Consider the following 224,915-nt stretch of genomic DNA (forward strand, 5'->3'; position numbering starts at 1 on the left):
TGCTGACCCAATTGTTCTGCACATGGAACACTCAAGCCGGTTTTCACCGTCTAGTCGAATATTCGATATGCCTTTAGGCTTAATCCAATGCATTTACCCATTGGAGACCCCATGAAAAACATCATCGGCATTTACACCAGCCCGCGCGGCCATTGGGTCGGCGATGGTTTCCCGGTGCGCACACTTTTCTCTTACGACAACCTGGGCAAGCACATCAGCCCGTTTCTGCTGCTCGATCACGCTGGTCCCGCCGAATTCACCCCGACCACTGAACAGCGTGGCGTCGGCCAGCACCCGCACCGTGGTTTCGAAACCGTGACCATCGTTTACGACGGCGAAGTGCAGCACCGTGACTCCACCGGCAGCGGCGGCACCATCGGCCCGGGCGACGTGCAGTGGATGACCGCAGCGTCCGGCATCCTCCATGAAGAGTTTCATTCGGAGAATTTCGCCAGAACCGGCGGCAAGCTGGAAATGGTCCAGCTGTGGGTCAACCTGCCGGCCAAGGACAAAATGGCCGCGCCGGGTTACCAGACCATTCTCGACCGCGACATTCCCAGCATCGCGCTCAAGGACAACGCCGGCAGCCTGCGTCTGATCGCCGGTGAATTCGACGGGCACACCGGACCTTCGCGCACCTTCACGCCGATCGACGTCTGGGATCTGCGCCTCAATGCCGGCAAGTTGCTGACGCTTGATCTGCACGAAGGATGCAATACCGCACTGGTGGTGCTGAAAGGTTCGGTGCAGGTCAACGGTGCGGAATCGGTAGGGGTCGGGCAGTTGGCGCTGTTCGAACGCGACGGTGATCGACTCACTCTCCAGGCCAGCGAAGACGCGGTGGTATTGCTGCTCAGCGGCGAGCCGATCGACGAACCGATCGTCGGCCATGGCCCGTTTGTGATGAACACCGAGCAGGAAATTCATCAGGCCTTCGCCGACTTCCAGTCCGGGCGCTTTGGCCAGATGCACGCCTGACCCCGAGCTTTACTGGCAACTGAAACACCCCTGTGGGAGCGAGCCTGCCCGCGAATGCTCTGATTCAGTCGAAGAGGTAGTGACTGACAGGACGCCTTCGCGAGCAGGCTCGCTCCCACAGGTTTTTCAGCGTCTGATCGTTCCCACGCTCTGCGTGGGAATGCAGCCGGGGACGCTCCGCGTCCCACATCTTCAAGATCGCAGCCTTCGTCAGCTCCTACAGGGTTTCGCAGTGTTTTCAAGTGGCGGTTCATCCACCGAAATCAATTGCTCCTACACTGTGCCAATCTGTGCGATCTTCTCGCGATTGGCCTTTGTCGGAGTTGTTTGATGCTGTCTCTGCTGACCGAACACCCGTTGTTTAGCGCGTTGATCCTGATCCTGCTCGATCTTGGCCTGTGGCGGCTGATCAGCTCTCGCGGCAGCGAATGGAAGCTGCTGGTGCGGGTGCTGATTTTCGCCCTGTTCAGCATTGTGCTGTTCAACGAAGGTCTCAACCCGATGGAACCGGCGCCGTGGGCCGACAACGTGCCGCTGCATCTGGCGGCAACCGGGCTGCAGATCGGCTGGTGGCTGTTTGGTGCGCGCACCCTGACGGTGTTGATCGGCGCGGTGATGATGCAGCGGGTCGGCCATACCGGCCGGCTGTTGCAGGACTTGCTCGGCGCGGTGATTTTCCTCATCGCGATCATTGCGGCGCTGGCGTACGTGCTCGATCTGCCGGTCAAGGGCGTGCTGGCGACGTCCGGCGCGTTGGCGATCATTGTCGGTCTGGCCTTGCAGAGCACCTTGAGCGACGTGTTCTCCGGCATCGTCCTCAACACCACCAAGCCCTATCAACTCGATGACTGGATCTCCATCGACGGCACCGAGGGCCGCGTCACCGACATCGACTGGCGCGCCACGCGTCTGCAAACCAGTCAGGGCAGCATGGCCGTGATACCCAACTCGCTGGCGGCGAAAGCCAAAATCATCAACTTCAGCCGACCGAGCAATATGTTCGGCGTTTCCGTCAGCGTGCCCGTCAGCCCCCACGCCCGGCCCAGTTCGGTAATCGAGGCGCTGGAGCGGGCAATGCAGGGTTGTCGGCAATTGCTCGACACGCCGGCGCCGAGCGTATCGTTGAAGAGTTCTGCCAGCGGCGGCGCGGAATACGAAATCAGTGGATTTGTCGCCTCGATGGGCGAGAAGCGCGTGGTGCGCAATCAGTTGTTCGACCTCGCTTACCGGCATTTGCAGGCGTCCGGGGTCAATCTGCTGTCGAGCAACGAGACCAGCGCCGCGCCGCAGTTGTCGCGGCCACGGGCGCTGCTGGAAAGCTCACCGATCTTCTCGACCCTACGCGAGGAAGAAAAAGACACCTTCAGCCAGAACATGACCCTGCAAACCTTCCGCGCCGGCGAGACGATTCTGGCGGGCGGGGAGGTCAGCGATCATCTGTTCATCATTGAATCCGGCGTGGTATCGGTGACGCTCAAGCGCCATGGTGCGCCACTGGAATCCGGGCGCATGGGGCCGGGCGAGGTGATCGGCGAGGCCGGGATTCTCTCCGACACCGCGCTGCCGGCGGATTTTTCCGCTAAGACTTTCTGCGCCCTGTATCGCATCGAGAAGTCCTACCTGAAACCGTGCCTGGATGCGCGCCATGACATCCACGATGCGATGCAGGCGTTGCTCGATTTCCGCCTGCACAAGGCGCAGTCGCTGACCGAGGAAGCGCCCGTGGTCGCGCCGAAAAGAGGCTTCCTGCAATGGCTGCGTAATCGCGTCTGAGCTGTCGCATTGTCATTCGATGCAACCTGCGCGGCGTTCTCAGGGTCACAATTTGCAATCCCACCAGGCAGGAGTTGCAGACGATGAAAAACCTGCGGATCGCCACCTTCAACGTCAACGGCATGCGCGCGCGGCTGCCGAATCTGCTGGAGTGGCTCAAGCGCGAGCAGCCGGACATCGCCTGCCTGCAAGAGCTCAAGTCAGTCGACAGCGCATTTCCCGCCGCCGAACTGGAGGCCGCCGGTTACGGCGCGATCTGGCAGGGCCAGGCGTCATGGAATGGCGTGGCGATTCTGGCGCGTGATGCGCAGCCGCTGGAGAGTCGACGCGGTTTGCCCGGCGATCCCGATGACACGCACAGCCGCTATATCGAAGCGGCGGTGCACGGTGTGCTGGTCGGTTGCCTGTATCTGCCCAACGGCAACCCACAGCCGGGGCCGAAATTCGATTACAAACTGGCCTGGTTCGAGCGTCTGATCAATTACGCCAAAGACCTGCAAAGCAGCGATCACCCGGTGGTGCTCGCCGGTGACTTCAATGTCGTGCCCACCGACATGGACATCTACAACACGCGATCCTGGCTCAAGGATGCTTTGTTGCAACCCGAAAGCCGCGAGTGCTATCAGCGCCTGCTGGGCCAGGGCTGGACCGATTCCCTGCGCCACGTGTATCCCGAAGAACGCATCTACACCTTCTGGGATTATTTTCGTAACCATTGGCAAACCAACTCCGGCCTGCGCATCGACCACCTGCTGCTCAACCCAGCATTGAGCCCGTATCTGCACGATGCCGGCGTCGACGCCTGGGTGCGCAACGAACCGCACGCCAGCGACCATGCACCGACATGGATTCGCATCGCTTCGCGGAAAAAGCGCTGAGCGGGCGATTGGCGAAATCAATTGTCGAAAGCCGTGCCTGATCCCGTATACAGGGCAATATCCACGCAGTGTTCTGCGGCCCATGCATAAGGATCGAGCAATGAGTGCGCTACGGCTGAGCAATACCAATCTGTATCTGCAACGTTTGGGTTTCGATGCGCCGCCGCCACCGACACTGGATACGTTGCGTCAGTTGCAACTGCGCCATACCGCCGAATTTGTTTTCGAAAATCTGGCTACGATCATGGGTGAACCGGTGTTGATCGACCTGGACTCCATCGAAAGCAAGGTGCTGCAGCAAGGGCGGGGCGGCTACTGCTACGAACTCAACCATTTGTTTTATGCGCTGCTGCTTGAATTGGGCTTCGACGCGCGGGCGATCAGCGGGCGCGTGGTGATGAATCAACCGGAAGGCAGCTGGACGGCGCGCACCCATCGTCTGAGTCTGGTGACCATCGACGCAGTGCGCTACATCACCGACGTCGGCTTTGGCGGCATGGTGCCCACCGCGCCGCTGCTGCTCGACAGTGAACATGAGCAACTAACCCCGCACGAACCCTACCGCATCGACAAGCAGAACGAAGGCTACCTGCTGCGCGCCCAGGTCGCAGGCGAGTGGCGGCCGATGTACCTGTTTGATCTGCAGCGCCAGGAAGACATCGATTACACCGTCGGCAACTGGTACGTCTCGACGCATCCCGAATCACCTTTTGCCCAGCGCCTGATGGTGGCGCGCACCGGCGCTGGCTGGCGCAAAACCCTGAACAACGGCAGTTTTGCCATTCATCACATGGGCGCGGACAGTGAGCGGCGCGAGGTGGCGGATGTCGACGAGCTGATGAAATTGCTGCGGCGTGAGTTTGATCTTCAAGTGCCTGATTCACCGCGTGTGCGGCAAGCGCTGGCTCGGGTAATCGCGCCAGCCTCCATCTAAGGCTTTACATCAGGCTCCAATACGCGACGGATTTCGCCGATGGCCGCTGAAAGAGCGCGACTGCACCGTCGGTCGCCGTGAACACTTCAGCCTGGTGGGCACTGGCGCGGACGCAGCGGGGATGTGTTGCCGAATTTGTTGGGGCAAGAAGCGCAGACTAGAAGGTTGGATGGCTACCTAACCATTATGTGACTGACAAGTTGTATACAACTCTATGGACATTTGTCCTGAGTATTGAATACAGTGTGCGCATAACAAAAACCAGGGAACCCCCCACCATGAAAACGCCCCATGTTTCACACCAACGGCCCGAGGACGAAAACCTCGGGGTCGGCGCGAATATGGCTTACGGCCTGCAACATGTTCTGACCATGTACGGCGGTATCGTTGCGGTGCCACTGATCATTGGCCAGGCGGCCGGTCTGTCGCCGGCGGACATTGGTCTGTTGATTGCTGCTTCATTGTTTGCGGGGGGGCTGGCGACGTTGCTGCAAACCCTGGGTCTGCCGTTTTTTGGCTGTCAGCTGCCGCTGGTCCAGGGCGTATCGTTCTCTGGTGTGGCGACCATGGTCGCGATCGTCAGCAGTGGCGGGGAGGGCGGTTTCCAATCGGTGCTGGGCGCGGTGATTGCCGCCTCGTTGATCGGCTTGCTGATCACGCCAGTGTTTTCGCGCATCACCAAGTTCTTTCCGCCGCTGGTAACCGGCATTGTGATCACCACCATCGGCCTGACGCTGATGCCGGTGGCCGCACGCTGGGCAATGGGCGGCAACAGCCACGCGCCGGACTTCGGCAGCATGCAGAACATCGGTCTGGCAGCGGTGACGCTGGTGCTGGTGTTGCTGTTGAGCAAGGTTGGCAGCGCGACCATTTCTCGGCTGTCGATTCTGCTGGCCATGGTCATCGGCACGGTGCTGGCGGTGTTCCTCGGCATGGCGGATTTCTCCAGTGTCACCACCGGCCCCATGTTCGGCTTCCCGACACCGTTCCACTTCGGCATGCCGACCTTCCATTTCGCCGCGATCCTGTCGATGTGCATTGTGGTCATGGTGACGCTGGTGGAAACCTCGGCAGACATCCTTGCCGTGGGCGAAATCATTGACACCAAGGTGGATTCCAAACGCTTGGGCAACGGCCTGCGCGCCGACATGCTGTCGAGCATGTTTGCGCCGATCTTCGGTTCGTTTACGCAAAGTGCTTTCGCGCAAAACGTCGGCCTGGTGGCGGTGACCGGGATCAAGAGCCGATTCGTGGTCGCCACCGGCGGCCTGTTCCTGGTGGTGCTCGGCCTGCTGCCGTTCATGGGCCGGGTGATTGCCGCCGTGCCGACTTCTGTCCTCGGCGGCGCAGGGATCGTGCTGTTCGGCACCGTGGCGGCGAGTGGCATTCGCACGTTGTCGAAGGTGGACTACCGCAACAACGTCAACCTGATCATCGTCGCCACTTCGATCGGTTTCGGCATGATCCCGATCGCAGCGCCGAACTTCTACGATCACTTCCCGAGCTGGTTCGCGACGATTTTCCATTCGGGCATCAGTTCATCGGCAATCATGGCGATCCTGCTCAATCTGGCCTTCAACCACTTCACGACCGGCAACTCGGATCAACAGTCGGTGTTCGCCGCAGCCGAAGAGCGCACGCTGCGTTATCGCGATCTCGCCGCGCTGCGTGAAGGCGATTACTTCAGCGACGGCAAGCTGCATGATTGCGATGGCAAGGAAGTGCCGGTGATCGAGCCGGATGACCATGATCATGGCCACGGCGCGCCGAAGGTGCAGGTGAAAAGCAGCGAACATGTCTGACCGCTGCGTCTGAAACAGGAAAGGCCGATATGCCCAAACAGATCGGCCTTTTGGTATTTTTAATGCGCCCACAAAAAAGCCCCTGAACCTTGCGATTCAGGGGCTTTGCTATTTGGCTCCACAACCTGGACTCGAACCAGGGACCCAGTGATTAACAGTCACTTGCTCTACCAACTGAGCTATTGCGGAATTGGTGCGTATGTTACTGATTCAAAAAGAGAAGTCAAGCATCGCCTGGTAATTTTTGCGATTCATGGGGACGGACGGCATTTTGTCAGCGATTGGCGGTTACCAGAAAGACTTCAGAGGTCTACCATGGCAGCCCGGAAGTGGTCACACGCGCTACCGGCCATTCGCCGCAAAGGTACGCGCCATGACTCAAATCACCCGTAACATCGAGGTGCTCGCATGAGCACTGCACAGATCAGCCTGCCCAAAGGGATCGGCCCGCACGCCGAAAAACTCTTCGATGCAATCACCGGCGCCAGTACCGCCGAAGAATTGAACCGCGCCGGCGGCAAGGCCGAAGGTTTCGTCCTCGGTCTCGAAAGCAGCAAGGCCATCAAAAGCCAGGTCGCCGAATCGCTGTATGTGATTTACGACGATGCCGCCACCCAGCGCTCGGCTGAACTGGCTTAACTGCCGAAAGTAATCGTGCCGAGCATCAGCTTGGCATAGACCGCTGTCGCCGCCAGTTGCACCAGCCACAGGGCCAGGCCACCGAGGAATACCCCGGTGGCGACTTGCAGCACCAGGCTCTTTTCACGCTTGGCCGGAGCGCGCGGGATGAAGTCATCCAGGTCGTCACGGTCGGCGCGCAGGTTGTCGTTTTTCATGTGGGTTCTCTTCAAAAATCTCGGGTGTACACAAAACCGGAGCTGCGGAACGCTGCGATCTTTTGATCTTGATCTTGGAAACAAGATCAAAAGATCGCAGCCTCGTTGCACTCGTCAGCTCCTGCACTTTGAATTGTGTGCAGTCTAGAGGTTGCACGGCGGTTCCAGGGACAAATAAAAACGGGAAGCCCAAAGGCTTCCCGTTTTTCATCGCGCGGCGAAATCAGATGACCTGAACGATCGCGTCCGTCACAGCCTTGATGTTGCTCTGGTTCAGCGCAGCCACGCAGATGCGGCCGGTGTCCAGGGCGTAGATGCCGAACTCGTTGCGCAGGCGATGCACTTGTTCAGTGGTCAGGCCGGAGTAGGAGAACATGCCGCGCTGACGACCAACGAAGCTGAAATCGCGGCCCGGGGCTTTTTCCGCCAGCAGGGCAACCATCTGCTCGCGCATGCCGCGAATGCGCAGGCGCATCTCGGCCAGCTCGGCTTCCCACTTTGCGCGCAGTTCCGGGCTGTTCAGCACCGCAGCAACAATGCTGGCGCCATGGGTCGGCGGGTTGGAGTAGTTGGTGCGGATCACGCGCTTGACCTGCGACAGCACGCGCGCGCTTTCTTCTTTCGATTCGCTGATGATCGACAGTGCGCCAACGCGCTCGCCGTACAGCGAGAACGATTTGGAGAACGAGCTCGAGACGAAGAAGGTCAGGCCGGATTCAGCGAACAGGCGCACAGCGGCGGCGTCTTCATCGATGCCGTCGCCGAAACCCTGGTAAGCCATGTCGAGGAACGGCACGTGACCTTTGGCCTTGACCACTTCCAGCACCTTGTTCCAGTCCGCCGGGGTCAGGTCGACGCCGGTCGGGTTGTGGCAGCAAGCATGCAGGACAACGATCGAGCCGTTCGGCAGGGCGTTGAGGTCGTCGAGCATGCCGGCGCGGTTCACGTCGTGGGTGGCAGCGTCGTAGTAACGATAGTTCTGCACCGGGAAACCAGCGGTCTCGAACAGCGCGCGGTGGTTTTCCCAGCTCGGGTCGCTGATCGCCACGACGGCGTTCGGCAGCAGTTGCTTGAGGAAGTCGGCACCGATCTTCAGCGCGCCGGTCCCGCCGACGGCCTGAGTGGTGATGACGCGACCGGCGCTGATCAGCGGCGAGTCGTTGCCGAACAGCAGTTTCTGCACGGCCTGGTCGTAGGCAGCGATGCCATCGATCGGCAGGTAACCGCGCGAAGCGTGTTGCGCGACGCGAATCGTCTCGGCTTCGATCACCGCGCGCAGCAGTGGAATTCGCCCCTCTTCGTTGCAGTACACGCCTACGCCCAGGTTGACCTTGGTGGTCCGGGTATCGGCGTTGAATGCTTCGTTGAGGCCCAGGATTGGATCGCGGGGTGCCATTTCGACAGCGGAGAACAGGCTCATTATTACGGCGGCTCTGAATGGAGAGTGGAGGGACGTGTAGCGCTCCAGCCGAATGCACTAGAGCGGTGCACAAACGGGGAGCTAGTATAGAGGCCATCACCGCGCAATGGCGACAGGCGAATCGGCTTTTGGGGTAAGTTTTTCCGATTATTTCTGGACCGTTAGTCGATTGACTTTGTCAGACTCTTTACCGGATGTAGGACGTTTGCCTTGAAAGGTCAGGCAATCGCCACCACATTCAGCACAATCCAGGTTTTTTCTTGCGCGACATCGGTCGTTTGCGGTCGTCCTCGTGGTGCTCCGTCTGACGCGGAGCGCCGCGAATCCAGAGGTGTGTATGTCGGAATTCCAGCTAGTCACCCGCTTCGAGCCTGCCGGCGATCAGCCGGAAGCCATTCGCCAGTTGGTTGAGGGCATTGACGCCGGACTGGCGCACCAGACATTGCTCGGTGTGACCGGCTCGGGCAAGACCTTCAGCATCGCCAACGTCATCTCCCAGGTACAGCGTCCGACGCTGGTTCTGGCGCCGAACAAGACCCTGGCCGCGCAGTTGTACGGTGAGTTCAAGGCGTTCTTCCCGAACAACGCCGTTGAATACTTCGTTTCCTATTACGACTACTACCAGCCCGAAGCCTATGTGCCGTCGTCCGACACCTTCATCGAGAAGGACGCGTCGATCAACGACCACATCGAGCAGATGCGACTGTCCGCGACGAAAGCGTTGCTGGAGCGCAAGGACGCGATCATCGTCACCACGGTGTCGTGCATCTATGGTCTGGGCAGCCCGGAAACCTATCTGAAAATGGTCTTGCACGTTGATCGCGGCGACAAGCTCGATCAGCGCGCGCTTCTGCGGCGCCTGGCTGACCTGCAATACACCCGCAACGACATGGATTTTGCCCGGGCGACGTTCCGCGTGCGCGGTGATGTGATCGATATCTTCCCGGCGGAATCCGATCTGGAAGCGATCCGCATTGAGCTTTTCGACGACGAGGTCGAGAGCATTTCCGCGTTTGATCCGCTGACCGGCGAAGTCATCCGCAAGATGCCGCGCTTCACTTTCTATCCGAAGAGCCACTACGTGACGCCTCGGGAAACCCTGCTCGACGCCATCGAAGGCATCAAGGTCGAATTGCAGGAGCGCCTCGAATACCTGCGCAGTAACAACAAACTGGTGGAGGCCCAGCGCCTGGAGCAGCGCACCCGTTTCGACCTCGAGATGATCCTCGAACTGGGTTACTGCAACGGCATCGAAAACTACTCGCGCTACCTTTCCGGGCGTCCATCCGGCGCGGCGCCACCCACGCTTTACGACTATCTGCCTGCCGACGCCTTGCTGGTGATCGACGAATCCCACGTCAGCGTGCCGCAGGTCGGCGCGATGTATAAGGGCGACCGTTCGCGCAAGGAAACGCTGGTGGAGTACGGCTTCCGCCTGCCTTCGGCGCTGGACAACCGGCCAATGCGTTTCGACGAGTGGGAAGGGGTCAGCCCGCAGACCATTTTCGTTTCGGCGACCCCCGGCAACTATGAAGCCGAGCACGCCGGGCGCGTGGTCGAACAAGTGGTGCGGCCGACCGGCCTGGTCGACCCGCAGGTTGAAGTGCGGCCGGCGCTGACCCAGGTCGATGATTTGCTCTCGGAAATCACCAAACGCGTGGCGATCGAAGAGCGGGTGCTGGTCACCACACTGACCAAGCGCATGGCCGAAGATCTTACCGATTACCTCGCCGACCACGGCGTGCGCGTGCGTTATCTGCACTCGGACATCGATACCGTCGAGCGCGTCGAGATCATCCGCGATTTGCGCCTCGGCGTGTTCGATGTGCTGGTCGGGATCAACCTGCTGCGTGAAGGCCTCGACATGCCGGAAGTGTCGCTGGTGGCGATTCTCGATGCTGACAAGGAAGGCTTCCTGCGTTCCGAGCGCTCGCTGATCCAGACCATCGGTCGCGCGGCGCGTAACCTCAATGGCCGGGCGATTCTCTACGCCGATCGCATGACCGGTTCGATGGAGCGGGCGATTGGTGAGACCGAGCGCCGTCGCGAGAAGCAGATCGCTTTCAACCTTGAGAACGGCATCACCCCGAAAGGTGTGATCAAGGACGTCGCCGACATCATGGAAGGCGCCACCGTACCGGGCTCGCGCAGCAAGAAGCGCAAAGGCATGGCCAAGGCCGCCGAAGAGAACGCCAAGTACGAAGCCGAACTGCGCTCGCCAAGCGAAATCACCAAACGCATCCGCGCGCTGGAAGAGAAGATGTACCAATTGGCGCGGGATCTGGAGTTTGAAGCGGCGGCGCAGATGCGTGACGAGATTGCCAAACTGCGCGAACGATTGCTTACGGTTTGAGGGATCGTTCCCACGCTCTGCGTGGGAATGCCGCCCGGGACGCTCTGCGTCCCATCGCTCGCGTGACGCAGAGCGTCACAGGATGCTTTCCTACGCAGAGCGTGGGAACGATCATTGTGTATCTCTGTGGGAGCGAGCCTGCTCGCGAATGGCCTTCCCACAAATCGGACGGCCTAGCGCATCCGGCTTAAATACCCTGCCCGCTGGAGCGGGGCGGGTGTCGCCTGTTACCATTCGCCGCTTGATTGTTCTGCTCTTCATTTTTTCGAGACAAGCCATGACCACCGTCCGCACTCGCATCGCGCCATCGCCTACCGGGGACCCCCACGTAGGTACCGCTTACATCGCATTGTTCAACTACTGCTTTGCCAAGCAGCATGGCGGTGAGTTCATCCTGCGCATCGAAGACACCGATCAGTTGCGTTCGACCCGCGAGTCCGAACAGCAGATCTTCGACGCCCTGCGCTGGCTCGGCATCGACTGGAGCGAAGGCCCGGACGTCGGCGGCCCGCACGGCCCGTATCGGCAGAGCGAGCGCGGCGACATCTACCAGAAGTACTGCCAGCAACTGGTCGACATGGGGCATGCGTTCCCGTGCTTCTGCACCGCTGAAGAACTCGATCAGATGCGCGCCGAGCAAATGGCTCGTGGCGAAACTCCGCGCTACGACGGCCGCGCGCTGCTGCTGTCGAAGGAAGAAGTCGCGGCGCGCCTGGCCGCTGGCGAACCGCACGTGATTCGCATGAAGGTGCCGAGCGAAGGCGTCTGCGTGGTGCCAGACATGCTGCGTGGCGACGTCGAGATCCCGTGGGATCGCATGGACATGCAAGTGCTGATGAAGACCGACGGCCTGCCGACGTACTTCCTCGCCAACGTCGTCGACGATCACCTGATGGGCATCACCCACGTGCTGCGTGGCGAAGAATGGCTGCCATCGGCACCGAAACTGATTTTGCTGTACGAATACTTCGGCTGGGAACAACCGGAGCTGTGCTACATGCCGCTGCTGCGTAACCCGGACAAGAGCAAGCTGTCCAAGCGCAAGAACCCGACCTCGGTGACGTTCTACGAGCGCATGGGCTTCATGCCGGAAGCGATGCTCAACTACCTCGGCCGCATGGGCTGGTCGATGCCGGACGAGCGCGAGAAGTTCTCGCTGCAGGAAATGGTCGACAACTTCGACCTCAAGCGCGTATCCCTCGGCGGGCCGATCTTCGATATTGAGAAGCTGTCGTGGCTCAACGGCCAGTGGCTGCGCGATCTGCCGGTGGAAGAATTTGCCGCCCGCGTGCAGAAGTGGGCGTTCAATTCCGAATACATGATGAAGATCGCGCCGCACGTACAGGGTCGTGTTGAAACGTTCAGCCAGGTCGCACCGCTGGCGGGGTTCTTCTTTGCCGGCGGCGTGAATCCGGATGCCAAGCTCTTCGAGTCGAAAAAGCTCTCCGGCGATCAGGTTCGCCAGTTGATGCAGTTGATCCTGTGGAAACTGGAAAGTCTGCGGCAGTGGGAGAAGGACAGCATCACCGCGACGATCCAGGCGGTGGTCGAATCCCTCGAGCTGAAACTGCGCGATGCGATGCCGTTGATGTTTGCTGCGATCACCGGGCAGGCGAGTTCGGTGTCGGTGCTCGATGCGATGGAAATCCTCGGCCCGGATCTCACCCGTTTCCGCTTGCGCCAGGCGATTGACCTGCTGGGCGGCGTATCGAAGAAAGAAAACAAGGAATGGGAAAAGCTCTTGGGCGCCATCGCCTGATTGCTTTTGCTTCTTTGCAGGACTGCCGAAGGCTGTGATCTTTTGATCCTGCCTTCGGCGTTTCTCCCGAATTTACGGGGGAGGGCGGTAAGTGATTGTTATCCCGGCAAAAAATTTTGAAATTTTTCAAAAATAAGTTTGACAGGCTTTCGATACGCCCTTAAGATTCGCCCCGTCCTCAGCGATGAGGGGCTATAGCTCAGCTGGGAGAGCGCTTGCATGGCATGCAAGAGGTCGACGGTTCGATCCCGTCTAGCTCCACCAATTTACACTTCGAGGTCTGGCCACACCGGCCTTGAAGCGATCAACACTCAGCGTTGATCAGTTGTATAGAAGGGTTTGCGTCCCCTTCGTCTAGTGGCCTAGGACACCGCCCTTTCACGGCGGTAACAGGGGTTCGAGTCCCCTAGGGGACGCCAGTTTTACAGAAGTGATGTTGCAAGAGATCACTCCGCCGCGAGGCGAAAAATCCGGGGCTATAGCTCAGCTGGGAGAGCGCCTGCATGGCATGCAGGAGGTCAGCGGTTCGATCCCGCTTAGCTCCACCAATTTTACAGTTCAAGGTCTGGCCACACCGGCCTTGAATCGATCAGCTCTCAGCACTGATCAGTTGTATAGAAGGGTTTGTGTCCCCTTCGTCTAGTGGCCTAGGACACCGCCCTTTCACGGCGGTAACAGGGGTTCGAGTCCCCTAGGGGACGCCACGATTACCCGCTCTGCGGGATTTTATAAGGGTCATTCAATTATTGAATGGCCCTTTTGTTTGTCTGGCGTTTGGCCAACTCTCCTTTTTCCTTACACTGTGCTTCAGACCAGCGGTCATATTCATGACTTGCGGAATATTATTATGCGAATAATATTCTAGTCGTAATATTCGGAGGCAACGATGAACGATAAAAAAGCTCAAACCCGCGAACGCATCCTCAAGGCTGCCAGCGCCGCATTGATTCAACGCGGCCCGGCAGACCCGAGCGTGGGTGAAGTGATGGGCGCCGCCGGGCTGACTGTCGGCGGCTTCTATGCGCACTTCGAAAGCAAGGACGCGATGATGCTCGAGGCGTTCAAACAGCTGCTGGGCCGCCGTCGCGACCTGATTGCCGACATGGACGCCGATCTGACCGGCGAAGAGCGTCGCGCTTTGGTGGCTGCGTTCTACCTGTCACGCAAACACCGGGATTCCAGCGAGGCTGCATGCCCGATCCCGGCCTCGATTGGGGAGCTGGGGCGTTTGCCGGAGTCGTTTCGCATTGCGCTGAACGAGCATTTGGAATTGATGGTCGCGCAACTGGCGGCCAGCCCTGAAGACACCGACAAGGCTTTGGCCGATGTCGCGTTGATGGTCGGTGGTCTGGCCTTGGCCAGAGCGCTGGGTCCGGGAGATTTATCCGATCGATTGCTGCGCGCTGCCAAGTCGGCGGTGCGTTGACCTGAAGGCAACAAGCCTGAGGAGAGTGCGATGAACGCGTTGAAGTGGGTTCGTGGCGTTAACGGTACCTTGGGCTGGTTTGCACCGAGACTGGTGGCAAGCAAAATGCGTCTGGCGTTCATGACGCCCCGCGCTCTACCGCTGCGCGATTGGGAGCTGCCGCTGTTGGCCAGCTCCGAACGCATCACATTGCGCTTCGGTCTGTCGGCGCTGCGTTGGGGCCAAGGTCCTGCAGTGTTGCTGATGCATGGTTGGGAAGGGCGGCCAACGCAATTCGCTTCGCTGATAAACGCTTTGGTTGATGCCGGCTATACCGTCGTCGCGCTCGATGGCCCGGCCCACGGTCGCTCCCCTGGGCGAGAAGCCAATGTAGTGCTGTTCGCCCGCGCCATGCTCGAAGCCGCTGCCGAATTGCCGCCGCTGCAAGCGGTTATCGGCCATTCCATGGGCGGCGCCAGCGCCATGCTCGCCGTGCAATTGGGGCTGCGCACCGAAACCCTGGTCAGCATCGCCGCACCGTCGCGCATCCTCGGCGTGCTGCGCGGTTTCGCGCGAATGGTCGGCATGCCGCCGCGCGCGCGTTCGGCGTTCATTCGTCAGGTCGAGCAGGACGTCGGCATGCGCGCCGCGACGCTGGACGTGGCCCACTATCAACTGGATATGCCCGGCCTGATCGTGCATGCCGAGGACGACAATTTTGTCTCCGTCAAAGAATCGCAATTGATTCACGAAGCCTGGTTCGACAGCCGCCTGCTGCGCCTGGAAAGCGGCGGCCATCAACGCGTGCTGGCCGACCCTCGAGTGATTGATGGCGTGTTATCACTGCTCGCCGGTCGCAGTCTTCAGGCGCGCCAATCGGCCTGAGCTCCGTTACACTGCCCCGGTTGAATACTTTGACCGGGAGTGGGGCATGGGCTGGGATCGGGCAACGCCGTTTACCATTGATCTGCAAGTAGGCGCCGAAGACATCGACGGGCTCGGGCACGCCAACAACGCCGTTTACGTGACCTGGCTCGAGCGCTGCGCCTGGCGCCATTCGCAGCGCCTCGGCCTGGACCTGGTCGAATACCGGCGTCTGGACCGAGCAATGGCCGTTGTCCGCCACGAAATCGATTATCTGGCCGCCGCCTATGAAGGCGATGAACTGCAACTGGCGACCTGGATCGTCGATTGGGATCAGCGCCTGAAAATGACCCGGCATTTCCAGCTCAAACGCCCCAGCGACAACGCCACCCTGTTGCGCGCGCAGACCACATTTGTGTGCATCGAACTGTCGACCGGCAAGCCCAAGCGTATGCCGGCGGAATTTATCGAAGGCTATGGCCCGGCGATCCAGATTGCAGAAGCCATGTGAATCTCACCCTGTGGGAGCGAGCCTGCTCGCGAAAGCATCGCGTGAGTTACGCATGCGTCAACTGACAGACCGCCTTCGCGAGCAGGCTCACTCCCACAGAGATATGTGTAGTTCTGCGGATTTGTGCGATATCCAGTAAACTGCCGCACGTTTTTTCTTCAAGTAGTGTTTCCCCATGCAAATTGCTCTGGCGCCCATGGAAGGGTTGGTCGACGACATCCTGCGCGACGTGTTGACCCGCGTTGGCGGCATCGATTGGTGCGTGACCGAGTTCATTCGGGTCAACGACCAGTTGCTCACGCCGGCCTATTTCCACAAGTTCGGCCCCGAGCTGCTCAACGGCGCTCGCACCGCGTCCGGCGTGCCGCTGCGCGTGCAATTGCTCGGTTCCGATCCGGTGTGCCTGGCGGAAAACGCGGCGTTGGCCTGCGAGCTTGGCTCGGAAGTGATCGACCTCAACTTCGGCTGCCCGGCCAAGACCGTCAACAAATCCCGTGGCGGCGCCGTGCTGCTGAAGGAGCCGGAGCTGCTCAACCAGATCGTCGAGCATGTCCGTCGCGCCGTACCGGCGCACATCCCGGTCACCGCGAAAATGCGCCTGGGTTTCGACAGTCCTGACGGCTCGCTGGTCTGCGCCACGGCACTGGCCGAAGGCGGGGCTGAGCACATCGTCGTACATGCGCGTACTAAAATGGACGGCTACAAGCCGCCGGCTCATTGGGAGTGGATCCCGCGTGTGCAGGATGTGGTCAAGGTCCCGGTCTTCGCCAACGGGGACATCTGGAGCGTCGAAGACTGGCGCCGTTGCCGCGAAATCAGTGGTGTCGAAGACATCATGCTCGGTCGGGGGCTGGTCTCCCGCCCGGATCTCGCTCGGCAGATCGCTGCGGCGCGTGCTGGCGAAGAGGTCGTCGAGATGACCTGGGCCGAGCTGATGCCGCTGATTCAGGACTTCTGGCTGCAGGCCAAGGCACAGATGACCGCGCGTCAATCGCCTGGTCGCCTCAAGCAATGGCTGGCCATGCTGACGCGCAACTACCCGGAAGCCGCCGAGCTTTTCACTGTTCTGCGTCGCGAAACCGAGCCGGATCAAGTCTCGCGTCTGCTCGGATTGCCGCTCGTCGAAGCCGCATAAAAAATCTCAAAATATTCTCTTGAAATCAAAACAGCGGTCCCTATCTAAGGGTTACGTGATGCCGAATTCGGGTCGCGGAGACACAAAACCTTGCTGATTGTTTTCAGGAGATTTGAATCATGAGTACTGCATTTTCTCTCGCACCACTGTTCCGTTCCTCGGTAGGTTTCGACCGTTTCAACGACCTGTTCGAAACCGCCCTGCGCAACGAGCCAGGCAGCAGCTACCCACCCTACAACGTCGAAAAACACGGTGATGACCAATACCGTATCGTCGTTGCGGCCGCCGGTTTCCAGGAAGAAGACCTGGACCTGCAAGTCGAGAAGGGTGTGCTGACCATCAGTGGCGGCAAGCGTGACACTGACGAAAGCGTCACGTTCTTGCATCAAGGCATCGCCCAGCGAGCCTTCAAGCTGTCGTTCCGTCTGGCCGATCACATCGAGATCAAGGACGCTGCGCTGCGCAACGGCCTGCTGAGCATCGACCTGCTCCGTGTGATCCCGGAAGAAGCGAAAGCCAAGCGCATCCCGATCAATGGAGCGCAGCAGCCGGCGTTGCAGCATTGATTCATGTGCTGACACACAATCGCCCGAATCGGCGATAAGCCGCTGAACGAAAGGCCCCGATACGTCGGGGCCTTTTTTGTGCGCGCAATCAAAGCGATGCAGGGTTTGCCGCTGTTGTCGGGGCTCTTTACAATCTGCGCAGTTTTGCCGACCCCCATTTCCCAGCGGTCGGCCTGGAGCCTTTTTTCATGGACGAGATTCAACAGCGCTGGCTGTGCGCGTTGTCCGCACCAATGGCCGCGCTCAACACCGGCGCCGGGTATGACGACCCGGCGTTCTGCAACGATCGTTACATCAACCTCAAGGAAAGTTGGGGTATCGATGATCGCCGACAGTTGTTCGACATGCTCGGATGGATGACCGACGACGGCCATGCCAAGCACCTCAGCGGGGCCTATCTGGCCTGGCAGCGATGCCTGCCGAGTGAATGGCAGTCGTTGCTCAATGAACTGAACCCGCGCGAGCGCGTCCTGCATGAATTTGCCAGCCGTACCTTCGGCAGCTGTGGTCCCGGCGGCATTCTGTCCTGGGATTACGGCCGGATGGGCTTTCTGTTGCGCTGCGCCGTGCGTAATCAATGGATCGATCTGGCCGAGAGCAACTGGTTGCACAGTCGTCTGGCGTTGAGGGCGCAGTTTCATTACGGCAGCTGGATGGCTTATTTCAACGGCTTTCTGGTGGGACGAACTTTTTGGTGCTGCATGAGCAAAAGCGATGATGAACTGGCGGTCAAGATGAGTCGTGAGGGCACCAGCGCTTTCAACACCAGGATTGCCCGAGGCCTTGCGCAAAACATTCCACACTTTCTCGCCGATCTGCCTTGGCACATGGATATTGATCCGCCGTCTCGTCCGGCATCGCTTGGGGAGTTCGACTGGTCATGAGTTGCTGGATTCGACTGGGCATTGAACCGACTACTGACGAAACCCTGATTCGCAGCGCCTATCGCGCCCGTTTGCCGGCGCACCATCCGGAAACCGACCCGGAAGGTTTTCAGGCGCTGCGCATGGCCTACGAGAGTGCCCTGCGTCTGGCCCGTGAAGAGCAGCAGGAAGAGGCTGAAGACGAGATTGACGCTGCACAAGCCAATGTCGTTCGGGCGCCTCAAGCTTTCCTGGATTTCTGTGCGCTGCTGGATGATCCCGCGCGACGCTTCAATCACGCGGCGTGGCAGGCATTCGTCCGGACGCTGGATGACTTGTCACTGGAGGTTTTCGATGACCTCAACTGGGGCTTGTACCACCGACTGTCCGGCGCCGGTCCGTTGTCCTACCGTTGTGCGAATCTGTTGGCGCAACGCATGGCCTGGGACCAGCAATTGTTGGACCTGGCATTCGACGATGCGCAAGCGGTAGAAGGCTTTTTGCAGCGCATCAAGACGCCCGACCCGTTCGACACGGATCTGATGAGCGCCTGGTCAGAGCCGGCACAGACCGAGTCGCTGTGGTATGCCCGTAGCCTCGATTTCATCTTTACTCAGCGTCCGCTTCACGAGTTCGCCGAGTTCGCCAGTCGGCACACGTGCTTGCCGTTGCCCAACGATGCCGCGTACCTCAAGCGGTTGCTGGTGCAGTTCACCCAAGCGGGGATGGGCGCGCCGACGTTCCTGCAGTGCTGTGCCGAACAGCACGATGCCGCGCCGGATAACGTCGACTGGCTGTACCTGCTGGCGTGTCAGTACAGTCTGTTGGGGCACGACGATCAAGCGTTTCCATGCTGGATTCGGCTCTGGAGCGAACATCGCCATCCCGCGGCAGAGAGTCGCTTGCTGGAGCTGTGTGCCAAGCGTCAGCCGACCTTTCTGCCGTTGCTGATTCAGGCGTTCGATCGTCTGGAGGACTGCGCCGTTTGGCCGGACGAGCTGGGCGCTGAGTGCCAGGTGTATGGCAGTCCGTCACAGCGGCCCGAGACCTTGACGCGTTGGTTGGGTGTCGGACGGCTCAAGCTTGATGCACTGGCGCAAAGCTTTGTTGATTGGCGCATGGCGGGCGACGAGCTGCCATTGCTCGCGCAGTTGATCGGCGAAAACCACGACAGCCGTTTGCTGCGTCTGTACCGGCACGCCTGGGCGCTGCATCGTGGTGATTCGGCCTTGTTGCAGCAGATTGTCGACGAACCGCTGCCGGTGGATGCGCTGGAATGCCTGGTTTTGACCGGCCTCAAGTATCAGGCCAGGCAGCATCTGCTCTGGCTGGCCAAGGCGCCTGTTGCGCAGGCCATGAGCGCTTTCACTGACTCGCAAACACTTTCACCGCAATTGCCGCTCGCGTTGTCCGAAGGTGCGCTGCACAAGGTTTGTCGTCTGTGGTTGCAGCGCTTACGGCCCTATAGCGACACGGCGCTTGCACGCATTGCCGACGCGTTCGAGCTGAGTGCGGTCAAAGACGGCAATGACCTCTCGGAGCTTGATCTCATGCTCCAGTTGAGTCGGCGCGCGACAGGTTTGCCGCCGATCGGGTTGGGAACGGCGATCTGGGATTGGCACGCTCAAACCGTGTTTTTGCTGGCATTGCTGGAACAACCCGAGCGCTGGTTGCAATTGATTGATGCGCAGTGTCTGGAGCGTTTGCCGTTCAATCCTGCGCATCCTTTGAGCCGACTGCAGCCGCTATTGCGGCGCTTGCTGCGTGAGCAGGGCGATGGCGCCGGTTTGCTCGGCTGGCTGCAGGGTGACGATCCTGTGCACGGTTTGCTGGTGCAACAATTATTCAGCGTGGAGCAGGCCCTCGATAGCGCCAGGCTGCCCGCCAATGCCCTGCTTTACACCTGCGTCGAAAGTGACCGTGCGGCGTGCGGTGACGACCTCTTGGGCTTGTTGATGTTCTGGGGCGTGCTCTACCACGATCCAGGCCTGAGCGTCGAGCAACACCAGGCGTTGTTGCAGTCGATTGAAGCGGTCAGTTGCGAGGATGACTGGTTCGAAGGCTTTCGCGACGGTCTGATCAAGGGCGAACCGGTGTGGCCACCGCGCAAGGTGTTGACGGATTTCGGTGTCGACAAACTATTGGCCTATGAGGCGCTGGATGCGCTCAAGAGCTTGATTCGCTACGGCGCTGCCGGTGTGCCGAAAACGCGAGTATTGCGGCAACTGCAGCAGGGTAAGGATGACGTGCAGAACAGCGTCGGTTTGCGCTTGGCACTTTGCGCGTTGCTGTCGTGGTCGGAGCGGTTGCTGTTAGCCAACAGTGATGTCCAGCCAGTACCAGCGAAAGCTTTTTGGCGCCTCGGATCACGGCTGGGGCGCAAGGCTTTTATCGCTCAGGTCCTGGGATGCGTGGTGGTCACACCGATAGCCGGGCTGATAACGGGCACGACGATTGGCGGGATGGTCATCTTTTTGCTTGGCGTACTGCTGTTGTTCGCGGCAGTGCTACGGCGGTTGCACGATATGGGCCGGGGCATACCGACACTGCTGATATTTCTTGGATTGTCGCCGTTTCTGCCATTCCTGCCGCTGGTGCTCTTCGGTTTTCCAGGAGACAAACTGCCCAATCGCTACGGCGTGCCGCCGGACGGTGGGGCAGATATGTTGTCCGGCGGATTGCAGGCGGCTCTGCGGCGACTGAACGGCTAAAGACGCATCTGATCCAGCGCATCATTCAGCGCTGAGCGGTGGCTGGCGATTGCGCCGGGTTGCTGGCCGGCAAGCACGGTGTTGAAGGTATCCATCCACTCGGCAATGCGCGCGCGCTCGTCGCCCAGACTTTGCATCCATGCTCGCTCCAGACGTGCGAGCAGGGTGCGGTTGGGCAGGGCGTCGCGAGGGTGGACTTTGAGCGTCGCGAGCCGGGCATGGCTGTCTCTGCGCGCCTGTTCATCCAGTCCGGTCGGGCTGCGGTCGATGCTGTGGCCGTAACGTTCGCCGGTTTCCAGAAGCGTGACGTCTACTTCCAGCAGGCCGTTGATGTCATAACTGAAACGCACATCGAGGCTCTGCAGCTGCTCACTAGGGGTGAACTGGATGTCGAAAGAATCGATGAAAATATTGTCGCGTACCCACGGGCGTTCCCCTTGGTAAACGGCGATACGGATTTCAGTCTGTTGCGCAAACGTCGTCGAGTAACGCTGCACCCGTGACGTTGGAATCACCGTGTTGCGCTCGATGATCGGCGAGAACGCGCCACTGACGCCTTCGCCACGATTGGTCGAAATCCCCAGCGTATACGGACAGACATCCGTCAGAATCAATTCCTCGACCGCACCGTCCCGCGCCTTGCATGCCGCCTGCGTCGCCGCCCCCAGCGCCACGATAGTGTCTGGATCAAGATGCCGATAAGGCAGGCGTCCAAACAACGTGGCGACCATTTGCTGTACCGCCGGCATGCGCGTGGCGCCACCGACCAGCACCAGGCTGTCGAGGTCGCGCGGTTTCAGTCGGGCATCGCGCAGAGCCTGTTCGATTGGCGCGCGCAAGCGGGCCAGCAACGGCTCCCATATTTTCACTGCAGCGGCTTCATCCAGTTCCCATTCGAATGTCTGCTCGGCATGCCGCCAGCTCAACTGCTGCGCGCCTTCGCCGAGTTTGCATTTCAGCTGTTCGAGGGCATCACCGAGGCTGGCCATGGCTTGTGCATCGATCGTTGAGGGGGTGAGTTGCCAATTTTTCAGGCAGGCCTGCAATAGGGCTGCGGTGAAGTCTTCGCCGCCAAGAAAGTTGTCGCCAGTGGAGGCGTGCACTTCGATCAGCGGCAATGCGTATTCGAGCACGGTGACGTCGAACGTGCCGCCGCCGAGATCGAAAATCAGCGTGCGTTCGAACTTCTGTTCGTGCAGGCCGTACGCCATGGCGGCAGCGGTCGGTTCGTTGATCAGGCGCGTCACGGACAGCCCGGCCAGTTCGGCGGCGAACAAGGTACGCTTGCGCTGCTCGTCACTGAAATATGCCGGTACGGAAATGACCGCTTCTGTGACCGCCTGGCCGAGAAAGGCCTCCGCGTCCTGCTTGAGTGAGCCAAGTACCAGCGCCGACAACTCTTCCGGGCTGAACTGGCGAGAGCCGAGCTGGATTTGCCTGTCGCTGCCCATGAAACGCTTGAACGCGGCGGCAGTGCGTTCCGGGTGCGTGGTCAGGCGGGCGCGGGCGGCTTTGCCGACCAGAATCGTGTCGTCTTCATCAAGGCTGACCACCGACGGTGTCAGCACATCGCCGAGGGCGTTGCGGATCAGTTCGGCGCGGCCTTCACGCCAGACGGCGATCAGGCTGTTGGTGGTGCCAAGGTCGATGCCCAGCAGGGCCGGGCGGGGAAGGGATGCATCCTGCATGGTTGATCTCGAAGCGGCGCAAAAAACGCGACCCTACAGGCTGACGCAAACCGTGGCAATTGTTGCTCTGTTGCCAGTCTGTGCGACCGCCGATTCAGGGCAGCAGTTTTTTCAGATCCTCCAACCCCACCGGTCGGCTGTGCAGATAGCCCTGATACAAATGGCATTCCAGCCCCTGCAAAAACGCCAGCTGTGCTGGCGTCTCCACTCCTTCGGCAATCACTTCCAATTCCAAGCTGCGCGCCATCGCGACAATCGCGCGAATGATCTCGGCAACATTGGAGTCAGTGGTCGCATCGCGGATGAACGACTGGTCGATCTTCAGGGTGTCTACCGGCAGACGCTTCAAATAAGTCAGCGACGAATAACCGGTGCCGAAATCGTCCATGGCGAAGCTCACGCCGAGCTTTTTCAGACGACGCATTTTGCTGATGGTGTCTTCCAGATTCTGAATGACGATGCCTTCGGTGATTTCCAGTTTCAGCAGAGAGCAGGGCAGGCCGTGGCTGGTCATGCTGTGTTCGATGCGTTCGACGAAATCGTTCTGGCGGAACTGCCGGGGACTGATGTTCACGCACAGGCTGAAGTTGAGCGGGTCGACCAGTTTCAGTGCGATCAGTTGTTTGAAGGCGTTGCAGGCTTCATCGAGGATCCACGTGCCGACTTCGAGAATCAGGCCGCTGTCTTCCAGTACCTTGATGAACTCGGTGGGCGATTGCGCGCCGAGTTCGGGATGATTCCAGCGCACCAGGGCTTCGGCGCCAATGATGCGGTTGTCGCGGGCATCGACCTGTGGCTGAAAGTGCACGTTGAACTCGCCGCGCGACAGCGCCAGGCGCAGGTCGGTCTCCATGCGCAGGCGTTCGCTGGCCGCTTTCTGCATGGTGTTGTGATACATCTGCGTGGTGTTGCGCCCGGAATCCTTGGCCCGGTACAGGGCGATGTCGGCGCGTTTGAGCAGGTCGGTCGGGGTCGAGCCGTGATCGGGGATCAGCGCGACGCCAATGCTCGGCGTCACTTGCAGGCGCTGGCCATCGAGGAACATCGGCTCCGAGAGCAGTTCGCGAATGGTGTCAGCCAGCGCGCGCACTTGCTCGCTGACTTCACTGCGCGATCCTTCGAGGCCGCTGAGCAACACCACAAACTCATCGCCACCGAGGCGCGCCACGGTGTCTTCCATGCGCACACTGGCTTCGAGCCGCGCGGTGATGATTTTCAGCACGCTGTCGCCGACCGGGTGGCCGAGGGAATCGTTGATGTGCTTGAAGTGGTCGAGGTCGAGAAACAGCAAGGCGCCGCGCAGATTGTGGCGCTTGAGCAGGGCGATCTGCTGACTCAGGCGATCCATCAGCAGGGCGCGGTTGGGCAGGTTGGTCAGCGGGTCGTGATAGGCCAGGTGACGAATCTGCGCTTCGGCGTTCTTCAACAGGCTGACATCGCGCGCGGTCAGCAGCAGGCACGCGGTTTCATTGAGGGTGATCGGCTCGACCGAGACTTCCACCGTGAGCAATTCGCCGCGCTTGTTGCGCCCGAGCATTTCCTGATGATGCACGCGGCCCTTGATCTGTAACTCGGCGAGTAAGGTCGAGCGCTGTTTCTCTTCGGCCCAGATCCCCACCTGATAAACGGTTTTGCCCACTACTTCGTCGGCGCGGTAACCGGTGAGGCGACAGAAACCGTCGTTGACCTCCAGATAACGCCCGGTGTCGCGTTCGGTGATGGTGATCGCGTCTGGACTTGAGTGAAACGCCTTGGCGAACTTTTCTTCGCTAGCCTTCAGCGCTGCTTCCGAGCGTTGTTGCTGAGTAATGTCGCGCAGGGTGGTGACGATGCACGGCTGATCGCCGACGCTGATCTGCCGGCTGGAAATCACGCAGGTCAGCGACTGGCCGTCCTTGTGCTGGACGAGAATGGCCACGTTGCTCAGGCCTTGTTCGCGAATCACCCGTTCGATGCGTTGCAGGCTTTTCGCCGAGGCGTCCCACAGGCCGATTTCCTCGGCGGTGTGGCCAATCACATCGGCGGCACTCCAGCCAAAAGTCTGGCTGAAGCTCGAATTGATCTCGATGAACTCCCCGGTTTCCTGGCGCGTCACGCAGATCGGATCGGGGCTGACCTGAAACAGCGTGGCGAATTTCTCTTCCGAGGCTACCAGCCGCTGCTCGCGCTCGACCTGATCGGTGATGTCCAGCAACGTGCCGGCCATGCGCAGCGGCGCGCCGTTGTCGTCGCGATAGAGTCGCGCGCGGCTTTCCAGATAGCGCGAGCTGCCGTCGGGCAATTGCACGCGATAGGTCAGTTGATAATTGCCGGCGGGGCCTTCGCGCAGGCTGCGGTAGGCGTTGCGCATGCTGTCGCGTTCCTCGCCCGGCACGCCTTCGAAAAACTCCTCGAATGATTCATGGAATGGAATCGGCTCCAGCCCGTGCAATTGCGCAGCGCGCGCCGAGCCGTAAAGCATGCCGCTGGGGATGTGCCAGTCCCAGGTGCCGAGTTGCGCCGAGTCCAGCGCCAGGTCGAGGCGTTCCTGGCTGTCCTTCAAGGCCAGTTCGGCGGCTTTGCGTTCGGTGGTGTCGAGGAACGTGCTGAGCAGATAGGGCTGGCCTTCGAGCTCGACCTTCTGCGCGCTGAGGATGCCGTCGTGCACCTGGCCATTGCTGGCGCGAAACTGCACTTCCATGCTGATCAGCTCGCCCTTGGCTTTGGTTTTCTTCACCAGTTCGGCGCGTTGCTCGGGGTGCACCCACAAGCCCAGTTCCAGGGTGGTGCGGCCGATCGCGCTTTGCACCGGCCAGCCGAACAGGCTTTCGAAATACTGGTTGGCCTCGCTGATCAGACCGTCATCCTGACGGGTCAGCAGAACCATGTTCGGGCACAGGTGGAAAAGTGTCGCGAAACGTTTCTCCGAGCTGCTCAGGGCCTGCTCGCGCTGGCGTTGGTGGGTGATTTCGCGAATCACCCCGATCATTCGGGGCCGGCCGTTCTTGTCTGGCAGCAGGCTGCCGCTGATCTCCAGCCAGTGCAGGCTGCCGTCGGGCCAGCGAATGCGGTGATGCATCGCCTGCTCCAGAGGGGCGCCGGCGATCACCGCGTGGAAAGCACGCACGGTTTTCGCACGGTCTTCCGGCGGCAACAGGTCGAGGTATTCCAAATCGGCGGGTAATGGCTGCCGTGGATCGAAACCGAACAATGCTTGAGTGCCCCGCGACCAGCTGATTTGCCCGCGCTCGATGTCCCAATACCAGGCACCGAGCCGCGCGCCGTTGAGCGCGGCGAGCAATTGCGGCGCGCTTTCCCAGCTCTGCTCGGAATGGCGCGGATCGACAGCCTGGATTCGCGGCATTGGCGGAGTTCGGTCAACAGATTTCGGCATTGTCAGCGGGCCTTGAGCTGAGTGGCGTTAGGCACAGGAGCGGCTCTATAGGAGTAGCACAAGTCAGGCCGGGATCCCTGGCCGATCGATTTGTGCATCCAGCAGGGCCATGAAGGCGCGTGCTGCATTCGATAGCGTCCGTTCGGTGTGCAAGATATAGCCTAGCTGGCGAGTGAGCTGTATGCCCGGCAATGCGATGCTTGCCACTTGTTCGTCGAGCATCGTGCGCGGCAGCACGCTCCAGGCCAGGCCAATGGAGACCATCATCTTTATGGTTTCCAGATAGTTGGTGCTCATGGCGATGTTCGGCGTCAGGCCCTGAGCTTCGAACAAACGCTGGACGATGTGGTGGGTAAACGTGTTGCCGCCGGGGAAAACCGCCGGATGGCCGGCGATGTCCGCCAGACTGACGGCACCGTTGTTGATCAGCGAATGCTCCGGGGCGACGACGAAATCCAGCGGGTCGTCCCACACCGGCGTGGCTTTGACCAGGGTGTGCGGCTCTGGCGCGAGGGTGATGACCGCCAGTTCTGCGCGGCCGTGGAGAATTTCCTCGTAGGCCACTTCCGAATCAAGGAACTGAATATCCAGCGCAACCTGTGGGTAGCGGCGGGTGAACTCCCTTAATAGAGGCGGCAAGCGATGCAGACCGATGTGGTGACTGGTGGCCAGGGTCAGGCGGCCACTGACCTCGCCGGTCAGGTTGGTCAGGGCGCGGCGGGTGTCGTCGAGCACATTGAGAATCTGATAAGCCCTTGGCAGCAGGGCGCGACCCGCCTCGGTCAGACCGACTTCGCGACCCAGTCGATCAAACAGGCGTACCTTCAATTGCTGCTCAAGCCCGGCGATGCGCTTGCTGATCGCCGGTTGGGTCAGATGAAGGCGTTCGCCGGCGCCGGAGAAGCTGCCGGTCTCGGCGATGGCAATAAAAGCATTCAGGTTAGCCAGATCCATGTCGCATTCCAGTTGGTTATCCAAAGCATAAAAAATATGAATTTGAGTTATTTAATCTAACCCCATAGGATCGGCCTCACAAGCCAAAGGGTTATTGATAAGCCCAGGGCATAGAAACAAGCTGATGAGGAACCGTCTGATGGCCGGCAAAACGCTCTACGACAAGCTCTGGGATTCGCATTTGGTCAAGCAGCGCGACGATGGCTCGGCGCTGATCTACATCGATCGTCACATCATCCACGAAGTGACTTCGCCGCAAGCTTTCGAAGGCTTGCGTCTGGCCGGGCGCAAGCCTTGGCGCATCGATGCCAACATTGCGACCCCGGACCACAACGTACCGACCACTCCGGAGCGCAAGGGCGGCATCGAAGCCATTGCCGACCAGGTTTCGCGTTTGCAGGTGCAGACCCTCGACGACAACTGCGATGAATACGGCATCGTCGAATTCAAGATGAACGACGTCCGTCAGGGCATCGTTCACGTGATCAGCCCGGAGCAGGGCGCGACCTTGCCGGGCATGACCGTGGTCTGCGGTGACTCGCACACTTCGACCCACGGCGCATTCGGGGCATTGGCCCACGGTATCGGTACATCTGAGGTCGAGCACGTGCTCGCCACCCAGTGCCTGGTCGCAAAAAAAATGAAAAACATGCTGGTGCGCGTCGAAGGCCAATTGCCGTTCGGCGTGACCGCCAAGGACATTGTCCTTGCGGTGATCGGCAAGATCGGCACCGCCGGCGGTAACGGCCATGCCATCGAGTTTGCCGGCAGCGCGATCCGCGATCTGTCCGTCGAAGGCCGCATGACCATCTGCAACATGTCCATCGAAGCCGGCGCCCGCGTGGGCCTGGTGGCGGCAGATCAGAAGACCATCGACTACGTCAAAGGTCGTCCATTCGCGCCGAAGGGCGAGCAGTGGGACATGGCCGTCGAAGCCTGGAAAGATCTGGTCTCCGACGCCGATGCCAAATTCGACACCGTGGTCGAGCTCGACGCCGCGCAAATCAAGCCGCAAGTCAGCTGGGGCACTTCGCCTGAAATGGTCTTGGCCGTGGATCAGAATGTGCCGGATCCGGCCAAGGAAATGGATCTGGTCAAGCGTGACTCGATCGTTCGCGCCTTGAAATACATGGGTCTGACCGCCAATCAGGCGATCACCGACATTCAGCTTGATCGCGTATTCATCGGTTCCTGCACCAACTCGCGCATCGAAGACTTGCGCGCCGCTGCGGTCATCGCCAAGGGCCGCAAGGTCGCCTCGACCATCAAGCAGGCAATCGTCGTGCCGGGCTCGGGTCTGGTCAAAGCGCAGGCTGAAGCCGAAGGGCTGGACAAGATTTTCCTCGAGGCCGGTTTCGAATGGCGCGAGCCGGGTTGCTCGATGTGCCTGGCGATGAACCCGGACCGTTTGGAGTCCGGCGAGCATTGCGCCTCGACTTCCAACCGTAATTTCGAAGGCCGTCAGGGCGCCGGTGGCCGTACCCACTTGGTCAGCCCGGCCATGGCGGCGGCAGCAGCGGTGAACGGCCGTTTCATCGATGTTCGTGAATTGATCCAAGGAGCACAGTAAAGATGAAGGCATTTACTCAGCACACTGGTCTTGTCGCGCCTCTGGATCGTGCCAACGTCGACACCGATCAGATCATTCCCAAGCAGTTCTTGAAGTCGATCAAGCGCACCGGTTTCGGTCCGAACCTGTTCGACGAGTGGCGTTATCTGGATGTCGGCCAGCCGTACCAGGACAACTCCAAGCGCCCGTTGAACAAGGATTTCGTCCTCAACGCCGAGCGTTATCAGGGTGCTAGCGTATTGCTCGCCCGCGAGAACTTCGGCTGCGGCTCGAGCCGTGAACACGCGCCGTGGGCGCTGGAAGAGTACGGTTTCCGCAGCATCATCGCGCCGAGTTACGCCGACATCTTCTTCAACAACAGTTTCAAGAACGGCCTGCTGCCGATCATTCTCAGCGATGCAGAAGTTGATGAACTGTTTAAGCAGGTTGAAGCCGAGCCGGGTTATCAATTGCAGATCGACTTGCAAGCGCAGACCGTGACCCGCCCGGATGGCAAGGTGTACAGCTTCGAGATCGATGCGTTCCGCAAGCACTGCCTGCTCAACGGTCTGGACGATATCGGCCTGACCTTGCAGGACGGCGATGCGATCGCGACGTTCGAGGCCAAGCATCGAGTTAGCCAGCCGTGGTTGTTTCGCGACGCGTGATTCGAGATTGATGTAGTCAGGGCTGGCCCCTTCGCGAGCAGGCTCGCTCCCACCTTGGAATGCATTCCCCTGTGGGAGCGAGCCTGCTCGCGAAGACGGCAGCGCAAACAACATAGATACCAGGATGTGCCCATGACCAGCACCGCCCAACACACTCAGGTCGTACAAAAGCAATTCGGTGAACAGGCCGCCGCTTACCTGAGCAGCGCGGTTCACGCTCAAGGCACCGAATTCGCATTGCTACAGGCTGAGCTGGCCGGGCAGGGCGAGGCTCGTTTGCTGGACTTGGGTTGCGGCGCAGGCCATGTCAGTTTCCATGTCGCTCCATTGGTCAAGGAGGTGGTGGCTTACGACTTGTCGCAGCAAATGCTTGATGTGGTTGCCGGCGCTGCCGTCGATCGCGGCTTGAGCAATATCATTACCGTCAACGGTGCTGCCGAGCGCTTGCCGTTCGCCGATGGCGAGTTCGATTTTGTGTTCAGCCGCTATTCGGCGCATCACTGGAGCGACCTCGGTCTGGCCTTGCGCGAGGTGCGCCGGGTGCTGAAGCCGGGCGGGGTGGCAGCGTTTGTTGATGTGTTGTCACCGGGCAGTGCGTTGTTCGACACTTACCTGCAAAGCGTTGAAGTGCTGCGCGACACCAGCCATGTCCGCGACTACTCCGCCGCCGAGTGGCTGCGCCAGGTCAGCGAGGCCGGTCTGCATGTGCGCAGTACTACCCGCCAGCGCCTGCGTCTGGAGTACAGCAGTTGGGTCGAGCGCATGCGCACACCTGACGTGATGCGCGCGGCGATCCGCCAGTTGCAGCAGTCGATGGGCAACGAAGTGCGTGAGTATTTTGAGATAGATGCCGACGGCTCGTTCAGTACCGATGTGATCGTGCTGATGGCCGAGCGATAGGAATTTTTCCCGGCGCGCCGTTCACTGGCGCACCGCTTGAAGACACGAGGAAAGCATGAGCAAGCAAATTCTGATTCTCCCGGGTGACGGTATTGGTCCGGAAATCATGGCCGAAGCGGTCAAGGTGCTGGAATTGGCCAATGACAAGTACAGCCTGGGCTTCGAGCTGAGCCACGACGTGATTGGCGGCGCGGCCATCGACAAGCATGGCGTGCCGCTGGCCGACGAAACCCTCGATCGCGCCCGCGCCGCCGACGCCGTGCTGCTGGGCGCGGTCGGTGGCCCGAAATGGGACACCATCGAGCGTGACATTCGCCCTGAGCGCGGTCTGCTGAAAATCCGCGCGCAACTGGGCCTGTTCGGCAACCTGCGCCCGGCGATCCTCTATCCGCAACTGGCCGACGCGTCGAGCCTGAAACCGGAAATCGTTGCCGGCCTGGACATCCTCATTGTCCGTGAGCTGACCGGCGGCATTTACTTCGGCGCGCCGCGTGGCACCCGTACGCTGGACAACGGCGAGCGTCAGTCCTACGACACGCTGCCGTACAGCGAAAGCGAAATCCGCCGCATCGCCCGTGTCGGTTTCGACATGGCCATGGTTCGTGGCAAGAAGCTCTGCTCGGTGGACAAGGCCAACGTCCTGGCATCCAGCCAGTTGTGGCGCGAAGTGGTCGAGCAAGTGGCCAAGGATTACCCGGAAGTCGAACTGAGCCACATGTACGTCGATAACGCCGCCATGCAGTTGGTGCGCGCACCCAAGCAGTTCGACGTGATCGTCACCGACAACATGTTCGGCGACATCCTCTCCGACGAAGCGTCGATGCTCACCGGCTCGATCGGCATGCTCCCTTCGGCCTCCCTGGACTCCAATAACAAGGGCATGTACGAGCCGTGCCATGGTTCGGCGCCGGACATTGCTGGCAAAGGCATTGCCAACCCGCTGGCGACGATCCTGTCGGTATCGATGATGCTGCGTTACAGCTTCAATCTGCACGACGCTGCCGATGCCATCGAAAAAGCCGTCAGTGTCGTGCTCGATCAGGGCTTGCGCACTGGCGACATCCACTCGGCCGGTTGTACCAAAGTCGGTACGCAGGAAATGGGCGACGCAGTAGTCGCCGCGCTGCGGAATCTGTAATCTCTCGGGCCCGCTGCGAAATTCAATACAAAGCAGCGGCCCACTTTTCAAGAAGGTGTAGTTGCGATGAAACGTGTAGGTCTGATCGGTTGGCGCGGGATGGTCGGTTCCGTGCTCATGCAGCGGATGCTGGAAGAGCAGGATTTCGATCTTATCGAGCCGGTGTTTTTCACCACGTCCAATGTCGGTGGCCAAGGCCCGTCCGTGGGCAAGGACATTGCTCCGCTCAAGGACGCTTACAGCATTGACGAGCTGAAGACCCTCGACGTGATCCTGACCTGCCAGGGCGGCGACTACACCAGCGAAGTATTTCCCAAGCTGCGCGAAGCCGGCTGGCAGGGTTACTGGATCGACGCGGCGTCGAGCCTGCGCATGAACGATGACGCGGTGATCATTCTCGATCCGGTCAACCGCAAGGTCATCGACCAGCAACTGGACGCGGGCACCAAGAACTACATTGGCGGCAACTGCACCGTCAGCCTGATGCTGATGGGTCTGGGCGGTCTGTTCGAGGCCGGTCTGGTCGAGTGGATGAGCGCCATGACCTATCAGGCGGCCTCCGGTGCCGGCGCGCAGAACATGCGTGAACTGATCAAGCAGATGGGCGCGACCCACGCCGCTGTCGCCGATCAACTGGCCGATCCGGCCAGCGCGATCCTCGACATCGACCGTCGCGTGGCCGAAGCCATGCGCAGCGACGCGTACCCGACCGAAAACTTCGGCGTACCGCTGGCCGGCAGCCTGATCCCGTGGATCGACAAGGAACTGCCGAACGGCCAGAGCCGCGAAGAGTGGAAGGCCCAGGCCGAGACCAACAAGATCCTCGGTCGCTTCAAGAGCCCGATCCCGGTCGACGGCATCTGCGTGCGCATCGGCGCCATGCGCTGCCACAGCCAGGCGCTGACCATCAAGCTGAACAAGGACGTACCGATCGCTGATATCGAAGGGCTGATCAGCCAGCACAACCCTTGGGTCAAGCTGGTACCGAACAACCGCGAGATCAGCATGCAGGAGCTGAGCCCGACCAAGGTCACCGGCACCCTGAATGTACCGGTCGGTCGTCTGCGCAAGCTGAACATGGGTTCGCAATTCGTCGGCGCCTTCACCGTCGGCGACCAGCTGCTGTGGGGTGCGGCCGAACCGCTGCGCCGCATGCTGCGAATCCTGCTCGAGCGTTGATCGCTTGAAGCCATGAAGAAGCCCGTGCCTTGAAAGAGGTGCGGGTTTTTTTATGCCAAGGATTTCTCCGGTGTCTGTACTGCCGTTTTCGCGAGCAGGCTCGCTCCCACATTGAAATGCGGTCCCTGTGGGAGCGAGCCTGCTCGCGAAAGGGCCGGCACAGCCGCCGCAAATCCCGCAGAAATTGCCTGCGCGCCACCCACCCGGTAAAGTGCCGCTCCCCCCGTTTTGCCAGAGGTAGCTCCATGACCCAGACTTTCGATATCGCCGTTATCGGCGCCACCGGTACTGTCGGCGAAACCCTCGTACAGATTCTCGAAGAACGCGACTTCCCGGTCGGCAACCTGCACCTGCTGGCCAGCAGTGAATCGGCCGGCAGCTCGGTGCTGTTCCGCAACAAAAACGTCCGCGTGCGCGAGGTCGACGAGTTCGATTTCAGCAAGGTCAGACTGGTGTTCTTCGCCGCCGGCGCTGCGGTGTCGCTGAGCTACGCCGCTCGCGCCCATGCTGCCGGTTGCTCGTTGATCGACTTGTCCGGCGCCTTGTCCACCGATCAGGCGCCACAGGTGGTGCCGGAGGCCAATGCCGATATTCTCGCCAGTCTGAAAAGCCCATTCCAGGTCAGCAGCCCAAGCCCGTCTGCTACGACGCTTGCAGTGGTGCTGGCGCCGCTGCTCGATCTGCTCGATCTGCAATACGTCAACGTCACCGCCAATCTGGCCGTTTCGGCGCAAGGCCGCGAGGCGGTCACCGAGCTCGCGCGGCAGACCGCCGAGCTGCTGAACATGCGTCCGCTGGAACCGACGTTCTTCGACCGGCAGATGGCCTTCAACCTGCTGGCACAAGTCGGTACGCCTGATGCGCAGGGCCACACGCTGCTGGAAAAACGATTGGTTCGAGAGCTGCGCCAGGTTCTGGCAAAACCTTTATTGAAGATTTCTGCCACTTGCGTTCAAGCCCCGGTGTTTTTTGGCGATAGCTTTAGCGTGACCTTGCAGTCAGGCAGCGCTGTTGACCTGGAAAAGGTCAACGCAGCGCTTGAGGCTGCACCGGGCATCGAGCTGGTCGAGGCCGGTGATTATCCGACCGCGGTCGGCGATGCGGTGGGGCAGGACGTGGTCTACGTAGGCCGCGTGCGGACGGGCGTCGACGACCCGGCGGAACTAAATCTTTGGCTGACGTCAGATAACGTACGCAAAGGCGCGGCGCTCAACGCCGTGCAACTGGCTGAGTTGTTGATAAAAGACCTGCTGTAAAAGATACTTGGCAACAATTTGTCGACTGATTCTAGGTGAGCGCTATGCTTGCCCGAAGCGCGTCGATGACGAGTCACCCTCCGGGACTTTCCGGGGCAGCACCGAAATGATCGCGCGCGGCGACCCCCGTCGTCGCGCGCAATGCCTTACGGCAGCGGTATTCAAAAGCTTCTCGCTGGCCGAGGAACGTTCAAACAAAGGATGAGGCTATGGTTCAAGTTCGCAAACTGGTGTTAGCAATAGCGGCCGCCTCGGCGCTGTCCTCCGGTATGGCGCATGCCCTCGGGCTCGGGGAGCTGACCCTGAAGTCGACCCTGAACCAGCCGTTGGTGGCTGAAATCGAGCTGCTCGACGTCAAGGATCTCACCGCTGCCGAAGTGGTGCCGAGCCTGGCTTCCCCTGAAGATTTCGCCAAGGCCGGCGTCGACCGTCAGGCTTTTCTCAATGACCTGACGTTCACCCCGGTACTCAACGCCAACGGCAAAAGCGTGTTGCGCGTGACCTCGAGCCAACCGCTGTCGGAACCGATGGTGAAGTTCCTTGTGCAGGTGATGTGGCCCAATGGCCGCTTGTTGCGTGATTACAGCGTGCTGCTCGATCCGTCGAAATTCTCGCCGCAGACCGCAGACGCCGCCGCGCAACCGGCGCCGTCGCAGACCATCACCGCGCCAACCACTGGCGCCACCCATCGCAATCAATACACCACCACGCCGCGCGACACCCTGTGGGAAATCGCCGCGAAGGCGCGCAACGGTGGCTCGGTGCAGCAGACCATGCTGGCGATTCAGGCGCTCAATCCGAATGCCTTTATCGACGGCAACATCAACCGTCTGAAAACCGGCCAGGTGCTGCGTCTGCCGGATCCGGTACAAAGCACGGCGCTGCCGCAGTCGGCAGCCATCGCTGAAGTGGCGGCGCAGAACGAAGCCTGGCGTCAGGGCCGTCGTTATGTGGGCAAGCCTGGCACCGGTCAGCAGCAGCTGGATGCGACCAATCGTGGCCGTGGCAATACCGGTGCAGCGGCCAACACCCAGGACAATCTGAGCTTGGTCTCGGCGGAAAGCGCCAAGCCCGGTGCGAAAGGCCCGGCCGGCGACGCCAAGGCGCTGAGCAACAAACTGGCAATTACTCAGGAAAACCTCGACACGACCCGTCGTGACAACGAGGAACTGAAAAGCCGCATGGCTGATCTGCAGAGCCAGCTGGACAAGCTGCAAAAGCTGATCGAGCTGAAGAACAATCAACTGGCGAAGATGCAGGCCGACGGCGCCGGCGCCGGCGCTGCGCCTGGCGCCACTGCTGCTGTGCCGCCGGTGCCGGCGATCACTGCCGAACTGGCCGCAACACCGCCAGCCACCCCGGCCGACGCCGCAGCGGCTTCACCGACTCCAGAGTCGGCCATCGCGCCGCCAGCGGAAACCCCGGTTGAGCCGGTCGTCGAGCCGGTGGTCGAAACCACGCCTGCTGCCGCCGATGACGACAAAGCCTTCGATGAACTGCTGACCAATCCGATCCTGCTCGGCCTGATCGGCGGCGGTGCGGTGGTTCTGCTGCTTCTGCTGTTGCTGCTGGCGCGCCGTCGCAAAGCCCAGCAGGAAGCCGAAAAGCACCTGCGCATGGCCCGCGCTCTGGCTGAAGAGCAAGAGTTCTCCGCTGAGCAGGATCTGCCGGAAAGCAGCTTCTCCGGCCTGGAAACCCCGGCAGCCAGCGTCAAGCTCAACACGCCAGCTCCGGCACCTGCGCCAGCCCCTGCACCGGTCGTCACTCCGGTGGTGATGGCTGCGCCGATTGCCGCACCACTGGTGGCCCCGGCCGGCGAACGCTCTGATGATGTGCTCGACAAAGCGCAATCGCACATCAATGCCGGCCGCCTTAATCAGGCCGCTGCGCTGCTGGAAGAGGGCGTCAGCCTTGAGCCGGAACGCAGCGATCTGCGCCTGAAGCTGATGGAAGTCTACGGTCAGCAGGGCGACCGCGATGCGTTCGTTGCGCAAGAGCGTCAACTGGTGGCCAATGGCGATAACTTCGCCAAGGTCGAAGCGCTGAAAAGCCGCTTCCCAGCCATGGCTGTCGTCGCTGCCGGTGGGCTGGCAGCTGCCGCCGTCGCTGCCGAACTGGACGCGCAGTACGTCAAGGAATTGCTGCAAGACGAGCCGCAAGCGCCCGAGGCTGCCGCTGACGATCTCGACACCGCGTTCGATTTGAGCCTGGACGACCTCGACAACATCACCCCGGTCGATCCTGCGCCAGCGGTCGAGCCAGAAGCGCCTGTCGAGCTCGACGCATTTCCGGCCGAAGACGATCTGAGCTTCGCTTCGGTGCTGCAAGAGCAGACCGAGATGAAAGACAATCTCGACGATCTGTCGGACTTCGATCTGGACATGGATCTGGGCGCCGAACCATCGCCGGCCACGTTGGCTGAAGATGACTTCCTGCTGGATCTGGACGACGGCGTGAAGGACTTGCCACCGGTCGAGACGCCGGTAGTTGCTGACGTGCCGCAGGACGACCTGGAGCTGCCAGCCGATTTCGACCTGTCGCTGGCCGACGAAATGGACACCAACCCAGCCGCCGAGCCGGATGCTTTCGCGGCCGAGCTCGACGACGTCAATGCCGAGCTGGATCGCCTGTCGCAAAGCATGGCCGAGCCGAGCTTCACCGAAGCGGACGCTGCGTTGGGCGATGATCTGGGCGAAGACGATTTCGACTTTCTCGCCGGCACCGACGAAGCAGCGACCAAACTCGATCTGGCCCAGGCTTACATCGACATGGGCGACGCTGACGGTGCGCGTGACATCCTCAACGAAGTGTTGACCGAGGGTGACGAGAAGCAGCGGGGCGAGGCCAAGGAAATGCTTTCCAACCTGGCGTAAGTTCAGCGGTAAACAACAAGCGGCAGCCCGGTGGGGCTGCCGTTTTTGTTTGTGCCGGATTCGGCGGTGTTTGATCGATTGCTTTCGCGAGCAGGCTCGCTCCCACAGGGGGGCGCATTGCAAATGTGGGAGCGAGCCTGCTCGCGAAGGGGGCGGTACTGCCGATAGAGAACTCTGGCATCCCCAGCCCACCGCCTTATAATGCCCGCCTTTGCAAATCAGCAGGCTGTCCCACCTTGGCAAACATAGATAACCCGGTCGCCGAAATGGCGCCCGACGGCTTTTACCGCGTCGCGCTGGGCGTTGAGTACAAAGGCTCGCGCTACAGCGGCTGGCAACGGCAGCTGACCGGAGTGGCGACTGTGCAGGAAGAGCTTGAAAAAGCCCTGTCGAAAGTCGCCAATTCGCCGGTTTCCCTGCAATGCGCCGGGCGTACCGATGCCGGCGTGCATGCCTGCGGCCAAGTGGTGCACTTTGACACCCAGGTTGATCGCTCGCTGAAAGCCTGGGTCATGGGCGCCAACATCAATCTGCCCCACGACATCAGCGTCAGTTGGGCCAGGGTCATGCCGGCACATTTTCATGCTCGGTTCAAAGCCATTGCCCGGCGTTATCGCTATGTGATCTACAACGATCAGATCCGCCCGGCGCACCTCAATGAAGAAATCACCTGGAATCACCGTCCGCTCGACGCCGAGCGTATGGCCGAGGCCGCGCAGTACCTGATTGGTACCCACGATTTCAGCGCGTTCCGGGCCGGTCAGTGCCAGGCAAAGTCGCCGATCAAGAAGATGCATCACCTGCGCGTGACCCGTCACGGCAAGATGATCGTGCTCGACATTCGGGCCAATGCCTTCCTGCATCACATGGTGCGCAATATCGCTGGTGTGCTGATGACCATCGGTGCCGGTGAGCGTCCGGTGGAGTGGATGAAGGAAGTGCTGGAAAGTCGCGAGCGTCGCTCCGGCGGGGTCACGGCGCATCCCTACGGGTTGTATCTGGTGCAGGTCGAGTACCACGACGAATTTCCGTTGCCCGAGCGCTTTATCGGGCCACATTTCCTTACGGGTTTCTCCGAACTTGACGGCTGACGCCCTCGGACGCTTTTGTTACCATCCGGGACGTTTTCGGATTTTGCCTTGAGGTTTTCCTGACATGTCAGCTGTTCGCAGCAAGATCTGCGGCATTACCCGCATCGAAGATGCGCTGGCCGCCGTCGAAGCCGGTGCCGATGCGATCGGTCTGGTGTTTTACGCCAAGAGTCCGCGAGCGGTGAACGTGCAGCAGGCGCGGGCGATCATCAAGGCGCTGCCGCCGTTCGTTACCACCGTGGGGCTGTTCGTCAATGCCAGCCGTTGCGAGCTCGGAGAAATCCTCGATGCGGTGCCGCTGGATCTGCTGCAGTTCCATGGCGACGAAAGTGCGGAGGAGTGTGAAGGCTGGCATCGTCCGTACATCAAAGCGCTGCGGGTCAAGGCCGGCGATGATATTGCCGCTGCTTGCGATGCCTTTCCCGGCGCCAGTGGCGTACTGCTCGACACCTATGTCGAAGGGGTGCCTGGCGGAACCGGCGAGGCGTTTGACTGGTCACTGATTCCGCAACACTTGAGCAAGCCGCTGATTCTGGCCGGCGGCCTGACGCCGGAGAACGTTGCCGACGCGGTAGCGCGGGTCAAGCCCTACGCGGTGGATGTCAGCGGCGGGGTAGAAGCGAGCAAAGGCATCAAGGATCACCACAAGATTCGCGCATTCATCAACGCGGTGCGCGGCAATACATCGTCGATGTGACGGCTGGCAGTCTGCCGCCGTCCATCAATGCACTTGCACAAAGCAGGCGCGGCTGAGGGTTGCTGAATCGTCGCAGGTCATGTTCCGCGCTGACCGCCACTGTTCGGCAACCATCGCCACACACATGAATTTAGCTCAAGGGCATACGCGGGGCTGCGAACCAGAGCGTTCGGGCCGCCGGTACTGGAGAAAGAAAGCATGAGCAACTGGTTAGTAGACAAACTGATCCCTTCGATCATGCGCTCGGAGGTCAAGAAGAGCTCGGTGCCTGAAGGTCTGTGGCACAAATGCCCGTCCTGCGAGGCGGTGTTGTACCGTCCGGAGCTGGAAAAGACCCTGGACGTTTGCCCCAAGTGCAACCATCACATGCGCATCGGCGCACGTGCCCGCATCGACATTTTCCTCGACCCGGAAGGCCGCAACGAACTGGGTGCTGACCTGGAACCGGTTGATCGTCTGAAATTCCGTGACGGCAAGAAGTACAAGGATCGCCTGGTTGCCGCGCAGAAGCAGACCGGCGAAAAAGACGCGCTGATCTCGGTCAGCGGTACTTTGCTGGGCATGCCGGTAGTGGTTTCGGCATTCGAATTCAACTTCATGGGCGGTTCAATGGGCGCCATCGTCGGTGAGCGCTTCGTTCGCGCTGCCAACTACGCACTGGAAAACCGCTGCCCGATGATCTGCTTCGCCGCCTCCGGTGGTGCACGCATGCAGGAAGCGCTGATCTCGCTGATGCAGATGGCCAAGACTTCGGCCGTGCTGGCGCGTCTGCGTGAAGAAGGCATTCCGTTCATCTCCGTACTGACCGACCCGGTCTACGGCGGCGTTTCCGCCAGTCTGGCGATGCTTGGCGACGTCATCGTCGGCGAGCCGAAAGCCCTGATCGGCTTCGCCGGTCCGCGGGTGATCGAGCAGACCGTGCGCGAGAAACTGCCGGAAGGCTTCCAGCGCAGCGAGTTCCTGCTGGAGCACGGCGCGATCGACATGATCATTCACCGTCAGGAATTGCGTCCGCGTCTGGGTAACCTGCTGGCACAGATGACCGGCAAGCCGACGCCGAAGTTCGTCGCCGCGCCGATCGAACCGATCGTGGTGCCGCCGGTGCCTGCCAACGTATGACCCAGCGCACCCTTGGTGAATGGCTCGCCTACCTTGAGCAGTTGCATCCGTCGGCCATCGACATGGGCCTGGAGCGTTCGCAACAGGTAGCGTCCCGCATGGGGCTGGGCCAGCCGGCGCCTCGGGTGATCACGGTCACCGGCACCAACGGCAAGGGCTCGACCTGCGCGTTCGTGGCTTCATTGCTGCGTGCGCAGGGCCTGAGCGTTGGTGTCTACAATTCTCCGCACCTGCTGCGTTACAACGAGCGGGTGCAGCTCGACGGCGTCGAAGCCACTGACGCGCAGCTCTGCGAAGCCTTTGCTGCGGTCGAGGCGGGCCGCGGCGAGACTTCCCTGACTTACTTCGAAATGGGCACTCTGGCAGCGTTCTGGCTGTTCCAGCAGGCGGCGCTTGACGCTGTGGTGCTTGAAGTCGGGTTGGGCGGGCGTCTGGATACCGTCAATGTAGTCGATGCCGATATTGCGCTGGTCACCAGCATTGGCGTCGATCACGCCGATTATCTGGGCGATACCCGCGAATCCGTGGCCTTCGAGAAGGCCGGAATTTTCCGCCAGGGCAAGCCTGCTCTGTGTGGCGACCTGAATCCTCCGCAACCACTGCTCGACAAAGCGCACGAACTGGCCTGCCCGTTCTTCCTGCGTGGACGCGATTTCGATCTCGGCATCACTGACCAGCACTGGCAATGGCGCGGCACCGATGCCCTGGGCCAAGTGGTCGAGTTGCGCGACTTGCCGCTCCTCGATCTGCCGATGGAAAACGCCGCGCTGGCGCTGCAAGCCTATCTGCTGACAGGTTTGCCGTGGAATGCCGAACAGATTGTCGCGGCGTTGCAGGCGACGCGCGTGGTCGGACGCCTCGATCGTCGTTCGTTCGAATGGAACGGCAAGCGCCTGAACATGTTGCTGGATGTTGGTCACAATCCTCATGCCGCTGAATATCTCGCTCGGCGTCTGGCTGCGCGGCCCCCGGCGGGCAAGCGCCTGGCGGTATTCGGCCTGCTGGCGGACAAGGATCTGGATGGTGTTGTTGGCGAATTGAATGCTAGTGTCGCGCATTGGGCTGTCGCGCCGCTGGATTCGCCGCGCGCGCGTCCGGTGGCTGAACTTGAGGCAGCGCTGCAGAACCTTGGTGCTTCGGTTACGTCCTATGCCAGCGTTGCGGCCGCTCTGGAAGGGCAGTGCGCTATAGCAACCAGCGACGACGAGATTCTCTTGTTCGGATCATTTTATTGTGTCGCCGAGGCCCTTGAATGGCTGGCCCGGCGCTCCACGGAGGAAGCGGCAAATGGCTTTGCTGGATAAAGCGTACAAGCAGCGCATGGTTGGCGCGCTGGTGCTGGTGGCGCTGGCGGTGATCTTCCTGCCAATGCTGTTTTCCCGCCAGGACGAGCAGCGTCAGGTGACCGTCGAGGCTCCGGCTGCGCCTCAGCCTTCGGCCATGCCGCAGGTGCAAATTGACCCGGTCGCCGTGCCCGAGCCGCAAGCCTTGCCGCAAGAGCCTGTGCCGACTGACGAAGAAGTCGCTGAAGAAGCGGTGCCTGCGGCCCCGGCTGCACCGGCTGCGCCAGCACCGACCATCCCTGCGCAGATAGCCCGTCCGGCAACGCCGCCACCGGTGGCCAAGCCGATTCCGGCGCCGGCTCAGCCGATCACATCCGCAACCAGCAAGCCTGACACCACGCAGAGCCGCGTCGATGCCAACGGTCTGTCGGTGAGCTGGTCGGTGCAACTGGCCAGTCTGTCGAGCCGCGCCAGCGCCGAAAGCCTGCAGAAGAACCTGCGCAGCCAGGGTTATAACGCCTACATTCGTTCTGCCGATGGCAAGAATCGGGTGTTCGTCGGTCCGCTGATCGAGCGTGCCGAAGCCGATCGTCTGCGCGATCTGCTGAGTCGTCAGCAGAACCTCAAGGGCTTCGTTGTCCGTTTTCAGCCTGAACGTGGCTGAAATCTATCACCTCGATTGAAAAGCACTGACAATCGCAGCTTACCGACAGCCATGCGCTCTGCTAAAATGCGCCGCCTTATCCGTCTGTAGGCTGCACTGTGCCATTTACCTGGGTTGACTGGGCGATCGTTGCAATCATCGCCATCTCCGCTTTGATCAGTCTGAGCCGCGGCTTCGTAAAGGAAGCGTTATCGCTGCTGACCTGGATCATCGCAGGAGCGGTTGCCTGGATGTTTGGTGGCTCACTGTCCGAGTACCTCGCCGGATACATCGAAACCCCATCGGCTCGCGTGATTGCGGGCTGTGCCATCATGTTTGTCGCCACACTGATCGTGGGCGCAATGATCAATTATCTTATCGGCGAGTTGGTTCGCGTCACCGGGTTGTCCGGGACCGATCGATTCCTCGGCATGGCCTTCGGCGCAGCGCGTGGCGTGTTGCTGGTGGTCGTGGCGGTCGGGCTGTTGAGCCTGGGGCCGGTACAGCAGGACGGGTGGTGGAAAGAATCACAGCTCGTGCCCAAGTTTCTATTGGTCGCCGACTGGTCCAAAAACCTGATACTCGGGTGGAGCAGTCAGTGGCTTGCCAGCGGAATCAGCGTACCCGCTGAGATTCCGTTCAAGGAGCAGCTCTTGCCGACGGCGAAAACGCCTCAGTGAGTGTTGTTCAGTTCAGATCCATTAAGTAGGGGTTGCGTCGCATGTGTGGCATCGTCGGTATCGTCGGTAAGTCGAACGTCAATCAGGCGCTGTATGACGCGCTAACCGTGCTCCAGCACCGCGGCCAGGACGCTGCCGGTATCGTGACCAGCCATGATGGCCGGTTGTTCCTGCGCAAGGATAATGGCCTGGTGCGTGACGTGTTCCAGCAGCGTCACATGCAGCGTCTGGTCGGCCACATGGGTATCGGCCACGTCCGTTACCCGACTGCCGGCAGCTCGACGTCGGCCGAAGCCCAGCCGTTCTACGTCAACTCGCCGTACGGCATCACCCTGGCGCACAACGGTAACCTGACCAACGTTGAACAGTTGGCCAAAGAGATCTACGAATCCGATCTGCGTCACGTCAACACCAGTTCCGACTCGGAAGTGCTGCTCAACGTGTTCGCCCACGAGCTGGCCCAGCGCGGCAAGCTGCAGCCGACCGAAGAAGACGTGTTCGCCGCCGTGACCGACGTGCACAACCGTTGCGTTGGTGGTTACGCCGTTGTGGCGATGGTCACCGGTTACGGCATCGTCGGTTTCCGCGACCCGCACGGCATCCGCCCGATCGTGTTCGGCCAGCGTCACACCGACGAAGGCGTCGAGTACATGATTGCCTCGGAAAGCGTTTCCCTGGACGTGCTCGGTTTCACCCTGATCCGCGACCTCGCGCCGGGCGAAGCGGTGTACATCACCGAAGATGGCAAGCTGCACACCCGTCAGTGCGCAACCAACCCGTCGCTGACCCCGTGCATTTTTGAACACGTCTACCTGGCGCGTCCGGACTCGATCATCGACGGTGTGTCGGTGTACAAAGCACGTCTGCGCATGGGCGAGAAGCTTGCCGAGAAGATCCTGCGCGAGCGCCCTGAGCACGACATCGACGTGGTCATCCCGATTCCGGACACCAGCCGTACCGCAGCGCTGGAGCTGGCCAATCACCTGGGCGTGAAATTCCGCGAAGGTTTCGTCAAGAACCGTTACATCGGTCGCACCTTCATCATGCCGGGCCAGGCTGCGCGCAAGAAGTCGGTACGCCAGAAGCTCAATGCCATCGAGCTGGAATTCCGTGGCAAGAACGTCATGCTGGTCGATGACTCGATCGTGCGCGGCACCACCTGCAAGCAGATCATCCAGATGGCCCGCGAAGCTGGCGCGAAAAACGTCTACTTCTGCTCGGCGGCACCTGCGGTGCGCTTCCCGAACGTGTACGGTATCGACATGCCGAGCGCCCACGAACTGATCGCGCACAACCGTTCGACTCAGGACGTGGCCGACCTGATCGGTGCAGACTGGCTGATCTATCAGGACCTGCCTGACTTGATCGAAGCGGTCGGCGGCGGCAAGATCAAGATCGAGCACTTCGATTGCGCAGTGTTCGACGGCAAGTACGTGACCGGTGACGTCGACGAGGCTTACCTGAACAAGATCGAGCAGGCGCGCAACGATGCCTCGAAGGTCAAGACCCAGGCAGTCAGTGCGATCATCGATCTGTACAACAACTGAGTTTCCACCGGCCCTGAGGGGCCGGTTTTGTATCTGATATTTATTGTTCGAGAACAGCAAGGAGAGACAGCATGAGTCAGGAATGGGATGCCGGTCGGCTGGACAGCGACCTCGAAGGCGTAGCGTTCGATACCCTGGCCGTCCGTGCCGGTCAGCACCGCACGCCGGAAGGCGAACACGGTGACCCGATGTTCTTCACCTCCAGTTACGTGTTCCGCACCGCTGCCGATGCAGCGGCGCGCTTTGCCGGCGAAGTGCCTGGCAACGTCTATTCGCGCTACACCAACCCGACCGTGCGCGCGTTCGAAGAACGCATTGCCGCGCTGGAGGGCGCCGAGCAAGCCGTCGCCACGGCAACCGGCATGGCCGCGATCATGGCGGTGGTGATGAGCCTGTGCAGTGCTGGCGATCATGTGCTGGTGTCGCGCAGCGTGTTCGGATCGACCATCAGCCTGTTCGAGAAGTATTTCAAGCGCTTCGGCGTCGCAGTCGATTACGTCCCGCTGGCCGATCTGTCAGCCTGGGACACGGCGATCAAGTCCAACACCAAACTGCTTTTTGTCGAGTCGCCGTCCAACCCGTTGGCCGAGCTGGTGGATATCGCCGCCCTGGCTGAAATCGCTCATGCCAAGGGCGCGCAGCTGGTGGTCGACAACTGCTTCTGCACCCCGGCGTTGCAGCAGCCGCTGAAGCTCGGCGCGGACATTGTCGTGCACTCGGCGACCAAGTTCATCGACGGTCAGGGCCGCTGCATGGGCGGCGTTGTCGCCGGTCGCGGTGAACAGATGAAAGAAGTGGTGGGTTTCCTGCGGACCGCCGGGCCGACCCTCAGCCCGTTCAACGCGTGGATCTTTCTCAAAGGCCTCGAGACCCTCAACCTGCGCATGAAAGCGCATTGCGCCAACGCTCAGGCGCTGGCCGAATGGCTGGAGCAGCAGGACGGCATCGAGAAAGTCCATTACGCCGGTCTGAAGAGCCATCCGCAGCACGAGTTGGCCCAGCGCCAGCAGAAGGGTTTTGGTGCGGTGGTCAGCTTCGAGGTCAAGGGCGGCAAAGAAGGCGCCTGGCGCTTTATCGATGCTACTCGGTTGATTTCGATCACCGCCAACCTCGGCGACAGCAAAACCACGATCACCCATCCAAGCACCACCTCCCACGGCCGTCTGGCGCCGCAGGAGCGTGAAGCGGCGGGGATTCGCGACAGCCTTATTCGCGTCGCGGTTGGTCTGGAAGATGTGGCTGACCTGCAGGCTGACCTGGCGCGCGGTCTGGCGGCATTGTGATCGAGTTGTCCACACCGGCGGCCAATACCCATGGCCGCGTGGCGCTGGTCACCGGGGCTGCGCGCGGGATTGGCCTCGGAATCGCCGCTTGGCTGATCAGCGAAGGCTGGCAGGTGGTGCTGACCGATCTTGATCGGGTGCGTGGTTCGAAAGTGGCGAAGGTGCTTGGCGAGAACGCCTGGTTCATCGCCATGGACGTCGCCGACGAAAATCAGGTCGCGCTGGGCGTGGCCGAGGTATTGGGGCAGTTTGGTCGCCTTGATGCATTGGTCTGCAACGCGGCGGTCGCCGATCCGCACAACATTACCCTGGAAAGCCTCGATCTGGCGTACTGGAATCGGGTGCTGGCGGTGAATCTGAGCGGGCCGATGTTGCTGGCCAAGCACTGTGCGCCTTATCTGCGTGCGCACAACGGTTCGATCGTCAATCTGGCCTCGACCCGTGCGCGACAGTCGGAGGCGGACTCCGAGGCGTATGCGGCGAGCAAGGGGGGGCTGTTGGCGCTGACCCATGCGCTGGCAATCAGCCTTGGGCCGGAAATCCGCGTGAATGCGGTCAGTCCGGGCTGGATCGATACTCGTGATCCCTCTGTGCGCCGCGCCGAACCGTTGGCCGATGCCGATCACGCCCAGCATCCGGCGGGCAGGGTGGGGACGGTCGAAGACGTGGCGGCGATGGTGGCGTGGTTGCTGTCGCGCAATGCGGGATTTGTCACCGGGCAGGAATTCGTCGTCGATGGCGGCATGACCAAGAAGATGATCTACACGGAATAACAAGCGAAGCCGCGTCCTGTGGGAGCGAGCCTGCTGGCGAATGCGGTCCATCGGTCGATGGCTTCTTCAGGAATGAAGCAATTTCGTCTTTTTCAGAAAAACTCCAATCCTGCTATTGACTTAGCTTCGCCACCTGCGTAAATTTCGCGGCCTCGGAGATGCAAACGGGTGATTAGCTCAGCTGGGAGAGCGTCTGCCTTACAAGCAGAATGTCGGCGGTTCGATCCCGTCATCACCCACCACTCCCGAGAAGCTTGCGCAAGCAAGAGAGTAGGCTGAAAGTGCCTGCACCGACGCGCAGCGGTAGTTCAGTCGGTTAGAATACCGGCCTGTCACGCCGGGGGTCGCGGGTTCGAGTCCCGTCCGCTGCGCCATATTTTACGAGTCAGATTCATCTGATTCGCGATTGCAAGGCACCGAAGCCGGCAATCAAAACGAGTTACTTGAGCGCAAGCTCAAAGCGATACGCAGCGGTAGTTCAGTCGGTTAGAATACCGGCCTGTCACGCCGGGGGTCGCGGGTTCGAGTCCCGTCCGCTGCGCCATATCTGTTTCAAGGACCACTGAACGCCTTGAAGCGCCGAAATCAGCCATTGGCTGAATCGGATCGATAGCAAAGACCCTGGTCGAAAGACCGGGGTTTTTTGTGTCTGAAATTTGGTTATTCCTCTTCCTCTCTCCTTAAGTCCATGCGAATCCCTGTGGGAGCGAGCCTGCTCGCGAAAGCGCCGGCACGTTCAAAATCTGTATTGCCTGGAAAAACTTTTTCGCGAGCAGGCTCGCTCCCACATAGGCACGCTCTGTTATCTCGGCAGATCGGATGCGGTGCTACGTCGCATTGATTTTTTGATTATTTAGTCAGGTTTTTGTAACTAGTTGTTTGCTGTGGGCGCAGAAACCTTTAAAGTTAACCTTTCGGTCAGCTTTGCACTGTCAACACAGCTCTTTGCTTCGCCAGAAAGAGCTTCTGCACGACTCGAGATCCCCAGTAGATAACCACAAGGGCGGACCTATAACCGCCCAGAGGATGATCCATGTCCAACCGTGAAATATCCCGGCGCTCGTTCCTCCAGGGCGGGCTGGTGGCGGGTGTGAGCGTTACGCTTACGCCGCTCAGCAGTCAGGCGCTGGCTGCCTTGATGGAAAACAGCGTCACCGTGCCGTCCGAGAAATGGCTCGGCAATAACGGCAAGGCCCGTCAACGCAACGATGCCATGTCCAAGGTCTGCGGCGGCAAGGTGTTTGCCCGCGACATCCGCGCCAAGGACATGCCTGGCTGGCCTGAGCAACAAGGCCACGCCATGCTGCTGAAAACCATCAAGGCCGATCGTATCTACGCAGGCTACGACCTGTCGTGGCTCGGCGCGGATCTGCAGCCGGACCGCATCGTCACCGCTGCCGATCTGGACAAGGACGGTATCCACTTCCCCGAAGAGCACGCGCCTGATCCATTGCTGCCCGAAGGCAAGGTGCCGATGTTCATCGGTCACCCGGTGGCGATCCTGATCTGGAACGATTTCGAGCGTTTCCGTCGGGCCAAGAACCAACTCAAATTCAATGACAAAGCGATTCGTTACGGCGCCAAAGTGCCGTTCTACGAAGGTGATCCCTACGGCAGCTTCCGCTATGTGCGCGTCGGTGGCGCGACCTCGGCGGATGAAGACGAGTTCGCCAGCCTCAAGGATTCGATTCTGTTCCCGATGCTGAAGAACCGCCGTCCAGTGTGGAACGCATCGCCGAACCTGCATGGCAACCTCACCGAGCGCGGTCTGTTCTACGCCGACCGCATGAAGCAGGAGATCGACACGCCGCCAGACAACTGGCTGGTGTTCGATGAGCGCTACAAGACGCCGTCGATCGAACCGGCCGCCCTCGAGCCGGACAACGGCAACGGCTGGTACGACCCGAAAACCAAAACCCTGCATTTCGTCGTGGCGACGCAGTGCCCGCTGGAAGTCGCGACCGAGACTGCGAAGATGATCGGGCCGTCGCGTTTCGGCCTGGCCAACCTGAACATGCATCCGGGCTATACCGTCGGCTATGGCTCCAAAGACCACAACATTTTTGTCTACTATGCAGCCCTGGCCGCGCTGTACGGCGCCGGTGTGCCGGTGCGTCTGGCCAACGACCGCTATGAGCAATTCCAGAGCGGCATCAAGCGTCACCCGTTCGACATCCGCTACCAGTTGGCCGTGGACAAGAATGACTACACCTTCAAGATTTTCCGCGCGGAAATGAGCGTCGACGGCGGCGGTCGGGTCAACTACAGCCCATCGGTGGCAGCGGTTGGCGCCACGGCTGCGCAGTCGATCTACTACATGCCGCAGAACGATCTGCAGGTCACCGCCTATCACTCGCGCGCAGTCGAAGCGGGTTCGATGCGCGGTTACGGCACCCTGCAAAGCATGGCGGCGACCGAAATGATGGTCGACGAAATCGCTAATCGTCTGGGTGTCGACGCCATCGATTTGCGCCGCAGGAATGCACTGCGGTCCGGCATGAAAAACACCCAGGGCGCAATCCCGGCCGGTGCACTGCGCCTGCACGAAATTCTCGACAAGGCCTCGGTGCACGAAGTCTGGAAAAACCGTGACACGATCAAGCAACAACGTGAAGCGGCAGACCCGGATAACTGGTACGGCGTCGGTTTCGCCATTTGCCAGAAAGACTTCGGTACCGGCTCCGAAGCACCGATGGCCAGCATCGAATTCACCGCTGACGGGCGCATCACCCTGCGCCATATCGGTATCGAAATCGGCACCGGCATGTCCACTTCGCAAGCCTTGGTCGTCGCCGATTTCCTCGGCAGCCCGGCGCATGATGTGAAGACCGGAGAAACCGAGTGGCAGGAAATGCAGCTGATCACCAGCGGCAACCCGTACATCATGAGTCAGGCCGAGCAGGATAACCTGCTGCGCAACCCGCGCTGGGTCGGCAAGCTGGCGTCGGCGTCTTCGGCGACCAACTCCGCCTATTACTTCAGCCATGCAACCCGTGAGGCCGCGCGCGTGCTGTTCAACCATGGTTTGTGGCCCGCGGCGCTGGAGATATGGCGTCAGGGGCCGTACGGCGGCCAGGCCAACCCTTACGTGGTGCGTCGCGAAGATGCGCATTGGGTCGACGGCAAGCTGACCGCCAACGGCATGCAGCCGCTGAGTTTCGGAGAGCTGGCCAAGCGCGCCCACGAACGCGGGCTGGTGACGGGCGCCACGGTGCACGGTTTCAACCGTTGGAGCTGGGCCGAAGCCGAATACAGCATCGACGGCGTGCGCGAGCGCTTGCCGCTCGACGGTCTGGCGGTGAAATACGGCGATGGCGCGCCACAAGCGAAGAAAGCGCAGATGAACAGCGCCGGCTTCCACTTGCTTGATCGGCAGAACGTCAACTACCCGGTAGTGCAGTTGAACAACGCTGCCGTGACCTATTACAGCCCGGTCGCCACGTTGGTCGAGCTGAAGGTCAACAAAGGCTCGGCGGAGGTTCAGGTGCTCAACCACCATTCTTGGATCGAGTGCGGGCGCGTGTTGGTTGAAGAGTTGGTCAAGGGCCAGCTCGAAGGCGGTATCGCCATGGGTATTGGTCATGCGCTGATGGAAGAAATGCCGTTGTACGAAGGCGGGCCGGGGGAGGGTGACTGGAACTTCAACCGTTATCGTCTGCCGATGGCCCGTCACGTTGCCGTGTGGAAACAGACTGCGGAGATCCTGCCGCCGCTGTCGCCGAGCGATCCGTCCAAGGGCATCGCCGAAGTGGTGATGATCCCGATTGTCGGTGCCATCGGTAACGCCGTGGCGCACGCCATCGGTAAACGTGTTCGTGACTTGCCTATCACCGCTGCGCGCATCAAGGAGGCCCTCAATGGCTAACCGTCCGCTTCAACTGACCCTCAATGGTCAATCCGTCGGCCCGGTGGACATCCCTGATGACCTGCCGATGATCGACTATTTGCACGAATACAAAAACCTCACCGGCTCGCGGCTGGGCTGCGGTCAGGGGATCTGCCACGCCTGCGTGGTGATCGTCGATAACCCCGACGGTACCAGCGAAGAAGTGCGCACCTGCATCACCGGCGCGCACTACTTCGAGGGCAAGAAAGTCCGCACCATCGAAGGCCACGCCACTCGCGACGAGCAGGGCCAGGTCACTGAGCTCAATCCGATCCAGCAGCGCTTTGTCGACGAGTTTGCCTTCCAGTGCAGCTACTGCGCGCCAGGCTTCGTCAACGCCGCGACGGTGTTGGTCGAGAAGCTGCAGCGCCAGCCGATCGTCAAAAGTCAGCTGGAACAGGTGATCGAGGACAGCCTCGGCCATCACGTCTGCCGCTGCACCGGGTACGTGCGTTATTACAACGCCACGCGCAACGTGCTGACCGATCTTGGTCTGGTCAAGGAGGGTTGAGCATGAAGCGTTTACTGACCCGCCTGACTTTTGCGGTCGGACTGGCTGCGCCGTTTTTGGCGGTCCACGCCGATGATCAGGTCAAGCGCGGCGAATACCTCGCCCGCGCTGCCGACTGCATGGCCTGCCACACCGCACCGGGTGGCGCGCCGTATGCCGGCGGCCTGCCGATCGTGTCGCCGTTCGGCACGATCTACGGCACCAACATCACCCCGAGCAAAGAGCACGGCATCGGTCTGTACAACGATGACGAGTTCTTCGCTGCGCTGACCGAAGGCAAACGGCGCGACGGTGCGAATCTGTATCCGGCGATGCCGTACACTTCGTATCACCTGATGCCGCGCGCCGATTCCGATGCGATTCACGCGTATCTGAAAACCATCGAGCCGATCGAACGCGCCGCGCCGGTGACCAGCCTGAGCTTTCCGTTCAACGTGCGTCTGGGCCTGACCGGCTGGAACATGCTCTACGGTAAAGACGTCAAGCTGGAGCCGGCCGAAGGCAAAAGTGCGGCGTGGAAGCGCGGCCAGTATATGGTCGATGTGCTCGGCCACTGCGGTGAATGCCACACGCCACGTGGCCTGCCGGGCGCGATGCAAATGGACAAGCGCATGACCGGCGGCATTCTCAATGGTTATCTCGCGCCGAGCCTGCTGGCCACCGACCTGGCCGCGCGCGGCTGGAATCAGCAGGATCTGAGCACGTTTCTGAAGCATGGCATGAGCGCGCAAGGAACGATGTTCAACGAAATGTTCCCGGTGTTTCACAACAGCACTCAAGGTCTGAGCGATGCTGATCTGGCGGCAATGGCGACGTTCCTGCTTGGCGAGCAACCGCCACCAGCCAAAGAGCTCGTCGAAGTACCGCTGGACAAGCTCAGCGCGAGTGCTCAGCGCGGCCGTCAGGAATATCTGAACGTCTGCGCCGGTTGTCACGCGGCTGGCGGTGAAGGCAAACCGCACATCGCAGTGGCCATGCGCGGCAACACCACGTTGCGTCTGGAAGATCCGCGCAACCTGTTGCGAGTGATCGAGGACGGCATCGGCGAACAGAAGTTCTCCGGGTTCGAGCGCATGCAGCCGATGCCGGGGTTTGCTGAAAAGCTCAGTCCTGAGCAATTGACTGATCTGCTCAACTACCTGCGTCAGGGTTGGGGCGGCCAGAGGGCTGAACTGGCGGTGAGCGAAGTGCAGAAGCTGCAAGCCGACGCGCCGAGCGTCGAGCACAAGGCCCACTGATATGCAGCATCTCGATCTGCAAGTGGTGCGTCGGGCGCTGGAATGGTCGGTGGCCGGGCAGCGAATCTGGCTGTGCACGGTGCTGACCACTTACGGCTCGGCTCCGCGCGCGCCGGGTTCGCTGCTCGCGGTGAACGAAAGCGGGCAGTGGATCGGTTCGCTGTCGGGCGGTTGCGTTGAGGAGGATTTTCTTGAGCGCGTTGCCGAAGGTGCGTTTCTCGAAGCAGTCAGCGTCGTGCGTTACGGCGAAGGCGATGATCCGCGCTCGCGGGTCAGTCTGCCTTGCGGTGGCATTCTCGATGTGTTGGTGGAAAAACTTGACGCCGACTGCGCGGTGCAGGCGCATCTGCGTGAACTGGAATCAGCGCTGCTGGGTCAACGTCGTCTGCTTCGCGAAGTCGATCTGGCCAGCGGTGCGCGCGTTCTGTTGGCTGATCGCGAGCAGGGTGCACGGATCGAGCGTGAGATTGATCGGGTGCGCATCCGTATTGGTGCAGCACAGCGTTTGTTGCTCGCTGGCTACTCCAGTGTGGCGCAGGCCTGTGCCGAGTTTGCTGTAGGGCTTGGCTTCGAAGTGATTCTGTGCGATCCGCGTGATGAAGTGCTTGAAGGTGTGGTGCTCAATGGCGTGGAGGTCCGTCGGCAGTTGCCTTCGGTGTTCATTGCCGACGGTGGCTGCCATCGCGACACAGCAGTCGTGGCGCTGACCCATGATCCGCGCATCGACGATCTGGCGATGATGGAAGCGGTGCGCACCGAGGCGTTTTACATCGGTGTGATGGGGTCGCTGCAGACATCGCAAAAACGCTTTGAGCGCTTGCGTCGCATTGGTGGTTTGAGCGAGGCGGAGCTGGCGCGGATTCATGCGCCGATCGGCCTCAACCTCGGCAGCAAGACACCGGCGGAAATTGCGCTGGCGGTGCTGGCGGATATCCTGCGGATTCGCAGCGGGATCGCTCGGGATCAGCTCTGATCCTAAGCCTTGCTGAATCTACTGTGGCGAGGGGATTTATCCCCGTTGGACTGCGCAGTAGTCCCCTCCTGCTCAAGAGGGGGCGCTTCGCACCCCCAACGGGGATAAATCCCCTCGCCACAATGGTGTTTATAGACCGTACTTATCGCGCAGCCCGTAATACCAGGCGCCCAGCGCGGCAAACGGTGTGCGCAGCAATTGCCCGCCGGGGAAGGGATAGTGCGGCAGGTCGGCAAAGGCATCGAAGCGCTCGGCCTGACCGCGCAACGCTTCGGCGAGGACTTTGCCAGCCAGGTGCGTGTAGGTGACGCCGTGGCCGCTGCAGCCCTGCGAGTAATAGATGTTGTCGCCCAGGCGCCCGACCTGCGGTAAGCGCGAAAGGGTCAGCAGGAAGTTGCCGGTCCAGGCGTAGTCGATCTTCACGTCCTTGAGTTGCGGGAAAGCTTTGAGCATCTTCGGGCGAATGATCGCTTCGATGTTCGCCGGATCGCGAGCGCCATAGACTACACCGCCGCCGAAGATCAGGCGTTTGTCGGCGGTCAGGCGATAGTAGTCGAGTAGATAGTTGCAATCCTCCACGCAGTAATCCTGCGGCAGCAATGCTTTCGCCAGCTCATCACCCAAGGGCTCGGTGGTGATCACCTGAGTGCCGCACGGCATCGATTTGGCCGCCAGTTCGGGCACCAGATTACCAAGATAGGCGTTGCCGGCGACGATGATGAACCTGGCCCTGACCTTGCCTTGCGGTGTACGCACAACCGGATTGGCCCCGCGCTCGATGCGCACGGCAGGTGATTGCTCATAGATGGTGCCGCCGAGAGACTCGACTGCCGCCGCTTCACCGAGTGCCAGATTCAGCGGATGGATGTGGCCGCCGCTCATATCGAGCATGCCACCGACGTATTGATCGCAACCCACCACTTCACGGATGCGGCGTTGGTCCATCAGTTCCAGCTGAGTGTGACCAAAGCGTTCCCACAACCGTTTCTGCGATTCAAGGTGGCCCATTTGTTTGGCGGAAAGGGCGGCGAATACACCACCGTCTTTCAGGTCGCACTGGATGTTGTATCTGGCCACGCGCTCGCGAATGATCCGGCCGCCTTCAAAGGCCATTTCGCCGAGCAATTGCGCCTGCTTGGGGCCGACGGTGCGTTCGATGACGTCAATGTCGCGGCTATAACTATTAACGATCTGCCCGCCGTTACGCCCCGAAGCGCCGAAACCGACCTTGGCCGCTTCCAGCACGGTTACACGAAATCCGTGCTCCAGCAGAAACAGAGCGGACGACAGCCCGGTATACCCGGCGCCGATCACACAGACGTCCGTCTCCACATCATCCTGCAGCACAGGGCGTGGTGGTACGGCATTGGCCGACGCAGCGTAATAAGACTCTGGGTATTGGGTGTTCGCCATCCTGCCGCCTCTGTTTAATATATTTTACGAGTGCGTCGATCCTACCCGAGTTGAAAAACCTCCGCCAGCCACCGGAAAATCTTCGTCGCTGAGGCGAAATTAAATATTTTGCATATTCATAGGGTTAGGTGAAAAAAAGGTGTTGACACCCCTCCGGAATTCCGTAGAATGCCGCCTCACAGCAGGCACGTAGCTCAGTTGGTTAGAGCACCACCTTGACATGGTGGGGGTCGTTGGTTCGAGTCCAATCGCGCCTACCAAACAAAATCCGCTCTGCTGGGCGGTCTAGAAGGGCTCACCGAAAGGTGGGCCCTTTTTTGTTGTCTGCGATTTCCGCAACGCTTGTTCCCGGTCATTTCCGCTTCGCTCTGTTCAGCTCTCCATTCATTACTGTTAGCGCAAAGCGATCAAGCGCCATTTTGGTGCGTTCTTCTTACATTTCGTAGTTGAAAACACCTGAATATCCAAAGGCTTACAGCTCTTTTTCTCCAACCGGTTATCGAAAAAGCCTTGTTGCATGATGGGAATTTAAGTAACATCCGTTCCGCGTTCACCACCACGGTTTATGCATTTTTAAATCCCAAGCTTCCATCAGCTGCTTGGGATTTTTTTTGCCTGCGATTTGGCGTTTGGCATCTGTCTCGCCGTCACCTCCAAGCGAGGCCCCGCTTTTTCGTCTACTACTGACTGGCCGATTTTCAACTCTTTGTAAGGGAGTGCGTCGATGCTGAGTCAGTGGATCCTTGCGGCTGTTCATCTATTCGCGTTTGCCTTGGCTTTCTGGGCGGTACTGACGCGCGGCACAGCGTTCAGCCAGCTCTCGGCGGGCACGGGAGAGCTCAAGCGCGTGCTGCTCGCGGATAACCTCTGGGGGCTTTCAGCTTTGACGCTGCTTATAACCGGAGCGATGCGTGCGTTTGGTGGTTACGAGAAAGGCTCTGACTATTACCTGCATCAGCCGCTGTTTCATCTGAAGATGACGTTGTTAGTGCTGATCCTGCTGGTAGAGCTTGCACCCATGATCACGCTGATCAAATGGCGCATCGCATCGTCGCGCGGGGTAGCGCCTGATGCCGGGCGTGCGAAGTTGTACGCGCGAATCAGTCATGTTGAAGCGCTGCTGCTGATCCTGATGATGGTCGCGGCGACGGGCATGGCGCGTGGCGTGATATTCGCTTAGAAGGCGAAATTCTCCGCGCTCTATCGGAAACGTCCGACAGCCAGCTCCGGGAGTGAAAGGTAATATCGGCGTAAGAAAGGAGGGAGTGACAAGTGAAAGGAGTCAGTGTGCTTCAGGCGCCGTGCCCAGCGGGGTGAAATGCGGATGGCTAAACGGCGCGTGAATCTTTAGCCAGTCTTGCGCGACGGCAATAGGACTGGCTACGTAATGCAAAGTGGCTCAGGGTGTTTGCGGCTTGTCCGGAGCGGTCAGGCCGGCCTGAATGCGTTGGTAAATTTCTTCACGGTGCACCGCCACGTTTTTCGGAGCGTTGATGCCGATGCGAACCTGTTGGCCGCTGACTCCGAGGATGGTGATCGTGATGTCATCACCAATGTTTATGCTTTCACCGACTTTGCGGGTGAGTATCAGCATGGTCTTCTCCTTGATTGCTTTGTAGGGCACCTGATTCAGACAGTGCAGAGGTCGGTGGTATCTATAGATTAGTGCGAAGTCTCACGGTTTGGGTGCCTCTTTCTGACGCGCAGATGCGGCATTAATTCCCAGGGCGTAACTATACAGAGGCTGCAATCATCATTCTCGTTGTTTTGTGCCCATTTTGCGGGGCTCGCGAAGTATTTATGAATGATAAGATCGCCGCTTTGTGAATTCCGAGGAAAGCGTTGTGCGCAAATTGGTTTGGCTGGTAGCGGCACTGGCATTGGCAGGCTGCGGTGAAGGCAAGAATGTAGATGCGCCAAAGCCTGAGGCAAAGGTCGCGGCAGCGCCGGCGGCCGCCGCGCCACAGTGGGATCTGGAAGTGCGTGGCGAGACCCCTCAGGCCGTCAGTGACCTGAGCGGCTGGTTGATCGAGCACGCTTTCGTTCCGACGGTCGTCAAGGACGGCAGCGGTAAAACACGAATTCTGATCGGTCCGTTCAATTCCCAGGCTGACGCCGAGGCGCGCAAGGTGCAGGTGGATGCGGCGTTGGTAAAAGCCAAAAAACAAAATATCGAATCGGTGGTGATCGAGCATCCGCTAACGCCATAAGGGAAGCGCCTTCAAAACACGCTGAACAGACATTAAAAAGGCCTCGAGCATAACGCTCGAGGCCTTTTTATTTCCGCTGCAATCAGCCGCAGGCTTTAAGATTTACCGAGCCGACAAACTCGTTGCCGCGCCCCATCACGCACGCCACGCTCTGGTTGCGCTGACGTTCCCAGTCCTGCACTGGATAGGTCTTGTCCCACGCTTCGTACAACTGCCGATCTTGCTTCGACAGCCGCAGTCCGTATTGTTTGCTCATATAAAAATACGTGCGGGCGATCATGCCGCGAATCGAAGGGCGGGGCATGACTTTCTTCGCTTTGAAGTCGACCTGCGTCAGGCAGGATCCATACTGACCGGACTGCACCGGCAACCAGCCGTAGCTGAAGTTGCTGCGATCACCGTTGACCTCACCGATGCTCGGTACCAGGTTGTGCAGGTCAGCTTCGGCCTTTTGATAAACCGGATCGTAACGCGTGCAATTCTTGCGTCCGCCTTGCTGCCAGCACTGCCGCTGATGCCCGATCTGCCACGCTGGCACGATGTGCTCCCACTCGATCCTCGATGCACGCTTGGCGTTCTTGCGCGGCACATAGCCGCAAGCCTTGAGATCGACGCGGTTGCCGGTGTACTTGCAGCCGCAGTAAAACTCCGTGGACTGCGGCGCATAAAGTTTCCATGCAGCTTTCTTGGCTTCGGAAAATGTACGTGGGGCGCCAGCCTGGGCGCCCACGGCGAAAAACAACAACAGCAAAGCAACACAGCGGACACTCATTGAATCAATCTTCCTTCGGCACAACCCAAAAAATCTGCACGCCACCGTCATCGCGATAGGCGAGGGTGACGTTGTCGTTCTCGTCGATTTCCTCGAGCAAGCGCTCCCAGTCGTCCATCGGCTCATCCGGCAGACGGAAAATCAGTGCGGCTTTGGCTTTTTGTGCGGTGGGGGAATTGATGATTTTCTGAACGCGCATACCCATGCGTTCATAAGCGTCAGGAGCAGCAGGAGAGGTGGCCACGAGGTTATCCTTATTAAGCTGTACGTGCATACAGTATTTAACTGTAAGCGATTTCGCAACTGCTTAAAATTCAAGAAAATCCTCTGACAGCGGGTTTCCGATTTTGGTGTAGGACTTGTCGAGATTTTTGTGGGAAAAGTATTGGAAGGGTGTAAGCGGGGCACCACCTGCCAAGCTGACAGGTGATGCGCAATTGCCCGATCGAGAAGTGATCAGGCGATGTTCAATCAGTATTCCCAGAACATCCGTTGCAGCTCTTTGCTGTCGTTGGTCTTGGTCAGTGCAACCATCGCCAGGATGCGGGCTTTCTGCGGGTTCAGGTCGTGAGCGACAACCCAGTCGTATTTGTCGTCGGGCTGTTCGGCGTTACGCAGGACAAAGCCGCCGGCGTTGACGTGGGACGAGCGAATGATCTGCACGCCATCCTTGCGCAGCGCTTGCAGGGATGGAACCACGCGGGAAGATACCGAACCGTTGCCAGTGCCGGCGTGGATGATGGCTTTGGCGCCGGCTTGAGCCAGTGCCTTGTAGGCGGTATCGCTGACGTTGCCGTAGGAATAGGCAATTTCTACGTCAGGCAGGCTCTTGATGTCCTTGATGTCGAATTCCGAATCCATGGTGTGACGCTTGGCCGGCAGGCGGAACCAGTAGGATTTGCCTTCGACCACCATGCCCAGCGGACCCCAGGCGCTTTTGAATGCTTCGGTCTTGATGTTGATCATTTTGCTGACGTCGCGACCGGACTGGATCTCGTCGTTCATGGTCACCAGCACACCTTTGCCGCGTGCTTCTTTGCTGCTCGCCACGGCGACGGCGTTGTACAGGTTGAGCATGCCGTCTGCCGACATGGCAGTGCCCGGACGCATCGAACCTACGACGATGATCGGCTTGTCGGTCTTCTCGACCAGGTTCAGGAAGTAAGCGGTTTCTTCGAGGGTGTCGGTGCCGTGGGTGATAACGATGCCGTCCACGTCCTTGCTGTCAGCCAGTTCGGAAACGCGACGACCCAATTGCAGCAGGTTGTCGTTGGTGATGCTTTCCGAAGCGATCTGCATGACTTGTTCGCCACGCACGTTAGCCAGTTTGCTCAGCTCGGGAATGCCGGCAATCAGTTGTTCGATACCGACTTTTGCTGCCTGATACGTGGCGCTGTTGGCCGCACTGGCGCCGGCGCCAGCGATGGTGCCGCCTGTGGCGAGGACGACGACGTTGGCCAGTTTCGTCTGGGTTTCGGCTTCTTTTGCCTGAAGGGCAGCAGGCAGGAGCAGGAGGAGGGCCAATGCGCCCGGAATCAAAGTATTGAAAGCAGATTTCATTATTTTTCTCTCTAGTCGTGAGACGGTGCTGATGCAGGTTCATCTAGATGCGCCCCAAGCCGATCTGAATGCTCGAGGTGCAAGGATGGGAGCAGGATTCATACCATGCGTAATGTGCTGGCGGAAAATGTTTAACCCAATGATTTAAATCAATATTTGTCGAGGGCTGGAGCATCGTTGAGGATTCATCCATCCGGGATTCCGAACGACAGGCGGATTCGTGTTCGGCTCGCCGATAGGCAATCTCTGAAAAGCCAGGCGGGTGACAAATCCCCGCTAAAGAAATGTGCTCTCAGGCCGATGCGTCCTCAAGGAAACCAAATCTTAGGAGTTCACATGTCACTGACGGTCGGTTTTGCCAATCCCGCTGCAGTCACCATTGGCGGTAAAACTGCAGCGACGATCAACAGCCTGAACGATGCGACCAATGAGACTTCGGCGCAGGCGCTGGGTACCGAAAAGACTGAGAAGAATCAGGTCAGAACCGGTGGCGGGCCCGTGCAGGAAAACAGTGAAACCGAGGCTGACAGCAATCTCAGCATCACCGTCAAGACGTTGCTCAAGCGGATGAAGGAATTGCAGAAGCAACTTCAGGAGCAGCAACAGCAACTGGCTGCGGCTCAGGCTGCAAGCTATCCGACTCCCGAAGCGAAGTCCCAGGCAGTGATGTCGATTCAGGGCCAGATCGCGCAAACCAGCGCCGCACTGGCAGAAGTGGCGGGTGCGTTGGTCAAGGAGATGTCGAAAAGCGCTACCAGCGGTGGCCTGGTCAACACGACCGCCTGAAGCGTCAGATGGCCGACTCGGCGATTCGGCCTACAACAAAAGACGATTTCTGATTGTTGACAAATGTCAGCGGGATTCTCATAGTTCGGTCTACGCAAACGTTTGCGCGGCTTGGAAGGGCATCTGCTCCCGGAGCCGTGACGTAGGTTACGTCAGCGCAAACGTTGCTCACAATAATCATAAGATCGGAGTGAACCCATGAAGCTGCCATTCGCCGCACGTCTTCTTGCTGTCGCTATGCTGGCTGCCACAGCCGCCGCACTACCTGTCTCCTCGGCGTTCGCCGAATCTGCAGAAAAGCCCAAAGTCGCGCTGGTCATGAAATCTTTGGCCAACGAATTCTTCCTGACCATGGAAGACGGCGCCAAGGCCTACCAGAAAGAACACTCCGCCGATTTCGATCTGATCTCCAACGGTATCAAAGACGAAACCGACACCGCCGGCCAGACTCGCATCGTCGAACAGATGATCCTGGCCAAGGTGAATGCACTGGTGATCGCGCCTTCTGACTCCAAGGCCATGGTACCGGTGATCAAGAAGGCCGTAGACGCCGGTATCACCGTCATCAACATCGATAACCAGCTCGATCCCGCCGTAGTCAAAAGCAAAAACATCAACGTGCCTTTCGTAGGCCCGGACAACCGCAAGGGTGCACGTCTGGTTGGCGAATATCTGGCCAAGCAACTGAAGGCGGGCGACGAGGTCGGCATCATCGAAGGCGTGTCCACCACCACCAACGCGCAGGCGCGCACGGCCGGTTTCAAGGACGCGATGGAAGCCGCGCAGATCAAAGTGGTCTCGCTGCAGTCCGGTGACTGGGAAATCGACAAGGGCAACAAGGTTGCGGCTTCGATCCTCAGTGAATACCCGGATGTCAAAGCACTGCTGGCCGGTAACGACAGCATGGCGGTCGGTGCCGTTTCCGCAGTCCGTGCCGCTGGTAAGGCTGGGCAGGTGAAAGTCGTCGGTTACGACAATATCAATGCCATCAAGCCAATGCTCAAGGACGGCCGCGTGCTGGCGACGGCTGATCAGTTTGCAGCCAAGCAGGCCGTGTTCGGCATCGAAACCGCGCTGAAGATCATCAAAGGCGAGAAAGTCGACAGCGGTGCCAACGGCGTGATCGAAACACCGGTCGAGCTGGTCACCCAGTAAGTCATCTGGCGACACAACGGCGCTCGTCCGTCCGGGCGAGCGCATGGAGATTTCTATGTCAGTTTCCGCCCCGAACGCTGTCCTCTCGGTCAGCGGTATCGGCAAGACCTATGCGCAACCGGTGCTCACCGGCATCGATCTGACGCTGATGCGCGGTGAAGTACTGGCGCTGACCGGCGAAAATGGTGCCGGCAAAAGTACCCTGTCGAAGATCATTGGTGGTTTGGTCACACCCACTACCGGCCAGATGCAATTCCACGGCAAGGACTATCGTCCGGGCAGCCGTACCCAGGCTGAAGAGCTTGGCGTGCGCATGGTCATGCAAGAACTCAATCTGTTGCCGACGCTGTCGGTGGCGGAAAACCTCTTTCTGGATAATCTGCCGAGCAGCGCGGGCTGGATCAGCCGCAAGCAGTTGCGCAAGGCCGCGATAGAAGCCATGGCGCAAGTCGGCCTCGATGCGATCGATCCGGACACGCTGGTCGGCGAACTCGGTATCGGCCATCAGCAGATGGTCGAAATCGCGCGCAACCTGATCGGCGACTGCCATGTGCTGATCCTTGACGAGCCGACCGCGATGCTCACGGCGCGCGAAGTCGAAATGCTCTTCGAGCAGATCAGCCGATTGCAGGCCCGCGGCGTTTCCATCATCTATATCTCTCACCGTCTCGAAGAACTGGCGCGGGTGGCGCAGCGTATTGCCGTGCTGCGTGACGGCAATCTGGTCTGCGTCGAGCCGATGGCCAACTACAACAGCGAGCAACTGGTCACCTTGATGGTCGGTCGCGAACTGGGCGAACACATCGACATGGGGCCGCGCAAGATCGGCGCTCCGGCGTTGACGGTCAAAGGGCTGACCCGCTCTGACAAAGTCCGCGACGTCTCTTTCGAGGTGCGTGCCGGGGAGATCTTCGGTATTTCCGGATTGATCGGGGCAGGGCGCACGGAATTGCTGCGGCTGATATTCGGTGCCGATGCTGCCGACAGCGGCACCATCGCGCTCGGCTCCCCGGCCAAGGTCGTGAGTGTTCGCTCGCCAGTCGATGCCGTACGCAATGGTATCGCGTTGATCACCGAAGATCGCAAGGGCGAAGGGCTGCTGCTCAGTCAGTCGATCAGCGCCAACATCGCTCTGGGCAACATGCCGGAAATCTCCAGTGGCGGTTTCGTCAACAACGGCGACGAAATTTCCCTGGCGCAGCGTCAGATCGAGGCCATGCGTATCCGTAGTTCGAGCCCGACGCAGTTGGTTTCGGAGCTGTCCGGCGGCAATCAGCAGAAGGTCGTGATCGGTCGCTGGCTGGAGCGCGACTGTTCGGTGCTGCTGTTCGACGAGCCTACTCGTGGAATCGATGTCGGTGCCAAGTTCGACATTTACGGTTTGCTCGGCGAGTTGACCCGCCAGGGCAAGGCGTTGGTGGTGGTGTCCAGTGACTTGCGCGAGTTGATGCTGATCTGCGACCGGATCGGCGTGCTTTCGGCGGGGCGTCTGATCGACACCTTCGAGCGCGACAGCTGGACCCAGGATGATTTGCTTGCCGCCGCATTCGCCGGCTACCAAAAACGTGATGCGTTGCTCAATGAGGCAGCGCCTAGGGATCTCCCATGAAAACTGCATCTTCTGCCAGTAAACGTAGTGGCAATTTCTTCGGCCTGGGCACATATCTGGGCCTGGCCGGTGCCTTGCTGGCGATGATTGCGCTGTTCTCGGTTCTGAGCAGCCATTTCCTCTCGTACAACACTTTCAGCACCCTGGCCAACCAGATTCCCGACTTGATGGTGCTGGCGGTGGGCATGACCTTTGTGCTGATCATCGGCGGCATCGATTTGTCCGTCGGCTCGGTGCTGGCGTTGGCCGCATCGACGGTAAGCGTTGCGATTCTCGGCTGGGGCTGGAGCGTTTTGCCAGCGGCGCTGCTCGGCATGGCGGTGGCGGCGCTAGCCGGGACCATCACTGGCTCGATCACCGTGGCCTGGCGGATTCCGTCGTTCATCGTCTCTCTCGGCGTGCTGGAAATGGCCCGCGGTGTGGCGTATCAGATGACCGGGTCGCGGACTGCGTACATCGGCGATGCGTTCGCCTGGCTGTCGAATCCGATCGCGTTCGGTATTTCACCCTCGTTCATCATCGCGTTGCTGGTGATCTTCATCGCGCAGGCAGTTTTGACCCGCACTGTTTTCGGCCGCTACCTGATCGGCATCGGCACCAACGAAGAAGCCGTGCGGCTGGCCGGGATCAATCCCAAGCCCTACAAGATTCTGGTGTTCAGCCTTATGGGCCTGCTGGCGGGCATTGCCGCTCTGTTTCAGATTTCGCGTCTGGAGGCGGCTGACCCGAACGCAGGTTCGGGCCTGGAACTGCAAGTGATCGCGGCGGTGGTTATCGGTGGTACCAGCCTGATGGGTGGACGCGGTTCGGTTATCAGCACTTTCTTTGGTGTGTTGATCATTTCCGTGCTCGCGGCCGGTCTCGCGCAGATTGGTGCGACGGAACCGACCAAGCGCATCATCACCGGTGCGGTAATTGTTATCGCCGTGGTGCTCGACACCTATCGCAGTCAACGCGCCAGTCGCCGGGGCTGAACCATGGCAACGATCAAGGATGTAGCGGCGCTCGCGGGCATTTCCTACACGACCGTGTCGCACGTGGTGAACAACACCCGCCCGGTGAGTCAAGAAGTGCGGCGCAAAGTCGAGGCGGCGATCAAAAGCCTCGACTACGTGCCCAGTGCCGTGGCGCGCTCGCTGAAAGCCAAAACCACGGCGACCATCGGCCTGCTGGTGCCTAACAGCCTCAACCCGTACTTCGCTGAATTGGCGCGCGGAATCGAGGATTACTGCGAGCGCAACGGTTACTGCGTGATCCTCTGTAACTCCGACGACAATCCGGACAAGCAGCGCAGTTATCTGCGCGTGTTGCTGGAAAAACGCATCGACGGTTTGATCGTCGCCTCCGCCGGCGGTGACACTGGTCTGGCGCAAGGGCTGGCAGGCGTGAAGACGCCGATGGTTATCGTTGACCGGGGCCTGGAAGGTGTAAATGCCGATCTGGTGCGTATCGATCATGAATACGGCGCTTATCTGGCAACCCGTCACCTGCTCGAGTTGGGGCATCGCGACATCGCCACCATTGGCGGTCCGGCCAGTACCAGCGTGGCGCAAATGCGTCAGGCCGGTTATTGCCGAGCGCTGCGAGAAGCGGGAATCGAGGTGCGCGAGGAGCGTATGCTCGAAAGCGACTTCACCAGCACCGGCGGTTACAACGCCGCAGCCCGGCTGCTCGAGAGCAATCCGCCGAGCGCAATTTTTGCCGGTAACGACATGATTGGCATCGGTGTGCTGCGTGCGGCGGCTGAACGTAATGTCCGGGTGCCGGCCGAGCTGTCGGTAATCGGCTTCGATGACATTCAGATGAGCCGTTATGTCTATCCGGCGCTGACCACGGTCGGCCAGTCGATCCTGCAACTGGGCGAGATGGCCGCCGAAGTGCTGTTGCGCAGAATTGCTGCGCCGGATTCGGGCACCGATCAACGCATCGTGACCCCGAGCATTGTCCTGCGCGAATCGACCGCGCCGCTGTCCGGCGTGTTCACCGAATATCGCTGAAACCGAATTGATGAGTAGTGATGTATGCCAGCAAATGTAGTGGTAATAGGCAGCCTGAACATGGACCTGGTCACCCGGGCGCCACGGCTGCCACGCGGCGGTGAAACGCTGATTGGTCATTCCTTTGCCACGGTGTCTGGCGGCAAGGGCGCCAATCAGGCGGTTGCTGCTGCGCGCTTGGGCGCTAAGGTGGCAATGATCGGTTGCGTCGGAAATGACGACTACGGTGTGCGATTGCGTGATGCCTTGCTCGCCGAGCACATCGACTGCGAGGCTGTCAGTGTCGTAGAGGATTCCAGTGGCGTAGCGCTGATTGTGGTGGATGACAACAGCCAGAACGCCATCGTGATTGTCGCCGGTGCCAACGGCGCGATGACGCCGGCAGTGATCGACCGTTTTGATGCGGTTTTACAGGCCGCCGATGTAGTGATCTGTCAGCTCGAGATTCCCGATGCGACGGTCGGACATGCGCTCAAGCGTGCGCGTGAGCTGGGCAAAACCGTCATTCTCAACCCGGCGCCGGCCAGCCGTCCTTTGCCGGCTGACTGGTTTGCCGCCATCGACTATCTGATTCCCAACGAAAGCGAAGCCGCCGCATTGAGCGGGCTCGCTGTCGACTCGCTGCAGTCGGCAGAAACGGCTGCCACTCAGTTGATTGCCATGGGCGCGGGCAAAGTCATCGTCACGTTAGGCGCGCAAGGCTCATTGTTCGCCAACGGCAACGGCTTCGAACATTTCCCCGCGCCGGCCGTGAAGGCGGTCGATACCACGGCGGCGGGCGACACTTTCGTCGGCGGTTTTGCCGCAGCGCTGGCCGATGGCAAGTCTGAGGCCGAGGCGATTCGCTACGGTCAGATCGCCGCTGCACTATCGGTTACCCGCGCCGGTGCGCAACCGTCGATTCCAACCATGTCCGAAGTACAGGCGTTCAAACCCGCATGAAAAAGACTCCTCTGCTTAACGTCGCGCTGTCGCGACTGATCGCTTCTCTTGGCCACGGTGACATGGTCGTGATTGGCGATGCCGGTTTGCCCGTGCCACCGGGTGTCGAGTTGATTGATCTGGCACTGACCCATGGCATCCCTGATTTCGTCAGCACGCTGAAAGTTGTACTCAGCGAGATGCAGGTAGAAAGCCATGTGCTGGCCAAAGAGATCTTCGAAAAACAACCCACGGCGCTGGCCGATCTGGACGCGTTGAACGAAGAGGGCGCGCTGGGCCGTAGGGATCTGCTCACCCACGAGCAGTTCAAGGTGCTTAGCCGACAAGCCAGGGCGATCATTCGTACAGGAGAATGTCAGCCGTACTGCAACATCGTTCTGGTCGCCGGGGTTACATTCTGATTTCCGATATCACCTGCACAAGGAATGCGCTATGCAACGCTATGCTGCAAAACTTCATCAACTGGTCCGGAGCCTGCTGCTTTTGTCTGTGATAACTGCGACCGGCGTTCAGGCCGCTGAAAAAATCGATTTGATCATCGACACCGATCCAGGCGCTGACGACGTTGTCGCTTTGCTCTTCGCGCTGGCGTCGCCGGATGAATTGAATATCCGCGCGTTAACGACTGTCGCCGGCAACGTGCGCCTGGACAAGACTTCGCGTAACGCACGCCTGGCTCGCGAATGGGCAGGGCGCGAAGACGTGCCGGTTTACGCTGGCGCACCGAAGCCGCTGATGCGCACGCCGATCTACGCCGAGAACATTCATGGCAAGGAAGGTTTGTCAGGCGTCACGGTTCACGAACCGAAGAAAGGCTTGGCGAAAGGCAATGCGGTCAATTATCTGATCGACACTCTTAAATCGGCCAAACCGCACAGCATCACCATTGCCATGCTCGGTCCGCAGACCAACCTGGCTCTGGCATTGATCCAGGAGCCGGAAATCGTTCAGGGCATCAAGGAAGTGGTGATCATGGGCGGGGCGCATTTCAACGGTGGCAACATCACCCCTGTGGCTGAATTCAACTTGTTCGCCGATCCGCAGGCTGCCGAGGTGGTGCTCAAGAGCGGGGTGAAGCTCACCTATCTGCCGCTGGACGTGACCCACAAGATTCTGACCAGCGATGCACGCCTGAAGCAGATCGCCGCGCTGAACAACAATGCGAGCAAGATCGTCGGCGACATTCTCAACGAGTACATCAAGGGCGACATGGAGCACTACGGCATTCCAGGTGGCCCGGTGCATGACGCGACGGTTGTGGCGTATCTGCTCAAGCCTGAGTTGTTTACCGGTCGGGCGGTCAACGTCGTGGTGGATAGCCGTGAAGGACCGACATTCGGCCAGACCATTGTTGACTGGTATGACGGCCTGAAAGCACCGAAGAATGCATTCTGGGTCGAAAATGGCGACGCCCAGGGATTCTTTGATCTGCTGACCGAGCGCCTGAAACGCCTGAAATAATTCGTCAACCCGCAGGCGGTTTGCCTGCGGGTTTTCACTGCGGCTGTTCGGCCTGGCTGATCGGATAGCGTTCGAATACCTGATTGATAAAATGCTGCGCCGCTTCTATCCCCAACTCCTTGACCAGTAAATCAATGCCGATCAGCGCCAATTCTTCCGTCGTGCCGGGGCTGTAAGAGCTGTGTCCTTCGGCCCATTTGGCGTTGATGGCGGCGTCGATGCTTACACTGGTCATGGGAGGCTCGAAAGGTCAGGATGTCTGTTTTCGAGTTAACCATTTTGTGCGGCATTTGGCACTGCGACTTAGGCATGAGCGGAGCGCTATGCGACACTTGGTCTTTTCCGGCTTGCAAAGGACCCCGCTGTGCAGATTGATCTGAATACCCCTGACGGCCTCACACTCGAAGCAGTGCGCCAATTGCTTGCCTCGGGCAGTGACGACGTGCACAACCAATTGCGCGTGACCAAAGATGGCATTGCCTATCTGTCTACGGTGACCGGTGGGCAGGATATCGAGGGTCTGCTGTTTCGCCTGGAAACCTGGGCGAAGGGGTCGGGCTATGTGGGTAACGTCGCAGCCAGCGATGAAGTCTGGGTGATGCAGATTTTCAACGCACTCAAAGACAACTGGCCGAATCCGCCCTACGACTACATCGACGTTTATTAAGGTCGTTAATATTCAGTCACGAATGTTTGATGAGCCGGACAGGGCGGCTCAGGCACACTCGGCATTTTTCCGCTCGTGGGGCAGGGCATGGCTTGAGCCTTGAAACCAAACGCCGCATTGGCGGTCGCACGATCTCTGCTTAAACATTTGAAAACAAGGAGGCTTCATGCCTTTGAAGTTCGCGACACTGGGTGCACTTATGGCCGCTGCTCTGTTGGCTGGTTGCAGCACAACTTCCAGCGAGTCGGCAAAGGAGCCCGTGGCGGCTGAATCAGGAAATAGCCGCTGCGAAGCATCGGCGGCGCAATTTGCCATCGGCAAGAAGGCATCCCCTGAGTTGCTGGATCAGGCGCGTGCCAAGGCTGGGGCGCAAAATGCGCGTTTTCTCAAGCCGAACGACATGATCACCCTGGAATACCGCTCCGATCGCCTGAACCTGAACACCGACAACAACCTGATAGTCACCCGCGTCAACTGCGGCTGAGTCCTTTTGTCTCAGGCATAAAAAACCCCGTCACCAGGACGGGGTTTTTTTAGTGCGCCGAGAAATTACTCTGGGCGAACCTGTGCAGCTTGCATACCCTTTTGGCCTTTCTCAGCCACGAAAGAGACGGTCTGGCCTTCTTTCAGGCTTTTGAAACCGTCGGATTCGATAGCTTTGAAGTGTACGAACAGGTCGTCACCGCCACCTTGAGGAGTGATGAAGCCGAAGCCTTTTTCATCGTTGAACCATTTAACGGTGCCGGTTTGGCGATTAGACATGGTGTATCTCCAAGAAACATATATTTTCAGTAGTGCTGTGCTGCTCAGGCCAACTGGGCACACCCGGGTATCATAGTCGAAATGTTCGCTTTGGTAGCCCCCCGGACGTGCTGTTTGCCAATCAGTCGTGTTTTCTTTACCACCTGGTTGCGCTGAAAGCCCCGGTTTGAAAGGCTTTCAGCGAAACGTAAAGACGATAAAAAAACCTGTAAAACCTGCATAAATCGTCTGAAAAGCCTCATTTCCAGCACTTTTTTCCGCCTTTCAGCCGATGTTAATGCCCGGTTTTCTTATTTTTTCGGGGCGGTATTTGCCTTGCATTTGGCGATCTGGCCAAGGGCTTTCTGTTGCAATTCAGGAGTCGCCTTGTTGTCCATCAGTGCCTGAATGTCGCTGGCCGGATAAGACTTGATGGCATCGGCACCGCAAGCGCAGTGGGATTTGGCGGCAGCAGCACCAATTTGTTGGGTGGCAGCCTGAGTGCACTGGGCCATGTACTTCTCGCGCTCGCCTTTTGGCCAGTCGGCATGGGCGCTCAGTGGCAGCAGCAGAACGACGGGAGCGACGAGGGCGAATAAGCTTTTCAGACGCATGCGAGGATGCTCCTTGTGGGTCAATGTCTTGTTATCTGAGGGCGCAAAGGCCGATCAAGTTCAGCACTCTGGCATAAAAACGGACATTTGGCCTTCTGCCAAATCAGGGCGTAAGCGACCGCTCATCTGTGCTAGCATGCCGGGCTCAAGCGTTCTCAGGCTTCGGATGACCTTCAGTCCCGAAGCGGTCGGCGTGCGAATTTTTCCGATTTGAATCCCAGTCACTCTGGTTCGGTTTTCCGGTTGGCCGCAAGGCTCCTGCCGCTGTAAGGCAGGCGTTCGTCATTGAATGGCCTGGATCGGATCTTGTACTGGCTCATCCCAACCCACGTGACCTTTGGTAGGGGTCACCACTAGGAGAGGAGGCGCCATGCCAACTATTACTCTTCCCGACGGCAGTCAACGTTCATTCGATCACCCGGTTTCCGTAGCCGAGGTCGCCGCATCCATTGGTGCAGGCCTGGCCAAGGCCACGCTCGCGGGCAAGGTCAATGGCCAACTGGTCGACGCCAGCGACATCATCAGCAGCGACGCGACACTGCAAATCATTACGCCAAAGGATGAAGAGGGGCTGGAGATCATTCGCCACTCTTGCGCGCACCTGGTTGGCCACGCGGTCAAGCAGCTGTACCCGACCGCGAAGATGGTCATCGGCCCGGTCATCGACGAAGGCTTCTATTACGACATCGCCTACGAGCGTCCTTTCACGCCGGAAGACATGGCGGCCATCGAGCAGCGCATGCAGCAGCTGATCGAGAAGGATTATGACGTCATCAAGAAAGTCACTCCGCGCGCGGAAGTGATCGAAGTGTTCAAGGCCCGCGGCGAAGATTACAAGCTGCGTCTGGTCGAAGACATGCCGAACGAGCAGGCCATGGGTCTGTACTATCACGAAGAATACGTCGACATGTGCCGCGGTCCGCACGTGCCGAACACGCGTTTCCTGAAATCCTTCAAGCTGACCAAGCTGTCGGGCGCCTACTGGCGTGGCGACGCCAAGAACGAGCAATTGCAGCGCGTCTACGGCACCGCTTGGGCGGACAAGAAACAGCTGGCGGCTTACATTCAGCGCATCGAAGAAGCCGAGAAGCGCGATCACCGCAAGATCGGCAAGCGCCTGGGCCTGTTTCACACCCAGGAAGAATCCCCGGGCATGGTGTTCTGGCACCCGAACGGCTGGACTCTGTACCAGGTGCTCGAGCAGTACATGCGCAAGATCCAGCGCGACAACGGCTACCTTGAGATCAAGACTCCTCAAGTCGTCGACCGCAGCCTGTGGGAAAAATCCGGGCACTGGGCCAACTACGCCGACAACATGTTCACCACCCAGTCGGAAAACCGCGACTACGCCATCAAGCCGATGAACTGCCCATGCCACGTGCAGGTGTTCAATCAGGGCCTGAAAAGCTACCGCGAGTTGCCGATGCGTCTGGCCGAGTTCGGTGCTTGCCACCGTAACGAGCCGTCGGGTGCGTTGCACGGCATCATGCGCGTGCGAGCGTTCACTCAGGACGACGCGCACATCTTCTGCACCGAAGAGCAGATGCAGGCCGAGTCCGCTGCGTTCATCAAGCTGACCATGGATGTCTATCGCGATTTCGGCTTTACCGAAGTTGAGATGAAACTGTCCACTCGTCCGGAAAAACGCGTCGGCTCCGATGAACTGTGGGATCGCGCTGAAGCTGCATTGGCTGCAGCCCTTGATTCTGCTGGCCTGCCGTACGATCTGCAGCCGGGCGAGGGTGCTTTCTACGGGCCGAAGATCGAGTTCTCGCTGAAAGATTGTCTCGGTCGCGTCTGGCAGTGTGGTACCTTGCAGCTCGATTTTAACCTGCCTGTCCGTTTGGGCGCTGAATACGTCTCTGAAGACAACAGCCGCAAACACCCGGTGATGTTGCACCGCGCGATCCTCGGTTCGTTCGAGCGTTTCGTCGGGATTCTGATCGAGCACTACGAAGGTGCTTTCCCTGCGTGGCTCGCGCCGACCCAGGCGGTGATCATGAATATCACTGATAAACAGGCAGATTTTGTTGCAGAGGTTGAAAAAACTCTCAACGAAAGCGGATTTCGTGCCAAGTCCGACTTGAGAAATGAAAAGATCGGCTTTAAAATCCGCGAGCATACTTTGCTCAAGGTTCCCTATCTTTTGGTTATCGGAGATAAGGAAGTCGAGATGCAGACTGTCGCTGTGCGTACTCGTGAAGGTGCTGACCTGGGCTCGATGCCCGTCGCCCAGTTCGCTGAGTTTCTCGCGCAAGCGGTTTCCCGGCGTGGTCGCCCAGATTCGGAGTAATTATTATTAAGCGTGAAATGAGACAAGATAAACGAGCTGCACCGAAAGCCCCGATCAACGAGAATATCTCGGCACGCGAGGTTCGGTTAATTGGCGCTGATGGCGAGCAGATTGGCATCGTCTCGATTGATGAAGCGCTTCGTATCGCTGAAGAAGCAAAGCTTGATCTGGTGGAAATTTCCGCAGATGCAGTCCCGCCTGTTTGCCGGGTGATGGACTACGGCAAATCGATCTTCGAGAAGAAGAAGCAGATTGCCGCGGCGAAGAAAAACCAGAAGCAGATTCAGGTTAAAGAAATCAAGTTTCGTCCAGGGACGGAGGAAGGGGATTACCAGGTAAAACTGCGCAACCTGGTACGTTTCCTGAGTGACGGGGACAGGGCCAAGGTATCCTTGCGATTCCGCGGCCGTGAGATGGCCCACCAGGAGCTGGGGATGGAACTCCTCAAGCGGGTTGAACAAGACCTGCTCGAGTACGGTTCGGTCGAACAGCATCCTAAGATGGAAGGACGCCAGCTGATCATGGTCATCGCCCCGAAAAAGAAGAAGTAATCAACAGGGCACGGCAGGCCTTCTGATTATGTTTATCAACTGAATGCGGAGTATCCGAACATGCCAAAAATGAAAACCAAAAGTGGTGCTGCCAAGCGGTTTCTGAAAACTGCTAACGGCATCAAGCACAAGCACGCTTTCAAGAGCCACATCCTGACTAAAATGTCGACCAAGCGTAAGCGTCAACTGCGCGGTAGCAGCTTGCTGCATCCGTCTGACGTGGCAAAAGTCGAGCGCATGCTGCGCCTTCGTTAATTTAGTCAAGAATAGAGGAAGTAACTCATGGCTCGTGTAAAGCGTGGCGTCATTGCCCGTAAGCGTCACAAAAAAATTCTGAAACTTGCTAAAGGCTACTACGGCGCACGCTCCCGCGTATTCCGTGTTGCCAAGCAAGCGGTAATCAAGGCAGGCCAATACGCCTACCGTGACCGTCGTCAGAAAAAACGTCAGTTCCGCGCTCTGTGGATCGCTCGTATCAACGCTGGTGCTCGTGTTAACGGTCTGTCCTACAGCCGTTTCATCGCTGGCCTGAAAAAAGCGTCCATCGAGATCGACCGTAAGGTTCTGGCTGATCTGGCAGTGAACGAAAAAGCGGCGTTTGCTGCGATTGTCGAGAAAGCTAAAGCCACCTTGGCTTAAGTACCCCCGACAGTCACCCGGCCTCACCTCTGTGGGGCCAGGTGTTAAACGTCATAAATAGGGGAAGAGCCTTCAAGCTCTTCCCCTATTTTGTATCTGGAGTCTGTACATGGAAAACCTGGATGCGCTGGTCTCTCAAGCACTAGAGGCTGTGCAAAGCGCTGAAGATATCAATGCCCTGGAGCAAATCCGGGTTCAATACCTTGGCAAGAAGGGCGAATTGACTCAGGTGATGAAGACCCTGGGGAATCTGCCGGCCGAAGAGCGTCCGCAAGTCGGTGCGCTGATCAACGTTGCCAAGGAACGTGTTACAGGCGTTCTCAATGCGCGCATGGCATTGTTTGAAGAAGCCGAGCTGGCTGCCAAACTGTCTGCCGAATCCATCGACGTGACATTGCCGGGCCGTGGCCAGACCTCTGGCGGTCTGCATCCGGTCACCCGGACTCTGGAGCGTGTCGAGCAGTTCTTCACCCGCATTGGCTACGGCATCGCCGAAGGCCCTGAGGTCGAAGACGACTACCACAACTTTGAAGCGCTCAACATCCCAGGCCATCACCCGGCCCGGTCGATGCATGACACCTTCTATTTCAATGCCAACATGTTGCTGCGCACCCATACCTCGCCGGTACAGGTCCGCACCATGGAATCGAAGCAGCCGCCGATCCGCATCGTCTGCCCGGGCCGCGTCTATCGCAGCGACTCCGATATCACCCATTCGCCGATGTTCCACCAGGTCGAAGGCCTGCTGGTCGATCGCGATATCAATTTTGCCGATCTCAAAGGCACGATCGAAGAATTCCTGCGGGTGTTCTTCGAGAAAGAACTGGCCGTGCGTTTCCGTCCTTCGTACTTCCCCTTCACCGAGCCATCCGCTGAAGTCGATATGGAATGCGTGATGTGCAGCGGCAAAGGCTGCCGCGTCTGCAAGCAGACTGGCTGGCTGGAAGTGATGGGCTGCGGCATGGTTCACCCGAACGTGCTGCGCATGTCCGGCATCGATCCGGAAGAGTTCTCCGGATTTGCCTTCGGCATGGGTGTCGAGCGTCTGGCCATGCTCCGTTACGGCGTGAACGACTTGCGTCTGTTCTTCGACAACGACTTGCGGTTCCTCGCGCAATTTCGCTAGTCGTAACGAATTCTTAGGAGAGCAGGATGAAATTCAGTGAACAATGGCTGCGTGGCTGGGTAAGCCCGCAGGTAGATCGCGACGAGCTGGTTGCCCGTCTGTCGATGGCCGGTCTTGAGGTCGATAGCGTTACTCCGGCCGCCGGCGTATTCAGTGGTGTGGTGGTGGGTGAGGTGCTGAGCACCGAGCAGCATCCGGACGCCGACAAGTTGCGCGTATGCCAGGTCAGCAATGGCGCGGAAACCTTCCAGGTCGTGTGCGGAGCGCCAAACGTGCGCCCGGGCCTGAAGATTCCGTTCGCGATGATTGGCGCAGAGCTGCCGGGCGACTTCAAGATCAAGAAGGCCAAGCTGCGTGGCGTCGAGTCCAACGGCATGCTGTGCTCGCAGGCAGAGCTGCAGGTCGGTGAGGGCAACGACGGTCTGATGGAGCTGCCGGCCGATGCGCCGGTGGGCGAAGATTTCCGAGTGTATCTGGATCTGGAAGACGCCAGCATCGAGGTCGACCTGACCCCGAACCGTGGCGACTGCCTGTCCCTGGCCGGTCTGGCTCGTGAAGTCGGCGCGCTGTACGCCGTGCCGGTAACCCGTCCTGTGGTGGCTGCGGTTGCAGCGGTACACGACGAAGTCCGCTCGGTCGAGGTGCTGGCCCCAGCTGCCTGCCCACGTTACCTGGGTCGGGTCATCCGTAACGTCGACCTGTCCAAGCCAACCCCGCTGTGGATGGTTGAGCGTCTGCGTCGCGCCGACGTGCGCAGCATCGACGCTGCCGTCGACATCACCAACTACGTCATGCTCGAGCTCGGCCAACCGCTGCACGCTTTCGATCTCGCCGAAATCAATGGCGGCATTCGTGTGCGCATGGCTGAAGAGGGCGAAAAGCTGGTTCTGCTTGATGGTCAGGAAGTCAGCCTGCGTAGCGATACGCTGGTCATCGCTGACCACACTCGTGCACTGGCGATCGCCGGCGTCATGGGTGGCGAGCACAGCGGTGTTTCCGCGACCACCCGTGATGTGTTCCTCGAATCTGCGTTCTTTGATCAGATTGCGGTTGCCGGCAAGGCACGTTCTTACGGCTTGCATACCGACGCTTCGCATCGCTACGAGCGTGGCGTTGACTGGCAACTGGCCCGTGAAGCCATGGAGCGCGCCACTGGCCTGCTGCTGGAAATCACTGGCGGCGAAGCTGGTCCGATCATCGAGACCGTCAGCGAACAACATCTGCCATCGATTGCACCGATCACTCTGCGCGCTCAGCGCATCACTCAGATGCTCGGCATGGAGATGGATTCGGCACAGGTCGAGCGTCTGCTCAGTGCCTTGGGCTTGAGCATTACCGCTGACGGCGAAGGCCAATGGCGCGTTGAAGTGCCAAGCCACCGCTTCGATATCAGCCTGGAAGTCGACCTGATCGAAGAGCTGGCTCGTCTGTACGGTTACAACCGTCTGCCGGTTCGCTACCCGCAAGCGCGTCTGGCGCCGCAAGCCAAGGCCGAAGCGCGTAGTGATCTGCCTGAGCTGCGTCGTCTGCTGGTTGCTCGTGGTTATCAGGAAGCGATCACTTACAGCTTCATTGATCCGCGTCAGTTCGAACTGTTCAATCCAGGTGTCGAGCCGCTGTTGCTGGCCAATCCGATCTCCAACGATATGGCCGCCATGCGCTCGTCGTTGTGGCCAGGTCTGGTCAAGGCGTTGCAGCACAACCTCAACCGTCAGCAGGATCGCGTGCGTCTGTTCGAGAGCGGTCTGCGCTTCGTTGGTCAGCTTGAGGGCTTGAAGCAAGAGCCTATGCTGTCCGGGGTTGTTTGCGGGAGTCGCTTGCCGGAAGGCTGGGCGCAGGGTCGGGATACCGTCGACTTCTTCGACGTAAAGGCTGACGTGGAGGCTGTACTGGGTTTTGCCGGTGCCCTGGATTCGTTCACCTTTGCTCCGGGCAAACACCCGGCGCTGCATCCGGGTCAAACCGCGCGCATCGAGCGTGAAGGTCGCGAGGTAGGCTATATCGGTGCAATTCACCCTGAGCTGTCGAAGGCGCTGGGGCTGGATCGTCCGGTGTTCGTCTTTGAGCTGGTTCTGGCGGAAGTGGCGCTCGGTAAAATGCCGAAATTCCACGAGTTGTCGCGCTTTCCTGAAGTGCGTCGTGACCTTGCACTGATCGCGCACAAAGACGTCGCGGCCTCGGCTGTACTGGACGTAATCCGTGAAAATGCAGGCGAATGGCTCACAGAGCTCAGGCTGTTTGACGTGTATCAGGGTAAAGGTATTGATCCTGATAGAAAAAGCCTTGCAGTCGGCTTGACCTGGCAGCATCCATCGCGCACTCTTAATGACGATGAGGTGAATTCGACGACGCAAAATATCCTCACCTCGCTCGAACAAAGGTTGAACGCCACGTTAAGGAAGTGACGTATGGGGGCTTTGACGAAAGCTGAGATGGCGGAACGTCTGTATGAAGAGCTGGGCCTGAACAAGCGGGAAGCCAAGGAATTGGTCGAACTGTTTTTCGAGGAAATCAGGCACGCTCTTGAAGACAACGAGCAGGTCAAATTGTCCGGTTTCGGCAATTTCGACCTTCGGGACAAACGCCAGCGGCCCGGCCGCAACCCGAAAACGGGGGAAGAAATCCCGATCACGGCTCGCCGTGTGGTCACCTTTCGTCCAGGGCAGAAGTTGAAGGCCCGAGTTGAGGCTTATGCTGGAACCAAGTCATAACGACGAACTACCCGTCATCCCGGGCAAACGCTACTTCACCATTGGTGAAGTCAGCGAGCTGTGTGCCGTAAAGCCACACGTGCTGCGCTACTGGGAGCAGGAGTTTCCTCAGCTCAACCCCGTCAAACGCCGCGGGAACCGCCGGTATTATCAGCGCCAGGACGTGCTGATGATCCGGCAGATCCGCGCGCTCCTTTACGATCAGGGTTTCACCATCGGCGGCGCACGTCTGCGTCTGTCCGGCGACGAAGCCAAAGATGACACCACACAGTACAAACAGATGATTCGGCAGATGATTGCTGAATTGGAAGATGTGCTGGTGGTACTCAAGAAATAAAAAGCTGCGTTTGAATACTTCCAGTTTTCAAAAGCTTGCGATATATTCTTGAGCGTTCTTCGAGGTGAAGAACGGGGTGCAACATCAGTCGGGGCGTAGCGCAGTCCGGTAGCGCACTAGCATGGGGTGCTAGGGGTCGAGTGTTCGAATCACTCCGTCCCGACCATATTTTTCAACGACTTAGCCGCTTTCGAGCGGCTTTGTTGTTTCTGCCATAGTGACTTTCTGAGTGACCTTGGCATTTTCGATCATGCTTCCCTCCTTTTCAGAATCGTCAGCGCTGGTGCGCGCGAGTCGGTTGCTGATACCTTATTTGCCGCCGCAATGAGCTGATCCAACTCCGCTGCCGAGTAGTGGCTGGTGATGCTCCCGTTCTTGTGGCCGAGCAGCGCTTTGCGATCCTCCTCAGTCACGCCAGCCGCACGCAGCCTTCTCCCAAAGGTGTGCTTCAAGTCGTGAATTCGGATTCTGGCAAAGCCGTCATGTGCCGGCCGCAAGAATTTCTCCTGCCACTTCTTCGCCGCTCGAATCCGCGCCTTCTTCCAGGCGGAGTCATTCATGCGGTGAACCGTCGTTTCATTCCCTTCACCATCTGGCTTGCCAAACGGGAAGACGTAGAGCGGATGCTTGCCGCGCTGCTTCTCGATCACTGACTTGGCAACGTCATTCGTCACGACCAGACGCTCGTCTCGGTTCTTCACGCCAGACCTGGCGCTCCTTCCCCCAAACCCCGCCGGTATCAAGAACACGCTCGTTCCCAGCTCCGGTACCGCAATCTCCCAATTCCACTGTAGCTTGCAAACTTCCTGCTCCCGGCAACCTGTGTTGACCTTGAACATGGCCATGGTCTGAAGGTGCGCCGGGAGTTCGGCGAACAGGATCGACTGCTCTTCCCATGAAAGCGGGTAGGGCTTTCGGCTGTTCGTCTTCTCGTCCAGCAGGGAAATCATCGGCACCACGTCCAGCAGCGGCCGTCGCTCTTCGTCACGCCACTTTCGCGCGCAAAGGTTCAACACGCGGATAACCCGCTGAAGCGCGATATTCACTGTCCGGTTCGTGACCGGTTTCCCTACCGCTGGATTCAGCTTAGACTGGATGTATGGCGCGAGTGCATCGTCGTCGATGTGGGTCAGCGGCATATCGCCAATGAACGGGTCGAGCTGCTCCATATAAGTGGCCGAGATGTGAATTGAAGCCTGATCCTTCACTTCCAGCAGGAAGCGAGTCGCCGCCTCCCGCCACGTCCTGACTCGCCGGACGCCGTACACCTTCTGCTGGCGCAACTGCTCCAGCTTGTGGATCAGGTACTGCTCTGCTTCGGCGCGGTTACAAGTGCCAGTACTCTCTTGAATTCGTTCTCCTCTGTACTTTTTGTCGATCTTCCAGATGCCGTTCGGCATTTGCTGGGGCCGGTGATTGCTTTTTGGGCCACGGCGTTGCTCCTTTCTTCTTGCCCTGGCGCTCGCTGCGAGGGCGATTGTTGTCCTGATTGGCGGCCTTTTCAATTGCCATCGACTCGATGTAACGATCGGCCCACTCGTCCAGCTCGAGACGGTCGAAGCCGATGCCCTGTTTCCCGATTGGGAATTCGCGGACGTTTGGGCGCACCGTTTTGTTGAATTCGTCCCGGCACATGCCGAGGTAGCCGTATGCCTCGCCGGCGCGAATGAAGCGCGGGAGGATGGGCGCGACCTGGGCCGCGCTTCGATTTGACATGTGATGCTCCATGCCGCGCGTGGCGGAATTGCTATTGATATATAAGGCCGAGATAATTAATTGACTATATGGTTTTGTGGGCTAACTTTAATGATTCGCCCCACCAAAATCTGGTGGAATTTATGCACTACGTTTGGAGAGCAAAAAATGTCTACTACCGTAGAGCAATGGAAGGCTCAAATCGAAAGTGAAGTCCGTAACAATATTGAGAAATTTATCTCTTTGCCTGAAATTAGTAGTGCGGTTGCTTCTGCTGAATTATCTAGTAAGCCTATGGATTTCAAGACGTTGGGTCGTGACGCGAAATTGACCTTTGCATCTGATGAGGCGATTCAAAAATACCTAGATAATCCCAAAACATTCATGATTGATGGTCTGTGCTGTCTACTATGCATCGATACACCTCTGGTGAAAGCCTGCGCTTCACCTCACATGGGTGGTCCATGCAATATGTGCTAGGGTTGAGTGCGAATCGCGATATGTCTGAGCGTTATTTGTAATGGCGCTCGGACAAAAGCTATTCTTCAATTTCGATATATTAAAGTTGACCATTATTGCAATTAGCATGCCTTGCCTGCGAAGCGTTAAAGTAGTTCTCTACTTATTAATCTTTCTTGGCTCTCTAACTATCATTAAGTGAGAGTGAGGCGTTAAATCTGCGAGCGAGTGCTGCGGGCTTTGACCTAACACTGGACGTACAGCTCGCAGGCGCTCGTTAGGCACTGACCACTGACCACTGACCACTGACCACTGACCATTGGCCATGCCGTGAAGAGGAGGGAAAGGGTGCAGCCGGCAATAATGGTGACGATCATGGCGTCACCCGCTTGAATTCAATGACCCAGACCCATGGATTGGCATCCCAGTTACCGCCGGTAGATCGCCACAGATCAATGAACTGATCGCGTGCGGATTCGCCGTCATCGGAGTAACCGCCATCGCCTGTCATACGCCACGCTCTAAGTCCTTCGGCTTTGGCCTGTTCCTCGCTGATGTCCTGCAGCCGCTCGACGCGCACGTCGGTAATCTCCAGCAGGATGCGGCAGGCCCAGCGAGGCATATGGACGCTTGGCTTCCACGTCGGCTGCTCTTGCTCGTAGGGAGCCAGTCCATCGGCGGCGTACACCAGAGTGCCGTCGTCGCGTGCCTCGCTCACATCCAAGTCGTCCGGTTTGAGATAGGGGCCGCGCATGACCTCGTTGTGATCGCAGTACCACGTTTCGCGCACCCAAAGCCGTTCGCCGATCTGGCCGAACGGGCAAAGCTCATTGGCTGAAAGCGCGACGAACTCCGGCACGAACTCTTCCAGCCATTTCAACGCTGAACCTTTCACCGGTCGCCGCGTTACTGTCTTCCGGCCATCCAGAATGGCGCGCACCATCGGCGCCGAGAATGATATAGGGCGTTGTTTCGTCATGCTACGCTCCATGAAAATACACAAAATGGGTGTGTGGGTATGACCGGCCAAGAAATGACCATTTCGGATTGGGTGATTGTTGCTGCCACGCTGCTGGGTCCCATACTCGCGGTACAAGCTCAGAAATGGATTGAGCGATCCAGAGAGAGTCGGGCAAGGAAACTTCAAGTTTTCCATGCGCTGATGGCAACGCGCGGAGCTCGTCTGTCTGCCGACCATGTCCGCGGGCTGAACATGATCGACCTGTCTTTTTATGGGTATGTGGCCTTCGGACGAAAGTGGACTACTGGGCGAGACCAAAACGTTCTTGATGCGTGGAAGGAGTACCACGATCATCTAAGTGACGTGGTCAATATGAATTCAATGAGCTCTGAAGCGCTCTTCGCTCAACGTGATGAGTTATTTTTGAACCTCCTTTTTGCGATGGGTCGTTCGCTGGGATATCAGTTCGATCGGGTCCAATTGAACAAAAGCTGGTATTCGCCAAATGCGCATGCTCAATACGAAACTCGAATGGAGAATCTTGTTACCGCCGCGACTGGAGTTCTCGAAGGTAGAAGTCCGATTCAAGTTATTCCGGGAGATTTTGACCGCCCCAGAGCCGGAAGTGCAAATGTGCCCCCACCTTGACCTCTATAGCGGCTGACTTTGAAGGGGAGGGTTCCCGCCAAGTAGCGATGTAGCGAAGGCGGTCGGAGTACAGGGCGCTATGCTAAAATATTGAATTTCGCATCTATGACGTCTTGGGGGGGTGGGTTTTATATGTCCAATTGGTTTTCAAATCATCCAATTACGAGCATTCTTGGGCATATATTTATTGTTGCTGCAGGTGTTTGGGCGTTTTCAGTTTTTGTACTTAATGACAATAAGATAAATTTATATAAGGCTCAGGTTGAAAACTCTAAAACAATAGCTGAACAATATATGCAAAAGGTCACAGGTTTAGAATCTGAAATCGCAAAATTGAAAGCGGAGAACGAACGATATTTAACGTGGCTGACATCGGAGCCAAAATCATTCCCTGCTCTTGCTTTGAAAATTAGCAGTCTGGAGCGCGATTTGACCGCGTTGAAACTGTCAAGTCAAATGCAGGAGCCAGGTGAAAAGGTGCCGGCCGTATCTCTTTACGAGTTTTCTAAGGGGTTTTCTAAGGGCGAATCTTTTAAGGATCCGCAGACCAAGGCGGTTATCGGTGTTTCCGATATTAATTCTAATTACACAGCAGTAGGCGTTGTTGCGTTGCCGGATGGTAAAAAAATCGAGATCAAAAATGCCAAGCCCGGGGACAGTTGGGAGTTTAACAAGTCAGGCAAGGAGTATCGGTTAACCCTGGACTCAGTAAACTGGATAAATAATTCTTTAAAAGCATCAGTCTCAGAGACTTCTGAGTAAGTCGCCTTGCGAGTGACGCAATTTACTGTAAAAGCGTTAGGTACAGCGCCACTCGCATCTGTCAAGCGGCCACCGCTTGCCGACCGATAGCGCGCCATGAATCGTTGGCCCGAGCCAGTGCAGCCATCGGTGGAGGGCTGACGCTGTTGCCGCACATATGGACCTGCTGGGTCTTGGTGAATGGCTTTCCGTCGGCGCCGTGGCTGATGATGTAGTCGGCAGGGAAGCCCTGAGCCTTATACAGCTCGGCCGGTTGCAGCATCCGCAGGCAGATGTCGACGATCACGTAGGGCGTGCCCTTGATGGTCACGGTGACCAGGCCCAGCCTATCCTTGGTGGTGATGGTTGGCGCTGGCGCGTCGGCGGCGCTCATGTTCTCGGTGCCGTAGTAGCTGATCAGGAATGCCGCGACTCGCAATGCACCGGCCTCAACCTCTGGCGAGAGCTGCAGCTCGACCAGCGAGCTCTTGCCGCCACCACCCGCCGTAATGGTCGGTGCCGGTTCGTCCACGCCTTGGCCGACGCTGGCGCCGAACTGACGCTCCATGAAGGCAGTGACCAACGCGTGATGCTGCCCGGTTGTGACTGTCGGTACCGGATTCGTCAGATCAGTTGCAGCGTGACCGGTGGTGTTGGTGATCAGCGTCGCCGTCACCAGCTGCTGCTGGCTGCCGGTGTTGGTCACCGTGGTCATCGGATCGTCGACGCTCTTGGCGTCGGTGGTGTTGAACCCGCCGTTCATCTGGGCCATGAATACGGTTGAGATACCCATGGCGTGAGCGGCTCCGGCTGGGCGCTGATAGTTGCCGCCACTGGTGATGGTCGGCAGTGGTTCGTCGAGCGCCTTGCCTTCATCCGAGAACCGGAATTTTACCAGGTGAGCCGCGGCGAGCGCGCGGTGGCCGCGCGTCATCAAGGTGCCGAGAGGCTTGTCCGCCGCTACTGGGTTTCCGGCATATACCGGGCCACCGGCGCCGACGAGCACCGGACTGATCAGCGTCAGCTCGCCGCGATTCGCACAGGTCACCGTCGGCAACGGGGCGTGTGGATCGTTGACACGATCGCTGCCCTGATGGGTTGCTGGCGCAATGATTGGGCTTGCCATGGCGAACGATCCGCCGCGCGGCCAGGACGTCACTGTGCGCAATGGCTCATTTGCAGACTGAACGCTTTCTCCCGACCAGTTCGCGATCGGCACGATGAATGGATCAGCCGCATCGATGACGAACTTCTTCATGCCCTTGGCGATTCGGCGCAGGGTTGCCGGTGCCAGCGGCTTTGCCCGGTCGAAGATGCTTTTGCTTGGGATGGTCCAGTCGATGCACTCGGCGGCGGTGCGCCACTTCTTTTGGCCCTTGGCCGGGTTCTTCGCGTGGGTTGGCTCTGGCCAAACGATCGGCTGGCCATCGCAGCGGGCAATCATAAACAGTCGCTCGCGGCTGGTCGGAGCGCCGAAGTCGCAGGCCTTGATCACCCGCCATTCAACGGCGTAGCCCAGGCGCTTCAGCTCGGCGACGAACACGGCCCATGTTTGCCCGCGACGTTTAGGATCAGGCACCAGGAACTGCTGGTGAACCGGTACGACTTCGCCAGGCTCGGCAATGGCGCCGCCCAACTTCATGACGCGGCCGGTCGATTTGCAGCGCTTGGCGATCAGCGGCCCCCACTGGAGGATCTGTTTCACGTTCTCCAAGCTGATGACGCGAGGTTTCTTCTTGCCGGCCCACTTCAGGCCGATCCACGACAGATTCCGGATCTCGCGCTTGCGCGGCTGTCCGCCGGCGGCTTGGCTGTGGTGCGTGCAGTCCGGTGACATGTGGAACCAGCCCACGGCCTTTCCGCCGCATTCGGTGTCGGGGTCACCATCGAACACATCGGTGGTGTAGTGCACGGCGCCCGGGTGATTCACGGTGTGCATGCTGATCGCTTGGGGGCTATGGTTCTTCGCGACATTCACCGCACGGCCCAGACCCATCTCCAGCCCCGTGCCGGCGCCGCCGCCCCCGCAGAAGAAATCGACAACGATCTCATCGTCCTGAGTGCTGAAGCCGAGTCCGTATTGAGTTTTGAAATCGAAGGGGTGTTTCTTCTGTTGTGCGGACATAGGGGATCCTCGCCGGGTCGGGCGTGTTGTCGAGTTGAGTAGAGTGTTCAGTTATCCCATTGCACCATTCAATCGAAGGGTGAACTTTCCAAGGGGACTCTGTAGAGTCAGGGATCAACGGTTACTATGGCGGAATGGCAATGTACGAAGATGTGTATCGAGCGAGAATCGCTGAGCTAAGATCGATGTTCTCTATTACAAAATCTATTCACCATAATGGGGAGAAGGGCTCTTTAAGAGAAGCTTTTTTAGTAAACCTTATCCAGCTTTTTTTACCGTTCAACTACGGGATAGGCTCTGGTATTGTTATTGACAGATCCGGCAAACAAAGCGTGCAGGCAGACATAATTATTTACGATAAAAGGGCCATGCCTCCGCTCCTGGAGTCATCGGGTCGCGGCGTTTATCTTATAGACTCGGTAGTGCGGGTTATCGAGGTGAAAAGCAATATCAGGAAATCCTCTCTGGACCAGTTTGCTGAAATGATCGAGTGTTTTAATCCCGCGAATCCACAGGGTTTAAAACTGGCTAGCCACGGCAAGCTGCATGGAGGTGTTGGCTATTATCCGGTTTGTGCAATGTTTGGTTTTCAATCCGACTACCGCGGCTTTGCCGATGAGTGCGCGCGAAACCCTGTGATTGAAAAATCCCAGAGCCTTATATGCATAGATGGCGTGGGGCTCTGGACGCACAATCAAAATTATTCAGCGGAATTTAGTTTGCCTTATGATGGTAGGTATATAACTTTTGAGGATGATACATATGGGTTGCGAATGTTTATCGGGTTGCTCTTTGATCAAATTGATGCAACCGCGGGTTCAAGGACATATCGACCTATAGACTGGCTGTTGTAAAGAGCATTACCTAGACCTTCGTCGCAGGTACTCCTTTACCGGGGTGGCGTGATTTGTGGGTTGGGCTAATTATTTGCACTCAGCAAAAACCAGGCGGTAACTACGATGAGCACGAAAATCGATGTGGAAGCGATACGCCTGATAGGCGATGAGGTTGTCAGGCCGCTTAGCCTTCCCGAAGAAAGCCTTGAAGCCGAGGTGCGCCTGGGGCTCAAACTGATCGTCGACCTGGCACGGTGGCGTGACCTGGCCGGCCTATCGACTGCCGGGCCTGCTGGCACAGTTCGTTGATATGGGTTGTTACGGGCGACCGGCGTGGAGCCGGATCAAGGAGAGAATTATGATCATTGGTGAAAAGTTTATTTTTGAAATTGGCGATCCGGTCGTTGATCAATCCGCGACAGATCGCCGTGTCGGTATTGTCGTTGATATCGAAAGCAACGAGGGTGGAGAGAAAATTCTCGTTGTCGAAACTGACGGACAACCAGGTGAGATTTGGCGGGTTCTGGATGAAAATGCCGTACTCCCTTAGATAGCGATCTCAAGCTGCTTTTCCGCAGCCAAATAGCTGAACTGTTGTGCGCCTCGATCCGGTCGGCGATCACATTTGCTCGCTGGCCAGCAGTGGGCGGGGCGTACATGCCGAATCGGCTGATGCTTCCGCCATTCACCGCAGCGTTCGTCGAGTCGGCTGATGCGAAAGGTAGGTGTTGGAAAATGGCCGGGTCGAGCATCCGCAACCCGTGCAGCCTGCACATCGGCCGGCCTTGGTCGTCGCAGACAGCGTCCATCGCGGCGCCCATCCGCTTCCACCATGGCCCAGTGCCCGGTGTACCCCATTGCCCAGAACTGCCAATGGCAACCGTTCGCCAACACCTCGCCAGCCGTTGCAGGCGCTCAGTCGATTCGTTTAAGTGCCAGACCGGCACACCGCGAAGCTCCTCTGGCCACTGCCGAATTAGGTCGTCGTTGGCCTCTTCGTCGCCGTCGATGACGTCCGGAATGAGTGCCCAAGTGAATCCTGGGTGCCGATGCCATTCTTCGACCCAACGGGTATAGCCGTCGACGTCTACCTGGCCACCTTTTTTCCAAACCGTGAACGCGCCGTTATCGAAAACAAACGATTTGCACACATCGGCGACAACCCCAAGATCGTCTTTGCGCGGAAACGGCACAAGCGCATGCCGGCCGGCCAGGAACTTTGCCGCATCCTCTCGCTTACCGCCGACAGGCGTGCCGTGGTAATGGATCATCCGCTGAGCCTCACTGTTTCGATCTCGACGCCCTGGTGCGTAGTGATGATGGTTTGATCGCCGCCCAAAAACTCCGACAGGCGATCGGCGATCTGTTCATGCCAGCCTTTTTTAATCAGCGCGGTGGCTGCCCGGATATGCTCGACATGGATCATCGACAAGGATTTCAACTCAAGGCGATAAACAATGGTCTCGCCGTCGGACGGGCAGACCGCAGCGAATGTGTGTCGATACGTGTTCATAGGGGCTCCTCGCCTGCCGGCGTGATTGGATTTAGGTGTCGAGGAAGTGGGGCGCAACAGCCGAGCGCGGTTGGGAGGGCCTGTAATAGCTTCTAGAGCGCCTTCTTGTTGGATAAATCTATTGGACAGATTCGCGATAGTCCGGTGTTCTATGTCGGCCGAAAGGCTTAACCGCTAGCTACTTTCTAAGTCGTTAGCCCGAAAAACAAACAAGTGGTGATGCAATGAATTGGATTACATCGAAAGGTCGGGTAGAAGGGATAGCCCGACAGGTACTGGAAGCAGAAAAGCGGTATGGCGCGGCGAACCCTGAAGTTACGGTGCGCAACTGGAACGATCGGTTCAGCTTCGTGAAAACCGAGGAAGAATTATCGCGCTTGGTTACCGCGGTTGAGTTGCAGATCCCAGTCATCCGTAACGAGAAGAACATTCCGCACGTGAGCAAGACCGCCTACGGAGTGTTCAACGCTGTGGCTCTGGTTGGGAAATTGGACGAAGACATTGAGGGGGTACTGCTCACCTGACTTCAGCATAATCAGGCGTTGGCTTACCTTGTAGGTCTCAACACTTCATCCCCTGGGTCTCGCTTCAGCTCGGCCAAACTCTCATTCCGAAACATCCGCGCCACGTTTTCGCTAATCACGATTTCGTGGCGCGGATAGTTCAAGAAGGCCGCAAGCTCGTCATCGGCCATCAAGTCCATCTTCATGATGGCGATCTGAAGAACCTCGCTTATTATTGGCACCTTGCCGCGCCGCCGGATTCGCTCCATTGCCTGCTCGATGCCGGGCCTTACCTTGTGTCGCAATTCTTCTCGGCGACCGCCAGCCGCTTCTGCGCAGCCTTGGCCGACCGTTCCTGTACTGATTTGGCCATGGCCTACTTCTTCAATTCCGCTGGCCGGCAAGTCCAGCCAGGTCTGTCGTTTGCGTTGTTGGGGGCGAAAACGTCTCACGCTGCGACCTTCACCTGATGCCAGGCGCCGGTGGCGTAGAACAGTTTCGCGGCTTGGGCTTCGTCCATTGATATCTCGTCGGGAATGGCGATCCAGCCTGAGGCAACCAGATGGTTCGGGTTCGCGCTGTTGCGCAGCTCCAGGTAGTAATGCTCGATCGCATCGGTCAGGCGCTCGACCTTGTAGATACCCTCGGGCGATATCTCCACCGACTTGATGTACTCGGCACCGCGCTCGTCGCGACACATGGCGGCGATGTAGATCGTCCAGCGGTAGGAGAAGTCGAATATTGCGTTGGCGTTCGCCAGACTGCGGATCTGCTTGCAGCTCTTCCAGTTCGCCATGATCTGGCTGCCGCTGGGGTCGATGTTTACCACCGCGACGTGGTTGGTGCGCAGCAGCGCCCGGCAACTGCGTTCAGGCCGGGTGAAACCGTTGTTGGGTTTGCGTTTCGACTTCATAGCGAGTCCGCCATTTTGCGCAGCGCTTTGCGTTCGGCCGCCGATATCGGCTTCGGCCGCCGCTTGAGGACCGTTTCAGAGTCTATTTCTTCGAGCGAGGCGGTGGGAGCGGGTTGCGCGGCGGGCTTTTCAATTGGTCGATCCGCCCGCCGGCGGCCAGGTACTGCGCGATTCGTTCAGCGATCGACTCGGCGTCCGGTCGGTGCTGCTCGGCTGCAACGGAATAAGTGATTTGCCAAATGGATCTCGCAGTTGTATGAGATTTTCATGCCCGCTCGTCGAGCAGATCGCACTCCGAGGCTGCGGATTTTCTCTCATTAATATGCGCAGCCCCTGCGCCACTGACAGGAGAGAATGATGATCGACGACAACAACGGCCCTGAAGCGCCATATCCGGGACCAGACGAACAAACCCCTGATTCTGGCGAGGGTCATGATTCCGGCCTGGAGCAGGCTGATTCTGAGCCGAAGCAGGGTACCGACGAACGACCAGAGGACTGGAATCCGCCACCCGGCAATCCTGGCTCTGATCAGGACGCCCAGACGGGCCGAGATAATGGCGGCGCCAAGTAAGCCCGATCAATTGTAATAGTTCACGAGACCCGGCCATCGCGCCGGGTTTTTATTGCCGCCCAACCCTCTATCGACATCCCTGGGCGCAGACGGCTATTTGGGCTTGGGAGGGCGAAGCCGAGCGGCGCCGGCGGCTGGACGCTTCGATCCAGGCGCCGGCAACAAGCATGTTCACTCTACGATGCAGATCCAGCGATGGTTGTATCGATAGGGTGCGCGGGTGAAATGGACGTCTGAGACCATTTTCATGCCTCGCTCTTGGAGCGCTTCGGTCAGTTGTACGAGTGTCTCTGCCTGGATAGTCATTGCTGTCACCTCGTCAGATTTACTGCGTTCATAATTCTTGACCGAGGGATCAGGCGGCTAATTCATTTTTTCTACAGTCATCATTGAAGTAGTGCGATCAAGAGCGCTGTGCTTCACTTCGTGTCCACTAACTCGCCCCATTCAAGTCCGAACCGCGCCAGGTACTTCCTCAAGCGATCGGCATCATTAGGCTGCGCCTTGGCCTGCCGGGAAACACCGAACAGCTGTCGGCCGGCATCGGACAAGCTGTCGGCCTGCCGGCACACCTCAATGACAGCCTTCAACTGCAATCGATCGAACAAGTCCATGCTCTCGCTATCTCCCGGCAACTCAGTTGATACCGCAGTGGGTTGCGCCAAGCCCCATGCATATCGCAATCGATCGATCTCATCGTCTACCTGCGCTTCATCGATGCGTCCGCTTTCGGCCAAAGTTGCCATCCGTGTAATCGACGCGGACAGTTCGCGAAAGTTGCCCAGCCACGCTGCTTCACGTGAGCTGGCGAAGGCCAGGTAGCGTCGGCGTGCTTCGAGATTGAAACGCGCGCGTTGCCCATGTTCGCGCGCGTGGCGTTCCAGTTCGAAATCGATGTTTGGCTCGATGTCCTCGCGGCGGCCGGCGAGGCCGGGCAGGTCGAATGTCCAGAGGTTGATCCTTGCGTACAGATCCTCGCGAAAAAGGCCTTCGGCGACGCGGCTGCGCAGGTCGCGATGGGTGCCGGCGATTATCAGAAAATCACTCTCGACTTCCTTGTCCGAGCCCAGCGGGAAGAAGCGTTTCTCTTCGATTGCCTTTAACAGCATCGCTTGTTCGTCCGCGCCGAGCTCACCGATTTCATCGAGAAACAGCATGCCGCCGTTTGCGGCGCGCAGCAGGCCATCGCGAGCGTTTTGCGCGCCGGTGAAGGCGCCTTTGACGTGTCCGAACAAGGCCGACATCGCGCCGTCGCCACGCAAGGTTGCACAGTTGACTTCGACAAAGCGTCCCTGCATTTGATGACGGTTACGTTTGAGTTCGTAGATGCGCCGCGCCAGGAAGGATTTGCCGGCGCCGGTCGGGCCGATCAGCAGCATGGGGGCTTTCGAGCGCAGCGCAACGCGCTCGATTTGTTCGATGGAGCGGTTGAAGGCCGGGTTGCGTGTGGCGATGCCGGACTTGAGAAATTCCAGGCCTTCGAGACGTTTGCTGGCGAAGCGTGAAGCAATCCGATCATAGCGCGACAGGTCGAGATCGATCAGCGCATGAGTGCCACAGGCGTGATCGTTTTCGTTCTTGCGCTTGGCGGGGGAGGTCTGAATCAGCCGGGCTGGCAGATAGCGCGCCTCGGTCAGCAGGAACCAGCAGATCTGTGCGACGTGGGTGCCGGTGGTGATGTGGACGAGGTAATCCTCGTGCTCGGTGTCAAAATTGTACGCAGTGGTGAAGTCGTGCAGGGCGCCGTACACCTCCTCGAAATCCCAAGGGTTGCGCAGCGACATTGGATGCAGGCGCACTTCGGTGCTTGGAGAAATCTGCTGGATGTCCACTCGGACGCGCTCGGCGAGGCTGACGTCGCGCGCGTCCAGGCCGTGAATCAATTCAAGCCGATGGATAGGGAGGTCTGTTTGTTGGCACAGACCTACGCTTGGTCGCCAATAATTCCAACGGCTGGCGCCTTTGCCGACACGATCCAGGGTGGCTCCGATAAATCCGATGGCGACCGTGCGTTTGTTGGGCATGCTTATCTCATAAGATAAATGACGATATGCAATGATAATTTTGCTGGTCTGATTTGTCTTCCATAGATTATCGAGACTCGTCGCATCAGAGATAAAAGCTATTAAAATCAGAAACATAGCAGAAAAAACCATAGCCGCATCCAAAGCTGGCACAGCGGCTGCAATGCTGGTGGAAACGAACATGGACACCAAGATATGAAAGACCAAACCTACCAGCTTCTCGAAGTCGCCAACGGCAAGCCCATCAAACTCTGGACCGAAGGCGTCCCGGTTGAAAACGAAGCCCGCGCACAGTTGATGAACACTGCGAAAATGCCCTTCATCTTCAAGCATCTGGCGGTGATGCCGGATGTGCACCTGGGCAAGGGGTCAACCATCGGCAGCGTTATTCCAACGGTCGGCGCGATCATTCCGGCGGCGGTGGGCGTCGACATCGGTTGTGGAATGATCGCTGCGCGTACATCGCTGATGGCTTCGGATCTGCCGGACAACCTCCACGGACTGCGTAGCGCCATCGAGCAAGCGGTGCCACATGGCCGCAGTTCGAATCGTTCGCGGCGAGACAAAGGCGCCTGGGACGAGATTCCTCAGCAAGCCGATCAGGCCTGGGCGGGGTTGCAGCCACGCTTCAAATTGATCACTGACAAATATCCGAAACTGGCCAACACCAACAACCGGGGGCATCTGGGGACGCTCGGCAGTGGCAACCATTTCATCGAAGTGTGCCTGGATGAAGCCAACCGGGTGTGGTTCATGTTGCACAGCGGTTCGCGTGGCGTCGGCAACGCTATCGGCAATCTGTTCATCCAGATGGCCCAAGCCGATATGCGTCAGCACATTGCCAACCTGCCGGACCGTGACCTGGCCTATTTCGAAGAAGGCAGCCAGCACTTTGATGATTACGTGGAAGCAGTGGGGTGGGCGCAGGACTTCGCCAGACAGAACCGCGAACTGATGATGCGCGCGGTGGTTCAGGCCACGCGGCAGATCATCCGCAAGCCGTTCGAAGTGGCGCTGGAGGCGGTCAACTGCCACCACAATTACGTGCAGAAGGAACGGCATTTCGGTGAAGACGTGCTGATTACCCGCAAAGGCGCGGTGTCAGCGAAGAAGGGCGAACTGGGGATTATTCCGGGCTCGATGGGCGCCAAGAGTTTCATTGTGCGCGGTCTGGGCAACGAAGAGTCGTTCAGTTCCTGCAGCCACGGCGCCGGGCGCACCATGAGCCGCACCAAGGCCAAGAATACCTTCACCGTTGCCGATCAGATCCGCGCCACTGCCCACGTGGAATGCCGCAAGGACGAAGCGGTGATTGACGAAATTCCGATGGCCTACAAGGACATCGACAAAATCATGCACGCCCAGCGTGAGCTGGTGGAAGTGCTGCACACCCTGCGTCAGGTGGTGTGCGTCAAAGGCTAAGGAACTACCGCGCTGGCGAGAATTCTGCGTCGGCAGTGCGCTGGTTCATCGCGGCTGAGCTGAAGCGCGAATTATCAATATTGATCGTAACTCAGGAAGACCCACGACGGTTTAACGGTACCTCAGAGACACCGTCGGGCTATACGCGTAAGGATTTGCAATGAAAGAGATAATCGAACTGGACGGCGCCATCGGTGGCGGCCAGGTGTTGCGCAGTGCGTTGAGCCTGTCGATGGTGACAGGTCGGGCGTTTCGCATTAAACAGATTCGCGCCAGACGCAGTCGTCCGGGATTGCTGCGTCAGCATCTGACAGCCGTGATGGCGGCGGCCGAGGTTTGTGGTGCAGAGATATCTGGTGCGCATCTGGGGTCGCAAGCCCTGAGCTTCGAACCGGGCGAGATTAGCGGAGGCAACTTTCAGTTCGCTATTGGCACGGCGGGCAGTTGCACGCTGGTGCTACAGACGCTGTTGCCAGCCTTGTTGCAGGCGCCGCAGGCCAGTCGAGTGACAATCTCCGGTGGCACGCATAATCCGCTGGCGCCGCCGACGGATTTCCTGTCGCGCAGTTGGTTGCCGCTGCTGCGGCGCATGGGCGGCGATGTCGAGTTGGAGTTGCTGCGTTATGGGTTCGTACCGGCTGGCGGTGGCGAAATTGCGGTGAAGGTGCAGCCCTCGCGCCTCACGCGCCTGGACCTGTGTGAGCGCGGCGAGGCAGTCTCACGACGCGCATTGGCGCTGACCGCAGGTCTCGCACCCACTGTCGCTCAGCGAGAGCTGAGTCAGGTGGCCAAGCGTTTGAACTGGCCAGTGGAGGCGCTGCAACCTGTGGCGCTTGACCCGGCACGCGGTCCGGGCAATGTGTTATTGCTGGAGTATGTTTTCGAGCATGTCACTGAGGTGTTCAGCGCATTTGGCCAAGTGTCGTTACGCGCCGAGAAGGTGGCCGATGCCGCAATCAATCAGGCCGTCGACTGGTTGTGCAGTAATGCTGCTGTCGCTGAGCATCTGGCCGATCAGTTGCTGTTGCCGATGGCGCTGGCCGGCGGCGGATCGTTCACCACGCCGCGCATGACTGATCATCTGCGCAGCAACATCGAAGTCATTCACCTGTTTTTGCCGGTCCGTATCGATTGCCGAGAGGGGGGCGGCGATCGCTTGCGGGTAGACGTTTTCCAAACCGATTAACAGCAGTCGGCAACCGGAAAGCAGTTGCACAACCTCATCGCAGGTGAGGCTAGCCTTCAGCCATTAGCACATCCGACCTAATTGCCCCCGTTCTGGCTCGACCTTAAAGTCCTTTCGCTTGGCAGGTTATTGCCAGTATTTCTCCGGTATGAAAATCAAAAAGGTCGATCTGCAATGAACTCATCAAGGACTATCCCGGTTCTCGCTTTATTCGCAACAATGGCGCTCGCAGTTACTGGATGCCAGACCGTCAAACCGGGAGAGAGTGATCTCAAGAATCGCGCACAGACCACCATCGGCAAACCCGTAATCAAGGTTTCAAATATCCGCAGCGACTTCAATACAACCTTCTACACCGCTCAAACCGAAAGTGGCGAATATACGTGCGAACTGCCGAGCGGCCCGATGGTTGCTCTGGGTTCCATGGGCATGGGACTGGGCGCTCAGTGCACCAAGCAATGACTAATCAATCCTTTCGAAGCTGAAATAAAAAGGCCAATGTCGATGACATTGGCCTTTTTCTTTAACCAATACTCGGCGCAGATCAGCTGGTTTTCGAGTTCAGCTTGCGCAGTTCTTCGTAGGTCGCCGATTGCACGAACCAGAAGCCAGAGACGATGCACCAGCCCAGGGTGCCGCCTACAAACATGCCGAGACCCGAAAGAAAGCTCTGGCTCATCATGAAGAGGGAAACGATCAGGATGACCGCCAGTGCGATGTAGAGAACGATGTTGTTGACGCCGATGACGAAATCTTTCATTTGCATTCCTTGGATGTATTTTCCTCTGGCCACCTTCTATGGTGGCCAGTGCGCGCATCATATTGATATCACCCTGTATTGCGCTAGTTCGGCGTCGGTATTTCGTTATGAATAGCAAAGTCCGTGGTTACTGAGCGGGTTTTTTCTCAAGATCTTCAGAGTCGCTCGACGTCGCCGCATCCTTCTCCGTCTCGTGCGGCTCTGAGCCCGCATTGGCGCCTGAAGACTCTTCACCTTTCTTGTTGGCCTTCTCATCATGGTCACTAGAGCTTTGTGCATGATTGACACCGGGCAGGGCGGTGGCGGGGGTGGCAGCGCCCGCTGTCGTTTCGGCTGCCCAAGCGTGGAGCGGGCCAATCAAGTACAGACTGAAAAACGAAATTGCGAAGATTTTCTTGTTCATCACGTGGGCCTTCTACGCGGTGGGATGTACTGCTTTGGATAAGCCTGTCTGCCAAAGGTGCGCAGTACTGGACGAGCGGCGAAGCCTGATTGTATTCAGCCGGATCAAAAATCTCGCGACAGCAGGCAAATTGCTGGCCCCCATAGGTATTTCGCACCGGCAAAATCGCCTTTTTTCAAAAGGTTAGGTTGGCTATATGCGCACGATTGTCATCACCGTTGTGACGCTTTCCCTGGCTTTGATCGCCTCGGGAGTGCAGGCAAAAGAGTTGAGCAAGGGCCATCGCTTTGCCTGCACCTGGGGCTCGGATATTGCTGCCGGGGCGCAGCGATCAAAACTGTCCGGGGTTTCGCTGTATGGCGCGCGCAAGCAATTGCAGGTTCGCCGATTCCAGCAACCCTGGATGCGCATGACAGCGATGGGGATTACCGAGCAGACCTACAACAGCAGTTCGAAGCTCAAACCGGCAGCGGTCAAGCAGACCTATTACGAACAATGCGTACGCCATGAGTTGGCTCGGCGCTGATGCCGGTTTCTCAGGACTGATTTACACAGCTCAGGAATCGCGAGAGCCCTTGGCGACTGCCGGCCCGGCAACCCGCGGCGCCGCTTTGGTCTGCATCAGTGCATCCAGAGCCTTGCGATAGCCCTGGCCGCCAAGCGCCATGCTGTTGTTGTGCGTCGCGCCGGGCACGAGCAGCAGGCGTTTGGGCTGCTCTGCGGCATTGAATAGCTGCTCGCTGAAGCGCGGCGGCACGAAGGCATCAGCCAGGCCATGCACCACCAGCAGTGGCATGTGAATGTCGGCGATCTTGTCGATGGAATCGAATTTCTGCGACAGGAGCCAACGCACAGGAAGCGAGGTGTTGGCCACGGCGGCAGCTACGTCGGCGAGAGAAGTGAAGGTAGATTCGATGACCAGACCGCGAACCGGCAGAGGTGTGTTGTTGCGCGCCGCGTTCTGTCCGAGCTCGGCCGCCAGATCAATCGCCACCGCACCGCCGAGAGAGTGGCCGTAGATCAGGCGCTTGTTCGGGTCCGGTTGCAGCAGCTGGAAGCGCTCCCAGGCCACGCGGGCATCTTCATAAACGCTGCTTTCGGATGGTAGATCACCCTTGCTTTGGCCGAACCCGCGATAATCGATGGCCAGCACCGAATAGCCCGCCGCGCGTAGTTGTTCTATGCGGAACAACTGTCCGGTGAGGTTCCAGCGCACGCCATGCAAATAAAGGATTGCCGGGGCATTGGCACGTTCCGCCGGCCACCACCAGGCATGGATGTTCTGCCCGGCCTTGAAACTCTTCGGTTGCAGATCGAGTTCCTGAACGCTGCCGGGCAGACCGCGATACCAGCCGGCGGTGCCCGGCTCGATGCGAAACAACAGTTTGCGCTCGGTGTGTTCCAGCACCGCACAACTCGTCGGCACGCCAATGATCAGCGCGGCCATCATGGCGAATGCCAAGCGGCGGCGTCGCAGGCGGGTCAGGAAGGACAGGAACATTAATCGTTTCACCACAGCGCAGACAAAGAACGCTTTTTACCAGATGCCTCGGTCTGCGCGTGACTGTTTTTCGACCACCGTGCACGCCCAACGATTACAAGATGCTGCAATCGATCACCCCACTTGCAGCACAATCTTGCCGATATGATCGCCGCCCTCCATGCGGGCATGGGCCTGAGCCGCGTCAGCCAGCGGGTAAACCTTGTCGATGATCGGCAGGCAGCGCCCGGCGCTGAGGGCAGGCCAAACGTGTTCTTGCAGTTGATCGGCGATCGCGGCTTTCTCCGCAGCGGTACGCGCGCGCAGCAGCGAACCGGTGACCACCGCGCGTTTGCCGAGGATCGCCAGCAGATCGATGTCGTTGGCGCGGGCGCCGCCGAGAAAACCGAGCATCACCAGTCGGCCGTCCATCGCCAGTGCGCTGATGTTGCCGTTCAGATACGAGCCACCCATGATGTCGAGAATCACGTTCACGCCTTGATCTGCGGTCTTCTCGGCAATGACTTTGGCAAAATCTTCTTCCCGATAGTTGATCGGCTGCCCGCCAAGTTTACTGATTGCGGCGCATTTTTCAGGACTGCCGGCGGTGGCGAACGCCTCAATACCGAATTCACGACAGAGCATCAGCGCGGTGGTACCGATGCCGCTGGTGCCGCCGTGAATCAGCACGCAATGGCCTGGCTTGGCGGCGCCGAGGCCGAACAGGTTGGCCCAGACGGTGAAAAACGTTTCCGGAATCGCGGCGGCCTGGACCCAATCGACTCCATCCGGCACAGGCAAAGTCTGGCCGGCGGGTACCGCGCAATACTCGGCGTATCCGCCGCCATTGGTCAGCGCGCAGACCCGATCGCCGACCGCGAAACGCGTTACTCCAGCGCCAACCGCGACCACTTCGCCAGCCACCTCAAGTCCGGGAATCGGGTCCATCCCGGGTTTCATCGGATATTTGCCGGCGCGCTGCAAGGCATCCGGACGATTGATGCCGGCAGCGTGAACGCGGATAAGCACTTGGCCTTCGCCAACGGTCGGCAGAGGCACGCGCCTGGCTTGCAATACTTCAGGGCCGCCGGGTTCGGTGATTTCAATACGGGTCATTTCGTTGGGCAGTGACATTGTCGATTCCTGTGAAAAAGGTCGTGTAGATGGGAACGCTGGCAGCGCGCAATGATTCCCTTCAGTTCGCCGCGCAACGGGGTTCAGTTGTAGAGGGCAGCCAGCGCATGGCTTGCTCCAGCAGTAGAGCGACGACGATCGCGCCAGCGGCGATCACAAACAGCAGCGTGTGCTGGCCGCCCGAGGCATTGAACAATGCCGAATAGGCAAACCCGGCCAGCGCCTGAAAGGTTGCGAATGACACAGTGGCACGGCTCCAGGCGATCTGCTGACGGTGATGCGACGGCACCAGTTCATGCACCCGGGCCAAGGCCAGCGGCACGATGCCCGGCGGGAAAGAGCCGAGAATCACCGCCAGTAAAGCCAGCGCCAGAAATGAATGGGAGACGGCAAGCAAACCGAGGGCGATGGCTTGCACTACCAACACCAGTCGAATACCAGTACGGGCGCCAAGCTGGTCAGCCAGAAACCCGTAAGTCACCGGTCCGACAATCGCCCCCAGGCCATACATCACCCAGACCATTGCGCCGATATGCGCCCCGGCGCCCAGTCCGCGAGCCACGTAATCCACCAGAAACACCATGGCAGGCACCAGCCCGGCGGCCATGAACGCGTATTGAGCAAACAACAGGTAGACGCCCGGCGGTGTCGGCTCATCAGCCGACGTTGCGTGCGCAGCCACAGGGTGCGCGGTATCCGCAGGCCAGCCGAACCAGCTCAACGCGGTCAGCAACAACGCCAGCGCGCCCAGCCCCAGCCATGTTGCCTGCAAGCCAAGAGTCAGCAGTGGCGGCACGATGGTGCCGGAGCCAGCAATCCCCAGGCCGATGCCAAGGAAGATTGCGCCACTGGCCAAGCCTCTGCGCGCCACCGGAACGTGAGGCAGCACGGTTGCCGCCACCAGCACCATGATCGCGCCACCGGCAATGCCGGACAGCAAACGCCAGCCGAAGAACCAGCTCACCGAGAGCGGATAAGCACAGGCAAAAAATGCTCCCGTGACCGCCAGCATCATCAGGCGCAAGGCGTTGCGGTTACCTAGTCGATGGGCCATGGGCCGACCGAGCAGGGCGCCAATCAAGTAGCCGACCAGATTGGCCGCGCCGAGATAGACGACATCATTGGCGGAAAACCACTGTGCCTGAATCAGCGAAGGGATCAGCGGCGTGTAGGCGAAACGCGCCAGGCCAATGCTGACCAGGCTGGCGCAAAGCCCGGCGAAGATCGGCAGCCAGATGCCGGAGGAATTTGCAGTACGCATGATAGCGATCTCACAAGAGGTGTATGGCGCTCAGCTTATCGGCTATCTTGGCTGCGCATATGCAGCGATTAAGCGGCAGAGTGATGCAAAAATGCTTCGATGAGGATCAGCATGAATTGGGATGATGCGCGGGTTTTTCTGGCGGTCTGTCGCGAGTCCACCTTGCGCGGAGCTGCACGAGTTCTGGGCGTGGACCAGGCCACTGTCGGGCGGCGTATTACCGCGCTGGAAAAGTCTTTGAGCGCGACGCTGTTCCTGCGTACCTCCGATGGCTACGCGCTGACCAGTGTTGGTGAAGCGGCGCGTAAAAGTGTGGAAAAAATGGAACATTCGGCACTGGAACTGGAGCGGCACATCCACGGGCTGGACGATCGTCTGACCGGTAACGTACGGGTCAGCACCACCGACTCGATGGCCATCGACTTCATCATCCCGGCGATGGCGCGCCTGCATGACCAGCACCCCGACGTGCAGATTCAGCTGGATGCGTCGACGCAAATCCTCAGTCTGGCCAAGCGCGAAGCCGATATCGCGGTGCGCAATACTCGGCCGGATAACCCGGATCTCATCGCTCGGCGAATCGCCCGTTGGCCTGTAGGACTTTTCGCAGCACAGGCCTATGTCGAGCGCCATGGACAACCGCAGCCCGGCAACGCTTTCGAGGGCCATGATCTGGTGGTGTATCAGCCGTACTTACAGAGCAAAAAAGACCTAACGCTGGTCTCTGAACCGTTGACCCGCGGACGCATCGTCGCCACGCTCAGCTCCAGCCTTTTGGTGCGTCGAGCCCTTGCCGCAGGCCTCGGGATAGGCGAGATACCGGTATACATGGGCGAACGCGATGGCCTCGTCAGACTTTGGCCGGAGCGGACCCGGCCGCTGCCGTATGAAGTGTGGCTGGTCACCCACGCCGACCTGCGTCACACCGCGCGGGTACGGGCGGTCATCGAGCAGATCGTTGAGGCTTTTGCGCTGGAAAACGAATAAGTGGTTCAGGGTTTTGCCGAGGCTACAACTGCTGACGAAACAGCCTACGTCCGAGACAGAATGGGCCGGCTTGTTGTAGTCCGTGATGAGTTCTATTGTCACTGCAGCTCGATGCAGACCTCAGTGATGCATCGAAACGAAGAGCCAGGGAAGGCCGCGTAGCCGCAGAAAGGTGTCGAATTGAAAATCAGGGAAGTGAATCAATATGCAGTCACGGACAGATCGGACGCGGGGCGGGACAGGTAAATCATGAGCAGCATAAGTCGCGAAGAATTCGATGCCAGGATAGAAACCATCGAGACGAGGATGGATGGCCGCGTGGCAGAAATGCGCGCCGACATTCGCGGGTTCCTGGCTGCTCAGGCAGAGCGGGACAAGGTCTATCTTGAACGGGACAAGGCCCTGCAGGAACGGGACAAGCGTTATGACCTGATGTGGATGGGCGTGCAGAAAATCGCCGACGAATCGCGGGAAGCGATCAGACAGGCATCGACGGTAAAGGCCAATTACTGGGCTGCCACCACTGTGCATTTCCTCGGCGTGGCTTCCTTGCTGGTTGGCGCACATTTTGCCAATCAGGCGGCGGTGTTGACCACGATACAAACCACGCTGGCAGCGATTCAGATTGGCAAAGAGGTATCGTCACCCAAACCTGTCGTACAACCCTCAGCAGAGCCGCCGCAATAAAAAACGGCCTTCAGTGGAAGGCCGTTCTGCATCGCGCCAGATCATGGCATTTCCGGCAACTCCTGAGGCCGCAAGTCGAACACCAGCACTTCGGCATCGACCCCGTTGCTCAAGGTGAGCAGCTGTTCTTCACGAACCCGCACGCCGTCGCCTTCCTGCAAGGCTTGGCCATTGAGTTCGACGCTGCCACGCGCAACGTGCACGTAAGCGTAACGATTGGCCGGCAATTTCAGCGTGGCACTTTCCTCGCCGTCAAATAACCCGGCGTAGACCCGCGCATCCTGACGGACTTTCAGGGAGCCATTGCTACCGTCCGGCGAGATGATCAGTTGCAGGCGACCACGTTTTTTCTGCGCGCTGAAGTGTTCCTGTTGATAGCGCGGCTTGGCGCCACTGACATCCGGCACGATCCAGATTTGCAGAAAGTGCACGGGCTTGGTGGCCGAGTGGTTGAACTCACTGTGCGCCACGCCGCTGCCGGCACTCATCAATTGCACGTCCCCGGGGCGGATCACCGAGCCAGTACCGAGGGTGTCCTTGTGTTCCAGCGCGCCTTCGAGCACATAGGAAAAGATCTCCATGTCGCGGTGCGGGTGCTGGCCAAAGCCTTTGCCGGCGGCGACCCGGTCATCGTTGATCACCAGCAGATCGGAGAAACCCTGTTCACGCGGGTTGCGGTAGCTGGCGAAAGAAAAGGTGTGAAACGACTTCAACCAGCCGTGATTGGCGAGGCCGCGATCGGAGGCTTTGCGAAGAGTCAGCATGATGAAATCTCCTGGCGGGACGTGAATTCGTCCGAGTGAGGAGAAGGTTACTGGTTACCCGGTGAGGCAATAAGTAGATGGAAATTGAAAGACTGTCCGGCTCAGGTTGACAGTTTTGCGTTATGGTTCACCCATTCGATCACGCTCCTGAACACTCGGTCCGCCATAATGCCTTGGCTGAAGCGTGCGTATTGACCCTTGAATATGTGTGAAACCTCCCATGAAAACCGTGGCAATGGTGCTGTTCCCTGACTTTCTGATGCTCGACATGGCGGGGCCGCTGGAGGTGTTTTCAGTCGCCAACCGTTATCTGAAACCTGATCTGCACTATCAATTGACGACTCTCGGCACAGAGCGCGGCTTGCTTAGGGCGTCCAACGGCGTGCAGGTTCAGGCTGACTTGCACATCGACGAAGCGGCCGAGCGCTATGACCTGCTATTGGTGCCGGGCGGACCCGGCGCCTATAACCAGAGATTTCCCGAGCTGTTTGGCTGGTTGAAAAAAGCCGTGCCGCGCGCGGAGCGTTACGGTTCGATTTGCACTGGCGCATTCATCCTCGGCCACGCTTGCCTCCTTGATGGTTATCGCGTCACCACGCACTGGAACTACACCGAACGGCTGATCAAGGCTTTCCCGAAAACCACGGTGACCACCGATCAGATCTACGTCGAGGATCGTAATCTCATCACCTCCGGTGGCGTTACGGCCGGCATCGACCTGGCGCTGGCGGTGGTGGCCAGAGATCACGGCAAGAAAATCGCCCAGGACGTCGCCAAGGTCTTGTTGGTGGTCATGAAGCGCCAGGGCGGGCAAGCGCAGTTCAGCCCGTTGATGGCGGCAGTCTCACCGCAAGAAACGCCCATCACCCGCGCACAGAATTACGTCCTTGAACATCTGGATGAAGCGTTCACCGTCGAGCGCATGGCTGGATTGGCGAACATGAGCGCACGGCACTTTGCTCGCCTGTTCGCCCGTGACGTCAATATGACGCCGATGGAGTTTTTGCAGAATGCCCGCATTGACTGCGCGCGAAACCTGTTGGAAACCGGCGATCTGCCGCTCAAGACCATCGCCTACAAAAGCGGCTTTGGCAGTGTCCGGCACATGCGCTCGTTGTTCGCCGAAAAGCTCGGTCTTACACCGTTACAATACCGCGAACAGTTCAGCTAGAGCGGTTCTGTCCGTCTGACGCAGTCGGATGTCCGTGCTGCGTCGGCTCTGGCGGTTGTATCGTCACGCGAGAGTGCCAAGATGTTTGGCATGAATAATCACAACGACACAAGCCACGGTTCAGTGCTGCGTTTCGGCCCCTACGCCTTTCATGTGCGCCAACGTCTGGTCCTTGAAGGAGAGCAGCCGTTGCGCATGGGCGGGCGCGCCATGGACATCCTTCAGGCGCTGCTCGAACACGCGGGTGAGGTGGTCAGCAAAGAGCAGTTGATTGCTCGAGTATGGCCGACCTCGGTCGTCGAAGAGATCAACCTGCGTGTGCACATTGCGGCGTTGCGTCGCGCACTGGGTGACGGCGTAAACGGGCAGCGTTTCATCATTCACGTGGCGCACTGCGGCTACAGTTTTGTCGCCCCGGTGGAGCAGGGCACCAGTGATGCGCTGACCATGCCCGCTGCCGCGCTCATGCCCCTGCACAATCTTCCGGCACGACTGACGCCAGTCAGTGGGCGCGACGCCCTGATTGGTAGTCTGGTTCGACAAATGCCGGTATGCCGCTTGATGACGATTACCGGTGCGCCGGGTGTTGGCAAGACCACAGTGGCATTGCGCGTGTCGGAATTGCTCCTGCAATACTTTCGCGATGGCGCCTGGTGGGTCGACCTTGCCAGCCTCGAAGATGACATTCCATTGCTCGAGCGCCTGTTGCACACCCTGAAGACAGACTTTTTCGCACTGACCGGCCGGCACGCCTTGTTGATACTGGATAACTGCGACCACCAGCGCGACAGCTGTGCGGCACTGGCGGAAACGCTGTTGCATGCTGCGCCTCGCCTGTCGATTCTGGTCACCGGCCGCGAAGCCTTGCAAGTCGCGCAGGAGACCGTTCATTACGTGCCGCTGTTGGCGATTCCCAAGCGCTCGACATTGAACACCGTCGAAGAAGCCATGGGCTATCCGGCGGTGCAGTTGTTCGTCAATCGCGCGCGGGCACGGCAGCATGGCTTCTGTTTGCGTGAGCAGGATTTGCCAGGTGTGCGCGAGATCTGCCGTCAACTGGACGGTCTGCCGCTGGCGATCGAGCTCGCCGCTGCGCAGATCGACGCGTTGGGCTTGATCGGCTTGCAGGCACAGGTTGAAAACGGCCTGCAGTTGCTTGGCCAAGGCCGGCGCACCGCGGAACCGCGCCATCAGTCGATGGCCGCTGCGATCGATTGGAGCTTCCAGTACCTGACGGCAATGGAACAGCGTGTGCTGCTGCGTCTGTCGGTATTCAGCGCGGGCTTTACCCTGGAGGCCGCACTGAGTGTGATCAGCAGCGCGGATCTGGCGGGTTCCAGACTGTCCGCGATAATCGAAGGGTTGGCGCGCAAATCGTTGCTTGTTCGAGAACCCAACCGTGCGACGGCCCGCTATTGGATGCTCAACACCGTGCGCCGCTATGCTCGTGATCAGTTCGAGCGCAGTGACGACAAGTTCGAACTGAAACAGCGCCATGCGCGCTATCTCAGCAGAACGCGCAACGCTTCAGGCCGGGCACTGCTCGTGGAGGCTGTCGAGTAGCAGGCGGACCTTGCGCAAGTCCGGTGTGGCGTAGCCTTCGGTGAAGCGCTGGTAAATGGGGCTGAGCAAATCCCATGCTTCGCGATGGCGGAACTGGCGCTGCCATAATCGGGCGAGGTCCGTGGCGCTGCGCAGTTCCCAAGCGAGGGCGCCCTGGCTTCTGGCGATGGCCAGAGCTTGTTGCAGGGTTTGTTCGGCTTCTCGGGTTTCAGCGGTGTCTGAGCGGGCCGATTCGCGAGCAGGCTCGCTCCCACAGGATGAACCCTTCAACAATGCCGCCGCCCGCGCCCGCAATATCTCCGCTGCACTCCATCCCGCATCGCCATTGCGCGCGCGCTCCACCAGTGCATCATCGACAAAACGCTCATCCAGCGTAACCATCACTTCCCGAATCAGACCGCTGCTCTGTGCTGGTACGGGCACGGCATTATCCGGATCGATCACCTGCGCATACTGCCGGCCCCAGTTATTGAACAGCAGCACCGAGTGCTTCTGCGATTGTTCCAGCAGCAACTGCAGCAGCGCGCGGGCGTTTACATGGTCGCCGTTGTAATGAGCGATCAGACAACTGGCCAGCGCCAGGGTGTAACAGATCGATGTGCCGTGATTGATCTGCACGGCGATGTCCAGCGCCTGCCGTGCGGCGCGCCAGGCTTGCTCGGGCAGGCCCTGCAACCACAGCACTCGGGCCAGCACTGTCAGCGAAGCGACGCTCTGATCGTACTGCACGCCAAAACCATGGGTGAAACGATTGAGATGGCCGCTGTGTGCCATGCGTTGCAGCACCTGCTCGGCATGTACGCGTGCCTGCGGCTGGTCGCCGGCATAATGCAGGGCCAGCACGCGCAAGCGATGTGTGCTCAGTGACAGCAGCGGTTCGCCGTGCAGGCCGATGCGGTCGAATTGCTCACTCTGGGCCAAAGCCATGCGGTAATGCCCGCAACTCAGATTGACCGCCATGTGCCCCGACACTGCGCGCAGTTGCCCGGCCAGATCGCCGTGTTCCTCGGCCAATTGGCAGGCGTCGACGAAGGCCTGAATGGTTTGTGGCGTGCCGCCCCAGGTGTGATAGCTGGCGCTACCGAGCGCCAGTTTCAAGGCGATTTGCAGGCGAGGGCAGGGCGGTAGCAGCGAGTCTGCTGGCGAAGCCTCCAGCAGACTCAGTGCCCGGCGCACATAGCGGCTGTAATCGCGCAGCAACGACAGCTCCTGCCACAAAGGCGCCGACGCGGCTGCCAGTTGCACCCCCAGCTCATCCGGTCCCGGGCCGTTGAGACTCCAGTCCAGTGCCGCGCGCAAATCCTCCAGACCCCGGGCATAGCGCTCCATCCACAATACAGTCGGAGTATTGTCCCAATCCGCCTGCGCCTGCTGCATCAGTGTCAGGCATCGCTCGGCGTGGCGTTGGCGGGTTGCGTTGAGCTCGTCGGCCTGTTCGAGTTTTTCCAGTGCGTAGTGGCGGGTAGTGTCGAGCAAGCGATAGAAAACATCTTCGTCGCCCACTTCGACGCTCAGCAGGGATTTGGCCACCAATTGTGTGACGGCGGTGAACACCGCGCCGGGATCAATCTGTTGGCCGATGATCACCGCTGCTGCCGAGGCGAGGGTGAAGCTGCCGCGGAAAATCCCCAGTCGCCGCAAACAGGTTTGCTCGCAGACGTTGAGCAGGTTGAAACTCCAGTCCATCGTCGCGCGCAGGGTCAGGTGGCGTTCGGCGCTGCTGTGGTGTCCGGCCGACAATGGCGGCAAACCCTCGCGCAATTGCTTGAGCAATCCGTCCATGCCCAATTCGCTGACCTGCGCGGCGGCCAGTTCCAGTGCCAGCGGAATGCCGTCCAGGCGCTGGCAGATTTCGATCGCTTGCGGCAACTCGGCGTGGCTCAGTCGGAAGTTTTCCCTGGCTGCGGTGGCGCGCTCGACAAACAACTGCATCGCAGCAAAGCCCAGTGCTTGGGCCGGCTCCATCGGGGTCGACATGGACGGGCATTCGAGCGATTCCAGACGCTGCACGAACTCACCCTCAGCGCGCAGGCTCTCGCGGCTGGTCGCCAGGATATGCACCTTTGGTGCCCCCCGCAGAATCTGCTCGCTGAGCGACGCGACCGCATCGATCAAGTGCTCGCAGTTGTCGATCACCAACAACATTTGCCGTTCTCGCAGGCCGTCGACCAGACCAGCCTGCGCATCGCCTTCAGCTGCGGACAGATCAAGCAGCGTCGCCAGATGCGAGCCGATCAGCGCGGGATCGGCGATGGGCGCCAGATCCACCAGGCGGATGCCGTCGCGATACTGGTCGAGCAATTGTTCAGCGACGCGCAGGGCGACGGTGGTCTTGCCAATGCCGCCGGGGCCGACCAGAGTGATGCAGCGTCGGCGCGGCAGTTGCGTAATCAAGTGATCGATCAGGGGTTGGCGACCAATCATCCGCGTACGACGCAGCGGCAGGTTGTGCCGGGGCGCGGCGACCGCAGGCGTTGCTTCGATGCTGTCGAGCACGAACGGTGCGACAAAGCTGTAGCCGCGCTGCGCCACGGTGACGATGTAGCGCTGGCCGTTCTGCCCGTCGCCAAGCGCTTTGCGCAGCGCTGCCATGTGCACGCGCAAATTGATGTCTTCAACGACACTGTCTGGCCAGACCCCGGCCATCAATTGCTGTTTGCTCACCACTTCACCGGCATGGGCCAGCAAAATCAGGAGGATGTCCATCGCCCGCCGTCCCAGGCGCAAAGGCTGTTGGCCTTCAAGTAGCAATCGTTGCCCGGGATGAATCCGATAGGGGCCAAACGCAATGGCCTGATTCGGGGAAAAACTCAACAGCGCGCTCCTGCGGTGATGCGGCGGACAGGGCGAATCAGTGCCTGGCGCATGCGCAGGCCGTCTGATCCGGGGTGTCCGGGCATAATCCTCAGGTTTGAGCATCAGTGCAACGGGTGGCGTAACGGCAGCAGTCAAAACACCGCAGGCTGCGCTGCGGTGTTTTTCGGTTTATCCATGACTCGACAGCGCCAGGCGAAGGGATTGATGCCCTCGCTGCGGGTGAACATGTGGCAGAAGTGCGCCTGATCGCAGAAGCCGCATTCGAGGCTGATTTGCGTCAGGCTCAAGTCGGTGTGCTGGATCAGCAACTTGGCTCGAGCCAGGCGCTGGGCGCGGATCCAGTCCTGTGGCGACAGGCCGGTGCTGCACTTGAATGCGCGGGAGAAATGACTGCGTGACAGTGCACATGCCCGGGCCAGTTCAGCCACTTCGAGGCTTTCGCCCAAGCGATCCAGGATCAACTGTTTGATCTGGCGTTCGCGCTGCGGACTGAGTCCGCCAGTCGTGTTTTTACGCGGTTCGCTGGCAGGGGCGAGGGCGACGGATTGCTGTAGATAAGCCATGGCCAAGGTCCGTGTCGGTGGGGAAGGCACGGTCGGCGCATTCCCTCAGGTCAAAAAAGCAACGCTGCGCAGAGGGCTTCATTGTTGGGCGATGCCTTGAGACTGACGAGTTAATCGTTGTTAATTTCCTCGCTCAGGCTGGAACTCAGCACATCCTTGCAAGTCAGCGCCCGGCGCTTTGCGCGACGATGTCGACAAAGCACGGCCGCCGTTGGCCAGGTTCAAAGGGGAATGCAATGAAAAGCTTGGTGAAAGCGGCAACGACGCTGGCGGTCGTGCTGGCAATGTCCGGCGCCATGGCGCAGGCACCGCAGGTTGGCACTCAGGCGCCGGGTTATTTCCGGCTGGCTGTCGGCGATTACGAAGTCACCGCGTTGTTCGACGGTTACAACGATTTGTCGCCGAAGTTGTTGCGGGGCATGAGCCAGAGTCAGATTCGCGCGCTGCTTGCGCGCCGTTCGATTGAAACCCCTGGCGTGCAGACGGCGTTCAATGCCTTTCTGGTCAACACTGGCAAACAACTGATTTTGGTCGACACGGGCGCAGGGCAGTGCATCGGCGCCACCGCAGGCCAACTCTCGGCCAACATGCAGGCCGCCGGTTACAAGCCTGAACAGGTCGACACGATTCTGCTGACGCACCTGCACCTCGATCACGTCTGCGGTCTGGTCGACGCCGAAAAGAAACCGGTGTTCGCCAACGCCACCGTGTTTGCAGCCAAAGCCGAGGCCGACTACTGGCTCGATCCGGCAGCGCTGGCCAAGGCCCCGGCGGGCGCAAAAGAGTTTTTCAAGATAGCCCGGGACTCTACGGCGCCCTATGTTGCCGCCGGCCGCTTCAAGACGTTTGCCGCCGGGCAGTCGCCACTGCCGGGACTGGTCGAAGCAACCCTCGAAGCCGGCCACACGCCGGGCAGCACCACATATCGCTTCAATTCGCAGCAGCAGAGCATCGTGTTCATGGGCGACCTGGTGCATAACCTGGCGGTGCAGTTTTTGCACCCGGAAGTGTCGATCGGTTTCGACGTCAACAGTCAGCAGGCGATCAGCAGTCGTCAGGCAGTGTTCAGTGCTGCGGCAGCGAGCAAGACCTGGGTGACGGCAGCGCATCTGCCGTTCCCGGGCATCGGCCACATCACCGCCGAGGGCAAACATTTCCAATGGGTGCCGGTAGAGTACGGCCCCTACAAACGCGCGGCGAAAGTGCCATTGATCGAGTAAAGTGCCCAACGCCTGTGGCAAAAAGCGTCTGACACCGATAAGGAAACCACACCCATGAACCGTAACGATCTGCGCCGCGTCGACATGAACCTGCTGGTGATTTTCGAAGCGCTGATGTTCGAAAAGAATCTGACCCGTGTGGCGGAAAAACTGTTCATGGGCCAGCCGGCGGTCAGTGCTGCACTGGGGCGCTTGCGTGATCTGTTCGACGATCCGTTGCTGCTGCGCAACGGTCGCGGCATGGAGCCGACAGCGCGGGCGCTGGCGATCCTCAAGGAATTGCAACCGGCAATGGACGTGATTTCCGGCGCAGTCAGCCGCGCCAAGGAGTTCGAACCGGCCAGCAGTTGCGACGTATTTCGCATCGGTCTGTCGGACGACGCCGAGTTCGGTCTGTTTCCACCGCTGTTGCGCCAGCTTCAGCAGGAGGCGCCGGGGATCGTCGTGGTGGTGCGCCGCGCCAACTATCTGTTGATGCCGGCGCTGTTGGCCTCTGGAGAAATCTCCGTGGGTGTCAGCTACACCACGGATCTGCCGGCCAACGCCAAGCGCAAGAAGCTGCGTGATATTCCGTGCAAAGTGCTGCGCGGCGACGACCGTCCGGGGCCGTTGACCCTGGACGAATATTGCGAGCGTCCGCACGCGATGGTGTCGTTCTCCGGTGACCTGAGCGGCAATATCGATCTGGATCTGGCCAAGATCGGCCGTTGCCGCCGAGTCGTTCTCGGCGTACCGCAGTTCAGCGGCTTGCGCGCCTTGCTCGCCGGTACCGAGATGATCGCGACGGTCCCGGACTACGCCGCCTGTGCCTTGGTCGAAGGCTGCGCCCTGCGTGCCGAAGATCCGCCATTCCCGATCGATGCCGCGCAATTGTCGATGGCGTGGAGCGGGGTGCATGACAACGACCCGGCGGAGAAGTGGCTGCGCTCGCGCATCAGCCAGTTCATGGCGGCGCCGCTGGATATTCCGGCGCTTTAACCGCCCTCGATTACACAAGCAGTTCTCCTGTGGCAGCGAGCCTGCTCGCGAAAGCGGTGTGTCAGTTAGTGTGGATGTGACTGGCCTGACGCCTTCGCGAGCAGGCTCACTCCCACAGAGAAATTCGGGGCTGACCGGGCTTTGTGATTCGGCACATAGACTTGTGGGAGCTGGCTTGCCAGCGATTGCGGTGGGTCCGTCAAAGAAGGTGGTGGATGTGCCGACCAATCGCTGGCAAGCCAGCTCCCACAGGGATTCGGGGTGGAATGAACATTGTTGGTCACCACAAAAACCTGTAGGCGCGAGCCTGCTCGCGAAAGCGGTGTGTCAGTTAGTGTGGATGTGACTGACCTGACGCCTTCGCGAGCAGGCTCACTCTCACATTGTTTGTGGCTGGCAGCAGAACGTCAGTGACCTGAAAAGCAACTAAGCACACCCATCCAATTTCTTCCGCCCCGGCCTTGGCATGATTCTCGTCAATGACATTCAAAGGGTCGGGTCATGATTGCTACGAGGGATGAACAGGCGCGCGACATCGGGTTGCTGTTCCTGCGGGTCAGCGGCGGGTTGTTTCTGTTGTGCGTGCACGGCTTGCCCAAGTTGCTGGACTTCACCGCGCAACTGCAACTGATCGAAGACCCGTTCCACCTTGGCGCCCACCTGACGCTGATCCTGGCGATTTTTGCCGAAGTCCTCTGCCCGTTACTGATCGTCGCCGGTGTACTGGCGCGATTGGCCTGCCTGCCTATTCTCTTTGTACTGCTCGTGGCGTTGCTGGTCGTGCATCCGCAATGGAGTGTGGCTGAGGGGCAGTTTGGCTGGTTGCTGTTGATTCTTTTCACCACCGTATTGATCGCCGGGCCCGGACGGCTGGCGATTCCTGTTCGTTTGCCCGGAGTGCTGCGTTATGCCTGAAGTCCTCAATTCACAAGCACCGGGGGCCGATGAGACCGTCACGTTAATCATCAAACACTCGGTCAAGGCCGGTTTCGAATCGGCCTATGAAGCATGGCTGCGCAACATCGTGCGCATCGCCGGCCAGCGCGAAGGGCATTTGGGTGTGGACGTGGTGCGCGGAAAGCGCGGGCGTCTGGATTTTTACACGTGCGTATTGCGCTTCAGCTCCACCGAAGCGATGCAGGGCTGGCTGGAATCCTCCGAGCGTCAGGCGCTGGTGGCTGAAGCCGCACCGATGCTGGCTGACGGTGATCAGACCGAAGTCGCGCCGGTCAATGAATTCTGGTTCACCCCGCTGGCCGAAGCCGGCTCGCCACCGCCGCGCTGGAAGCAGGCTGTCGTCACCCTGTTAGTGATTCTGCCGCACACCCTGCTGGTGCCGCTGATCTGGGGGCCGTTGCTGGCGCTGCATCCGCTTCTGTCCAACTACGTGGTCGCCACGTTCCTGATCACCCTGACCATCGTCCTCTCGGTGGTCTACGTGGTGATGCCGCCGGTTACTCGTTTGTTCACCCCGTGGCTGGAAGCCAGTCAGGCCTATGAACACCTCGATTCCCAAGAAACCTCGCCGCGTTGAGCGGGGTTTGCTTCTTTTCACTTTCGCTTGAGGAACTGCGATGAGCGCCGATCTGATTTTATTCAATGGCCAGTTTCATACCGTAGACCGGGAAAAACCACTGGCCAGTGCGGTGGCGATCAAGGACGGCCGCTTCGTCGTCGTCGGTAACGATGCCGAGGCCATGGCCCTCAAAGGCAACGCCACACAAGTGGTCGACATGAAGGGCCGCTGCGTCATCCCTGGCCTCAACGACTCGCACTTGCACCTGATTCGTGGCGGTTTGAACTACAACCTCGAACTGCGCTGGGAAGGCGTGCCATCGCTCGCCGACGCGCTGCGCATGCTCAAGGACCAGGCTGATCGCACGCCAACCCCGCAATGGGTGCGCGTGGTCGGTGGCTGGAACGAATTCCAGTTCGCCGAAAAACGCATGCCGACCCTGGAAGAAATCAACCAGGCCGCGCCGGATACTCCGGTGTTCATCCTGCACCTCTACGACCGCGCGTTGCTCAACCGCGCCGCCCTGCGCGTGGCCGGTTACACCCGCGACACGCCGAACCCGCCGGGCGGCGAGATCGTGCGCGACAGCAACGGCAACCCGACCGGCATGCTGGTCGCGCGGCCGAACGCGATGATTCTCTACTCGACCCTGGCCAAAGGGCCGAAGCTGCCGCTGGAATATCAGGTCAACTCGACCCGCCAGTTCATGCGTGAACTCAATCGTCTCGGCCTGACCAGTGCGATCGACGCCGGCGGTGGTTTCCAGAACTATCCGGACGATTACCAAGTCATCGAGCAACTGGCCAAAGACGACCAGTTGACCGTGCGCATCGCCTACAACCTGTTCACCCAGAAGCCGAAAGAAGAGCTGACCGATTTCCAGAACTGGACCGGCAGCGTCAAGCTGCATCAGGGCGACGATTACCTGCGCCACAACGGCGCCGGCGAAATGCTGGTGTTCTCCGCCGCCGACTTCGAAGACTTCCTCGAACCGCGTCCGGACCTGCCGCAGACCATGGAACAGGAGCTGGAACCGGTGGTGCGCCACCTCGTTGAGCAGCGCTGGCCGTTCCGTCTGCACGCCACATACAACGAATCGATCAGCCGTATGCTCGACGTGTTTGAGAAGGTCAACCGCGACATTCCGTTCAACGGTCTGCCGTGGTTCTTCGACCACGCTGAAACCATCACCCCGCAAAACATCGAGCGCGTGAAGGCGCTAGGCGGCGGCATTGCGATTCAGGATCGCATGGCGTTCCAGGGTGAATACTTCGTCGATCGCTACGGCAAACAAGCTGCCGAAGCCACGCCACCGATCAAGCGCATGCTCGCCGAAGGCGTGCCGGTCGGCGCCGGTACCGACGCCACCCGCGTGTCCAGCTACAACCCGTGGACCTCGCTGTACTGGATGGTCAGCGGCCGCACCGTTGGCGGTCTGGCGTTGTACGAAGAAGGTTTGCCACGTAGCACCGCGCTGGAGCTGTTCACCCACGGCAGCGCGTGGTTCTCCTCGGAGCAGGGCAAGAAGGGCCAGATCCGCGTCGGCCAACTGGCAGACCTCGCGGCACTGAGCGCGGACTTCTTCAGCGTTGAAGAAGAAGCGATCAAGTGGATCGAGTCGGTCATGACCGTGGTCGGCGGCAAGATCGTCTACGCCGCCGGCGATTTCGAAGACCTCGGCCCGCGCTCGATTCCGGTGCTGCCGGACTGGTCGCCGGTAGTCAAAGTCCCGGGCCACTGGCGCCCGAACTCGCCACTGCAAGCGCAGGTTCACCAGTGCAGCGGGCCATGCGCCGTGCACACCCACAGCCATGAAAAAGCGCGGATGTCTAATGCGCCGGTCAGCGATTTCGCCGGTTTCTGGGGCGCGTTCGGCTGTTCCTGCTTCGCGTTCTGAGTTTGAAAAAAGCGCCGGTCATCAGGGCCGGCGCTTCCCGCAACAACCATCCATCCAGGAGTTTTGCCATGAGCGTTCCTTACAAGCGTCTGAACAAAGATGATGCCGTCGTCCTGCTGGTCGATCACCAGACCGGTCTGATCTCGCTGGTGCAGGACTTCTCGCCGAACGAGTTCAAGAACAACGTGCTGGCACTGGGCGACATCGCCAAGTTCTTCAAGCTGCCGACCATTCTGACCACCAGCTTCGACGCAGGTCCAAACGGCCCGATCGTGCCGGAACTGCTCGAGCAATTCCCTGACGCTCCGTTCATTCAGCGTCCAGGCCAGATCAACGCCTGGGACAACGAAGACTTCGTCAAAGCGATCAAGGCCACCGGCCGCAAGCAACTGATCATCGCCGGTGTAGTGACCGACGTCTGCGTGGCATTCCCGACCCTGTCGGCGATTGCTGAAGGCTTTGAAGTGTTTGTTGTTACCGACTCGTCGGGTACCTTCAACACCACCGTGCAACAAGCGGCGTGGGCGCGGATGTCGGCCGCCGGTGCACACCTGATGAACTGGTTCGCTGTGGCCTGCGAGCTGCAAGGCGACTGGCGCAACGACATGGAAGGCCTGGCGCATCTGCTGTCCGAGCGTCTGCCTAACTATCGCAACCTGATCAACAGCTATACCAAGTTCACTGCCAAGTAAGAAAATCAAAAGATCGCAGCCTTCGGCAGCTCCTACATGGGAATGCATTTTCCCGTAGGAGCCGCTGAAGGCTGCGATCTTTTGCTGTTAGCGCTTCTGCAACCACCCCAAAAAACCACCTTTCTTCACCGCCACCGGTTTGGCCATCAACGCGAGGCGACTGTTCTGCTGACGCACCGCCTGCAACTTGTTCAAGGCCCGGCCGACTTCGCTGCGCTTGTCCATGCACTCACGGGTCAACTGTTTGTCGAGACGATAGATGATGCTCGACGTCAGCGCTGTGAACGTCGCCTGCGACGGTGTATCGGCAAGAATGCTCTGTTCGCCCATGACTTCGCTCGGCCCCATGCGCCCGGCCTCGGTCTGGCCATTGCCGTCCGGCACCGTCGCGCTGACCACGCCCGTGGCGATCACGAACAGACTGTCCGGCACCTCGTCCAGATCCAGCACCACCTGACCGGCCGTGTACTGCTGCGCGACCATCGACTCAGCGAGGCGATCGCGCTCTTCACTGCTCAGCGAGCGGAAAATCTTCACCTCATCCAGCAACGCACGGGCGCGGCTCGACGGTTCGATCACGCCGTCGGGATGGCGCGAAATACCTGCGGCTTCGAGATGGCGATGGGCGAGGTCGAACAGTTGATTGCGCACTTCGCTCTTCTTGCCCAGCTCAGCGATGAAACCGCTGGCAACGTATTCCGACATGGTTTCGCCGGCTTCTTTGAGTACGGCTTTCGGCGCCGGGCTGAGCAACAGCGAACTGCTGCCCTGCAGAGTGCGATCAAGGGCATCCAATACCCGACGCGGACGAATGTGGTTCGGCACTTTGATACTGATCGAGACACCGTGCATGTTGCTCGGCCGGCTGAGATTGACGATTTTCGCCTTGGCCGCCACCGAGTTCGGTACTACGGCCATGGTGCCGGCGCTGGTCAGCAGGTGCGTGGCGCGCCAGTCGATATCGAAGACCTTGCCTTCGACGCCGTCGATCATCACCAGATCGTCCACCTGATACGGCTTGGTGGTGTTGAGGACGATGCCGGAAAACACATCGGCGAGGGTGCTTTGCAGCGCCAGACCGACCACGATCGCGACCACCCCGGAGGTGGCCAGCAGACCTTTGACCGGCAGCTCCAGCACGTAACCGGCCGCCGCGACAATCGCGACCAGAAACACCAGCGCACCGATGACATCCTGCAGCAAGCGACCGCTGTGACCGATGCGGCGCATCAGCGCCAGGCCGATCACTTCGGTCAGCACCCGTGCTGCGTACAACCACCAGAGAATCCCCAGCGCCGTCGCCCCCAGTTGTGCCACGCGATCATCAGCGAAAAGCGGCGCCTGCAACGGGCTGACACCGGCGTTGATCACCAGCGCGCTGAATGCCAGAAACAGTGCCAGACGCACACCGACTCGCGGCGCGCGATGGCTGAAGGGCGAGAAATGCCAGAGCGCGGCGTCGAGCAGCAACAGCACAGCGCTCCAGGACAGCAGGTGGGCGTAGAAAAGGGTCATGACCGAAGCTCCGCAATGGCTGCAAATGAAAAGATCGCAGCCTGCGACAACTTCTACTTTGGAATGCGTTTTCCTGTAGGAGCTGCCGCAGGCTGCGATCTTTCGCTTTTATGGATTCAGATGAGTCTTCAGTTCAGCCGCCGCTTGACGCACCGCCGCTTTGACTTCCGGAATCTGGCTCAGGGGATTGAGCAGGCCGAAGTCATGAATCATCCCGTTGTAACGCACCGAGGTCACCGGCACGCCGGCCGCATCCAGGTGCCGCGCATAGCCTTCGCCTTCGTCACGCAGCACGTCGAACTCGGCGGTCTGCACCAGCGCAGCGGGCAGGCCCTTGAGCTGTTCGGCGCTGGCGTTGAGTGGCGAGGCATGGATCTGCGCACGCTCGGCCGGGTTGGTTGTGTAGTTGTCCCAGAACCACTGCATCATGCCCTTGGTAAGGAAGTGTCCCTCGGCAAATTGCTGGTAAGAAGCGTCGTCGAATTGCGCATTGGTTACCGGCCACATCAACAGCTGGAAGCGCAGGGCAGGGGTTTTCTGCTCCTTGGCCATCAACGCCACGACCGCCGCCATGTTGCCGCCGACGCTGTTGCCGGCCACTGCCAGACGTTTGCCATCGACACCGATGTCTTTGCCGTGCTCGGCCACCCATTTCGTCGCGGCGTAAGCCTGATTGATCGCGGTCGGGTACTGCGCTTCCGGCGATGGCGTGTAATCGACATACACCGCAACAGCGCCAGAGCCGACCACCAGATCACGGATCAGGCGCTGGTGCGTCGGGAAGTCACCCAGCACCCAGCCGCCACCGTGGAAGAACATGAACACCGGCAACTCGCCCTTGACCTTGGCCGGGCGCACCACTTTCAGGTTGATGGTCTGGCCGTCGACCTTGATCGCCTTGTCGCTGACTTCCACGCCGGACAGATCAACCTTTACCGACGCTTGGGCACCAGTCAGCACTGCACGGGCGTCCTTCGGGCTCAGTTGCTCCAGCGGACGACCACCACCAGCGGCGAGGGCATCGAGGAACGCCTGGGTGTTGTGTTCGACGCCAGGACTGCCAGCGGCGAAAGCGCTGCTGACGGACAGGGCGAGGAGGGACGCGGCTAGGGTTTTCTTGATGCTCATGTTCAATTCCATTTTTGAATGTGTGATGTAGGAGCTGTCGAAGGCTGCGATCTGATCGTTCCCACGCTCTGCGTGGGAATGCAGCCGGGGACGCTCCGCGTCCCAACGATCAGATGGCTGCCTTCGGCAGCTCTTTGTGTTCAGGGTTGTTTTCAAACCGTGAGCACAGATTAATGGGCTGCTGAAAAGCGAAAAAGCGGCTATAAAGCGTTTAACTGTCCACCAGAGAGTGACAATGAACCCGTTCGAAGACATGCGTATTTTTTGCCAGGTCATGGACTCCGGCAGCTTCACCGCCGCGGCCGATCAGTTGGGGCTGTCCAAGCAGTTCGTCAGCCGCCGTTTGATGCAACTGGAAGAGCGCCTCGGTGTGCGCTTGTTGAATCGCTCGACCCGCCGCCTCGACGTCACTCCGCTGGGGCAGAGCTATTACGAATCGGCGTTGCGCTTGTTGGGTGAGGTGGAACAGGTCGAGCAGGGCATCGCCGGCGAAACCGCCGAGCCGCGCGGCACGATTCGCCTCAGCGCGCCGTTGTCGTTTGCCGTGGCGCATCTGGGTTGTCTGCTACCGCTATTCCTGCAGCGTTATCGCGAAGTCACCGTTGAGGTGGATCTGAGCGATCGCCCGGTCGACCTGCTCGGCGAAGGCTACGACCTGGCCCTGCGCATCGGCGTGCTGGAGGACTCGACGTTGATCGCCCGACGTATCGCCAGCATCGAACGGGTCTACTGCGCCAGCCCGGCCTACCTCGCCGAACGCGGCACACCACTCAAACCCGAAGACCTGCACAGCCACGACTGCCTGCCTTACGGCCACGGGCGCTCGGTGCAATGGCGTTTCAACGAAGCGCCGGGCAAACCGCTACTTATCAACGTCACCGGCCGCATGCGCGTGAACAACGGCGAACTGCTGCGGGACGCAGCGGTGCAGGGGATGGGCATTACCTATCTGCCGACCTTTATCGTCGGCGCGGCACTGAAGGACGGGCGGCTGGTGCCAGTGCTGGATGAGTTGCGCCCGGAGCCACTGACCCTGTCGGCGGTTTATCCGCAGCATCGCCAGGCTTCGCGGCCGGTACAGGCGCTGGTGGAGTTTTTGCGTGAGCGGCTTAACCAGAGTCATGTGAATCTTTGATAGTGGGGCCTACTGGGCAAACGGCGTGTTATCGATCGGGCGAACGTCCTACCGTTTTTTCCTGCGATGTCTTTATGGATATTCCTGTCGGGTATGCAAAACGCTAAGTATCTCGATTCGATCCGTCACCTCATAAATCACTACGTAGTTAGGATGTACAACGATTTCCCGGGTGCCGGGAGATCGACCTTTACGGTAGAGATGGGGATGAACGGAGAGTGAGGTTGTGGATTCTTCGATGGATTTCGAGAGACTCACTGCGGCTGCAAAGTTTCTCTCGCCAATGTATCTGAGGATGTTCGAAAGATCGGCCTTGGCTTCGGGCCGCCACTCAATCTGCATCGGCCTTTTTTCGCATGGATTCGATCAAGGCATGCATGTCCGCCATCACGTCCTCATGGGGGAGACTCGGATGGGGATCATCTCTGGACGCCTGCACCTTGGCTCGCAACCAGCGATCATGACTGGCAGCCTGCTCGTCGCTTTCAAACCCTGAATCGTCGGGAAAGATTTTGCCGTCCATAGTGCCTCCGGGATCAATGCCTGGCAGTCTATTCGGTACAGGGATTGCTGTCGTCGTTGTCTGGATGAACTGCATCTTGGTCGAGCTCCATGAGTACTTGTAGTTCGACAAATCCTAGACTGAGCGCTTCCGGCGGCCAACCGACGGAAGATGTAGGAAAACGGTTGGGGTTTCTCGAGTTCCTTCCTTTTTCTGTAGGACTCGCTGAAGAGGACTGCGCAGTGTGATTACAACATTGGAACAACCGCCACCCCGCGTCTGTTCTACACTCACGCCGCTCAATCACGAGCCTCACCCGGAGTAGCGCCATGGAAGTGCCCAACCCCAAAACCGCCATCGAAAGCAATCGACAGGCGTGGAACGATTCCGCCCGTCATCATCAGCATTCACCGGACTGGCAGGCATTGCTCAGCGATGTTGCGCAGGGGGAGTTTTGCTGCCTTGACGACACCTTGCGTGGCTTGCTGGACGTCGACGGCAAAGACGTGATTCAACTGGGCTGCAATAACGGTCGGGAGAGCCTGTCGCTGTTTGCGCTGGGTGCGCGCAGTGTCGTCGGCGTCGATCAATCGGCCGCGTTTCTTGAGCAGGCCCGCGAGCTCAACAGCCGCTCGCCGCACAATGCCGAATTCGTCGAGAGCGACATCCACCATCTGCCCGCATCGCTGCATAACCGCTTCGACGTCACCCTGATCACCATCGGGGTACTCAACTGGATGCCTGACATCGGCGAATTCTTCCGTCATGTCGCGCAGGTGCTGAAGCCGGGCGGCAAGCTGGTGATCTACGAAACCCATCCGTTTCTGGAAATGGTTGATCCGCAGGCTGAAGATCCCTACCGCCTCGCCAGCTCGTATTTCCGTGCCGAGCCGTTTGTGCAGCAAGAGCCGATCGTTTACGTAGGTAAAGTCGAGCAGCCGGCGGCAAAGTCGTACTGGTTCGTGCATACGCTGGGCGCGATCTTCAGCGGCGCCATTGGAGCGGGGCTGAGCATTGTGGATTTTCAGGAATATGCGCATTCGAACCGGGAAGAGGTGTATGACTGCTACCTGAACCAGCAGGCGCAGCTGCCGATGTGCTTTAGCCTGGTGGCAAGCAAGGCCTGAGAACCTTTTTTGCGACGGCTGGCCTCTTCGCGAGCAGGCTCGCTCCCACAGGGAAACGCATTCCAGTGTGGCAGCGAGCCTGCTCGCGATGGCGGCCTTGCGACCGCCACATTTCACAAGGCCGGATCAAGCCTGCGCCGCGGCACTTACCACCGGCCGGCCCGGTTTGCGCAGCGGATCCAGGCGTGAGCCTTCATAGCGGGTTTCGCGGAAGAATTTCCAGCGGCCGAACAGGCAGTAAACGTGGGTTACCCGACCCTGTTCCTGATAACCCATGCGGATATGCAGTTTAAGCGCCGGGATGTTGTGGGTTTCGCAAACGTCGACCACCTTGGTGCAACCCTGCGCCGCCATCGCTTGCCACAGTGCAACCTGCACGTCCACCGACAGGCTGCTGCCGAAGTAGGCGCGAATCATTTCGCCGCCGAATTCGAAGAACTCGCCGGGTTTGACCGGGAAGGTGCAGCCGTAATAGTGGCGGTCGTGGTAGTCGCGAATGCTGCCCCAGATAAAGCCCACGGCGTGGCCATCGGCGTCCAGGTACATGTGCCCGGTGTGGCCCTCGGCAGCCAGTTCGGCCATGGTGCCGACTCGGTCGCCGAAGTGTTTGCTGAACGCCACGGCGTTCTCCGGGGTGATGTCGACTTTGCGCAGGCCTTCATACGGGCGCAGTTTGTGTGGCGGCACCGGGCTGACCAGGTCGCGCTCCATCCACAGCAGTTCCCAGTGGAAGAACACGTAGCGTTTCCACAACGTGCCGACGGTGCGGCCCAGGCCTTTCTGTCTGATGCGATCTTGCACTTTGGTGATGATGCTCATGATGCCCCTCCAGGGTCTTGGCCCGGATGTTGTGGTGAGTGTCGTTACAGCGGTGATTCATTCGAGCGCCGTAGCGCCCTGCGTTTCTTCTCGATTGAGGTCGGCATACGAGACTCGCGCGACGCCTCTCAAACCCTGTTCGATTACCTCGCTCAAAGACTCGCCGGAGTCGAGATAGGCATCACCGAAATCGACGCCGAGGCGGGTCGGGTGGGCGACGATTTCCAGCACGCCGTCGCTGGGGTCGCTGGCATTGCGCAGGTCCACCGGTGTACAGACGTAATCGGCGGTGACCCGCGCCAGACTCTGCAAACGGCCATTGAGCAAACCCTTGAATAGGCGCTTGGGCAACGTGAGGTTGTGCCCGAGGTTGCGCGCCAGCCGAATCGGTACGCCTTGCTCGGCGGCAAACTTCGCGACGACTTCGCCGATCGGCCAGATGTTGTGTACGTGCTGGTGCGAGTCGATATGGCTCGGGCGCATGCCGTGATCGACGCAGCGTTGCCACTGCGCCTGTAACTCGGCGCGCACCGCGTCACGGTCTGCGCGACTCAGCCACAGGCTGTGGCGGGGCAGGTTGAGGTCGAACACGCCGTTGCCATCGCAAAAGGTCCGCCGCCCCAGGATCGCCTGGCTCAGCGGGCGCCCGTAGGTCAGGTTGAAGTGCAGACCGATCCGACCTTGCAGCGTCGGATGGCGGGCCATGGTGCAGGCAGCTTCGAACGCCGGCATGTTGGCCATGGCCGTGGCCGAGCTGATCAGGCCGGCGTGGAAGGCAGCGAAGATCACTGCGTTTTCGTTGGCGCTGAGACCGAAGTCATCAGCGTTGACTATGACTTGGCGAGGCATGGCCGCCCTCCGGAGTGATTGCGACAGGTTGCACCAGTGCTGCAGATTTTTTGTTGGCGCGCCTGGTGCGCCACTGCTGCACGGCGGGCTTGCAGCGATACCAGATGCGCAGCGCCAGACCCAATGCCAGCCCACTTGGGCGCCACGAATAGAAACTCCAGCGCCAGTGTTCCAATTGCCCGGTCATGCGTTCGTGCAGTTGATGGCTGGAGTTTTCCAGGCTGACCCGCGAGGCATCGATCCAGCGCCAGTGCTCGTCCAGGCCCCAGCGAATCCATTCCTCCAGCAACACCCGGCCACTGCCCAGGTCGGCGTACTGCGGCAGGAAGGCGAGGTTGTAATCGTAGAGCCGGCCCTGTTCGAGCAGGCCGAGGCGATAGCTGATGCAGCGGCCGTTCAGCTCGAGCATCACCACGCGTACCAGGCCTTGGCCGGCGAGGGCGGTGAAAGCGCGTTCGATCCATTGGCGACTGCGCGGTGTGGCGAAAATCCCGACGCCTTCATCGCCTTTCCAGCTCACCGCCTCGACTTCGCTGATGGTCTGCAACAAGGCAGCCATGCTCAGCGCATCCGGGGTAATCCGGCGGATCTGCGCACCGCACGCGGCAATCCGTTTGCGTGCCCGGCGCAGTTTGTAGCGCGGGTCGCCGGAGACTTCCTGATGGTCGGCTTCGCTGATCAGATGCACTGGCACCCGGCAGCTCAGGCGTCGCTCGGCCGTGGAACTGCGCGCCATCCATGCGGTGACGGCACTTTCTTCACCCGCCGGTTCCGAGAGCTCATTGAGTTGCAGCAGCGCATGGGGCAGGCGCTGGCGAATCAACAGCAGCGCCTCGTGCATGTCCGCGCCGCCGAGCAACGACAGCAAAGCCAGACGATCAGCCAGCGGATAACCCAAGTGATGCAAGACCCGAAACGGCACGCCGGCGAAGCGCTCGCGGCTGGCTACCAGCGGCAGGCACAGGCGTAGTTCTGCGGCTTCCCAACCGAGCAGAATGTGCAGGCGCTGATCCTCACCCAGAGCCTGTTCCGCCGCACATAACCAGCCGAGATTGTTGAACGGCGTATGGTCGGTCACGCCCAGGCGCAGCGTTTCATACGCGGTTGCCGGGAAGTCGGCGGCGCACAGGGACGTGCGCCATTCGAATCGCATCACCATAGGTTCAAGCCGCCGTTGCATTGACAGGTGGACGGGAAGTTTTACCCAGCGCCGCCAGGCGCGAACCGCTGTAGCGGGTTTCGCGATAGAAGCGCCAGCGGCCGAACAGCGTGTAGATATTCATGATCCGCCGTTGTTCGGTATAGCTCATGCGCAGATGCAGCTTGAGTGCCGGGATGTTGGTCGACTCACAGACATCGACCACTTTTCGGCAGCCCTGGGCGGCCATGGCTTCCCACAGGCGCAATTGCAGGTCCACCGACAGCTCTGTCCCCCAGTAGGCCCGGGCCAGTTCGCCGCCGAACTCGAAGAACTCGCCGGGCTTCACCGGGAATCGGCAGCCGTAGTAGTGCCGATCGAAATAACTGCGCGGCGTGCCCCAGATAAACGCCACGGCATCGCCTTGCTCGTCGACATGCATGTGCCCGGTGTGGCCCTCTTTGGCCAGCTCGGCCATCGTGCCGACACGGTCGCCAAAGTAACGCGCGAAAGCGCTGGCGTTGTCCGCGGTGATCCTGACCACGCGCAGCGGCGGATAGGGTTTGAGCCTGTGCGGCGGCACCGGGCTGACCAGGTCGCGCTCCATCCACAGCAGTTGCTGATGGGAAAAAATGTACAGTTTGCGGATCTTGCCCAAGGTCGCTCGCAGGCCTTTACGACGAATATGTCCGCTGAGTTTTTGCAAAACATCCATGGTCTCTTCTCCTGATGAGGGTGCCATGCGCGGCATCAAGACCGCGCGGCAGAGCATCGAAGGGCGGCTCATGAAGCGCTCCAGCGCAGGGCAAACAGGGTTTGCCCCGGCAGTTCGAAACGCACGCGCCCGTTGTCGCAGGCAAACGGTGCGTCGCGGCTGCGATTGTCGGCGCCGAAGTAACGCAGGGCGCCATGGTTGAGCGGGCATCGGGCGCCGCTCAGATCGACGCGTTGCAGGCGCGTACCTTTGTTCACTCCGAGCAACGTGCGCTGCTCGTCGCCGGCCATCGCCAGCACATCCACCTCAAAGGCATCGTTGTCCAGTTGCAGCACCTGGTGCAGCCAGTGGCGGGCGATGAATTGCTGGGCCAGGCCGACCGGTTTCAGCTCGAAGCGATCGTCGTCCAACACGCGCAACATGCCTTTGGGGTAATGCGGTTCGTCAGCGGCCTGAAACCAGTTGAGCATGCTCAGCAAACCGTCCTGCGAGGCGTTGATCACCACCGACGCCCACCACAGCGAGGTGTAGTGGGTTTCCTGATCGTAGGGGCTGAGGCTGGAGCCGCTGGACAGGTTGGTCTGATCGAGAAGCAAGGCCTTGCGCGGCTGACCATTGGCGTCGCGGCCGACCAGTTCGGCGGCACGGCGTACGCTGTCGCGGTAGACGCGGGTGGCGAGCAGATCGCGAATCATCCATTCATGCCAGGCCAGTGCATCGACCTGATCGGCTGACTCGCTGAGCAGGCGCCGTGCCCAATCGATTCCGCGCTTGTCCGCCGCGTTATCGGCGAACGGGCCGTTGACCAGTCGCGAACTGGCCGGCATGGCGATGCGCACACCGGCGCGGGCATTCGCCGGGTCGCTGCGCACCTGACGGGCCATGCTGGTGAAAATCGCCTGATATTGCCCGTAGCTGGAATAGTTGAGATTGGGTTCGTCGGCAAAGCCGATGTAATGCGTGCCATTGCCGCCCAGCGCGCGGGTGCTCGCCAGCCAGGCGTCGAGGCCGCTGTTGCTCTGCACGTCGGCGCGCAGATCGGCCTGGCGCTGACTGCCGGCCAGCAGGGTGATGTCGTTGCGAATGCCGAAGCGCTGCTGATAGACCCGGCGGAATGCGTCTTCGAATTGCGGGTTCTGCGCCGTGACGTCGACGAAACTGTAATAGCTCGCCGCCGTCGGCTTCAGCGCATCGAGCAGCGCGTGGCTGGCTGCGGGCGGCATCACATAGGGCAGGGCGATACCGAGATCCGGCGTGCGCCCGAGGACTTTGTCGTGCAGCACCAGCCGGACATCTCCGACCTCTTCGCGCAGCGGTTGCAGTTGCTGCGGATTCTGCGCAAACAGATTAGCCGTGCCATCAAGCCAGAACGCCGCTTTGCCGCTGCCCTGCAGTTGCAGGCGCCAGACCTGCTCGCGGGGGCTGACTGGCAACGCGACCTGATCGAACTGCCAATAGGCGCGATAGGGCTTTAGTGCGAGAGTCAGCGCCTGGTGGTCGCCGATCCGCTGCGCCTGTAGCGCGGTGACGCCGCCGTGAAACTTGCCGGCGAGCACTGCATGCTCACCGGCCGCGAGTTTGAAATACAGCACGTCGCCATTTTTGCTTTCGGCACTGAAGTGCACTTTGGCCGGGGCAAACAGGGCAACGGTGCGTTCATCGTGTTCGATGCGGTAGTGGCGGAAGCTGTAGCCGGGAATTTCCAGTCGATAACTCGCCGCGCCGGGCAGCAGCGGCCAGGTCTGGCTGCCACGGGTTTCGCTGGCCTTGATCAAGCGTTCGCCGAGCAATTTGCCGCGACCGTCGAGCAGGTACAGTTGCTCTTCGTTGGCATCCGCTTGCCACGCCGGGGTCCAGCGCACGGTCACGCTGTCAGGCTGATCGGTTTGCAGAAACAGACTGCCGTCACGAATCTCGCCCCAGCGCATCGACGCCGCCAAAGCGTCCAGCGACAGGCCGAGACCGAACAGCAGGTACCAGCCTTTCATGCGGGTTTCCTCTGCAGCATCGACCACATCGGCAGCACGTCGCGGGGCAGGATGATCAGGGTTTGCCAGAACGGCACAGCGCTCAAACGGCAATACAGCACGAGCATGGCCACGGTCACCGCCAGATAGGCGATCGATGATGCGGCGGCGGCGCCGACGATGCCGTAGGCCGGAATCAGCACCAGGTTCAGCGCCAGATTGAGCAGCGCGCCCAGGCCCATCAACAACGACACCGAGCCGGGGCGATTCTTGCCCAGCAAGTCCAGGCGCAGAATGCTCGCGTAGCACAGACCCAACAGCCCCGGCAGCAACGCCAGCAGCGCCGGGTACGCCGGTTGGTAGGCAGCGCCAAACAGGGTGACGATCAACCACTCGCCGATCACGGCCATGCTCAAACAGGCGCCGAGCATCACCGTCGCGGTCAGGCGCAGCGCCAGCGGAGTGACCTTGTCCATGCCTTCATCCTGTTGCAGCAGGCGTTTCATCAGGGGCGTAGTCACCGCTTCGGGGACGATCAACAGCAATTCGGCAGCAGCGCTGGCCATGGCGTAATGGCCCAGCGCGGTGCTGCCGAGCAGGGCGCCGATGAACAGGTAATCGGAGCGCAAAATCACTTGCTGGAACAGCAGATCGGGATGGCTGCGCGCGCTGTAGCGCAGCAGCTCCTTCTGGCTGGCGCGATCCCATTGCAGCTGCAATGGCTGCGCCCGCTTCAGCCAGACCCAACCGGCGAGCACCACCAGACTGATCCCGGCCAGCCAACTGATCAGCGCCGCTTCCAGCGCTGCGCTCTGCCACATCCAGAACAGCGCGACGAACAGCAACAGCGGCGCCAGCGATTCGATCAGGCGCAAGACGTTGAATGCGACCACGCTACCCGAGGCGTTGTGCAGGGTCAGCAGGCCGCTTTTCAGTACGGTCAACGGCACCGCCAGCAGCAACAGCCAGGCGAGCAGGCCCAGTTGCATGGTCACGTCCAGTTGCGTGCCGAATTCGCGTACCAGCGCCACCACCAGCAAAGTCAGCAAACCGGCCAGCAGACAGCCGAACACCAGCACCTGACTGAGCAGCAAACCCATCGGCCGCTGCTTGGCCGCCTGATAACCGACCGCCGAATTCAAACCGCCGCTGGTGGCCGCGCTGATCAGGTCAGGCAGGGTGCTGAGCAGGGCGAACAGGCCGCGTTCGCTGGGGCCGAGAATCCGCGCTAGCAGGACGTTGCGCAGCAAACGCAAGGCGATCATCGCCAGCTTGGTGCCCATGCTCAACGCGAGGTGCTTGAGGTAGTTGCCTCGGCTCATGGCCGCGCTCCCCGGTAGATCCGCCACGACAGCAATTGCGGATGGCGCGCGGTGCGCTGGCTGACGCCGAAACGCGGCAGGTTCAGCGGATCGCCGTCGCCGCGATAGATCCCGGTGCCGGTGCCCAGCGCAAACGGGTAATCGTGGTCCGCGACCTGCTGGCGAACGCGATCATCGTTGTCGCCGTTGGGGTAGCAATAGACCGGTAGAGGTCGGTTGCAGCCGTTGTTCAATGCGTCGCGGCTGCGGCGGATTTCTTCGCTCAGGCGCGCATCATCGAGACCGGTGAGGATTGCGTGGCTGGCGCCGTGCGGGCCGAACCGCACCAGACCGGAGGCTTCCATTGCCCGCACCTGATGCCAGTCCAGTGCCTGTGGCAGCGAGTCCTTCGGGCATTCGTCGGTGAGTTCTTCCAGCTCCTGCGGGGCCAGGCTTTTCAGCCCTTGGAGGTAATGCAGCAGCGCCAGGCTGCGGCGCTCGACATCGATGTCATCAAGCAGCACCGGCAGCGGATGTTTGCGCGCATGCAGGCATTCGATCAGGTGCATGCGTGCTTTATCGCCTTGGCTGCCCCATAGGGTTTCGCCAAGGCTTTCCCACCAGAAGCGCTGGCGGCTGCCGATGAATTCGGTGGAGAGGAAAATGCTCGCCGGCACCTGGTGTTTCTGCAGCAACGGGAAGGCGTTGATGGCATTGTCACGCCAGCCATCGTCAAAGGTCAGCGCCACCCGTGGGCGCTCGCTGCGCAGGGCGTTGGGCTGGAGAATTTCCATCAGCGGCACGCAGTCGAAATGCTTGCGCAGCCACACCAGCAAATGCTCGAACGCTTTCGGTCCGACGCACAGTTCATTGCGGTGCGGCAGGTCGGCGGCGCGGTCATTGGACAGCACGCGGTGCAGCATCAGAATCACCCCCGCGCCCTGCAACTGCTGACGGCCCACCGGCGAGTTGAGATAGAGCCAGCCACTGGTGCTTTTTATCAGTTGTTTGATCGCCATGGCTTCGGTCCTCTTAACGGTTCTGTTCCGGATTCCACTGGGCATACCGCTGACCGCGCAGGAACTGCCACAGGCCGAGACTCATCCCGGCGAGGGTGACCAGCAGAAACGCGGCGAGGCGGAACGGTTTCGGCAAGCGGTGTTGCGCATCCAGCAGCCCGGCAATTGCCACGCTGTAGCCGAACAGTTGCGCGATCAGGCTCAGGCGATAGAAAGCGTGTTCTTCCCACAGCCAGCAGTTGCTCAGCAGCAACGGCAGCAGCAGCACAGGCGCCAGGCGGCGGATCAGTTTGTGGCTGATCAACGCCAGGGAATACAGGCCATGCTTGAGCGGGTTGAGCAGCTCGCGGCGCTGGGCCAGGCTTTGCAGGCCGCCGACGGTGACGCGCTGACGGCGGCGAAACTGTTTGTCCGCCTCGTCGACGCCATGGTCGATCACTTGCGCTTCGGGAACGTAGACGATGCGCTTGCCGGCTACCGGCGCGCAGGTGCTGATAAAGAAGTCGTCGTTGACCTCGGCCGGTACGTTCTGGAACAGCTCGCGGCGCAGGGCGAGCAGGGCGCCGTCGGCCGAGACCATGCAACCGGTGCGGTTCTCGACCCGGCGCAACCAGCCTTCGTAATGCCGATAGAGGCTGTCGCCGACACTCAGACCGCCACCGGTGACCGGGATCACCATGTGCCCGGCGCAAGCGCCGACCTGTGGATCGCTCAGCGGCGCGAGCAAGTGACCGAGGGTGTCGCGTGACCATTGGTTGTCGGCATCGGTGAACACCAGAATGTCGCCGCTACTCAGGGCCGCGCCGGCATTCAGCGTGGCGGCTTTGCCCTGACGCGGCAGGTCAAGCACGGTGATGCGCGGATCAATCACTTTGTGCGCGCAGGCCACGGTGTCATCGGTAGAGCCGTCGCTGGCGAGAATGATCTGCAGCGTTGCCGGTTGATAATCCTGGGCCAGCAGCGTGCGCAACTTGTGCTCGATATGCCGCGCCTCGTTGTGCGCGGCGATGACGATGCTGACGTTCAGCGGCGGCGCCGGCGTGTGTCGCCACGCTGGAAACAGCGGCGCGAGGATCGTCAGCAACAGCGGGTAGCCGACGTAGGCGTAGACCGGCAGCAACAGGCACATCCAGAAAATGAACTCAGCCACGGGCAGGCCTCCTTGCGTTCCATTGACACAGACTCAAAATGAACGCCGCGCCGGCCAGGTGCAGGCGCAGCCAGTGCAGGCCCCACAGTTGCAGGGTCAGGAGCGGATCACGGTGCTTGAGACTCTGGCGAACGCTCAGTACCAGCCCCGGCATCAGGGTCAGCGTCACCATTAGCGCTGCGTGGTGCGGAAAACCGTCGAGCAGTGCGGAAATCGCCAGGAAATCGAGGATCCACACCAACAACGACAATATTGGAAAGCGCAGCAGGCGCAGGCTCATGCCATGGGTGCGCAGCAGTTGCAGATGGCTGCCCTGACGCCACATTTCCTTGCCCATCCATTCGCGCCAGTTCATCTCGTAACCCCAGTGCAGCGCGACCTTGTCATTGACCGACAGCAGACGCGCGCCCTGTTCGTGCAGGCGCAGGGTGAATTCCTTGTCTTCGCCAGTGCGCAGGGCCTCGTTGAAACCGCCGACCTTGTCGAACCAGTCGCGACGCATCAGCAGGTTGGAACTGGGCAGCCAATCGACACTGTGGCTGACCCGGTGCGACGGCTGCGAAGTGCGCCGCTGCCAGGCCGTGGCGAACCATGGCGCCTCGGCCGGCGTATGCAGATCCAGGCCGAACACATCGGCTTGGCCACTGGCTTGGATGTCGAACAAGGGCTGCAACCAGGTTTCAGGCATTTCCACGTCGGCGTCGATGAAGGCCAGCCATTCCCCGCTGGCGATCGCCGTGCCGCGATTGCGTAGAGCGCCGATCAACAGCCCCGGCAAGCTCAGCACGGTTGCGCCGAACTGCCGGGCAATCTGCGGACCCTGATCGGTCGAGCCGTTGTCGACCACGATCAGCTCGCACTCGACGTTGGCCGCGTGTGCGGCTTTCTGCGCGGCGAGCAGGGTACGGCCAATGTGCCGCGCCTCGTTGTACATCGGGATGACGATGCTGATCCGCTTCATGCCTGCGTCTCCGGGGTCAGTGGCGCCTGCTCGGCCTTGATGCGCAGGACGCTGGTCAGCGCCAGCATGATCCACACGTATTTCTGGTTCGGCGCGCTGAGGAACATCAGGAACAGGGTCAGCGACAGAAAGCTCACCCCCATGTGGGTCATCATGTCCGCCCGATGTCCATCACCGCGCAGCATCCACGCCGCCCGCGCGCGAATCAGGTTGTACAGACCGAGCCCGAGCATGCCGACGAAGAACAGCCCGGCGGGCACGCCCAGTTCGCTGAAGATTTCCAGATAGGTGTTGTGGGCGCGGCGGTACAGATCGCCGATCTTGCGGTTGGCGGAAAACGCCTTGGCGTAACCGGTGGTCGCGTAATGCAACGGGAAGGTCCCGGGACCGGAGCCGAGCACCGGATGTTCGCGGATCATCTGGCCGCCGACGACGATGTAGGAAGCACGGCGGCCGAGGGATTCGTCCTGCGCCTTGGAGCCGGCGCTGAGGATGCTCAATGACTGGATCCGCGCCATGTAACCGGCCGGCATGGCGTAGATCGCCAGCGGAATCACGATGGCCGCACCGAGCATGACGAAACCCAGATGCCGTGGGCGGATGTGGGTCAGTTGCGCGCGGTAGTGCCAAATGCCGATGAGCAGGCTCAACGCCAATACCACCAGACCTGAGCGCGATTCGGTCTTGGTCATGCCGCCCAGCAACAGCAGGCAGCAGGCGCCCCAGAACAAGCGGTGCAGCAGGTTCGGGCTGCGGATCACCAGCAGCAGGCCCAGAGGAATGGCGAAGGCGATGAGCATAGCGAAGGCGTTGGGGTCTTCGAGCAGGCCGGCGGCGCGGCCCTGATCCTGAAACTTCGCCGAGAACATCGCCATGGCGCAGGTCGCGGTGACGGCGAGGGTCACCAGCCGGGCGAACAGGTCGAGGTTCAGTTCGCGGCCGATCAACAAGGTAATGACAAACAGCACCAGACCAACGCTGAGTTCGCGCAGATGCCCCAGCGACATGCCCATGTCATCGGTATTGAGCAGGCTGAGAAAATACAGAACCATGAAGCCGATCAGGCAGTGCCACAGGTTGCTGCGCAGGCGTTGCGACGGAATCTGGTGCAGCGCCAGTTGCAGCATCACGATTACCGCCAGGGAGGCGCCGAGCAACTTGCTTCCCGACACTGAACTGTCCTTGAAGAACCCTTCGAACGGCACCAGCGCGGCAATGCCGAGCAGGCCCCATGTCGGCTTGCGGTACAGGACGGTGAAACCGACCAGGCCAATCACCGCCCCCGGCGCCAGATACGGCCAGGGACTGGCCAGCAAACCGAGGCTGACCAGGGCGAACAGACTGACGATCGAGAGCGGGAAAATCATGCGCGTGTCTCCCGTGCCGTTTGGATGTACAGCTGCGACCAGCGTTCGGCCAAAGCCTTGAGGTCGTAGCGCTCCTGTTGGGTGCGTCTGGCGTTGTCGCGCAACTGCGCGGCCAGCTTCGGTTCGGCCAGCAGTGTGTCGAGCTGGCGGGCGAGGGCGGCGGTATCCGTCGGCGCCGCGAGCAGGCCGTTGTGACGGTCCTGCAGGACATCGGGAATACCGCCGACCGCGAACGCCACCACCGGCACGCCGGCCTGCATCGCTTCGAGCAGAATCATTGGCGTGCCCTCGGTGCGCGAGCTGATCACCAACGCATCGAGTTGCTGCCACCAGCCTTGCATCGCCGTCTGGTAGCCCGGCAGGCGAATCCGCTGCTGCAACCCGGCAGCATCGATGCGCGCCTGAAGGGCCTCGCGTTCCGGTCCGTCACCGAGCATCACCGCGTCCAGTTGCGGATGCTGGTGACACAGTGCGATCAGCGCATCGAGGAACAGGTCCGGGCCTTTCTCGCTGCTCAACCGCCCGACGTAACCGGCCAGCCAGCGTTGCCGCTCTGCCAGCGACGGCATCGCTGGCGCCGCTGGTAAACCGTTTGGAATCACCTGCAACTTCTCCGTCCGGACGTTGGCCTGACGGTGCAGCACGGCGATACTTTCCGCCACGCAGACCACCCGTTTCACCGACGCCGTGCGGCACAGTTGCAGGCTTAGCCAGGTGTAGAACTTCTGCTTGCGACTGCGTGGGGTGAAGCCGTGCTGAGTGATCACCAGCGGCAGGCGCAACAGCGTGGCGCCGACCCAGCCGAACAGCAGGCCTTTGAAGTTGTGGGTGTTGAGCAACGGTTTGTCGCCACGGCGCTGACGCAAGTGCCGCAACAGCTCGCCCGGCCCTGAACAAGCGCGAGCGTCCACCCCAGCCTCGCGAAAGCGCGAGATCAGCTCAGGCGGTGCGTCGAGGAACAGCACCTGATGCTGCCCCGGCGTGGCCAGGCAATGATCCAGCAACATCCGCTCGGCCCCGTAGAAGCCGCCGCTGCTGAGCAAATGAATGATCGGCAGGGCGACGATTGGGGTGGACACCGCGTTCAATTGCGCACCCAGTGAACCAGGCTCGGCATGGTCCAGTTCTTGTGCGGATTGCCCGGCTGCGACGTTTCTTCGTTGAGCACCAACAGCACCGGCAGGCCCAGCTCATGGCTGATTTGCGCCGGATGCTTGAAGCGGTGATCGAAGAACTCACGCACGTAGACGAACGCGATTGCCAGCAGCAGACCGGTGAACAGCCCGAACGGGATGATCAGCAGCGGTTTCGGGAACGCTGCCTCGGTCGGTTCGAACGGCGGGCTGAGTACCCGGGCGTTGGACAGGTCATCGTTGAGCGAGCGCGTGGTGCTGCTTTCGGCAAAACGCTGGGCATAGGTCGAGAACGCTGCGTGCAGCGCATCGATCTCGGTGTCCATCTGGCGCAGTTTGCTCTGGGTCTGCTGCAGGTCGCGGATGCGGTTCTTGAACTCGGCGATGCGCGCGGTTTTCTGCTCGATCACCTGCTTGACCACGGCCAGATCGGCGGTGCGTTCCTGGATGCGGTTGCTCACCACTTTGAGAAACTGCTGACGGGTGCGGGCGATCTGCTCGCGGGTCAACAGCATCGGTTCGCTGCCGGGCTGGAACACCGCCAGATCGTTCATGTAACGGCTGACCTGGCTGGTCAGTTGCTCGCCCATCTGTTTGATTTCCCGGTCCTCGAACGCCACGTTGTCGACGGTGGTGGTGAAGGTGTAGGGGAAGGTGTAGTCGTTGAGCTTGCTACTGCTGGCGGCGGCGAGCGCGGTTTTCAGATATTCGAGCCAGCGTTGGCTTTGCAGCAGGCGGTCCTGATACAGGTTCAGCGCCTGTTCTTCAGTGTTGATGGCGTTGAGGCGGAAGGTGATTTCCTCCTTCGGATCCGCTGCGCCGACATTTTCCAGCAGTGCTTGACGATTACCTTCCAGGCCATCGAGACGCACTTGATACTGGTGCTTTTTGGTCTCGTAGAACGACTGCGGCAAGTCGATCGATTGCAGGGCCTGACGGCTGACCAGATAGTTCTGCAGCAGGGCGCTGACAAACGTCGTGCCTTGCTGCGGATCCGGGAAGCTGTAGGTGATCGAGATCACGTTGGAACCGGGCAGGGTTTCGATTTTCAGGCTGTCGACGGCTTGCTGGGTCAGGGCGTCGAGGGTGGTGTCACGTACCGGATCGGTTTCCATGCCGAGCCCGTCGCGAAGCGGATTGATCACGTACTCGCGCAGCGGCGTCGAGACGTAGCGCTTGAACGGTTCGCCGAGCAACTTGGCGAACACCCCGGGTGGCGGGCTGTATTCGCCGTTGTCGCGCAGTTCGCTGATGGTCTGACGGATCAGCGCTGGCGAGCGGAGGATATTGCTCTCGGTTTCCATGTCCGCCAGCGACGGCGGAATGAAGGTGGCGTTGTCCACCGTGAGCGACGTAGTGGCGTCGCCCTGAGAGAGTTTTTTCGACTGCACGATGACCTGCGCGGTGATATCGAAGCTCTGTTTGAGCAGCAACGGCAGGAGCAGGGCGATGACTGCAAAGGTCAGGAAGACGCGCTTCACCAGTTGCTTGTTGGCGAAGAAAATCCTGAAGAACTCATGCAGGTAGTTTTCCTTGGGGTTCATGTCGGTCACCTGTGAGTTAGTTGTCACTGTCTTTGTTGTCGACGCGGTAGCCGAAGCTGAAACCGACGCCCTGGAACAGCACCACATCAGCCAGTTGGCGGGCGAGTTCGCCGGCGCTGGCCAGTTTGGTTTTTGGCACGTAGAGCATGTCGTCCGGTTGCAGGTAGGCGATTTGCGGGGCGTCGCCGGACAGCGCTTTTTCGACGTCGTAGCGCACGGCTTTCACCTGATTGCCGTTGCGCCGCATGATCACCACCGAATCCAGCCGCGCCTTGACGTTGGTACCGCGCGCCAGGGTCAGCGCCTCGAGCACCGACACCGGCCGGCGGATCGGATACGAGCCCGGTTGTGCGACCTCGCCGAGCACGTAGATCTCGTTGCCTGCGGTGGACTTGAGCAGCACGTCCACGGTCATGCGGCCCGGCAGTTGCGCGTACTTTTTGTTGAGGAACGATTCCAGTTGATTGACGGTCATGCCTTGCAGCGGCACGGCGCCGATTTCCGGAAAACTCGCGTAGCCGTCAGTGCCGACGGTGATCTCCCGGCTCATACCGGTGGCCGGGTGGTTCAGCGCACTTTTAAGGTTCTGCTCGTTGCTCAAGGGGCTGATGATCTGCACGGTGAGCTGGTTGCGGTTGGGCTGGAACAGCTGTTTGCGCTGATACACGCGCTGGATTTCCTGACGCGCTTCTTCGCTGGTCAGCCCGGCGATCTTCACCGAGGTGTTGGCGCCCGGCAGTTCGATGGTGCCGTCGGGCAGCACCAGTTGATTGCCGTTGAGCTGGCTGGCGGCGGTGAAATTCAGGCCGATCTGGTCGCCCGATTGCACGCGGTAGGCGTCCGAACCGCTGGTGCTGATATGGAAGATCACGTCCAGCACATCCTGCGGGCGCAGGGTCTGCTCGATCTTCGGCATATCGGTCGCCTGGGCGTTGGCCGGGGAGGCGGTGAGAATATTCACCGGCATGTTCTGGGTGTCGGAAGTGCTGGAGCAGCCCGCAAGCGGCAGCAACAGCAGGACAAGCATTCTGGCGTTCATGGCGTCATCCTTTGCGTTCGCTTACAGGTTTTTGTAAAGCCATTTGGGCATGTAGTACTTGCGCCGGTTGAACACGCTGCCGACCACTTTCGCCCCGGCCTGAGTCAGGCGTTGCACAGCGGCCTGGGCGACTTCCCAGCGGGTGTCTTCGGCGCGCACGACAAACACCACGCCGTCGACCTGAGTACTGATGACCAGGGTGTCGGCGGCGGAATACACCGCGTCGCCGTCGATCACCACAAAGCGGTACTGGCTGCCCAACTGGTCGAGCAACGGGCTCAGGCGCTCGGCGGTCAGGTGTTCCAGCGTGCGGATCGGCCGGCCGTTGGGCAGCACATGGAAGGGCAGGCTCGAGACCTGCACCACGCAGTCCTGCAACAGCGGCGGGTTGCCCGGGTTGAACAGCAGGTCGCGCAGGCCGCGCTCCTTGCCGAGGTTCATCTGCTGGGTGAGGTTGTTCGCCGACTGGCTGGCGTCGACCAGCAGCACCTGGCCGCTGCTCATCTGCGCCAGCTGACTGGCCAGTGCCAGAGCGCTGGTGGTGGTGCCGGCGCCGGGGTTGGCGGCGGTCAGGAACAGAATGCGCAGATCGAGATCCAGCACGGTCGAAGTCAGATTCGATTCGCTGGGGCTGGCGATGCTCAGGCTTTTATTGGTTGAACCGTCCATTAGCTTGCTCCGTGGCCGCTGAATACTTTGAAGGGGGTTTTCAACAGAATCTTCAGATCAAGCAGAAGGCTCTGCTCGGCGATGTAGCTGAGGTCCAACTCAACGCGCTGGTCGAAGTCGATGTTGCTGCGTCCGGAGATCTGCCACAGACCGGTCATGCCGGGGTAGATCGCCAGACGCGCGAGGTGATTGTCCTTGTAGCGGTAGGCGTTGAACGAGGTCGGACGAGGGCCGACCAGGCGCATGTCGCCGGTCACTACGTTGATCAGATTGGGCAGCTCGTCGAGGCTGGTGCGCCGCAGAAAACTGCCGATGCCGGTGACGCGCGGGTCCTTGTCGATCTTGAAGTCGATGGCGTCAGCCCCGTGTTTGTTCAGGTGGCGCAGCGACTCTTTGAGTTCTTCGGCGTTGCTGACCATGGTGCGGAACTTGAACATGCCGAACTTGCGCCCGCGATAACCGGTGCGTTTCTGCACGAACAGCACCGGCCCCGGGCTGGTGAGCTTGATGGCCAGGGCCAGGCCCAGCAGCACTGGCGAGATCAGCACGAGAATCGTCAGCGCGCCGAGGCAGGCGACCACCCGGTTGGTCCGCGACAGCTGCCATGGGCGGCCGCCATCGCGGCCGCTGAGCCAGCCGCGACCCTGGCGGTGGATCGCTGCGTCGAGGCGCATGCGATGTTCCGGGTCGACGCGCTTGTCAGGGCGCATCTGTGCAATCGACACACTTCTTTCATGTCCAGTCATGGCGTCCTCCGCATTCAATCAGCCGCAAGCGGCGCACGGGCAGTGGGGTAGTAGTCGCGGAACCAGGCGATGAAGCGGCCCAGTCCTTCATCCAGTTCTATCCGGGGCTGGAATCCGGTGGCCTGGGCCAGATCGCTGGCCTCGGCGCAGGTGTTGAGCACGTCGCCCGGTTGCAGCGGCAGCAGCTCGACAATGGCTTGCCGATCGAGATGTTTTTCCATCAGCGCGAGGTAGGTTTTCAGTGCAACCGGCTGCTGCCCGCCAATGTTGAACAGACGCCACGGCGCCATGCTGCTGGCCGGGTCGGGCTGCTCGCGATCCCACTGCGGATTGGCTTGCGGTGGCTGATCGATGAGGCGTGCGATGCTTTCGATGATGTCGTCGATGTAGGTGAAATCGCGCTGGTGCTCGCCGTAATTGAACAGCTTCAGCGGCTCGCCTTCGCTGATCGCCCGGGCGAACTGGATCGGCGACATGTCCGGCCGACCCCAAGGCCCGTACACAGTGAAAAAGCGCAGGCCGGTGCAGGGAATGCCGAACAGATGGCTGTAGCTGTGCGCCATCAGTTCATTGGCTTTCTTGGTCGCGGCGTACAGCGACAGCGGATGGTTGACGCCATCCTTGACCGAGTAAGGCGTGTGTTGATTGGCGCCGTACACCGAACTCGACGAGGCGTAGATCAGGTGCTCGACCGGGTGGTGGCGGCAGCTCTCGAGAATGTTCAGGAAACCGTTGAGGTTGCTGTCCAGATACGCCCGTGGATTGTCCAGCGAATAACGCACCCCGGCCTGCGCAGCCAGATGGATCACCACTTGTGGCTGCTCGCGGGCAAACAGCGCATCGATCGCTGAAGCGTGGGCCAGATCCACCGTCGCCAGCGGAAAATCGCCGACCTGCTCGCGCACCCACTGCACGCGGTCGTGCTTGAGCTGCGGGTCGTAGTAGTGATTGAAATTGTCCAGGCCGACCACCGAATGCCCGTCGCGCAGCAAGCGCAGGACGCAATGGGCACCAATGAAACCGGCGGCACCGGTCACCAGAATTTTCATGGCCGCAGCCCTTCGGGGGCGATGTGGCGCAGGCCGATGCCGCTGTAATGCAGGCCGGCGGCGGCTACTTGTTCCGGGTTGTAGAGATTGCGCCCATCGATGATTACCTTCGAACGCAGCTTCTCGGCGAGCAGTTCGAAATCGACCACGCGGAAGTTTTTCCACTCGGTGCAGATCACCAGCGCGTCGGCGTCTTCAAGGGTGTCGTCGCGGGTCGCGCACAAGTGCAGGTCGTTGCGGTAGCCGTAGATGCGCCGGCACTCGGACATGGCTTCCGGATCATAAGCCTGCACGCTGGCGCCTTCGGCCCACAACGCGTCCATCAGGTAACGGCTGGGGGCTTCGCGCATGTCGTCGGTGTTCGGTTTGAACGCCAGGCCCCAGACGGCGATGGATTTGCCGGCCAGGCCTTGCGGAAACTGCGCGCGCAATTTGCTGAACAGGATGTGCCGTTGGCTGTCATTGACGTCGGTGACGCTGCGCAGCAGTTTCAGCGGCATGCCGTTGTGTTCGGCGGTGTGCAGCAAGGCCCGCAGATCCTTGGGAAAGCACGAGCCACCGAAGCCGCAGCCCGGATAGATGAAGTGATAGCCGATGCGCGGGTCGGAGCCGATGCCTTTGCGCACCGCTTCGATGTCGGCGCCGAGCAGCTCGGTGAGATTGGCCAGTTCGTTCATGAAACTGATGCGGGTGGCGAGCATCGCGTTGGCCGCGTACTTGGTCAGCTCGGCGCTGCGGTTGTCCATGAACATCAGTTTTTCGTGGTTGCGGCAGAACGGCGCGTACAGCTCGCTCATCTGCTCGCGGGCAGCGTCGTCGCGGGTGCCGATGATGATCCGGTCCGGGCGCATGCAGTCGGCGAGGGCACTGCCTTCCTTGAGAAATTCCGGGTTGGAAACCACACGCACCTGCAGCTCGGTTTTTCCGCGCTGCAGCAATTCGCTGGTGGCCGTGGCCAGAACCTGATCGGCAGTCCCGACCGGCACTGTGGATTTGATGATCAGCGTGCGATCGGCCTCCATCAGGCCGGCGATCTGCCGGGCGACGTTGAGTACATGGCTGAGGTCGGCTGAGCCGTCTTCGTCCGCCGGGGTGCCGACGGCGATGAAAATCAGCTCGGCGTGAGTCACCGCATCACTGGCCTGGGTGCTGAACAACAAGCGCCCGGCCTTGATGTTTTCTTCAAGTGTTGCGGACAGGCCTGGTTCACTGATGGGCGGTACCGCTTGTTGCAGTTGTTTGATCTTGTTCGGATCAATATCAATGCATAAAACCCGATGACCGACATCGGCAAGTGCAGCGGCTTGTATAAGTCCGACATAGCCAGTGCCAAATACGCTCACGTCCATCTGCGCACCTCAATAAAACCAGAAAAGTTAACTACGGAATGAGATTGTTAAAGGGGTATAGCGCAGGGTTTGAAAAGCGTGTCAGCAAAATGACATGTTGCACGGGTATAACACTTGAGGCGTTTTTGGCGATTGGCCATCAAGTCATTGCTGCGATTGAATTTGTTCTTTCTTTGCAGATTTGTTCAGATTCAATTTAACCGACAGACGGTCTAAGTCCCCGAAATTAAAGGCTTTCATCCCCCCGGGTGTGTCAGATTTGAGTCACCGTTTTTTTGACGCTTTACCCGGCTATCAGTCATTTCTTGCGCTTTGATGGCCGGGTGCTAGTGTCAGGTTCTGACCGACAAAGCTTTGACAACCTCCCATTTCGGACGGCCGGTATCGCCATGTTCAAATACGCCAAGGAACTGCTTTTAGTTGCCTACTTATTGCTCTTTTCCGACTACTATCTGGACCGGTTAAATGCTATCGGGTGGGGTTTTAATGTACTTGTTTTTGGCGCGATGTTTTTGGCGCTTACTTTCGCGTTATATCTAACTGCCTATATACGTCAGGCTCTTGTTCGACATGCGTTCGCATTAACGCTGTTTGTTGCGGCGGTTTTTTTCGATGTCTATACCCGGGTCACGGCGGATTACCTGAGGTACAGCGATTTTGTCTCGCTGGTGTACTCCGGCGGCTTCATTCAGGAAGCGGCCTATCAGTACCGCGACGCGATCCTGCGCGCGCTGCTCAGTGGCTTGCTGCTGTTGTTCGGCATCGGGCTCAAGCCGCGTCATGCGCTGTTCATACCCAACACGTTGCGGGTCGCGGCGCCCCTCGTCGGCGTATTGATGCTCAGCGGATTGTTGTTTCTACGAGCGGGTGAGGGCGCACGTGGTCTGCCGATCATGTACACGCCGCTGGCCTACCTCAACCTGTTTGCTTACGAAGCGTTGCATGACACCGTCGGCCCGCGTGAATCGGTGACGCTTGCGCGCGCCACGCCTGCCGTCGGCCACGATATCGTGCTGATCATCGACGAAAGCATTTCCGGCAATTACCTCGACATCAACGCGCCGTTCGGCGTGCACAGCAACCTCAAGCAAGCGCCGGCCGGGGTCGATGTCTTCAACTTCGGTTATGCCGCGTCCATTGCCAACTGCAGCGCCGACACCAACGTCACCTTGCGCTACGGCGGCACCCGCGCCGATTACAGGCGCATCAACAGCACGTTGCCGTCGATCTGGCAGTACGCGAAGAAGGCCGGGCTCGGCACGGTCTACATCGACGCCCAACGCACGGCCGGCAACCTGCAGAACCTGATGACCGCCGCCGAGAAAAACGACATCGACAGTTTCGTGCAATTCGACCAGACCAGCGTGCGCGACCGCGACATGGCGGCAGCGGCGAAGCTGATCGAATTGCTCAATGACGATCGCCCCGAGCTGATCGTGATCAATAAGGTCGGCGCGCATTTTCCGGTGCATGACAAATACCCGGACGCGTTCATGGCCTACCGGCCGACGCTGCCGCGCGGGCAGTTCACCGAAGTCGCCGACACTGGCGAACGCCCCGGTTTCAATGGCCAGCCGGATGACTGGGTGCTGTATCGCAACGCCTACAAGAACACGCTGTTGTGGAACGTCGGCGAGTTCTTCGCCCGGGTGTTTGCCCAGGCCAATCTGGACAATGCGCTGCTGATCTACACCTCCGATCATGGCCAGGATCTGCATGAGCGCGGCAACCCGGGCTTGAATACCCACTGCGGCGGCGACCCGGTGGAAGAGGAGGGGCTGGTGCCGCTGGTGGTGATTCAGGGCCGTGGATTGCAGACGCCGGACTGGGCAGCGAATCTGCCGGCAAACAAGGACCGCTCCAGCCACTACAACATCTTCCCGACGCTGTTGCAGGTGATGGGTTATGACCTTGCGGGGATTGAAGCGGTATATGGCAAACCGCTGAGCGTGCCGACGGCGGATGAGTTCACTTTCAACTACCGCTTCAATGCGCGCTTGGGTGCCAAGCCTGAGTGGAAGCATATCGATCTGGGCAGCATCGTTACGCCTGAGCGGGCACCGGCGAGTGTGGCTGCGGGGCAATGAGTTTTGAGTTGCTCGGGCGGGCCTCTTCGCTGGCAAGCCAGCTCCCACAGGGTTCGAGGTTGTTCACAAATCCTGTGTCAGCACTGGCCTCTGTGGGAGCTGGCTTGCCAGCGATGGGGCCAGCACTGACACCAGCCAATTCAAAGCTTCAGCCACCGCGCGCGATACTCCCCAGGCGCGCACCCCAGCCAACGCGCGAAAGCCCGGTTGAATCCCTGCACATCGCTGTAACCCAAGCGATCCGCCACGTCGACCAGCTCCAGCGCCCCGGATTGCAACAGGTCCTCGGCACGATAGCGGCGATGCTCATCAAGCAGTTCGCTGAAAGTCCAGCCCAACGCCTTCAAGCGCCTTGCCGCCGTGCGCTCAAGCACATGCTGTGTAGCACAGAACTGCTGCCAATCCGCTGAAGCCAGATCTTCGATCAGATAATCGCTGAGCTGTCCGAGCAAGGTCGATTCACTGAGGCGTCGGGTCTGTTCCAGCAGATCGACAAGCGTTGTTTCCAATGCCGGATTGCCCGGTGTCAACGGCATCACGAACAGCTGAGGATCCAGATAAATCGCCGCGCATGATTGCTCTGCGCTCACCGGGGCGCGCAATGCCGATTGATGCTGCTCGCGGCTTGCCGATGCCAGTGCCACACCTAGCACCGGATCACGATTCACGCCGCTGGCGAGCAATTTGCGTCGTACCAGGCTGCACAGGCTGACAAGGATGTAATCGGTCAGCGCCGCCGGAGCACCCAGACTGCCGGCTTCGACCAGACGCAGTGTTACGCCGTCATCTTCACGCAGGATTTGCACACGGAAATGTCCGTTGAAAAACGCAAAGTACTCGGCGAAAAACGCACAGGCACGTTCCAGCGACACGGCGACATCGAACAGATAGGTCAGTCCATTGGTGGCCGTCGAAACGAAACGTTCACCCGCCGCCAGACCGATCAGTGGATCCCCGCTCTGTTCCACGGCAAACGCCCAGAAGCGCCGCGACATCAGCAGCGGCATGCGCGTGAACGGCGTGCGCAGATCGAACAGGCTGCGGCGCAGTAGTGCTTCGATTGCGCCTTGGGTAATGCCGCGCGCGAGCAATTCTTCAATGGCCGGCAGCAGGGTCGGCGCGTAAAAAGCGTTGACGGGCTGCGGATGGATTTTGCTCATGTTGTGCGCGCGTCTCCCGTCGCTCCGTTAGCCGCCAGCAAACGCTGATCGACGCTGAGGATCGCCTCGATCATCGCCCGCGCTGCTGGCGTCAGGGTAAAACCGGCGCGGCTGACGATGCCGTAACCCAGTTGCAGCGCCGGCTCGTCATGGGGGACGTCGACAAAGTCGAGCAGCTCGATCAGGCCTCGATCAAGTTGTTCACGCAAGGCCTCAAGCGTGGCAAGCCCCACCGCGTCTGAACGCAGCACTACGCGCTGGATCGCGTCAAATTGTGCGCACTCGACGCTCGGGGTGAAGTCCTGCTCACCGAGGATATCGGCGAGTACCTTGCGGATCATCGGTGGAATGCGCGTGCCGACGATCGGGTAATCGAGCAGGGCGCGCAAGCGCAGGTCTCGTTGCGCGAGGAGCGGATGGCCGGCGCGACAGAAAAACCGTCCCGGCCGCGTGCGCAGCAGGTGCACCTGATACTGCGGATCGCTGACGAAGTGCCGCGCATCGGCGACGAAAAACTCGATCTGCTGCTCGCGCAACCACAGCGTCAATTGCTGCCAGTCGCCCTGATGAAACCGCGTGCGAATCGCCGGATGCGCATCAATGAAGTCGGCCAGCGCTTCCGGCACCAGCACTTGCGCCGGATACGGACCGCAACCGAATTGCAGTTCGCCGCCGGTGAGGCCGTTGTATTGCGTCAATTCGTTGTGCAGCGCCTGACTGCCAGCGAGCAGGCGCCGCGCATGTTGCAGCACCAGTTGTCCTTGCCCGGTCAGGCGAAACTCACGGCTGCTGCGCTCGACCAGTTCGCAGCCGAGATCCCGTTCCAGAGTCTGGATGCTGCGGCTGAATGCCGGTTGGCTGAGGTTGATCGCCTCGGCGGCGCGCCCGAAGTTGCGGTAATCAGCGAGGGCGACCAAGTGGCGAAGCTGGCGAAGATCCATCATGCGTCTCCTGCATTTTGCGAATACTTTTAATGCATTGGATCGATAGCACGTCCGCTGGCATAAGTACACGCCTGTTCTTCGATGGCCGCCTTCATGTCTCAGCCTCTGTTCGCCTCCAGCGCGTTCACCCGCACGATTCTCGCGCATGCTCGCCAGTCCGGGCTGTGCCCGCAACGCTTGATGACGCGCGTCGGGATCTGCCCGTCAGTGCTCGCCGGACAGCATCAATTGATCGCCGCACAAGCGCTTGAACGGTTGTGGCGTGAGTGTGAATGGGCCGGGGTAGCGCCGACGTTTGGCTGCGAACTGTCCGACGGGATGGCGACCGATTGCCTGCAAGGACTGAATATTCTGCTCGACTCGGCCGCGACCCTGCGGGCCAGTCTGAAGTGCTTCATTGACTGCTTGCCAAGGGTGATCAATTACGTTGCGGTGGAGTTGGTCGAGGCAGGCGACGTGGCTCGTTTGCGCCTGCGTTCGCTGCAGGGGCAGCTCCATCATTTCGCTCTGGATGCGGCGGCGATAACGCTGGTGCGCAACATTGCCCGTCGACTCGGCGGGGCGCCTGGAGATTTGTTTGTGAGTGTCAGCCTGCGCCCCGCGCAAATGGCCGGTGGCTGGCTGCGTGGAGTGGGTATCGCGGTGGAGCAAGGCGAGCATCTGTGCCTGACCTTGCCGCGCTCCAGGCTCGATCAGGCCTTGCTGGGCGCCAACCCGTTTCTGCACCAGAGCATGCTGCGCCACTGGCACGCTGCAACTTGCGCGCCTGCGCGTGAGGACAATCTGACGATGGCGCGGCACTGGCTGACGGCGGGCGATCAACCGATCGAACGGATCGCCGAGCGGCTGGGTTATCGCCAGCCGAGCAACTTTATCCGCGCGTTTCGCAAACAGTTCGGGATTACGCCGAAGCAGTTTCGGTTGAATCCCGGTCAGGCATGAGGGGCGTTTGGCCTAAGGCGTGACGATATTGAACTGCGGCCCGAACGTATCCAGGCTGCCCATCAATAATCCGAATTTCTGACCATTGCCCTGCAACTTCACCAGCCCTTTTTGCATCGCCGTCGGGAAGTCCAATTGCTTCAGGCTGATCTTCTCCAGCGTATCGCGGCTCAGGCTGACGCTCGCATCCGCCGCCGGATTCAAGCCGGCGCGGTGAGTCAGCACGCCGTTGCGCAGGGTCAGGGTGAAATCCTTTTGCACATCGTCGAACGTCCAGTTCAGCGTCAGGTCATGGGCCACGGCTTTGTCGCTGTCCAGGCGTACCGCGAGGTAATCGAAGAACATTTCCGGACTCATCGCCCGGACCATGTCCACCGATACGGTATTGGCAGACTGCGGTGGTACGCCGTTGCGCAGTTCCATCGCACCGGTCAGGTACATGTTGCGCCAGGTGGCGTTCTCGCTTTGATAACCCAACTGCTCCAGAGTCTCGGCTTGAGCGTTGCGGGCATCCGCGTTGTCCGGATCGGCGAACAGCAACTGGCTGCCCAACTGCGCGGCCCAGCGGTAGTCAGCGCTGGCCATCGCACTGCGCATTTTTTCCAGCACCGACGTGGCACCGCCCATGGCCTCGACCGAGCGTTTAGCCGCATCGACCGGCGGCAGCGGGTTGAGGTTGGCCGGGTTGCCGTCGTAGAAACCCATGTAGCGCTGATACACCGCGCGCGTATTGAAACTCAGCGAGCCGTAATAACCACGGGTGTACCACTTCTGATCGAGCGAGCCGGGCAGTTTCTTGATTGCTTCGGCAATTTCCAGCGGCGTCAGGCCCTGGTTGAGCAAGTGCAGGGTGCGGTCGTTGATGAAGGCGTACATGTCACGCTGATCGGCGAGCAAAGTACGAATGCGCTCACCACCCCAGGTCGGCCAGTTGTGTTGGGCGAACAGCACGTCCGCCTTGTCACCGTAGCGCATGAGGCTGTCATCGAGGTATTGCGACCAGGCTTTGGCATCGCGTACTTGCGCGCCGCGCGGGGTGAGGATGTTGTGCATCATCTGCGTGGCGTTTTCGGCCATGCACAAGGCTTTCAGCTGCGGCAGATAAAGGTTCATTTCCGCTGGCGCTTCGGTGCCCGGGGTCAGCTGGAATTCGACTTGCAGGCCAGCGATGGTGCGGGTTTCCAACGGCTCGGCAATCAGATCGGTAGGCGCGATCAGTGTGACCGTGCCACCGCTGGGCGCGCTCTTGCCGAGGCCAGCATCGACCTGACCTTTTTCACTGCGCGGCAACAGGCTGCCGAACTGGTACTGCGCGCGGCGGCTCATGGCATTGCCGGCCATGACGTTCTCGCTCATCACGTGTTCCATGAAGCCGACCGGCGCGTAGACCTTGACCTTGCCGGACTTGACATCGGCCTCGTCGATCACCCCGCGCACGCCGCCGAAATGATCGACATGGGTGTGGCTGTAGATCACCGCGACGACCGGTTTGCGCGGGCGATTGCCGTAGTACAGATCCAGCGCCGTCCTGGCGGTTTCGGCCATGGTCAGCGGATCGATGATGATCAGCCCGTCGTCACCTTCGATGATGGTCATGTTGGCGAGGTCGAGACCGCGTACCTGATACAGCTTGGGGCTGACCTCGAACAGACCGGCGTGGGCATTGAGTTGGGCCAGCCGCCACAGGCTCGGATTGACCGATTCCGGCGTCTTGTCTTTGGCGAGGAAATCATAGGCATTGACGTTCCAGATGACTTTGCCGGCGGCATCCTTGATCTGGCCCTTGAACGGTGCGATCAAGCCTTTGCTGACGGATTCGAAATCGGTGCGGTCGCTGAAAGGCAGGGTTTGCAGCACGGCAGCGTTGCTTGCGGCGGTTTGCACGCTTGGCGCCACCGGACCGTCAGCAGCGAGCAACGGCTGGCTCAGGCAAGCGGTGATCAGGCAGGTCAGCAGGCCACGCGGGCTCAGGATGAAACGGGGCATGGGTGTCTCCGGTTTTTTTATCGTTATGGCCGAACAGCCAGCAGCTTAGGGCGCGGCGCTGGGTTGACGATGATCATCAGCGGACAAAAACCATTCAGGGCCGCTATCCTAGGCCCAGGTTCACTGATCGGGTTTGCCCATGCTTGAGGTTCGCGACGTTTTCAAAAGCTATGCCACGCCACAGGGATTGTTGCCGGTGCTGCAAGGCGTCGACCTGACGCTGGAGGCCGGTGGCAGCCTGGCGCTGATGGGCGAATCGGGCAGTGGCAAAAGCACGCTGCTGCATCTGGTAGCGGGGCTGGACAAGGTCGACAGCGGCAGCATCCGCAGCGGTGAACATCGTCTGGAAGCCATGAGCGAAGCGCAACTGGCCAACTGGCGACGTACGGAAATCGGTCTGGTGTTTCAGCAGTTCAACCTGATCGGCAGTCTGCGCGTGGAAGACAATCTGGCCTTTCAGGCGCGCCTGGCCGGGCGCCATGAGCCGCGCTGGCAAGCGCATCTGGTGCAGCGTCTGGGTCTGGGCGATCTGCTCTCGCGGTATCCCGAGCAACTCTCCGGCGGTCAGCAGCAACGAGTCGCTTTGGGCCGAGCATTGGCTTCGCAGCCGAAATTGCTGTTGGCCGATGAACCCACCGGCAGCCTCGATGAAGCGACCAGCGATGAAGTGCTGCGGCTGTTGCTGGAATTGCTCGATGACACGCCGACGACCCTGCTGATGGTCACCCACAGTCAGCGCGTCGCGGCGCGATTGGCCCAGCGTGTGGTGTTGTCGAACGGGCGGGTCGCCTGATGATCTGGCGGCAAACCCTGCGCGCGCTGCTCAGCCACTGGCGGCGCCATCCCGTGCAGTTTTTCAGCGTGCTGACCGGGTTGTGGCTGGCCACCAGTCTGCTCACTGGCGTCGAGGCGCTGAACAGTCAGGCACGTGACAGCTACGCGCGGGCCAGCCAGATGATCGGCGGCGAACCGCAGGCCAGCCTCAGCACGCCGAATGGGGCGCTGTTTCCCCAGCGCTGGTTTATCGAATTGCGCCGTCAGGGCTGGCCGGTGTCGCCGGTGTTGCAGGGCCGGCTGACGCTCAAGGGTCACGAAGACCAGCGGATTCAGGTGATGGGCATCGAGCCGGTGTCGCTGCCGACGGATTCGGCAGTGGCCGGGCAGGCGATGCCGATCGAGCGCATCGTCGAATTTTTCAGCCCGCCGGGCAGCACCTGGATTTCTCCGGACACCCTGCAAATTCTCGGCTTGCGCGAAGGTGATACAGCGCAAACCGTAAACGGCCAAACCCTGCCGCCACTGCTCGCGCAGAAGGACATGGCGCCGGGCCTGTTGCTGGTCGACATCGGCGTAGCGCAGCGCCTGCTCGAACAACCCGAGCAATTGTCGCGATTGCTGCTGCCCAAAGACTTTCATCAAGAATTACCAGCGAGTTTCACCGATCGCTTGCAGCTCAAGAGCAGCGGCGAAGAAAACAACCTCGCGCGGCTGACCGAGAGCTTTCACCTCAATCTTGATGCCCTTGGATTTTTGTCATTTCTGGTCGGCCTGTTCATCGTCCACGCCGCCATCGGCCTCGCTCTGGAACAGCGCCGAGGTTTGCTGCGCACCTTGCGCGCCTGTGGCGTCAGTGCACGAATGCTGATCGCATGTCTGGTGGTTGAACTGGGTGTGCTGGCGCTGATCGGCGGATTGTTCGGTGTGATCAGCGGCTATTGGCTGGCCAGCGTGCTGCTGCCGGACGTCGCCGCCAGCCTGCGCGGTTTATATGGCGCGGAAGTGGCGGGGCAGTTGCGTTTGAGTCCCTGGTGGTGGTTCAGCGGCATCGGTCTGAGCCTGCTCGGCGCGTTGCTGGCCGGGGCCAACAGTCTGCTGCGGGCGGCGCGTCTGCCGTTGCTGGCGGTGGCCGATCCGCAGGCCTGGCATCAACAGTATTCGCGCTGGTTGCGCCGACAGGGTTGGCTGGCGACAGCGCTGCTGACAATTGCGCTGGCGGCGCTGATCTGGGGCGACAGCCTGAGCAGCGGTTTCGTGCTCATGGCCGGGCTGTTGCTCGGTGCCGCGCTGGCCTTGCCGGTGTTGCTCAGCGCGTTGTTGAACCCGTTGCTCGGGCGCAGTCGGTCGGTGCTCGGCCAGTGGTTTCTCGCCGACTGCCGCCAGCAACTGCCAGCCCTGAGTCTGGCGCTGATGGCGCTGCTGTTGGCGCTCGCCGCCAACATCGGCGCCGGCAGCATGACCGCCGGTTTTCGCCAGACCTTCAACGACTGGCTCGAACAACGCCTGAGCGCCGAGTTGTACGTCAACCCGGCCAACCCGGCGCAGGCCCGCGAGATGCACAGTTGGCTCAAGCAGCAGCGCAACGTGACCGCTGTGCTGCCCAACTGGCAGGTTTCGGTGACGCTGCAAGGCTGGCCGGCCGATGTCTACGGCATCATCGACCACTCGTACTATCGCCAGCATTGGCCGTTGCTCGACAGCAGTGGCAGCGATCCGTGGGGCAAACTGGCCACGGACGATGCGGTGATGCTCAGCGAACAACTGGCGCGACGCCTGAAAGTGAAGCCGGGCGAGCATCTGAACATTCCCACGCCGAACGGCACATGGTCGCCGCGCATCGTCGGCATCTACGCCGACTACGGCAATCCGAAGGGGCACGTGCTGATCAGCAGTGAGCACCTGCTGCGCGGATGGCCGCAACTCACGCCGAACCGCTTCAATCTGCGTATCGACCCAGCGCAGATTCCGGCGCTGCTCAACGCCTTGCAGGCGCGTTTTGCGCTGGATGACAACCGCATCGTCGATCAGGCGCGGCTCAAGGGCTGGTCGGTGCAAGTCTTTGAACGCACATTTGCTGCGACAGCAGCTTTGAACAGCCTGACCCTGGCCGTGGCGGGTGTGGCGCTGTTCATCAGTCTGCTCACTCAGAGCCAGAGTCGCCTCAGTCAGCTCGCACCGCTGTGGGCGCTGGGCGTTACACGCAAACAATTGATGCTGCTCAACCTCGGTCAGACCTGGCTGCTTGCCGTATTGACGTTGCTGTTGGCGCTGCCGTTGGGCATCGCCCTGGCGTGGTGCCTCGATGCGGTGATCAACGTGCAGGCGTTCGGCTGGCGACTGCCGCTGCGGGTGTTCCCGTTGCAGTTGTTGCAACTGATGGGCCTGGCCTTGCTCGCGACTTTACTGGCTTCGGCATGGCCGCTGTATTCGCTGTACCGCACACAACCGGCGGACTTGCTGAGGACGTTTGCCCATGAGGACTAAATGGCTCGTGCTGATGATTGCGCTGCTGCTGGCTGGCTGCGATCAGCCTGCACCGGAGGAAAAGGGCTTTGCCGGCATGGGCGATCAGGCGCAATCGTTCACCCCGGTGGTGCCCGGACGGGTATTCAGCTTCCCGGCCGATCATGGCGCGCATGATGGTTTTCGCATTGAGTGGTGGTACGTCACCGCCAACCTCAAGGATCAGCAGGGCAATGATTTCGGCGTGCAATGGACGCTGTTTCGCAGCGCCCTGAAACCCGTCGCCGAGCAGGCCGGTTGGGGCAACCAAACGATCTGGCTGGGCCATGCGGCAGTCACTTCGCGCTCGGTGCATCATGCCGCCGAGCGCTACGCCCGGGGCGGAGTAGGCCAGGCCGGCGTGCGCTTGGCGCCGTTCGAGGCGTGGATCGATGACTGGATGTTTGCCAGTCAGGCGCAGGATCCGTTGAGCGATATGCAACTCAGTGCTCGTGACAAGAATTTCGCTTATCAACTGCGCCTTACCTCCAGCCGACCGCTGGTGCTGCAGGGCGACAACGGTTTCAGCCAAAAATCCGAAGAAGGCCAGGCGTCGTATTACTACAGCCAGCCATTTTTCCAGGCCAGCGGCACGCTGCAGATCGACGGCCAGGCCTACACCGTTAGCGGCCCGGCGTGGCTCGATCGCGAGTGGAGCAGTCAGCCACTCACCGCCAATCAAACTGGCTGGGACTGGTTCTCGCTGCATCTGGACAGCGGCGAACACGTGATGCTTTATCGCATGCGGCAGAAGACCGGCGCGCCTTATCTGACCGGCACCTGGATCGCCGCTGACGGGCAGATTCAGACGTTGCGCAGCGAGCAGATCAGCCTTGTGCCGCAGGACACGGCAAAGGTTGCCGATCGACCGATGCCGGTGAAATGGTCGATCCGCATTCCTGACAAGAAACTCGATATCAGCGTTGACGCGATCAACCGCAATGCGTGGATGGATTTGCGTATCCCGTACTGGGAAGGGCCGGTGAAGATTGATGGCAGCCATCCTGGCCAAGGCTATCTGGAAATGACCGGATATTAACGGCGGCACCGCTTTCTTCCCTGTGGGAGCGAGCCTGCTCGCGAAAGCGTCAGCGCTGTGACCGCTGAGTTAACTGACTGGAACTCTCGCCAGCGCTCTCCGCTCTACCCAGAAACCCGCCATTTTCGGACTCACCCATGAGCGACGACCTGCAACCCCCAGACCTCGACACCTGGCAGCGCCTGTTCGACGATCAAGCCTACTGGCAGAACTCCCCTGACGCTCACTACCTCGATCTGCAACGCATCGCCGATGACCTGCTCGGCCAAGGCGCAATCGATCTTGAGCAATGGCAGTTGATGCGCGCCAAAGCCGACGATCTGCACAAGCAGTCACCCGAGGTCAACGTCGCCCGCGAACTCGAAGATCCCGAAGCCTGAGGACTCCTGCCATGAATACCACCAGCAACCAGAACGACAACCCCGACGAACCACGCCCGGTCGGCGAAACCGAGCGCGACAATGATGCCCTGCGCCCGACCGATCCCAAGCAGCGGCAGGACAGCGGCAAGGGTACGCCGAGTGGCGAATCCACTGCGCAAGAGACCGCCAAGCCACATACCCGTGGGCCACAAACCCAAGTCAAGCCCTGAACAGCGTCTATGCTCACTGGCACGCCTGCTGCTGAAGTCGTTTCGGCGGTGGGCGTCGCCATTTCATCACAGGGAAAGTAATGCATATGAAGCTCGACGCTCTGGCCAAGGCCATCACTCTCGCAACGCTGCTTTCTGCTGCCAGTTTCGGCGCTTTAGCTGCCGACATTCCGTTATCCGCCGTCGTTGAGGCCGATTCCGTTACCACCAAAGTGCTCGCCGTCGACCCGGCCAATCACCAGGTCGTGCTGGAAGGCCCCGAGGGACGTCAGGTCCACGTTCAGCTCAGCGACAAAGCGAAAAATCTCGCCAATCTCAAGGTGGGGGACCTGGTGAAGATCGAAGTGCAGCGGTCTGTCGCGGCTTATCTCGACACCGATGTAGATAAAGGTCTGCCGGGCACCACCGAACGTACCGGCGAACTGCGCAAGGCCCCGGGCAGCGATAACCCGGGCGGCGAGGGCTATCGTCAGGTTCAGGTGCAGCTGAAAATCAGCAAAATCGATTTGAAGACCAATCAGGTCACCCTCCAAGATCCGTCCGGACAATCGAAGACGCTCGATGTGAAGAAGCCGGAGATTCAGGCCAAGTTGAAAGATCTGAAAGTAGGGCAGAGCGTTATTGTCACTTATACCGATATCCTGAAAGTGACCAGTCAGCACGATAGTTGAGTATTAACTCTACAAGTTTATTGCTCTTGTACAACTTTATGTATGAGAGCAATCATATAAAGGTTTTTGTAAGACAATTCCCGGGATAAATCGGCAAAACACAGTTTTTAACTTTTCAGTGCAAAAATTTCATGTTTGCCCATGACGACAGGTCCACTTGTTTGAATTAAAATCCTCGGCGTTCGCCCAGTGTCAGGGCTCTTTACCGGTGCAAGGATTGCCAGGCCGTAACACTGGGCGAACTCCACTACTGGCGAAAGTTGTATACAGAATCTGCAAACAAAAAGGGCGACTTTGAAGTCGCCCTTTTTTATTGTTTTCGATCAAGTCGAAGCCTGCATACCGGTTTTGCCATGCTGCCCCTGCAAGCGCTTGAGTGTCTGCTGGTACATTTTTGTACGGCGGTGATCCTTGCCATACGTGCCTGCCGCCGCGACGGTGCCGGCCTGGATGTGATCCAGGTAGCGGAAAATCTTCCGCGGCGAGAGGAACCTGACGCCATAGCCCAACCCGACCATTCGATCCTGAAGCGTGTAACCAGGCACCTCCTCATCCATGCAGAAGTGCAGCCCGAGCGACTTCATCAAACGCGCATTCCACAGCGTACAGAAACTTTTCAGATGCGTTTCTTTATACGGGCGTGGTGGTTTCGAACGCAGGCCGAAATGAACTTTTAGCCGACGAACATGATGTTTGCAGAACCGCGAAGTTAACCGCCAGGTGTCTCGCAGCCACCCACGATCAAGTTGCTCAACACAACCCACCGCCGCCATGTCCGCACTTTTCGTGCATTCGCGCATCATCATCGCGAACACTTCCATGTCGTAGACAAAGGTATCGGTGTGCAGCAGAAACAAATAATCGGTCTCAACTTTCGCCAAGGCCAGATCCAGCGCCTTGCCATGGGCAATATGCCCCATTTCCTTACCGGGCGACGGCCGCTCGATCAGATTGATCCAGTCCAGCGAACGCAAATAATCGAGGCTGGCATCCGCCGAATCGTTATCCACCACCCACACTGGAATGCCCTGCGCCTGAACATGCTCGCGCAACAGTTCCAGACACATGCGGGTGATGTCCGGAGTTTTGTAATTGACCAGAACAAGACTGAAGTTGGGATGCGGCTGGGTAGGCAGATCGAAGGCTTTCATGTCGGAGGGACTCATCACGGCTCAAGACGACAGGTTGATGAGCCGGGATGCTAGCGGGGGAAGCTTAGGTGAAGCTTAATTTGCCGATCTGATTGGTTTGTGAAAACAAGCGGGATAATTCAGATCCGACATTGTTTTCCAATAGATGCAGCGACCATTTGGTTTTGTCGCTTGTCCTGAACGGCGGTCCATCCGCAAAACCTGTGGGAGCGAGCCTGCTCGCGAAGGCGTCTTTCCACTCACATCATCGGCGACTGTTACACCGCTATCGCGAGCAGGCTCACTCCTACAATAGAACGGCGCAAATTCAGGTCAGTTTGATCCGCAGCACTTCGGCACATTCCTCAATCGACCGCCGTTGCGTCTCGGCGTACAACCCCAACTCTTCAATGGTCGAACGCCCCAGCGCCTGTTCGAAAGCATGTCGATTGGAGTGTTCGGCGTAATGCGCCTGTGCGGCATCCCCCAAGTTCGACTGAAAAATCCCCGCCGCGCTCACCGGCAGGAAATCTTCGTACACCAGCGGCTCCGCTTTCACGTAGCCATCGCGCAGCAAGTCCTCCAGGGACGATTCGCCAAGTCCGTGCGGCGCGATGCCCTTTTCCGTAGCGAAAAAACGAAAGTACGCCAGCCCCTGTTCGCGCATGCCCTCGATGCTGTCAGGAAATTCGGCAAAGTGCTGCGTCATCAGCGCGTTGTAGCGTGCGGCATTGGCTTCATTGGGGAAGTCGCCCAGTTCATCGCGAGCGGCATTCAACAGGCGGTCATACAACGCGCGACCCTTGGGCGTGAGGGCGGCGCCGCGTTGTTCGATTTCGCCGAAGCGCGCGCTGTGGCTGCCACGGGTTTCGGGCTGATCGGTGAAGGCGATCGGCTCGTCCAGCGCTTTGAAGCTGGTCTGGCGCAGCAGGATCGGGCAATTGCGGCGTGGTGGACCTTCGATCACCGCTTTGGGTGTGATGCCATGGGCAGGCATCTGCTCCTGAACGGTGTCGATGTCCAGCGTGCGCGGGGTCAGGTGGTTGATATGCGGGCCTTTGAACGCAACGACATCGGCGATCAAGCGGTGCTGGGCGCTGAGTTTCTGGTACTGCGCGGCGCTGACGGTGGCGCTGTGGTGCCAGCGAAAAGTCTCCAGGGCCTGTCGGACGAATTCTGCGGCTTCGTCGTCATTCAGTCCGCCTGCCGTTTCCGCCTGTTCAATCAGGCGCAACGCCTCTTCAGTAAAAATCGAACGACGGGCCAGTACCGACTCGGCAAACGAACGCAATTCGGCGTCTTCAATCAGCTCCAGGCGCAGCAACGAGGTGAACACGCGAAACGGGCTGACCTGCAGCGCTTCTTCATGCACCGCGCGAAACGCCGTTGAATGCACCGGCACACCGGCCGGGGTCAGGTCGTAATAACCCACTGGTTGCATGCCCATCACCGCGAACAGGCGGGCGAGGGTAGCCAGTTCGCTCGCGGTGCCGACGCGAATGGCGCCGTGGCGTTCCATGTCCAGGCGTTCGATTTCGCCGGTGCGCTTGAGCTGTCCGGCGATGTCAGGCTGACGTGCCAGCACTTCGCGATTGGTTTTTTCTACCAGTTCCATCAGCGCGCCGTACAGCGGCACCTCTTCGCGGTACATGTCGGACATCGCTCGGGAGAAGCGTTGGCGGATCAGGTCGGGGCTGACGAACGGCTGCACGGTCATGAAAAAAATTCCTGCCACGGTGACGAAATGGATGCCCGAAAAGATCGCAGCCTTCGCCCACGCGGGCAAACGAAGAATCCTACGAACTTCATTCTGCCAACGACTGATCCACCAGCTCGACCCAGTGTCTGACCGGCGTGCGCCCGGCGCTCGCCAGATGGCTCTGACAGCCCACATTGGAAGTGACGATCAACTCGGGCCGGCCGCTTTCCAGAGCGTTGAGTCGCTGGTCACGCAGTTGCCGCGCCAGCACCGGTTGGGTCAGCGAGTAGGTGCCCGCCGAGCCGCAGCACAAATGGCCGTCCGGCACTGGTGTGAGGTTGAAGCCGAGTCGGGTCAGCACGGCTTCCACGGCGCCGCCGAGTTTCAGTGCGTGCTGCAAAGTGCACGGGCAATGCACGGCGATGCGTCGTTCGCTGGCGGCGCACACTTGCTCCAGCGGTTCCTCGGCGATGATTTGCACCAGATCCCGAGTCATTTCGCTGATCCGCCGTGCTTTCGAGGCGTAGATCGGGTCGTCCGCCAGCAAATGCCCGTAATCCTTGATGAACGCGCCGCAACCACTGGCCGTCTGCACGATGGCTTCGGCGCCGTTCTGCAGATGCGGCCACCAGGCGTCGATGTTCTGCCGAGCGCGGTCGAGACCTTTGCCCTGAGCGTCGAGGTGATAGTCGAGGGCGCCGCAGCAACCGGCCTCGCTCACCGGAGTGACGCTGATGCCCAAGCGATCGAGCACCCGCGCGGTCGCGTCATTGGTATTCGGTGACAGGCCCGGTTGCACGCAGCCTTCGAGCAATAACACTCGGCGCGGATGCCGAGGAGCGGGACGCGACCCCATAACACCCAAGTGCTGCGGCAATTTGCTTTCCAGCAGGCGCGGCAGCAGTGGTCGAAAGGTCGCGCCCATGCGCAGCAAGCCTTTGAACAGCCCCGGATTCGGCGCCAGCGCGCGCAAGCCTTCGCGCAGCAAGCGCTGAGCGGCAGGGCGCGGCACCGCGCTGTCGACTACCGCGCGGCCAATGTCGAGCAGGTTGTGATAATCGACGCCGGACGGGCAGGTGGTTTCGCAGTTGCGGCACGACAGGCAGCGATCCAGATGCAGTTGCGTCTGCTCGGTGGCCGGTGCGCCTTCCAGCACTTGCTTGATCAGATAAATGCGCCCGCGCGGGCCATCGAGTTCATCGCCGAGCAATTGATAGGTCGGGCACGTCGCGTTGCAGAAGCCGCAATGCACGCAGGTGCGCAGGATCTTTTCCGCTTCGCCTGCGCGGGGCAGTTGGCGCGATTGCTCGCTGAGGGTGGTTTGCATGGCTAAACCTCCGCGTACATTCGCCCGGGGTTGAACAGCCCTTGCGGGTCGAGTTGTGCCTTGAGTTGCCGGTGGTAGCGCAACAGGGTTGGCGCCAAGGGTTGAAACGGCGAGTCGGTGGCACCGTGGGTAAAGCACGTTGCATGGCCGCCCAAGGAATGGGCGAGTGCGTGAATCTCAGAGCTTTCGGATTTCACCCAGCGTTGCGCGCCGGCCCAGTCGATCAGTTGCTCGCCGGGCAACTCGAGAGGGCCGAGATTGTTCGGCAATGACAGGCGCCACAGCGGCAAACCTTCGTCGAAAAAACTCAGGCGCTGTTCGTTGAGGTCGCGCCAGAAAACCGAGTCCAACGGCTCACCACCGAGCCGTTGATGCGCCGCCGTTACCGAACCTTCGCCGCCTTCCAGACGCAGATACAGACTCTGGCCATCGTGACATGCCGCGCTGATCGGCAGCGGTTGCTGGCCCCATTCGGCAAGTTTGCTCAAGGCCCGAGCGCAGTCGATATCAAGGCGAATGCTCAAGCACTGGCGCGGTTTCGGCAGGACTTTCAGCGACACTTCGGTGAGCACGCCGAGGCAACCGAAACTGCCGGCCATTAGTCGCGACAGGTCATAACCGGCGACGTTTTTCATCACTTCGCCGCCGAAGCGCAGATGTTGACCGAGGCCGGTGATAACCCGCGTGCCGAGAACGAAGTCGCGTACCGAGCCGGACCACGGCCGGCGTGGCCCGGACAGTCCCGTGGCGACCATACCGCCGACCGTGGCGCTGTCGGCGAAGGACGGCGGTTCACAGGGCAACATTTGCCCGGCCTCATCCAGCGCCGCAAGCAGCTCGGACAACGGCGTGCCGGCACGTGCGGTGACCACCAACTCGGTCGGATCGTACTGAACGATGCCGCGATGAGCACGGGTGTCGAGCACTTCGCCGGCCACCTCGCGACCGAGAAACGCCTTGCTGTTGCCGCCCTGAATCTTCAGCGGCGTGGCATTGGCCCGCGCGGCGTTGACCTGATCGAGCAGGGCGTTGGCGGCATCGAAATCAGCCATCAGAATCGCTCCAGCTCGGGGAAGGGCAGTTGCCCGGCGTGAATGTGCATCGCGCCGAATTCGGCGCAGCGATGCAGGGTCGGAATGTTCTTGCCGGGATTGAGCAGGCCCTGCGGATCGAACGCGGCTTTCACCGCATGAAACAGCAGTAACTCGTCGCTGTTGAACTGCGCGCACATCTGATTGATTTTTTCGCGGCCGACGCCGTGCTCGCCGGTGATGCTGCCGCCTACCTTGACGCACAGTTCGAGGATCTTGCCGCCCAACGCCTCGGCCCGATGCAGCTCCCCTGGCTGGTTGGCGTCGAACAGAATCAGCGGATGCATGTTGCCGTCGCCGGCATGGAACACGTTGGCCACGCGCAAGCCATATTCCTCGCCGAGGCTGGCGATACCTTGCAGCACAGCGGGCAATTCGCGGCGCGGGATGGTGCCGTCCATGCAGTAATAATCCGGCGACAACCGGCCGATCGCCGGAAACGCGTTTTTGCGCCCGGCCCAGAAACGCACACGCTCGGCCTCGTCCTGGGCCTGGCGCACTTCAGTGGCGCCGGCCGCTGTCATGACTTCCCGTACGCGCTGGCAATCGTCGTGCACGTCGGCTTCGACGCCGTCGAGTTCGCACAACAGAATCGCCTCGGCGTCGACCGGGTAACCGGCGTGGATAAAGTCTTCGGCGGCGCGAATGGCCAGGTTGTCCATCATTTCCAGACCACCCGGAATGATCCCGGCAGCGATGATTTCGGCAACCGCGCGGCCGGCCTTCTCGACTGAATCGAAACTGCCGAGCAGGACCTTGGCGACTTGCGGTTTGGGCAGCAGTTTCACCGTGACTTCGGTGATGATCCCCAGCAGGCCTTCGGAGCCGGTGAACAAGGCGAGCAGGTCAAAACCGGCTGAATCGAGCGCCTCGGAGCCCAGCGTCAGACGTTCGCCCTCGATGGTCAGTACTTCGATTTTCAACACGTTGTGCACGGTCAGGCCGTACTTGAGGCAATGCACGCCACCAGCGTTTTCCGCGACGTTGCCGCCGATCGAGCAGGCGATCTGCGATGACGGATCCGGCGCGTAATACAAACCGAACGGCGCCGCCGCTTGAGATATGGCGAGGTTGCGCACACCCGGCTGAACCCGCGCGATACGTGCAGCGGGGTCGATGTGCAGGATGTTGTTGAATCGCGCCATCACCAGCAGCAGGCCCTTTTCCAGTGGCAGGGCGCCGCCGGACAACCCAGTGCCGGCACCCCGCGCGACCACGGGCACGTTGTTCTGATGGCAGAGTTTCAGCAGGGTTTGCACTTGCTCCAGGCGCCGGGGCAGGGCGACCAGCATCGGCGTGGTGCGGTAGGCGGAGAGACCGTCGCATTCGTAGGGTTTGAGTTCATCTTCGCGCCAGAGGATGTCCAGGTCCGGCAGGGCTTGTTGCAGGGCCTTGAGCAATTCGCCCTTGTTCACCTCGGGCAACGGACCGTCGAGGCGTTCGTCGTAAAGAATGTTCATGGGAACGCCAACCTTCTGTCTCCGCTGATCGTTCCCACGCTCTGCGTGGGAATGTAGCCCGTGACGCTCTGCGTCACTGGACGCAGAGCGTCCCCTGAGGCATTCCCACGCAGAGCATGGGAACGATCAGGTGCGCAACCTGGGGCATTGCGAGTATCCATCTTCATCGCTGTCGTTCCAGAAACTGCCCGTACAGCCGCGCGGTATTTCCCGGCTGTTCGACCATCGGCATGTGCCCGACGTGATCCCACACATCCACTTCGAGATTAGCGATGCCTTTGCTCCACACCGGCACGCTGCTGACGTCGATCAGGCGATCCTTGCGTCCCCAGAGCAACAGCGCCGGGCATTGGATCTCGGCCAGTTTCGGCTCCATCGGCGGGCTGGCGCGGAAGTCGCGGAAGATTTCTTCGAGCTCGTCACGTTGTTGCTCATAGCGCTGGGCGACGGCGTCCAGCACCAGTTTCGGTACCCACGGCGGCGACTCCATGGTCATCGCGTAGAAGCGCTGAAATTCTTCGCGGGAATTGATCAGAAACGGATTGTGCCCGCGCGCCAGATGGCGCTCCATGTCGCTCGGCTCCGGTGCGGTGACGCCGGCCGGGTCGATCAATGCCAGCGAGGCGATTCGCTCCGGATAGGTCGCTGCCAGCCACGCGGCAATGTAGCCGCCCATGGAGTTGCCAATGACGTGGACTTTCTCTACGCCGCAGACATCGAGCAGCTGAATCATGCGTTTGGCCTGAACCGCAATGTCGTAACCGCCGCCAGCCTTGAAGCCAGTCTCACCGTGGCCGGCCAGATCCGGAATGATCACCCGATACTGACGGACGAAGTGCCGGGCGCAGCGCAGCCAGAGGTTTTTATCGGCGCTGAAGCCGTGCAGCATCAGGATCGCGCTGGACGCCTCGTACGGCCCGCCTTGCCAGGTCGACACGGTCATCTCGGCGATCGGCACTTCGATCTTGTGCAGTTTGTACAACCTGGCCTCGCTGGCCATGGCCAGGTCGTACAGCCAATGGCCGACCGCCGGGTAACTCAACCAGCTCCAGGCCACGAAAACCGCGAGTGCGACAAACAGCAAAAGCATCGACGTCTTCCTTATACGTGTTCAGGACAAAATATGGTCGGCCGGTTTCAGCGCCCGGGTCAGCAGGTGATAGCTGAAACTGAAGCCGGGAAACATCGCGATCACATGACCGCTCTTGCTCTGGTACCAACTGTGGCAACCACCGGACTTCCACACCGTGCGCTGCATTTCCCGGTGGATCATTGCAGTGTAGGTACGTTCTGCGTCACGGCGCACTTCGATGCTGCTCAGGCCTTTGGCCCGTACGGTGCGGATGCAGTCGAGGATGTAGTTCATCTGCGATTCGATGATGAACAGCGCCGAGGTGTGGCCAATGCCGGTGTTCGGCCCGGTGACGATAAACAGGTTGGGGAAATCCGGCAGGCTGGTGCCGAGGTAGGCGCGCGGGTATTCGGCCCAGACATCTCTGAGTTGCACCGCGTTTTTGCCGCTGACCGGGTAGGAAATCACCCCGTCGGTGGCGTCGTAACCGGTCGACCAGACGATCAGATTAACATCGAGATGCTCGCCGTCCACGGTGTTGATCCCGCTTTCGTCGATCGAAGCGATGCCGTGCTCGCGACTGTGCAACGTGACGTTGGCGCGGCTCAGCGCCGGGTAGTACGTGCTGGACACCAAAACGCGTTTGCAGCCGATGGTGAAGTCCGGAGTGAGTTTTTGCCGCAGCAGCGGGTCCGGAACCTGGCGCTTGAGAAAACGCAGCGCATGTTGTTGGACCAGATGAATCGCCGGTCTCGAGTATTTGAAGGCGATCACCCGGGTTTCGAATTGCCAGTAGATCAGCCAGCGCAGCAGCTTGTACGCCGGCTTCAGACCGAGCAGCCAGCGTTGGAAACGGCCGAATTTGCGATCGGCACGCGGCAGCACCCAATGCGGCGTGCGCTGGAATACATGCAGGTGTTCGACTTGTGGCGCAATCGCCGGGATCACCTGCGCGGCGCTGGCACCACTGCCGACGATCGCGACGCGTTTACCGCGATAGTCGTAGCTGTGATCCCAATTATTTGTGTGAAAAGCCTTGCCTTGAAAGCGATCCATCCCAGGAAAGTGCGGGATGACCGGCTGACTCAACGGCCCGGAAGCATTGATCAGGAATTGGGTTCGGAAAGTACCTCTGGCGCGGGTGTGCACCAACCAACGCTTTTCCGCTTCGTCCCATTCGACCCGCTCGACATCGGCCCCCAGCTCCACGCGGTCGCGCAAACCGAACTGCTCGATCAGCTGTTCGGTGTAGCGACGCAGTTCCGCCTGTTCGGCGAACATCTGCGACCAGCGGTAGGGCGCGAATGACAGCGAATACAGCGGCGACGGCACGTCCACCGCTGCGCCGGGGTAGGTGTTCTGGCACCAGGTGCCGCCGAAAAAATCGCGTCGTTCAAGAATGCGAAAGTCGTCGATTCCGGCCTTGAGCAGGTTGACCGCCGCGCACTGGCCGCCGAAACCGCTGCCGATGATCAACACAGCGTAGGTATGCATGTGCCCCCTTTTTATAGTTGTTTTTCCATTTCCCCTCTTTCATTTATAGCCAACTCTGGGCCGCGCGTGCGGCGCTGATAGCGCTCTATTCAGGCCGCTGGCCGGTGATGGCTATTTAACGGCGCCCTGATAGACTCCGGACACATCCTTGTCGGGATGTAACCATGCATCGCGCGGTCGAGGCCCTTATGGGAAATACGCGAGGAAAGGGACTTTCACTGGCCAGGAGGCTGTACAGGTCGCGGGTGTTCGGGCTGCTGCTCGGGCTGATGTGTGTCAGCGTGGCGATGCACGCACTCGATCCGCCGCTGTGGGTGTGGGGCCTGATGCTGTTCAACGGCCTGGTCTGGCCGCATCTGGCCTTTCAATGGGCGCGAAGCTCGAGCGTGCCGTTTCGCGCCGAACACCGCAATTTGCTGATCGATGCATTCATGGGCGGCTTCTGGGTCGCCGCCATGCAGTTCAATCCCTTGCCCAGCGCTACCACGATTTCGATGATGGCGATGAACAACGTCGCCATCGGTGGCGGGCGTTTTTTGCTGGCGGGCACGGCGGCACAGCTATTCGGTATGGGCGTGGGGCTGGTGGTGTTTGCTCCGGCGTTCATTCCACCGACATCGCCGCTGCAGCTGTACGCCTGTTTGCCGTTGCTGTTGCTGTATCCGCTGGCGCTGGGCTGGATCTGCTTTCGCCAGGCCTCGACCCTCGGTCGGCACAAGCGCGAGCTATTGGCGTTGAGTCGCACCGACAGCCTCACCGGCCTGCTCAATCACGGCGCGTGGAAGGATCAGCTGAACCTCGCGTTCCAGCGCTGCAAACGCCAGCAGCAGGGCGCGGCGATTGCGCTGATCGACATCGACCACTTCAAAGCGATCAATGACACCTATGGGCATGTCGCTGGCGATATCGTCCTGCGCCAGTTGAGCAAACTGCTCAAACAGAATCTGCGCGCCACGGATGTGGCCGGGCGCTATGGCGGGGACGAGTTCTGCGTGATTCTGCCGGAGCTGCCACTGTTCAACGCGGCTCAGGCCATGGAAGCCTTGCGCGAGCGTTTTGCGGTGATGGGCTACGAGCAGAACCCCGCGTTGAAGGTCAGTCTGAGCATTGGCCTGGCCGCGTACGACCCGAGCCATGCCGACGCCACGCGTTGGCTGGATGAGGCCGATCAGGCGTTGTACGAAGCCAAGGCCAGTGGGCGCAATCGGGTGATCTGCAACAGCGACAACAAGCCGAGGCAGGCGCTGCTGGATTCGGTCTGACGGGCGAGCTGATACCTGTGGGAGCGAGCCTGCTCGCGAAAGCGCTGGGTCAGGCGGTATCAATATCGTTTGCCACGACGCCTTCGCGAGCAGGCTCGCTCCCACCGGGGTATGTGTTGTCGGTTAGATCAGTGTCGCATCCGCTATAGAGCCTCGCGCCGATGTCGGTTACGGTTGAAGTCCCCCGACACGAAACAAGGACTGCTTCATGACGTTCTCCTTTCCCCGCTCTCTGCTGGCCGCCAGCCTCGGTCTGTCCCTCGCATTCTCGGCCGCAAACGCCGCCGAACCGCACAAACAGGTGCTCGCCGATGCCGAGCAGTATCAGCCCGAAGCCCTGAAAATGTTGGAGCGACTGGTCAATATCGACTCCGGCTCAGGTTATGAGCCGGGCCTGAAACAGGTCAGCGACATTGCCATCGATGAACTGAAAAAACTCGGCGCCACCATCGAACTGGTGCCCAACACCCCGGAAAAATCCAACCACGTGCTGGCCACGCTCAAAGGCACCGGGAAAGCGAAGATTCTCCTGATGGCGCACATGGACACTGTGTTCAAGGAAGGCTCCGCCGCCGAGCGGCCTTTCCACATCAAGGACGGCCGCGCCTACGGGCCGGGTGTAATGGACGACAAGGGCGGCATCGTCGCCGGCATCTACGCATTGAAAGTGCTGAAGAACCTCGACTTCAAGGATTACGCGCAGATCACCTTCCTGCTGGATGCCAGCGAAGAAACCGGCTCGGACGTCGCCACCGACCTGATCAAGAAAACCGCCAAACAGCACGACGTCACCCTCAACCTCGAACCGGGGCGCCCGGCCGATGGCCTGGTGGTGTGGCGCAAGGGCAGTGCGACGGCGCTGGTCGAAGTCAAAGGCAAGGCCGCCCACGCCGGCGTCGCGCCAGAGTTGGGACGGAACGCGGCGATGGAAGCGGCGCATCAGATTCTGCAACTGGGCAAGCTCGGTGACGAGGCGAAGAAGACCACCATCAACTTCACCGTGCTCAAGGCCGGCGATCGCACCAACGTGATTCCTGATCAGGCCACGGCCAAGGCGGATGTGCGCGCGGCAGTGCCGGAGGAATTTGATCGCATCGAGAAGGATCTGGCGCGGGTCTCGCAGGACAAGTTGATTGCCGATACCGAAGTGAAAACGTCCTTGCAGCGCGGTTTGCCGCCGATGCCGCAGACCGCTGAGTCCGATCGCTTGATGGCCATGGCTCAAGGCATTTACGGCGAAATTGGCCGCAAGCTGACCGAGGAGGGCAGTGGTGGCGCGGCGGATGCCAGTCTGTCCGCAGGCGTAGGGACGCCGACGCTGGATGGCTTCGGCATTGTCGGCGGCAATATTCATACGCCGGAGGAATATGCCGAAGTGGCGAGCGTGGCGCCGCGGATTTACCTGTTGTCGCGGATGATCATGGAGTTGGCCAAGCCGCGGTGATGGGGTTGGTGGTGTGAATGCTTGGGATGGGGTGTCAGTTGACTCACCCCTCACCCTAGCCCTCTCCCCCAGGAGAGAGGACTGACCGTGTTGTTTATAGTCAATGCGGCAAGCTTAAGATTTTCTGCTGAATTCAATTTCGCATTCAACACGGTCCACCACGTCGGCGTAGATCCAGAGCATTCCCCAATCAGTCCCCTCTCCCTCTGGGAGAGGGCTAGGGTGAGGGGCTTTTGTGGGAAAAGTGGCAGTCGAGGACGGCGTACAAAAAATACCGAAAAGTCCGACAGAAGCTCTCGTTGCGGCCGTCGGGCGCGGCTCTTATAGTCTCCGTTCGCAGATAACTCTGCGACGATCTTGGCCGGTCGAATACAGAACCTGACCTTTCTGGAGTGAACTCTATGACCGACCAGGTAATGCCGCGCTACCTCCCCATCGACACCTACGACGCCGAATCGCCGGTGCTCTTCATCATTACCCATACAGAACTCAGCGACATGGCCGCCTGTGCGATGCACCGGTTTGTGGTCGTGCGCGATCTGGCCGACACTTTCGCCAGCCTCAACCTCAAGGGCATCTCCGATTGTGATCTGACGCGGGTGACCAGCGCGGTTCATCTGCTGATGCGCGAGGGCTGCGCGATTCTGAATGTGATTCAGGCGCGGGCGGCGCAGCGGGAGGAGGGGTATAAGACGCCGGTTTAGCGGTGCCGCAATAGACGCTTTCGCGAGCAGGCTTGCTCCCACAGGGGACCGCATTTCAACTGTGGGAGCGAGCCTGCTCGCGAAGGGGCCGGTGCAGCGTGTGCATCACTCCTTGACGCTCATGTACTCCTTGGCCCAGAGAATGTATTCCTCCGGCTGGGTATAGGTGTGCGTCAACTCGGTCGCGCTCAGATCGGCGGCCTGGGTGAAGATCTGTCGCTGTTCGCGCAGGCTGTCGTAGGTTGCTTTGATCGCGGCGAAGTAGGCGCCATGGCCGTCGATGGTCACGCGCACGCCCAGTTCGGCCAGGCGTTTGTCGTCGCGCAGGGCCGGGTTGCCGTAGGTGACCAGCATCAGCGGCACGGTCAGATGTTCGGCGATCTGTTCCAGCTGATCGAAGTCCTGCACGCCGACCATGCAGATACCGTCAGCGCCTGCCGCCTGATATTGGCGGGTGCGGCTGATGATTTCCTGATTCGGCAGAATGCCAGCGTTGGTGCGGGCGATGATGGCCATCTCGGTGTCGACCCGGGCTTCCAGCGCCGCGCGGATCTTGCCGACGCCTTCGGCCACGGTGATCAGGTCGGTGGATTTGCGCCCGAATTGCGCGGGCAGCAAGGTATCTTCGATGGTCAGTGCAGCGACGCCAGCGCGTTCCAGTTCGACGATGGTGCGCATCACGTTAAGAGCGTTGCCATAGCCGTGGTCGGCGTCGGCGATCACTGGCAATTGGGCGACGCGGCCAATGCGCGTGGCCTGTTCGGCGAATTCGCTGAGGGTGATCAGGGCGAAGTCCGGCGCGCCAAGCACCTGCAGGGAGGCCACGGAACCGCCGAGGATACCCACTTCAAAACCAAGGTCAGCGGCGATGCGGGCGGACATCGGGTCGAATACCGAAGCCGTGTGGTAGCAGGTGTCGGAGGCCAGCAGCTGACGGAAGTTACGGCGCAAATCTTGATGGGAAAGCCTGGTCATACGAGTTCCACCAATACATAAGGAATGGAAAGGCTTGAGCAAAGGTGTCAACGCCGAAGAGTGAAAAGGCTATCACGCGAATGGGTCAAGAATCATGACGAATTTGCGCGGCAGGACTGGCGGCTGAAAGGTTTAATCTCCCGTGCCGGAAATATCAGGCCGCCACGGCATGTTGCTGTTGATGGGGCAGGAGCACTGCGCGCACTGAATTGCCCGGCTGCAGTTGCAGGCGTTTGGCAGTGAGACGATCGACAACCAGGCTGTTGCCCACCAGTCGCCCGGGGGCCACGGTGATACGGCAGTTTTCCAGCCGGCGGTTGTGAATCAGCCATAGCGGCGCCTGCTCGTCCGGGGTGCCGAGGCTCAAGGTCAGTTCGAGGCTGTCGCGCACCGTGCGGATGCTGCGGATCGGCGCTTCGATGACCGGGCCACCGTCGAAAATGTCGATATAGCCTTTGTGCGTGAAACCCTCGGCTTGAAGAATCTTCAACGCCGGCTGGGTGTTCGGGTGAGTCTGGCCTATCGCCGCCTGCGCCTGTTCGGTGAGGAGGCAGGTGTACAGCGGCTGGCGCGGCATCAGTTCGGCGATAAAGGCTTTGTTGCCCAGGCCGGACAAGTGATCGGCGTGGGTGAAATCCATCTGGAAGAAGTGCCGGCCGAGGCTGTCCCAAAATGGCGAGCAACCGTTTTCATCGGCACTGCCTCGCAGTTCGGCGATCATCTTCTCGCCAAACAGATGCGGAAATTCGGCGACGAACAGCAGACGACCCAGCGACAACAGGCGGCCATTGCTGCCGTTGCGCTGGTCATGGCGCAGGAACAGCGAGCACAGCTCCGATTGCCCGGTCAGTTCGTTGTTGAGGAACAACGTTGGGATCTGCCGCTGAATGCCCAGGTCCGGTGCCGAACTGACGGTCACCCCGAGCCGGTAGTTGTACCAGGGCTCGCGCAGGCCAACGGCGCCGGCCATCGCGCTGACACCGACCACGCGCTGCTCATCATCCTCGAGGACAAACAGGTAATCGGCATCGGCCCGTTCGACCTGTTCGGCGAACGCCCGTTGCGCCCAGCGCACCCGGTGCGCAAGTCGGTCCTCGTTGGCCGGAAGGGTGGTGAAACCTGGCCCGGCCTGTTCGACGAGGGTCATCAAGGCAGGCAGGTCGCTGACTTTTACCGGACGGACAATCATGCTCCAACTCCTTTGGCGTACCGATTCAGGCGCGGATGGCTAACGCGGCTCACAGAGCGACCAGCCGTATCGAGCTGCCTTCGCTGACTTTCAGCGCCGCGCAGATGGCGGGCGTCAGGGGCAGCGGCTGATCGGGGTGATAATCGAGTTCGGTGACAATCGCGCGGTAGTCATGCAGGGCGTCATTGCTCAGCAGATAACGGCCACGGGCGTCGGTCGATACTTGTTGGCGGACAATGGCCGTTTGGCTGTCAGCGATCGAGCGAATGTTTGCGGTACGCGCATACAGGGTCGGGCCGGCGTCGAACAGGTCGATGTAGCTGTTGGTTTCGAAGCCTTCCCGCGCGAGGATGTCGAACGCTTCCTGGCCGTCCGGGTGCACGCGGCCGATGCAATCCTGCGCCGCTTGCGGCAGCATCGGCACGTAGATCGGGTATTGCGGCATCAGTTCGGCGAGAAACGTGCGGCTCTGCAACCCGCAGAGGCGCTCGGCTTCCGCGTACGGCAGGTCGAAGAAATGCTTGCCCAGCGCATCCCAGAACGGCGAGTGACCCTGCTCGTCGCTGTAGCCGACGATCTCGGTGATCACCGCCTCGGAGAACCGCTGTGCATGCGCAGCAATGAACAGCAGGCGCGCTCGCGACAGCAGTTCAGAAAACGGCGTGCGCACCAACGCGGTGTCAATGTGGAAACCGCGCAGCAAGGTATGCCCGCTGAGGTCATGGCACAGCGACAACGCCGGCACGCCATGCTCGATGTTCAATTCTCGCGATGCACTGGTGAAATGGCGGTTGCGCAGGCTGTAGAACGGCTCCTTGAAGCCGGCGGTGGCAAGGATTTCCGAGCAGCCGACCAATTGCTGGCGTTCGAGATCTTCCAGTACAAAGAAATAGTTTTCCGGCCCCTGGGCTGTGGCGGCGCTGTCGAAAGACGCGCACGACGCGGCGATTTTTTCGCGCAGGTGTTCGCTGTCATCCGGCAGCGAAGTCACGCCGATCAGGCTCTCGCGGGCCAGGCGCTGTAGCTGGGGCAGATCATTCTGCTCGACTGGGCGTAAGACCAGCATGGATGTACTCCTGTATCAAAAGGTTCGGCCGATTCGCCGAACCTGACTATCACTGTCGGTGTCCACGCGTTGAATCGGCGGTCGCCTGATTTGTTGTCAGACGCCGCTCTTTTTCTTGTCAGCCTTTGCTCGGATCGGGCAGCGCTGTGCTGGCGCCGAGCTTGTTGAGGAAGAACAGGTACACCAGGCCCAGGGCAATCCAGATCAGGCCGAGTTTCTGCGCATCGACGCCCATGTTGTACATGATCGCGGCGACGATGATGAAGCCGATCACCGGGCAGAGCAGATGGCGCACAAACTGCCCCGACTTCTGCCGACGCCAGTAGTGGTTGATCACCGTCAGGTGCAGGAGCATGAAACCGCTGAGGGCGCCGAAGTTGATCAGCGAGGTGAGGATGTCGACCGCGTCGATGAACAGGTAGCAGATCAGCAGCGACAACACCGCCACCAGATAAATGCTCAGGTACGGCGTGTTGTGTTTCGGGTGGACCTTGGCCAGCACCTTCGGCAGCTTGCCGTCGCGGGCCATGCCGAACAGCAGGCGCGATACGGCGGCCTGCGAGGTGATTGCCACGGCCACGCCCCAGGCCAGCGCCGTGGCGACGGCTGTCAGGGTCGCGAGCCAGCTGCCAGCGGCGATTTCAGCGATTTCATAGAACGCGGTGTCGGCGGATTTGAAGCCCATGCCCGCCGCCAGATCGGTGGCAATCCACGTCTGTACGACGAAAATCGTGCCCATCACCGCCAGGGTGATCAGCGCTGCCTTGCCGACGCTGCGGCCCGGATCTTCCTTGATTTCTTCGGCGAGGGTGGAGATCGCGTCGAAGCCGAGGAACGACAGCACGGCGATCGACACCGCTTGCATCAGCAGAGCGAAGTTGAAGGTTTCCGGGTGATACAGCGGCGCCAGCGTCAGCTCACCGTTACCGCCACCGTTGTGCAGGGCGTTCCAGGCGTAGAACAGGAAGATGCCCAGCACGACCAGTTGTGCCAGCAGGAACAGCATGTTCATCCGCGCGGTGAAGGTGATGCCGCGCAGGTTGACGAATGTTGCGCTGACCAGAAACGCCAGGATGAAGCCGACCTTGGGAATGTCCGGGTACAAATGGTTGAGCGCCATCGCCGAATACAGGTACAGCAGCGGCGGAATCAGCAGGTAATCGAGCAGCATCAGCCAGCCAGCGATGAAGCCGACGTGTTGATTAAGGCCGCGTTGCGCGTAGGAATATACAGAGCCGGCAACCGGGAAGGCCTTGGCCATGCTGCCGTAACTCAGGGCGGTGAACAGCATCGCCACCATGCCGATGATGTACGCCAGCGGCACCATCCCCGGTGCTTCGGCGTTGACGTAGCCATACACACCGAACGGGGCGATGGGGATCATGAAGATCATCCCGTACACCACCAGATCGGTCAGCGTCAGGCTACGTTTCAACTCTTGCTTGTAGCCGAATTCTTCAATTTCCATGAAGCGCAACTCCTTGTCAGCCATCGGTCGGTTTATGTTTATCGGTCCGTCATTTACAGCAAAGGTGCGAGGTAGCCGGCCCAGCGCGACACTGCTTCGGGGCTGCGCAGCAGATCGTTGCGCACCTCGATCAGCACCGCCTCAAGGCCCCGGGCATCACCGTGCACCGGCACGGTCATGTCGCCCAAGGGATCAATTCTGTACGGCTGGTTGCCCGCCACCTTCAGCGGATGCACTTGCAGCCCGTCGAGCAAACGCAGGGCATAGTCTTTGGCCTGGCCGAACAACACGCCGACTTCCAGCGGTCGCGGCTGGCCGTAATACACCGGGGTGAAACTGTGAATGCCGACCACACGCACCGGCAGACCTTTGGCAATGCGCTCGTCGATCAACATCTGCAAGCGCGCATGAAACGGTTTGAACAGCGTTTGGCGCCGGTATTCGCGGGTCGCCTCATCCAGCTCGCGGTTGCCGGGTATCGGGTAGATCTCGCTCTGCAGCGGAATGCTGTCCGGCGCATGGCGCGGGCGGTTGAGGTCGATCAGCAGCCGTGAGTAATTGGCGCTGAGCAACGTGGCGCCGAGTTGTTCCGACAACTGTTCGGCCAGTTGCAGCGCACCGATGTCCCAAGCGATATGTTCGCGCGCGGCCGCCTCGTCCAGGCCCAGATTGTTCAGGGCGTCGGGGATGTAGCGACTGGCGTGTTCGCACACGAGGATCAACGGATTCGTCGAGTCCTCGCGGCTCAGGGTGTAGACCGGGCGGGTGTACAACCCGAGCTCGGCGGATTCAGTACAGGCGTGCATAGTGCTCACACAGGTCAGCGGGCGAGAGCTGTTCCGTCAGCGCCAGTTCCTCGGTTTTCAGGGCGTAATACGTGTCGAGTAATGGCTTGGGCAGCCATTCATTGAAGGCTGCACTGTCACGCAGGCAATCCAGCGCCTGGGCCAGCGAGGCGGGCAGGGCGACGATGCCCCGGGCCTTGCGTTGCTCGTCGTTGAGTGAATCGGGAATTTCGTCGGTGATCGCGTTCAGCGCCAGACGTTGTTCGATGCCCAGCCGCCCGGCAATCAGCAGTGCGGCCATGGCCAGATGCGGCGAGGCGGTGGCGTCCATGGCGCGGAATTCCAGGTTGAACTGCTGCGCAGCGGATTTACCCCCCAGGGTCACGGTCGGGCAGATGCGAAGCGCCGCTTCACGGTTCTGCTGCCCCAGACACGCATACGACGCGCTCCAGTGGTGCGGCTGCAAACGCTGGTAGGACAGCGGCGTCGGCGCGGTGAACGCGCACAGCGCCGGTAGAAAATGCAGGACTCCGGCAGCCCAATGCTGACCGATGCTCGACAGGCCGTTGCTGGTGCCGGCGTCGTACAACATCGGCTGGCCGGCCAGGTCGAGCAGGCTGACGTGCAGGTGCACACCGTTGCACACCGCTTCGGCGGCAGTCTTCGGCGCAAAACTCAGGTCGAGGCCCATTTGCCGGGCGATTTCCCGGGTGATTTCGCGCACGTTGACCGCACGATCCGCCGCCGCTACGCCGAGAGTCGGGCGGCAGGTGATTTCGTATTGGTGCTTGCCGTATTCCGGCAGAAACATTTCCGGCTCGACGCCGCCGGCGCGCAGGGCACTGAGCAGCCAGCCGCCGAATTCGGCGCCCTGGCGCTGCGCTTCGAGAGAGAACGCCGCGTGTTCGGCAATGCCTGCGTGCAGGTTGAATTCATGTTCGAAGGCGGCGTTGACTTGCAACCCCAGCTCATCGTGATAGCGCTCGATTTCATCGCGCAGCAATGTGCGTGGGCAGGCGCCCCACGCCTGACCGTCAGTCTCGCGAATATCGGCGTGGATGAAATCCAGCACCGGTGCATTGGCGTCCGGGCCGCTGCCGACAGTGACGCGGCTGCTCAGATCCGGAATCAGCCGCAGATCGCCGTACGCGCCCCACGGACTGCTCGAGGCGATGATGTCCTGCGGCGTCAACGCGCTGTTGGCGGGGACCCAGCCGCAACCCGCCGCCTGGTAATGCTCCAGCTCATCGCTAGGAAACGAGCGGCCCCGGGTGATGCCGATCAGGTCGGTGGTGACCAGTGTGGTCATCGGCAACGGGGTCAGGCGCGGGCTCATGGCTGCATCTCCCGCAGACGACCGAGCACGGTGTCGGTGTCGGTGATCCAGCAGTAACCCTTGATCGCGTTGAGGCAGGCGTGATGGCGTTCAGCTGTGTAAGTAGCGCAGGCATCCTCCACCAGCGTGACCAGATAGCCACGGTCGGCGGCATCGCGCACGGCCATGTCCACGCATTGGTCGGTGACGATGCCGGCGATGATCAGATGGCGGGTTTGCAGATTGCGCAGCACGTAATCGATGTTGGTTGAATTGAACACCCCGGAGGAGGTCTTCGGCAGCACGATTTCGTTTTCGGTCGGGGTCAGCTCAGCGATGACCTGAGCCTGCACGCTGCCCTTGGGCAGGTGCATGTCAGACAGTTTGTGATCCAGCGAGCGGTCGCGACCGTCGGCGGTCAGGCTTTCGATAATCGTGTGCAGCACGTTCTGCTGCGCCTGACGAAAGGCGCCGAGCAGACGCTGTTGGTTGGGCACCACCTGGCTGCGCGTGCGCTGGAGAAAATATTCGGCATCCGCCCCGCGCAGGTGCGGGTCGAATTGCGGTTCGAGCCAGGCGCGCTGCATGTCCACCAGCAACAAAGCGGTGTGGTCGGTCGCAAACGGCAGGTCCCGTGGCGAGCGGTGGGGAAGGCTGAACATCCTTATTTGTCCTCCAGCAGGTGAGTCGCAAAATCGTTGCGCAGGGCATCGATGCCTTCCAGGCGATCGGCCGGGTCCGGCACGCGCAAGGTCAGGCAGGCAATCAACGCCTCGACCTGCGCCAGCGCCGGCACCATGGTGTCGAACGGCGACGCCGATTCCACCGGCGCGCTGATGATCAGGTCCGCCAATTCGCGCAGCGGCGAGGCGTAGACATCGGTGAACAGCACCACCCGCGCGTTGTTGTTCTTCGCCGCCTGCGCAACGCGCAAAGCTTGGGTCTGGTAGCGCCGGTAGTCGAACACCAGCACCACGTCCTGACGTTGCAGGTCGAACAAGCGGTCAGGCAGCAGCGCGTTATCTTCCAAGGCGAAACAGCCGGGACGCAGCAGACGCAAATGGTTGAGCAGGTAATTGGCCAGCAGAATGCTGAAGCGGCCACCAAAACAGTAGACCTGATGGCGGCTGTCGAGCAGCCATTCCACGAGGATGCGCACGTCCTCAGGCTGGGTCAGGGCTTGGGTGTCGACCAGCAAACGCTGGCTGTCCGCCAGGTAATGCGCCCAGGCATCGTCCTTGTTCTGCTGCGAGCGCGGCTGCAACAGCGTGCGCGGTGAACGCAGGCGATGGTCCATGTCGCTGAGCAGGGCTTCCTGGAATTCGGCATAACCGCCGAAACCGAGCTTTTTCACCAGACGCACGATGGTCGGATCGCTGACACCGGCATGTTCGGCCAGTCGCGCCATAGGCCCGAGACCGTTGCGTGGATACTGATCAAGCAGGGCGCGAACGACTTTGCGCTCCGACGGCGTCAGGTCCAGGCCAGGATCGGTGATCAGGTCTCTGAGAGGGGGCATCCGGGCTCCTGCTGGATGGGGTGTCGAATTTGTTTCACATTCCGTTAAAAGAGTATTTATGTAATGGGTGCTACATGTCTAGCGAATTTTTGTACAGGTTTTTCGAGCACCAAAAGTGTGCAAGGTGCCCGTGTAATAAGGGCTACGTCGAAGTAACGCGCTGTTGTAGTCCTTTGCCAATTGTTGTGTCAGACATTGCCTATCCCAAGCTCAGCGACGGGATGGTGACAGCCCTGAAGGCCAAGGTTTTACGGCACAATGCGACGCGTATCGGCTATGTGCCATTGTTTGTTTTATCTTTCGACCGAGAACCTGCTCGTGCCAAGTAGCCGTTTGACATTGATTTGCCATGCGCGAACCATCGCACAGAAACTGGCGCGTTTTCCTACGGACGAGCCTGTTGAAAATCTGGCTGTTCCGTCCGACGCGTTCAGGGCGCGATTGGCGGTAACACGGCGGCTGGTGTGTGCTCCGGAGTTGAGAACTCAGCAAACGGCGGCATGGTTTGGCGTCGATGCGCAGATTGATCAAGCCCTGCGCGATTGCGATTGGGGACGCTGGCACGGCCAATCGATCAAGGATCTGCAAGCCAATGAAAACCAGGCTTTGCAAGCCTGGCTGACCGATCCTGAAGCGGCACCCCATGGCGGCGAATCAGTCAGGCAACTGACGCAGCGGGTGGCAAAGTGGCTTGACACAATCGTTGCAACGCCTGGGCATGTGGTGGCGGTGACTCATCCGTTCGTCATGCGCGCGGCGCTGATGCAGGTGCTGCAAGGCGCGGCGTTCAATGCAATCGACATCGAGCCGCTGGCGATGATCGACTTGCGCTTCAATGGCATCTGGCGTCTACGCTTGCCGGGCATGGCCCTTGAAGAGGAATTCTGATGAAACAGCTGCTGGTCATCGGCATTGGCGCCGGCAATCCGGACTACATCACGATGCAGGCGGTGAAAGCGCTGAATCGGGTCGATGTGTTCTTTCTGCTGGATAAAGGCCAGAGCAAGCAGACGCTGATCGACCTGCGCCGGGAGATCTGCGGGCGCTACATCACCGACCACGCTCATCGCTTTGTCGAAGCCAGCAGTCCGGAGCGCGAGCGCGGCGATGTCGACTACACGGCGAGCGTCGATGCACTCAATCGCGCCAAGCAGCAAACCTTCGAGCGGCTGATCAATGATGAATTGTCCGACGGCCAGTGCGGCGCATTCCTGATCTGGGGCGATCCTGCGTTGTACGACAGCACACTGCGGATTCTTCAGGCGATTCAGGCATCAGGCCGCTGTCAGTTTGAATACGAAGTGATACCGGGGATCACCAGCGTTCAGGCCCTGGCTGCGCAGCACAAAATACCTTTGAACACGATTGGTCGCTCAGTAGAAATCACCACAGGCCGGCGATTGGCGGCGGGGCAGGTGAGTGAAGCGGACAGTCTGGTAGTAATGCTCGATGCCGAGGATTCGTACCAGCGGGTGGCGGATCGGCAGACCGACATTTTCTGGGGCGCTTACCTGGGCACGCCGGACGAGATACTGCTCAGCGGCCGGCTGGCGGATGTGGCCGATGAGATCGAACGGGTGCGCAAGGCGGCGCGAGCGGAGCATGGGTGGATTATGGATACCTATCTGTTACGCAAGCCTTGAGTGGTTGGCGCCTGATCAAGCGCTTTCGCGAGCAGGCTCGCTCCCACAGGGAAATGCGTTGCAGAATGTGGGAGCGAGCCTGCCCGCGAAGGGGGCAGAACATTCACCACCGATTGTAGACAGGCAAAAAGAAACCCGGTGCAACGCAAATCGCACCGGGTTTTTTGTTGCCAGCCAACAGCGGATGTCGTGGATCCGCCGTCAACCTAGAACTCCGTATCAGCCGCGTTCCAGCGCCAAAGCCACGCCCTGACCGCCGCCGATGCACAAGGTCGCCAGACCTTTTTTCGCATCGCGCTTGAGCATTTCGTGCAGCAATGTCACCAGCACGCGGCAACCTGATGCGCCGATCGGGTGACCGAGGGCGATGGCGCCACCGTTGACGTTGACCTTGTCCAGATCCCATTGCAGGTCTTTGGCCACGGCCAGCGATTGCGCAGCGAACGCTTCGTTGGCTTCGATCAGGTCGAGCTGATCGATGCTCCAGCCGGCCTTGTCCAGGCAGCGGCGGGTGGCCGATACCGGGCCGATACCCATGATCGCCGGGTCGACGCCAGCGTTGGCGTAGGCGGCAATCCTGGCCAGAACCGGCAGGCCCAGCGACTTGGCTTTCTCGGCACTCATCAGAATCACGGCGGCGGCACCGTCGTTCAGCGACGAGGCGTTGCCTGCGGTGACGCTGCCGTCCTTTTTGAACGCCGGACGCAGTTTCGCCAGAGATTGTGCGGTGGTATCGCCGCGTGGCTGCTCGTCGACCTTGAACGCGACCGGATCGCCTTTGCGCTGCGGGATCAGGATCGGCGTGATTTCATCAACGAAGCGCCCGGCCTCGATCGCAGCGGCAGCTTTCTGCTGGGAAGCGGCAGCGAAGGCGTCCTGCTGTTCGCGGCTGATCTGGTATTTGTCGACCAGATTCTCGGCAGTGATGCCCATGTGGTAATCGTTGAACGCATCCCACAGGCCATCGCTGATCATGGTGTCGACGATTTGCGCGTGGCCCATGCGCAGACCGGTGCGCGCACCCGGCATGATGTAGTTGGACAGGCTCATGTTTTCCTGACCGCCGGCGATGATCACCTCGGCGTCGCCGCAACGGATCGCTTGCGCGCCCAGGTGCAGAGCCTTGAGGCCCGAACCGCAAACCTTGTTCAGGGTCATGGCCGGTACGGCGTGGGGCAGGCCAGCCTTGATCGCGGCCTGACGTGCCGGGTTCTGCCCGGCGCCAGCGGTCAGCACCTGGCCCATGATCACTTCATCGACCTGCGCCCCGTCGAGGCCGGTCTGCTCGAGCAACTGGCGGATCACCGCCGCGCCCAGGTCTACGGCGGATACATTGGCCAGGGAGCCCTGAAAACTGCCGATCGCGGTACGCGTGGCGGCAACAATGACGACGTCTTGCATGTGCGAATTCCTCACTGGGCAGCGAACTGCATTTCCGGTACGTGATCCGGGACGATCAGTTTACCAGCGGTTTTGGCGACGATTTCCTCAACACTGACGCCAGGTGCGCGTTCCTTGAGGACAAAAGCGCCATTTTCGATTTCCAGATAGGCGAGGTCGGTCAGCACGCGCTTGATGCAGCCGGCACCGGTCAGCGGCAGGCTGCACTTGGCCAGCAGCTTGGACTCACCGTCCTTGGACGCGTGGGTCATGATGACAATGATGTTGTCGGCGCCGGCCACCAGATCCATCGCGCCGCCCATGCCCTTGACCAGTTTGCCGGGGATCATCCACGAAGCGATGTTGCCTTCGACGTCGACCTCGAACGCGCCGAGCACGGTCAGGTCGACATGGCCGCCGCGGATCATCGCGAAGGATTCGGCGGAATTGAAGATCGACGCGCCGATCCGCGCAGTCACCGTTTGTTTGCCGGCGTTGATCATGTCGGCATCGATGGTTTCTTCGGTCGGGAACGGGCCCATGCCGAGCAGGCCGTTTTCCGATTGCAGCATGACTTCCATGCCTTCGGGGATGTAGTTGGCGACCAGGGTCGGAATGCCGATGCCGAGGTTCACGTAGTAGCCGTCCTGCATTTCGCGGGCGACGCGCTGAGCCATTTGTTCGCGGGTAAGTGCCATGTTGTTGTTCTCCGAAGGCCTGAATTATTTGCGGATGGTGCGCTGTTCGATGCGTTTTTCGAACGTGCCGCAAATGACTCGATCGACGTAGATACCCGGGGTGTGGATCTGCGTCGGGTCGAGTTCGCCGGGCTCGACGATTTCTTCGACTTCGACCACGGTGATCTTGCCGGCGGTAGCGGCCAGCGGGTTGAAATTCTGCGCGGTGTGACGGTAAACGACGTTACCGAAATGGTCCGCCTTCCAGCCTTTGACGATGGCGAAATCGCCGGTGATGGATTCTTCCATCAGGTATTTGCGCCCCTTGAACTCGCGCACTTCCTTGCCTTCAGCAACCGGGGTGCCAACGCCAGTGGCGGTGAAGAACGCCGGAATGCCGGCGCCGCCTGCGCGCATCTTCTCGGCGAGGGTGCCTTGCGGGGTAAGGATGACTTCGATCTCGCCCTTGAGCAGTTGCTCTTCAAACAGTTTGTTCTCGCCGACGTAGGAGGCGATGACTTTGCTGATCTGGCGGTCGGTGAGCAGCACGCCAAGGCCGAAACCATCAACGCCGCAGTTGTTGGAAACCACGGTGAGGTCACGGGTGCCCTTGCGCTTGATCTCGGCGATCAGGTTTTCCGGAATGCCGCACAGACCAAAGCCGCCGGCGATGACTGTCATGCCGTCTTCCAGCCCGGCCATCGCTTCCTCGTAGGAATACACACGCTTGTCGAAACCTGCCATAGGCACCTCTTTTATTATTTGCGGGCGGCTGGCTAGCCGAATGACTGGAGTGTCTCTCTGCTGGATATATTTGTTAAGTTGATTTTTAAGGTGGATTGATTGATAAATCTCACCAATACGCGTTCGGCGATGATCGTTCCCACGCAGGAGCGTGGGAACGATCAGGGCCATCGCATCACGGCTTGCAGCTTGACGCTTGCAGCTTGCAACTGGAGCAAAGCGACCATGACCATCAAACAGATCCGGGCCTTTCTCGCCGTGGCCCACAGCCTCAGTTTTGCTGTGGCCTGCGAGCGTCTGCATTTGTCGCAATCGGCGCTCAGCCTGACCATCAAGGCGCTGGAAGAGGGCCTGGGAGGGCGTCTGTTCAGCCGTAACACGCGTAACGTGGCGTTGACCCCGGAAGGCGAGTCCCTGCTGCCGCTGGCGCGCCGCTTGATCGCCGACTGGGACAATGCCGAAGACGAAATGCGCCAGCGTTTCAGCCTGCAGCGCGGACGCGTGACGCTGGCGGCGATGCCGTCATTTGCCGGCAATCTGCTGCCGCCGATCCTCAAAAGCTTCCGCGCGCGTTATCCGAACGTCAACGTGACGGTCAACGACGTGATCAACGAGCAAGTGCTGGAAATGGTCCGCGATCGTCAGGTTGAACTCGGCGTGGCGTTCGCGCCGATGCAGAGCACTTCGATGACGTTCACGCCGCTGTATGTCGATCGCTTTGTCGCCGTGGTGCCGGCCGATTCAGCGCTGGCCGGTCGCGCCGACATCGATTGGCAGACCTTGCTGGAGCAACCGTTCATCACCCTGCAGCGGCCATCAACGGTGCGGGTGATGCTGGAAGAGCATTTGCAGGCGCGCGGAATGAAGTTGCCGGTGGAGTTCGAGAGTCATCAATTGGCGACGGTCGGGCGAATGGTTGCCAGCGGGCTTGGGGTCAGCGCGGTGCCGGCATTGTGCGCGGGGCAAATGCGCGAGCTCGGTGCGCATTGCCTGACCTTGAATGATTCTGTGGAGCGGGCGATTGGTGTGTTGACCGAGCCGGGCAATGACCTGTCGGCGGCGGCGCAGGCGTTGTTCGAGATTCTCAAGGCGGAAGATTTGCAGCGCCAGTTCGATTTTCCCCCCACCCTGGGAGCGCGGAAACAGAGCGCCGAACGCTGATTCAGTGTGGGAGCGAGCCTGCTCGCGAAGAACGATAACGCGGTCTAAACCTTGGCCACGCGCCACAGATACCAGGCCGCAAGCGTCCGATAAGGTTTCCACGCCTGGCCAATCTCGATCATCTGTTTGCGCGTCGGCTGCACCTCCAGTCCCTTCAAGCGCCGATATCCCTCACGCACGCCAAAATCATCCGCCGGCAGGATGTCCATACGTTCCAGGCTGTAGATCAACAGCATCTCCACGGTCCAGCGGCCGACCCCGCGCAGGCTGGTCAGGCGTTCGATCAGGGTTTCATCGTCCATCGCCCGTGCAGTCGGGTAATCCGGCACCACGCCGTCCAGCGACGCCTGGGCGATCCCTTGAATCGTCGCAATCTTGCTCGCCGAAAAACCACAAGCACGCAGTCGCTCGACCTCGGTAGCCAGAATCTGCTGCGGATGCGGAAACGACTGGCCGGGGAACAACTCCACCAAACGCCCAAGGATCGCATCGCCGGCCTTGGCGTGCAGTTGCTGATAGGCAATCGCCCGTACCAGCGATTCATACGGGTCGCGCGCTGGATGTGGCTGATGCCGACATGGCCCGACGGCGTTGATATGGCGTTGCCAGTCATTGTCTATCGCTGCCAGAAAAGCGCTGGCCATCTCATACATGTCAGCCATGTTGCGGTGATTCGGACATACCCATCGAAATCCCTGTTTGCGTGTTGGATCGCAAGGCTCAAAAAGCCAATTGTTGAGTCATTTGCAGCGCAGCGTTTTCCAGCCTGAGCAGGAACGCCTTGCGCGGTTGTCCGCCACCATAACCGGTCAGCGAGCCGTCTGCGCCGATCACTCGGTGGCACGGGACCACAATCGACAGGCGATTGTGCCCATTGGCCAGGCCGACGGCACGGCTGGCGCCGGGTTTGCCCAAGCCTGCCGCGATGGCGCCGTACGTGCTGGTGTGACCGTAGGGAATTTGCAGCAGCGCCGCCCACACCTCACGGGCGAAAGTGCTGCCGGGCAGGTGCAGCGACACGCTGAACTGAGTGAGTTTGCCGGCGAAATAATCCGCCAGTTGCACCTCGATCTGCTGTAAATGCGCGTTGTGCCCCGGCGCAACCGCGTAGCCATAACGGTTCTGCAGCGCTTCGACTTCGCGGGTCAGCGCCGGTCGATCGAGAAACTCCAACAACACCAGCCCACGCTGCTCAGCCATGGCGATCATCGGCCCCAGCGGCGTGGTCAGGCGGGTGAACAGCAACGGTTCACTATTGGCCGCACGGCCCGGGGTGATGTGGAAGGACTTCTGAAACGCATCGCGAAAACCGCTGAGCGACTCGTAGCCGGAGTCGAACGCCGCGTGATCGATCGACGTGCCTTGCCTGATCCCGCCCAGGGCCATGCCGAGGCGACGTGTGCGCAGCCAGGCGTGGAACGTCATACCGAAGTGCTGCTTGAACCAGCGTCGCAGTTTCAGCGGTTCGATGCCCTCGGCGAGCAATTGCGCATCGCTCCAGCGCCGTTCGGGATCGGCGTCCACCGCATTGAGCAGGCGCTGCACCCAGTCCGGGGCGATGGCCGCTGCGTCCAGCGGTCTGCAGCGCAGGCAGGCGCGGTAACCAGCGCACAGGCATTCGTCGGCGTGGGCGAAGAATTCGACGTTTTCCGGTTTCGGCTTGCGCGCCGTGCAACTGGGGCGGCAAAAAATCCCGGTGGTTTTCACGGCGGTGAAGAACACGCCTTCATAGGCAGTGTCGCGCTCGAGCATGGCGCGAACCATTTCGGCGTGGGGCGGCAGGGCAGCGGCTGGTATGTTCATAGCCAGAGAGTAAATCCGCTTTGTCGATGGCTCCACCGAAAAATCGACAGTGAATTTTTTCCCTTGTGCAGCACAATGAGCGGGTCGCCGCTTTCGAGGAAGCCAACTCATGCATCCGTTTTCCATTCAGCGCATTGATCACATCGTTCTGCGCGTCGCCGACCTGCAGCGCAGCATCGATTTCTACGCCAGGGTGTTTGGCGCCGAAGTGGTCAGGCATAACCAGCCACTGGGGCTGGTGCACCTGCGGGCCGGTACGTCGATGATCGATCTCGTCGATCTGGCGGGCGAACTCGGGCGCAAGGGCGGTGGCGCCGCTGATGCGCACAAGCGCAACGTCGATCACTTCTGTCTGCGCATAGAGCCGTTCGACGAAGCCGCGCTCATCGCCCATCTGCAATCGTTCGGTCTGAGCGTTGAACAAGCCGCCAGGCGTTTTGGCGCCGAGGGTTACGGCTTGTCGCTTTACTGTTTCGACCCGGACGGCAATCAGGTCGAACTCAAAGGCCCGTCCGAGAGCGATCAGCCAGCGGTTTCCTGAAGCAGCAGCTCGGCCACTTGCCCGAGGGCCGAACGACCGTTTTGCGGTTGTTCAGACGCCAGATTGAACAGCGCCAGTTGCCGATCGGCGCTGGTGCCGCTGTCGATGATCGCCCGGGCACGTTCGAACAACTGCGCCGCGCCCAATACCTGTGCCGTTTCGGCAAAACGCTGCTCGGCCAGTTCCAGCCATTGCGCGAGCGAACAGTCGCCGTCGATGCCTTCGACCAAAAAGCGCCCATGAATTCCCAAGCGTTTGGCCCGCCAGCGATTTTCCTCCAGCATCGAACGCGCGGTCTGGTCGTACAGCAAACCGGGCCGCCGCTGCGCACTGGCATGAGCCACCAATACGCGGAAAAACGCCGCGAGGGTCAGCGCATCGTCGACCCGAGGGCAACCGTCAGTCATACGCAGTTCCAGGGTCGGAAAACGCGCGGCCGGGCGCACGCCCCACCAACACTCGCCGGGCTGGCTGATCGCGCCGATACGCATGAGCAACGCCAAGTGTTCCTCGTAATGGCGCTGATCGGCAAACAGCGGCGGGATGCCCATGCGTGGCCACTCGTCACACGCGGTCTGCCGATAGCTCATGAAACCGCTGGCGGCGCCATCCCAGATCGGCGACGAACAACTCAGCGCCAACAGCAGCGGCGTCCACGGCAGGACTTCGTTCATCACGGCGATGCGATCCAGCGGCTCGATCACCTCGACGTGCACATGCAGGCCCGACAACACGCTGCGGCGGGCAACATGGCCGTAGCGCTCGAACAGATGATGGAAATGTTCCTCGTCGGTCGGAACCTGCTCGCGCCAGTCGGCCAGCGGATGACTGCCGGCGCTGAGCACGCCCAGAGCAAACGGTTCAAGGGCTGCACCCAAGGCCTGACGGCTGCCACGCAGAAAATCACTGGCGTGCTCGAAATCGCTGAATACCGGCGAAGCCACTTCGATCTGCCCCTGAAACATCTCCGTGGCAAACCACACACCCAGCGCCGCCCGGCAAGCCTCGATGGCCTGTGGTGGCGGGCTGCCGATCATGCGCAGGCTCTGCAGGTCAGTGAGAAAGTACTCTTCCTCAATGCCGAATCGCGGGTGGCTCATGACGGTGCTCGAGCAAGTGTTTCTCTTGAGAACCGTGCGCCGTTGCGGTGGTTCACGCCAGGCGACCAGTGCCCCGCGAATGCACCGTTGGTCTTGTCCATTGCACTTGAGCGGCCAAGGCGTTTCCAAACAAGTCCGATCAACGTGTTCTGGAGGCAGACATGAGCAACCCATCCAGCAACGACAAAGCGCTTAAGCAAACCGTCAATCCCAACGACGACGGCTTCGCCATCGGCACGGCCGGGCGCGATGAAGACCCCAACGCCACCACCGACTGGGACGTTAGTCGCGATAACGAAGATGTCATGACGCCGGACGATACTCGCGGTCTGCCCGGTTATCCCGGCGCCGAAAAAAACAACCCATCGAAACCCGTTGCCGACAACAGCGTACCGGCCAACGGCGATCCATCGGTGCAGAACGACGGCGCTGATTGAGGTGGTCAGCAGTGGCAGGATAATGGCGTCGGTCGAACTTTTCTGATCCGGCGCCACTCTGAACCTGTCATAGGGTCGTAGTTCGACAGAAAAAACGCTTTGGCAGGCAGAAAAAGCTGCGTGGCGTGATAAATTCCCCCCACGTCGAGCCCACCCAGAATGGCCCCTGCCGGGTCCCACCAAGAGCGATCTACATGCAAGCAAAGGCCCGTGAGGTTTATGTGCCACCGGTGCTGCAAGATCTGCGGGCCGGCACAGCCGAACTGCACATCGCACTGGAAAAACGCCTTCCTTTTTTCTCCGACACCCTCGATACCCCCGCTTTCGAGCGCTTGATGCAGGCCTATTACGGGTTCTATCAGCCGCTCGAACAGGCTTTGCTCGCCAGTGGCGCGGTCCCGGACGACTTCAATCTGCTGCCTCGTCTGAAGGCTGACACCCTGCGCGCCGACCTGCGCGCACTGGGGGCAACCGCTGATGATTTGCCGCTGTGTGAAGATCTGCCAGTCATTGACTCCAGCGCCGCCAGTCTCGGCGTTTTGTACGTGCTCGAAGGCGCGACCCTCGGCGGGCAGATCCTGCGTCGGGAGATCGCCGCGCGGCTGAATCTGGACGCCGACAATGGCGCTGCCTTCCTCGATGTTTACGGCGCGGCCACCGGGCGGCGCTGGCGCGAGTTCATCGAATACCTGAGCAACCGGCCCATGGCGGCCAGCGAACGCGCGGCCGTGGTCAGCGCAGCACAAACCACATTCAGCTGTTTCGAGCAGTGGCTCGAGCGCCAGGAGGTACTGGCATGAACCCGCAAGACCCACAAGCCTTTGAAGAACTGCTGGCCAACTGTGCCGACGAGCCGATCCGCTTTCCCGGCGCTATCCAGCCCCATGGTTTGCTGCTGACTCTGACCGAGCCTGCGCTGCAGATCATTCAGGTCAGCGCCAACGTCGAAACCCTGCTGGCCCGCGCGCCCGAATCGCTGATCGGCCAGCCGCTGCACAGCCTGATCGGCGCCGAACACACCGCGCACGTGCTTGAAGCCTTGCAGCAGACAGCGTTTTCCGAGGCGGCGCCGCTACGATTCGAGCTCAACGGCACTGAATTCGAAGGTTTGCTGCACCGCCATCAGGGCGTGCTGATTCTCGAGCTGGAAATCCATGTGAAGAATTTCCAGCCGCGCAACGTCGCCGGCGTCAATACCCACCTGGGCCGCATGCTCCAGCGCCTGCAAGCGGCGACCACGCTGCAGGCCCTGTACGACATCAGCGTCAAGGAAATCCAGGCGATGACCGGTTACGACCGGGTGCTGATCTATCGCTTCGAGGAAGAGGGCCACGGTCAGGTCATCGCCGAAGCGTCCGATCCGTCGATGGAAGTGTTCAACGGCCTGTTCTTCCCGGCTTCGGACATTCCCGAGCAGGCCCGCGAGCTGTATCGCACCAATTGGCTGCGGATCATCCCCAACGCCGATTATCAGCCAGTGCCACTGGTGCCGAAGCTGCGCCCGGACACGCAAACGCCGCTGGACCTCAGTTTCGCCACGCTGCGCAGCGTCTCGCCGATTCACTGTCAGTACATGAAGAACATGGGCGTGCTGTCGTCGATGAGCATTTCCCTGCTCAAGGGCGACAAGCTCTGGGGCCTGATCAGCTGCGGCAATCGCCAGCCGCTGCACGTGCCGCATGAATTGCGCATGGCTTGCCAGACCATCGGCCAGGTCCTGTCGTTGCAGATCAGTGCCATGGAAACCCTTGAACTGACCCGCCAGCGTGAAGAGAAGGTCGAGGCGCTGTCGCGGCTCAACCAGGCGATGATCGATTCGCCGGAGAACGTTTTCGACGGCCTCGCCCATCAGCCAGCGACGCTGATGGCGCTGGTCAATGCCGGCGGCATCGCGATCATCGAAGACAAGCAGTTGCACCGTTACGGCAACTGCCCGGCGCCGGAAGAAATTCGCGCGCTGCACAAGTGGTTGCAGGCGCGCGGCGAGCCGGTGTTCGCCAGCCATCACCTGTCCAGCGTTTACCCGCCGGCGGCGCAGTATCAGTCTGTGGCCAGCGGTGTGCTCGCCATGAGCCTGCCCAAACCGGTGGACAACGGTGTGCTGTGGTTCCGTCCGGAAGTGAAGGAAAACATCAACTGGAGTGGCGATCCGCGCAAACCGCTGGATCTGGAAACCTCCGATGCCGGGATGCGCCTGCGTCCGCGTACCTCGTTCGAAATCTGGAAGGTCGAGATGGCCGGGATCTCCACCAAGTGGAGCCACGGTGACCGGTTCGCCGCCAATGACCTGCGCCGTTCGGCGCTGGAAAACGACCTGGCCCGTCAGGTACGTCGCGAGCAGGCGGCTGTGCAGGCGCGCGATGATCTGGTGGCGGTGGTTTCCCACGACCTACGCAACCCGATGACGGTGATTTCGATGCTCTGCGGCATGATGCAGAAAGCCTTCAGCTCGGAAGGCGCGCACACTTCGCGGCGTATCTCCACTGCAATCGACACCATGCAGCAGGCCACGGCGCGGATGAACACGCTGCTGGAAGACCTGCTCGATACCTCGAAAATCGATGCCGGGCGCTACTCGATCACCCCGCAGGCGCTGGAGGTCGGGCACATCTTTGAAGAGGCACAAGCGTTGCTGTCGCCTCTGGCCCATGACAAGGACATCAGCATTTCCTTCCAGGCCGATCCTGACCTGCGCATCCACGCCGACCCCGAGCGGCTGTTTCAGGTGCTGTCGAACCTGGTGGGCAACGCCATCAAATTCACCCCGCGCATGGGCACCGTCGGCGTGCACGCGAAATCGGTGGGCGACGAGATCGTGTTTATCGTGCGTGACAGTGGCGAAGGCATTCCCAAGGAGCACTTGCCGCATGTGTTCGACCGCTACTGGACGATAAAGGAAGGCAACCCGACCGGCACTGGCCTGGGTTTGTACATCACTCAAGGCATCGTCGAAGCTCATGGCGGCCAGATCGTCGCCGAGAGCGAGCCGGGGCAGGGCAGCGAATTCCGCTTCACCGTGCCGCGCCTGGCCTGAGTGCCCCTGTAGGGGGAGTTTGCTCGCGATGGCGTCAGTCCTGACAAGTCTGTTGTGACTGACCGAACGCTTTCGCGAGCAGGCTCGCTCCCACAGGTCTTGTGGGGGGGCGAGATTTGAGTCTCACGCAAAACTTGTGGGAGCGAGCCTGCTCGCGAAGACGTCAGCTCAGCCAACACTGGGCGACTGACCCACCGCTCCCTCAGAAGATTCGCAGCCTCAGGGTCATTTTCTTCAATACCGCAAATCCCCCGCTCGCTACCGTAGCCACCTCGTTCCTCGATTGAAGCAGGTGTGCAATGAGTCTGATTCTTTCCATGGCGGCGTTTGCCCTCGCCGCATCCATCACCCCCGGGCCGGTCAATATCGTCGCCTTGAGCGCCGGCGCGCAGTACGGTTTCCGCGCCAGCCAGCGGCACGTGGCCGGGGCGACGTTGGGGTTTGTGCTGTTGCTGGTGCTGATGGGCCTGGGCCTGCATGAGGTGCTGCAATTGTGGCCGTTCATGACCCGCGTGGTGCAATGGGCCGGGGTGGCGTTCCTGTTGTTCATGGCCTGGAAACTGGCCAGCGATGACGGCCAACTGAACACCAGCGAGTCCGGCCGTGCGCCGTCGATGCTCTATGGCGCGGTGATGCAATGGCTCAACCCCAAGGCCTGGCTGGCATGCGTGGCCGGCATGGGCGCGTTTGTCGCCGACGGCGAGGCGCGGCTGGTCTGGCAGTTTGCGGCGGTGTATCTGGTGATCTGCTATCTGTCGGTGGGCTGCTGGGCGTATGCCGGGACGTTTTTGCGCAGTTATCTGAGCAATGCCGCCGGGATGCGCTGGTTCAATCGGTTGATGGCGTTGTTGCTGGCGGTGAGTGCGCTTTATTTGCTGTTCACTTGATTGACAGGCCCACCACAACCCCCTGTGGGAGCGAGCCTGCTCGCGAACGCGGTGTGTCATTCAACACTTCACTGACTGATCCACCGCATTCGCGAGCAGGCTCGCTCCCACAAGGGGGGCAGTGTTCAACTTTGAGTATGAAGTCAGCCGCGATACTGCCCCGGCGTTGCCGCCAGATGTTGTTTGAACGCTCGCTGAAAATGCGCCTGATCGGCAAACCCGGCCTGGAGCGCGACATCGGCAATCAATTGGCCGCTGCGCAAGCGCTCGCGGGCGAACTGGATGCGCTGGTTGACCACGAACGCATGGGGCGTCATCCCGTAGCGCTGCTTGAACGCGCGAATCAGGTATGACGGCGACAGCTGCGCCGCCGCGCAAATCGCCTCGAGGCTGAGCACTTCGGTGCAATGTCCACGGATGAAATCAGCGGCGCGTTCCAGCTTGAAATTCGGCTCATCGACGGGCTCATCCGCCGGATTGAGGCGGACCTGCAAATCACTGAAAAACTCTACCGCCGCGCTGTGTTTCGCCAGCGCCTCCATTTGGTCGTCGAGCAAAACCTCATACAACCCCATCAATTTGCCGAACAGCTCGGCATCAGCCAGATGCGTGTCGGAAAATCGCCGGAATTCCAGCTCCCCGGCAAACCCCAATTGATGCTGCAAATCCGTCAGCCACGGCGTTTCGACATACAACATCACGTACGACCAAGGCTGATCATCGATCGGATTGCAGGCGTGTACATCGCCGGGATTCATCAGCACCACGGTGCCTGCTGCCACTTCATACTGCGCCTGCTCATGCACATAGGTGCTGCGCCCGGCGGTGATTGCGCCGATGGAAAAGTGCGCATGGGAATGCCGCGCATAACAGACTTCACGCCCATCCGCGATGGCCCGCGCCTCGATGAAGGGCAGGGCGTCGTCGCGCCAGAAGCGCGGGGCTTTCTCGGGGTTTTTCGCTGTGGCGTGTTTCATCGTGATCGTCCCGGCAGGTCAGCGTCCGAGTGTATTAGCTCTGGCCGGCGAATGCCCGTTGCAGTGCGGCAACATTGAGTTCTTTCATCTGAAACATCGTCTGCATTGCAGCGCCGACTGTTATAGGCTCTGGGGGCGTGACACCACGAGCGCGATGGAGCTGAACCATGACTGCATTTACCGGCGGATGCCTGTGCGGCGATGTGCGTTTTGAAGCCTCTGGCGAGCCTTACCGGGTCGGGCTGTGCCATTGCCTGGACTGTCGCAAGATCCACGGTGCGCTGTTTCATGCCTCGGCGATTTTTCCTGAGGACGCGGTGACCATCAGCGGTGAAACCCATGAGTATCAAGGGCGGCACTTTTGCCCGCGCTGTGGTTCGTCGGTGTTCAATCGCAGTGGTGATGAGGTCGAGGTGAACCTCGGCGCGCTGGATGCGCCGGATCAGTTGAAGCCGACCTATGAGAGCTGGATTGTGCGGCGTGAATCGTGGCTGCCGGATTTTCCGCTGGCCAGGCATTACCGTGGTGATCGTGAAGGCGAAGGGCGGGCAGAGGGGTAGGGGATTGATTCAGCCTTCAGCACGCTTGCGATTTCTGTGGGGGCGAGTCTGCTCGCGAAGGCTTGTTGTCGAGCGATGATTTGTTCTGGTTGACCGAGTACATATCCGTTGCTGCGGTAACGGCTGCTTAGGGTTTCGCCCTTACGGCGACTCACTTTTTTTACAAACGCCTAAAAAAAGTAAGCAAAAAAACGCTTGCTCCTGCGTTCGGCCCTCGCAGGCTCGGGTTCCTTCGCTGCGGGATCGATCCGGGCGCAGCGGCTCCGGTTTGCTTCGCTGCACCTCCTTCCGCTGTGTCTGGCTGCGCCAGACGGTCGCTGCGCTCCCACGCCCGGATCAATCCCTCCGCTCAGCCTTCCGACGTCGCCGGTGGATCAAAAGCAAGGTCAAAAGCACTCGAGCTTGCGCTCATTGTTGAGTGGGGCGGCTGCGCCGCGGGCAGCTGCGCTGCTTTGCTTTTCTGTGGAAGTGAGTTTGCTCGCGATAGCTATCTCAGAGATACAAATGAGCAGCGGATCTACCCTGACCCCTGTGGGAGCTGGCTTGCCAGCGATGGCGGCCTTGTAGCCGACCAGTCTCTGACGGATATACCCAATCCCAACTGTGGGAGCGAGCCTGCTCGCGAAAGCGGAGTGTCATTCGCAGATAATTGGACTGGAGAGACGCCTCGCGGGCAAGCCCGCTCCCACAGGGGATCAGTGTTTGCCAATTGCAGTAAGCCTGATTGAGGCGGTTACCCGCGAATAAACGCCAACAAATCAGCATTGATGGTTTCCGCTTGCGTCGTCGGCATGCCATGCGGAAATCCCGGGTACGACTTCAGTGTGCCGTTGGGCAGCAGTTTCGCCGATAACGGTGCGGAGTTGGCGTAGGGCACGATCTGGTCATCCTCGCCGTGCATCACCAGCACCGGCACGGTGACTTTTTTCAGGTCTTCGGTGAAGTCGGTCTGCGAGAAGGCGACGATGCCGTCGTGGTGCGCCTTGGCGCCACCGATCATGCCCTGGCGCCACCAGTTGGCGATGGTCCCTTCCGCCGGCTCGGCGCCAGGGCGGTTGTAGCCGTAGAAAGGTCCACTCGGCACATCGCGATAAAACTGCGCGCGATTCGCCGCCAACTGCTCTTGAAAGCCATCGAACACCGATTTCGGCAAACCGCCCGGGTTGCTTTCGGTCTGCACCATCAGCGGTGGTACGGCGCTTATCAATACCGCTTTGCTGACCTTGTCCTGACCATGTCGGGCGATGTAATGGATCACTTCGCCGCCGCCGGTGGAATGGCCGACGTGGACAACGTCGCGCGTACCCAGATGATTGACCACTGCCAGCACATCGTCGGCGTAGTGATCCATGTCGTGGCCGTCCCAGACCTGGCTGGAGCGGCCATGCCCGCGTCGATCATGAGCAATCACCCGAAAGCCCTGTGCCAGGAAAAACAGCATTTGCGCATCCCAGTCATCCGAGCTGAGCGGCCAGCCGTGGTGGAAGTGGATCACCGGCGCGTCGCGCGGCCCCCAGTCCTTGTAGAAGATGTCGACGCCGTCTCGAGTGGTGACAAAGCCCATATTCGTTACTCCTGACCTGTGATGGACAACCGCGAGGTTCGCGGGCCGGTTGCGCAGAGATACGACGACTCAGTGCGAGCCGTTATCAACTGTAGGAGCAAAGCCGGGGTCTGCATGACCGCTGGTCACAACGTGTGGCTTGCTGCGCAAATTAGGCTTTGCTGAAAGGGATAAGCGCGGGCGTCCGTAGGTTTTTGCGACCACAGCGACGCCCCTTTGCAATACGTGAGTCTGAGGAAATCACCCGATGCTGACCCTGAATATCAATGGCAAGGACCAAGAGCTCGATGTCCCCGCCGACATGCCGCTGCTCTGGGTTCTGCGCGATATCGCGCACCTGACCGGGACCAAGTTCGGTTGCGGCATGGCCCAGTGCGGCGCCTGCACCGTGCACGTCGACGGCGCGCCATTACGCTCCTGTATCACCCCGGCGACTGCCGTCGCCCATGGGCAGAAAATCCTCACCATCGAGGGCTTGTCCACCGATGGCTCGCACCCGGTGCAGCAGGCCTGGGCCGAGCTGGACGTGGTGCAGTGCGGTTATTGCCAGTCCGGGCAGATCATGTCCGCCGCCGCATTGCTGGCGAAAATTCCCAAGCCCACCGACAGCGATATCGATCAGGCGCTCTCCGGCAATATCTGCCGCTGCGGCACCTATCCGCGCATTCGCGCTGCGGTCAAACGCGCCGCCGAAATCGGCTGAGTCATTCTCTGGGAGAGGAACGATGAACAGTCCTGTATCGCGTCGCGGGTTTCTCAAGGGCAGCGCACTGTTAAGCGGCGGCCTGATGGTGGCGTTTGTGGTGCCCGGGGCCAATCGCTTTGCCCGGGCGGCAGAAAATGAAAACAAGACGTTCGCGCCCAACGCGTTCCTGCGCATCGCGGCGGACAACAGCGTCACCGTGCTGCTCGGCCATTCGGAAATGGGCCAGGGCATCTGGACCGGCCTGACCATGCTGATTGCCGAGGAACTGGACGCCGACTGGTCGAAAATCCGCGTCGAGCACTCGCCAGCCTCGGCGGCGGATTACGGCTTGCCGGCTTTTGGCGGCATGCAGATCACCGGTGGCTCGACGTCGACCTGGATGGAATTCGACCGCTATCGACTGGCCGGGGCGACGGCGCGGCAGATGCTGGTGGAAGCGGCGGCGAAACGCTTCGACGTCGCCCCGTCGACGATTCGCACGGAGTCCGGCGTGGTCATCGCCGGGGACAAACGCGCGACCTACGGCGAACTGGCCGATGCCGCCGGGCAACTGCCGGTGCCGGACCCGAAAACCATCACTTTCAAGGAAGCCAAGGACTGGAAAGTCATCGGCAAACCAACCAAGCGTCTCGATACCCCGGAGAAGATCACCGGCCGCGCCAGATTCGGCATGGACGTGCAGTTCGAAGGCCTGATGACCGCGATGGTCGCCCGCGCGCCGGTGTTTGGCGCCACGGTGAAATCCTTCGAAGGCGCCGCAGCGCTGGCCATTCCCGGCGTACACAAGGTTGTGCAGGTGCCCAGCGGCGTGGCGGTGGTGGCCGAGCATTTCTGGGCGGCGAAGTTGGGCCGTGATGCGCTGAAGGTCGATTGGGATCTGGGGCGGTTGGCCGACATGAGCAGTGAAAAACTGCTCGAGAGTTTCCGCAAACTGGCGGCGACGCCGGGCACCTCGGCCACGCAGGCTGGAGATGCCAAGGCCAATTTCGGCAAAGCCGCGAAGAAAATAGAGGTCGAATACAGCGTGCCGTATCTGGCCCACGCGCCGATGGAACCGCTCAATTGCACGGTGAAAATCAGCGCTGGCAAATGCGAAATCTGGACTGGCACGCAGTTTCAGACCCTCGACCAAATGGTCGCCAGCAAGATCACCGGGCTCAAGCCCGAGCAGGTCGAAATTCACACGGAATTTCTCGGCGGTGGCTTCGGTCGCCGCGCCAATCCGACTTCGGACTTCGTCGCCGAAGCGGTGCAAGTGGCGAAAGCGGCGGACCTGCCGGTGAAAACCGTGTGGGCGCGCGAAGATGACATTCGCGGCGGCTACTACCGCTCGATGTACCTGCACAAGGCGCAGGTCGGACTGGGTGCTGATGGTTTGCCGATGAGCTGGCAGCATGTGCTGGTCGGCCAGTCGATCATGGCCGGGACGATGCTCGAGGCAGCGATGGTCAAGAACGGCATCGATGCCACCTCGGTCGAGGGCGTGGCCGACAGTCCGTACATCAAGGATCTGCCTCATCATCAGGTCGACCTGCATTCGCCGCAGACCAGCATCAATGTGTTGTGGCTGCGTTCGGTGGGCCACACCCACACGGGTTTTGTCATGGAATCGCTGATCGATGAACTGGCGACGGCGGCGGGCAAGGATCCGGTGGAATACCGACGCACGTTGCTCAAGGCGCACCCGCGCCATCTCGGCGTGCTCAATCTGGCGGTGGAGAAGGCCAACTGGGGCGCGCCGTTGCCGGACGGGCATGCTCTGGGCGTGGCGGTGCACGAGTCGTTCGGCAGCTACGTGGCGCAAGTGGCGGAGGTGTCGCAGGACAATCTGGCAATACGTGTACATCGGGTGGTCTGCGCCGTGGATTGCGGCATTGCGGTGAATCCGCAGAGCATCGCCGCGCAGATGGAATCGTGCATCACCTTCGGTCTCGGCATGGCGTTGCACAGCAAGCTCACCGTCAAGGACGGCGGCGTCGTGCAATCCAACTATCACGATTATCAGGTGCTGCGGCTCAACGAAATGCCGGTGGTGGAAGTGCACATCGTCCCCAGCAGCGAAAAACCCGGCGGCATCGGCGAGCCCGGCGTGCCACCGACCGCGCCGGCGGTGGCCAACGCAGTGTTCGCCTTGACCGGGCAACGCCTGCGCGAACTGCCACTGCAATTGTCGGGGGTGTGAGATGAAACGACATCTTGTGTTGGGCACCGTCGTGTTGCTGGGTCTTGGTGGCTATGCCTCGGACCTGTTTGCCGAGGATCAGCAGGCCTTGAAAGCCTTCGACACGGTGCAGAAAGTCTTTCAGAGCCCGCGCTGCCAGAACTGCCACATCCCCGGCGATTCGCCGTTGCAGTTCGACGCCGGCATCCCTCACGCGATGAATGTAGTGCGCGGCATGGATGGCAAGGGCGCCGCTGGTTTGCCCTGCGCCACCTGTCATGCTGAAAGCAATCCGCCGGCCAGTTATGGCCCCCATGCGCCGCCGGGTGCGCCGCACTGGAGCCTGCCACCGGCGGCGCACAAAATGGCCTGGATCGGTCTGCCTTCGGACAAGCTTTGCACCATGATCAAGGACCGCGCGAGCAATGGTGATCGTGATTTCGCCGCGCTGTTAAAACACGTCAGCGAAGACAAACTGGTGCTCTGGGGCTGGAATCCCGGGGCAGGGCGCGCACCGGTGCCAGTGCCGCACGATATCTTCGTCGCGCAATTCAAACTCTGGGCCGATGCCGGCGGGCCGTGTCCGGTGGCGCAAATGTGAAGCCTCGGCGATTTAGCGCTACGCTCAACGCATGACTGTCTACGGAGTGTGCGCATGCTGGTGCCCGGAAAACCTGCCAACGAAGCTTCCCGAATTGACGCGCTGCATGGCCTGAATCTCAATTCGGAGCCGGAGGAACGTTTCGATCGCCTGACGCGCTTGGCCAAGCGTTTGTTCAACGTGCCGATCGCTCTGGTCACGCTGGTCGACAAGGATCGCCAGTGGTTCAAGTCCTGTGTGGGTCTGGATGTCAGCGAGACGTCCCGCGATGTCTCGTTCTGCGGCCATGCGATTTTGCAAAACGAGCTGATGCTGGTGCCCGATGCGCTGGAAGATTTGCGCTTTCATGACAACCCGTTGGTCACCGGCGCACCGAATATTCGCTTTTACGCCGGTTATCCGCTGACCGTACCGGACGGTAACAAAATGGGCACCTTGTGCCTGATCGATACCAAACCCCGCAACCTCGACGACGAAGAGCGTGCCTTGTTGCGCGACCTCGCGGAGATGGCCGAGCAAGAGCTGACGGCGGTGCAGATGGCAAGCATGGATGAACTGACGCTGCTGTCCAATCGCCGTGGTTTCAAGCAACTGGCCCAGCATGCGCTGGATGCCTGCGCACGTTTGAACCGACCGGCGACGCTGTTGTTTTTCGATCTCAACGACTTCAAGCAGATCAACGATCTGTACGGGCATGCCGAAGGCGACAGTGCGCTGAAGACCTTCGCCGATGTGTTGCGCATTGCCTTTCGCGAGAGCGATGTGGTGGGGCGCTTGGGCGGTGATGAGTTCGTCGCGTTGCTGACCGGCTCGAGCCACGTTGAAACCACGCGGATCATGGCGCGGCTCAAGGAAATCCTCGAAGAGCGCAACGCCACGCTGCACCGTGGTTACGCGATTCGTTTCAGCGTCGGCCAGATCGAATACGACCCCAAACGCCACGAAACCGTTGATCGCCTGCTCGCCGATGCGGATGGCGCGATGTATGCGCACAAGCAAGCTCTGAAAGGCTGTTAGTAACGGCACCATCGCTGGCGAGCCAGCTCCCACAGAGTCCAGTGACGTTAATGAGGTGTGGGTTCACCTTGAATTCCTGTGGGAGCGGGCTTGCCCGCGATGGCGGTGGGTCAGGCAATTTGATGCTGGCTGATCGAATGTCTTCGCGAGCAGGCTCGCTCCCACAGGTCTCGATGGCGCGGAGGATTTTTCAGTTCAGCACCATCTCTGTGGGAGCGAGCCTGCTCGCGAACGCGTCAGCCGAACTATCGCCGGATTCGCCAGTGCTCAGCGCTTGGGCGGGCTCAGCTTCTGGTAAAACGTCAGCCATTTCTCGTGACTCGCAACGGCATCCTCGAGTTCGGGCACGCGCAATGCGTCTTGCAAGGCTTGCGCTTTGAAAGCATCGAACAGATGCCTGACGGCAGTGCTGGCGATGGCGTTGACTGTGTTGGAGGCGAAGGTATCGGGCACGGCGGCGCGCTCCTGTTGCGCCAGGGGGGCGCCCTGAATATCGAGGCGAGTAATGAACGCGTTACAAGTGGCATTCAAGCGAGGCTGGGAGCCGTGCCTGTAGGCTTCGGCGTCGACGGGCAGCGATTTCGCCGCATCATTTGCCCCCGATGGTTTGAGTAATGCAAGGTCGATATCGCGACGCAGCACCACTTCATTCCTGCCAGTGAAAATCTCGAAGACTCTGGCTGGACTCCCACTCAGCAGCGCCAAGATGCCGAATGGCGCAGTGCTGGCGTCAGCCAGCTTGTCCGTGGCTGCCGATACTGGTCGCAAGGCGAGCAATTCCAGATCGTGGTCTTCGATGTCGATTCGCTGCGCGAACGGCAAGCGACAGAACGCTTCCTTGAGAAATGCGATATGTGCGTCCTTCATTTGCCTCAGGCGTGCGCTCAGTGCCGCATGGAAGTAGGTCGCCACATTGTGCAGTCTGGGCAACGAGGCAAGCATGGGGGCCAGTTGCAACTGTGCATTGCTCGATTGCCATCCTTGCAGGTCACCTGTCAGCTTGCCGGCGACATGCAGTTCGCTCAGCGAGTAATGCGCTGAAAAGGTCTGCGGGTTGGCGTCTGCAACAAACAGCGCCTTCTCCGTGAGGTAGGGGGAATCGCTGAACACCTTGCGCAGATCGGCCAGGGCAACCGTGACGGGAGTGGGCGGTGCCGAAAGGAACGCCCGCCGATAAAGATCGTTCAACAGGCGATTGTGGTTGCGGAACAGGACATCGGCCTGCTTCAGCGTCGTGGCGTCATAAACAGTCACCGGAAATTCGGCGTTGCGCTGGATCAGCCCTCTGGCAACCGCCCAGTCAACGACCAGTGAGGCACAGGAATCCTCGCGCAGGAATTTGTAGAAGTGCGTGGGGGCCGGGCCTTTGGTCAGTTGGTTCAGTTGCTCATAGCTCATCAGGCGTGCCACACCCGGCATTTGGCTTTCGATATACAGCACGACCTGCTTCAGCCTGACCCAACGCGAACAGCTCATGTAACAGAGTGATGGCGGAATATGCCGGGTCAGAAACTCCGGCGCTATACCGGACAACAACAGATGGGTGGCCAACGTCTTGTTTTTGACCGATGCAAGAGCGGGCTGCCGATCAATGAAGCGGCGTACCTCGTCATAGCTGTCGCCCCAGAAATCACGCCCCTCCAGACGTTGCACGACAATACGGTTCAAATCCTCACCCGCGTTCGGCTCCAGGCTGAGAATCAATGCAGCGAGCAACAGGCGATCGCGGTTGGTGGCCAGCAGGCGTTTCTCCTGCGCCGGAGCGCCCAGAGTCTTCACCAGCAGATTGCCCAGCGTTTGCGCGCGCGGTGTGATCAGAATACGGCTGATCAGGTAGTCGGCTTTTGCCTGGAGCGTTTTGAGCGGCAGATCGGTATCGACACCCTCACTGAGGTAGTCGATCAACGGCGGCGAGTCTACGGGTAAAAACGCCTGTGTGGTGTCGACGATGCTCTGACGCTGTTGCGCCGTGAACCGCTCGGTTTGTGTCCACGGCTGGCCCAGCAGATACCAGTGATTCATATGTCCGGGACGGGTGTGCAGATTGATCCTGAACCATTTCACCAGCGCGAGGGCTTGCTCGACAGTATTCGGCAAAAGCAGATTGTAGAAGCGCAGCATTTGCCCAAGGGTGACTTTACCGCTTGAACGCAAGGCGCCGCCGGCTTTGCTTGCCTTGGCCTTGAGCTGGTCGCGAAAGAGTTTCAGATCAGCCTGTTTTTCCACCTGCGCCGTCAGGGTGACCCAGCCTTTTACGCTGGCAGTACCGACATGACCGGATTCGGTGACGAGCAATTGACTGTCGGCGGGCAGTCCGTGCTGCTGCAGGATGGCTTGAAAATCCTCATCGGCGCTGAGTGTCTGCAATTGACGCTGGCCATACTTCATCCGTCCCGCCAGCGCGGAATCCGGATGGGGCTCGCTGATTTCCTCGTAATCGATCTTGGCCTTGGGCGCTTTGTTCCAGCTCAGCGCTTCAAGGCGTCGCACGATGTGCCGGTTATCTTCCAGAGCGCCAAATTCTTCACGATAACTGCGGATGGGGTCGTTGCTTTGCACGTAATCGCTGACGTAGGGCAGCGCCGGCCAGCTTTGCTGGCGCAGGCGTTGCGCAAGTGCCCTGGCTTCGCGAGCATCTTGCGGCAACGCAAACTCATAGCGGCCCAGAAGCTCGCCCAGTTTGAGGCGCGGCCCTCTGGCCGGCGCGGAAACAGAGGCCGAAGTGAGGGTTACCGGCGTGTCGAGAAAGCCTCGCTGCTCGAAAGGGTCGCTCGCCAGCAACACTTCATCGATTCGATCGGCGATCGCCCGAAAGTCTTCCAGTTGCGCGTTGCGTTCCTTCACTAGCGCCGACGTGCTCTGGCCGTTTTCATCGATGGCCGCCAGACCGGTTTTCTTCAGCTCGGCGAGGATGACTCGGGCCTGAATCTGGTTTTGCGGTTCCGGGTAACCGTAGAACGCCAGCACCACTTGCCGTGGAAACCGATACAGCGGGTTGGCGGATTTACCGCCGATGTAGGGCAGGCCCAGCCCCGCAGGATCGATACGCTGGGAAATCGACAGCAGCATCGGCGCCATCTGCCACCAGCCCGAATCATCTTCCAGCGTGAACGTGCGGACATCGCTGGAGCCGTTCGAGGGTGTCTGCGCTTGCAGGGTATCGCCCTTGATCTGCAGGGTATCCAGATCGATGTTAAAGCCACTGGCCCAATCGAGAAATTCAGGGCGTTCGAGGGCGCTCCAGTAAAGCTCCATCCATTCGCGCAGCCGGCATGCACGGGGAACCTCCAGCGTGCGCGCCGGTGTGGCGGCGCTGACCACCGGTACGGCGGTCAATTCTGCGATGAGATTGTGAATCAGCGTCTGTTCATGTACCGGTGTGTCGTCCATCTGCGCCTCCCTGGCGGCTGATAAGCATCGAGCGCCGAGTATCAAAGGCAGGGCAGGGTGGTTGGCGGTACATATGTAGTTGGGCGAGCTTTTCTGCAGGCATAAAAAAACCCGCCGGATCCGGCGGGTTTTTTAACGGCTACAGGAAGATCACTCTTCGATGTTGCCCATCGCGGTGGTGTTGAAGCCGCCGTCGACGTACATGATTTCACCGCTGATGCCCGACGCCAGGTCGGAGCACAGGAAGGCGCCGGCGTTGCCGACTTCTTCGATGGTGACGTTGCGGCGCAGCGGAGTCTGCGCTTCGTTGGCGGCCAGCATCTTGCGGAAGTTCTTGATGCCGGATGCGGCCAGGGTGCGGATCGGGCCAGCCGATACGCAGTTGACGCGGGTGCCGTCCGGACCGAGGGAACCGGCCAGGTAGCGGACGCCGGCTTCAAGGGAAGCCTTGGCCATGCCCATCACGTTGTAGTTCGGCATGGTGCGCTCGGCGCCAAGGTACGACAGGGTCAGCAGGCTGCCGTTGCGGCCTTTCATCATTTCGCGACCAGCCTTGGCCAGGGCCACGAAGCTGTAGGCGCTGATGTCGTGAGCGATGCGGAAACCTTCACGAGTGGTGGCTTCGGTGAAGTCGCCGTCCAGTTGGTCACCCGGGGCGAAGCCGACGGAGTGGACGATGCAGTCCAGACCGTCCCACTTCTTGCTCAGCTCTTCGAAGACCTTGGCGATTTCTTCATCGCTGGCCACGTCGCACGGGAAGCACAGCTCAGGGCTCGAACCCCAGCCTTGTGCGAACTCTTCGACGCGACCCTTGAGTTTGTCGTTCTGATAAGTGAAGGCAAGCTCAGCGCCCTCGCGATGCATGGCGGCAGCGATGCCGGATGCGATGGACAGCTTGCTGGCGACACCGACGATCAGTACGCGCTTACCGGCGAGAAAACCCATGTGTTGCTCCTCTTTCAGGTTATTGCGCAGTGGCTGGTGCCAGAAAAGCGGCTTCCAGCAACTGCTGTGTATACGGATGTTGGGGGGCGGCAAAGATACTTTGCGCGTCTCCCTGTTCGACCACTTGGCCATGCTTGACCACCATCAGCTGGTGGCTCAGCGCTTTGACGACAGCCAGGTCATGGCTGATGAACAAATACGTCAGGTTGTACTTGGCTTGCAGTGAACGCAACAGCTCCACCACTTGCCGCTGCACCGTCCGGTCGAGCGCCGAAGTCGGCTCGTCCAGCAGGATCAGCGCCGGTTTCAGCACCAGAGCCCGGGCAATGGCGATTCGCTGCCGTTGCCCACCGGAAAATTCGTGGGGGTAGCGGTGCCGGGTTTCCGGATCCAGACCTACCTCCTTCAATGCCGCAATGATCGCCGCTTCCTGTTCGGCTGCGGTGCCCATTCTGTGTATCCGCAGGCCTTCGCCAACGATGTCGTTGACGCACATGCGCGGGCTCAGGCTGCCGAACGGGTCCTGAAACACCACCTGCATCTCCCGCCGCAACGGGCGAATCTCGTTCTGCGTCAGGCAGTCTAGCTGCTTGCCTTCAAAGCGGATCGTGCCTTTGCTGCCGATCAGCCGCAAAATCGCCAGACCGAGGGTGGATTTACCGGAACCGCTTTCGCCGACGATCCCCAGGGTCTGGCCCTGAGGCAGGCTGAAATTGATGCCGTCCACTGCCTTGACGTAATCCACCGTGCGTTTGAGCAGGCCTTTCTTGATCGGGAACCAGACTTTGAGGTCCTCGACTTCGAGCAGCGGCGCGCCGATTTCATTGCTCGCCGGGCCGCCGCTGGGCTCCGCGCCGAGCAATTCCCGAGTGTACGGATGCTGCGGCGAACGGAACAGCTCTGCGCACGATGCCTGTTCGACGATGCAACCGCGCTGCATGACACATACGCGATGCGCAATTCTTCGCACCAGGTTCAGATCGTGACTGATCAGTAGCAGCGACATGCCCAATCGAGCCTGAAGATCCTTGAGCAAATCGAGGATTTTCAGCTGAACGGTCACGTCCAGCGCCGTGGTCGGTTCGTCGGCGATCAGCAATTCCGGCTCGTTGGCCAGGGCCATGGCGATCATCACCCGCTGCCGCTGGCCGCCGGACAATTCATGGGGCAGGGCCTTGAGACGCTTGTGCGGCTCGGGAATGCCGACCATTTCCAGCAGCTCCAGCGTGCGTTTGGTCGCCACTTTGCCACTCAGGCCCTTGTGGATGCCGAGCACTTCGTTGATCTGCTTCTCGATCGAATGCAGCGGATTGAGCGAAGTCATCGGCTCCTGAAAGATCATGGCGATGCGGTTGCCACGAATATGGCGGATGGTTTTCTCGCTCAAATCCAGCAGGTTCTGCCCGGCGTAATTGATGCTGCCGGCCGGATGCCGCGCCATAGGGTAGGGCAGCAGGCGCAGGATCGAATGCGCCGTTACCGATTTGCCCGAGCCCGATTCACCGACCAGCGCCAGGGTTTCGCCGCGCTTGATATCGAAGCTCACGCCTTCGACCACGCGGTGCACGCGCTCGCCGAAACCGAATTCGACTGCGAGGTCGCGCACTTCGATCAGATTGTCCTGATTCATTTCACTTCCTCGGGTCGAAGGCATCGCGAGCGGACTCGCCGATAAACACCAGCAGGCTCAACATCAGTGCCAGTACGGCAAACGCGCTCATGCCCAGCCATGGCGCCTGCAGGTTGGATTTGCCTTGCGCGACCAGTTCGCCCAGCGACGGACTGCCGGCCGGCAAGCCGAAGCCGAGGAAGTCCAGCGCGGTCAGGGTGCCGATGGCGCCGGTGAGGATGAACGGCATGAAGGTCATGGTCGAGACCATGGCGTTGGGCAGGATGTGGCGGAACATGATCGCGCCGTTCTGCATGCCCAGCGCGCGGGCGGCGCGCACATATTCCAGATTGCGCCCGCGCAGGAACTCGGCGCGCACCACATCGACCAGGCTCATCCACGAGAACAGCAGCATGATGCCCAGCAACCACCAGAAATTCGGCTGGACGAAACTGGCAAGGATGATCAGCAGATACAGCACCGGCAGCCCCGACCAGATCTCGAGAAAACGCTGCCCGGCGAGATCGACCCAGCCGCCATAAAAGCCCTGTAGCGCCCCGGCAATCACGCCGATGATCGAACTCAGCACGGTCAGCGTCAGCGCAAACAACACGGAAATGCGGAAACCGTAGATCACCCGCGCCAACACATCGCGGCCCTGATCGTCAGTGCCCAGCAGGTTATCCGCCGAGGGCGGGGCGGGCGCCGGGACTTTCAGGTCGTAGTTGATGCTCTGGTAGCTGTAGGGGATCGGCGCCCACAGAATCCACGCGTCCTTGGCCTTGAGCAGTTCGCGGATGTACGGGCTCTTGTAGTTGGCTTCCAGCGGAAATTCGCCGCCGAACGCGGTTTCCGGATAGCGCTTGATCGCCGGGAAATACCAGTTGTTGTCGTAATGCACGACCAGCGGTTTGTCGTTGGCGATCAGTTCGGCGCCCAGACTCAGGCCGAACAGAATCAGGAACAGCCACAGCGACCACCAGCCACGCTTGTTGGCCTTGAACAGTTCGAAGCGCCGGCGGTTGAGAGGGGACAGGTTCATCTCAATGCTCCCGGCTGGCGAAGTCGATACGCGGATCGACAAAGGTGTAGGTCAGATCGCCGATCAGTTTCACCACCAGCCCGAGCAGGGTGAAGATGAACAGGGTGCCGAACACCACCGGGTAATCGCGATTGATCGCCGCTTCGAAACTCATCAGGCCGAGGCCGTCGAGGGAGAAAATCACTTCCACCAGCAACGAACCGGTGAAGAAGATACCGATGAATGCCGACGGAAAACCGGCAATCACCAGCAGCATGGCGTTGCGGAACACGTGGCCGTAGAGCACGCGATGGCGGGTCAGGCCCTTGGCCTTGGCGGTGACCACATACTGCTTGTTGATTTCGTCGAGAAAGCTGTTCTTGGTCAACAGGGTCATGGTCGCGAAGTTGCCGATCACCAGTGCGGTGACCGGCAATGCCAGGTGCCAGAAGTAATCGAGGATCTTGCCGCCCAGGCTCAGCTCATCGAAGTTGTTCGAAGTCAGCCCGCGCAGGGGAAACCAGTCCAGATAACTGCCGCCGGCAAACACCACGATCAGCAGGATCGCAAACAGAAACGCCGGGATCGCATAGCCGACGATGATCGCCGAACTGGTCCAGACATCGAAGTGGCTGCCGTGTCGCGTGGCCTTGGCGATGCCCAGCGGGATCGACACCAGATACATGATCAGCGTGCTCCACAGCCCCAGCGAGATCGACACCGGCATCTTTTCCTTGATCAGGTCGATGACCTTGGCGTCGCGGAAGAAACTGTCGCCGAAATCCAGCTGCGCGTAGTTCTTGACCATGATCCACAGACGTTCCGGGGCCGATTTGTCGAACCCGTACATGTGCTCGATTTCCTTGATCAGCGCCGGGTCCAGCCCCTGCGCGCCACGGTAGGACGAGCCGGCCACCGCCACTTCGGCACCGCCGCCGGCAATCCGGCTGGTGGCGCCTTCGAAACCTTCGAGCTTGGCGATCATCTGCTCGACCGGCCCTCCGGGCGCGGCCTGGATGATCACGAAGTTGATCAGCAGAATGCCGAACAGGGTCGGGATGATCAGCAGCAGTCGCCGAAAGATATACGCCAGCATCTGATTACTCCGTGCCCGCAGGGTCGGCTTGCAGTTGGGTTTCGACTTCTACGGCAGGCTTGGCGTCAGGCTTGACCCACCAGGTATTGATGCCGATGTCGTACTTGGGCGAGGTTTTCGGGTGGCCTATATGATTCCAGTAGGCCACGCGCCAGCTCTTGATGTGCCAGTTGGGCACCACGTAGTAGCCCCATTGCAGCACCCGGTCCAAGGCGCGAGCGTGGGCAACCAGACTTTTGCGCGAGTCGGCGTTGATCAGGCTTTCCACCAGTTGGTCAACGGTCGGGTCTTTGAGCCCCATGCTGTTGCGGCTGCTCGGTTTGTCGGCGGCGGCGCTCATCCAGTACTCGCGCTGCTCGTTACCCGGCGAATTGGACTGGGGAAAGCTGCCGACCATCATGTCGAAATCCCGCGAGCGCACGCGGTTGATGTACTGCGAGACGTCGACGCGGCGGATCACCAGATCGATACCGAGGTCGCTGAGGTTGCGCTTGAACGGCAGCAGCACCCGTTCGAACTCGGTCTGGGCGAGGAGGAATTCGATCACCACCGGTTTGCCAGTGGCGTCGACCATTTTGTCATCGACGATTTTCCAGCCGGCCTCTTGCAGCAGTTGATACGCCTCACGCTGCTGGGTGCGGATCATGCCGCTGGCGTCGGTCTTGGGATTTTCGAAGGCTTCGCTGAACACCTGGGCCGGCAGTTTGCTGCGAAACGGTTCGAGGATCGTCCGTTGCTCGGCGTCGGGCAGGCCGGTGGCGGCCATTTCCGAGTTCTCGAAGTAACTGCGGGTGCGCACGTAGGCGCCGTTGAACAATTGCTTGTTGGTCCATTCGAAGTCGAACAGCAGCCCCAGCGCCTGACGCACGCGCACATCCTGGAACACCGGGCGGCGCAGGTTGAAGACGAAGCCCTGCATGCCGGTCGGGTTGCTGTTGGGGATCAGCTCCTTGATCAAACGCCCCTCGGTGACCGCCGGAACGTTATAGGCGCTGGCCCAGTTCTTCGCGGTCATCTCCAGCCAGTAATCGAACTGCCCGGCCTTCAGCGCTTCGAGGGCGACGGTGTTGTCGCGGTAATAGTCGGTGGTCATCGTGTCGAAGTTGTAGAAGCCACGGTTGACCGGCAAGTCCTTGCCCCAGTAATCCTTGACCCGCTCGTAACGTACCGACCGGCCGGCCTTCACTTGGGTGACCTTGTACGGGCCGCTGCCCAGCGGGATTTCCAGATTGCCCTTGTTGAAGTCGCGACTGGCCCACCAGTGTTTCGGCAGGACCGGCAACTGGCCGAGGATCAGCGGCAGCTCGCGGTTGTTGCTGTGCTTGAACTTGAACAAGACTTTCAACGGGTCTTCGGCGATGGCTTCGGCGACGTCGTTGTAGTAGCCGCGAAACATCGGCGAGCCTTCCTTGGTCAACGTCTCGAAGCTGAACACCACGTCTTCGGCGCGCACCGGGTGGCCGTCGTGGAAGCGTGCTTCCGGGCGCAGGTAGAAACGCACCCAACTGTTGTCGTCGGCTTTCTCGATCTTGCTGGCAATCAGGCCGTATTCGGTGAACGGCTCGTCGAGGCTGTGTTTGGTCAGGGTGTCGTAGATCTGGCCGATGTCATCGGCGGGCACGCCTTTGTTGATGAACGGGTTGAGGCTGTCGAAGCCACCGAAGCCGGCCTGACGGAATACGCCGCCCTTGGGCGCATCAGGGTTCACGTAGTCGAAATGCTTGAAATCGGCCGGGTATTTCGGCGGCTCGTTGTACAGGGTCACGGCGTGTTGCGGGGCGGCCCAGGCCAGCCCGGCGAACAGCAAGCCGCCGGCCTGCACGAGCAGGGTGCGAACAGCGTTCATCGATCTTTCTCCGAAGACTTCAGCCACCATGCGCTCAGGCCCAGGGTGTAGGGCGGCGTGGTGACAAAGGCCAACCGGTTGCGGTAGGCCAGACGGTGATAATTGAGGTACCAGTTGGGAATGCTGTAGTGCTGCCAGAGCAGCACGCGGTCGAGCGCCTTGCCGGCGGCCACCTGCTCGTCGCGAGTGCGGGCGGCGAGCAATTGTTCGAGCAGGTGATCGACCACCGGATTGGCGATGCCCGCGTAATTCTTGCTGCCCTTGACGTTCACCTGGCTGGAGTGGAAGTACTGCCACTGCTCAAGGCCCGGGCTCAGGGTCTGGCCAAGGGTCATCGAGATCATGTCGAAATCGAATTGATCGAGGCGCTGTTTGTATTGCGCACGATCAACGGTGCGCAGGCGCGCGTCGATGCCGATGCTGTTGAGGTTTTCGATGTACGGCTGATAGAGCCGCTCCAGGCTCGGGTTGACCAGCAGCAGTTCGAAGCGCAGCGGTTGGCCGTCTTTGTCTTGCAGGCGCTGGCCGTGGAGCTTCCAACCGGCCTCGGCGAGCAGGGCGAGGGCTTTGCGCATAGTCTCGCGCGGAATGCCACGGCCGTCGGTTTTCGGCAGGGTGAACGGCTCGGTAAACAGCCTGGCCGGCAGTTGCTCCTTGTAGGGTTTGAGCATCAGCCATTCATGGCCGACCGGCAGGCCGGACGCAGTGAATTCGCTGTTGGGGTAGTAGCTGCTGGTGCGTTTATAGGCATCGCTGAACAGCGCGCGGTTGGTCCATTCGAAGTCGAACATCAGGCCCAACGCTTCGCGCGTCCTGACATCGGCGAAGGTTGCGCGGCGGCTGTTCATGAACAGGCCCTGAGTCTGGGTCGGGATCTGATGCGGGATCTGCACCTTGATCACTTCGCCACGACGTACAGCAGGGAAGTTGTAACCGTTGACCCAGTTCTTCGCCTGATGCTCGATGTAGATGTCGAACTCACCGGCCTTGAATGCTTCGAAGGCCACATCGCTGTCGCGGTAGAACTCGACGTCCATGCGATCGAAATTGTACTTGCCGCGATTGACCGGCAGATCCTTGCCCCAGTAATCCTTGACCCGCTCGAAAATCAGCTGCCGACCCGGCGTGACCGACGTGATGCGGTACGGCCCGCTTCCCAGCGGTGGTTCGAAGGTGGTGGCTTTGAAGTCGCGGTCTTTCCAGTAATGCTGCGGCAGCACCGGCAACTCGCCCAGGCGCAGGATCAGCAGCGGATTGCCCGAGCGCTTGAACACGAAACGAATGCGCTGTTTGTTGAGGATGTCGACCCGTAGCACTTCCTGCAAGGCCGTGCGATACAGCGGATGACCGTCCTTGAGCAGCGTTCGATAGGAGAACGCCACGTCGTAGGCGGTGATCGGCGCGCCGTCGTGAAAGCGTGCTTCGGGGCGCAAATTGAAGACGACCCAGCTGCGATCTTCGCTGTACTCCACCGATTGTGCGATCAAACCGTAGCTCGACGCCGGCTCGTCTCCGGACGGCGAATACTGTCCGGTACCGACCATCAGCGGCTCGTTGAGCTCGTTGATGCCGTACTGGAGAAAATTGGCGGTGGTAACCGGGCTGGTGCCCTTGAAGGTGTACGGATTGACCGTATCGAAGGTGCCGAACGCCATCACCCGCAACGTACCGCCTTTGGGCGCTTGCGGGTTGACCCAGTCGAAGTGGGTAAATCTAGCCGGGTACTTGAGCGTGCCGAACTGCGCATAACCATGACTTTCGGTAATCGTCGCGCTTGCGGGTGAGCTCAAGGCCAGGCTGATCAGGAGCAGGGAGAGGGCACGCTTCAAGTCAGATCCGATCCAGCGGCTTGGGCTTTGTGGGCCGTACAGTAACAGCTTGTCTGGACAGGAAAAAGATGCGGGTTAATGCCGGGTTAATCGTTTGCGCGAAGAGCCCCTCACCCTAACCCTCTCCCGGAGGGAGAGGGGACTGATCGTGGTGGCTGGGCGAATTGCACCGACGTGCGATACCGAGTCGAAGTCAGTTTCTGAAAAGCCCCCGATCGGCTCCATTTCCCCCTCTCCCCCCTGGGGGAGAGGGCTGGGATGGATCTAAAGCACACCACAAAAACTTCATCCAAAAAAAGCCCCTGAAATATCAGAGGCTCTTCAATCAGTGCGGCTGATAAACCGTAAGCATCTGCCCCGGCTTCAACGCCTTGCCCGCACCCGGGTTCCAACGCTTGAGATGTTGCATCTCGACGTTGAACCGCTTGGCCACCACATACAGGGTGTCGCCGCGCTTGACCTTGTACTGGGTCTGCTGCTTGCTCTCGTCCTTGCCTTTGGTCTTGGTATTCGCCGCGACCACGGTGTTGACCCGGCCGGACTTGCGCGCCGGTGCACGCTTGGTGTTGTCCTGCATGACCAGGGTCTGGCCGACCTTGAGATTCTTGCCGGTCAGCTTGTTCCAGCGCTGCAGATCCTTGACTTCGACCTTGTTGGCCTTGGCGATGGAGCCGAGGTTGTCGCCACGCTTGACCCGATAGGCGCGCTTGAGCTGCGCCACTTCCGACGGATCGGCGCCTTCGAACACCGGTTTCAGCGAGCGTGGGCTGATCAGTTCGTCCGGGCGCATGGTCTGCAGACTGGCAGTCAGCAGTTGTGCCTTGGACGTCGGCACCAGCAAATGCTGCGGACCGTCGATGGTGGTGCGCTGTTTGAACGCGGGGTTGAGCTGGAACAGTTCGTCTTCATCGATGTTCGCCACCGCAGCGACCTTGGACAGGTCCATGCGCTGGTTGATTTCGACGACCTGGAAGTACGGTTCGTTGGCGATCGGATTGAGGTTGACGCCATAGGCTTCCGGCGCCAGCACCACTTGCGACAGCGCCAGCAACTTCGGCACATAGGCCTGGGTTTCCGCCGGCAGCGGCAGGTTCCAGTAGTCAGTGGGCAGGCCAAGCTTTTCGTTGCGCTCGATCGCCCGGCTGACCGTGCCTTCACCGGCGTTGTAGGCCGCCAGAGCCAGCAGCCAGTCGCCGTTGAACATGTCGTGCAGGCGGGTCAGATAATCCATCGCGGCCGTGGTCGAGGCGGTAATGTCGCGACGACCGTCGTAGAAGCGGGTCTGGCGCAGGTTGAAGTAGCGCCCGGTGGACGGAATGAATTGCCACAGGCCCACCGCATCGGCGCGGGAATAGGCCATCGGGTTGTAGGCGCTCTCGATCACCGGCAGCAGGGCCAGTTCCAGCGGCATGTTGCGCTCTTCGAGGCGTTCGACAATGTAATGAATGTAGAGACTGCCGCGTTCGCCGGCATTCTCGAGAAAAGAGGGGTTACTGGCGAACCACAGGCGCTGTTGCTCAATGCGCGGATTGACGCCAAGGCCTTCCTGCAACTGGAAGCCCTGACGCATGCGTTCCCAGATGTCCTGGGGCGCCACTGGAGTGGGCTTCTCGGTCAGCCAGATCGGCTTCTGCTTGGCTCGCGCAGCAATGTTCGGCGTATGCGTCGCTTCAGTCTGCGGAGCGTGGCTGGAGCAACCCGCCAGCGTGGCGGACACAGCCACCGCGATGGCTTGTGCCAGGCGGGTCAAAGCATCTGAATTGACGGACTTACGTATGGATGACGACATTGGCTGGAAGTAAGTTCCGGGCAAAAATGTCGGGCGATTCTAGAAAGCGCACCCCCTGCGGTCAACCATTGAGAATTTTTGCCCCGGCCGGCGCGCTTGTCAGAACTTGTCTTTCCATGCCCGCAGAGCCGCAAATACCTCGCTCGGCTCCCGGTTTTGAGCGCCTTCCCGTTCGTCCACTTTTTGTGTAACCAATGTTTCAGAAGTGCGTAAAAACGGATTGGTCAGCTTTTCCAGGGCCAAAGTCGACGGCAATGTCATCACGCCGTTCTGCCGTTGCTGCGTGACCTTTTCCAGACGGGCGGCGACTTCCGGGTTGCCCGGCTCGACGGCGGCGGCAAATTTCAGATTGCTCAAGGTGTATTCATGGGTGCAGTAGACCAGCGTATCTTCCGGCAGGGCCGCAAGACGGCTGAGCGAGCGGTACATCTGCTCGGGTGTGCCTTCGAACAGCCGGCCGCAACCGGCGGCGAACAGGGTGTCGCCGCAGAACAGCAGACCATGGTGGTAATAGGCGATGTGCCCCAGGGTGTGACCGGGTACCGCATAGACGTCGAAGTCCCAGCCGAGCACGCTGACGCTGTCGTTGTCCTTGAGCGCTACGTCGCGCGCCGGGATGCTTTCGCTGGCCGGGCCGTAGACCTTGGCGCCGGTCGCGGCTTTCAGGCGCTCGACGCCGCCGACATGGTCATGGTGATGGTGAGTGATCAGAATATCGCTGAGCACCCAGCCCGGATGCGCGTCAAGCCACGCCTGCACCGGGGCGGCGTCGCCCGGATCAACCACCGCGCAGCGCTGGGTCTGATGATCCTGTAACAACCAGATGTAGTTGTCGGTGAACGCGGGCAGGGCACTGATCTGTATCATCGTCGGAATTCGCCAAGCAGAAAACATTGGCGCATCTTAGTAGTTCCTGGCGCGTTGGAGAATGACATGACCGATAAAGCGTTCGCTCAGGCCGATCCCGACTGGCTGGCATTGATCAGCGCCGCCCGCGAATGGCTGTCGGGGCCGCTCGGGCAATTTCTGCTGGATGAAGAGCGGCGCATGCTCGATGACGAGCTCGGCCGCTTCTTCGGCGGTTATCTGGTGCATTACGGGCCGTCCGCCGAAACCCCGCCGGCCGCGCCGCAAGTGCAGCGCAACGTGCGTCTCGGCGCACCGTTGCCCGGGGTCGAGATCGTTTGCGAAGAGCAGGCCTGGCCGTTGAGCGAGCACGCTGCCGACGTGGTGGTGATGCAGCATGGCCTGGATTTCTGCCTGTCGCCCCACGGCTTGCTGCGTGAAGCGGCGAGCAGCGTGCGCCCCGGCGGGCATCTGCTGATCATCGGCATCAACCCCTGGAGCACCTGGGGGCTGCGGCATTTCTTCGCCAATGATGCCCTGCGCAAGGCGCGCTGCATCTCGCCGTCGCGGGTCGCCGACTGGCTCAATCTGCTGGGCTTCGCGCTGGAGAAACGCCGCTTCGGGTGCTATCGTCCGCCGCTCGCATCACCCAAGTGGCAGAACCGTCTGGCCGGCTGGGAACGCAAGGCCGGTGACTGGCAATTGTCTGGCGGCGGCTTCTATCTGCTGGTGGCGCGCAAGATCGTGGTGGGGCTCAGGCCGTTGCGCCAGGAACGCCGCGAGCCGATGGGCAAGCTGATTCCGCTGCCGATGGCCAAGGTCAACCGCCGCCGTATCGAACCGTAAATCTTCTTTTATTTGTGGCCGGGCTTGTCCCGGCCGCGGTCATTGTCGATCCGTGATTGGCAGGACAGGCATTTTTTCTGGAAAGACTGGCATGAGCGAAAGCGTGGAAAGCGTCGATACCGTAGAACTGTTCACCGACGGCGCCTGCAAGGGCAACCCCGGCCCCGGCGGCTGGGGCGCGCTGCTGGTGTGCAAGGGCGTCGAAAAGGAACTGTGGGGCGGCGAGGCCAACACCACCAACAATCGCATGGAGCTGCTCGGCGCGATTCGTGGCCTCGAAGCGCTCAAGCGCCCCTGCGAAGTGCTGCTGGTCACCGACTCGCAATACGTGATGAAAGGCATCAACGAGTGGATGGCCAACTGGAAGAAGCGCGGCTGGAAAACGGCTGCGAAAGAGCCGGTAAAGAATGCCGACCTGTGGAAAGAGCTGGACGAGCAGGTCAATCGCCACAAAGTCACCTGGAAATGGGTGCGCGGGCACATTGGTCATCACGGTAACGAGCGGGCTGACCAACTGGCCAATCGTGGCGTTGACGAAGTGCGTGGTTACAAGCAGAGCTGATTTCGCTTCTAACCGTGGCGTAGCCATTCGCGAGCAGGCTCGCTCCCACAGGGAAATGTATTCCAGGCCTTGAATTGGAATGCATTCCAATGTGGGAGCGAGCCTGCTCGCGAAGGACCCGGCACGGTCTGACTGAAACACCCCGCCGAGCGTGTTAACATCCGCGCCTTTGCCCGATTGACCCGTTGAGAGCTGAGCACTGATGGCCACCAGATCCGTTGTACTCGATACCGAAACCACCGGCATGCCGGTGACCGATGGTCACCGGATCATTGAAATCGGTTGCGTCGAACTGATCGGTCGGCGCCTGACGGGCCGGCATTTCCACGTTTATCTGCAACCGGATCGCGAGAGCGACGAAGGCGCGATCGGTGTGCACGGCATCACCAACGAATTCCTCGTCGGCAAGCCGCGCTTTGCCGAAGTTGCCGATGAGTTCTTCGAGTTCATCCAGGGCGCGCAACTGATCATCCACAACGCGGCGTTCGACGTTGGCTTCATCAACAACGAATTTGCCTTGATGGGCCAGCACGATCGCGCCGATATCACCCAGCATTGCACCATCCTCGATACCCTGATGATGGCCCGGGAACGTCACCCGGGGCAGCGCAACAGCCTCGACGCGTTGTGCAAACGTTACGGCGTCGACAACTCCGGCCGTGAACTGCACGGCGCCTTGCTCGACTCGGAGATTCTCGCCGACGTCTACCTGACCATGACCGGCGGCCAGACCAGCCTGTCGCTGGCTGGCAACGCGTCTGACGGCAATGGCACGGGCGAGGGCGCCGACAACTCGGCTACGGAAATCCGCCGCCTGCCGGTCGATCGCCAGCCAGCACGGATCATCCGGGCGACCGAAGAAGAACTGGCGGCGCATCTGGTGCGGCTGGAAATCATCGCCAAATCGGCGGGAGCGCCGGCGTTGTGGACGCAGATTGCCGAGGCTGATGCGCAGGTCTGAAAAATCAAAAGATCAGAAGATCAAAAGATCGCAGCCTTCGGCAGCTCCTACGGGGATTGCATTCCATAGTAGGGGCCAGAAGGCAGCGATTTTTTGCGTTTGGCGACATGGAGCCAAGTTGCCACCCTCGCCACATTCGCCACAACCCTCTACCCTGAGTGCACTGGTCAGGTGCAAATCTGCCGCCTCAGGACACTGAGCCTCATGTACAAAGAGTTGAAATTTGCGCTGGCAATCATCCATCGCGACGGTAAGGTCGACACCGTCGGCTGCGTCAAGGAATGAGGACTTTTCCCAGTATGCAACCGGTCATGAATCCGAAATACCCAGGGTTGTCGGTGCGTGTAGCCGACGAAGGTTTTGCGCCGTATATCTGGGGCAGCGACTTCAGTTTCGAGGTCGCTGCCTACGGCGCTGCCGTGATCGGCAAACCGGTCGAGCAATGGCCGGTAACGCCAATCGTGCCGTACCGCAAGTGCTACGGCATCGATCCCGAAGAATTCAGCGCCTTTCACAACGCGCCCGACAGTGCGATTTTCATGGCGTACCTGGACGACGAGCCGGTCGGCCACCTGGTGATCAGCACCAACTGGAACGGCTTTGCCCACATCGATGAACTGGCGGTGCACGCCCCGGCCCGCCGCCACGGTGTGGCCAAGGCGTTGCTCGATGTCGCGCAGTTCTGGAGTCGCAAGAAGAAGCTGCCGGGCATCATGCTCGAAACCCAGAACAACAATCTCGGCGCCTGTCGTCTGTATGAGCGCTGCGGTTACGTGATTGGCGGCATCGACCAGTTGCGCTATCGCGGCATCGATCCGCATACCGCCGAAGTCGCGTTGTTCTGGTATCGCCTGTTCGATAATCCGCTGGAAAAACCACTCAGCTCGACAACATCGCCTCGGCTTGTTCCGTGACGATCGCCAGCAAGGTCTGAATCGCCGCCGACGGCGCGGCATGTTTGAAGGTCAGGGCGTAGAGGCTGATCGGCACCGCCGGTGACAATGGGCAGACGTCCAGGCCACCGGCGCGGGCGCCCAGAGCGGTGAACGGATCGACGATGGCCAGACCTTCGCCGGCCTCGACCATGCTGCGCATCATCTGATGGGTCTGCACGCGGGTCTGAATGCTTGGCGCCGGGCGCAAGGCCTGAAGTTTGTTTTCCAGCGCCGGGCTCAGCGGATCCTGACCTTCGAGACCGACCATGGCCTGACCGGCCAGATCCGCGAGGGAAATGTATTTCTGTTTCGGCTGCAGCCAGCCGTGCGGAGCGAGCAATTGCAGCTTGCCCTGGGCCAGCGGCTGGCAGTGGATATCGGGGTGTTCGGGATCGTGCAGGCTCAGGCCCAGATCGCTTTCGCGCAGTAACAGGCTGCGAACGATGTCGCGAGTCGGCGCGCTGAGCAGGCTGCAAGGTGCGTCCGGCAAGCGCCGACGCAGAGTCGCAAGGCTTTGTGGCAGCAATTGCTGGGCCAGCGGCGGGGTGCCGATGATGCGCAAGGGCGGGGCGAGGTACTGCTTGAGGCTGCTGGCCAGACGCTGCACCGGCTCAAGCGCCTCATAAACGTGTGCGATTTCCACCTGCAAGGCGCGCGCTTCGGGGGTCGATTGCAGGCGCCCGCGAACGCTGGCGAACAGCATGAACCCCAACTGACTCTCGGCTTCGCGCAAACGCTCTTCGACCTCGGTCACCGGCAGTTGCAGCCATTCGGCGGCGGTGCCCAGGTGACCGGTCTGCAAGAGCGCCTGAATCACTTCGATGTGGCGTAAACGCATGCGTGAAGTCCATGTTCAGCAGGTGGGGTCAGACGCTGAATCCTACCCCAAGTCCGCTCGCATGACTTCTGCTCATAACGCTAGGTTATTGAGCGACGGTTGGCTCAGGTTCGCGGATCAGGGTAATGCCTGATTGCACCAGGAGAAACTCGCTGTCACTGACCTTGTTGACCCGATCGCCAATGGCGAGTTTGTAAATGGGCTCCGAGCCAGTGGATCCGTCTGCAGACGGGTTCGATTCCTGGAATTCATGCACGGAATAAACGCGGCCTTCCGCATCTCTTGCATGAAACTGACCGACGAGTACTGCTGCCATCTGCTTAGAACCTCTGGAGATAAAACGCTTGATTTGCGGCTTTGTAGACCGTCAGCAAGCTCGGTAAGTTTTCCTACGGGAAAAAAATATTCCTCGCGCAGGAAAAACCAATGACCACTGGTGAAAATGTCACTGGATCATCTATAACTAGCGACTCTTCCCACGGACCATCGAGAGTCATCCATGAGCAATGTCTACAACGTCGCTGTAGTGGTCGGTAGCCTGCGCAAAGCATCGATCAATCGCAAAGTCGCACTGGCCCTCGCCGAACTGGCACCGGCCAATCTCAAGCTCGAGATTGTCGAAATCGGTGAACTGCCGCTGTACAACGAAGACATCGACGGCGCTTCTCCGCCGGCAGCCTACAGCACTTTCCGTCAGAAAGTGGCGTCATCCGACGCGGTGCTGTTTGTTACCCCCGAGTACAACCGCTCGATCCCGGCACCGTTGAAGAACGCCATCGACGTCGGTTCCCGTCCTTATGGCCAGAGCGCGTGGAGTGGCAAACCCGGCGCGGTGATCAGCGTATCGCCAGGCGCCATCGGCGGCTTCGGCGCCAACCAGCACCTGCGCCAGACCTTTGTTTTCCTTGATATCCATTGCCTGCAACAGCCGGAAGCCTACCTGGGCGGCGCCGGTAACGCGTTCGACGAATCGGGCAAACTGAGCGACTCGGTGAAACCGTTCCTGCAGAAATTCATCGATGCGTACGGCCAGTTCGTCGAGCAACACAAGAAATAAACTTACCGAAACTCACTGTGGGAGCGAGCCTGCTCGCGAAGGCGGACTGTCAGATAAGAATTTCGCGTCTGACACACCGCTTTCGCGAGCAGGCTCGCTCCCACATTTGTTCGATTTCCACTCGTTTCGCTATTTGAAGGCTTCTGCGAATGCTCGCTGCGTCACTGATTTTCCTGCTGACCATCACCCTCGTCATCTGGCAACCCAAAGGTCTCGGCGTCGGCTGGAGTGCAACGTTGGGCGCCGTGCTGGCGTTGATTTTTGGCGTCGTTCACCTCACGGACATCCCGCTGGTCTGGCAGATCATCTGGAATGCGACCGGCACCTTCGTCGCGCTGATCATCATCAGCCTGTTGCTCGACGAGGCTGGTTTTTTCAACTGGGCGGCGCTGCACGTGGCGCGTTGGGGGCGGGGCAGTGGGCGCAAACTGTTTGCCTTTATGGTGCTGCTCGGCGCGCTGGTCTCTGCGCTGTTCGCCAATGACGGCGCGGCGCTGATACTCACACCGATTGTGATTTCGATGCTGCTGGCGCTGCGCTTTTCACCGGCGGCGACGCTGGCCTTCGTCATGGGCGCCGGGTTTATCGCCGATACGGCGAGCCTGCCGCTGGTGGTGTCGAACCTGGTCAACATCGTTTCTGCGGACTTCTTCAATATCGGCTTCAACCGTTATGCAGCAGTCATGGTGCCGGTGAACTTCGTCAGCGTGGCGGCGACGCTGGGCATGTTGCTGTGGTTTTTCCGTCGTGACATCCCGGCGGCTTACGACCCGGAACAACTGGAAAATCCGCAAACCGCGATCCACGACAAAGCGACGTTCTACGCCGGTTGGGCGGTGTTGGTGATCCTGTTGATCGGCTGCTTTGCCCTCGAACCGCTGGGCATTCCGATCAGCGCTATTTCCGCTGTGTGCGCCGCGCTGCTGCTGGGTATCGCTGCGCGCGGCCACAAGATCTCCACGCGCAAAGTGATGAAAGAAGCGCCGTGGCAGATCGTGATTTTCTCGCTGGGCATGTACCTGGTGGTGTACGGCCTGCGCAACGCCGGGCTCACCGGTTACCTCGCCGGGTGGCTGGACGTATTCGCCGGTCACGGCGTGTGGGGCGCGGCCATGGGCACCGGGGTGCTGACGGCGCTGCTGTCGTCGATCATGAACAATCTGCCAACGGTACTGATCGGCTTGCTGTCGATCGACGCCAGTCAGGCCAGCGGCGTGATCAAAGAAGCGATGATCTACGCCAACGTGATCGGCAGCGACCTGGGGCCGAAGATCACTCCGATCGGCAGTCTGGCAACGTTGTTGTGGCTGCATGTGCTGGAGCGCAAAGGCATCCATATTGGCTGGGGCTATTACTTCCGTGTCGGGATTGTGTTGACCGTGCCGGTGTTGCTGGTGACGTTGGCGGCACTGGCGGTGCGGCTATCCCTATAGACCGAGTTGCTCTTTTCGCGAGCAGGCTCGCTCCCACAGGGATCGCATTCCACATTTGAGATGCTTTCTCTGTGGGAGCGAGCCTGCTCGCGAATTGGGTCAGGCACTACAAATCTCAGGCTTGGCCGGGGACATTCGGCCAAAGATCCGCCACCAGAAACAAACGTTCGGCCTCTTCCCTTTCGCCCTGGGCATTCTCGGTCAGGCGTACCATCAACTGCGCCGGGGCCAGTGCTGGCAGGTCTTCCAGCCACAAACGCAGGTGCTCATCTGTCCAGACCTGATCCGCCGGGTAATGCGCCGGCGCCAGCCACGCATGGCGGGGCAGGGGTTGCCAGCGGCCCGGCGGGCGCTGTGCGACAAACGCCGGCCAGTCCTTCTGATGCAGCCAGCTGCCACGCAGATGTTGTGGATGCGCGCCGTTCGGTGAGTCGGCCTGCCCCGGCCACGGATACAGCAGATAACCGCCCAGCCACAACTGCGCGCTGAAGGTTTCGATATCCAGCGCCGCGAGCACCTCGCGGCTTTCCGGGCGCGCCGAGATCGGCAATTGATGCTCGGCCAGATGTGCCAGTTTGCGATCCAGCCGGTCATGACAACCCGGCCCCAGCCACTGCGCGGGATCGCGGCCATCGCCATCCTGCGGGCCAAGGTAGAGCTTGATCGCCAGTTCCAGATGATGCACGCCGTCGCGGTCACGCAGCAGCATGTCGAGTTCGCCGAGGGTGTGCCCGGCGCGGCGAATCGGCAGGTTGGCGGCGATCAGTTCGATGCCCGGCGCATGCGAGACGGCGAACTGCCAAAGACGCTCGTAATACAGACCCAGACGCCGGGTGCGCGCCTGAGACAGCCATTGCAGCAGGCCGTAACTGTCGCGGTCGAGCTGGTGCAGCCAATGTTCGAGGCGCTGCGGGTCGTGCACCCATTCGCTGCCGGCAAGCGGATGGCGCTGGGGCCACGGCGTGGCAGCGAGCATCGGCGGCGCGAGGATCACCCACGCCAGGTCCCGCACTTCGGGATGGCGTAATCGATGGGGCAATTGCAACAATTCGGGGAACAGGATCATCTTGCGAGCATAGCCTTAAACCTGAGTGCACCCTTGAGGCTGAAAGGATTTTGTCTATCTGGCGCTTTCGCCCATAATCGGGTTTTCGCGTTTTCGATTGTCCGCAGAGGTCCCATGGAGCAATTTCGTAATATCGGCATCATCGGTCGCCTGGGCAGTTCCCAGGTGCTGGATACCGTCCGCCGACTGAAACGCTTTCTGCTCGACCGTCACCTGCATGTGATCCTCGAAGACACCATCGCTGAAGTCCTGCCCGGCCATGGCCTGCAAACCTCGTCGCGCAAGATGCTCGGCGAAGTTTGTGACATGGTCATCGTCGTCGGCGGCGACGGCAGCCTGCTCGGCGCCGCGCGGGCGCTGGCCAGGCACAATATTCCGGTGCTGGGCATCAACCGCGGGAGCCTTGGCTTCCTCACCGATATTCGCCCCGACGAGCTGGAAATCAAGGTCGCCGAAGTGCTCGACGGCCACTATCTGGTAGAAAACCGTTTCCTGCTGCAAGCCGAAGTGCGTCGCCATGGCGAGGCCATCGGCCAGGGCGATGCGCTCAACGATGTGGTGCTGCACCCGGGCAAATCGACGCGGATGATCGAATTCGAGCTGTACATCGACGGCCAGTTCGTCTGCAGCCAGAAGGCCGACGGCCTGATCGTCGCGACGCCGACCGGCTCCACTGCCTACGCGTTGTCTGCCGGCGGGCCGATCATGCATCCCAAGCTCGACGCTATTGTGATTGTGCCGATGTACCCCCATACCTTGTCGGGACGGCCGATCGTGGTCGATGGCAACAGTGAGCTGAAAATCGTCGTGTCCAAAGATATGCAGATCTACCCGCAGGTGTCCTGCGACGGCCAGAACCACTTCACCTGCGCACCGGGCGACACCATTACCGTGAGCAAGAAAGCGCAGAAGCTGCGCCTGATTCATCCGCTCGATCACAATTACTACGAGGTGTGCCGCACCAAGCTTGGCTGGGGCAGCAAGCTGGGGGGCGGAGGCGACTGATGCTCGATCCCGCGCGCAGTTACGACCTGATCGGTGACGTGCACGGATGCGCCATGACCCTCGAACACTTGCTGGACCGTCTCGGTTATCACAAGCAGGGCGGGGTCTGGCGGCATCCGTCGCGCATGGCGGTGTTCGTCGGCGACATCATCGACCGTGGCCCGCGCATTCGCGAGGCGCTGCACATCGTCCACGACATGGTCGAGGCGGGGCAGGCGCTGTGCATCATGGGCAACCATGAATTCAATGCGCTCGGCTGGGTCACCCCGGCGCCACCGGGCAGCGGCAAGCAGTTCGTGCGCGAACACACCAAGCGCCACGCGCGGCTGTTGCAGGAAACCCTGAGCCAATTCGAGGGCCATCCCGGTGACTGGCATGACTTCCAGCAGTGGTTCTACGAGCTGCCGCTGTTCGTCGATGCCGGGCGCTTCCGCGTCGTCCACGCTTGCTGGGACGCCGGACTGATCGAGCCGCTGCGGGCGTTGTTCCCCAATGGCTGCGTCGATGAACACTTTCTCCAGGCCTCGGCCGTTCCCGGCAGCTTCGCCTGCACTGTGTTCGATCGCTTGCTGCGTGGTACCGACATGCGTCTGCCGGGCGGCCTGACCATGACCAGCGGCGACGGTCTGGTGCGTTCGTTCTTCCGCACCAAGTTCTGGGAAGACGACCCGAAAACCTACGGCGACATCGTGTTCCAGCCCGATGCACTGCCGGAACCTGTCGCGCAGACGCCGCTGACGTCCACTGAAAAGAATTCCTTGCTGCGCTACGGCGTCGACGAGCCGTTGCTGTTCGTCGGCCACTACTGGCGCAGCGGCAAACCGGCGCCGATCCGCCCGAACCTCGCGTGCCTGGATTACAGCGCCGTGCTCTACGGCAAACTGGTGGCCTATCGTCTGGATCAGGAAACGCGCCTGGATCCGCAAAAATTTGTCTGGGTCGATGTCGAGCGGCCGGAGGTGCTGCAATGAGTGCGGTAGCGGTATTGCGCCTGCCGTTGGCGGTGGATTTGAGCGGTTTCGTCAAACTGTTGCAGCGCATGCAGGTCCCGCATCGGGTCAGCGAAGAGGCGGGCGAACAGGTGCTGTGGGCACCAGAAGAAATCAGCGAAGACGTGCGTTCCTTGTACGAGCGCTTCCCGGCCGGCGACCCGGATCAGCAACTGGATGTACCCATGGGCCAGACCTTCAAGCGCCCGAGCTTCGCCGAGCAGCTGAAACACGCCAAAGCCACCGGGTTCATTCTGCTGTTGAGCCTGATCGTCGGCGGTCTGACCTTCCTCGGCGAAAACCTGGAAACGCTGCGCTGGCTGACCTTCCTCGATTTCCGCGTGATCGGTGAGTACATCCACTTCACGCCGCTGGCCGACAGCCTCGCGGCGGGGCAGTGGTGGCGGCTGGTGACGCCGATGCTGATCCACTTCGGCATCCTCCATCTGGCCATGAACGGCATGTGGTACTGGGAGCTGGGGCGGCGCATCGAGTCGCGCCAGGGCAGCATCAACCTGATCGGCCTGACGCTGCTGTTCAGTCTGGTGTCCAACTACGCCCAGTTCGTCTGGAGCGGCCCGAGCCTGTTTGGTGGGCTGTCCGGCGTGCTTTACGGCTTGCTCGGGCATTGCTGGATCTTCCAGTTGCTGGCGCCGAACCCGGCCTATCGTCTGCCGCGCGGCGTGCTGGTGATGATGCTGGTGTGGCTGGTGGTGTGCATGTCCGGGCTGATCTCGCTGATCGGTTTCGGCCAGATCGCCAACGCCGCGCACCTGAGCGGGTTACTCATCGGATGCTTTACCGGTTTGTTGGGCGGTTTGTATAACCGCCGTAAACTGGCCGTCTAACATTTTTGTTTCAGCAAAGAGCACGGAGACCCTGATGTCCTCTTTCAACGACATGATCAACAACATCACCCCGGACATCTACGAAAGCCTGAAACTGGCCGTGGAAATCGGCAAATGGTCCGACGGCAACAAACTCACTGTCGAACAGCGCGAGCTGTCGTTGCAGGCGATGATTGCCTGGGAAATCCAGAACCTGCCTGAAGACCAGCGCACCGGTTACATGGGCCCGCAAGAATGTGCGTCGAAGTCGATCGAAGTGCCGAACATCCTGTTCAAATCGGATGCCATCCATTGATCGAGATTGGCCGCGGTGCAATCAGCAAAATGTCGGCGCGTCTGGACGGGTCGAACGTGCAGTACGCGTTTCGTCTGGATGACGTCGAGGTGCCGGTCAATCCGTTGATCGGCAGCACGCTGCGTCTGGAATTTTTGGGGGCGATCCACTGCACCCATTGCGGGCGCAAGACCAAAACCAGTTTCAGTCAGGGTTATTGCTACCCGTGCATGACCAAACTGGCGCAGTGCGACCTGTGCATCATGAGCCCGGAACGCTGCCACTTCGACGCCGGCACCTGCCGCGATCCGGAGTGGGGCGAGAAATTCTGCATGACCGACCATGTGGTTTACCTGGCCAATTCGTCAGGCATCAAGGTTGGCATCACCCGTGCCACGCAGTTGCCGACCCGCTGGCTCGACCAGGGCGCGAGTCAGGCGCTGCCGATCATGCGCGTGTCTACGCGGCAGCAATCGGGCTTTGTCGAGGACCTGTTCCGCAGCCAGGTGGCGGACAAGACCAACTGGCGCGCGCTGCTCAAAGGTGATGCGGCGGCGGTGGATCTGCCCCAGGTGCGCGACCAGTTGTTCGAAAGCTGCGCCGAAGGCCTGCAAGGGTTGCAGGAGCGATTCGGCCTACAGGCGATTCAGACGATTGCCGATGTCGAACCGCTGGAAATCCGCTATCCCGTCGAGCAATACCCGGCGAAAATCGTCAGCTTCAACCTGGACAAGAACCCGATTGCCGAAGGCACGCTGCTGGGGATCAAGGGCCAGTACCTGATCTTCGACACCGGCGTGATCAACATTCGTAAATACACGGCGTACCAGCTCGCCGTGCATCAATAAGGATTCCAGCATGCGCACCGAGCAACCGAAGATGATTTACCTCAAGGACTATCAGGCGCCCGAGTACCTGATCGACGAAACGCACCTGACCTTCGAGTTGTTCGAGGACCACAGCCTGGTTCACGCGCAACTGGTGATGCGCCGCAACCCTGAACGCGGCGCCGGCCTGCCGCCGCTGGTGCTCGACGGCCAGCAACTCGAGCTGCTGTCGGTGACGCTGGCGGACCAGGAGCTGAGCGCCGCTGACTATCAAGTCTCCGACAGTCACCTGACGCTGCAACCGACCAGTGAAACCTTCACCCTCGACACCAGCGTGCGCATCCATCCGGAAACCAATACCGCGCTGGAAGGCCTGTACAAGTCCGGCACGATGTTCTGCACCCAGTGCGAGGCCGAAGGCTTCCGCAAGATCACCTATTACCTCGACCGCCCGGACGTGATGAGCAAGTTCACCACCACCGTCGTGGCCGAACAGCACAGCTACCCGGTGTTGCTCTCCAACGGTAACCCGATCACTTCCGGCCCCGGCGAAGACGGCCGGCACTGGGCGACCTGGGAAGATCCGTTCAAGAAACCGGCGTACCTGTTTGCGCTGGTCGCCGGTGATCTGTGGTGCGTCGAAGACACTTTCACAACCATGAGCCAGCGCAACGTCGCGCTGCGCATTTATGTCGAGCCGGAAAACATCGACAAGTGCCAGCACGCGATGAACAGCCTGAAGAAATCCATGCGCTGGGACGAAGAGGTCTACGGTCGCGAGTACGATCTGGACATCTTCATGATCGTCGCGGTCAACGATTTCAACATGGGCGCGATGGAGAACAAGGGCCTCAACATCTTCAACTCCAGCGCCGTGCTGGCCCGCGCCGAAACTGCCACCGACGCCGCGCATCAGCGGGTCGAGGCGATCGTCGCCCACGAATATTTCCACAACTGGTCGGGCAACCGCGTGACCTGCCGTGACTGGTTCCAGCTGTCGCTCAAGGAAGGCTTTACGGTGTTCCGCGATGCCGGTTTCTCCTCGGACATGAACTCGGCGACGGTCAAGCGCATTCAGGACGTGGCCTATCTGCGTACTCACCAGTTCGCCGAAGATGCCGGGCCGATGGCCCACGCCGTGCGTCCGGACAGCTTCATCGAGATTTCCAACTTCTACACCCTGACCGTGTATGAAAAGGGCTCGGAAGTGGTCGGCATGATTCACACCCTGCTGGGCGCCGAAGGCTTCCGTAAGGGCAGCGATCTGTATTTCGAACGCCACGACGGTCAGGCCGTGACCTGCGACGACTTCGTCAAGGCCATGGAAGATGCCAATGGCGTTGACCTCAGCCAGTTCAAACGCTGGTACAGCCAGGCCGGCACACCGCGTCTGGCCGTCAGCGAGTCCTACGACGCTGCGGCGAAAACCTACAGCCTGACCTTCCGCCAGAGCTGCCCGCCGACCCCGGACAAGGTAGAAAAACTGCCGTTCGTGATTCCGGTCGAGCTCGGCCTGCTCGACAGCCAGGGCAATGAAATCGCTCTGCGTCTGGCTGGTGAAGCTTCGGCACAAGGCACCACTCGGGTGATCTCGGTGACCGACGCCGAGCAGACCTTCACTTTCGTCGACATTAACGCACAGCCGCTGCCGTCGCTGCTGCGTGGCTTCTCGGCGCCAGTGAAATTGAGCTTCCCGTACAACCGCGATCAACTGATGTTCCTGATGCAGCACGACAGCGACGGCTTCAATCGCTGGGATGCCGGTCAGCAACTGTCGGTGCAAGTGCTTCAAGAGTTGATCGGCCAGCATCAGAAAGGCGAGAGCCTGAAGCTCGATCCGCGTCTGGTGTCGGCGCTGCGCACGGTGCTGTCCGATGAGTCGCTGGATCAGGCGATGGTTGCCGAAATGCTCTCGTTGCCGGGTGAGGCTTATCTCACCGAGATCAGCGAAGTGGCTGACGTCGAGGCGATTCACGTCGCTCGCGAGTTCGCCCGCAAGCAACTCGCCGAAGGCTTGTTCGAAGCGCTGTGGCTGCGTTATCAGGCCAACCGCGATTTGTCGAAAAAGACTCCGTACGTGGCCGAAGCCGAGCACTTCGCCCGTCGCGCCTTGCAGAACATCGCCCTGTCGTACCTGATGCTCAGCGGCAAGCCGGAAGTGTTGGCAGCGGCGCTGGCGCAATTCGAGGCTGCCGACAACATGACCGAGCGCCTGACCGCGCTGGCGGTGCTGGTCAACTCGCCGTTCGAAGAGCAGAAGGCCCTGGCACTGGCCAGCTTCGCCGAGCACTTCAAGGACAATCCGCTGGTCATGGATCAGTGGTTCAGCGTGCAGGCCGGCAGCACCTTGCCGGGCGGTTTGGCGCGCGTCAAGGCGTTGATGCAGCACCCGGCGTTCAACATCAAGAACCCGAACAAGGTGCGGGCACTGATCGGCGCGTTCGCCGGGCAGAACCTGATCAACTTCCACGCGGCGGACGGTTCCGGTTATCGCTTCCTTGCCGATCTGGTGATCGAACTGAACGGCTTCAACCCGCAGATCGCCTCGCGCCAACTGGCCCCGCTGACCCGCTGGCGCAAATACGACAGCGCGCGTCAGGCGTTGATGAAGGCTGAGCTGGAGCGGATTCTGGCGTCCGGGTCGCTGTCCAGTGATGTGTATGAAGTGGTGAGCAAAAGCCTGGCGTAACGCCGATTAAATGTTTGGGGCGTTTAATTGATCGTTCCCATGTTCTGCGTGGGAATGCCTCTCTCGACGCTCTGCATCGGCTTTGGGACGCAGAGCGTCCCTTGCTGCATTCCTTTGCTGCGCGTGGGAACGATCAACAAAAAAATGCCGCTCAACGAGCGGCATTTTTATTGGCACAACAAACAGCTATTTACGCAGATCAAACCGATCCAGATTCATCACCTTCGTCCACGCCTTGACGAAATCGTTGACGAACTGCGCCTTCGCGTCGGAACTGGCATACACCTCGGCCAATGCGCGCAATTGCGCATTCGAGCCGAACACCAGATCCACTCGAGTCGCCGTCCACTTTGGCGCCCCGGTCTTGCGGTCACGGCCTTCAAACTCATCGGCATCCCGTGACGTTGGGGTCCACTCAACTCCCATGTCCAGCAGGTGGGTGAAAAAGTCATTGCTCAGCGTTTCGGTTTTATCGGTGAACACGCCATGCCGGGTCTGGCCAACATTGGTGTTCAATACCCGCAAACCACCCAGCAGCACGGTCATTTCCGGTGCCGTGAGGGTAAGCAATTGCGCCTTGTCGATCAGCAGGGTTTCTGCCGCAACCGTGTATTTGCCTTTGCTGTAATTGCGGAAACCATCGGCGATCGGTTCGAGGAAGCCGAACGATTCAACATCGGTCTGCTCCTGCGAAGCATCGACGCGGCCTGGCGAGAACGGCACCGACACTGAATGCCCGGCGTTCTGCGCGGCTTTTTCCACTCCGGCATTACCGGCCAGGACGATCAGGTCCGCCAGCGAGATTTTCTTGCCACCGGCGGCGCCGTTGTTGAACTCGCTCTGAATGCTTTCCAGCGTGCTCAGCACTTTGTCCAGTTGTTCGGGCTGGTTGGCCTGCCAGAACTTCTGCGGGGCCAGACGCAAGCGTCCGCCGTTGGCGCCACCGCGCTTGTCCGAACCGCGGAAGGTCGATGCTGCAGCCCACGCGGTCGAGACCAGTTGCGACACCGACAGTCCTGAATTCAGCACCTTGTTTTTCAGCGCCGCAGCGTCGCTGTCATCAATCAGCGGGTGCGTCACGTCGGGCAGCGGGTCTTGCCAGAGCAATTCCTCTTGTGGCATTTCCGGGCCGAGGTAGCGAGAGAGCGGCCCCATGTCCCGATGGATCAGCTTGTACCAAGCGCGGGCAAATGCGTCGGCGAGCTGATCGGGATTGGCCAGGAAACGCCGGGAAATCTGCTCGTATGCAGGATCGAAGCGCAGCGCCAGGTCAGAGGTGAGCATGGTCGGCGAGAGCTTCTTGTTCGGATCGTGAGCGTGGGGAACGGTGCCTGCACCCGCGCCGTTTTTCGGTTGCCACTGATTGGCGCCCGCCGGGCTTTTGGTCAGCTCCCACTCGAAGCCGAACAGGTTTTCCAGATAGTTGTTGCTCCACTGCGTTGGCGTGGTGGTCCAGGTCACTTCCAGACCACTGGTGATGGTGTCGGCGCCTTTACCGGTGCCGAAGGCGTTTTTCCAGCCCAGACCCTGTTGCTCCAGACCGGCCGCTTCCGGTTCGGGGCCGACATTGTCAGCCGGGCCGGCGCCATGGGTCTTGCCGAACGCGTGGCCGCCGGCGATCAGGGCCACGGTTTCTTCGTCGTTCATGGCCATGCGGCCGAAGGTTTCGCGAATGTCCTTGGCCGAGGCCACCGGATCCGGGTTGCCTTCCGGGCCTTCAGGGTTGACGTAGATCAGGCCCATCTGCACGGCGGCGAGGGGATTTTCCAGATTGCGTTCGCCCTGATCGGTGCGGCTTTCTTCACGGCCATGCAAATCGGGCTCAGCCACCAGCGTGCCGTCACCGGGCTCTTGCACTGGGCCATTGCTCTTGCCGTAACGGTTGTCGCCGCCCAGCCACTCGGTTTCCGAACCCCAGTACACGTCTTCATCCGGTTCCCAGACATCGGCGCGGCCCCCGGAAAAACCGAAGGTCTTGAAGCCCATGGACTCCAGCGCGACGTTGCCGGTGAGCACGATCAGGTCGGCCCAGGAAATGTTGCGCCCGTATTTCTGCTTGATCGGCCACAGCAGGCGGCGGGCCTTGTCGAGGCTGACGTTGTCCGGCCAGCTGTTGAGCGGGGCGAAGCGTTGCTGACCGGAGCCGGCGCCGCCACGGCCGTCGGCGGTGCGATAGGTCCCGGCGCTGTGCCAGGCCATGCGCACGAACAGTGGGCCGTAATGGCCGAAATCGGCTGGCCACCAGTCCTGAGAATCAGTCATCAGTGCTTTGATGTCTTGTTTCAGCGCCTGGAAGTCGAGGCTTTTGAAGGCTTTGGCGTAGTCGAAGTCCTGGCCCAGTGGATCGGACTTGGGGGAATGCTGGCTGAGGATTTTCAGATTGAGTTGATTCGGCCACCAGTCACGGTTCGTCGTACCGCCGCCGGCGGCGTGGTTGAACGGGCATTTCGATTCGTTTGCCATGTTCGGATCCCTATCAGGTCTGCGGCCGGCTCGTGCCGACTTCGGACTGGTAAGGCTAGACCCGAGTTGGCAAGTCGGCTAATAGCCGCAGTCTTGGCAGGCGATAGGCAGGCTCTTTTGCTACCTCGATATCGTGATGCAAAAGCGGCGTTATTTCGAAGCGATCTTAAAAACTGTCAGCTTTGACAGTGGTTGATACCACGCAATCCCAATACGTTGGAGTCAACGCAACGTCACCTTTACCTCAAGGGAATATCGACATGTCTCAGGACAGAACAAGTGACCTTATGAACAAACGAAATGCTACCGGTAGCTTCGTCGCGTTTCTCGATGACGATAAATTTCTGGAGAGCAAGTTATGTGTTTATGCAGAGACCGAGAAGGAATTTATCATCATCGGAACTGAAGATTTTATAAACACGGTCGATTTGTCTGTGCCGAATGCGCTAGAGGGAGATGGTCCTCACACAGTGATTTTTCCAACCATGGGGCGGCATTGGAAGGTTGTGATCAATCATTTTGACCAACCTATTATTGAGGGTGAACTTATCATCACCTTTTCCAATTTTCGCAAAACCGTAACAGGCACTTTTGCTCTGGATCTGGGAAAAACCGGGAAAGTGACAGGCGATTTCGATCTTACACTCGTTAACCCGAAGCAAAGTGACAGGCGAGTGCAGCCTTTATAAACAAAGACGTCAACTCGATTGCGCGGTGTCGTCCTCGGGCACGTCATCAAGAATGTCATCCTGCCCAGGCAGTTCAGTGATCACGCTGAAGTCCGATACTTCAACCGCGCCATTGCCGTAGCCCAGCAAATGAAACGAGAAGGCTTTGCGCGGCTGCGGGTTTTCAAAGCTGAAATCCATCTCCAGCGGCTGATCCGCCGTGGCGACCATTTCTGCTGGCAGGCCCAGTTGCACGTCCTGTTCAAATTCCTTGGCCTTGAGCTGAATGTACGCCGCCTGCTGCGGATCGACCGAGCGCACGGTCAGGCGCACGCGGGTGTGCGAGCCTTTGGGCATTTCCAGGTATTGCGCGCCGATCAGGTTGTCGGCCCAGTCATCCTTTATCTGCGCTTGCAGAGGGATGATGTTGTTGCTGCCGAACTGGTAGCGATGATTGAGCGGTGTGCGCAGCAAGGACAGGTCCAGCGCATCGGCGCGCGCGGCGATTTGCCGGGCCGGGTGGCCGCTGTAGGTGCCTTTGTATGTGGCACTTTCGGCGATGAAACCGGTGCTTTGGTAATAGCGGCAGCGGCGCGGCAGATCGCACTCGGAGAAGATGCCCTGACCGTTGTGGTAGCGCAGTTTGCCGTTGGTGAACGACATGATTTCTCGCCCCGAATCGTAGTCGCGAAACAGCGACCGCCCGCTCAGCGCAGTCGGCACCGGCAGGTCGAAATAGTCGAGGATCGAGGTGCTCAGATCGACGTGACCATAAACCCCGGCATTCAGACGCGGCAGTTGCGCCTGCTCCGGTGCCAGCGTCAGGTTGAAACCCCACGAGGAGGCCAGCCGCACGCCGTCGATGCCATGGGATTCATCCGAGGTGATCACCACCAGTGTGTCCTTGAGAACGCCTTGGCGCTCCAGCCCTGAAAGAAACTGATCCAGCGCATCGTCGAGATAACCGACGGCAGCCTGCTTGGGCGTCTCATAACGCTGCAGATAATCCTCCGGTGCGGAGTAGGGCTGATGGGTGCCGACCGTCAGCAGAGTCAACATCCACGGCTGCTTTTGCTTTTTCAACTGGCCGACGTAATCCAGCGCACCTTCAAAAAACGCCTTGTCATCCTTGCCCCACGGGAACTCCAGATAGTTGCTGTTGCTGAACCATTCCAGGCCGTGGGTCGCATCGAAACCGATGTGCGGCATGATCTTGTCTTTGGCCATGAAGCGCAGGCCGGCGCCCTGCAAATAATGAGTGCTGAAGCCGTGTTCGCGCAGCTGCGCCGGCAGGCAGGCCTGATTGCGTTCGTTGAGGGTGAGCATTTCCACGCCTTTGGGCGTGCCGTTGTTGAGCTTGTCGTAGTCACCGCACAGCATGGCGTACAGACCGCGAATGGTTTGATGGGTGTGCAGCACGTAATCCGGAGTGTTCATGCCGCGCTCGGCCCAGCGGCTGAGGTTGGGCATCAGGTCTTCCTGGTAATGACTGCCGATCGCTTCGCGGTTGGCGCGGATGTAGGCGCCGGGGATTCCTTCCAGGGCAATGATCAACACATTGCGCGCCTGACCCGGCGCGGCGAGCAGCTTCTGGCCAATGAGATCGACATCGGTGAGCCCGGCCATCGCCGGTGTCGGTTCTTCGACGTCGCCGTCCAGCCACTCCTCGGCCTGGATCTGCAAGTCGGCCACTTCGCTAGCGAGCAATTGATGCGGCAGGTTGTACAGGCGCCAGGCGTCGCCGTCATTCGGCCACAGGTTTAGCGCGCCCCAGTGCGCGGCGAACAAAACGATCGGCGCTGCCCAGGCCGCGCGCGGCAATGCCGGACGAGCCAGACCGCGCCCCACAAATTGGGCCAGCAGCCAGAAAACCAACGCACCCAGCAAGGCAATGGCCAGGGCAGGGTGCGCAAGTCCGCCGCCAGTGGAGTTCTCGACGAACTGCGGGTCGATCAGGTAGTGAACATCCGAAGGCGTCGGCAGGCGGCCGACGGCGCTGACCAATTCTGCCGTGGCGATCGCCAGCAGCGCCCAAATCACCAGCACCGGCAAGGCCAGCCACCACGTACGGCGATGCAGCGCTACCACCAGCAGACTACCCACGGCCAGATCCGACAAAAAGCCCAGCGGTGTCGACCAGCCCAACGCTGCACGCAGGCACACCGGCACGATCATTACCAAAACGATTAGAGAAAGAAGGCGGGCATTCGGCCGCCGCAGCCAGTTGAAAAGAGCGCTCACAAAAAAGGCCTGCTTGTCATCAAAGGGTCAAAAAAGTGTGGGTGATGATACCAAGGGCAGGAAGGCTGATCGGCTTTTTAAAACCCGCGGCCGGCGATCCCCGAAACGGCGCGTGCCCATAGCGGGCGTGGGTTGTGGGGCGCAGTGCCATTTTTCCCGAGGGCAGTTTTTTGTTTCAGACTGTTGTAGGTTCATCCACTGCTCCTGAATTCCAGCAGCAGACGTCAAATCGCTCAGTGCTATCGATATGCGATAAGGATATTTAATTTCTATTTTTTATAGCTATAAAGTCAGGCCTTTCAGCCCACCCCCCATGCTGCGAGGTTGTCATGGCCACACCGTTCAAACGTTCTGCGCTGACTCTGTTGGCCGCTACTCTGGCAGCGGGTGCGCTGTTCAGTAGCGGCGCCCAAGCCGAGGGCAGGATCAGCATCGCCCAGCAATTCGGCATTGGTTACCTGATTCTCGATGTCGTACGCGATCAACAGCTGATCGAGAGACACGGTAAGGCTCAGGGTCTGGACATCAAGGTCGACTGGAACAGCATTTCCGGCGCCACGGCGATGAACGAGGCGCTGCTGACCGGAGCGCTGGATGTGGTCTCGGCCGGCGTGCCGCCAATGCTCACCGTGTGGGACCGCACCAAGGGCAAGCAGAATGTCAAAGCCATCGCCGCGCTGGGCTCGATGCCCAATTACCTGCTGACCAACAACCCGAACATCAAAACCCTCAAGGACTTCAGCGACAAGGACCGTATCGCC

The 224,915-nt window shown here is 60.2% G+C and carries 204 protein-coding genes, 10 tRNA genes and 2 pseudogenes (1 of these 216 running past the window's edge); 125 read left to right on the forward strand and 91 right to left on the reverse strand.

Annotated features, from left to right (window positions below; translation table 11 throughout):
- The first annotated feature begins 111 nt into the window (after positions 1-111).
- From J2Y39_RS04570 to J2Y39_RS04590, 5 genes are all read left to right on the forward strand, one after another.
- Entirely contained in the window at positions 112-978 is an 867-nt protein-coding gene (locus tag J2Y39_RS04570) for a pirin family protein (protein WP_256811283.1), read from the forward strand.
- Positions 979-1,308: 330 nt separating this feature from the next.
- Entirely contained in the window at positions 1,309-2,751 is a 1,443-nt protein-coding gene (locus J2Y39_RS04575; protein ID WP_041478518.1) for a mechanosensitive ion channel family protein, read from the forward strand.
- 83 nt (positions 2,752-2,834) lie between these two features.
- Positions 2,835-3,629, forward strand: a complete 795-nt coding sequence (xth, locus tag J2Y39_RS04580; RefSeq protein ID WP_252877805.1) for an exodeoxyribonuclease III — start codon at positions 2,835-2,837, stop codon at positions 3,627-3,629.
- Between the two features lie 100 nt (positions 3,630-3,729).
- On the forward strand, positions 3,730-4,563 hold the full coding sequence (locus tag J2Y39_RS04585; RefSeq protein ID WP_310215399.1) for an arylamine N-acetyltransferase: 834 nt from the start codon (positions 3,730-3,732) through the stop codon (positions 4,561-4,563).
- 278 nt (positions 4,564-4,841) lie between these two features.
- A complete protein-coding gene (locus J2Y39_RS04590) occupies positions 4,842-6,365 on the forward strand; it encodes a nucleobase:cation symporter-2 family protein (RefSeq protein ID WP_024012376.1) in 1,524 nt (507 codons plus the stop codon).
- A gap of 113 nt (positions 6,366-6,478) precedes the next feature.
- Here the strand turns inward: J2Y39_RS04590 and J2Y39_RS04595 are convergent.
- Positions 6,479-6,554: transfer RNA gene (locus J2Y39_RS04595), tRNA-Asn, on the reverse strand.
- A 219-nt stretch (positions 6,555-6,773) separates the two neighbouring features.
- Between J2Y39_RS04595 and J2Y39_RS04600 the strand changes: the two genes are divergently transcribed.
- A complete protein-coding gene (locus J2Y39_RS04600; RefSeq protein WP_024012377.1) occupies positions 6,774-7,004 on the forward strand; it encodes a hypothetical protein in 231 nt (76 codons plus the stop codon).
- Here J2Y39_RS04600 and J2Y39_RS04605 read toward each other — a convergent pair.
- Positions 7,001-7,201 carry a hypothetical protein gene (locus J2Y39_RS04605; protein WP_041478524.1) on the reverse strand — a complete coding sequence of 67 codons (201 nt, stop codon included), beginning with the start codon at positions 7,199-7,201 and terminating at the stop codon, positions 7,001-7,003. The two genes, J2Y39_RS04600 and J2Y39_RS04605, sit on opposite strands and share 4 nt — an antisense overlap.
- A gap of 223 nt (positions 7,202-7,424) precedes the next feature.
- The gene (locus J2Y39_RS04610; protein WP_310215405.1) at positions 7,425-8,621 is read right to left on the reverse strand and encodes an amino acid aminotransferase; all 1,197 of its coding nucleotides are present in this window, start codon (positions 8,619-8,621) and stop codon (positions 7,425-7,427) included.
- A gap of 337 nt (positions 8,622-8,958) precedes the next feature.
- On the opposite strand from J2Y39_RS04610, the gene uvrB reads away from it, so the two are divergent.
- The 13 genes from uvrB to J2Y39_RS04675 all read left to right on the forward strand — a co-directional run bounded on the left by uvrB (position 8,959) and on the right by J2Y39_RS04675 (position 20,788).
- Positions 8,959-10,974, forward strand: coding sequence for an excinuclease ABC subunit UvrB (gene uvrB / locus J2Y39_RS04615; protein ID WP_016773919.1), 2,016 nt, complete (start codon positions 8,959-8,961; stop codon positions 10,972-10,974).
- Between the two features lie 277 nt (positions 10,975-11,251).
- Positions 11,252-12,733: a glutamate--tRNA ligase gene (gene gltX, locus J2Y39_RS04620; protein ID WP_016773920.1), complete on the forward strand. Its 1,482-nt coding sequence runs from the start codon at positions 11,252-11,254 to the stop codon at positions 12,731-12,733.
- Positions 12,734-12,921: 188 nt separating this feature from the next.
- Positions 12,922-12,997: transfer RNA gene (locus tag J2Y39_RS04625), tRNA-Ala, on the forward strand.
- A gap of 79 nt (positions 12,998-13,076) precedes the next feature.
- Positions 13,077-13,152, forward strand: a tRNA-Glu gene (locus J2Y39_RS04630).
- A 53-nt stretch (positions 13,153-13,205) separates the two neighbouring features.
- Positions 13,206-13,281, forward strand: a tRNA-Ala gene (locus J2Y39_RS04635).
- An 80-nt stretch (positions 13,282-13,361) separates the two neighbouring features.
- Positions 13,362-13,437: transfer RNA gene (locus J2Y39_RS04640), tRNA-Glu, on the forward strand.
- Between the two features lie 182 nt (positions 13,438-13,619).
- Entirely contained in the window at positions 13,620-14,159 is a 540-nt protein-coding gene (locus tag J2Y39_RS04645; RefSeq protein ID WP_041478525.1) for a TetR/AcrR family transcriptional regulator, read from the forward strand.
- A gap of 30 nt (positions 14,160-14,189) precedes the next feature.
- On the forward strand, positions 14,190-15,023 hold the full coding sequence (locus tag J2Y39_RS04650; RefSeq protein ID WP_150635760.1) for an alpha/beta fold hydrolase: 834 nt from the start codon (positions 14,190-14,192) through the stop codon (positions 15,021-15,023).
- Between the two features lie 46 nt (positions 15,024-15,069).
- On the forward strand, positions 15,070-15,513 hold the full coding sequence (locus J2Y39_RS04655) for a thioesterase family protein (RefSeq protein ID WP_016773923.1): 444 nt from the start codon (positions 15,070-15,072) through the stop codon (positions 15,511-15,513).
- 175 nt (positions 15,514-15,688) lie between these two features.
- A complete protein-coding gene (locus tag J2Y39_RS04660) occupies positions 15,689-16,648 on the forward strand; it encodes a tRNA-dihydrouridine synthase (RefSeq protein ID WP_016773924.1) in 960 nt (319 codons plus the stop codon).
- A 119-nt stretch (positions 16,649-16,767) separates the two neighbouring features.
- Positions 16,768-17,214 carry an Hsp20 family protein gene (locus tag J2Y39_RS04665; RefSeq protein WP_016773925.1) on the forward strand — a complete coding sequence of 149 codons (447 nt, stop codon included), beginning with the start codon at positions 16,768-16,770 and terminating at the stop codon, positions 17,212-17,214.
- Positions 17,215-17,402: 188 nt separating this feature from the next.
- The gene (locus tag J2Y39_RS04670) at positions 17,403-18,098 is read left to right on the forward strand and encodes a DUF1266 domain-containing protein (protein ID WP_310215414.1); all 696 of its coding nucleotides are present in this window, start codon (positions 17,403-17,405) and stop codon (positions 18,096-18,098) included.
- Entirely contained in the window at positions 18,095-20,788 is a 2,694-nt protein-coding gene (locus tag J2Y39_RS04675; protein WP_310215416.1) for a DUF805 domain-containing protein, read from the forward strand. Before J2Y39_RS04670 ends, J2Y39_RS04675 begins: the two co-directional genes overlap by 4 nt.
- Here J2Y39_RS04675 and J2Y39_RS04680 read toward each other — a convergent pair.
- The 3 genes from J2Y39_RS04680 to J2Y39_RS04690 all read right to left on the reverse strand — a co-directional run bounded on the left by J2Y39_RS04680 (position 20,785) and on the right by J2Y39_RS04690 (position 26,803).
- Positions 20,785-22,476 carry a molecular chaperone HscC gene (locus J2Y39_RS04680; RefSeq protein ID WP_310215419.1) on the reverse strand — a complete coding sequence of 564 codons (1,692 nt, stop codon included), beginning with the start codon at positions 22,474-22,476 and terminating at the stop codon, positions 20,785-20,787. The genes J2Y39_RS04675 and J2Y39_RS04680 overlap by 4 nt on opposite strands.
- Before the next feature lie 94 nt (positions 22,477-22,570).
- Positions 22,571-25,849 (reverse strand): PAS domain S-box protein, encoded by a 3,279-nt coding sequence (locus J2Y39_RS04685; RefSeq protein ID WP_310215422.1) that lies wholly within the window; start codon positions 25,847-25,849, stop codon positions 22,571-22,573.
- 63 nt (positions 25,850-25,912) lie between these two features.
- Entirely contained in the window at positions 25,913-26,803 is an 891-nt protein-coding gene (locus tag J2Y39_RS04690; protein WP_024012384.1) for a LysR family transcriptional regulator, read from the reverse strand.
- A 139-nt stretch (positions 26,804-26,942) separates the two neighbouring features.
- Here J2Y39_RS04690 and leuC point away from each other — a divergent pair, with 139 nt between their 5' ends.
- The 23 genes from leuC (at position 26,943) to J2Y39_RS04805 (ending at position 52,090) form a co-directional block, all read left to right on the forward strand.
- Positions 26,943-28,373: a 3-isopropylmalate dehydratase large subunit gene (gene leuC / locus J2Y39_RS04695; RefSeq protein WP_041478531.1), complete on the forward strand. Its 1,431-nt coding sequence runs from the start codon at positions 26,943-26,945 to the stop codon at positions 28,371-28,373.
- Positions 28,374-28,375: 2 nt separating this feature from the next.
- Entirely contained in the window at positions 28,376-29,020 is a 645-nt protein-coding gene (leuD, locus tag J2Y39_RS04700) for a 3-isopropylmalate dehydratase small subunit (protein ID WP_024012386.1), read from the forward strand.
- Positions 29,021-29,152: 132 nt separating this feature from the next.
- Entirely contained in the window at positions 29,153-29,920 is a 768-nt protein-coding gene (locus J2Y39_RS04705; RefSeq protein WP_095179493.1) for a class I SAM-dependent methyltransferase, read from the forward strand.
- Between the two features lie 55 nt (positions 29,921-29,975).
- Positions 29,976-31,058, forward strand: coding sequence for a 3-isopropylmalate dehydrogenase (gene leuB, locus J2Y39_RS04710; protein ID WP_016773933.1), 1,083 nt, complete (start codon positions 29,976-29,978; stop codon positions 31,056-31,058).
- Between the two features lie 66 nt (positions 31,059-31,124).
- Positions 31,125-32,237 (forward strand): aspartate-semialdehyde dehydrogenase, encoded by a 1,113-nt coding sequence (asd, locus tag J2Y39_RS04715; RefSeq protein WP_016773934.1) that lies wholly within the window; start codon positions 31,125-31,127, stop codon positions 32,235-32,237.
- 245 nt (positions 32,238-32,482) lie between these two features.
- Positions 32,483-33,493, forward strand: a complete 1,011-nt coding sequence (locus J2Y39_RS04720) for an aspartate-semialdehyde dehydrogenase (protein WP_041478533.1) — start codon at positions 32,483-32,485, stop codon at positions 33,491-33,493.
- Between the two features lie 209 nt (positions 33,494-33,702).
- Positions 33,703-36,366 carry a FimV/HubP family polar landmark protein gene (locus J2Y39_RS04725; protein ID WP_310215429.1) on the forward strand — a complete coding sequence of 888 codons (2,664 nt, stop codon included), beginning with the start codon at positions 33,703-33,705 and terminating at the stop codon, positions 36,364-36,366.
- Between the two features lie 266 nt (positions 36,367-36,632).
- A complete protein-coding gene (truA, locus tag J2Y39_RS04730) occupies positions 36,633-37,457 on the forward strand; it encodes a tRNA pseudouridine(38-40) synthase TruA (protein ID WP_016773937.1) in 825 nt (274 codons plus the stop codon).
- Between the two features lie 64 nt (positions 37,458-37,521).
- Positions 37,522-38,154 (forward strand): phosphoribosylanthranilate isomerase, encoded by a 633-nt coding sequence (locus J2Y39_RS04735; RefSeq protein ID WP_056784388.1) that lies wholly within the window; start codon positions 37,522-37,524, stop codon positions 38,152-38,154.
- 198 nt (positions 38,155-38,352) lie between these two features.
- The gene (gene accD, locus J2Y39_RS04740) at positions 38,353-39,273 is read left to right on the forward strand and encodes an acetyl-CoA carboxylase, carboxyltransferase subunit beta (RefSeq protein WP_016773939.1); all 921 of its coding nucleotides are present in this window, start codon (positions 38,353-38,355) and stop codon (positions 39,271-39,273) included.
- Positions 39,270-40,577: a bifunctional tetrahydrofolate synthase/dihydrofolate synthase gene (gene folC, locus J2Y39_RS04745; RefSeq protein WP_310215432.1), complete on the forward strand. Its 1,308-nt coding sequence runs from the start codon at positions 39,270-39,272 to the stop codon at positions 40,575-40,577. Before accD ends, folC begins: the two co-directional genes overlap by 4 nt.
- Positions 40,561-41,220, forward strand: a complete 660-nt coding sequence (locus tag J2Y39_RS04750; protein WP_041478538.1) for an SPOR domain-containing protein — start codon at positions 40,561-40,563, stop codon at positions 41,218-41,220. Before folC ends, J2Y39_RS04750 begins: the two co-directional genes overlap by 17 nt.
- 98 nt (positions 41,221-41,318) lie before the next feature.
- Complete coding sequence (locus tag J2Y39_RS04755; protein WP_016773942.1) at positions 41,319-41,879, forward strand: CvpA family protein; 561 nt, start codon at positions 41,319-41,321, stop codon at positions 41,877-41,879.
- Between the two features lie 41 nt (positions 41,880-41,920).
- Positions 41,921-43,426 (forward strand): amidophosphoribosyltransferase, encoded by a 1,506-nt coding sequence (gene purF / locus J2Y39_RS04760; protein WP_016773943.1) that lies wholly within the window; start codon positions 41,921-41,923, stop codon positions 43,424-43,426.
- A gap of 71 nt (positions 43,427-43,497) precedes the next feature.
- Positions 43,498-44,709: an O-succinylhomoserine sulfhydrylase gene (locus tag J2Y39_RS04765; protein WP_310215434.1), complete on the forward strand. Its 1,212-nt coding sequence runs from the start codon at positions 43,498-43,500 to the stop codon at positions 44,707-44,709.
- On the forward strand, positions 44,706-45,482 hold the full coding sequence (locus J2Y39_RS04770) for an SDR family oxidoreductase (protein WP_310215436.1): 777 nt from the start codon (positions 44,706-44,708) through the stop codon (positions 45,480-45,482). The genes J2Y39_RS04765 and J2Y39_RS04770 overlap by 4 nt, the downstream gene beginning before the upstream one ends.
- A 166-nt stretch (positions 45,483-45,648) precedes the next feature.
- Positions 45,649-45,724, forward strand: a tRNA-Val gene (locus J2Y39_RS04775).
- Positions 45,725-45,779: 55 nt separating this feature from the next.
- Positions 45,780-45,856, forward strand: a tRNA-Asp gene (locus tag J2Y39_RS04780).
- Between the two features lie 93 nt (positions 45,857-45,949).
- A tRNA-Asp gene (locus J2Y39_RS04785) sits at positions 45,950-46,026 on the forward strand.
- Positions 46,027-46,515: 489 nt separating this feature from the next.
- On the forward strand, positions 46,516-49,347 hold the full coding sequence (locus tag J2Y39_RS04790; protein WP_310215438.1) for a xanthine dehydrogenase family protein molybdopterin-binding subunit: 2,832 nt from the start codon (positions 46,516-46,518) through the stop codon (positions 49,345-49,347).
- Positions 49,340-49,879 carry a (2Fe-2S)-binding protein gene (locus J2Y39_RS04795; protein WP_016773947.1) on the forward strand — a complete coding sequence of 180 codons (540 nt, stop codon included), beginning with the start codon at positions 49,340-49,342 and terminating at the stop codon, positions 49,877-49,879. The genes J2Y39_RS04790 and J2Y39_RS04795 overlap by 8 nt, the downstream gene beginning before the upstream one ends.
- 2 nt (positions 49,880-49,881) lie before the next feature.
- Entirely contained in the window at positions 49,882-51,117 is a 1,236-nt protein-coding gene (locus J2Y39_RS04800) for a cytochrome c (protein WP_252877817.1), read from the forward strand.
- A 1-nt stretch (position 51,118) separates the two neighbouring features.
- Positions 51,119-52,090, forward strand: a complete 972-nt coding sequence (locus J2Y39_RS04805) for an XdhC family protein (RefSeq protein ID WP_310215441.1) — start codon at positions 51,119-51,121, stop codon at positions 52,088-52,090.
- A gap of 129 nt (positions 52,091-52,219) precedes the next feature.
- Here J2Y39_RS04805 and J2Y39_RS04810 read toward each other — a convergent pair whose 3' ends face one another.
- Complete coding sequence (locus J2Y39_RS04810) at positions 52,220-53,503, reverse strand: FAD-binding oxidoreductase (RefSeq protein ID WP_310215443.1); 1,284 nt, start codon at positions 53,501-53,503, stop codon at positions 52,220-52,222.
- Between the two features lie 183 nt (positions 53,504-53,686).
- Between J2Y39_RS04810 and J2Y39_RS04815 the strand changes: the two genes are divergently transcribed.
- Both J2Y39_RS04815 and J2Y39_RS04820 read left to right on the forward strand, forming a co-directional pair.
- Positions 53,687-53,763: transfer RNA gene (locus J2Y39_RS04815), tRNA-Val, on the forward strand.
- A gap of 464 nt (positions 53,764-54,227) precedes the next feature.
- Positions 54,228-54,683 (forward strand): DUF2214 family protein, encoded by a 456-nt coding sequence (locus J2Y39_RS04820; RefSeq protein ID WP_056784409.1) that lies wholly within the window; start codon positions 54,228-54,230, stop codon positions 54,681-54,683.
- A 219-nt stretch (positions 54,684-54,902) separates the two neighbouring features.
- Here J2Y39_RS04820 and csrA read toward each other — a convergent pair whose 3' ends face one another.
- Positions 54,903-55,097: a carbon storage regulator CsrA gene (gene csrA / locus J2Y39_RS04825; protein ID WP_003179932.1), complete on the reverse strand. Its 195-nt coding sequence runs from the start codon at positions 55,095-55,097 to the stop codon at positions 54,903-54,905.
- A gap of 250 nt (positions 55,098-55,347) precedes the next feature.
- On the opposite strand from csrA, the gene J2Y39_RS04830 reads away from it, so the two are divergent.
- Entirely contained in the window at positions 55,348-55,713 is a 366-nt protein-coding gene (locus J2Y39_RS04830) for an SPOR domain-containing protein (protein ID WP_122506441.1), read from the forward strand.
- An 82-nt stretch (positions 55,714-55,795) separates the two neighbouring features.
- On the opposite strand, the gene J2Y39_RS04835 is transcribed toward J2Y39_RS04830, so the two are convergent.
- The 3 genes from J2Y39_RS04835 to J2Y39_RS04845 form a co-directional block, all read right to left on the reverse strand.
- Positions 55,796-56,485 (reverse strand): endonuclease, encoded by a 690-nt coding sequence (locus tag J2Y39_RS04835; protein WP_041478547.1) that lies wholly within the window; start codon positions 56,483-56,485, stop codon positions 55,796-55,798.
- Positions 56,486-56,489: 4 nt separating this feature from the next.
- Positions 56,490-56,759, reverse strand: a complete 270-nt coding sequence (locus tag J2Y39_RS04840) for a DUF1654 domain-containing protein (RefSeq protein WP_016774035.1) — start codon at positions 56,757-56,759, stop codon at positions 56,490-56,492.
- Between the two features lie 197 nt (positions 56,760-56,956).
- Positions 56,957-58,045 (reverse strand): asparaginase, encoded by a 1,089-nt coding sequence (locus J2Y39_RS04845; RefSeq protein WP_095179504.1) that lies wholly within the window; start codon positions 58,043-58,045, stop codon positions 56,957-56,959.
- A 336-nt stretch (positions 58,046-58,381) separates the two neighbouring features.
- Between J2Y39_RS04845 and J2Y39_RS04850 the strand changes: the two genes are divergently transcribed.
- The 8 genes from J2Y39_RS04850 (at position 58,382) to J2Y39_RS04885 (ending at position 65,995) form a co-directional block, all read left to right on the forward strand.
- Positions 58,382-58,831, forward strand: a complete 450-nt coding sequence (locus J2Y39_RS04850) for a hypothetical protein (RefSeq protein WP_041478549.1) — start codon at positions 58,382-58,384, stop codon at positions 58,829-58,831.
- A gap of 198 nt (positions 58,832-59,029) precedes the next feature.
- Positions 59,030-59,986, forward strand: a complete 957-nt coding sequence (locus J2Y39_RS04855) for a sugar ABC transporter substrate-binding protein (RefSeq protein WP_024012403.1) — start codon at positions 59,030-59,032, stop codon at positions 59,984-59,986.
- 55 nt (positions 59,987-60,041) lie between these two features.
- On the forward strand, positions 60,042-61,595 hold the full coding sequence (locus tag J2Y39_RS04860; RefSeq protein ID WP_041478550.1) for a sugar ABC transporter ATP-binding protein: 1,554 nt from the start codon (positions 60,042-60,044) through the stop codon (positions 61,593-61,595).
- The gene (locus J2Y39_RS04865) at positions 61,592-62,569 is read left to right on the forward strand and encodes an ABC transporter permease (protein ID WP_016774040.1); all 978 of its coding nucleotides are present in this window, start codon (positions 61,592-61,594) and stop codon (positions 62,567-62,569) included. The genes J2Y39_RS04860 and J2Y39_RS04865 overlap by 4 nt, the downstream gene beginning before the upstream one ends.
- 3 nt (positions 62,570-62,572) lie before the next feature.
- On the forward strand, positions 62,573-63,592 hold the full coding sequence (locus tag J2Y39_RS04870; RefSeq protein ID WP_041478551.1) for a LacI family DNA-binding transcriptional regulator: 1,020 nt from the start codon (positions 62,573-62,575) through the stop codon (positions 63,590-63,592).
- Positions 63,593-63,616: 24 nt separating this feature from the next.
- Positions 63,617-64,534 carry a ribokinase gene (gene rbsK / locus J2Y39_RS04875; RefSeq protein ID WP_041478552.1) on the forward strand — a complete coding sequence of 306 codons (918 nt, stop codon included), beginning with the start codon at positions 63,617-63,619 and terminating at the stop codon, positions 64,532-64,534.
- Positions 64,531-64,935 carry a D-ribose pyranase gene (gene rbsD / locus J2Y39_RS04880; RefSeq protein WP_310215455.1) on the forward strand — a complete coding sequence of 135 codons (405 nt, stop codon included), beginning with the start codon at positions 64,531-64,533 and terminating at the stop codon, positions 64,933-64,935. Before rbsK ends, rbsD begins: the two co-directional genes overlap by 4 nt.
- A gap of 31 nt (positions 64,936-64,966) precedes the next feature.
- On the forward strand, positions 64,967-65,995 hold the full coding sequence (locus J2Y39_RS04885; protein WP_056784434.1) for a nucleoside hydrolase: 1,029 nt from the start codon (positions 64,967-64,969) through the stop codon (positions 65,993-65,995).
- Between the two features lie 34 nt (positions 65,996-66,029).
- Here the strand turns inward: J2Y39_RS04885 and J2Y39_RS04890 are convergent, their stop codons facing one another.
- Positions 66,030-66,230 (reverse strand): hypothetical protein, encoded by a 201-nt coding sequence (locus tag J2Y39_RS04890; protein WP_056784436.1) that lies wholly within the window; start codon positions 66,228-66,230, stop codon positions 66,030-66,032.
- Between the two features lie 129 nt (positions 66,231-66,359).
- On the opposite strand from J2Y39_RS04890, the gene J2Y39_RS04895 reads away from it, so the two are divergent.
- Positions 66,360-66,662 (forward strand): hypothetical protein, encoded by a 303-nt coding sequence (locus J2Y39_RS04895; protein WP_056784439.1) that lies wholly within the window; start codon positions 66,360-66,362, stop codon positions 66,660-66,662.
- Positions 66,663-66,828: 166 nt separating this feature from the next.
- A complete protein-coding gene (locus tag J2Y39_RS04900) occupies positions 66,829-67,146 on the forward strand; it encodes an I78 family peptidase inhibitor (protein WP_095179508.1) in 318 nt (105 codons plus the stop codon).
- 65 nt (positions 67,147-67,211) lie between these two features.
- On the opposite strand, the gene J2Y39_RS04905 is transcribed toward J2Y39_RS04900, so the two are convergent.
- Positions 67,212-67,424 carry a cold-shock protein gene (locus J2Y39_RS04905; protein ID WP_003179963.1) on the reverse strand — a complete coding sequence of 71 codons (213 nt, stop codon included), beginning with the start codon at positions 67,422-67,424 and terminating at the stop codon, positions 67,212-67,214.
- Between the two features lie 290 nt (positions 67,425-67,714).
- Complete coding sequence (locus J2Y39_RS04910) at positions 67,715-68,017, reverse strand: hypothetical protein (protein ID WP_041478556.1); 303 nt, start codon at positions 68,015-68,017, stop codon at positions 67,715-67,717.
- 370 nt (positions 68,018-68,387) lie between these two features.
- On the opposite strand from J2Y39_RS04910, the gene thrS reads away from it, so the two are divergent.
- The 9 genes from thrS to J2Y39_RS04955 all read left to right on the forward strand — a co-directional run bounded on the left by thrS (position 68,388) and on the right by J2Y39_RS04955 (position 75,840).
- Positions 68,388-70,310, forward strand: a complete 1,923-nt coding sequence (gene thrS, locus J2Y39_RS04915; RefSeq protein ID WP_024012407.1) for a threonine--tRNA ligase — start codon at positions 68,388-68,390, stop codon at positions 70,308-70,310.
- Positions 70,310-70,861, forward strand: a complete 552-nt coding sequence (gene infC / locus J2Y39_RS04920) for a translation initiation factor IF-3 (protein ID WP_169432615.1) — start codon at positions 70,310-70,312, stop codon at positions 70,859-70,861. Before thrS ends, infC begins: the two co-directional genes overlap by 1 nt.
- 60 nt (positions 70,862-70,921) lie before the next feature.
- Complete coding sequence (gene rpmI, locus J2Y39_RS04925; protein WP_002553160.1) at positions 70,922-71,116, forward strand: 50S ribosomal protein L35; 195 nt, start codon at positions 70,922-70,924, stop codon at positions 71,114-71,116.
- A 27-nt stretch (positions 71,117-71,143) separates the two neighbouring features.
- Positions 71,144-71,500 (forward strand): 50S ribosomal protein L20, encoded by a 357-nt coding sequence (gene rplT, locus J2Y39_RS04930; protein WP_002553161.1) that lies wholly within the window; start codon positions 71,144-71,146, stop codon positions 71,498-71,500.
- Between the two features lie 109 nt (positions 71,501-71,609).
- A complete protein-coding gene (gene pheS, locus J2Y39_RS04935; RefSeq protein ID WP_003226365.1) occupies positions 71,610-72,626 on the forward strand; it encodes a phenylalanine--tRNA ligase subunit alpha in 1,017 nt (338 codons plus the stop codon).
- A gap of 26 nt (positions 72,627-72,652) precedes the next feature.
- A complete protein-coding gene (pheT, locus tag J2Y39_RS04940) occupies positions 72,653-75,031 on the forward strand; it encodes a phenylalanine--tRNA ligase subunit beta (RefSeq protein ID WP_125926676.1) in 2,379 nt (792 codons plus the stop codon).
- Positions 75,032-75,034: 3 nt separating this feature from the next.
- A complete protein-coding gene (ihfA, locus tag J2Y39_RS04945) occupies positions 75,035-75,337 on the forward strand; it encodes an integration host factor subunit alpha (RefSeq protein WP_002553164.1) in 303 nt (100 codons plus the stop codon).
- On the forward strand, positions 75,318-75,674 hold the full coding sequence (locus tag J2Y39_RS04950; RefSeq protein ID WP_003179985.1) for a MerR family transcriptional regulator: 357 nt from the start codon (positions 75,318-75,320) through the stop codon (positions 75,672-75,674). The genes ihfA and J2Y39_RS04950 overlap by 20 nt, the downstream gene beginning before the upstream one ends.
- 89 nt (positions 75,675-75,763) lie before the next feature.
- Positions 75,764-75,840 (forward strand) — tRNA-Pro (locus J2Y39_RS04955).
- A gap of 82 nt (positions 75,841-75,922) precedes the next feature.
- On the opposite strand, the pseudogene J2Y39_RS04960 reads toward J2Y39_RS04955, so the two are convergent.
- A pseudogene (locus J2Y39_RS04960) lies at positions 75,923-77,106 on the reverse strand (tyrosine-type recombinase/integrase).
- 431 nt (positions 77,107-77,537) lie between these two features.
- Here J2Y39_RS04960 and J2Y39_RS04965 point away from each other — a divergent pair.
- A complete protein-coding gene (locus tag J2Y39_RS04965; RefSeq protein WP_310215465.1) occupies positions 77,538-77,849 on the forward strand; it encodes a hypothetical protein in 312 nt (103 codons plus the stop codon).
- 352 nt (positions 77,850-78,201) lie between these two features.
- On the opposite strand, the gene J2Y39_RS04970 is transcribed toward J2Y39_RS04965, so the two are convergent.
- On the reverse strand, positions 78,202-78,807 hold the full coding sequence (locus tag J2Y39_RS04970) for a hypothetical protein (RefSeq protein WP_310215468.1): 606 nt from the start codon (positions 78,805-78,807) through the stop codon (positions 78,202-78,204).
- 39 nt (positions 78,808-78,846) lie between these two features.
- On the opposite strand from J2Y39_RS04970, the gene J2Y39_RS04975 reads away from it, so the two are divergent.
- Positions 78,847-79,437, forward strand: a complete 591-nt coding sequence (locus J2Y39_RS04975) for a DUF6680 family protein (RefSeq protein WP_310215470.1) — start codon at positions 78,847-78,849, stop codon at positions 79,435-79,437.
- 132 nt (positions 79,438-79,569) lie between these two features.
- Positions 79,570-80,199 (forward strand): hypothetical protein, encoded by a 630-nt coding sequence (locus J2Y39_RS04980; RefSeq protein ID WP_310215472.1) that lies wholly within the window; start codon positions 79,570-79,572, stop codon positions 80,197-80,199.
- A 61-nt stretch (positions 80,200-80,260) separates the two neighbouring features.
- Here J2Y39_RS04980 and J2Y39_RS04985 read toward each other — a convergent pair whose 3' ends face one another.
- A complete protein-coding gene (locus tag J2Y39_RS04985; protein WP_310215476.1) occupies positions 80,261-82,303 on the reverse strand; it encodes a DNA cytosine methyltransferase in 2,043 nt (680 codons plus the stop codon).
- A 140-nt stretch (positions 82,304-82,443) separates the two neighbouring features.
- On the opposite strand from J2Y39_RS04985, the gene J2Y39_RS04990 reads away from it, so the two are divergent.
- Together J2Y39_RS04990 and J2Y39_RS04995 are read left to right on the forward strand one after the other, a co-directional pair.
- Positions 82,444-83,157, forward strand: coding sequence for a DUF6602 domain-containing protein (locus J2Y39_RS04990; protein WP_310215478.1), 714 nt, complete (start codon positions 82,444-82,446; stop codon positions 83,155-83,157).
- Positions 83,158-83,262: 105 nt separating this feature from the next.
- Complete coding sequence (locus J2Y39_RS04995) at positions 83,263-83,448, forward strand: hypothetical protein (protein ID WP_310215481.1); 186 nt, start codon at positions 83,263-83,265, stop codon at positions 83,446-83,448.
- A 68-nt stretch (positions 83,449-83,516) separates the two neighbouring features.
- Here J2Y39_RS04995 and J2Y39_RS05000 read toward each other — a convergent pair whose 3' ends face one another.
- Together J2Y39_RS05000 and J2Y39_RS05005 are read right to left on the reverse strand one after the other, a co-directional pair.
- Positions 83,517-84,410 carry a hypothetical protein gene (locus tag J2Y39_RS05000; protein WP_310215484.1) on the reverse strand — a complete coding sequence of 298 codons (894 nt, stop codon included), beginning with the start codon at positions 84,408-84,410 and terminating at the stop codon, positions 83,517-83,519.
- Positions 84,407-84,652 (reverse strand): hypothetical protein, encoded by a 246-nt coding sequence (locus J2Y39_RS05005; protein ID WP_310215487.1) that lies wholly within the window; start codon positions 84,650-84,652, stop codon positions 84,407-84,409. Before J2Y39_RS05005 ends, J2Y39_RS05000 begins: the two co-directional genes overlap by 4 nt.
- Before the next feature lie 224 nt (positions 84,653-84,876).
- Between J2Y39_RS05005 and J2Y39_RS05010 the strand changes: the two genes are divergently transcribed.
- Positions 84,877-85,176: a hypothetical protein gene (locus tag J2Y39_RS05010; protein WP_310215489.1), complete on the forward strand. Its 300-nt coding sequence runs from the start codon at positions 84,877-84,879 to the stop codon at positions 85,174-85,176.
- A 23-nt stretch (positions 85,177-85,199) separates the two neighbouring features.
- Here J2Y39_RS05010 and J2Y39_RS05015 read toward each other — a convergent pair.
- Positions 85,200-85,528: pseudogene (locus J2Y39_RS05015) on the reverse strand (hypothetical protein).
- Positions 85,529-85,603: 75 nt separating this feature from the next.
- Positions 85,604-86,068 (reverse strand): hypothetical protein, encoded by a 465-nt coding sequence (locus tag J2Y39_RS05020; protein WP_310215492.1) that lies wholly within the window; start codon positions 86,066-86,068, stop codon positions 85,604-85,606.
- 357 nt (positions 86,069-86,425) lie between these two features.
- On the opposite strand from J2Y39_RS05020, the gene J2Y39_RS05030 reads away from it, so the two are divergent.
- Complete coding sequence (locus J2Y39_RS05030; RefSeq protein WP_076567342.1) at positions 86,426-86,641, forward strand: hypothetical protein; 216 nt, start codon at positions 86,426-86,428, stop codon at positions 86,639-86,641.
- A 419-nt stretch (positions 86,642-87,060) separates the two neighbouring features.
- On the opposite strand, the gene rtcR is transcribed toward J2Y39_RS05030, so the two are convergent.
- Entirely contained in the window at positions 87,061-88,665 is a 1,605-nt protein-coding gene (gene rtcR, locus J2Y39_RS05035; RefSeq protein ID WP_310215809.1) for an RNA repair transcriptional activator RtcR, read from the reverse strand.
- Positions 88,666-88,860: 195 nt separating this feature from the next.
- Here rtcR and J2Y39_RS05040 point away from each other — a divergent pair, with 195 nt between their 5' ends.
- The 3 genes from J2Y39_RS05040 (at position 88,861) to J2Y39_RS05050 (ending at position 91,735) form a co-directional block, all read left to right on the forward strand.
- Positions 88,861-90,087, forward strand: a complete 1,227-nt coding sequence (locus tag J2Y39_RS05040) for an RtcB family protein (RefSeq protein WP_310215495.1) — start codon at positions 88,861-88,863, stop codon at positions 90,085-90,087.
- Positions 90,088-90,247: 160 nt separating this feature from the next.
- Positions 90,248-91,273 carry an RNA 3'-terminal phosphate cyclase gene (gene rtcA / locus J2Y39_RS05045; protein WP_310215497.1) on the forward strand — a complete coding sequence of 342 codons (1,026 nt, stop codon included), beginning with the start codon at positions 90,248-90,250 and terminating at the stop codon, positions 91,271-91,273.
- A 174-nt stretch (positions 91,274-91,447) separates the two neighbouring features.
- The gene (locus tag J2Y39_RS05050) at positions 91,448-91,735 is read left to right on the forward strand and encodes a hypothetical protein (protein WP_041478565.1); all 288 of its coding nucleotides are present in this window, start codon (positions 91,448-91,450) and stop codon (positions 91,733-91,735) included.
- 82 nt (positions 91,736-91,817) lie between these two features.
- Here J2Y39_RS05050 and J2Y39_RS05055 read toward each other — a convergent pair whose 3' ends face one another.
- Entirely contained in the window at positions 91,818-92,033 is a 216-nt protein-coding gene (locus tag J2Y39_RS05055; RefSeq protein ID WP_041478566.1) for a hypothetical protein, read from the reverse strand.
- Positions 92,034-92,160: 127 nt separating this feature from the next.
- Positions 92,161-92,436 carry a hypothetical protein gene (locus J2Y39_RS05060; protein WP_310215501.1) on the reverse strand — a complete coding sequence of 92 codons (276 nt, stop codon included), beginning with the start codon at positions 92,434-92,436 and terminating at the stop codon, positions 92,161-92,163.
- Between the two features lie 196 nt (positions 92,437-92,632).
- Here J2Y39_RS05060 and J2Y39_RS05065 point away from each other — a divergent pair, with 196 nt between their 5' ends.
- Positions 92,633-92,962, forward strand: a complete 330-nt coding sequence (locus J2Y39_RS05065; RefSeq protein WP_041478568.1) for a hypothetical protein — start codon at positions 92,633-92,635, stop codon at positions 92,960-92,962.
- 30 nt (positions 92,963-92,992) lie between these two features.
- On the opposite strand, the gene J2Y39_RS05070 is transcribed toward J2Y39_RS05065, so the two are convergent.
- The 3 genes from J2Y39_RS05070 to J2Y39_RS05080 all read right to left on the reverse strand — a co-directional run bounded on the left by J2Y39_RS05070 (position 92,993) and on the right by J2Y39_RS05080 (position 96,311).
- Positions 92,993-93,937 (reverse strand): alpha/beta hydrolase, encoded by a 945-nt coding sequence (locus J2Y39_RS05070; RefSeq protein ID WP_041478569.1) that lies wholly within the window; start codon positions 93,935-93,937, stop codon positions 92,993-92,995.
- A 114-nt stretch (positions 93,938-94,051) separates the two neighbouring features.
- Positions 94,052-95,050, reverse strand: coding sequence for an NAD(P)H-quinone oxidoreductase (locus J2Y39_RS05075; protein ID WP_310215506.1), 999 nt, complete (start codon positions 95,048-95,050; stop codon positions 94,052-94,054).
- A 61-nt stretch (positions 95,051-95,111) separates the two neighbouring features.
- Positions 95,112-96,311 carry a YbfB/YjiJ family MFS transporter gene (locus J2Y39_RS05080; protein WP_310215509.1) on the reverse strand — a complete coding sequence of 400 codons (1,200 nt, stop codon included), beginning with the start codon at positions 96,309-96,311 and terminating at the stop codon, positions 95,112-95,114.
- Between the two features lie 111 nt (positions 96,312-96,422).
- Here J2Y39_RS05080 and J2Y39_RS05085 point away from each other — a divergent pair, with 111 nt between their 5' ends.
- Both J2Y39_RS05085 and J2Y39_RS05090 read left to right on the forward strand, forming a co-directional pair.
- The gene (locus J2Y39_RS05085) at positions 96,423-97,298 is read left to right on the forward strand and encodes a LysR family transcriptional regulator (RefSeq protein ID WP_095179517.1); all 876 of its coding nucleotides are present in this window, start codon (positions 96,423-96,425) and stop codon (positions 97,296-97,298) included.
- A gap of 249 nt (positions 97,299-97,547) precedes the next feature.
- Positions 97,548-97,985 carry a hypothetical protein gene (locus tag J2Y39_RS05090; protein WP_056784473.1) on the forward strand — a complete coding sequence of 146 codons (438 nt, stop codon included), beginning with the start codon at positions 97,548-97,550 and terminating at the stop codon, positions 97,983-97,985.
- A gap of 41 nt (positions 97,986-98,026) precedes the next feature.
- On the opposite strand, the gene J2Y39_RS05095 is transcribed toward J2Y39_RS05090, so the two are convergent.
- Positions 98,027-98,749: a pirin family protein gene (locus tag J2Y39_RS05095; protein ID WP_056784475.1), complete on the reverse strand. Its 723-nt coding sequence runs from the start codon at positions 98,747-98,749 to the stop codon at positions 98,027-98,029.
- Positions 98,750-98,969: 220 nt separating this feature from the next.
- Between J2Y39_RS05095 and J2Y39_RS05100 the strand changes: the two genes are divergently transcribed.
- Together J2Y39_RS05100 and J2Y39_RS05105 are read left to right on the forward strand one after the other, a co-directional pair.
- A complete protein-coding gene (locus tag J2Y39_RS05100; RefSeq protein ID WP_095179519.1) occupies positions 98,970-99,920 on the forward strand; it encodes a GlxA family transcriptional regulator in 951 nt (316 codons plus the stop codon).
- 90 nt (positions 99,921-100,010) lie between these two features.
- Positions 100,011-101,483, forward strand: coding sequence for a winged helix-turn-helix domain-containing protein (locus J2Y39_RS05105; protein WP_310215516.1), 1,473 nt, complete (start codon positions 100,011-100,013; stop codon positions 101,481-101,483).
- Here J2Y39_RS05105 and J2Y39_RS05110 read toward each other — a convergent pair.
- Both J2Y39_RS05110 and J2Y39_RS05115 read right to left on the reverse strand, forming a co-directional pair.
- A complete protein-coding gene (locus J2Y39_RS05110; RefSeq protein ID WP_310215518.1) occupies positions 101,448-104,297 on the reverse strand; it encodes a winged helix-turn-helix domain-containing protein in 2,850 nt (949 codons plus the stop codon). The genes J2Y39_RS05105 and J2Y39_RS05110 overlap by 36 nt on opposite strands.
- Before the next feature lie 134 nt (positions 104,298-104,431).
- Entirely contained in the window at positions 104,432-104,863 is a 432-nt protein-coding gene (locus tag J2Y39_RS05115) for a helix-turn-helix domain-containing protein (protein WP_041478577.1), read from the reverse strand.
- A gap of 236 nt (positions 104,864-105,099) precedes the next feature.
- Between J2Y39_RS05115 and J2Y39_RS05120 the strand changes: the two genes are divergently transcribed.
- The 6 genes from J2Y39_RS05120 (at position 105,100) to ycaC (ending at position 111,166) form a co-directional block, all read left to right on the forward strand.
- Positions 105,100-106,083, forward strand: coding sequence for an MBL fold metallo-hydrolase (locus J2Y39_RS05120; RefSeq protein ID WP_409037396.1), 984 nt, complete (start codon positions 105,100-105,102; stop codon positions 106,081-106,083).
- A gap of 54 nt (positions 106,084-106,137) precedes the next feature.
- A complete protein-coding gene (locus J2Y39_RS05125; RefSeq protein ID WP_039762138.1) occupies positions 106,138-107,061 on the forward strand; it encodes a LysR family transcriptional regulator in 924 nt (307 codons plus the stop codon).
- 501 nt (positions 107,062-107,562) lie between these two features.
- A complete protein-coding gene (locus J2Y39_RS05130; protein WP_122602574.1) occupies positions 107,563-107,976 on the forward strand; it encodes a DoxX family protein in 414 nt (137 codons plus the stop codon).
- A complete protein-coding gene (locus tag J2Y39_RS05135; RefSeq protein WP_024012431.1) occupies positions 107,969-108,595 on the forward strand; it encodes an antibiotic biosynthesis monooxygenase in 627 nt (208 codons plus the stop codon). The genes J2Y39_RS05130 and J2Y39_RS05135 overlap by 8 nt, the downstream gene beginning before the upstream one ends.
- A 40-nt stretch (positions 108,596-108,635) precedes the next feature.
- A complete protein-coding gene (locus J2Y39_RS05140; RefSeq protein WP_024012432.1) occupies positions 108,636-110,474 on the forward strand; it encodes an amidohydrolase in 1,839 nt (612 codons plus the stop codon).
- 68 nt (positions 110,475-110,542) lie between these two features.
- Positions 110,543-111,166, forward strand: a complete 624-nt coding sequence (gene ycaC, locus J2Y39_RS05145) for an isochorismate family cysteine hydrolase YcaC (protein ID WP_016774080.1) — start codon at positions 110,543-110,545, stop codon at positions 111,164-111,166.
- Between the two features lie 87 nt (positions 111,167-111,253).
- Here the strand turns inward: ycaC and J2Y39_RS05150 are convergent, their stop codons facing one another.
- Both J2Y39_RS05150 and J2Y39_RS05155 read right to left on the reverse strand, forming a co-directional pair.
- Entirely contained in the window at positions 111,254-112,681 is a 1,428-nt protein-coding gene (locus J2Y39_RS05150; RefSeq protein WP_073474277.1) for a mechanosensitive ion channel family protein, read from the reverse strand.
- Between the two features lie 108 nt (positions 112,682-112,789).
- Positions 112,790-113,809 (reverse strand): alpha/beta hydrolase, encoded by a 1,020-nt coding sequence (locus tag J2Y39_RS05155; RefSeq protein ID WP_310215527.1) that lies wholly within the window; start codon positions 113,807-113,809, stop codon positions 112,790-112,792.
- A 235-nt stretch (positions 113,810-114,044) separates the two neighbouring features.
- Here J2Y39_RS05155 and J2Y39_RS05160 point away from each other — a divergent pair, with 235 nt between their 5' ends.
- Entirely contained in the window at positions 114,045-114,944 is a 900-nt protein-coding gene (locus J2Y39_RS05160; protein WP_056784501.1) for a LysR family transcriptional regulator, read from the forward strand.
- Between the two features lie 72 nt (positions 114,945-115,016).
- Here J2Y39_RS05160 and J2Y39_RS05165 read toward each other — a convergent pair whose 3' ends face one another.
- Both J2Y39_RS05165 and J2Y39_RS05170 read right to left on the reverse strand, forming a co-directional pair.
- Positions 115,017-115,286, reverse strand: coding sequence for a type II toxin-antitoxin system mRNA interferase toxin, RelE/StbE family (locus J2Y39_RS05165; protein ID WP_082228561.1), 270 nt, complete (start codon positions 115,284-115,286; stop codon positions 115,017-115,019).
- On the reverse strand, positions 115,276-115,467 hold the full coding sequence (locus J2Y39_RS05170) for an antitoxin (protein WP_095180272.1): 192 nt from the start codon (positions 115,465-115,467) through the stop codon (positions 115,276-115,278). Before J2Y39_RS05170 ends, J2Y39_RS05165 begins: the two co-directional genes overlap by 11 nt.
- Positions 115,468-115,775: 308 nt before the next feature.
- On the opposite strand from J2Y39_RS05170, the gene J2Y39_RS05175 reads away from it, so the two are divergent.
- Positions 115,776-116,573, forward strand: a complete 798-nt coding sequence (locus J2Y39_RS05175) for a class I SAM-dependent methyltransferase (protein ID WP_310215533.1) — start codon at positions 115,776-115,778, stop codon at positions 116,571-116,573.
- A gap of 126 nt (positions 116,574-116,699) precedes the next feature.
- On the opposite strand, the gene J2Y39_RS05180 is transcribed toward J2Y39_RS05175, so the two are convergent.
- The 17 genes from J2Y39_RS05180 to J2Y39_RS05260 all read right to left on the reverse strand — a co-directional run bounded on the left by J2Y39_RS05180 (position 116,700) and on the right by J2Y39_RS05260 (position 135,388).
- Positions 116,700-117,392, reverse strand: coding sequence for a GNAT family N-acetyltransferase (locus tag J2Y39_RS05180; RefSeq protein WP_041478587.1), 693 nt, complete (start codon positions 117,390-117,392; stop codon positions 116,700-116,702).
- Between the two features lie 57 nt (positions 117,393-117,449).
- Positions 117,450-118,241: a ChbG/HpnK family deacetylase gene (locus J2Y39_RS05185; protein WP_310215536.1), complete on the reverse strand. Its 792-nt coding sequence runs from the start codon at positions 118,239-118,241 to the stop codon at positions 117,450-117,452.
- A complete protein-coding gene (locus J2Y39_RS05190) occupies positions 118,213-119,400 on the reverse strand; it encodes a GNAT family N-acetyltransferase (protein ID WP_041478589.1) in 1,188 nt (395 codons plus the stop codon). The genes J2Y39_RS05185 and J2Y39_RS05190 overlap by 29 nt, the downstream gene beginning before the upstream one ends.
- Positions 119,401-119,404: 4 nt before the next feature.
- A complete protein-coding gene (locus J2Y39_RS05195) occupies positions 119,405-120,094 on the reverse strand; it encodes an N-acetyltransferase (RefSeq protein ID WP_150635728.1) in 690 nt (229 codons plus the stop codon).
- A 68-nt stretch (positions 120,095-120,162) separates the two neighbouring features.
- A complete protein-coding gene (locus J2Y39_RS05200; RefSeq protein ID WP_310215540.1) occupies positions 120,163-122,082 on the reverse strand; it encodes a hypothetical protein in 1,920 nt (639 codons plus the stop codon).
- A complete protein-coding gene (locus J2Y39_RS05205) occupies positions 122,079-123,383 on the reverse strand; it encodes an oligosaccharide flippase family protein (protein ID WP_310215543.1) in 1,305 nt (434 codons plus the stop codon). The genes J2Y39_RS05200 and J2Y39_RS05205 overlap by 4 nt, the downstream gene beginning before the upstream one ends.
- Positions 123,380-124,381 carry a polysaccharide deacetylase family protein gene (locus J2Y39_RS05210; RefSeq protein WP_310215546.1) on the reverse strand — a complete coding sequence of 334 codons (1,002 nt, stop codon included), beginning with the start codon at positions 124,379-124,381 and terminating at the stop codon, positions 123,380-123,382. Before J2Y39_RS05210 ends, J2Y39_RS05205 begins: the two co-directional genes overlap by 4 nt.
- A 13-nt stretch (positions 124,382-124,394) precedes the next feature.
- Positions 124,395-125,531, reverse strand: coding sequence for a glycosyltransferase family 2 protein (locus J2Y39_RS05215; RefSeq protein WP_252869165.1), 1,137 nt, complete (start codon positions 125,529-125,531; stop codon positions 124,395-124,397).
- The gene (locus tag J2Y39_RS05220) at positions 125,524-126,492 is read right to left on the reverse strand and encodes a glycosyltransferase family 2 protein (RefSeq protein WP_252883535.1); all 969 of its coding nucleotides are present in this window, start codon (positions 126,490-126,492) and stop codon (positions 125,524-125,526) included. Before J2Y39_RS05220 ends, J2Y39_RS05215 begins: the two co-directional genes overlap by 8 nt.
- Positions 126,489-127,859, reverse strand: a complete 1,371-nt coding sequence (locus tag J2Y39_RS05225) for an O-antigen ligase (RefSeq protein WP_256811202.1) — start codon at positions 127,857-127,859, stop codon at positions 126,489-126,491. The genes J2Y39_RS05220 and J2Y39_RS05225 overlap by 4 nt, the downstream gene beginning before the upstream one ends.
- Positions 127,856-128,947: a glycosyltransferase family 4 protein gene (locus J2Y39_RS05230; protein ID WP_122751100.1), complete on the reverse strand. Its 1,092-nt coding sequence runs from the start codon at positions 128,945-128,947 to the stop codon at positions 127,856-127,858. The genes J2Y39_RS05225 and J2Y39_RS05230 overlap by 4 nt, the downstream gene beginning before the upstream one ends.
- Complete coding sequence (locus J2Y39_RS05235) at positions 128,944-130,536, reverse strand: Wzz/FepE/Etk N-terminal domain-containing protein (protein ID WP_095179535.1); 1,593 nt, start codon at positions 130,534-130,536, stop codon at positions 128,944-128,946. Before J2Y39_RS05235 ends, J2Y39_RS05230 begins: the two co-directional genes overlap by 4 nt.
- A gap of 16 nt (positions 130,537-130,552) precedes the next feature.
- On the reverse strand, positions 130,553-131,575 hold the full coding sequence (locus tag J2Y39_RS05240) for a polysaccharide biosynthesis/export family protein (protein ID WP_095179536.1): 1,023 nt from the start codon (positions 131,573-131,575) through the stop codon (positions 130,553-130,555).
- Positions 131,576-131,596: 21 nt separating this feature from the next.
- Positions 131,597-132,244 (reverse strand): CpsD/CapB family tyrosine-protein kinase, encoded by a 648-nt coding sequence (locus tag J2Y39_RS05245; RefSeq protein ID WP_024012451.1) that lies wholly within the window; start codon positions 132,242-132,244, stop codon positions 131,597-131,599.
- Positions 132,244-132,990 carry a sugar transferase gene (locus tag J2Y39_RS05250; protein ID WP_016774101.1) on the reverse strand — a complete coding sequence of 249 codons (747 nt, stop codon included), beginning with the start codon at positions 132,988-132,990 and terminating at the stop codon, positions 132,244-132,246. The genes J2Y39_RS05245 and J2Y39_RS05250 overlap by 1 nt, the downstream gene beginning before the upstream one ends.
- A 14-nt stretch (positions 132,991-133,004) precedes the next feature.
- Positions 133,005-134,039 carry an NAD-dependent epimerase gene (locus tag J2Y39_RS05255; protein ID WP_041478601.1) on the reverse strand — a complete coding sequence of 345 codons (1,035 nt, stop codon included), beginning with the start codon at positions 134,037-134,039 and terminating at the stop codon, positions 133,005-133,007.
- Entirely contained in the window at positions 134,036-135,388 is a 1,353-nt protein-coding gene (locus J2Y39_RS05260; RefSeq protein WP_056784540.1) for a UDP-glucose/GDP-mannose dehydrogenase family protein, read from the reverse strand. The genes J2Y39_RS05255 and J2Y39_RS05260 overlap by 4 nt, the downstream gene beginning before the upstream one ends.
- A gap of 389 nt (positions 135,389-135,777) precedes the next feature.
- On the opposite strand from J2Y39_RS05260, the gene J2Y39_RS05265 reads away from it, so the two are divergent.
- Positions 135,778-137,475 carry a sulfatase-like hydrolase/transferase gene (locus J2Y39_RS05265; protein WP_310215563.1) on the forward strand — a complete coding sequence of 566 codons (1,698 nt, stop codon included), beginning with the start codon at positions 135,778-135,780 and terminating at the stop codon, positions 137,473-137,475.
- Between the two features lie 140 nt (positions 137,476-137,615).
- Here J2Y39_RS05265 and J2Y39_RS05270 read toward each other — a convergent pair whose 3' ends face one another.
- Entirely contained in the window at positions 137,616-138,635 is a 1,020-nt protein-coding gene (locus J2Y39_RS05270; RefSeq protein WP_310215565.1) for a helix-turn-helix domain-containing protein, read from the reverse strand.
- On the reverse strand, positions 138,632-139,576 hold the full coding sequence (locus tag J2Y39_RS05275; RefSeq protein ID WP_041478605.1) for a LysR family transcriptional regulator: 945 nt from the start codon (positions 139,574-139,576) through the stop codon (positions 138,632-138,634). Before J2Y39_RS05275 ends, J2Y39_RS05270 begins: the two co-directional genes overlap by 4 nt.
- A gap of 96 nt (positions 139,577-139,672) precedes the next feature.
- Between J2Y39_RS05275 and J2Y39_RS05280 the strand changes: the two genes are divergently transcribed.
- The gene (locus J2Y39_RS05280) at positions 139,673-140,521 is read left to right on the forward strand and encodes a helix-turn-helix domain-containing protein (protein ID WP_310215568.1); all 849 of its coding nucleotides are present in this window, start codon (positions 139,673-139,675) and stop codon (positions 140,519-140,521) included.
- A 12-nt stretch (positions 140,522-140,533) separates the two neighbouring features.
- Here the strand turns inward: J2Y39_RS05280 and J2Y39_RS05285 are convergent, their stop codons facing one another.
- Complete coding sequence (locus J2Y39_RS05285) at positions 140,534-142,507, reverse strand: alkyl sulfatase dimerization domain-containing protein (protein ID WP_310215571.1); 1,974 nt, start codon at positions 142,505-142,507, stop codon at positions 140,534-140,536.
- 139 nt (positions 142,508-142,646) lie between these two features.
- On the opposite strand from J2Y39_RS05285, the gene J2Y39_RS05290 reads away from it, so the two are divergent.
- The 6 genes from J2Y39_RS05290 to J2Y39_RS05315 all read left to right on the forward strand — a co-directional run bounded on the left by J2Y39_RS05290 (position 142,647) and on the right by J2Y39_RS05315 (position 148,088).
- Entirely contained in the window at positions 142,647-143,300 is a 654-nt protein-coding gene (locus tag J2Y39_RS05290; protein WP_016774109.1) for an ABC transporter ATP-binding protein, read from the forward strand.
- Positions 143,300-145,768 carry an ABC transporter permease gene (locus J2Y39_RS05295; protein ID WP_409037397.1) on the forward strand — a complete coding sequence of 823 codons (2,469 nt, stop codon included), beginning with the start codon at positions 143,300-143,302 and terminating at the stop codon, positions 145,766-145,768. Before J2Y39_RS05290 ends, J2Y39_RS05295 begins: the two co-directional genes overlap by 1 nt.
- Positions 145,758-146,825, forward strand: coding sequence for a lipocalin-like domain-containing protein (locus J2Y39_RS05300; protein WP_310215575.1), 1,068 nt, complete (start codon positions 145,758-145,760; stop codon positions 146,823-146,825). Before J2Y39_RS05295 ends, J2Y39_RS05300 begins: the two co-directional genes overlap by 11 nt.
- A gap of 137 nt (positions 146,826-146,962) precedes the next feature.
- Complete coding sequence (locus J2Y39_RS05305) at positions 146,963-147,205, forward strand: hypothetical protein (protein ID WP_056784562.1); 243 nt, start codon at positions 146,963-146,965, stop codon at positions 147,203-147,205.
- Positions 147,206-147,216: 11 nt separating this feature from the next.
- On the forward strand, positions 147,217-147,417 hold the full coding sequence (locus tag J2Y39_RS05310; protein WP_310215578.1) for a hypothetical protein: 201 nt from the start codon (positions 147,217-147,219) through the stop codon (positions 147,415-147,417).
- Between the two features lie 86 nt (positions 147,418-147,503).
- Entirely contained in the window at positions 147,504-148,088 is a 585-nt protein-coding gene (locus J2Y39_RS05315) for a hypothetical protein (RefSeq protein ID WP_252883546.1), read from the forward strand.
- A gap of 323 nt (positions 148,089-148,411) precedes the next feature.
- Here J2Y39_RS05315 and J2Y39_RS05320 read toward each other — a convergent pair whose 3' ends face one another.
- The 7 genes from J2Y39_RS05320 to J2Y39_RS05350 all read right to left on the reverse strand — a co-directional run bounded on the left by J2Y39_RS05320 (position 148,412) and on the right by J2Y39_RS05350 (position 157,361).
- Positions 148,412-149,239 (reverse strand): glycosyltransferase family 2 protein, encoded by an 828-nt coding sequence (locus J2Y39_RS05320; RefSeq protein WP_095179545.1) that lies wholly within the window; start codon positions 149,237-149,239, stop codon positions 148,412-148,414.
- 307 nt (positions 149,240-149,546) lie between these two features.
- A complete protein-coding gene (locus J2Y39_RS05325) occupies positions 149,547-150,935 on the reverse strand; it encodes a VOC family protein (protein ID WP_310215581.1) in 1,389 nt (462 codons plus the stop codon).
- 88 nt (positions 150,936-151,023) lie between these two features.
- Positions 151,024-152,244 (reverse strand): glycolate oxidase subunit GlcF, encoded by a 1,221-nt coding sequence (gene glcF / locus J2Y39_RS05330; RefSeq protein ID WP_310215583.1) that lies wholly within the window; start codon positions 152,242-152,244, stop codon positions 151,024-151,026.
- Positions 152,245-152,246: 2 nt separating this feature from the next.
- A complete protein-coding gene (glcE, locus tag J2Y39_RS05335; RefSeq protein ID WP_252877848.1) occupies positions 152,247-153,296 on the reverse strand; it encodes a glycolate oxidase subunit GlcE in 1,050 nt (349 codons plus the stop codon).
- Complete coding sequence (gene glcD / locus J2Y39_RS05340) at positions 153,296-154,795, reverse strand: glycolate oxidase subunit GlcD (protein ID WP_122880115.1); 1,500 nt, start codon at positions 154,793-154,795, stop codon at positions 153,296-153,298. The genes glcE and glcD overlap by 1 nt, the downstream gene beginning before the upstream one ends.
- Positions 154,796-154,958: 163 nt before the next feature.
- Positions 154,959-155,885: an alpha/beta fold hydrolase gene (locus J2Y39_RS05345; protein WP_252869185.1), complete on the reverse strand. Its 927-nt coding sequence runs from the start codon at positions 155,883-155,885 to the stop codon at positions 154,959-154,961.
- Between the two features lie 21 nt (positions 155,886-155,906).
- Positions 155,907-157,361: an NAD(P)/FAD-dependent oxidoreductase gene (locus J2Y39_RS05350; RefSeq protein WP_310215638.1), complete on the reverse strand. Its 1,455-nt coding sequence runs from the start codon at positions 157,359-157,361 to the stop codon at positions 155,907-155,909.
- 188 nt (positions 157,362-157,549) lie between these two features.
- Here J2Y39_RS05350 and J2Y39_RS05355 point away from each other — a divergent pair, with 188 nt between their 5' ends.
- From J2Y39_RS05355 to J2Y39_RS05365, 3 genes are all read left to right on the forward strand, one after another.
- A complete protein-coding gene (locus J2Y39_RS05355) occupies positions 157,550-158,623 on the forward strand; it encodes a diguanylate cyclase (RefSeq protein ID WP_150635710.1) in 1,074 nt (357 codons plus the stop codon).
- A gap of 208 nt (positions 158,624-158,831) precedes the next feature.
- Positions 158,832-160,067 (forward strand): M20/M25/M40 family metallo-hydrolase, encoded by a 1,236-nt coding sequence (locus J2Y39_RS05360; protein ID WP_056784596.1) that lies wholly within the window; start codon positions 158,832-158,834, stop codon positions 160,065-160,067.
- 401 nt (positions 160,068-160,468) lie between these two features.
- Positions 160,469-160,771: a hypothetical protein gene (locus J2Y39_RS05365; protein WP_310215640.1), complete on the forward strand. Its 303-nt coding sequence runs from the start codon at positions 160,469-160,471 to the stop codon at positions 160,769-160,771.
- A 105-nt stretch (positions 160,772-160,876) separates the two neighbouring features.
- On the opposite strand, the gene J2Y39_RS05370 is transcribed toward J2Y39_RS05365, so the two are convergent.
- The 8 genes from J2Y39_RS05370 to J2Y39_RS05405 form a co-directional block, all read right to left on the reverse strand.
- Positions 160,877-161,746 (reverse strand): oxaloacetate decarboxylase, encoded by an 870-nt coding sequence (locus J2Y39_RS05370; RefSeq protein ID WP_024012471.1) that lies wholly within the window; start codon positions 161,744-161,746, stop codon positions 160,877-160,879.
- Between the two features lie 154 nt (positions 161,747-161,900).
- Positions 161,901-162,935 (reverse strand): arginine N-succinyltransferase, encoded by a 1,035-nt coding sequence (gene astA / locus J2Y39_RS05375; RefSeq protein WP_041478621.1) that lies wholly within the window; start codon positions 162,933-162,935, stop codon positions 161,901-161,903.
- A 49-nt stretch (positions 162,936-162,984) separates the two neighbouring features.
- A complete protein-coding gene (locus J2Y39_RS05380) occupies positions 162,985-164,001 on the reverse strand; it encodes an arginine N-succinyltransferase (RefSeq protein ID WP_150742759.1) in 1,017 nt (338 codons plus the stop codon).
- A gap of 118 nt (positions 164,002-164,119) precedes the next feature.
- Positions 164,120-165,469: an APC family permease gene (locus J2Y39_RS05385; RefSeq protein ID WP_076567476.1), complete on the reverse strand. Its 1,350-nt coding sequence runs from the start codon at positions 165,467-165,469 to the stop codon at positions 164,120-164,122.
- 53 nt (positions 165,470-165,522) lie between these two features.
- Positions 165,523-166,275, reverse strand: a complete 753-nt coding sequence (locus J2Y39_RS05390; RefSeq protein ID WP_056784608.1) for an N-formylglutamate amidohydrolase — start codon at positions 166,273-166,275, stop codon at positions 165,523-165,525.
- Positions 166,259-167,590: a glutamine synthetase gene (locus tag J2Y39_RS05395; protein WP_041478625.1), complete on the reverse strand. Its 1,332-nt coding sequence runs from the start codon at positions 167,588-167,590 to the stop codon at positions 166,259-166,261. The genes J2Y39_RS05390 and J2Y39_RS05395 overlap by 17 nt, the downstream gene beginning before the upstream one ends.
- Positions 167,587-168,231, reverse strand: a complete 645-nt coding sequence (locus tag J2Y39_RS05400) for an isochorismatase family cysteine hydrolase (RefSeq protein WP_310215647.1) — start codon at positions 168,229-168,231, stop codon at positions 167,587-167,589. The genes J2Y39_RS05395 and J2Y39_RS05400 overlap by 4 nt, the downstream gene beginning before the upstream one ends.
- Positions 168,232-168,233: 2 nt before the next feature.
- Positions 168,234-169,088, reverse strand: a complete 855-nt coding sequence (locus J2Y39_RS05405; protein ID WP_095179557.1) for a MurR/RpiR family transcriptional regulator — start codon at positions 169,086-169,088, stop codon at positions 168,234-168,236.
- Between the two features lie 276 nt (positions 169,089-169,364).
- Between J2Y39_RS05405 and J2Y39_RS05410 the strand changes: the two genes are divergently transcribed.
- Positions 169,365-169,976 carry a histidine phosphatase family protein gene (locus tag J2Y39_RS05410; protein WP_409037398.1) on the forward strand — a complete coding sequence of 204 codons (612 nt, stop codon included), beginning with the start codon at positions 169,365-169,367 and terminating at the stop codon, positions 169,974-169,976.
- Positions 169,976-170,731, forward strand: a complete 756-nt coding sequence (gene cobF / locus J2Y39_RS05415) for a precorrin-6A synthase (deacetylating) (RefSeq protein WP_310215654.1) — start codon at positions 169,976-169,978, stop codon at positions 170,729-170,731. The genes J2Y39_RS05410 and cobF overlap by 1 nt, the downstream gene beginning before the upstream one ends.
- 219 nt (positions 170,732-170,950) lie before the next feature.
- On the opposite strand, the gene J2Y39_RS05420 is transcribed toward cobF, so the two are convergent.
- The 3 genes from J2Y39_RS05420 to J2Y39_RS05430 are packed head-to-tail and all read right to left on the reverse strand — an operon-like array spanning position 170,951 to position 173,532.
- The gene (locus J2Y39_RS05420; RefSeq protein ID WP_252883555.1) at positions 170,951-172,132 is read right to left on the reverse strand and encodes an acetyl-CoA C-acetyltransferase; all 1,182 of its coding nucleotides are present in this window, start codon (positions 172,130-172,132) and stop codon (positions 170,951-170,953) included.
- 11 nt (positions 172,133-172,143) lie between these two features.
- Entirely contained in the window at positions 172,144-172,809 is a 666-nt protein-coding gene (locus tag J2Y39_RS05425; protein ID WP_016774134.1) for a CoA transferase subunit B, read from the reverse strand.
- Between the two features lie 24 nt (positions 172,810-172,833).
- Entirely contained in the window at positions 172,834-173,532 is a 699-nt protein-coding gene (locus J2Y39_RS05430) for a CoA transferase subunit A (RefSeq protein WP_016774135.1), read from the reverse strand.
- 225 nt (positions 173,533-173,757) lie between these two features.
- On the opposite strand from J2Y39_RS05430, the gene J2Y39_RS05435 reads away from it, so the two are divergent.
- Positions 173,758-174,693, forward strand: a complete 936-nt coding sequence (locus tag J2Y39_RS05435) for a LysR family transcriptional regulator (RefSeq protein ID WP_056784621.1) — start codon at positions 173,758-173,760, stop codon at positions 174,691-174,693.
- 44 nt (positions 174,694-174,737) lie between these two features.
- Here J2Y39_RS05435 and J2Y39_RS05440 read toward each other — a convergent pair whose 3' ends face one another.
- Together J2Y39_RS05440 and J2Y39_RS05445 are read right to left on the reverse strand one after the other, a co-directional pair.
- Positions 174,738-175,355 (reverse strand): DNA-3-methyladenine glycosylase, encoded by a 618-nt coding sequence (locus J2Y39_RS05440; RefSeq protein ID WP_310215665.1) that lies wholly within the window; start codon positions 175,353-175,355, stop codon positions 174,738-174,740.
- A gap of 58 nt (positions 175,356-175,413) precedes the next feature.
- Positions 175,414-176,496 carry a trifunctional transcriptional activator/DNA repair protein Ada/methylated-DNA--[protein]-cysteine S-methyltransferase gene (locus tag J2Y39_RS05445; RefSeq protein WP_310215668.1) on the reverse strand — a complete coding sequence of 361 codons (1,083 nt, stop codon included), beginning with the start codon at positions 176,494-176,496 and terminating at the stop codon, positions 175,414-175,416.
- A gap of 109 nt (positions 176,497-176,605) precedes the next feature.
- On the opposite strand from J2Y39_RS05445, the gene J2Y39_RS05450 reads away from it, so the two are divergent.
- A complete protein-coding gene (locus J2Y39_RS05450) occupies positions 176,606-177,037 on the forward strand; it encodes a VOC family protein (RefSeq protein ID WP_310215670.1) in 432 nt (143 codons plus the stop codon).
- On the opposite strand, the gene J2Y39_RS05455 is transcribed toward J2Y39_RS05450, so the two are convergent.
- Positions 177,019-178,137, reverse strand: a complete 1,119-nt coding sequence (locus tag J2Y39_RS05455) for a carboxylate-amine ligase (RefSeq protein ID WP_310215674.1) — start codon at positions 178,135-178,137, stop codon at positions 177,019-177,021. The genes J2Y39_RS05450 and J2Y39_RS05455 overlap by 19 nt on opposite strands.
- Before the next feature lie 161 nt (positions 178,138-178,298).
- On the opposite strand from J2Y39_RS05455, the gene J2Y39_RS05460 reads away from it, so the two are divergent.
- The 4 genes from J2Y39_RS05460 (at position 178,299) to J2Y39_RS05475 (ending at position 182,495) form a co-directional block, all read left to right on the forward strand.
- Complete coding sequence (locus tag J2Y39_RS05460; RefSeq protein ID WP_310215677.1) at positions 178,299-178,574, forward strand: hypothetical protein; 276 nt, start codon at positions 178,299-178,301, stop codon at positions 178,572-178,574.
- Between the two features lie 194 nt (positions 178,575-178,768).
- On the forward strand, positions 178,769-179,374 hold the full coding sequence (locus J2Y39_RS05465) for a biliverdin-producing heme oxygenase (protein WP_071171835.1): 606 nt from the start codon (positions 178,769-178,771) through the stop codon (positions 179,372-179,374).
- Entirely contained in the window at positions 179,371-181,608 is a 2,238-nt protein-coding gene (locus J2Y39_RS05470) for an ATP-binding protein (protein WP_252877862.1), read from the forward strand. Before J2Y39_RS05465 ends, J2Y39_RS05470 begins: the two co-directional genes overlap by 4 nt.
- 299 nt (positions 181,609-181,907) lie before the next feature.
- A complete protein-coding gene (locus J2Y39_RS05475; protein ID WP_310215682.1) occupies positions 181,908-182,495 on the forward strand; it encodes a LysE family translocator in 588 nt (195 codons plus the stop codon).
- Between the two features lie 143 nt (positions 182,496-182,638).
- On the opposite strand, the gene J2Y39_RS05480 is transcribed toward J2Y39_RS05475, so the two are convergent.
- Complete coding sequence (locus tag J2Y39_RS05480; protein ID WP_236169367.1) at positions 182,639-183,472, reverse strand: AraC family transcriptional regulator; 834 nt, start codon at positions 183,470-183,472, stop codon at positions 182,639-182,641.
- 167 nt (positions 183,473-183,639) lie between these two features.
- Between J2Y39_RS05480 and J2Y39_RS05485 the strand changes: the two genes are divergently transcribed.
- The gene (locus J2Y39_RS05485) at positions 183,640-184,032 is read left to right on the forward strand and encodes a GFA family protein (protein ID WP_236169368.1); all 393 of its coding nucleotides are present in this window, start codon (positions 183,640-183,642) and stop codon (positions 184,030-184,032) included.
- Between the two features lie 733 nt (positions 184,033-184,765).
- Here J2Y39_RS05485 and J2Y39_RS05490 read toward each other — a convergent pair.
- Entirely contained in the window at positions 184,766-185,596 is an 831-nt protein-coding gene (locus tag J2Y39_RS05490) for an alpha/beta hydrolase (RefSeq protein WP_310215691.1), read from the reverse strand.
- A gap of 247 nt (positions 185,597-185,843) precedes the next feature.
- Between J2Y39_RS05490 and J2Y39_RS05495 the strand changes: the two genes are divergently transcribed.
- Genes J2Y39_RS05495 through J2Y39_RS05510 form a run of 4 tightly spaced genes read left to right on the forward strand, consistent with a single transcriptional unit; the run spans position 185,844 to position 190,081 of the window.
- Positions 185,844-186,299 carry a (2Fe-2S)-binding protein gene (locus J2Y39_RS05495; RefSeq protein WP_041478642.1) on the forward strand — a complete coding sequence of 152 codons (456 nt, stop codon included), beginning with the start codon at positions 185,844-185,846 and terminating at the stop codon, positions 186,297-186,299.
- Between the two features lie 22 nt (positions 186,300-186,321).
- Positions 186,322-188,484 (forward strand): xanthine dehydrogenase family protein molybdopterin-binding subunit, encoded by a 2,163-nt coding sequence (locus J2Y39_RS05500; protein ID WP_310215696.1) that lies wholly within the window; start codon positions 186,322-186,324, stop codon positions 188,482-188,484.
- Between the two features lies 1 nt (position 188,485).
- Entirely contained in the window at positions 188,486-189,064 is a 579-nt protein-coding gene (locus J2Y39_RS05505) for a hypothetical protein (RefSeq protein ID WP_310215698.1), read from the forward strand.
- Positions 189,065-189,118: 54 nt separating this feature from the next.
- On the forward strand, positions 189,119-190,081 hold the full coding sequence (locus J2Y39_RS05510) for a sensor domain-containing diguanylate cyclase (RefSeq protein ID WP_041478645.1): 963 nt from the start codon (positions 189,119-189,121) through the stop codon (positions 190,079-190,081).
- A gap of 267 nt (positions 190,082-190,348) precedes the next feature.
- On the opposite strand, the gene J2Y39_RS05515 is transcribed toward J2Y39_RS05510, so the two are convergent.
- From J2Y39_RS05515 to gloB, 9 genes are all read right to left on the reverse strand, one after another.
- Positions 190,349-193,471, reverse strand: a complete 3,123-nt coding sequence (locus tag J2Y39_RS05515; protein WP_310215701.1) for a hypothetical protein — start codon at positions 193,469-193,471, stop codon at positions 190,349-190,351.
- A gap of 150 nt (positions 193,472-193,621) precedes the next feature.
- Positions 193,622-194,416, reverse strand: a complete 795-nt coding sequence (gene fabI, locus J2Y39_RS05520) for an enoyl-ACP reductase FabI (protein ID WP_003202751.1) — start codon at positions 194,414-194,416, stop codon at positions 193,622-193,624.
- A 19-nt stretch (positions 194,417-194,435) separates the two neighbouring features.
- Complete coding sequence (locus tag J2Y39_RS05525; protein WP_150635691.1) at positions 194,436-196,046, reverse strand: ABC transporter ATP-binding protein; 1,611 nt, start codon at positions 196,044-196,046, stop codon at positions 194,436-194,438.
- 1 nt (position 196,047) lies between these two features.
- A complete protein-coding gene (locus J2Y39_RS05530) occupies positions 196,048-197,067 on the reverse strand; it encodes an ABC transporter permease (RefSeq protein ID WP_016774153.1) in 1,020 nt (339 codons plus the stop codon).
- Position 197,068: 1 nt separating this feature from the next.
- Complete coding sequence (locus J2Y39_RS05535; protein WP_016774154.1) at positions 197,069-198,142, reverse strand: microcin C ABC transporter permease YejB; 1,074 nt, start codon at positions 198,140-198,142, stop codon at positions 197,069-197,071.
- A gap of 4 nt (positions 198,143-198,146) precedes the next feature.
- Positions 198,147-199,988, reverse strand: a complete 1,842-nt coding sequence (locus tag J2Y39_RS05540) for an extracellular solute-binding protein (protein ID WP_056784665.1) — start codon at positions 199,986-199,988, stop codon at positions 198,147-198,149.
- Positions 199,985-201,817 (reverse strand): extracellular solute-binding protein, encoded by a 1,833-nt coding sequence (locus J2Y39_RS05545; protein WP_310215735.1) that lies wholly within the window; start codon positions 201,815-201,817, stop codon positions 199,985-199,987. Before J2Y39_RS05545 ends, J2Y39_RS05540 begins: the two co-directional genes overlap by 4 nt.
- A gap of 325 nt (positions 201,818-202,142) precedes the next feature.
- Positions 202,143-203,606 (reverse strand): transglycosylase SLT domain-containing protein, encoded by a 1,464-nt coding sequence (locus J2Y39_RS05550; protein ID WP_041480626.1) that lies wholly within the window; start codon positions 203,604-203,606, stop codon positions 202,143-202,145.
- Positions 203,607-203,705: 99 nt separating this feature from the next.
- A complete protein-coding gene (gene gloB, locus J2Y39_RS05555; protein WP_073475417.1) occupies positions 203,706-204,473 on the reverse strand; it encodes a hydroxyacylglutathione hydrolase in 768 nt (255 codons plus the stop codon).
- Positions 204,474-204,539: 66 nt separating this feature from the next.
- Here gloB and J2Y39_RS05560 point away from each other — a divergent pair, with 66 nt between their 5' ends.
- The 4 genes from J2Y39_RS05560 (at position 204,540) to J2Y39_RS05575 (ending at position 207,735) form a co-directional block, all read left to right on the forward strand.
- Entirely contained in the window at positions 204,540-205,298 is a 759-nt protein-coding gene (locus tag J2Y39_RS05560; RefSeq protein ID WP_041480625.1) for a class I SAM-dependent methyltransferase, read from the forward strand.
- A gap of 91 nt (positions 205,299-205,389) precedes the next feature.
- Entirely contained in the window at positions 205,390-205,860 is a 471-nt protein-coding gene (gene rnhA, locus J2Y39_RS05565; RefSeq protein ID WP_007910572.1) for a ribonuclease HI, read from the forward strand.
- 202 nt (positions 205,861-206,062) lie between these two features.
- A complete protein-coding gene (gene dnaQ / locus J2Y39_RS05570) occupies positions 206,063-206,821 on the forward strand; it encodes a DNA polymerase III subunit epsilon (RefSeq protein ID WP_041480624.1) in 759 nt (252 codons plus the stop codon).
- A 299-nt stretch (positions 206,822-207,120) separates the two neighbouring features.
- Entirely contained in the window at positions 207,121-207,735 is a 615-nt protein-coding gene (locus tag J2Y39_RS05575) for a GNAT family N-acetyltransferase (RefSeq protein ID WP_016774208.1), read from the forward strand.
- Here J2Y39_RS05575 and J2Y39_RS05580 read toward each other — a convergent pair.
- Both J2Y39_RS05580 and J2Y39_RS05585 read right to left on the reverse strand, forming a co-directional pair.
- Complete coding sequence (locus tag J2Y39_RS05580) at positions 207,701-208,594, reverse strand: LysR family transcriptional regulator (RefSeq protein WP_310215742.1); 894 nt, start codon at positions 208,592-208,594, stop codon at positions 207,701-207,703. The genes J2Y39_RS05575 and J2Y39_RS05580 overlap by 35 nt on opposite strands.
- Before the next feature lie 85 nt (positions 208,595-208,679).
- Positions 208,680-208,910, reverse strand: coding sequence for a hypothetical protein (locus J2Y39_RS05585; RefSeq protein WP_071171849.1), 231 nt, complete (start codon positions 208,908-208,910; stop codon positions 208,680-208,682).
- A 183-nt stretch (positions 208,911-209,093) separates the two neighbouring features.
- Here J2Y39_RS05585 and J2Y39_RS05590 point away from each other — a divergent pair, with 183 nt between their 5' ends.
- Positions 209,094-209,651, forward strand: a complete 558-nt coding sequence (locus J2Y39_RS05590; RefSeq protein ID WP_310215745.1) for an NAD(P)H-dependent oxidoreductase — start codon at positions 209,094-209,096, stop codon at positions 209,649-209,651.
- A 149-nt stretch (positions 209,652-209,800) separates the two neighbouring features.
- A complete protein-coding gene (locus J2Y39_RS05595) occupies positions 209,801-211,084 on the forward strand; it encodes an arsenic transporter (RefSeq protein ID WP_310215748.1) in 1,284 nt (427 codons plus the stop codon).
- Between the two features lie 115 nt (positions 211,085-211,199).
- Here J2Y39_RS05595 and J2Y39_RS05600 read toward each other — a convergent pair whose 3' ends face one another.
- On the reverse strand, positions 211,200-212,150 hold the full coding sequence (locus J2Y39_RS05600; RefSeq protein WP_310215751.1) for a DUF1853 family protein: 951 nt from the start codon (positions 212,148-212,150) through the stop codon (positions 211,200-211,202).
- Between the two features lie 114 nt (positions 212,151-212,264).
- Here J2Y39_RS05600 and J2Y39_RS05605 point away from each other — a divergent pair, with 114 nt between their 5' ends.
- Genes J2Y39_RS05605 through pepN form a run of 6 tightly spaced genes read left to right on the forward strand, consistent with a single transcriptional unit; the run spans position 212,265 to position 218,782 of the window.
- Entirely contained in the window at positions 212,265-213,155 is an 891-nt protein-coding gene (locus J2Y39_RS05605) for an NAD(+) kinase (protein ID WP_041480619.1), read from the forward strand.
- The gene (locus J2Y39_RS05610; protein ID WP_150742730.1) at positions 213,155-214,126 is read left to right on the forward strand and encodes a metallophosphoesterase; all 972 of its coding nucleotides are present in this window, start codon (positions 213,155-213,157) and stop codon (positions 214,124-214,126) included. Before J2Y39_RS05605 ends, J2Y39_RS05610 begins: the two co-directional genes overlap by 1 nt.
- Positions 214,123-214,992: a rhomboid family intramembrane serine protease gene (locus tag J2Y39_RS05615; protein ID WP_236169539.1), complete on the forward strand. Its 870-nt coding sequence runs from the start codon at positions 214,123-214,125 to the stop codon at positions 214,990-214,992. Before J2Y39_RS05610 ends, J2Y39_RS05615 begins: the two co-directional genes overlap by 4 nt.
- A 34-nt stretch (positions 214,993-215,026) precedes the next feature.
- A complete protein-coding gene (locus tag J2Y39_RS05620; RefSeq protein WP_252869208.1) occupies positions 215,027-215,287 on the forward strand; it encodes a YeaC family protein in 261 nt (86 codons plus the stop codon).
- On the forward strand, positions 215,284-216,114 hold the full coding sequence (locus J2Y39_RS05625) for a DUF2797 domain-containing protein (protein WP_236169540.1): 831 nt from the start codon (positions 215,284-215,286) through the stop codon (positions 216,112-216,114). Before J2Y39_RS05620 ends, J2Y39_RS05625 begins: the two co-directional genes overlap by 4 nt.
- Positions 216,115-216,124: 10 nt before the next feature.
- Entirely contained in the window at positions 216,125-218,782 is a 2,658-nt protein-coding gene (pepN, locus tag J2Y39_RS05630) for an aminopeptidase N (RefSeq protein WP_310215755.1), read from the forward strand.
- 186 nt (positions 218,783-218,968) lie between these two features.
- On the opposite strand, the gene katG is transcribed toward pepN, so the two are convergent.
- Positions 218,969-221,245: a catalase/peroxidase HPI gene (gene katG, locus J2Y39_RS05635; protein ID WP_310215757.1), complete on the reverse strand. Its 2,277-nt coding sequence runs from the start codon at positions 221,243-221,245 to the stop codon at positions 218,969-218,971.
- Between the two features lie 260 nt (positions 221,246-221,505).
- On the opposite strand from katG, the gene J2Y39_RS05640 reads away from it, so the two are divergent.
- Positions 221,506-221,934, forward strand: a complete 429-nt coding sequence (locus J2Y39_RS05640) for a hypothetical protein (protein ID WP_310215759.1) — start codon at positions 221,506-221,508, stop codon at positions 221,932-221,934.
- A gap of 9 nt (positions 221,935-221,943) precedes the next feature.
- Here J2Y39_RS05640 and J2Y39_RS05645 read toward each other — a convergent pair whose 3' ends face one another.
- A complete protein-coding gene (locus J2Y39_RS05645) occupies positions 221,944-224,154 on the reverse strand; it encodes an LTA synthase family protein (protein ID WP_310215761.1) in 2,211 nt (736 codons plus the stop codon).
- A 329-nt stretch (positions 224,155-224,483) separates the two neighbouring features.
- On the opposite strand from J2Y39_RS05645, the gene J2Y39_RS05650 reads away from it, so the two are divergent.
- Positions 224,484-224,915, forward strand: the start of a protein-coding gene (locus tag J2Y39_RS05650) for an ABC transporter substrate-binding protein (RefSeq protein ID WP_095179586.1). The gene runs 585 nt beyond the window's last position; only the first 432 of its 1,017 coding nucleotides appear in the window; the start codon lies at positions 224,484-224,486; its stop codon lies beyond the right edge, outside the window.

The organism is Pseudomonas sp. 2957 (assembly GCF_031456345.1).
Taxonomy (GTDB): domain Bacteria; phylum Pseudomonadota; class Gammaproteobacteria; order Pseudomonadales; family Pseudomonadaceae; genus Aquipseudomonas; species Aquipseudomonas siliginis.

What these genes read in the sequence shown, in the direction of transcription:
- J2Y39_RS04845 (WP_095179504.1), bottom strand. Translation starts at nt 58,045, where the DNA reads ATGAAATCTGCTTTCAATACTTTGATTCCGGGCGCATTGGCCCTCCTC.
- J2Y39_RS05610 (WP_150742730.1), top strand. Translation starts at nt 213,155, where the DNA reads ATGCTCGATCCCGCGCGCAGTTACGACCTGATCGGTGACGTGCACGGA.
- J2Y39_RS05400 (WP_310215647.1), bottom strand. Translation starts at nt 168,231, where the DNA reads ATGTTCAGCCTTCCCCACCGCTCGCCACGGGACCTGCCGTTTGCGACC.
- J2Y39_RS05605 (WP_041480619.1), top strand. Translation starts at nt 212,265, where the DNA reads ATGGAGCAATTTCGTAATATCGGCATCATCGGTCGCCTGGGCAGTTCC.
- J2Y39_RS05185 (WP_310215536.1), bottom strand. Translation starts at nt 118,241, where the DNA reads ATGCCTCGCCAAGTCATAGTCAACGCTGATGACTTCGGTCTCAGCGCC.
- J2Y39_RS04605 (WP_041478524.1), bottom strand. Translation starts at nt 7,201, where the DNA reads ATGAAAAACGACAACCTGCGCGCCGACCGTGACGACCTGGATGACTTC.
- purF (WP_016773943.1), top strand. Translation starts at nt 41,921, where the DNA reads ATGTGTGGCATCGTCGGTATCGTCGGTAAGTCGAACGTCAATCAGGCG.
- J2Y39_RS04610 (WP_310215405.1), bottom strand. Translation starts at nt 8,621, where the DNA reads ATGAGCCTGTTCTCCGCTGTCGAAATGGCACCCCGCGATCCAATCCTG.
- J2Y39_RS05405 (WP_095179557.1), bottom strand. Translation starts at nt 169,088, where the DNA reads ATGCCCCCTCTCAGAGACCTGATCACCGATCCTGGCCTGGACCTGACG.
- J2Y39_RS04655 (WP_016773923.1), top strand. Translation starts at nt 15,070, where the DNA reads ATGGGCTGGGATCGGGCAACGCCGTTTACCATTGATCTGCAAGTAGGC.
- J2Y39_RS05550 (WP_041480626.1), bottom strand. Translation starts at nt 203,606, where the DNA reads ATGTCGTCATCCATACGTAAGTCCGTCAATTCAGATGCTTTGACCCGC.
- pheS (WP_003226365.1), top strand. Translation starts at nt 71,610, where the DNA reads ATGGAAAACCTGGATGCGCTGGTCTCTCAAGCACTAGAGGCTGTGCAA.
- folC (WP_310215432.1), top strand. Translation starts at nt 39,270, where the DNA reads ATGACCCAGCGCACCCTTGGTGAATGGCTCGCCTACCTTGAGCAGTTG.
- J2Y39_RS05135 (WP_024012431.1), top strand. Translation starts at nt 107,969, where the DNA reads ATGCCTGAAGTCCTCAATTCACAAGCACCGGGGGCCGATGAGACCGTC.
- J2Y39_RS05300 (WP_310215575.1), top strand. Translation starts at nt 145,758, where the DNA reads ATGAGGACTAAATGGCTCGTGCTGATGATTGCGCTGCTGCTGGCTGGC.
- accD (WP_016773939.1), top strand. Translation starts at nt 38,353, where the DNA reads ATGAGCAACTGGTTAGTAGACAAACTGATCCCTTCGATCATGCGCTCG.
- J2Y39_RS04985 (WP_310215476.1), bottom strand. Translation starts at nt 82,303, where the DNA reads ATGTCCGCACAACAGAAGAAACACCCCTTCGATTTCAAAACTCAATAC.
- J2Y39_RS04810 (WP_310215443.1), bottom strand. Translation starts at nt 53,503, where the DNA reads ATGGCGAACACCCAATACCCAGAGTCTTATTACGCTGCGTCGGCCAAT.
- J2Y39_RS05200 (WP_310215540.1), bottom strand. Translation starts at nt 122,082, where the DNA reads ATGAAAGGCTGGTACCTGCTGTTCGGTCTCGGCCTGTCGCTGGACGCT.
- J2Y39_RS05270 (WP_310215565.1), bottom strand. Translation starts at nt 138,635, where the DNA reads ATGAGCAAAATCCATCCGCAGCCCGTCAACGCTTTTTACGCGCCGACC.
- J2Y39_RS04680 (WP_310215419.1), bottom strand. Translation starts at nt 22,476, where the DNA reads ATGCAGGATGCATCCCTTCCCCGCCCGGCCCTGCTGGGCATCGACCTT.
- J2Y39_RS04905 (WP_003179963.1), bottom strand. Translation starts at nt 67,424, where the DNA reads ATGTCTAATCGCCAAACCGGCACCGTTAAATGGTTCAACGATGAAAAA.
- J2Y39_RS04800 (WP_252877817.1), top strand. Translation starts at nt 49,882, where the DNA reads ATGAAGCGTTTACTGACCCGCCTGACTTTTGCGGTCGGACTGGCTGCG.
- rbsK (WP_041478552.1), top strand. Translation starts at nt 63,617, where the DNA reads ATGCCAGCAAATGTAGTGGTAATAGGCAGCCTGAACATGGACCTGGTC.
- J2Y39_RS05105 (WP_310215516.1), top strand. Translation starts at nt 100,011, where the DNA reads ATGAATAATCACAACGACACAAGCCACGGTTCAGTGCTGCGTTTCGGC.
- J2Y39_RS05005 (WP_310215487.1), bottom strand. Translation starts at nt 84,652, where the DNA reads ATGAACACGTATCGACACACATTCGCTGCGGTCTGCCCGTCCGACGGC.
- J2Y39_RS05525 (WP_150635691.1), bottom strand. Translation starts at nt 196,046, where the DNA reads ATGAATCAGGACAATCTGATCGAAGTGCGCGACCTCGCAGTCGAATTC.
- J2Y39_RS05600 (WP_310215751.1), bottom strand. Translation starts at nt 212,150, where the DNA reads ATGATCCTGTTCCCCGAATTGTTGCAATTGCCCCATCGATTACGCCAT.
- J2Y39_RS05280 (WP_310215568.1), top strand. Translation starts at nt 139,673, where the DNA reads ATGTCTCAGCCTCTGTTCGCCTCCAGCGCGTTCACCCGCACGATTCTC.
- leuC (WP_041478531.1), top strand. Translation starts at nt 26,943, where the DNA reads ATGGCCGGCAAAACGCTCTACGACAAGCTCTGGGATTCGCATTTGGTC.
- J2Y39_RS05065 (WP_041478568.1), top strand. Translation starts at nt 92,633, where the DNA reads ATGCGCACGATTGTCATCACCGTTGTGACGCTTTCCCTGGCTTTGATC.
- J2Y39_RS05180 (WP_041478587.1), bottom strand. Translation starts at nt 117,392, where the DNA reads ATGAGCATCATCACCAAAGTGCAAGATCGCATCAGACAGAAAGGCCTG.
- J2Y39_RS05385 (WP_076567476.1), bottom strand. Translation starts at nt 165,469, where the DNA reads ATGGAAATTGAAGAATTCGGCTACAAGCAAGAGTTGAAACGTAGCCTG.
- gltX (WP_016773920.1), top strand. Translation starts at nt 11,252, where the DNA reads ATGACCACCGTCCGCACTCGCATCGCGCCATCGCCTACCGGGGACCCC.
- fabI (WP_003202751.1), bottom strand. Translation starts at nt 194,416, where the DNA reads ATGGGTTTTCTCGCCGGTAAGCGCGTACTGATCGTCGGTGTCGCCAGC.
- J2Y39_RS05235 (WP_095179535.1), bottom strand. Translation starts at nt 130,536, where the DNA reads ATGAACCCCAAGGAAAACTACCTGCATGAGTTCTTCAGGATTTTCTTC.
- thrS (WP_024012407.1), top strand. Translation starts at nt 68,388, where the DNA reads ATGCCAACTATTACTCTTCCCGACGGCAGTCAACGTTCATTCGATCAC.
- leuB (WP_016773933.1), top strand. Translation starts at nt 29,976, where the DNA reads ATGAGCAAGCAAATTCTGATTCTCCCGGGTGACGGTATTGGTCCGGAA.
- J2Y39_RS04575 (WP_041478518.1), top strand. Translation starts at nt 1,309, where the DNA reads ATGCTGTCTCTGCTGACCGAACACCCGTTGTTTAGCGCGTTGATCCTG.
- J2Y39_RS04980 (WP_310215472.1), top strand. Translation starts at nt 79,570, where the DNA reads ATGTCCAATTGGTTTTCAAATCATCCAATTACGAGCATTCTTGGGCAT.
- uvrB (WP_016773919.1), top strand. Translation starts at nt 8,959, where the DNA reads ATGTCGGAATTCCAGCTAGTCACCCGCTTCGAGCCTGCCGGCGATCAG.
- pepN (WP_310215755.1), top strand. Translation starts at nt 216,125, where the DNA reads ATGCGCACCGAGCAACCGAAGATGATTTACCTCAAGGACTATCAGGCG.
- J2Y39_RS05290 (WP_016774109.1), top strand. Translation starts at nt 142,647, where the DNA reads ATGCTTGAGGTTCGCGACGTTTTCAAAAGCTATGCCACGCCACAGGGA.
- xth (WP_252877805.1), top strand. Translation starts at nt 2,835, where the DNA reads ATGAAAAACCTGCGGATCGCCACCTTCAACGTCAACGGCATGCGCGCG.
- J2Y39_RS04750 (WP_041478538.1), top strand. Translation starts at nt 40,561, where the DNA reads ATGGCTTTGCTGGATAAAGCGTACAAGCAGCGCATGGTTGGCGCGCTG.
- J2Y39_RS04890 (WP_056784436.1), bottom strand. Translation starts at nt 66,230, where the DNA reads ATGACCAGTGTAAGCATCGACGCCGCCATCAACGCCAAATGGGCCGAA.
- J2Y39_RS05640 (WP_310215759.1), top strand. Translation starts at nt 221,506, where the DNA reads ATGTCTCAGGACAGAACAAGTGACCTTATGAACAAACGAAATGCTACC.
- J2Y39_RS05425 (WP_016774134.1), bottom strand. Translation starts at nt 172,809, where the DNA reads ATGGCACTTACCCGCGAACAAATGGCTCAGCGCGTCGCCCGCGAAATG.
- J2Y39_RS04885 (WP_056784434.1), top strand. Translation starts at nt 64,967, where the DNA reads ATGCAACGCTATGCTGCAAAACTTCATCAACTGGTCCGGAGCCTGCTG.
- J2Y39_RS05315 (WP_252883546.1), top strand. Translation starts at nt 147,504, where the DNA reads ATGAAGCTCGACGCTCTGGCCAAGGCCATCACTCTCGCAACGCTGCTT.
- J2Y39_RS04705 (WP_095179493.1), top strand. Translation starts at nt 29,153, where the DNA reads ATGACCAGCACCGCCCAACACACTCAGGTCGTACAAAAGCAATTCGGT.
- J2Y39_RS05295 (WP_409037397.1), top strand. Translation starts at nt 143,300, where the DNA reads ATGATCTGGCGGCAAACCCTGCGCGCGCTGCTCAGCCACTGGCGGCGC.
- J2Y39_RS05430 (WP_016774135.1), bottom strand. Translation starts at nt 173,532, where the DNA reads ATGGCAGGTTTCGACAAGCGTGTGTATTCCTACGAGGAAGCGATGGCC.
- J2Y39_RS05380 (WP_150742759.1), bottom strand. Translation starts at nt 164,001, where the DNA reads ATGCTGGTCTTACGCCCAGTCGAGCAGAATGATCTGCCCCAGCTACAG.
- J2Y39_RS05505 (WP_310215698.1), top strand. Translation starts at nt 188,486, where the DNA reads ATGAAACGACATCTTGTGTTGGGCACCGTCGTGTTGCTGGGTCTTGGT.
- J2Y39_RS05095 (WP_056784475.1), bottom strand. Translation starts at nt 98,749, where the DNA reads ATGCTGACTCTTCGCAAAGCCTCCGATCGCGGCCTCGCCAATCACGGC.
- J2Y39_RS05120 (WP_409037396.1), top strand. Translation starts at nt 105,100, where the DNA reads ATGAAAAGCTTGGTGAAAGCGGCAACGACGCTGGCGGTCGTGCTGGCA.
- J2Y39_RS05490 (WP_310215691.1), bottom strand. Translation starts at nt 185,596, where the DNA reads ATGGGCTTTGTCACCACTCGAGACGGCGTCGACATCTTCTACAAGGAC.
- J2Y39_RS04590 (WP_024012376.1), top strand. Translation starts at nt 4,842, where the DNA reads ATGAAAACGCCCCATGTTTCACACCAACGGCCCGAGGACGAAAACCTC.
- J2Y39_RS05100 (WP_095179519.1), top strand. Translation starts at nt 98,970, where the DNA reads ATGAAAACCGTGGCAATGGTGCTGTTCCCTGACTTTCTGATGCTCGAC.
- J2Y39_RS05305 (WP_056784562.1), top strand. Translation starts at nt 146,963, where the DNA reads ATGAGCGACGACCTGCAACCCCCAGACCTCGACACCTGGCAGCGCCTG.
- J2Y39_RS05150 (WP_073474277.1), bottom strand. Translation starts at nt 112,681, where the DNA reads ATGACCCTTTTCTACGCCCACCTGCTGTCCTGGAGCGCTGTGCTGTTG.
- J2Y39_RS05085 (WP_095179517.1), top strand. Translation starts at nt 96,423, where the DNA reads ATGAATTGGGATGATGCGCGGGTTTTTCTGGCGGTCTGTCGCGAGTCC.
- J2Y39_RS04965 (WP_310215465.1), top strand. Translation starts at nt 77,538, where the DNA reads ATGTCTACTACCGTAGAGCAATGGAAGGCTCAAATCGAAAGTGAAGTC.
- J2Y39_RS04865 (WP_016774040.1), top strand. Translation starts at nt 61,592, where the DNA reads ATGAAAACTGCATCTTCTGCCAGTAAACGTAGTGGCAATTTCTTCGGC.
- J2Y39_RS04850 (WP_041478549.1), top strand. Translation starts at nt 58,382, where the DNA reads ATGTCACTGACGGTCGGTTTTGCCAATCCCGCTGCAGTCACCATTGGC.
- J2Y39_RS05560 (WP_041480625.1), top strand. Translation starts at nt 204,540, where the DNA reads ATGACCGATAAAGCGTTCGCTCAGGCCGATCCCGACTGGCTGGCATTG.
- J2Y39_RS05265 (WP_310215563.1), top strand. Translation starts at nt 135,778, where the DNA reads ATGTTCAAATACGCCAAGGAACTGCTTTTAGTTGCCTACTTATTGCTC.
- leuD (WP_024012386.1), top strand. Translation starts at nt 28,376, where the DNA reads ATGAAGGCATTTACTCAGCACACTGGTCTTGTCGCGCCTCTGGATCGT.
- J2Y39_RS05250 (WP_016774101.1), bottom strand. Translation starts at nt 132,990, where the DNA reads ATGACTGGACATGAAAGAAGTGTGTCGATTGCACAGATGCGCCCTGAC.
- J2Y39_RS04670 (WP_310215414.1), top strand. Translation starts at nt 17,403, where the DNA reads ATGGACGAGATTCAACAGCGCTGGCTGTGCGCGTTGTCCGCACCAATG.
- rnhA (WP_007910572.1), top strand. Translation starts at nt 205,390, where the DNA reads ATGAGCGAAAGCGTGGAAAGCGTCGATACCGTAGAACTGTTCACCGAC.
- rtcA (WP_310215497.1), top strand. Translation starts at nt 90,248, where the DNA reads ATGAAAGAGATAATCGAACTGGACGGCGCCATCGGTGGCGGCCAGGTG.
- J2Y39_RS04855 (WP_024012403.1), top strand. Translation starts at nt 59,030, where the DNA reads ATGAAGCTGCCATTCGCCGCACGTCTTCTTGCTGTCGCTATGCTGGCT.
- J2Y39_RS05500 (WP_310215696.1), top strand. Translation starts at nt 186,322, where the DNA reads ATGAACAGTCCTGTATCGCGTCGCGGGTTTCTCAAGGGCAGCGCACTG.
- gloB (WP_073475417.1), bottom strand. Translation starts at nt 204,473, where the DNA reads ATGATACAGATCAGTGCCCTGCCCGCGTTCACCGACAACTACATCTGG.
- truA (WP_016773937.1), top strand. Translation starts at nt 36,633, where the DNA reads ATGGCGCCCGACGGCTTTTACCGCGTCGCGCTGGGCGTTGAGTACAAA.
- J2Y39_RS05450 (WP_310215670.1), top strand. Translation starts at nt 176,606, where the DNA reads ATGCATCCGTTTTCCATTCAGCGCATTGATCACATCGTTCTGCGCGTC.
- J2Y39_RS05355 (WP_150635710.1), top strand. Translation starts at nt 157,550, where the DNA reads ATGGGAAATACGCGAGGAAAGGGACTTTCACTGGCCAGGAGGCTGTAC.
- J2Y39_RS04790 (WP_310215438.1), top strand. Translation starts at nt 46,516, where the DNA reads ATGTCCAACCGTGAAATATCCCGGCGCTCGTTCCTCCAGGGCGGGCTG.
- J2Y39_RS05470 (WP_252877862.1), top strand. Translation starts at nt 179,371, where the DNA reads ATGAACCCGCAAGACCCACAAGCCTTTGAAGAACTGCTGGCCAACTGT.
- J2Y39_RS05175 (WP_310215533.1), top strand. Translation starts at nt 115,776, where the DNA reads ATGGAAGTGCCCAACCCCAAAACCGCCATCGAAAGCAATCGACAGGCG.
- J2Y39_RS05360 (WP_056784596.1), top strand. Translation starts at nt 158,832, where the DNA reads ATGACGTTCTCCTTTCCCCGCTCTCTGCTGGCCGCCAGCCTCGGTCTG.
- J2Y39_RS04950 (WP_003179985.1), top strand. Translation starts at nt 75,318, where the DNA reads ATGCTGGAACCAAGTCATAACGACGAACTACCCGTCATCCCGGGCAAA.
- J2Y39_RS05460 (WP_310215677.1), top strand. Translation starts at nt 178,299, where the DNA reads ATGAGCAACCCATCCAGCAACGACAAAGCGCTTAAGCAAACCGTCAAT.
- J2Y39_RS05080 (WP_310215509.1), bottom strand. Translation starts at nt 96,311, where the DNA reads ATGCGTACTGCAAATTCCTCCGGCATCTGGCTGCCGATCTTCGCCGGG.
- J2Y39_RS05595 (WP_310215748.1), top strand. Translation starts at nt 209,801, where the DNA reads ATGCTCGCTGCGTCACTGATTTTCCTGCTGACCATCACCCTCGTCATC.
- glcF (WP_310215583.1), bottom strand. Translation starts at nt 152,244, where the DNA reads ATGCAAACCACCCTCAGCGAGCAATCGCGCCAACTGCCCCGCGCAGGC.
- J2Y39_RS05410 (WP_409037398.1), top strand. Translation starts at nt 169,365, where the DNA reads ATGTGCCATTGTTTGTTTTATCTTTCGACCGAGAACCTGCTCGTGCCA.
- J2Y39_RS05435 (WP_056784621.1), top strand. Translation starts at nt 173,758, where the DNA reads ATGACCATCAAACAGATCCGGGCCTTTCTCGCCGTGGCCCACAGCCTC.
- J2Y39_RS05060 (WP_310215501.1), bottom strand. Translation starts at nt 92,436, where the DNA reads ATGAACAAGAAAATCTTCGCAATTTCGTTTTTCAGTCTGTACTTGATT.
- J2Y39_RS05040 (WP_310215495.1), top strand. Translation starts at nt 88,861, where the DNA reads ATGAAAGACCAAACCTACCAGCTTCTCGAAGTCGCCAACGGCAAGCCC.
- J2Y39_RS05030 (WP_076567342.1), top strand. Translation starts at nt 86,426, where the DNA reads ATGATCGACGACAACAACGGCCCTGAAGCGCCATATCCGGGACCAGAC.
- J2Y39_RS04820 (WP_056784409.1), top strand. Translation starts at nt 54,228, where the DNA reads ATGCTGAGTCAGTGGATCCTTGCGGCTGTTCATCTATTCGCGTTTGCC.
- J2Y39_RS04675 (WP_310215416.1), top strand. Translation starts at nt 18,095, where the DNA reads ATGAGTTGCTGGATTCGACTGGGCATTGAACCGACTACTGACGAAACC.
- J2Y39_RS05585 (WP_071171849.1), bottom strand. Translation starts at nt 208,910, where the DNA reads ATGGCAGCAGTACTCGTCGGTCAGTTTCATGCAAGAGATGCGGAAGGC.
- csrA (WP_003179932.1), bottom strand. Translation starts at nt 55,097, where the DNA reads ATGCTGATACTCACCCGCAAAGTCGGTGAAAGCATAAACATTGGTGAT.
- glcD (WP_122880115.1), bottom strand. Translation starts at nt 154,795, where the DNA reads ATGAACATTCTTTACGACGAACGCCTCGACGGTCCGTTGCCCGAGGTG.
- J2Y39_RS04720 (WP_041478533.1), top strand. Translation starts at nt 32,483, where the DNA reads ATGACCCAGACTTTCGATATCGCCGTTATCGGCGCCACCGGTACTGTC.
- J2Y39_RS05160 (WP_056784501.1), top strand. Translation starts at nt 114,045, where the DNA reads ATGAACCCGTTCGAAGACATGCGTATTTTTTGCCAGGTCATGGACTCC.
- J2Y39_RS04685 (WP_310215422.1), bottom strand. Translation starts at nt 25,849, where the DNA reads ATGCCGAAATCTGTTGACCGAACTCCGCCAATGCCGCGAATCCAGGCT.
- astA (WP_041478621.1), bottom strand. Translation starts at nt 162,935, where the DNA reads ATGATTGTCCGTCCGGTAAAAGTCAGCGACCTGCCTGCCTTGATGACC.
- J2Y39_RS05350 (WP_310215638.1), bottom strand. Translation starts at nt 157,361, where the DNA reads ATGCATACCTACGCTGTGTTGATCATCGGCAGCGGTTTCGGCGGCCAG.
- J2Y39_RS04665 (WP_016773925.1), top strand. Translation starts at nt 16,768, where the DNA reads ATGAGTACTGCATTTTCTCTCGCACCACTGTTCCGTTCCTCGGTAGGT.
- J2Y39_RS04910 (WP_041478556.1), bottom strand. Translation starts at nt 68,017, where the DNA reads ATGCGTCTGAAAAGCTTATTCGCCCTCGTCGCTCCCGTCGTTCTGCTG.
- J2Y39_RS05620 (WP_252869208.1), top strand. Translation starts at nt 215,027, where the DNA reads ATGTCCTCTTTCAACGACATGATCAACAACATCACCCCGGACATCTAC.
- glcE (WP_252877848.1), bottom strand. Translation starts at nt 153,296, where the DNA reads ATGGCTGATTTCGATGCCGCCAACGCCCTGCTCGATCAGGTCAACGCC.
- J2Y39_RS05365 (WP_310215640.1), top strand. Translation starts at nt 160,469, where the DNA reads ATGACCGACCAGGTAATGCCGCGCTACCTCCCCATCGACACCTACGAC.
- J2Y39_RS05010 (WP_310215489.1), top strand. Translation starts at nt 84,877, where the DNA reads ATGAATTGGATTACATCGAAAGGTCGGGTAGAAGGGATAGCCCGACAG.
- J2Y39_RS05205 (WP_310215543.1), bottom strand. Translation starts at nt 123,383, where the DNA reads ATGAGCCGAGGCAACTACCTCAAGCACCTCGCGTTGAGCATGGGCACC.
- J2Y39_RS05580 (WP_310215742.1), bottom strand. Translation starts at nt 208,594, where the DNA reads ATGCGTTTACGCCACATCGAAGTGATTCAGGCGCTCTTGCAGACCGGT.
- J2Y39_RS04990 (WP_310215478.1), top strand. Translation starts at nt 82,444, where the DNA reads ATGTACGAAGATGTGTATCGAGCGAGAATCGCTGAGCTAAGATCGATG.
- J2Y39_RS04585 (WP_310215399.1), top strand. Translation starts at nt 3,730, where the DNA reads ATGAGTGCGCTACGGCTGAGCAATACCAATCTGTATCTGCAACGTTTG.
- J2Y39_RS05395 (WP_041478625.1), bottom strand. Translation starts at nt 167,590, where the DNA reads ATGAGCCCGCGCCTGACCCCGTTGCCGATGACCACACTGGTCACCACC.
- J2Y39_RS05495 (WP_041478642.1), top strand. Translation starts at nt 185,844, where the DNA reads ATGCTGACCCTGAATATCAATGGCAAGGACCAAGAGCTCGATGTCCCC.
- J2Y39_RS05320 (WP_095179545.1), bottom strand. Translation starts at nt 149,239, where the DNA reads ATGAAAGCCTTCGATCTGCCTACCCAGCCGCATCCCAACTTCAGTCTT.
- J2Y39_RS05255 (WP_041478601.1), bottom strand. Translation starts at nt 134,039, where the DNA reads ATGAAAATTCTGGTGACCGGTGCCGCCGGTTTCATTGGTGCCCATTGC.
- J2Y39_RS05225 (WP_256811202.1), bottom strand. Translation starts at nt 127,859, where the DNA reads ATGATTTTCCCGCTCTCGATCGTCAGTCTGTTCGCCCTGGTCAGCCTC.
- J2Y39_RS05165 (WP_082228561.1), bottom strand. Translation starts at nt 115,286, where the DNA reads ATGCAGATTGAGTGGCGGCCCGAAGCCAAGGCCGATCTTTCGAACATC.
- J2Y39_RS04645 (WP_041478525.1), top strand. Translation starts at nt 13,620, where the DNA reads ATGAACGATAAAAAAGCTCAAACCCGCGAACGCATCCTCAAGGCTGCC.
- J2Y39_RS05370 (WP_024012471.1), bottom strand. Translation starts at nt 161,746, where the DNA reads ATGACCAGGCTTTCCCATCAAGATTTGCGCCGTAACTTCCGTCAGCTG.
- J2Y39_RS05440 (WP_310215665.1), bottom strand. Translation starts at nt 175,355, where the DNA reads ATGGCTGACATGTATGAGATGGCCAGCGCTTTTCTGGCAGCGATAGAC.
- J2Y39_RS04690 (WP_024012384.1), bottom strand. Translation starts at nt 26,803, where the DNA reads ATGGATCTGGCTAACCTGAATGCTTTTATTGCCATCGCCGAGACCGGC.
- J2Y39_RS05345 (WP_252869185.1), bottom strand. Translation starts at nt 155,885, where the DNA reads ATGCTTTTGCTGTTTGTCGCACTCGCGGTTTTCGTGGCCTGGAGCTGG.
- J2Y39_RS05420 (WP_252883555.1), bottom strand. Translation starts at nt 172,132, where the DNA reads ATGCAAGACGTCGTCATTGTTGCCGCCACGCGTACCGCGATCGGCAGT.
- J2Y39_RS05455 (WP_310215674.1), bottom strand. Translation starts at nt 178,137, where the DNA reads ATGAGCCACCCGCGATTCGGCATTGAGGAAGAGTACTTTCTCACTGAC.
- J2Y39_RS05000 (WP_310215484.1), bottom strand. Translation starts at nt 84,410, where the DNA reads ATGATCCATTACCACGGCACGCCTGTCGGCGGTAAGCGAGAGGATGCG.
- katG (WP_310215757.1), bottom strand. Translation starts at nt 221,245, where the DNA reads ATGGCAAACGAATCGAAATGCCCGTTCAACCACGCCGCCGGCGGCGGT.
- J2Y39_RS04735 (WP_056784388.1), top strand. Translation starts at nt 37,522, where the DNA reads ATGTCAGCTGTTCGCAGCAAGATCTGCGGCATTACCCGCATCGAAGAT.
- J2Y39_RS04795 (WP_016773947.1), top strand. Translation starts at nt 49,340, where the DNA reads ATGGCTAACCGTCCGCTTCAACTGACCCTCAATGGTCAATCCGTCGGC.
- asd (WP_016773934.1), top strand. Translation starts at nt 31,125, where the DNA reads ATGAAACGTGTAGGTCTGATCGGTTGGCGCGGGATGGTCGGTTCCGTG.
- rplT (WP_002553161.1), top strand. Translation starts at nt 71,144, where the DNA reads ATGGCTCGTGTAAAGCGTGGCGTCATTGCCCGTAAGCGTCACAAAAAA.
- J2Y39_RS04805 (WP_310215441.1), top strand. Translation starts at nt 51,119, where the DNA reads ATGCAGCATCTCGATCTGCAAGTGGTGCGTCGGGCGCTGGAATGGTCG.
- J2Y39_RS04765 (WP_310215434.1), top strand. Translation starts at nt 43,498, where the DNA reads ATGAGTCAGGAATGGGATGCCGGTCGGCTGGACAGCGACCTCGAAGGC.
- J2Y39_RS05115 (WP_041478577.1), bottom strand. Translation starts at nt 104,863, where the DNA reads ATGGCTTATCTACAGCAATCCGTCGCCCTCGCCCCTGCCAGCGAACCG.
- dnaQ (WP_041480624.1), top strand. Translation starts at nt 206,063, where the DNA reads ATGGCCACCAGATCCGTTGTACTCGATACCGAAACCACCGGCATGCCG.
- J2Y39_RS05310 (WP_310215578.1), top strand. Translation starts at nt 147,217, where the DNA reads ATGAATACCACCAGCAACCAGAACGACAACCCCGACGAACCACGCCCG.
- J2Y39_RS04725 (WP_310215429.1), top strand. Translation starts at nt 33,703, where the DNA reads ATGGTTCAAGTTCGCAAACTGGTGTTAGCAATAGCGGCCGCCTCGGCG.
- J2Y39_RS05325 (WP_310215581.1), bottom strand. Translation starts at nt 150,935, where the DNA reads ATGACCGTGCAGCCGTTCGTCAGCCCCGACCTGATCCGCCAACGCTTC.
- J2Y39_RS05260 (WP_056784540.1), bottom strand. Translation starts at nt 135,388, where the DNA reads ATGGACGTGAGCGTATTTGGCACTGGCTATGTCGGACTTATACAAGCC.
- rpmI (WP_002553160.1), top strand. Translation starts at nt 70,922, where the DNA reads ATGCCAAAAATGAAAACCAAAAGTGGTGCTGCCAAGCGGTTTCTGAAA.
- J2Y39_RS05190 (WP_041478589.1), bottom strand. Translation starts at nt 119,400, where the DNA reads ATGGTGATGCGATTCGAATGGCGCACGTCCCTGTGCGCCGCCGACTTC.
- J2Y39_RS05075 (WP_310215506.1), bottom strand. Translation starts at nt 95,050, where the DNA reads ATGTCACTGCCCAACGAAATGACCCGTATTGAAATCACCGAACCCGGC.
- ihfA (WP_002553164.1), top strand. Translation starts at nt 75,035, where the DNA reads ATGGGGGCTTTGACGAAAGCTGAGATGGCGGAACGTCTGTATGAAGAG.
- J2Y39_RS05220 (WP_252883535.1), bottom strand. Translation starts at nt 126,492, where the DNA reads ATGAAGCGGATCAGCATCGTCATCCCGATGTACAACGAGGCGCGGCAC.
- J2Y39_RS05475 (WP_310215682.1), top strand. Translation starts at nt 181,908, where the DNA reads ATGAGTCTGATTCTTTCCATGGCGGCGTTTGCCCTCGCCGCATCCATC.
- J2Y39_RS04870 (WP_041478551.1), top strand. Translation starts at nt 62,573, where the DNA reads ATGGCAACGATCAAGGATGTAGCGGCGCTCGCGGGCATTTCCTACACG.
- J2Y39_RS05540 (WP_056784665.1), bottom strand. Translation starts at nt 199,988, where the DNA reads ATGAACGCTGTTCGCACCCTGCTCGTGCAGGCCGGCGGCTTGCTGTTC.
- J2Y39_RS05170 (WP_095180272.1), bottom strand. Translation starts at nt 115,467, where the DNA reads ATGGACGGCAAAATCTTTCCCGACGATTCAGGGTTTGAAAGCGACGAG.
- J2Y39_RS04900 (WP_095179508.1), top strand. Translation starts at nt 66,829, where the DNA reads ATGCCTTTGAAGTTCGCGACACTGGGTGCACTTATGGCCGCTGCTCTG.
- J2Y39_RS04570 (WP_256811283.1), top strand. Translation starts at nt 112, where the DNA reads ATGAAAAACATCATCGGCATTTACACCAGCCCGCGCGGCCATTGGGTC.
- J2Y39_RS05465 (WP_071171835.1), top strand. Translation starts at nt 178,769, where the DNA reads ATGCAAGCAAAGGCCCGTGAGGTTTATGTGCCACCGGTGCTGCAAGAT.
- J2Y39_RS05140 (WP_024012432.1), top strand. Translation starts at nt 108,636, where the DNA reads ATGAGCGCCGATCTGATTTTATTCAATGGCCAGTTTCATACCGTAGAC.
- pheT (WP_125926676.1), top strand. Translation starts at nt 72,653, where the DNA reads ATGAAATTCAGTGAACAATGGCTGCGTGGCTGGGTAAGCCCGCAGGTA.
- J2Y39_RS05090 (WP_056784473.1), top strand. Translation starts at nt 97,548, where the DNA reads ATGAGCAGCATAAGTCGCGAAGAATTCGATGCCAGGATAGAAACCATC.
- J2Y39_RS04840 (WP_016774035.1), bottom strand. Translation starts at nt 56,759, where the DNA reads ATGCACGTACAGCTTAATAAGGATAACCTCGTGGCCACCTCTCCTGCT.
- J2Y39_RS05285 (WP_310215571.1), bottom strand. Translation starts at nt 142,507, where the DNA reads ATGCCCCGTTTCATCCTGAGCCCGCGTGGCCTGCTGACCTGCCTGATC.
- J2Y39_RS05210 (WP_310215546.1), bottom strand. Translation starts at nt 124,381, where the DNA reads ATGGCGATCAAACAACTGATAAAAAGCACCAGTGGCTGGCTCTATCTC.
- rbsD (WP_310215455.1), top strand. Translation starts at nt 64,531, where the DNA reads ATGAAAAAGACTCCTCTGCTTAACGTCGCGCTGTCGCGACTGATCGCT.
- J2Y39_RS04650 (WP_150635760.1), top strand. Translation starts at nt 14,190, where the DNA reads ATGAACGCGTTGAAGTGGGTTCGTGGCGTTAACGGTACCTTGGGCTGG.
- J2Y39_RS05535 (WP_016774154.1), bottom strand. Translation starts at nt 198,142, where the DNA reads ATGCTGGCGTATATCTTTCGGCGACTGCTGCTGATCATCCCGACCCTG.
- J2Y39_RS04660 (WP_016773924.1), top strand. Translation starts at nt 15,689, where the DNA reads ATGCAAATTGCTCTGGCGCCCATGGAAGGGTTGGTCGACGACATCCTG.
- J2Y39_RS05530 (WP_016774153.1), bottom strand. Translation starts at nt 197,067, where the DNA reads ATGAACCTGTCCCCTCTCAACCGCCGGCGCTTCGAACTGTTCAAGGCC.
- J2Y39_RS05020 (WP_310215492.1), bottom strand. Translation starts at nt 86,068, where the DNA reads ATGAAGTCGAAACGCAAACCCAACAACGGTTTCACCCGGCCTGAACGC.
- J2Y39_RS05275 (WP_041478605.1), bottom strand. Translation starts at nt 139,576, where the DNA reads ATGGATCTTCGCCAGCTTCGCCACTTGGTCGCCCTCGCTGATTACCGC.
- J2Y39_RS05445 (WP_310215668.1), bottom strand. Translation starts at nt 176,496, where the DNA reads ATGAACATACCAGCCGCTGCCCTGCCGCCCCACGCCGAAATGGTTCGC.
- J2Y39_RS05510 (WP_041478645.1), top strand. Translation starts at nt 189,119, where the DNA reads ATGCTGGTGCCCGGAAAACCTGCCAACGAAGCTTCCCGAATTGACGCG.
- J2Y39_RS05485 (WP_236169368.1), top strand. Translation starts at nt 183,640, where the DNA reads ATGACTGCATTTACCGGCGGATGCCTGTGCGGCGATGTGCGTTTTGAA.
- J2Y39_RS05195 (WP_150635728.1), bottom strand. Translation starts at nt 120,094, where the DNA reads ATGGATGTTTTGCAAAAACTCAGCGGACATATTCGTCGTAAAGGCCTG.
- rtcR (WP_310215809.1), bottom strand. Translation starts at nt 88,665, where the DNA reads ATGCCCAACAAACGCACGGTCGCCATCGGATTTATCGGAGCCACCCTG.
- J2Y39_RS05155 (WP_310215527.1), bottom strand. Translation starts at nt 113,809, where the DNA reads ATGAGCATCAAGAAAACCCTAGCCGCGTCCCTCCTCGCCCTGTCCGTC.
- J2Y39_RS05130 (WP_122602574.1), top strand. Translation starts at nt 107,563, where the DNA reads ATGATTGCTACGAGGGATGAACAGGCGCGCGACATCGGGTTGCTGTTC.
- J2Y39_RS05575 (WP_016774208.1), top strand. Translation starts at nt 207,121, where the DNA reads ATGCAACCGGTCATGAATCCGAAATACCCAGGGTTGTCGGTGCGTGTA.
- J2Y39_RS05055 (WP_041478566.1), bottom strand. Translation starts at nt 92,033, where the DNA reads ATGAAAGATTTCGTCATCGGCGTCAACAACATCGTTCTCTACATCGCA.
- J2Y39_RS05050 (WP_041478565.1), top strand. Translation starts at nt 91,448, where the DNA reads ATGAACTCATCAAGGACTATCCCGGTTCTCGCTTTATTCGCAACAATG.
- J2Y39_RS05390 (WP_056784608.1), bottom strand. Translation starts at nt 166,275, where the DNA reads ATGCACGCCTGTACTGAATCCGCCGAGCTCGGGTTGTACACCCGCCCG.
- J2Y39_RS05070 (WP_041478569.1), bottom strand. Translation starts at nt 93,937, where the DNA reads ATGTTCCTGTCCTTCCTGACCCGCCTGCGACGCCGCCGCTTGGCATTC.
- J2Y39_RS05515 (WP_310215701.1), bottom strand. Translation starts at nt 193,471, where the DNA reads ATGGACGACACACCGGTACATGAACAGACGCTGATTCACAATCTCATC.
- J2Y39_RS04600 (WP_024012377.1), top strand. Translation starts at nt 6,774, where the DNA reads ATGAGCACTGCACAGATCAGCCTGCCCAAAGGGATCGGCCCGCACGCC.
- J2Y39_RS05615 (WP_236169539.1), top strand. Translation starts at nt 214,123, where the DNA reads ATGAGTGCGGTAGCGGTATTGCGCCTGCCGTTGGCGGTGGATTTGAGC.
- cobF (WP_310215654.1), top strand. Translation starts at nt 169,976, where the DNA reads ATGAAACAGCTGCTGGTCATCGGCATTGGCGCCGGCAATCCGGACTAC.
- ycaC (WP_016774080.1), top strand. Translation starts at nt 110,543, where the DNA reads ATGAGCGTTCCTTACAAGCGTCTGAACAAAGATGATGCCGTCGTCCTG.
- J2Y39_RS04995 (WP_310215481.1), top strand. Translation starts at nt 83,263, where the DNA reads ATGAGCACGAAAATCGATGTGGAAGCGATACGCCTGATAGGCGATGAG.
- J2Y39_RS05240 (WP_095179536.1), bottom strand. Translation starts at nt 131,575, where the DNA reads ATGAACGCCAGAATGCTTGTCCTGCTGTTGCTGCCGCTTGCGGGCTGC.
- J2Y39_RS04835 (WP_041478547.1), bottom strand. Translation starts at nt 56,485, where the DNA reads ATGAGTGTCCGCTGTGTTGCTTTGCTGTTGTTGTTTTTCGCCGTGGGC.
- J2Y39_RS05480 (WP_236169367.1), bottom strand. Translation starts at nt 183,472, where the DNA reads ATGAAACACGCCACAGCGAAAAACCCCGAGAAAGCCCCGCGCTTCTGG.
- J2Y39_RS04970 (WP_310215468.1), bottom strand. Translation starts at nt 78,807, where the DNA reads ATGACGAAACAACGCCCTATATCATTCTCGGCGCCGATGGTGCGCGCC.
- J2Y39_RS04975 (WP_310215470.1), top strand. Translation starts at nt 78,847, where the DNA reads ATGACCGGCCAAGAAATGACCATTTCGGATTGGGTGATTGTTGCTGCC.
- J2Y39_RS05125 (WP_039762138.1), top strand. Translation starts at nt 106,138, where the DNA reads ATGAACCGTAACGATCTGCGCCGCGTCGACATGAACCTGCTGGTGATT.
- J2Y39_RS04860 (WP_041478550.1), top strand. Translation starts at nt 60,042, where the DNA reads ATGTCAGTTTCCGCCCCGAACGCTGTCCTCTCGGTCAGCGGTATCGGC.
- J2Y39_RS05590 (WP_310215745.1), top strand. Translation starts at nt 209,094, where the DNA reads ATGAGCAATGTCTACAACGTCGCTGTAGTGGTCGGTAGCCTGCGCAAA.
- J2Y39_RS05245 (WP_024012451.1), bottom strand. Translation starts at nt 132,244, where the DNA reads ATGGACGGTTCAACCAATAAAAGCCTGAGCATCGCCAGCCCCAGCGAA.